The organism is Amycolatopsis jejuensis (assembly GCF_000717335.1).
Classification (GTDB): Bacteria; Actinomycetota; Actinomycetes; order Mycobacteriales; family Pseudonocardiaceae; genus Amycolatopsis; species Amycolatopsis jejuensis.
On the sequence record NZ_JNYZ01000005.1, the window covers coordinates 287,629 to 477,042 of the forward strand.

The window sequence follows — 189,414 nt, forward strand, 5'->3', positions numbered from 1 at the left end:
CGTGGAATCGCCGCTGGCGCCGGAAATCCGGATTCTCGACCCGCATCACCACCTCTTCGATCCGCATTATCTGACTGCTGAATTCGAGGACGATCTCGATGCCGTCGAAGAGGTGGCGGCCACCATTTTCGTCGAATGCGGTCAGCATTACCGCACTGCCGGTCCGGTTCCGGAAAGGCCCGCCGGGGAAACGGAATTCGCCGCCGGGCTCGCGAGAACGGCGGGCCGGAACGGTCTTGCGGCGGCGATCGTCGGACACGCCGACCTCACGCTCGGCGCCGATGTGGAAGCCGCCCTCGCCGCGCACTTTGCCGTGGCGGACGGCCGGTTCCGCGGCGTCCGCCACCTGTCCGCCTTCGACCCCGATCCCGCGGTGACGCGACCGGTGTCCCGGCCGGAACCCGGTCTGCTGGGCCGGAACGAGTTCCGTCGCGGCTTCGCGGTGCTGGCGCGGCTGGGGCTCACGTTCGACGCCTGGTGTTACCACCCGCAGATCCCCGAGGTGACCGAGCTGGCGCAGGCATTCCCGGACGTCCCGATCGTGCTGGACCACCTCGGCGGCCCACTGGGCATCGGCACCTACGCAACCGCGCGCGACCAGGTATTCCGGGACTGGTCGGCGTCGATGGCAGACCTGTCGCGGCGGGAGAACGTACAGGTGAAACTCGGCGGCCTCGGGATGCGGAGCATGGGGCAGCAGCTGGGGGTCGCCGCGGAACCGCCGTCGTCGGAGCGCTTGGCGACGGTCATGCGTCCGTGGGTGGAGACCGCGGTGGAGCTTTTCGGCGCGGAGCGGTGCATGTTCGAGAGCAACTTCCCGGTGGACAAGGCATCGTACGCATACCGGACGTTCTGGAACGCGTGCAAACGCCTCACCGCGGGGTCGAGCGAGCCGGAACGGGCAGCCCTTTTCGGGGGCACAGCGGCGCGGGTTTACCGCGTGCCTTGGGATTGACCGCTACCTCAGTGCCCTGATCCGTTCGTGGATCACGCCCATTCTGGGGCAGCGGTGGTGGCGCTGCGGCCGCAGTATGCGCCCGCAAACGGCATTTCCGCGAGCTGGGCAACCCCTGTTCCGCCCGCGCTCGGATTCCGGCTGTTGTGACCCGCGGGCCACGCTGCTAACCTGGCGACAGATTATCTTCGCCACTGTCGCCGAGATACCCAGGGGTATTCCATGGCCGTCCGCCGCGTCCCAGTCAGATTCGCCCCGGCTCGCTCCGGCGCGCGCGAACCCTCTGACACGGAAGAACGGCCGCGGCCCGAGGCGGGGGAGCGGGCTGGGTTCGGTGCAGGAGAACGGCAGTCCGACGCGGGCGGACCGGCTTTGTCCGGCAGCGCTGAGCAGCAGTGGTCCGGGGAGGGTGAACCGGCCTCGTCGGGCGGCGCACGGAAGCAGCGGCCCGGTGGGGGTGATCCGGCCTCGTCTGGTGGGGCTGGGTTGCGGTGGCCCGGGGAGGGTGAACCGGCCTCGTCCGGCAGCACTGAGCAGCAGTGGCTCGGCGGGGGTGAACCAGCCCAACCCGATACGGGACACCAATCGCCCCCCTGGGTGGAGGAACCGGTGCGGTCCGGCGTCGGACAGCGACTGCGCCTCGGCGCAAGGGAACCGGCCCGGCGAGACAAGCGGGATCCCCAAGGAAAACCACAAAAGCGCAAGAACGACCCGCGCAGGCGCCGTAGCGTCGCAGTGACGATCCTCTCCGCAGCAGTCCTCGCCGGATGTGCCGCTGGTCCCTCGAGTGACACCATCGTGATCGGCATGATCAAAGACACCTCCGGGCCCGCGTCCGCGTACTCGCCTTACGTCACGGCTGGTGTCGAGCTTGCGATCAAGCAGATCAATGCCAGCGGTGGGGTTCTCGGCAAGCAGCTCGAGCTCGTCAGCGAGAGCGACGGCAGCGACACCAGCCAAACCCCCGTCCTGGTGCGGAAACTGGCCGGTAAAGGCGCCGGTGTCGTGCTGATGAACTCGGGGTCAGCGTCCGCGGTCGCAGCGAATCCGGTGTGTGCGTCGAACGAGCTCGTGTGCCTCTCGCCCGACAATCTCAGTGCTGCCATAGTCACCGGCAAGGACACCGGCCACACGTACCTGCTCGGCCCGACCAGCGCGGGCATGGGCACCGCGTACGCCAAAGGCATGACGAATGCCGGGATCAAGACCGTCGCGGTCGTGGCCGACGACAGTTCCACCATCCAGCCTTACGTCCCCGTGCTGGCCAAGCCCATCAAGGAAGCCGGGGTCAAGATCGTCGCCGAGGAGAAGATTCCCGTCAACGCTGCCGACGTCAGTGCGCAGATCGCGCGGGTGCAGGCGGCGAAGCCGGACGCGGTGCTCGTCGTCTCGTCCGGTGGGCAGACCGAGGCGCTCGTGCAGACCGCCCTGCACCGGATGATGCCTGGCGTACCCAGGTTTTCGGGCGCGTCGTTCGGCAACCAGCCGACGGCGTGGCCGCTCGCCGGGCCGGGGGCGCTCGACGGGCTCGTGTACGTCGGTAGCGTCCATCCGGACAATCCGCGGACTCAGAAAGTGGCGGCGGCCTTGAAGCAACAGGGCGGTCAGCATGCCGAGCTCACCGCATACGGGCTGCAGGGCTACGACAGCGTCCAAATCGTCAAGGAAGCCTTGCAGAAGCAAGGATCCGGGACGCTGAACCAGGCCCTCCAGTCGGTTTCCGGGTACCAGTCCCACTACGGCAGCAGCGCCTTCACGATCAGTTTCGGGCCGAGCAAACACGTCGGGGCCGATGGGGACTGCGGAATGGTGCTCGGCACCTTCGGCGCGGACAACACACCCGGCCCGGCGTGGCCGGTGTCCCAACCCGCCTGCTGACCGACGGCAAGGAAACGCAATGCCTTTACAACTGTGGGTGTCCGTCGCCGCGCTGGCGGTGTTCTCCGGGGTGCTCGGCCTCGGCTACCTGCTGGTGATGCGCGGCTCGGGCGTGTTCATGTTCGCGCTCGGCCCGCTCGCGATGACGTCGGCGATGCTCGGGTCCTGGCTGGTCACGGTTTACCAGCTGCCGAAACTGCTCGCCTTCGTGATCGGGGTGGTCGCGGCGACGGCGCTGTCGGCGTTGCTCGAAATGAGCATCGTCCGCCCGCTGCATCAACGCACCGGCGGCGCGGAGCTGCCGACGGTGGTCGCGATCGTGGCGGTGTTGTTCGCGCTGCAGCAACTGGCCGGGACCGTCTTCGGCCGCACCCCGCTCCCCGGGCAAGCGCTGGTCCCGGCCAGTTCGTGGCGCCTCGGCGGTCTCGTGCTCGACGGGCCACTACTCCTGCTGATCGGCGTCGGCCTCGTCCTGCTGGTGGCGGCCGGGTATTGGCTTCGCCGGACGCGGTACGGCCGGATGCTGCGCGCGGTCGGCGACAACGAACGGGCCGCCGAGATCATCGGCGTTCCGGTCCGGCGGATCCGGCTCCTCGCGTTTGCCTTGGCCGGTGCGCTCGCCGGGGTCATGGGACCGCTTTTCGCGGCCAGGACGGGCGTGTCCTTCGAAAGCGGTCTACAGTGGACACTCGCCGGATTTCTCGCGCTGATCGTCGGCGGCATCGGCCCGTACTGGGCGCCGCTCGCGGGCGGGCTGATCATCGCGGCGCTGCAAACGCTCGCGGTGTACTGGCTCGGGCCGTCGTGGCTCGATTACCTGACCTTCGCGATGGCTTTCGTTTTCTTCGTTTTCCGGCCCCAAGGGCTGTTCCGAGCAAAGGTGCGAGTATGACGTGGTTACGCCGACTGCTGGAACCGGCAGGCACCCTCGCCTTGGCGGCGCTCGCCATTCTCTATGCGGCGCCGGTGGATTTCCAGCGGGACATGGTGGTTCTCGGTGCAGTTTACGCGTTGCTGGCCATCGGAATGTACCTGCCGTTCGTGATGGGCGACGGGCTTTCCTTGGCCTATAACGCATATCTGGGCATCGGCGCATTCAGTGTCGCCTTGATCGGGCAGCACACCGGCCTGTCGCTGTTGTGGGGGTTGCCGATCGGGGCGGTGCTTTCCGCTGTGGTCGCGGTACTTCTCGGCCTCGCGACGGCACGGCTGTCCGGCTTCTACCTCGCCGGGGTCACTCTGCTGTTCGGCACCGCATTCTCGACGTTCCTGCTCCGCACCCCGTCGGTCAGCGGTGGTTCCGCCGGGATCAACGGCCTGCCGGAACCGACGCTGTTCGGCTCTGCCCTGGACCGGATGGGCGTGACCATTCTCGCGGTGCTTCTCGCCTGGCTGGCCGGATTTGCGGTGTCGCGGCTCAGGCGATCGCCGTACGGCATTGCACTGCGGGCGCAAGGCGTCGTACCGGCAGCGGTCGAAGCGTGCGGAATCAGCGCGCCATTGATCAAATTGCTGTCCCTGGCCGTGGGCGCGGCAATTGCGTCGACGGGCGGCGCATTACTGGCGATGATGAACCGGGCCGTCGTACCGGACACCTTTTCCCTCTCGATTGTTTTCCTGGCGGTGTTCATGCCGCTGCTCGGCGGACGGCGGAGCCCGTGGGGCGCGGCCCTGGGGGCGGTCATCGTGATGGTGCTGATCTTCGAAGTGCCGTTCTTCGAACAGACCGGCACTTTGGTTTTCGCGCTCGGGGTGCTGGTGGTGCTGCGGTTCGCACCGGACGGGCTGCTCGGCGCATTCGACCGGCTGGCCAAACGGATGAGGCGGGAACCATGACCGGGGAAGTGCTGCTGCAGTGCGATGCGGTGAGCAAGCGGTACGGCGGTGTCGTGGCGGTCAGCGACGTCTCGCTCGAGGCGCGCGCCGGTGAGGTGGTCGCGCTGATCGGCCCCAACGGCGCCGGCAAGACGACGTTGATCGACCTGATCACCGGGCAGCAGCCGATGTCGTCCGGACGGGTGCTGGTGCGGGGCGTTCCGCTGGCCGGACCGCCTTCCCGCCGCGCCCGTCGCGCCGCATTCGCCAGGACGTTCCAGCATCCGTTGCTGGCCATGGACCTCACCGTGCGGGAAAACATCCGGCTGGGCCTCTGCAGCGCGCGCTTCGCGAGCCCGTGGCGCGGCTTGTATCACGTGTTCGCCGGGATGATCCGCCCTGGGCAGCCGGACCTCGACCGGCGGATCGACGAGGTCGCCGAGTCCGTGCACCTCACCGGCCTCGGCCGGCCGTGCGGCGAGCTGACCCTCGGTGAGCAGCGGCTTACCGAGGTCGCCCGTGCGGTCGTCCGCGACCCTTCGGTGCTCCTGCTCGACGAACCGTTCGCCGGCGGCGACACTGCCGGGGTCCAGGGGATGATCGACGCCATCGCCGCGCTCCGGGAGCGCTCGTGCGCGATTCTGGTCGTCGACCACAACATCGACGTGGTCGCGCGGATCGCCGACCGGGTCGTCCTGCTGGACCGGGGCCGTCCGGTGTTCACCGGACCCGTCGAGGAATGCCTGTCCAGCACGGAAATGCAGGCGGTCTACTTCGGAAAGGCGGCGGATCGGGCATGACCGGCGAGCTCAGTACCACCGGGCTGACCGTGCGTTACGGCTACGCCCGCGCCGTGCATTCCGTCGACCTCGCCTTCCGGCCCGCCACGGTGAACGCGCTGGTGGGGCCGAACGGCGCGGGCAAGACGAGTCTCCTGCTCGCGCTGTCCGGCGGAGTCCGGGCGGAGGGCGCGGTCCTGCTGGACGGCGAGGACATCACCGCGATGCCCGCCGCCGAACGCGCCCGGCGCGGGTTTGCCCTGGTCCCGCAAGGCAGGCAGATCTTTCCCACGCTGACCGTCCGGGAAAACCTGGAGGTGATGGCGGAGGTGCTGCGCGTGAAGCAGGACGCGGTGGACGCCGCCCTGGACCGCTTCGCCAACCTCAGGCGGCGGGAGAAGGCGTATGCCGGGGTGCTGAGCGGGGGTGAACAGCAGATGCTCGCGGTGAGCCGGGCGTTGATGGGACCGGTACGGGTGGCGTTGTTCGACGAGGTCGCCACCGGTTTGGCGCCGGTGATCGTCGAGGAGATCGGCCAGGTCATCCGGGAGCTTGCCGAACAAGGTACGACGGTGGTGCTGGCGGCGCCTTCGCTGGGCACCCTCGCGTCCTGTGTGGACCGCGGGGAGGTGCTGATCCGCGGCGAGGTCGTGGCTGCCGCCGAGGATCCCGTCGAGCTCGAGCGGTACCAGCGGGAGTGGATGGGGCTCACGGCGTGATCGTCGTGGCCGGGCTCGGGGCGATGGGTGCCGGGATCGGCCGGCGCCTCAGCGAATGCGGGTACGCCGTCGCCGGGGTCGAGCCGGATCCCGAACGGCGGAAAGCCTGGCAGGACAATACGAACCGGCCGGGTTACGCGCACCTGAGTGAGGTGCCGTGGGCCTCGGTCGACCGGATCCGCAAGCCGCCGAGATCCTCGACCAGCTGCCCGCCGCGGGCCCGCGCGCCTGTCACCTGATCACCACTCTCGAACCCGCATTCGCCGACCGGCTGGGGGAGCGATCCGCCGGAGAGTGGCGAATTCTCGAACAGCCGGTCTCGGGCGGGGCGCAGGGTGCGCGATCCGGACGGCTGACCATGCTGAGCGCGGGCCCGTCGACCACCGCCGACCGGGATTTCCTGCGGTCGGCGCTGGCCGGAGAACTGATCACCTTCGACAGCTACGGCGAACCCACGCGGGCCAAGCTGCTGAACAACGTCACCGGGGCGTACCACGTGCTTGCGCTGGCGGCGATGCTGCGGCTGGCCCGGCAGCACGGGATCGGGCCGGAGACCCTCCACCGGGTCCTCCGGCACTCCAGCGGGGCCAGCCGGATGGCCGGTCTCGTCCGGCAGCTCGACGGTGCCCTCCTGGCCAAGGACGTGGCCCTCCTGCAGGCGGAAGCCGGCACGCTTCCCGTGCTGTGCCTGGAAGATTTCCTCGCCGACCTGGCGGAAGTACGCGGTCTGCTCGGGTGACCAGGTCCGCGAACGTTGGATCGCAGCCGAGCCTGTGATAACCTGACGCCATGATTACTTCCCCGCCGAAGACGGCCGAGCGCATCATCGCCGAGCGGAGGGATCGGGTACTCGAACTGACGTTGAACCGGCCGTCGGCGGGGAATGCGTTCGACGCGGAACTCTATGGCGCGCTGGCTGATCTCCTGGCCGACGCCGCAAGTGACGTGGAGGTTTCGTGTGTCGTACTCGGCGGGGGCGACCGGTTCAGCGCCGGTGCGGACCTCCGCGATCTCGCCGCCGATCCGGCGCGCAGGCAAACGGCCCGCGACGCTTACGACCGGCTCCTCGGCCAGCTCGAACAATTCCCGAAACCGTTGATCGCCGCGGTGGCGGGACCGGCGGTGGGGATCGGGTTCACCTTGCTCGGCCACGTCGACATCGTGCTCGTGGCGGACAATGCCCGCTTCCGGGCGCCGTTCGCCGCGCTCGGCCTCGTGCCCGAGGCGGGCAGTAGTGCCACGCTGCCCGCCATGCTCGGCCCGCAGCGGGCGGCGCATCTTTTCTATTCCGGGGCGTGGTTAAGCGCGGAGCAAGCCGTCGAGGCGGGCCTGGCGTTGTGCCGCGTTCCGGTGGACGAGCTCCGCAGCACCGCCGCCGCATTGGCGGACCGGATCGCCGCGGCACCGCTCAGTTCGCTGACGGCCACGAAGCGGCTGCTGGCTGCGTCGCGGGTGATTGACGCGGCAGCCGCACGCCGCCGGGAAGACGAAGCGTTCACGACCGCGCTGGCCGACCCTGGGGTCAACGCGGGATTGCAGAAAGTTGCGGAGCAGATCGCTCGCAAGAACGAGGAGAGGTAAGCCGTGGACGGGAATCGGCCCCTTGCCGAGCAGGTGGTCGTGATCACCGGCGCCAGTTCCGGATTGGGCAGGCGAATGGCACACGCGGTGAGCGCGGCCGGGGCCAGCGTCGTCGTGGCTGCGCGGCGCGTGGAACGGCTCAAGGACCTGGCCGACGACCTGCCGTCCGCCACCGCGGTCGCCTGCGACGTCAGCGTGGACGAGGACCGGGTGCGGTTGATCGATACCGCGCTCGACCGCTACGGCAGGCTCGACGGGCTGGTCAACAATGCCGGGATCAGCGCACCGGGGCCGGCGTCGCGGGAAACGGTGGAAACCTTCCGCCGCCAGCTGGAGATCAACCTGGTCGCGCCGTTCGCGCTGGCCGGTCTCGCCGCCCGCGCGATGCGGGCGAATCCCGGCGGTGGCCGGTCGATCGTGAACATCGGCTCGATCATGGGACTGCGCTCGACCGCGCCGATGCCCGAGGCGGGGTACGTTGCGTCGAAAGCCGGGTTGCACGGGCTCACCCGGGAGCTGGCTTCGCAGTGGGGGCGGCACGGCATCCGGGTCAACGCGCTGGCCCCGGGGTTCTTTCCGTCGGAAATGACCGACGGGCTGGTCTCCGGCGACGGCAGTGCGCCGGACTGGATCACCCAGGGGACCGCGCTCGGCAGGCTGGGCCGTCCGGAGGACCTCGACGGCGCGCTGGTGTTCCTGCTGTCGGCGAGCTTCGTCACCGGCCACACGCTGGTCGTCGACGGCGGTTTCACCACCCGATGACGGGGTTCGGAAGGAGGAGGGTGGAGGTACCTGATCTGCTCACGCATGCGGTGGCGCGCTACCCGCAGAAGGTGTGCGTGACCGCGGCGGGCCGCTCGTCGACGTTCGCCCGCACCAGCGAGAACGCCGACCGGTTCGCGGCATTCCTGCACTCGCAAGGGATCGGCAGCGGAGCGCGGGTGGCGTTGCTGGCGTACAACGAACTCGAGTACCTGCAGGTCCGGGTCGGCACTCTGCGTGCAGGGGCGGTCCACGTGCCGTTGAATTTCCGGCTGTCCGCGCCGGAACTTGCCCGGATCATCGACGATTGCGACCCGGCGCTGATCGTGGTCGGCCCGAACCTGCACGAGGTCGCGCGGCGCGCTTCGCCGCGGCCGATGGTCTTTCTCGGTACGGAAACTGACGACGTGCTGGCCGCGACATCGCCGATGGAAACGCCGAGACTGTTCCCGGCGGACGAGCTCGCGATGATCACCTACACCAGCGGCACCACCGGCCAGCCCAAGGGCGCCATGCTCACCCACGGTGCCTTGCACGCCAGCATGCTTTCGCAAGGGCAGGAAATCGACGCCCGGCCGGATGCGGTGTATCTCACCTCGATGCCGATGTTCCACATCGGATCGCAGCTCGTGCACGCGTTCACCTATCTCGGCGGAACGTGCCGCCAGCTGGTGAAATTCGATCCGGCGGAGGCCACCGCGCTGCTGGCGAGTGGCGAAATCACCCACGCCCAGCTCGTGCCGTCGATGATCCGCGACATCGTGGCGAGGTGGCCGGACAACGCGAAATCCCGGCTCCGGCGCGTGCTTTACGGCGCCGCGCCGATGCCGCCGAGCCTGGTACGGCAGGCCATCGACACCTGGGGATGCGATTTCGTGAACGGGTACGGCAGCACCGAGGCGCTGGGGGTATGCGCGCTGCCACCGGAGGATCATCGACCGGAGGAGGCACCTGAGCTGCTGAAATCGATCGGGCGGAGCGCGGTCGGCATGCAGCTGCGAGTGGTGAAAACGGACGGAAAAGACACTGCGCCCGGGGAAATCGGGGAAATCGTGTGCCGCGGCCCGAATGTGATGTCCGGCTATTGGCGTCAGCCCGAAGCGACCGCGGCCGTCCTGCGGGACGGCTGGTTCCACACCGGCGACCTCGCGTACCGGGATGCGGACGGTTATCACTATCTCGTCGACCGGCTGAACGACAAGATCGTGAGCGGCGGCGAGAACGTCTATCCGACGGAAGTGGAAAACCTCCTGCTCGAACACGCCGACGTCCGGGATGCGGCTGTCGTCGGTACGCCGGATCCGTATTGGGGCGAAGTCGTCACCGCGGCTGTGGTGCCCCGTGATGGCGCTTCGCTGGACGCCGCGGACCTCAAAGACCATTGCCGGGGACGGATTGCCGGGTACAAGATCCCCAAGCGCTTCCATTTCGTCTCCGAACTCGCCCGGAGTCCGACGGGAAAGCTGCTGCGCCGCGAAATCCGCCGGCAATGGCCCGGCGCCGGAGAATCAAGGACTGCGCATGAAACGTGACCTGTTCCAGCAAGAGCACGAGGATTTTCGTGCGCTCGCCCGCGAGTTCCTGGACCGCGAAGTGGTCCCGCATCAGGAAAGCTGGGAATCCGCCGGAATCGTCCCGCGGGAACTCTGGCTGCGGGCCGGGGAAAAGGGCCTGCTCGGGTTCAGCGTCCCGGAGGAATACGGCGGTCTCGGTGTCCGGGATTTCCGCTACAATGCGGTACTCGGCGAGGAAATGGCGCGCGTGGGTGCCACCGGGCCCGGATTCACGCTGCACAACGACGTGGCGGCCCCGTATTTCACCGACCTGACTACTGCCGAGCAGAAAGCCCGGTGGCTGCCCGGATTTGCCCGCGGCGAGCTCATCACAGCGATCGGGATGACCGAACCGGGCGCGGGCAGTGACCTGAAAGGCTTGCGCACCACCGCAAAGCGGGACGGCGACCATTACGTGCTCAACGGCCAGAAAACGTTCATCAGCAACGGGATCAATGCCGACCTGGTCATCGTGCTGGCGAAGACCGACGTCGCCGCCGGGGCCCGCGGGATCACGCTGTTCGTGGTCGAACGCGGAATGGCCGGCTTCTCGCGTGGCCGAAATCTGGTGAAGGTGGGCCAGAAAGCGCAGGATACTGCCGAGTTGTTCTTTTCCGACGTGCGGGTTCCCGTGGTCAACCTGCTGGGTGAAGAGGGGCGCGGGTTCGCGTATTCGATGCGGCACCTTCCGCAGGAACGGGTGACGGTGGCGGTCACCGCACTCGCCCGCGCGGACCACATTTACCGCAGTACCATCGAATACTGCCGTCAGCGCCAAGCCTTCGGCCAGCCCATCGCCGATTTCCAGCACACCCGTTTCCGGCTCGCCGAGATGGCGACCGAGATCGACATCGCGCAGGTGTACGTCGATCGTTGCGTGCTGGCCCTGAATGCCGGGGAACTCAGCCCGGCCGACGCGGCGAAAGCGAAATGGTGGACCACCGAGCTGGCGAACAAGGTCATCGACCAGTGCCTGCAACTGCACGGTGGGTACGGCTACATGCTCGAGTACCCGGTGGCGAAAGCGTGGCTGGACTCGCGGATCCAGACCATTTACGGCGGGACCACCGAAATCATGAAAGACATCATCGGGCGCTCGCTGTTCGCCGGATAGCGCACCGAAATTCAGCCGAAGGAGCAGTATGCCGATTCCCGGAAAAGTCGTCGAGCTGAGCGAGCTGCCCGCGCTCGTGCCGGAACGGGCGACCGTCGCGTTCGGCGGTGCCTGGTTCGCCAACCATCCGATGGCCGCGGTCCGTGAGCTGGTGCGGGCCGGTCGTACCGACATCGCCGGCCTCGCCCTGCTGGGTTCCATCGACGTCGACCTCCTGGTCGGGGCGGGCGTACTCACCGACCTCACGTTTTCCATGGTGACCATGGAGGCGATGGGCATGGCGGCGAACTTCCGGCGCGCCGGGCAGTCCGGCGAGCTGGCGACCACCGAGGTGAGCGCGATCTCGCTGCAGCTGGCGCTCGAAGCCGCCGGCCGGGGTGTTCCGTTCCTGCCGCTCGCCGGTCCGGAGGGGTCCGACCTGGTGCCCCTGCACCCGGAGATCTACGGCCGCGCGAGCACATCGTTCGGCGACGAGGACGTGATGGTGGTGCGGGCGCTGCGGCCCGACGTCGCGATCGTCCACGCGTCCCGGTGCGATGAGCTCGGTAATGCGCAATTCGACGGGACCTACGGGCAGGATCCGGAATTGGCCCGAGCCGCGGCCAAGGTGATCGTGACCTGCGAGGAAATCGTGTCCGGTGACCGCATTGCCGAGACGCCGGAACGCACGCGCATTCCCGGCTTTCTCGTGGATGCCGTGATCGAGGCGCCATTCGGGGCCCATCCGTGTTCGCATGTCCCGCAATACGCCGTGGACGCGTGGCAGCTCCTGGAATACCAGGAAGCCGCGGCGGATCCCGAGGCGTTTGCCGGATACCTGGAGCGTCTTCGCGGCGAAACCGAGGCGGAGTACCGGGCGCGTGCCGTACCCGGCGATCGCGGAGCGGTGCTGTCTGCACTGGTGGATGCCGCCAACGTCCTGGAAAGGTGAAAACAGTGGCCACGTATGAGATGCACGAGCTGATGGCCTGCCGGATCAGCGAAGAAATGCGGGAGGAAGGCGAGCGCGTCACCGTTCTCGGGTCGTTCACGCCGCTGGCTTATGCCGCTTACATGCTCGCCAAGCTCACGCACGCGCCGGACGCCTGGCTGGCCGGATACAACGCCATCGGAATGGACCCCATCGAACTCGGGTTTTCCGGTGCGGAGGGGGCGATTTACAAAACGGCCCGCGGCCGCTGGTCGTTCACCGAATCGAACCAGCTCCTCCACATCGGCACCCGCGGCATGATCGAATGCGTTTCGAGCGTCCAGCTCGGCGGTGACGGGGCCATCAATCTTTCGGTGATCGGCGATTACCACCGGCCCAAGGTCCGGCTGCCCGGTGGCGCGGGATCGCCGGAGGTGGTGCAGAACTACCACACGGTGGTCGCGTACTTCTCCCGGCACGATCGGCGGACGTTCGTGCCGCAGGTCGACTTCGCGACCGGACGGCGCACGCCGATCAGCGCTGCGGCGCGGGAGAAGCGCGGCCTGCTGCCTGGTCCGATCATCGCGATCTCGCCGCTCGCGGTGCTGCGCAAGGACACCGATGACGAACCGTTCGTGCTCGAATCCGTGCACCCGGGGGTGAGCGTCGACGAGGTGGTGGACAACACCGGGTTCGAGCTCACCGTGCCGGACCGGGTACCGGTGACGCGGGAACCGGCCGACCGGCAGCTGGCCTTGCTGCGCGAGCGCATCGACCCGTTCACCACCGCTCGCTTCGACTTTCTCGGCGGCGCCGAGCGCATTGCCTTCCTGCGTGAGATCCTCACCCGGGAATGGGCGCGGGCGCAGGCACTGGTCGAAGCCGGGCGGCCATGACCGCCGACGGGATCCGCGGCCGGATTGCGCTGGTCGCGGGGTCGAGCGGGGGCCTGGGGGCGCCGATCGTGGCGGCGTTGCGGGCGGCCGGGGCACGGGTCGGCGGCCTGGACGTCCGGGCCCCGGAGCGGGTGGGCGAATCGCCGGACGAGGTGTTCGTACCCTGTGACATCGGGGACGAACGGGCGGTTTCGGATGCGGTGACCCGCGTCGAATCGGCACTGGGCGGCACCCCGTCGATACTGGTCAACTGTGCGGCCGTGGTCGCGCGGTGCGGGCTGGAAGAGACGGCCGGTGAATGGGACGACGCGTTGCGCGTGAACCTCACCGGGGCGTTTTACCTGGTCCGCCGGGTGATCGGCGGGATGCGCGACGCCGGGTACGGCCGGATCGTGCAGCTGGCGTCGATCGTGACCGAAACCGGCGGTTCCGGCAACGTCGCGGCTTATGCCGCTTCGAAGGCGGGTCTCGTCGGCTTGGCGAAGGCGGTGGCGGTGGAGTTCGCCGCGGCCGGGGTGACGTCGAATGTCGTGTCGCCGGCGTGGATCGAGAGCGGCATGTTCTCGGTCCCCGGCGCCGTCCCGGAGAAGGTGCCGGTACGGCGGATGGGCGCGCCGGCCGACGTCGTCGCGGCCGTGCAGTACCTGGTCTCCCCGGCGGCGGGGTTCGTGACCGGGCAGGTCATCCACGTCAACGGTGGATTGCGATTCGGGTGAGAAGGGACCGGAAAATGCAGCGTCTGGCTGGGAAAGTCGCACTGATCACCGGGGCAGGGGCGGGCATCGGGCGGACCGCCGCCCTTCTTTTCGCCGCGCACGGCGCCCAGGTGGTCGTCGCGGAGTGGAATGAGGAAACCGGTCGTTCGGCGGTCCGGGAAATCGAGGAGGCCGGTGGCACCGCGGTGTTCGTGCGCACCGATACGTCCGAGGAAAGCAATGCGCAAGCCGCCGTGCAGCTGGCGGTGGATACGTTCGGGCAGCTCGATGTGCTGTACAACAACGTCGGCGGTACGAGCCCGGGGGACGGTCCGGTCACCGAGGTTCCCGTCGAGGTGTTCTGGCAGACCATGAAACGCGACCTCTTCGGGACGTTCCTGATGTGCCGGTACGCAATCCGGCAATTGGCGAAGACGGGTGGCGGCTCGGTGATCAACACGGCGTCGATGGTCGCGCTGATGGGAAAGCCCCGGCCCGCACAGGACTGCTACACGATCGCCAAAGGCGGCATTGTTTCGTTCACGCGCTCGATGGCGGTGCAGTACGCGCCGCAGCACATCCGCGTGAACGCGATCGCGCCGGGCGTCACCGTCACCGAGCGGCTGGTCAAGCGGCTTGACCAGGGCGCCATCCCGCAGCCATTGCTCGACCGGCACCTGCTCGGCCTGCTCGACCCGGAGGACGTCGCCGCGATGGCCCTGTACCTGGCGTCGGACGAGTCGCGGCGGACGACCGGGCAGATCATTTCGGTGGACAGCGGGATGACGATGTCCTGACCCGGGCAGGTCGTCCGGGTCCGCGGGTGTAATGTCCGACAGAAGACCTGGTAGGGTGACAGACCAACACTGGACTAGCAGGTGGGTGGGGCAGTGGCAGAGCTTCGGGAGGCCCAGCAGAGCCGGGTCATCGGCCAGAAGGTCCTTCGCCCGCGCGAGCAGGTCGAGGAGCGGCTCCGGGCGGCGATCCTCGCCGGCGAGCTGAAGACCGGTGACCTGCTGCCGCCGGAGGTGGAGCTCGCGCGGCAGTTCAACGTCAGCCGCACGACGGTCCGGGAGGCGCTGCGGTCGCTCACCACGCAGCGGCTGATCTACAAGCAGCCGGGCTCGCGCGGGGGCAACTTCGTGCACCACATCGACCACCACTCGCTCGGCACCGCGGTCATCGACAGCGTGCACAACCTGCTCACGCTGGGCAGCATCGAGTTCGGCGAGGTAGCCGAGGTCCGCCAGCACCTGGAGGTCCCCGCCGCGCGGCTCGCCGCGGTCCACCGCACCGGCGAGGACCTGGAGCGGCTGCGGGACATCGTGCGCAGGCAGAAAACGGCGTCGGTCGACGACCCCGAGGTCCCGAAGCTCGACGAGGAGTTCCACACGCTCATCGCGGAGGCCTCGCGCAACCGCGTGCTGGCGTCCTTCGTGGCGGCCCTGCACCACGAAACCGAGCCGGTGCACTACCTGGACCTGTCCCCGGAAGTGGGCCGCGCGACGGTCCGCCAGCACAAGGCCATCGTGGACGCCATCGCAGCCCAGGACGCGGACGCCGCCGAGGTGGCGATCGTGAAACATCTGACGTATCTGCGGAAGCATTCGGCGGAGCACTCGGCCGGCTGAGGTTTGGGCCCGGCACGGCGGTCGGGAAGCATCGGGCGCTTGCGGGGTTGCGCTCGCCTGGGTGAGCCTCCCCGAGCCCGTAGCTGACGCCGTGGTGTGCAGCTGAGTCTTCCAGCCTGCCTCCGGCGTCCGGCCGATGGCGTGCAGCTGAGTCTTCCGGCCGGGAAGCCCGGGCCCTGTCGTGGGTCCCGCGGCTGATTCGGCCACTGGTGGGGAAATCCCTCGCGCGACCGAGAGTTCTCCGGAACCGCATCCCGGCACGCTCGATTCCTCCAGGCGCACACCGACGACAGCCGTTGCCGCCCGCCGTTTCCCGCCCCACCCAACGTACCCCGGCGCACCCCACCGCAACAGTGCTGCGATCTCCCCCACCCTTGACCGAGTGGCAAATGTCGAACATTATGAGGGAGTGCGAACAGAAGACCATCACCGGAGCGGCCCGCTGGCCGGGTTGCGGGTCATCGACCTCACCACGTCCTACGCGGGGCCCACCGCGTCGATGTATCTCGCCGATCTCGGGGCCGACGTGATCAAGGTCGAGCGGCCCGGACGGGGGGACGACACGCGGTCGTGGGGGCCGCCGTTTTCGGCGGGTGGGGTTTCGGCGTGGTTTGCGTCGGCCAATCGCAACAAGAGGTCCGTCGTGATCGATCTTCGGGACCGGCGCGGGCTTGCCGTGCTGCGGCGGCTCATCGGGTCTGCCGACGTGTTCATGGAGAACCTCAACCCCGCGAAGCTGCAGGCGCTCGGCATCGACCATCCGACGCTCCGCGCCGAGTTTCCCGCGCTGATCTACTGCGCGATGTCCGGCTTCGGGCTCGACGGGCCGGACAGCACGCTCCCCGGTTACGACCTCGCCGCGCAGGCGCGCTCCGGGCTCATGTCCGTCACCGGCGCCAAAGGCGGTGCGCCGCAGCGGGTGTCCACCGCGCTGTCCGACGTGATCACCGGAATGTGCGCCGCTCTCGCGGTGAGCGCGGCAGTCGTGCGGCAGCGCCAGGACCACCAGGGCGAGCTCATCGACGTCTCCCTCCTCGACGCCGACCTCGCCGTGATGGCTCCGCGCATCGCCGCCTACCTCGCGGGTGAGGACGAACCCGCGCCCAGCGGCGGTACCGATTCCGTGCTCGCGGTGTACCAGGCGTTCCCCACTGCGGACCGCGATCTCGCGGTCGCGATCGGCAACGATCCGATGTGGCAGCGGTTCTGCACGGTCGTCGGGCTGCCGGACCTGGGTGCCGACCCGGAGCTGAAAGACAACGCGGGCCGACGGCGGCATCGGGACCGGCTCGTCGCGCAGGTCACCGCCAAGCTCGCCGAGCGCACCGCCGCCGAATGGCAGAAGATGCTCGGCGACGCGGGGATCCCGTGCTCGCTCGTGCAGACGCTCGCCGAGGTCGTCGCCGATCCGCAGGTCGTCGCGCGGGGTTGTCTGCTGCCGGTACCGGGAACCGGCGGGGTGATGCACAGTGTGCACAGCCCTTTTCGCTTTGCTTCGATCCCGGAACCGCGGAATTCGCCGTTTCCGGCTTTGGGAGCGCACACCCGGGAGGTACTGGGTGAGTTCGGGTACGCCGCCGCCGACATCGACAGCCTGCTTGCGTCCGGTGCGGTGCACGAAGGGAGAGCCAGTGAGTGACGAGTTCGTGGTCGTCGAGCGTGACGCCGCCGTGGCCACGGTGCGGATCAACCGCCCGCAGGTCCACAACGCCCTGAACCTGGCGGTGTTGCGCCGCCTCGGCGAGGAAATCGAGGCGCTGGGCCGGAGCGTACGGGCGATCGTGGTGACCGGCACCGGGGAGAAAGCGTTCAGTGCCGGGGCCGATCTCGACGAACTGCAAGACCTCGATGCCGAACAGGCGCATCCGCTCATGCGGCAGGGACAGCAGGTACTCCGGGGGATCGAGCAAAGCCCGGTCCCGGTCATCGCGGCCGTGAACGGGCTCGCGCTCGGCGGCGGGTTCGAGCTGGTGCTCGCGTGCTCGTTCGCCGTCGTGACCCGCAGTGCCGCCTTCGGCCTGCCGGAATCGGGCCTCGGGCTCATTCCCGGCTACGGCGGCACCCAGCGGCTCGCGCGCGCAGCCGGGCCCGCCGTCGCGCGGCACGTGATGCTCACTGGGTCCCGGATCGACGCCGAGCGGGCGTACCAGCTCGGCCTCGCCGCGGTCCCGCCGGTGGCCCAGGCCGACCTGCTGACCACCGCCCGGCAGCTCGCGGACACCATCGCCAAACGCGGTCCCCGTGCGTCCCGTGCGATCCTCGAAGCCGTGGACCGCGGCCGGGACATGCCGCTCGACGCCGGGCTGTCGCTGGAAACCGGGTTCGCCGCGATCGCCCTCGGTGGCCGCGAATCGACCGAGGGTATCGCCGCCTTCAAAGGCAAACGCGCCCCGGAATTCGAGGACCAGCCATGACTCCACTCGACCCTGAGGCCTACGTCGCCCACCAGCAGAGCCTCGACGAATCAGTCTCCGACGCGCTGCTCGACGAGCGGGAGCTGGCCATCCGCGCCGAGGTGCGGGAAATCGTCGCGCATGAAGTCGCACCCCGTGCCGCACATGCGGATCGTACCCACGAATTCGTGCACGACAGCTACCAGGCGCTGGCGGGTTTCACCGGATTGATCTTCCCGAAACACCTCGGCGGAACGGGGGACACGCATGTCGCGTATGCCGCCGCAATGGAGGAAATCACCGCCGGATGCGCCGCGACCAGCCTCGTGTTCATGACGCAAATGCACGCCGCGTACCCGATTATGCTTGCCGGATCGGCAGAACTGGCCGAACGTTATATCCCCGGCCTGCTCGCCGGAACCGCGTACGGCGCGCTCGGCATCACCGAACCCGGCGCGGGCAGTGACGTCGCCAGCCTGCGTTCCATCGCCGCACCAATCGACGGCGGGTACCGGCTCAACGGGTCGAAAACCTTCATCACCACCGGCGACAAGGCTGACGTAATTGTTTGTTTTGCGACCGTCGACCGGTCGCTGGGCCGGAAAGGCGTCACGGCGTTTGTGCTCGACGGTTCCTGGAATGGTCTCAGCCGCGGGAAACCGCTGGCCAAAATGGGAATGCACGGGTCGAGCACGGCTGAGCTGTTCTTCGACGGGGTGCACATCCCGGCCGACCATCGGCTCGGCGACGAGGGCGGTGGCTGGCAGGTCGTGATGAACTCCGTGATCAAATCGCGGATCAGCGCGGCCGCGCAGGGAGTCGGCCTGGCGCGGGCGGCGTACGGGCACACCCTTCGCGCGCTCACCCAGCTGCACGGGCCGAAACTGCCCGACGAGGCGGCTTTCGCGCTGGCGACCCTGCGCGGGAAACTGTTGCAGGGCAGGCTTTTGCTGCTCGGCGTGGCCCGCGAGGTCGACCGCAGCAAGTCGCCGGACGCCGGTCAGATCGCCATCATGAAACAGACCTGTACCGACCTCGGCTTCGACACCGCCCGCGAGGCCATGCGCATCCTCGGCCCGTACGGCGACCTCGTCGACGTCGGTGTGGAGCGCTGCCTGCGGGATGCGAAGGTCACCCAGATCTACGACGGCACCAACGAAGTACAGCGGCTGCTCATCGCCCGCGACACCGCGCGGAAACAAGGAACGGAGACCACGAAGTGACTTCGCAGGAACGCACTGTCGCGGTGCTCGGTGCCGGGACCATGGGGTCCGGTATCGCCACCGTCACGGTCCGGGCCGGCCACCGGACCCTCATCCACGACCTCGACGACGAACGCGTCGCCCGTGGCGTGGCCACCGTGCGCGGATTCCTCGCCCGCAGCGCGAAACTCGGCAAGCTCACCGAGGAAGAAGCGGCGACCGCGTCGGCGCGCGTCGAAGGCACCACGGACTTGAAGGACCTGGCGTCCGCCCATGTGGTCGTCGAGGCGATTTTCGAGGACCTGGACGCCAAACGGGCCCTCTTCGGCGAGCTGGACGGGATCGTCGGCAGCGAAACCCTGTTCCACACCAACACTTCCACGCTGTCGGTCACCGGGATCGCGGCCGGGTCGGCGCGGCCGGAACGGGTCGTCGGCACGCACTACTGCAATCCGGCGCCGCTGATGACGCTGGTCGAGGTCGCCGACGGCAGGCACACCGCGAGCTGGGCGCATCAGGCCACTGTGGACTTCCTCGGCTCGCTCGGCAAAACAACCGTGGTGACCAAAGACCGGCCCGGGTTCATCGTGAACCGGTTCCTCATCCCGTGGGAGAACAGCTGTATCCAGGCGCTGGAGAACGGGCTCGGCACGAAGGAGTCGATCGACGCGGCGGTCACCGGCGCGCTCGGCCACCCGATGGGGCCGTTCAAGCTGCTCGATGTCATCGGCCTCGACATCCACCAGCAGGTCGCCACCCGGCTGTACGAGCAGCTGCGTGACCCGAAATTCTTCCCGCCGCCGATGGTCGGCCGGATGGTCGCCGCGGGCGATCTCGGCCGCAAGACCGGCCGTGGCTTCTACACCTACGACGACACCCGCCTGTTCGGTTCCTGAGGAGAGCGCATGTCCGAAATCCACCACGTGGCCGTGCTCGGCTTCGGCACGATGGGTGCCGGGATCGTGCAGGTCACCGCGCAGTCCGGCCGTACCGTGACCGTGCTCGAAACCAGCCAGGAGCGCGCCGACGCGGGCTTGGGGCACCTGCGGTCCTTCCTCGACGAGGGCGTACGCCGCGGCAAGGTCACCGTCGATGGGCGCGACGAGGTACTCGCGCGCGTGCGGCCGGTCACCGACGTTGCCGCGCTTTCCGGCGCCGACCTGGTGATCGAGGCCGTCACCGAGCGACCCGATGTCAAGAAAGACCTGCTCAGCCGGGTCGCCGCGGCAGTGGGTGAGGAGGCGCTGATCGTCACCAACACCTCCGCGCTGTCGGTGACCGACCTCGCGAACGCCGTACCTCGTCCGGACCGGTTTGCGGGCCTGCACTTCTTCAACCCGGCGCCGCTGATGAAGGTCGTCGAGGTCGTGCGCGCTCTCCAGACCGCGCCGGAGGTGGTGGACGCGCTGGTCGCGTTCACCGAGTCGCTCGGCAAAGACGCGGTGGTGGTGAAGGACCGGCCCGGGTTCCTGGTCAACCACCTGCTCATCCCGTACCTCAACGACGTGATCGCCGAGTACGACGCCGAACTCGCCACCGCCGAGGACATCGACACGGCCATGCGGCTGGGCCTCGGGTACAAGCTGGGTCCGCTCGAACTGCTCGACATGATCGGCCTGGACGTGCACGAGCATGCGTCCGCGAGCGCGTACGAGGCCACGTTCGACCCGAGGTTCGCGCCTCCGCCGCTGCTGCGGCAGATGGTGGCCGCGGGGTACCTCGGGGCCAAGTCCGGCAAGGGATTCCGCACGCAGGACAGGAGTGCACAGTGACCGACTACGCCGACATCACCGTCGATCGCGACGGGCCGGTGCTCACGATCACCCTCGACCGGCCCGACGCGGGCAACAAGTTCCGGCACGGCACCTGTCTTGAGCTTTCCGATGCCCTGCAACGCTTCCGGCTCGACCCGGCACTGCGCGTGGCCATCCTCACCGGCGCGGGCGAGAAGTTCTTCTGCATCGGCGGCGAGCACGACGAGATGACGTCGCTCGACCAGTCGCAGGTACTGCCGATCCTGGACGTCTACCAGGCCATCGACACCATTCCCAAGCCCGTCATCGCGGCGGTCAACGGGTTCGCGGTGGGTGGCGGGCACGTGCTGCACACCGTGTGCGACCTGACGATTGCCGCCGAACACGCGGTGTTCCGCCAGGTCGGGCCGATGGTCGGGAGTTTCGACGCCGGGTACGGCACCTGGTACCTGGAGGACGCGATCGGCCGCAAACGCGCCAAGGAGATGTGGTACCTCAACCGCAAGTACACCGCCGCGCAAGCCCTCGCGATGGGACTGGTGAACGAGGTCGTCCCGGCGGACGGGCTGCGGGAGCGGGCGATGGAGGTCGCGCGGGACCTGGCCACGCGCAGCCCGCTGGCGCTCGGCGGGCTCAAGTCGGCGTTTTCCGGACGGCACAACGGGGTTTCCGGCCAGGCCCGGATGGCGCACGACCAGTTTCTCACGCTCTACCTGACCACACAGGAGGCACACGAGGTGAGCGCGTCGTTCGCCGAACGCCGTCAGCCCGATGCGGGCAGGTTCTGGCAATGACCACCCCGGAACAGGCCGACCTCGCCGCCATGATCGACGCGCTGGCGGCCGGCAGCCAGCCGTCCGACGAGCGACCCGCCGAGGTGGCGGCGCTGCGGACCCGGCTCGCGGACCAGGGGGTATGGACACTGGGGGTACCGGAGGCGCTCGGCGGAGGCGGCGCGGACGACGCCCTCACCGCGACCGCGTTCGCCCGGCTGGGCCGCCGCTGGGCCGCGCTCGGCTGGGCTTCGGTGCAGGCCCACGCCGCGGCTGAGCTGCTGGGTGACCATCCGCTGCGTGCGATGGTCCACAATGGACAGATCGCCGTCGGCGTGACAGGCGGTCTCCGCGTGGATGCGGCTGGGGAAGAGCCGTACGTCATCGTCCTCGGTGGCGATACGGCGCGGTTGCACGAACCGGATGCGTTGCGGTACCAGGCAGTCCGGCACACCGGTTTGGACGGCGCTTTGACGCGGATGGTCGAGTTCGTCGGCGAGGGCACGGAACTCCGGGGTGACGTCGACCGGGCGGTGGTCCGGCTGCGCCTCGGCGCGGCCGCTGTTGCTGCTGGGATTGCCGATGCAGCAGCGGAGGCCGCCCTTGGTTACAGCTTGACCCGCCAGCAATTCGGCGGCCCGCTTACCGCGTTACCCACGGTGCGCGACGCACTGTTCGGCGCGTCGGGGACGGCGGCTGTGTTGGATCGGGTACTTTCCGGTGCGGCGTCGCCTTGGCAAGCCGCCGCCGTGCTGGACCTGGCCTGCGAAGCGGCAATCGACGTGACGGCGCGGGCCGTGCAGGCGCATGGTGGGTATGGCTACCTTGCGGAGTATCCGGTGCAGGGGTTGCTTTGTGACGCGGTGTCATTGCGTGCGGCTGTGGACTCGGTGAGTGCACGTCGGGATGGTGCGTTGGAGCTTGTGCGGGTGAGGGCCACGAAGATCGAGTAGTCCCGCGGTGGTTGCGGATTGCCGCTTTCAGCAGCTGCTGTGAGACGCGGTGTTGTTGCGCTGGGCAGCCGATTCGATGAGTGCTCGCCGCGAACGTGCGCTTGACCTGATCCGGGTGAGGGCGAGCAACGTCACCACCTCGAAAACCCGCCACGTCCGCCGTAGCCGCGATCAACCCGCCGCCGTGGACGACGAGTCCGGCGCGAGAGTCCCGCGGTGGTTGCGTTACCTCGTTTCGTCAACTCCCCGCGCAGCAGCTGCTCTGCGACGCGGTCTCACCGCGCGCTCGGCCTCATGCGGACGAGCGCCAGCAACGTCACCACCGCGAAAACCGCCACAAAAGCCGAAAAATCCACAGTAGCCCACAATAACTACCAGGATTCCCGCCGCGAGCGCGGGCAGTCAAGCTGTATGGCACGAAGTCCGGGCTGGACACGTCGACTGCGGTGGCGTGCACGGTCGACGGGATGGTCGCCGACAATGCGAGTGGGGAAGAGCTGCGCCGTCTTAGCGAATGTGTACCAGAACGCTGGTGTCACTGGTCGTCGTACTGTCCGGCCACGGAGTCCACGGTGGTTGCGGTTACCTCGTCAACTCCCCGTGCAGCAGCTGCCCTGCGACGCGGCAGCCGACTCGACGAGCGCAAGCCGCGAAGGCGCGCTCGGCCTCACCCGGATAAGCGCCACCAACGTCACCACCGCGAAAACCGCCACAAACAAAGAATAATCCACCGTAGCCGCAATCAACCCGCCGCCGTGGACTACCAGGATTCCGGCCACCACGGCAGGTAATCCCATCCCCAGGTAGCAGATCACGTACACCGTCGACAGCACCCCCGCGCGTTCGTGCTCTCGTGCCTGCGGGACGACCGTGCGCATCCCGCCCTGGAATCCGGCGCCGAAACCGATTCCGGCCAGGAACGTGAACACGAAGAACCCGACCACGGACGAAAGTTCAACAACAGCAAGGGTCCCCAGCGAACTGACGACCAACATGGTGATCCCGAGGAACATCACGGTACGAGGCGGACGGCGGGACAGAGCGACCGTAGTGCCCGCCGCGACCACCGCGAGCACGAACAACCCCAGCCCGCCGATCACGAGTGAGTCCGAGCCGGACAGTTGCCGGGCCAGGGAAGGGGCGAGTGCGCCGTAGAAACCGCCCAGTGACCAGGTCGCGAACAGCACCGGGGCGACGGCCAGCATCGAGCGGCGCAGGTGCCGCGGTACAGCGAGCTGCGGGACGAGCGCCGCCCGTACCCCGGGTTTGCGCTCGCCCGTTTCCGGCAGCCGCGCGACTCCCACCGCCTGTGCGGCGAAAACCAGAATCAGCACGAGGTACACGAGCTGGGTCGGCGCGGGCAGGTACTGCACGATCAGCCCGGACAGCAGCGACCCGGCGCCGGTACCCAGTGGGGTGCCGACCGCATTGGCGCTGGTGCCGCGGTCGCGGTCGATGTCCAGCATCGCGGCGCCGAGGGCACCCAGTGCGCCACCGGTGGCAATGCCTTGCAGTACGCGGCCGAGAAGCAGCAAGCCGACGCCGTCCGCTGCCACGAACACTGCCATCGCAACGATTTGCAGCGCCAGTGCGGCGAGGAGAACCGGTTTGCGCCCGAGGTGATCGGACAACCGGCCGAGTACGAGCAGGGTGACCAGCACCGTGATCGCGTACGTGCCGAAGATGATCGTCGTCGTGATGGGCGAGAAGTGCATTTCACCGGCGTAGATCGCGTAGATCGGGGTCGGCGCGCTCGACGAAGCCAGGAACGACACCACGATCGACGCCAGCAGGGCCAGCCGGCTCGTAGTACTCACAGGGAAAACCTTCGAGGGACAGCGACGGGCTCCGGGACGGGTCGTCCCGGAGCCCGTGGTCGCGGATGGTCAGGACGGGTAGGCGGCGGTGGCGCGGATCTCGATGAGCAGACCGGGGCTCGCGAGGCCGCTGATGCCGATCAGCGACCAGCCGGGGTACGGCTGCCGGGTGATGAGGCGTTTCTTCGCGGCGAGGAAACCGGCCATGTGCTCGTGGATGTCGACGTGGTAGCTGGTGACGTCGACGAGCGCGGAGAGGTCGAGCTTCTCCAGCCGGAGGATCTCCTCGATGCGCCGGATGGCGATCTCGGTCTGCTCCTCGATGGTGTCGGCGATGACGCCGTCGGCGCGGCGGCCGACCGTGCCGGGGATGAACAGGAGATCACCGGTGCGGACGGCGGCGGAGTAACCGAAGCTCGCGAAGGCACCCCTGGTCTGGCCGAAGACCGGAGAGTCCTCTGGGATCTCGACGGCGTAGGAAGTCATTGCGGCGGAGCCCTTTCCTGGGTTGCGGGCGGATCCGGCAAGATCCGATGAATCAATGGTGACCCTCCGGAGCCGCGGCGACGAGTGGCAAGATTGCCCTCTTTCGAAAGATTATTGCCATTCGGCCCGCCGGTACTGCACCGGATAGGGCGCATCGGCGGCCGGTACCCCGAGCTCGTGCGCGGCTCGCAGCGGCCAGGCGGCTTCCCGCAACGCGACCCGGCCGAGGAGGATCACGTCGGCCGAACCCTCGTCCAGTACCTGCTGTGCCTGCGCGGGTTCGGTGATCAGCCCGACCGCGGCGGCCGGGGTGCCGGACTTCGCCCGGACTGCACGCGCGAACGGCACCTGGTACCCGGGGCCGACGGGGATCTGCTGGCGCGGGTCGTTGCCGCCGGAGCTGAGGTCGAACAGGTCGGCCCCGTGCCCCGCCAGCAGCGCGCACAGTTCCACGGTTTCCTCAGGCGACCATCCGCCGTCGACCCAATCGGTCGCGGAAACCCTTACCAGCAAAGGGGTTTCATCGGGTACAGCCGCCCGGACCGCGTCGACCACCCGTACCAGCAGCCGGATCCGGTTCTCGAACGAACCGCCGTACTCGTCGGTGCGTTTGTTGGACAACGGCGACAGGAACTCGTGTAGCAGATAGCCGTGCGCCGAATGCACCTCCACCGCCTCGAATCCGGCAGCGACGGCCCGTCGCGCGGAATCGGCGAACGCTTGCACTGTCGCGTCGAGGTCGGCGACCGTCATCGGGACCGGGGTGGCGAGCTTCCGGTACGGCTCGGCCGAGGGACCGTACGTGGTCCATCCGCCGTCCTCGGGCGGCACCGAAACCCCGCCACGCCACGGCGGCGTGGTCGATGCCTTGCGTCCGGCGTGCGCGAGCTGGATGGCCGGGACGGCGCCGTGTGCCTTGAGGAAACCGGTGATCGGCGCCCAGGCTTCGGCGTGCGTGTCGGTCCAGATTCCGGTGTCCCCGGGGGTGATCCGGCCTTCGGCGGCGACCGCGGTGGCCTCGGTCATCACCAGGCCGAACCCGCCGGTGGCGCGGGCGCCGAGGTGCACCAGGTGCCAGGGCAGCGGAATCCCGTCCCGCGCCTCGACGGAGTACTGGCACATCGGGGCGAGCCAGATGCGGTTGCGGGCCGTCACGCCGCGGAGGGTGATCGGGTCGAACAAGGTCGTCATGGGTGGCCGTCCGGTCAGCGGATACGTCGGGTGTGGGTGAGGAAGGCGCGGACCGAGCCGCCGGCTTCCGTGACGGCGGCGTGCACGGCCGGTCCGGCGGACAGCGTGGTGCAGATGGTGAGGATCCGCGCCGGTGCCGCGGCTTCGCGAGCCAGCCGGGGCCGGTCCATCAGCCGCCCGTTCGCCGGTTCGGTGCCGACGAAGCCGGTGACCGGCAGGTCGGCGACCGCGTCGACGAAGACCTGCGGGTCGAACGCGCCCAGTACCCAGACCTTCGCTTCCGCCTCGTAGCTCTCGACGTTGTCCGCCGAGAACCCGGTGAGCGCGCCGAGGAACCGGGGTTCGTCGTCGGCGAGCAGGCCCGCCACCCGCCGGGCGCTGTCCGGATCGGCCGCGTCGTCGTCCCAGAGCTCCGCGAACCCGTCCACGTCCCGCTCGCCCTCCGGCGCGACGACCGGGTTCTGCACGTACTCCTTGAGCCCGGGCAGATCCACGACGATGTTCGCGTGCGGTCCGGCCCAGTGGTCGTCGAACGCGCGGAAGTCCAGGTCCGGTCGCTTCCGGATGAGGATGAGCCGTTTCTTCAGCACAGGCAGCCTTTCGAGGGTCGGATTTTCAGTCGTCCCAGCGGGAAGTGCGGCAGGAGTGCTCCAGCCGGGTGCGGCCGAAGTCCTCGCGTTCGCGGAGGAATTCGCCGGGAATCGCATACCGCGGGGCGTTCTTGGGGTGTTTCGCGGCCTGCGCGACGATCGCGTCGGTGAGCGATCGCAGCATGGCCAGCCGGGGGTAGGCCGTGTGGATGACGTCGGCGTCGTCGTCGGTGACCGCGTCCAGGTGGTTGCCGCCGAGCGGGCCGCCGAAATCGAGGGCGACCCCTTCGCGGACGAGGATGCACAGGGTGCCGCGACGTTCCGCGATCCCCGGCGAGGTGTGCAGGGCGATGGCCTGCCACACCTGGTCGACGTCGGCGGCCGGGGCACCTTGTCCGGTCAGGAATTCGGCGGCCCGGTCGGCGCCCTCGACCTCGAACCGCTGGCGGTGTGCGCCGTCGGTGGCCACGCCGATGTCGTGCAGGGTGCAAGCGGTGAACAGCAGGTCGTCGTCGTAGTCGCGGCCGGCGGTCCAGCCGAAGCGCGGTGCGGCCAGGCGCGCGAAGAGGTAGCTGCGGACGGAGTGGTTGAACACCGACGGCGATTCCACCGGCCGGGCCAGCTCGAGGGCGGCGCGGGCCACCGGGGTGTCCGGCAGCGCGATGAGGGGAGTGGTCATACCGGCCAGCCTCGCCCGCTCGGAGGCCGACCGGCGAGTGGCAAGATTGACTCTTTCCGCTAGATTATTGCCATGACGGTGCACCGCGTCGCCGTGCTGGCGCTGGACGGGCTCACCCCGCTCGACCTGGCCATCCCGGCGCAGATCTTCCAGTCCCGGCCGGAAACCCCGTACGAGGTCACGGTGTGCGCGCTGGGTTCCCCGGTTGCCACCACGGCCGGTTTCGGCCTGGTCGCCGAGGGTGGCCTGGCGCAGGTCCGGGCCGCCGACACGGTGGTGGTACCCGGATTCGACCCGGGTGCGCAGCCGCCGTTCCGGCGTCCGCCGGATGCCGTGCTGGAAGCCCTCGCCGACGCCCGCGACCGGGGCAAGCGGGTGGTGTCGATCTGCACGGGCGCGTTCGCGCTGGCCGCGGCGGGCGTACTGGACGGACTGCACGCGACCACGCACTGGCTGCACATCGACGAGCTCGAACGCACGTTTCCGGAGGTGCGGGTCGATCGTGACGTGCTCTATGTCGACGAGGGTGACGTGCTCACGTCGGCCGGGGTGTGCTGCGGGATCGACCTGTGCCTGCACATCGTCCGCCGCGACCTGGGCGCGATGGTCGCCAACCGGATCGCCCGCGGCCTGGTCGCCGCGCCGCACCGCGACGGCGGGCAGGCCCAGTACGTACCGGCGCCGGTCGCGGAGGCGGGGGAGGCGACCCTCGCCGAAACCCGCGGCTGGGCGCTGGAACGGCTCGACGATCCGCTCACCCTCGTCGCCCTCGCCCGGCACGCGGGCCTGTCCCAGCGCACGTTCATGCGCCGGTTCGCCGACGAGACCGGCACGACGCCGTTGCAGTGGCTGCTCAACGCCCGGGTCGGGCGCGCCCGCGAACTGCTGGAGACCACCGAGCATTCGGTGGACCGGGTGGCGCGGGACAGCGGGCTGGGTACGGCGGCGAACCTGCGGCTGCATTTCCGCCGCGTGCTGGGTACCACGCCCACCGCGTACCGGCGGGCGTTCACGCATTGACGTCATCCGTGACGAGCACCGGTTGCGGGACGCGTTTCCCGGCGGCAAGGGCCAGCAGGCTGAGCACCCCGATCCCGACCAGGAACAGCAGGATCAGGCCGTGCCCGCCGTTGCTCGCGGCCAGCAGCGACGCCAGGATCACCGGGACGAAGCCGCCGCCGACCGTCGACGCGCTCTGGTAGCCGAGCGACGCCCCGGTGTAGCGAGAGCGGGTCGCGAACTGCTCGCTGAGGTACGCGCCGGTGGGGCCGAACAGCGGTCCGACCGCGAAGCCGTACATCACCACGAAGGCCAGCATCGTTTTCCCGGTCTCGCCCGAGCTGATCAGCTGCAGGAACGGGTACGCGAAGAGGGAGCCGACGATTACGCCGAACGCCAGCACGGCTCGTCGTCCGAAGCGGTCGGACGCGGCACCGCCCAGGATTTCGCCTGCTACACAGACAATTCCGCCGACGACCTGGATGCCGAGCACCACCGAGACGTCGAGGCCGTGGTCGCGCGAATACGTGAGGCTGAACGAGCCGACCAGGCTGTTGAACGTGAACGACGCCAGCAGCGCAAGGAAGGCGAGAATGAGCGGGCGGGGCGAGCGCAGCACTTCCCACAGCGGGATTTTCGGCGTCTCGCCGCTTTCCTGCTGCCGGCGTTTCTCCGCCACGAACAGCGGCGACTCCGAGATCCGCAGCCGCGTCCACAAGCCGATGCCGACGAGCACCGCGCTGAGCAGGAACGGCAGCCGCCAGCCCCACGAGAAGAACTGGTCTCGCGGCATGAGCGTGAAGAGCCCCAGCACCCCGGCGGCGAGCGCGGTACCGGTCGGGCCACCGGCGGCGCTGAAACTGGCGGCGAAACCGCGGCGGTGCGGTGGCGCGTGTTCGAAGGCCATCAGCGAGGCGCCACCCCATTCGCCGCCGACCGAAATCCCTTGCAGGACCCGGAGCAGGACCAGCAGCACCGGGGCGAGCGCGCCGACCTGCTGGCTCGTCGGCAGCACCCCGATCAGCGTGGTGGAGGCGCCCATCATGAGCAGCGACACCACCAGTACCGACTTGCGGCCGAGCCGGTCGCCGAAGTGCCCGAACAGGACCGCGCCGAGCGGACGGCTCACGTAGCCCACGGCGAGGGTGGCGAGCGAGGCAATCGTGCCCGCGACCGGGGAGAGGTTGCTGAAGAAGAGCTTGTTGAAGACCAGGCTGGAGGCGGTGACGTACAGCAGGAAGTCGTAGTACTCGACCGCGCTGCCGAGGTAGCTGGCGAGCAGGACCCGGCGCAGCTCGCGCCGGTTCGGGTCGTTACCGGATGAGGTCATCGGGGAGCTCCTGGGTTACCACGTCGTCGGGGTGTCTGCGACCGGGCGGACGAGTCGAAGGGTAAGCGACCTGGACAGGAAGCTCAAGGTCCAACATTTAACTCACCCCGGTCCAGTGCTGGTCGAGCGCGCTGTGTTGCGAGGCGGTGGCAAATGTCGGACCTTGAAATGCTTGTCCACACGTTCTACGGTGAGGGCTCCCGGTCAGTCGAGCGAGTAGGAGTGCGATGGCAGGCGCGTACATCATCGACGCGGTGCGGACGGCGGTCGGCCGTCGTGGCGGCAGGCTGGCCGGAGAGCATCCGGCCGACCTCGGCGCCGCGGTGCTCACCGCGCTGGTCGAGCGCACGGGCATCGACCCGGCGGAGGTCGACGACGTCATTTTCGGCTGCCTCGACCAGCTCGGTACCCAGTCCGCCAACGTCGCCCGCACGTGCTGGCTGGCGGCCGGGCTGCCGGAAACCGTGCCGGGCGTGACAATCGACCGCCAGTGCGGTTCTTCGCAACAGGCAGTGCACTTCGCGGCACAAGGCGTGTTGAGCGGAACGCAAGATCTCGTGATCGCCGGTGGAGTGCAGAGCATGAGCACGGTGCCGATGCAGGCCAGCTGGCAGACGGCGGAGGTCCCCGACCCGTTCAGCGGGTCCACCGGCTGGCGCGCGCGGTTCGGGGACGAGGAAATCACCCAGTTCCACGGCGCCGAGCTGATCGCGGAAAAATGGGGGCTCGAACGGCGTCGGCTCGAAGAATTCGCCCTGGAAAGCCATCGGCGGGCGGCTGCGGCAGTCGATAGTGGACGGTTCGCCGCGCAGATCGTTGCGGTGGGCGGGGTAACGGCCGACGAGGGTCCGCGTCGCGACACGAGCCTGGAGAAAATGGCTACGCTGCAACCACTTCGGCCCGGCGGGCGGATCACTGCTGCGGTGGCGAGCCAGCTTTCCGATGGGGCGTCGGCAATGTTGATCGCGTCGGAGGATGCGGTGCGCCGGTACGGCTTGAAACCGCGAGCGCGCATTCGGGCGCTGACCGTGGTGGGCGACGACCCGGTGCTGATGCTGACCGGCCCGATCCCGGCCACCCGGAAGGTGCTGGACCGCGCCGGATTGGGGCTCGCCGACGTCGACCTGTTCGAGGTCAACGAAGCGTTTGCGCCGGTGGTGCTTGCCTGGCAGGCGGAAACCGGCGGGAGTCCGGAAAGGACGAACGTGAACGGCGGCGCGATCGCGCTCGGGCATCCGCTCGGGGCCACCGGCGTGCGCATCATGACCGACCTGCTGTCCGAGCTCGAACGCCGCGACGCGCGGTTCGGGCTGCAGACCATGTGCGAGGGCGGCGGCCTGGCCAATGCCACTGTCATCGAACGGCTCTGAGGAGTGCCCATGACTTCGTGGACCGGGCCGGGGGACGTCGTGTTCCCCGGCACCATGATGGACGAACCGTTGCTGCTCAAGAGCATTGTCGAGCGGGCCGGTCTGATGTTCGGCGACCAGCGGGTGGTCGGGTACACCGGCGAGGGCCCCGTCGAGCGCACCTACGCCGAGCTGGTCACCCGGGTACGCAAGCTGGCGTCCGCGCTCGTGCGGTCCGGCGTGCAGGTGGGCGATCGCGTGGCGACGGTGGCCTGGAATACCTTGGAGCATCTCGAATTGTTCCTTGCGGTGCCGTCGATCGGGGCGGTGCTGACGCCGTTGAATGTGCGGCTGCACACCGATGAGCTGACTTACATTCTCGAACACGCCCAGCCGAAGCTTGTGTTCGCCGAGGAATCGTTCACCGACCGGATTTCCGCGGACGTGATCGTCCTCGGCGAGGCTTACGAAAAGTTCCTCGCCGACGGTGACCCGCGGTTCGAATTCCCCCGTATTCCCGAGGAATCGGCCTGCACGCTGTGCTACACGGGCGGGACGACCGGGTTGCCGAAGGGGGTCGCGTACACCCATCGCTCGACGGTGCTGCACACGTTGCTGGAAAGCCTCCCGGACTATTACGCCTTCTCGGAATCGGACGTGACGGTTCCGTTCGTGCCGATTTTCCACGCCAATGCGTGGGGAATCCCGTACGCGTCGCTGATGGCCGGTGCGCGACTGGTGATGCCGGGACCATTCACGGCACCGCAGGACATGGTGCGCATTCTTGCCGAGCAACGGGCGACGTATTCGGCCGGCGTGCCCACGATCTGGCACGGCGTGGCGCAATTGCCGGAACTGCCGGACCTTTCGTCGCTGCGCATGGTCGTGGCGGGTGGTTCGCCGTTGAGCGAACGGTTCCTCACGCGGTTCGACGAGCTGGGTGTCCCGGTGGTGCAAGGGTTCGGCATGACCGAGGCGAACCCGCTCGTGTCCATCGGCAGCGTGCCGGTGCGCTCGACGGCCACCGGCGGCGATCGGATGCGGATCCGGTTGTCGCAGGGCCGTCCGGTGCCGTTCGTCGAGGTGCGGATCGACGCCGAGGACGGGGAACTGCAGCTGCGCGGGGCGACCGTGACGGCGCGGTACCACGGGCAGACCGGTGGATCGGACAAGTTCACCGCGGACGGGTGGATGCGTACTGGGGACGTTGCCGAGATCTCCGCGGAGGGCGTCGTCCGGATCATCGACCGGACCAAGGACATGATCAAGTCCGGCGGCGAGTGGATTCCGTCCGTGGAACTGGAAGACGCGATTGCCGGACATCCGGCGGTGGCCGAGGCCGCGGTGGTCGCCGTCGACGACGACCGCTGGGGTGAGCGGCCGGCGGCGTTCGTGGTCCTGCGTCCCGGCGCGGATCTTTCCGCGGATGCCCTGCGCGAGCACCTCGCGCCGCGCGTGGCGAAGTGGTGGATTCCCGACGTCGTCCGCTTCGGCGACGGCATTCCCCGGACCAGCCTGGGCAAGCTCGACAAGAAGGCGGTGCGCCTGCTCGTCACCGCCGCCACCGAGGAGAGGAAGCAACCGTGAGCGATGTGCTCAAGGGGAAAGTCGCGGTGGTCACCGGCGGTGGCCGCGGCCTCGGCCGGGCGTTCGCGCACGCGCTGGGTGCCGAGGGCGCGAACGTCGTCGTCGCTTCCCGCCGTAAGGAGGACCTCGACCGGGTGGTGGCCGAAGCGGCCGAGCGCGGGTACGAGGCATGGGCGCGGCCGACCGACGTGATGTCCGAGGAATCGGTGGACGGCCTGATCGCGGAGGCCGCCGACCATTTCGGCAGTCTCGACATTCTCGTGAACAATTCCGGCGTGATCACGTCGAAACCGATGATCGACACGACCACGGAGGAATGGGATGCCATCATCGGAACGAACCTGCGCGGTACCTTTCTCGCCGCCCGGGCCGCCGGACGACATCTGATCGCGGCCGGGCGCGGCGGGAAGATCGTCAACATCGCGTCGAACTTCGGGCTCAAGGGAATTCCGCACCACGTCGCGTATTCGGCGTCGAAAGCGGGGGCGATCGGGCTCACCAGGTCGCTGGCGGTGGAATGGGCACGGTACGGTATCCAGGTCAATGCGCTGGCGCCGGGCTATTTCCGCACGGACATGAACGCGGAAATGCGCGCCGACGAGGAACTGACCCGCAAGATCCTGCGCACGGTCCCGGCCCGTCGCCTGGGTGCCGCCGAGGAACTGTCCACCTGGATCGTCGCTTTGTCCGGCCCGGCCTCGGATTTCATGACCGGCGAGGTCATCGTCATCGACGGCGGGCAAACAATTTCCTGAGGAGGATCACCATTTCCACGCACAACGAACAGCGCGTCGCCCTGGTCACCGGTGGGACCGGCGGCGTCGGGTCCTCGGTCTGCGAAGGCCTGGCCGCCAAGGGTTTCCGTGTTGCGTTCACCTATCACCGCAATGCCGAGAAAGCCGCTGCAGTGGAGAAGAAACTCGGCGGCGAAGCGCTGTCGGGTAATCCGGATTTCGCGGTGGCGGCCGAGGCGGATGCTTTCGTCGCCGAGGTGATCGACACTTTCGGCCGGGTGGACGCGGTGGTACATGCGTCCGGTCCGTATGTCGACCAGCGATTCGTCAGCACATTCACGTCGGAACAATTCCACCGGCATGTACAACAGGAACTCACCGCATTCTTCGAACTCGTGCGGACGACGTTGCCGCACCTGCGCGCCAGCGCGGGCTCACTCACCGCGGTCACCACGATGGCCTTGCGCCGGTACCCCGCACGGGATGCGTTGTCGTCCGTTCCGAAGGGCGGGATCGAGGCCTTGATCAAGGCGGTTGCGTTGGAGGAGGGTCGGTTCGGTATCCGCGCGAACGCGGTCGGGCCGGGTGTGCTGGCGGACGGGATGGGGGTCGGCCTCGCCGCGACCGGTGATGTTCCGCCGGAGATGCGTGCGGCGGTGGAGCGGCAGATGCCCTTGCGGCGGTTGGGTTTGGGTTCGGAGGTGGCGGCGGTGGTGTGTTTCTTGGCCGCCGAAGCGTCGTATGTGACCGGTCAGACGATCGATGTCGATGGTGGGTACGGGATCGGGTTTTGAGGTCACCTGCCGAACGCGGCATCCGCGAGCCGGGAAAGGCGGTAGCGCGCAAGGCGGTGCAGCATTTCGCTCATTGCTTCCGGGACGATCTGCCCTTCGAGATCCCGGGCGGCAATGCGGACCACGCTCCGGACGGCATCCGGGGAAAACCGACCGGCGAATTCGCCGGTGAGCCAGTCACTCACTTCGGCACACGCTTCCGCGGTCATGGTTCCTCGATTCTGCCGTAATCCCCTCGGAGCCATTCTTTCCCGCGGCCGCACGCCCGGACCTGACGATCGGCTGACGATCGCGGGTTCAGACCGGCGCTTCGGGTAGTTCCACCACGAACCGGGCACCGCCACCCGGCCGGTCTTCGACCCATACCCGGCCGTCGTGGCGGTGTACGTGGTCGGCGACGATTGCCAGGCCGAGGCCGGTTCCGGCGCCCGAGTCGCGGCGACCGGCGTGCACGCCGCGGGCGAACCGTTCGAAAACGCGTTCGCGCAGGTCCGCGGGCACGCCGTCACCCGCGTCGTCCACTTCCAGCCGGATCACGCCGTCGCGCCGGTGCGCGGCGACCCGGACGGCCCCGCCGCCGTACCGGGACGCGTTGTCCAGCAGGTTCGCCAGCACACGGTCGAGGCGGCGGCGATCGGCGGACACCAGCAGCGGTTCCGGATCCAGGTCCAGCACCGGTGGCGGTCCACCCGCGACGCCGTGCCGGACGAGCGGGACAACGTCGACCAGCTCGCGGTCGTCGGCGGGGTCCGGCCGGTCCGCCGCGGAGATCTCGATCAGGTCGAGCACCATCCGCTGGAACCGGTGCAGTTCGGCCAGCAGCAGCCGCAGGGCTTTCTGCGCGGGCGCGGGCATGGTGTCGCGGCGGCGGTCGAGGACTTCCGCGACGGTCGTCATCGTCGTCAGGGGCGACCGCAGCTCGTGGCTCACGTCCGCGGCGAACCGGGCGTCCCGGCGCACCCGCTGCTCCAGCGATTCGGCGGTCGTGTTGAAGGTGGCGGCCAGCGGCGCGAGATCAGGGTCGGCCTGTTCGGGCAGCCGCGCCCGCAGGTCGCCGCGCGCGATCCGGGCGGCGACCTCGGTGAACGTCGTCAGCGGCCGGAGCGCCCGCCGGGCCGACCACGCACCGAGCCCGACGCCGAGAATTCCGCACGCGACAGTTCCGGCGATCAGCAGGACCCGCAGGTACCGGAAGGTCTTTTCCAGTTCCAGCAACGGATAAAGCTCCACATACAGGCCGTCGGACAGCGGCAGCGCGACCGCGAGCACCGGAATCCCGTCGGCGGTGAAGCGCTGCCGGGCCGGTGCGTCGGCAAGCAAGCTGGGCGGGAGTGTCTCCGGCCCGATCGGACGGCCCGTGGTGCGCCAGCCACCGGCGCGGGACACCAGGATCGTCGAGTCCGGGCCGGTGGAGAACCCCGTGAGCAGCTCGTCGATGCTGTCCGGACGGCTGCGGATCGCCGCCTCGACCAGGCGCACGTTGACCTGGGACTGCCGGTCGGCGCTCTGCTCGCGCTGGCTCAGCATGTACCCGGTGGTGAGGTGCCACGTGGCCAGCGACAGCACGCTGACCACCAGCACCAGACCGAGGCCGAACACCGCGGAAACCCGCCAGCGCAGGGAAAGCGTCCGCTTCACGGCTGCGGTTCGACGCGGTAGCCGATTCCGCGGACGGTCAGCACCAGGCGCGGCGCGTCAGGATCGGGCTCGACCTTGCGGCGCAGCCGCCGGATGTGCACGTCGAGCAGCCGGGTGTCGCCGAAGTAGTCGTGCCCCCACACGCGCTGCAGCAACTGTTCCCGCGTGACGACCTGCCCCTCCGCCGCCGCGAGTTCCGACAGCAGACGGAATTCCGTGCGGGTGAGGTGGATGCGGGTGCCGGCCCGCGACGCACTTTCGTCGTCCGGATGCAGCAGCAGATCCGCGATCCGCAGGTGCACCGGCCGGGCCGGGGCGGTCCGGCGCAGCAACGCGCGAATCCGCGCGGCGAGTTCCCCGGCCACCAGCGGTTTGGTCACGTAGTCGTCCGCGCCCGCTTCCAGCCCGGCAATGACGTCCTGGCTGTCCGTTCGGGCAGTGATCACGATCACCGGGAGATTGCCCCGCTTGCGCAGCTCGCGGCACACGGTGAGGCCGTCGATTCCGGGCAGCATCAGGTCGAGCAGCACGACCTCCGCAGGCACCGTTTCCAGCGCTGCCAGCGCTTCTTCCCCGGACGCCGTCGGCGTCACGGCGAAACCCTCGTCCGAGAGCGCGAGGACGAGCGCCTCGCTGATCATCGCGTCGTCTTCGACCAGCAGGACTTGCACGGCCATCGTGTTCGGTTCCTCTGTCGCGGAAAACCCATGCCCGGCGAAAGTGTTGCATACTGCAATAGTGAGCAATGGGCGGGACGCGGGATGAGCGGGCGGCGGCACTTCGGCCGGATCGATCCGTACTGCTGGCTTGCCGTGGTGCCGTTGCTGGCCGTGGCGGCGCTGCTGATCGCGCTGGGCGCGGTGATCGTCGGGCTGGTGTGCGTGGCCTTCGCCGGGTTGCTCCTGCTGTTCGATTCGTGGGCGAACCGCCCGGACCCGCATGATTCGCGGGGGAACCGGCCGGACCCGCATGATTCGCGGGCGAACCGGCCAGACCCGCGGGATCGGCCGGATCCACCGGACCGGCGCAGCACCGCGGTCACCCAGGTACCGCCGTGGGCGCGTAGTAGCGGTTCGTCCCCAGCCACCCGATCGTCCGCCGCACGGCCTCGCGATCGCCGCTGAACCGGATCGGTCGCGGACCGCGTCGAGCCAGCTGGTGTGCCCGAGCCAGGCGTCGGCCAGCGCCGACGGTGCGCAGGTGATCCCGGCGGCCACCGGCAGCCGCGGGTCCTGCGCGGTGACGTGCACCCGGCGCGCCGAAAGGGCCAGCCACCACCAGCGCGGGCCCCGGGTTTCGCTGAAGCTGAAATGCAGGCTGACCGGGTCCGCAGGCAGGGTGCCGACGTCGATTCCGCGGGCGATGTCGCGCAGCAGCCCGCCGGGGTCGAAGCCACCTCGCCGCGGCAGCCGCCGCCGGGACCACCGGCCGAGTACGTCGAGGACTTCCTCCAGCTCCTGCCCCGCTTCGGTGAGCTCGCAGTGCACCGGGACGCTCCCGGAGACGGTGACGAGACCGGCGGCGGACAGCTGTCGCAAGCGTTTGCCGAGGAGGCTGCGGGACAGTCCGGGCAGTCCAATGGCCAGTTCGGGCAGCGTGGCGGCGCCGTGGAGGAGTTCGCGCACGATCAGCAGCGTCCAGGGCTCACCGAAGATCTCGGCCGCGCCGGCGACCGGGCAGTGCTGCCCGTAGCGCATCACCGCCCCCGTACTGCATTGTCCACGACGTCATTCTGGCCGGTCAGCGCGGCCATGCACCTGACGCTTTCCTGACGATCAGTCCCGGGTGATCTCGCAGAGTGACGCGCGCAGCGGGGAACTGCCGCTGATCGGGTCGCTCGGCGTCTGGCTCAGTACGAGGTTGAGGTTGGCGCTGCCGTCGCCGAACGGCGGGTAGCCCGGTTGTCCCAGGTCGCCCGCCGGTTGCCACCAGCCGTGCTGGCCGCAGACGACGCCCGGGTCCAGGTTGACGTTGAACTTCGCCCGCGCGCGGATGCTGCCCTTGGGCGTCTCCAGCCGGACCCAGTCACCGGCGCTGATATTGCGGGCGGCTGCGGTGTCCGGATGCAGTTCGACCTGCGGTTCGGGCGCGGATTTGCGCAGGCTGGTGATCTCGCGGTGCTGGGTTTCGCAGAAGAACAGCGATTTCGCGCAGGTGAGGACCAGCGGGTAACGCGCGGCCAGGTCCGGGCGGGAGAGCGGGCTGAGTGACGGTTCGGCGTAGGTCGGTAGCGGAGGGTAGCCGTGCTGGCGCAGGGTTTCCGAGTAGAGCTCGACGACCCCGGACGGCGTCCGGAAGCCGCGTTGCTCGTATTTGCGGTGGACCGTTTCCAGCGGCAGGCGGATACCTTCCGGGGCCGCGCGCAGCTGGTCGAGCGTGACTCCGCTGGGGGCGAGTTGGTGGCGCCAGGCCGCGTCGAGGTCGCCGTCGAAAAACTGCGCGCCCAGTCCGAGGGCGACCGCGAGGTCGAAGATGATCCGCAGATCCGACCTGGCCTCGCCGCGCGGGGCGACCAATTGTTGTCGCAATTGGACAGTGGACTGCGCGGCCTGGCTGGTTTCGAAGCCCATTCGCAACGCCTCGGCCTCCCACGCGCTCGTTGCCGGGAGTACGAGATCCGCTTGCGCTGCAGTCGGATTCAGGAACAGATCGGTGTGGACGAAGAAATCCAGCGCGGCGAGGGCGTCGCGGCCGCGGGCGCTGTCGCCGTGGGCCATCACCAGGTTGGCGCCGAAGTTGACCAGCGCGCGGGCGCGGTACGGCACGCCGTCCAAGGCTGCGCGGTAGAAGTCCTCGCCGGTGACGAACTCGTACCGCGCCGGGCCCAACGGCCGGTCGTCGACCCCGATGGCGCGCGTTCCCGGCGGCCGCAGGTCCATGCCGTCGATCGGGTTGGCCGGAATCGGGGTGAAGAGGACGTTTCCACCCGGTTTGTCGAGGGAGCCGGTGAGGGCGTAGAGCTGGCTGATGGCGCGGACCGTCTGGGTCGCGTTGCTGTGCTGCTCCAGCCCGCTCCAGGTGTAGAACGCGACCGGCCGCGCCTCCCACAGCAGCCGCGCGACGGCGACGATCTGCTCGGCCGGGACGCCAGTGATCCGCTCGGCCTCTTCGGGGGTCAGGCAGCTTTCGGCCAGCAGGTCCCAGACCGCGCGAGTCGGCGCGTCGGTGGTCGTACCGGGGGCCAGCAGCTCGCCGGTATCAGTGCGGACCAGCCAGGACGCGTTGGTCCACTTCTCGACGAATTCCTTGTCGTACCAATCGTTTTCGATCATCACGCGGGTGATGGCCAGCGCCAGCGCGGCGTCCGTGCCGGGACGGACGCGTAACCACTGGTCGGCCTTGCTGGCGAGCCCGGCACGACGTGGGTCGACCACGACGAGCTTCGCGCCACGCCGCCGGGCAGCAGTGGTCGCAGTGGCGTGCGCGAGCCGGGACACCGACGGGTTGTAACCCCAGTACAGGATGCATCCGGCCTGGTCGAGATCGGGCAGGTAGGCGCCGGGAACCGGCTCGCCCCAGGTGTACATCGTCGCGAAATAGCGGCCCCAGCCGCACAATTCCATATACCCGAGGAGATTCGGGCTGCCGAAGGCGCGCCGGAGCCGGACGAGCCAGTCGATGGAATCCGACATTGCCGACGTCGAGGGCGAAGCACTGCCGAACACCACCGCTTCCGGACCCGACTCGGAAGCGATGGCCGTGAGTTTCGCCGCGATGGTGGTCAGGGCTTCGTCCCAGCTGATGCGTTCCCAGCCCGGGTCGTCCGCGCTTTTCGGGGTGGTGCGGCGGAGTGGGTGGAGGAGACGTTCGGGATGCGCGACGATTTCCGGCGCGGCCTTGCCTTTGACGCAGATCGCCTGTCCGGTCGGATGTCCGGGCAGGGGGCGCAGGGCAAGGAGCCGTCCATTGTCGACGGTCGCGGTCGCCCCGCATCTCGACACGCACAGCGGACAGAACGTCGCTACGTCGGTTGCCATCCCGCACCTCCGATGCCGTGCCCCCCAGCATCCGCCTGGACGGGCGCATCGGGAAGCGTTCAGGTCACCGGGTTGCCGAGAAGGCTGCGCCGCATTTCGACGAGCCACCGTTTGTACGCGATGTGTGACGCCCGCAGCTGGTCGCCGGGCCAATCGGCGGGTAGGAGGTCGTCGGGCAGGACCGGGTCGGCGAGGAGGTGACGGCCGGAGGTCGCGCACGCGGTGAAGCGGAGCACGGGGTCGTCGGTCGCGGTGGCGTCGAGCAGTGCGCGGGCGGTGGTGGCCCAGCTGTTCAGGTCCCAGAGGCGCCCGGCGAGCTCGGCGGGCTGCTCGACGGCGGCGCCGGTGAAGCGCTCGGTGACCTCGGCGACGTCGCCCGGCAGGCGCATTTTCAGGTTGGCCGGACGCGTCCAGGTCCCCTCGCGCAGCTCGGCGAACCGCAGGTCGGACAAGGTGCTGCGCAGGTCGGCGCGGTCGCTGGCCCGGCGGCCGGTCGCGGTGACGACCACCAGGTCCCACGTGCCGTCCCACGCGTGGGTGGACGGGTGCACCGCCTCCTCCTGGCGGCGCTGGCGGGCCGCGAGCCGGGCGGAGAGGTGGTACGCGCCGTCCTCGTCGCGGACGACGTCGCCGGCCGCGGTCATCCTCGACAGCGTCACGCGCACGGTGGGTTCGGCGAAGCCGACCACGGACGCGGACACGACGAGCTCGCGGGTGGTCAGCGCGGGGACGTCCGCGCCGAGCAGCATCGTGAGCAGGGCGGACCTGGTGCTGACGGGCTTGAGCATGATGCCGCCATCTTAACGTCTGCGCGACGACTGTCGGCGAAGTGTTGTGACATAGGTCTAACGTTCTAGGGACGGCTGTCGTCAGTGTGTAACAGTTTCGGGATGACGGAGAATCCAGCCGGTGGACGCCTCACCGGACGCACCCTGATGATGTCCGGCGGCAGCAGGGGGATCGGCCTCGCCATCGGCCTGGCCGCTGCCCGGGAAGGCGCCAACGTCGCGCTGCTCGCCAAGACCGACCGCCCCGACCCGCGCCTGCCCGGCACCGTGCACACCGCCGCGGCCGAGATCGAGGCGGCCGGGGGACAGGCGCTCGCGGTGGTGGGCGATGTCCGTGACGAGTCCTCTGTGGACAATGCCGTTGCCAAAGCCGTGGAACGCTTCGGTGGCATCGACATCTGCGTGAACAACGCGTCGGCCATTGCCTTGGCGCCCACGGCGGAGCTGCCGGTGAAGCGGTTCGATCTGATGACGCAGATCCAGCTGCGCGGTACCTACCTGCTCACCCGGGCCTGCCTGCCGCACCTGCGCCAGGGTACGAATCCGCACATTCTTTCGCTGAGCCCGCCGGTGAACCTGGCACCGGAGTGGCTGGGCAAGCATCCCGCGTACACGCTGGCGAAGTACGGCATGTCGCTGCTGACGCTGGGGTGGGCGGCGGAGTACGCGTCCGATGGCGTTGCCGCGAACTGCCTGTGGCCGGAGACTCTGATCGCGACTGCCGCTGTCCAGAACCTCCTCGGCGGCGACGAGGCGATGGGCAAGGCGCGGTCACCGGAGATCGTCGCCGATGCCGCGGTGGAGATCCTGGCCCGGCCTTCCCGCGAGTTCACCGGCCAGGCGTTGCTGGACGTCGACGTCCTGCGCTCGGCCGGGGTCACCGATTTCTCGCGCTACGGCGGCGATGTGCTGGAGTACGACCTCTTCGTGGACCGTACGTGATTTCCTCAGTGCGGTAGGCAAAGCACCGATGGTTTCCGGCTCCGGTCCTGCCGATACTCGGGTGGATACGCCATCGGAGGAGGAACCGGAGTGGACGCGACCTCGGTGTACCGGCTCAGCGATCGGATGGACCGGATCCCGGTGGTCACGCCGCGGCACCGGGTCTGGCTGGCGTGTCTCGGCCTGCTGCTGATGTTCGATCTGGCCGACCTGAACGCGTTTTCCTATGCCGCGCCGAAAATCCGTGAGGAATGGGGACTGTCGCTCGGCGGCGTCGGGTTCATTACCGCGGCGTCGTTCATCGGCATGCTCGCCGGGTCGGTCGTGGGCGGGCGGCTGGCCGACCGGATCGGCCGGAAACGCCTGATCGTCGGGGCGACGCTGTTCTACTCGGCCTGCTCGCTGGCGTCCGCCTTCGCGGTGGGCGAGGCCGACCTGGGGGCGTACCGGATTCTGACTGGGGTGGGCCTGCAGGCGGCGCTGGTGGGGGTGCTGACGTACTTGGCCGAGATGTTCCCGCGGCGGCTCCGCGGCCGGATCCAGGCGCTCGCGCTGGCCGTCGCACAGCTCGGCGTGCTGGCGATGGCGTTGTTCGCGCGCTGGGTGGTCCCGCTGGGAACCGGTTCGTGGCGCTGGATTTTCGTACTCGGCGCGGGTGGCGTGGTGGTCGCGCTGGTGGTGGCGAAGGTACTCCCGGAATCGGTACGCTGGGCGGAGACTGATCGGGCGCGGGCGGTGGTCGAAGACGTGGAAGCGTTGGCCCGCCGGGTCACCGACCTGCCCGAGGTTGTCCCGCTCGCTCCGGCTGTTCCGGCGTCGCCACGGGAACTCCTTGCCCGCCCGTACCTTCGGCGGTTGCTTGTCGTCGCTGTTTTTCTCACGTTGTCGCTCACGGTGTTCTACGGATTCAACGCCTGGGTACCGACTTTGCTGGTGGAACGGGGATTCACGACCGCGCAGAGCCTGACGTTCGGAGCGATCGTCGCGGTCGCCGCCTGCCCGGGCGCGCTGGCCGCGACCGCGGTGATCGACCGGTTCGAGCGGCGGACTGTGCTGTCGGTGTTGTGCGTTGCGATTGCCGCGCTGCTGCTGGTGTTCGGCCTGGTGGGGAACTTCGATGTGCTGGTGGTGACGGGGTTGCTGACGGTCCTGCTCATGCAGATGGCGACCGCCTGCGCGCTGACCTACCTCCCGGAGATCTTCCCGACCCGCCTCCGCGGCCTTGGCTTGGGCATCGGCAACGGGGTGAGCCGGATCGGGGTATTCGGGTCGACGTTCGTGATCGCGGGGCTGGCGGGAGGGCTGGGTAGCTGGGCGGTGTTCGTCTTTTTGTGCGCGGCGGGGGTCGTCGGTGGGGTGGTGATCGGATTGCTGGGGGAACGCACCCGGGGACGGTCTTTGGAGGAGATCTAGGCTCGTTTTGCTGGCTTTGGCTTTGGTTCCGCCGGGTTTTGGTGCCTGCGGTGGTCGGCAGGCCGGGTACCCCTGGGTACTATTGCACTACCGCCCGCGGACCCCCGGAGGCCGAATGACCGCGACCTACCTCGCCGACCAGCTGCGGCTCGGCTCCGTCACGCGGGAATCAGGCCTCCGGCAACAGGTCGTGGAAGCGCTGCGAGCCGCGATCATCTCCGGCCGGATGCGCCCCGGGGTGGTCTACCCGGCCCCCATGATCGGGGAAATGATGGGCATCTCGGCGACCCCGGTCCGCGAGGCCATGCTGGACCTGGCGCGCGAGGGGCTCGTCGAGGTGATGCGGAACAAGGGTTTCCGGATCACCGGAGTGTCCGAGCACGAACTGGACGAGCTGGCGGAAACCCGATTGCTCCTGGAAGTCCCGACGATGCGCGCAGTCGCCCGCCGCACGGACGAGGAAACCGCCACGGCGCTGCGCGAGCTGCTCCCGCTGACCGAGGAACTCGAACGCGCGGCGGAAACGTCGGAACTGGTCACGTACATGCAGATGGACACCGAGTTCCACACCCGCTTCCTGCTACTGCACGGCAACGAGCAGCTGGTGAACGTGGTCCGAAGCCTGCGAAACCGAAGCCGCCTGTACGGCCTCGAGCGACTGGCGAAAGCAGGCCGCCTGATCGAGTCCACCCGGGAACACGCACAGATGGTCCACCTGGCTCTTGACCATGACCATCGAGGCTTGGAAAAGCTGACGCGCCGCCATATCGGCCACGTACGCGCAGATTGGGCCCGAACGGAAGGGTGATCTGCTCCTGACGGCCGCCAATCGGATACAGACTCCGGGTGGCTGCTGCCGGGCATGGGCTGCGGGGCGGGTTCGGCCGGCATCAGCCTGCCCTGCACGGGCACTGGGTATGCGGCCCAACCTGACTGACCCACCGTCCGCTCGGGTGCGTGCTACTCCGACGCCCGGTCGATCAGATCGCTCGCGAGAACTGCGCTGCGGGGAGCGAGGGTCATTCCGAGCGTCCCATGTCCGGTCACGGCGAAGAGGTTACCGAGCATCCGGGCAATGATCGGCAATCCGCTCGGAGTCATCGGGCGGGCGCCGACCTGCCCGTGCCCGGGATGGTCGATCGCGCGGATGGCAGGCAGCACCCGTTCGGCAGCACGGCGGAGAGCGGCGAGATCACCGGGATCCGGCTGAGGCTCGGACGCGGGCGTGTCGCCGGTCCGCGTGTCGCTGGTCGGTTGCTCGGCAGGTCGAAGTGTGCTGTCGGCCTGTGGCCGGGTGGATCGCGTACGGGCGGTCCGCGTGGTGGCGGGTTGTGCCTCGTCGGTCTGCATGCCCCCGCTCCAGGCGTTGCCGGTCTGCGGCTCGTCGGATTGCGTGCTGCCGTTCAAACCTCCGAACCGAGTGGCGGTCCCCGTTTTGCCGAGCCGGGTGGTGCCCGACGGTGCACGCCCGAATCGGTTGCTGTCCAAGGGGATTCCTCCGAAGCGCATTCCTCCGGTGATGCGTACCGAATCCGGGCCTGGGTTGACGACCACGTGATCCTCGATCCCCATCAGTGTGCTCGTTGCGAGTGGGCCGGTGGTGGGCAGCACCAGACTCCACCCGTAGCCGGGCTCCACTGGTAGCCGCACGCCGAACAGGCGGCCGACGGCGCGGCTCGACGCTCCCGTTGCGATCACGAACCTGTCCGCGCGCACGACTCGGCCATCGGCTGTGCGGACAGCCGTTACGCGTGCGTCGGTGACGTCGGCGCTCACTACCTCGTCGGCGCTGAACTGCACGCCATGGCGACGTGCCGCGTCGATGACGGCGGTGGTTACGCAAGCTGGGTCGAACGAGATGTCCCCAGGATACTGCACCCCACCGACAAAACCGTCCGCCAGAGATGGTTCGACGTCGCGGAGTTCGGCGGCAGTGATGGTCCGGCTGGCAATGCCGATTCCGGCGAGGCTGTTCGCCAGCGCGATCTGACCGTGGAGTGCCTTGCTGCTTCGTGCCACGTAAAGCCATCCGCTGCGGCGCAGGCCCAAAGACACTTGCTCTCGCTGGGAAAACTCGTCGTAGAGGGGTACACTTGCTTGTGTCATCTCATAAATCGTGCGTGCGGCTCGGTGTGCGCGCAGCGGCCGGGACGCGATGCCGAACTGCGCCATCCACCACAGGGTGCGCCGGCTCAGCGGACGGCTGAGCTGCAGGTCGTGCCCGAGCCCGATGATCGATTTGACCCCGGCCAGCAGCGACTGCGGGTTCGACATCGGTTTTGCGTAGCTGAGGGCCAGAATTCCGGCGTTGCGCGTCGACGCCCCGGTGCCCGCGCCGGGATCCAGCACCTCGACGTCGTCGCCGCGCCGGGCGCGTTCGTAGGCCAGGTAGGCGCCCACGATCCCGCCGCCGATCACGACGGTCCGGGTACCGGTCACGGCGTCTCCGCGTTTTGGCGCAGGAACTGGTCCGCGAGGAGCCGGGCGATTGCCCAGTCCTGCACGGCAAGTCCGACGGATTTGAACACAGTTCTGGTGTCCGGGAACGAATTCCGCTGCAGTGCATCGCTGAGGGGAACCAGGTCGTCCTGCCGGAGCGTACCGGTTCCGATGGCGTGGATGATCTCGCCGGACTCTTCGAGGACCGCGGAAAGGTCGTCCACCACAAGGTAAGAGGTGGCGAGCAGGTGGTCGGGCAGCTCGCGCATGTCCGGCCGGAAGGCACCGATGGCGTTGACGTGTGCCTGCGGCGTCAGCGCTTCGGCCCGGAACAATGGCTCGCGGGTGGTGGTCGCGCAGCAGATGATGTCCCGTCCGGCGACGGCTTCCTCCGCGTCGGACGAGACGCCGATCTTGGTGCCGGGGAGGTCGGCGGCCAGCTGGGCGGCGAGGGTTTCGGCGCGGGTGAGGTCGCGGTCCACCAGGGTCAGCTCACGCAACGGGCGGACCGCGTGCACGGCGCGCGCCTGGTCCGCGCCCTGCGCCCCGGCGCCGACGACAGTGCAGGTGTCGGCGCGCGGGGGCGCGAGGAGGTCGGTGGCAACGCCGCTGACCGCGCCGGTGCGCAGGGCGGTGACCGCCGACGCGTCCGCCGCGATCTGGCCGGTGCGGTCGAGATCGGTCCAGGTGACCGTGCCGACGATGGACGGCGTCCGCGAGCCGAAGTTGAGGCTGAGCGTCTTCACCATCGCCGAACGGCTCGGCCGGTGGTGCGCGGTCATGACCAGGAACTGCCCGTCGGCGAGCGCGGTCCGCAGGGGCATCTCGAATTCGCCGCGACCGTAATCCAGGAAAGCCTGCCGGACGGCCGCGATCGCCCGCGCCATCGAGACATTCTCCCGCACGGCACCGGCATCCAGCCGGACGATCTCCATCACAGTCCCTCTCTCTGTCCGGGTGGGCGTGCTTCGCCGAACCATGCCGACCATAGCCAGTGCCATGGCACAGTGCAATAGCACTGGGAGGGATCCCGCGATGCGGACGGCGGCGGGGGTGTTGGCGTACGGCAGTGGTCCGCGGGGTGCGGCGCGGGTTTTGTGGGATGGCGGGGTGACTGTGGTGCGGCGGTGATTGGCGTGGTGCAGTCGGGTCTCACCGCGCGGGCAGTGGTTGGCGTGGTGTAGCTGGGTTCGCCGTCCGGCAGTGGTCGGCGAGGTATCCGCGGCTACATGGGCAGCAGCTGACCGTTGGCCCACAAGGGAAGTTGTTTTCCCTCCGGGAGGATCCAGCGGGACGAGGGGAGGTCGGCGAGGTCGAGGACCTGGCGGTACACCGCGCAGTTCGTCACCGAGTAGCCGTCCCATGGGTGGGTGGCGATGGCGATCGTCTCGTTGTCGCCGCCTATTGGGTACCGTTTGTCGGCGGTCAGGGCGTGGTGGGTGCCCCAGGGGGCGGGGACGGAACTGTCCCAAGCCGCGGCCAGTGCGGCGGTCAGGGTGGCGTCGGGGAGGTCGGCGCGCTCGGACCAGGTCAGGCGGGCAAACCAGCGGTTGGCCAGCACCGCGGTGACGGGCAGGGGGCCGGTCAGGAGGAACGCGGCCAGGTCGGCGCCGTGCCGGTCTTGCAGGACCTGGCGGGCCAGCGCGTGGCGGAAAGCGGCGTACACGACGGCGGGGCCGTGGGCGTCCAGGTGACCGTCCAGCGCGACGATGGTGCGGCGGGCTTGTTCTGCGGAGCCCTGATACGGGCCACGCGTGGATAAAACCGCAGCCCAGTCGGCGGCGGCCAGGGACCGGACGTCGTTCTGGTACCCGGCCAGTTCGGCCACGGTGTGCCGGGACCGCGCGGCGAGCAACTGGTGTACCCGCTCAGCGCGATACCAGTCGACGACCGGATGCGCGACGACCGGCGCCGGTGCGGCGGACACGATATTGTTGGTATTGACCAGGATACCACCTTCCGGATCTTCTTCCCGGGGCATTTCCACGAACGGGACCCGGCCTGCCCAAGCGGTGCGCGGATCCCAAGCTGGCACCGGAAGCACTGTCCCGGCAAGGGAAATCCGGCGGGGGAGGGCGCCGCGCAGGAGGTAGCCGACGTGGCCTGCGGTGTCGGCGGCCAGCAGGTTGTTGACCGGGTCGGTCCACGGGGCCTGGACGTCGAGCAATTCCCGCACGGAACGGGCGGCGATCATCTGCCGGGGTACGTCCATGTCGTCCCGCGCGTGCTCGAAAAGCGTCCACCGCAGCGACAATGCGGGTCCGGTCCGCGGATTTCCGTGTACCACCATGCCGCGAGGGGTGCGCCAGCAGGGTTCCACCACGGACTCGCCGCCGGCGACCTGGATGGTCGAAAGAGATTCCTCCGCAACGCCCCAGCCGTCCGGGTTGCGGACGTGGACCACGCCGTCCCGGGTTTCGAATTCTTCGATCAGCAGGTCCTGGGCGTCGGCACCGCTGTTCGTGATCGCCCAGCCGACGGAACCGTTGTGACCGAAATGCGGGAACCCGGGAAAACCGGGGAAAGTCGCGCCCCGGACGGAGAATTCCGGACAGCTGAGCCGCGCCTGCCAATAGGGGTTCGGCATTTCCGGGGCGCGGTGGGCGTCGTTGCAGAGCACGGGGTACCCGGTGGTGGTGCGGCTGCCCGCGACGGCCCACGCGTTCGAACCGCCGACCACGCTCGTGAGAAAGCCGAGGTGGGTTGCCGCGGCGGCGAGTTCGTCCGCGGCGTCCGTGACGAGGCGGCTGCGCGGATCGTCCGGCCCGATCTGCGCCCCGGCGGGCACCGTGACCGGCATGTCCGCGGCGGCTCCCGGGACGAGGTCCTGCAGCGCGGCGACCCCGAACCGGGCGGCGATCACGCCCGCCGCCAGCTTGTGCTGCCAGGCACCCATCAGCACGTGCCGGACCGCGAAGACCGCCAGGCTGTGCCACGGTTCCCACGGCTCGAACCCGATACCGGCCTGCTCGAACTCGGGCGGAAGCGGACCGGCCGCCGCGGTGTTGGGACCGGCGGCTGTGGCGTTGGCTCCGGCGGCGGTGGTGTCGGGACCGGTGGTTCCGGTGTTGGCTCCGGCGGTTGCGGTGTTGGGACCGGTGGGCGCGGTGTTGGGACCGGTGGTTGCGGTGTTGACCCCGGCGGCTGTGGCGTTGGCTCCGGCGGTTGCGGTGTTGGGACCGGTGGGCGCGGTGTTGGGACCGGCGGTTGCGGTGTTGACCCCGGCGGCTGTGGCGTTGGCTCCGGTGGTTGTGGTGTTGGCGCGGGCGGCTGTGGTGTTGGGACCGGTGGGCGCGGTGTTGACCCCGGTGGTTGCGGCATTGACCCCGGCCGCCGCGGCGTTGACGCCGTCTGCGTAGGCCTGGAACCGGTCGCGGGCTGCGGGGCTGAGGTGGGCGGCGTCCCGGCGGGCGAGGGAGTCAAGGCGGAGGCGGCGGGCGAGGCGGTCCGCGGGCAAGGCGGACCGGCCTGCGTGCTCGGCGGTGCGGCCGGTCGCGCGGCGGCGGTCGGCGTCGAGCTGCCAGAGCCGGTCGGTGCCCGCGGCCCAGCCGAGGCCGAACCAGGCGCCGTGCTCCGTCGTGGCCGTGACGTGCGGAATTCCGGCTTCGTCCCGGTGCACGACGACGCCCGGTATCGGCTCGGTCATCGGTCCCTCCTCAAGGTCCGCAAAGAGGCCGTATTACCCGCTGAACCCGTCGGCTGCCGTGTTCGAGGGTTGTCCGCTGCCGAATATCGGGTATATTTCGGTCGTATGTCAACCGCGATGGATCCCCACGCCGTCACCGAGGACGTCACGTTCGACGGCGGCACCCCGGCGGAGCAGCGGGCGGTGCTCGCCGCGTTCCGCACGTTCTGGACGGCCAACAACACCTTCGACATCCCGCTGCTCGAGACGATCTGGGGCAGCGACCCGGACGACGTCTACTTCAACTCGAACGGCCACAACTACCACGGGGTGGAGGAGTGGAAGGAGGTCTGGCGGTACTACGGACCGCGCTTCGTCACCACGGTGGAGGCCCAGCTGAGCCGGGTCCGCGTGCTGATCCGGGACGGGCTCGCGGTGGTGAGTGACGAGGGTGTCCGGCGGGAGTGGGAGGCCCACGACGTCGACACCAACTCGACGACCGTTGCGGCGACTCCGCGAGTTCGCGGCACCGTGGTGCTCACGAAGACGGGCGCCGGGGCGGGGTCGTCGGGGGCCGGGTCGGAGTGGCGAGTGGTCCACGCGCATTTCTCGCCGCGGCGCAGTGGTCCGCGGGTGGCGACGGATCGGCAGTGACGTCGGGGAGGGCGGTGCGGGTGACTGCGAAGACGTCGGATCTGGTGGCGAGGGTGCCGGGGGCGGTTGCGAGGGCGCGGGATTCGGCCGGGAGGGCGCGGGACTCGGCCGGGAGGACGCGGGACTCGGCCGGGAAGACGCCGGACTCGGCTGGGAAGACGCCAGATTCGGCCGCGAAAACGCCGGACTCGGCCGGAAAGATACCGGATTCGGCCGGGAGGATGCCGGATTCGGCCGGGAGGGCGCCGGACTCGGCTGGGAAGACGCCAGATTCGGCCGCGAAAACGCCGGGCTCGGCCGGGAAGATGCCGGACCGGGTTGCGTCGACGGTGGGACCGGCTGCGGGGGCGTCGGGACTCGCCGCGACTATGCCGGACCCCGCAGGGAAAACGCCGCAGACACCGCGCACTCCGCAGATCCCAAAGGACCCCGTCTTCGGGTTCGGGTTCGGGCGTTACATCGAAGCCTCCACCGCCGTCCGTCTCGCTCCAGAGGCCGAAGCGCTCGGCTACCACCAACTATGGGTCTCGAACGAACGCTTCCACCGCGACATGCTCGTCACCCTCGGCGCTGCAGCGGCGGTCACCGCCACGATCGAGCTCGGGACCTTCGTGGCCGACCCCTACACCGTGCATCCGCTGGTTACCGCCGCCGCCGTCGCGACCTTGGACGAGCTGTCCGGCGGGCGGGCCTTGCTCGGGCTCGGCGCGGGTGGGTCGGGGTTGCCGGAGATGGGGTTGCGCCGGGTCCGTCCACTGCAGACAGTCGCCGCCGCGCTCGAAGTCACTCGGGCATTCCTGCGGGGGGAAACGGTTTCCGCCCAGGCCGACGTGTTCGCGGCCGAAGGGGCTCGCCTGGCGGTCAAGGGGTCGCGGGCGGTGCCGATTGTGCTGGCGTCCCAGAGTCCGAGGATGTTGCGGCTCGCCGGGGCGGTCGCCGACCAGGCGATGATTGCCAGCCTCGCGTTGCCCGGCCGGTTCGAGGAGGCGGCCGGGCGGGTGCGGGCCGGAGCGGTGGAAGCGGGCCGGGAGTGGCGGATCGACCGGGACGTCGTCGCTCGGATCGACTGTTGCGTCGACGACGATCCGGCGCGCGCCCGCGACGCCGTCCGTCCGCTGATCACGCAGCTGCTGGTCGGCTACTACCCGCGCTGGGAGTTTCTCGGCGAGGCGCGCGGGCAGATGCCGCCGGAGCTCGAAGCGTTCGCCGCCGCGAAGGATTACCCAAGGATGCTGGCGGCTTCGGCGGCCATCCCCGACGCTGTCCTCGACGCCGTGAGCTGGACCGGTCCGCCCGAGACCGTCGCGAAACGGGTGCTCGAGCTGGCCGCGACGGGGGTACGGCGGTTCGTGATCCTTCCGCATGCGCTGGACCGGGACATCGCACCCACGATGCGGGCCTTCGCGGATCGGGTGATTCCGCTGGTCCGCGACGGTCTGGTCACGTGAAAGTCCCGACGCTCGGCCTCGCCCTCGACCTCGCACCGCCGGCCGGGGAGACGTACGCGGACCGGCTGCGCGCCCTCCGTCCGTTGCTCGAAAGGGCGGGGCCGCTGGGATACGACAGCATCTGGGCCGGGGAAAGCTATGTGTACCGGCGCGGCGACCCGATGGGTTTCCATAGCCCCAACGCGCTGATGGCCCTCGTCGCGCTGGCCCCGTTCACTACCGTCGCGCGGCTCGGCACGGGCGCGCTTCTGGTGCCTGCATGGGAAAACCACCGCCTCGCGCACGACGTCGCACTCGCCGACCAGCTGACCGACGGACGGCTGGTGCTCGGCCTCGGTCTCGGCCCGCGGCGGATGTGGGCGGCCCGCAGCGCCGACGGCCGGATCGGCGCGGAGTTCGAGCGTACGGTGGAGAATTTGCGCAGCCGATGGACCGAGCCGTTGCCAGTTCAACCGGCAGGTCCGCCGGTATGGATCGGCGGCGCGATCCCCAAAGCGGCGGAGCGGGCAGCGCGGATCGGCGACGCGTACACCGCCTCGACCGGGTACGAGCTCGGCTTGATCCGCAAGCAGGCCGAACGCTACCGGGCCGCCGGCGGAACGGGTGCGGTGTCGGCCAACCGGCTCACCGTGATCGCCCGGTCGGAGTCCCGCGCGCACCACTTAGGACAGTCCTATGTGGACCCACTGCTGGCAGCCTACGCAGCCGCCGGTACCTGGCAACCCGGCGCCCCACGAGACGACCTCGCCCTGGTCGGGACGCCGGAAACGGTCGCCCGCGCGATGCTCCGGTACGTCGAGGCCGGGGTGACGCACCTCCAGCTCCGCATCAGCCCCCGCGGCCTGCCCCTCGACGCGGCGGCGGAGACTCTGGACCTGGCGGCCACCGAGGTGGTACCTCTGATCCAGGAGTTGATCGATGGCTGACCCGCACAGCGCACCCCCGCCGGACCCGCCACGGGACCCACCGCCGCCTCGCCCCGGCCCCGGCCCGGTGGACTGGCCCCGGCTGGCCGCACCCGAACCAAAAAGCCGCAATGTGCTCGGTAAATCCGTGCTGCGCAAGGAAGATGCCGCCCTGCTCACCGGCCGGGCGCACTTCATCGACGACATCGAACCGCTCGGTACGCTGCACGTCGCGATGGTCCGCAGTCCCGTCCCGCACGCTCGGATCGAGAGCATCGACACCACAGCCGCGCGAGCCGTTCCAGGTGTACACGCCGTGCTCACCGGTGCCGAACTGCGCGCCCACACGCGTCCGCAACCGGTCGGCTGGCGCAATATCGAGAACCAGCGCGACACCGGCAGTTACGCCATGGCCACCGACAAAGTCCGGTACGTCGGCCAGGTCGTCGCCGCTGTGGTCGCCGACAGCCGCGCGCTCGCCGAGGACGGCGCCGAGCTCGTCGAGGTGACCTACGCCGAACTGCCCGTCGTACTCGACATCGACGAAGCCCTCGCCCCGGACGCCCCACGGCTCTTCGACCACTGGCCGGACAACGTGCTCGCCTCCAGCACCAACAGTTTCGGCGACATCGACGACGCCTTCGCGACAGCCGAGGTCATCGTCACCGAACAGTTCAAGATCGGCCGGGATTTCGCGTGCCCGCTGGAAACCCGGGGCATGGTGGCGACCTGGCACGACCTCGACGAGCCCGGCGCGGTCGGTGCCGGACGGCTCGACTTCTGGGTCAGCACGCAGTCGCCGCACCGGGTCCGGGAGACGCTGTCGGAGGTGCTCGGCATCCCGATCGGTGCGGTGCGCGTGCAGGTGCCGTCGGTCGGCGGCGGGTTCGGCAGCAAATCCAACTATTACGGCGACGACGTCGTGTGCGCGGTGCTGTCGAAGCTCACCGGCCGTCCGGTCAAGTACATCGAGGACCGCAACGAGAGCTTCGTCGCCACCTCGCACGCGCGCGAGCAGCGGATCGACGTCGAGCTGGCCGCCCGCCGCGACGGCACGCTGCTCGGGCTGCGGGCGCAGGTCGTCGGCGTGCTCGGTGGCGAGGTCAGCAGCGTCGGCATGGGTCCGGTGTGGATCACGACGGTGGCGATGCCCGGTCCGTACCGGATTCCCGCCGTCGAGATCACCGCGACCGGCGTGATGACCAACCGCGCCCCGTACGGCTCGTTCCGCGGCTGGGGTCAGCCGAAGGCGAACTTCGCGATGGAGCGGATGATCGACGTCCTCGCCGCCGAGCTCGGCATCGATCCCAACGCGATCCGGTTCGCCAATCTCGTTCCCGCCGAACAGCTTCCGTACTCCAACGGCCTCGGCTGGGTGTTCGACAGCGGCGATTTCGCGGCCGGGCTGCGCCGCTGTATCGAGCTGGTACAGGAGCACGGCTGGACCACCGAACACCACGGCGCGCAGCGGGTCGGGATCGGGTACGCGACCTACGTCGAGCCCACCGGAATGGGCGTGAGCCGCTCCATCGCGACCGCGCTGAAGATGAACCAGGCCGGTTTCGACGAGGAAATCGTGCGGATGGACTCGACCGGCCGGGTCACCGTCTTCACCGGGCAGAGCGACATGGGCCAGGGCGTCCGGACGACGTTGGCGCAGGTTTGCGCGGAGACTCTGGGGGTGCCGTATTCCGACGTGCAGGTGCGGTACGGCGACACCGATTCGTGCCCGTACAGCGGCTACGGCACCGGGGGCAGCCGCGCCGCCACACTCGGCTCGGTCGCCGTTCACCAGGCGGCACAGCAGGTACGCGACCAAGTGCTGGCCATCGCCGCGCACCAGCTCACGGCCGCCTCGGAGGAACTGACGATAGAAGATGGCATCGTCCGTGTCATCGCCGAACCCGAGCGCATGGTGCCGGTGGCCGAGGTCGCGCATGCCGCGTACCGGCGGATCGACCGGATGCCACCCGACGCGCAGCCGACCCTCATCGGCCGCGCGGTGTACGACCCGCCGGCGCGCTCGTTCAGCTACGGCAGCGTCGCGGTGCGCACCGAGGTCGACACGGAGACCGGGCACGTGCGGGTGACCGGGTTCGTGATGGTCGATGATTGCGGGGTGGTGATCAACCCGGGCATCGTGAAGGGCCAGATCCGCGGCGCGTGCGCGATGGCGCTGGGCGGCGCGCTGCTGCAGGAGCTCGTCTACGCCCCGGACGGCCAGCCGCAGACCACCACCTTCCTCGATTACCGCGTGCCGACCGCGGCCGAGGTGCCCGATTTCGTCCTCGACCACCTCGAATCACCCGCCGCGTTCGTGCTCACCGGCGTCAAGGGGGTCGGCGAGGCAGGTACGATCTGCGGACTGGCGGCCGTGGCCGCGTCGATCGACAACGCGCTGGGGCCTGCTCGCGTGCGCGTCACCACGTTGCCCGCGACGCCGGAACGGGTCCGCGACTGGTACGGGAGCACACTGACGTGATCGGATTCGTCGGAACGTCCGACACGGTCGAACGTGCGCAGCGGGCCGCGGAGTCGATCGGGCTCGGCGACCGGTTCGTCGCCCGCGCCTACCGGCTCACGCCCGAGGTCGTGGAACCCGCCCGTGAGCTCGACCAGTTCTGCGAGGTCATCCTCTTCCCCGGCCGGATCCCGCACCACCTCGCGCTGCGGGCGTCGGGTTACGAGTACCGGGCCGCGCTGCTGTACGTCGCCGAGAGCAGCAACGATCTCTACCGCACGCTGATCGAGTACTTCCGCGGCCCGCTCCCGCATCCGAAACCGCAGCGGATTTCGATCGACATGTTCGACCGCGACCTGGTCCGCGAGGTCTTCGACGACCTCAAGCTCGGCGCGCCGAAGCACGTCCTTCCGATCGACGACATCGGCGGGGACTGGGGGGACGTCAACGCGAACGTCCTCGATTTCCACCTCCGGCTGCTCGAAGCGGGCGAGGTGGACATGTGCGTCACGGGTTTGCGTTCGGTGCACGAGGCGCTGTCCGAGCGAGGCGTGCCGAATCTGCGTGCCGACCACACCGTGGCCACGTATCGGGAGGCACTGCAACGCGCCGACCTGACCTCGTTGACGCGCCGGTCGCAGGCCCAGCAGCTGTGCGTCGGCTGCACGGCGCCGATCGAGGACGGCACGCCCGAGGCCGCGCGCGAAGCCGCCCGGCTGCTGGCCGACGCGCTCGGCGGCGCGGTCGGCGAACTGAGCTGGGACCCGGGACAGCCGACCGTGCAGCTCAGCCGCGGTGACCTGGAGGCGGCCGTCGCTGCCCATCGGGCCGGCGAGCCGACCGGATTCGACGTGCTGGACGGGACGTCGGTGGTGGTCGGCTTCGGGGTCGGGCTCAGCGTGCGGGACTCGAGCGAATGCGCCCGGCGTGCGCTCACGATGGCGGTCCGGTCGGTGAGCAACTGCGTGACCTACAGCGATGGGACCGTCGTCGTGCTCGGCCGGGCGGGCAAACAGCGGGCGCATTCGCTGCGGTCGGGGGACAGCGGTATCACGGGCCTCGGACCGACGGTGGTGAACCGGCTGCTGGAGATCTTCCGCCGGGTCGACCCGGAGGCGGTGAGCGCGGCGCAGCTGGCCACCGAGTACGGCATCCGCGAACGGTCGGCACGGCGGATGCTGGGGCAGCTGGTGGTGGCCGGTCTGGCGGAGCGGCTGGGCAAGGAGGGCGCGCCGGGCGCGGGGCGGCCGCGGACGTTGTATCGGGTGAAGGTGAGCCGTCTTGCGGAGGGGGCGGATTAGTCGCGGGTGTAGTGCTCGATGGCGTCGACGATGGTTTCGTACCCGGTGCAGCGGCAGATGTTGCCGGAGATTGCCTCGCGGATTTCGGCCCGGGTCGGCTGGGGGTTGGCGGCGACCAGTTCCAGTGCGACCATCAGGAATCCTGGGGTGCAGAACCCGCATTGCAGGGCGAAATTCTCGGCGAAGGCGCGTTGCAGCGGGTGCAGGTGGTCCTTTTCGGACGGTGCGTGGCCGGTGCGGTCGGTGAGGCCTTCCACGGTGCGGATCCGCGCGCCGTCGGCCTGTGGGGCGAACATCAGGCATGACCGGGCGGTCCGGCCGTCGAAGTCGATGGTGCACGCGCCGCAGACGCCGTGTTCGCAGCCGAGCCGGATGCCGGTCAGGCCGCACGAGCGGCGCAGTGCGTCGGCGAGCGTGTCGCGGGTCGTGCATTCGAAGGTTTGCTCCCGGCCGTTGATCTCGGCGGTCACCAGGATTTTCTTCGACGGTTCCACGGTCCTCACCGCCCGGCTTCGAGGAGTGCGCGGCGGGTCATGACCGCCGTCAGTTCGCGGTGGTCCATGGCGGCTGCGGCTTGCTCGATGCGTTGGGGCGTAAGGATTTCCCCTTCCAGGAGCTGTTCGGCGGCGAGTACCCGCGCGGGTACGCCACCGGCAGCCAGTGGGACGATCACTGCCTGCGTCACCCGGTTGCCGTCGAGGATGAGGCGGACCGCCGCTCCGGCGAGTGCGAAATCGCCGCTTCGCTGGGTGAATTCGACGAATGCCCAGTGCTGGTCCGGATTCCCGACGTCGATGCGGACCTCGGTGAGCAGTTCACCGGGCTCGATTGCCGTCGTGTAGTGGCCGACCAGGAATTCCGTCACCGGCAGCACGCGCTCGCCCCGCTCGGAGGTCAGCACCACCTCCGCCCCGAGCGCGACGGCCGCCGCCGGGATTTCCGCGGCGGAATCGGCGTGCGCGAGGCTGCCGCCGATGGTGCCGCGGTTGCGGATCGTGACGTGCCCGATGTGCGCGGCGGCCCGGCTCAGCAGCGGGGCGTGCGCCTGCACCACCGGGCTCAGCTCGACGTCCCGCTGCCGCGTCATCGCGCCGATGTGCAGGGTCGTGCCGTCGACCCGGATGCCGTCGAGCCCGGGGATGCGGTTGAGGTCGACGAGCAACCCGGGACGGCTCAGCCGCAGCGCCATCAGCGGGACCAGGCTCTGCCCGCCCGCCAGCGGCCTGCTCTCGACGTCCGGCTCCGCCAGCGCACTCAGCGCGTGCGCGAGGGAACGCGGCCGTTCGTAGTCGAAGTCCGCGGCCTTCATGCCACCTTCCGAGGGTTGCCCGGCTAATGTCCTAAATATAGCCGAATTAGGGCTCGGGTCAACGAGGACGGTACCGATGACTTACACGATTGCCGGCTGGGACCCGGTGGAAGGCCAGGCCGGGCTCGCGACGGTGTCGCATTCGGCGAACGTGACCGCGAAGGTGCTGGCGGTGCGCCGCGCCGGGCCGGTGACCGCGCTGGTCGCCGCGCAGGCGTTCAGTGACCGGACGCTGGGGGAGCGGACGGCGGAACGCTTCGCGCGGGGGATGGCCGGACCAGGTGTTCAGCCGTTTCGCCAGGTCGTCGGGGTGACCTCGGAGGGGCGGTTGCTGGCGTGGACCGGCGAGTGGTGCGTCCCGGTCGCGGCCGGGTTCGTGGATGCCGCGGGCGGGTTCGCGGTGGCGGGCAACATGCTGCACGACGATGGCGTCCTCCCGGCGATCGCCGACGCATTCCGCCGTACCCACGGGGATTTGGCGGTGCGCTTGCTTGCCGCGGTCCAGGCCGGACACGCCGCGGGGGGTGACCTGCGCGGGGACCGATCGGCTGGGCTGGTTACCAGCGACCTGGGAGGGGGTCGGTCCGCCGGGCTGGGCACCGGCGACCCGCGTGGGGGTCGGTCGGCTGGGCTGGGCACCGGCGACCCGCGTGGGGACGGATCCGCTGGACTGGGCACCGGTGACTTGCGAGGGGGTAGGTCGGCTGGGCTGGGCAATGGTGACTTGCGCGGGGGTCGGTCCGCTGGACTGGACACCGGTGACTTGCGCGGGGACCGGTCCGCCAGGCTGGGCACCGGCGACCCGCGAGGGGACGGACCCGCTGGACTGGACACCGGTGACCTGCGCGAAGGCCGGTCCGTCCGACAGGTCACCGGCGAAGTAGACCTCCGGGTCGAGCTGGACCCCGACCCGGTTGCCGCCCTGACCCGCCTGTACGCGGTGACCACTCGGCACGAAGCCCGTCGCGCCTGTCGTGACTGGATCATGGCCGACCGGCCGGACCGCGCGCGGGCTCGGCGGCTGTTGCGGCAGCTGCAGGGGGAGGGCGTCGACGATCCCGAAGGGGCCGCTTGGCAGGCCGTGCTGCAGGACGCCGTCGGGGTGCGGCCATCGGGCGGTGACCTGCCCGGGAGCCCGGCTCAGCGGCTGTACGCCGGGTTTGCGGCGATGGCGGCGCGGTGGTCCGACGCAGGTCAGCCTTGATTCGGTCGCAATTCGGTCGTACAGTGCTCCCCATCCCGGGCACCGGCTCTTCGGCCCACTGGTTCCCGGAAGTCGCCGGAGCAGGCATCCGTTCGAGGAGGCATCGATGACGGCAGTGTCGCCGCGGACCGCGGCTACGCATCCACTGGAACCGCTGACCGCCGAGGAGATCGCGGCCGCGGGCCGGGTTCTGCGCGAACACGGCGGTCTCGGCCCGAGCTTGCGGTTCGTCTTCATCGCGCTCCACGAGCCGCCGAAGGCCGACGTGCTCGGCTGGGCGCCGGGGCAACCGGCGCTGCCGCGTGAAGCCGAGATCGTCGCGTACGTTCGCGACGAGCGGATGACCTACGAGGCCGTCGTTTCTCTGGACGATGAGAAAATCGCTTCCCTGAGCGCAGTGCCGGGGGTGCAGCCTGCGTTCTTCCACGAGGAATTCACCCGTTGCGCGGAGGCGGTACGGGCCGATTCGCGGTGGCAGGAAGCCATGCGCAAACGCGGCGTCACCGATTTCTCGCTCGCTCTCATCGACACTTGGGCACCCAGCTGGACCGGCCCGGACGACGACGCCGCGGCGCGCCGGCTTGCCCGTCCGCTCACCTGGATGCGTGCTGCCCCAGGGGAAAACGGCTACGCCCGTCCGGTGGAAGGGCTCGTCGCCGAGGTGGATCTCGACACTTTCGAGGTCCTTGACATTCTCGACCACGGAGTGGTCCCACTGCCGCCGAACCCGGGCAATTACGGGGCACCGTGGCAATTCGCGCCGGACAATGTTCCGGCGTATTCCGGCTATCGCGCGGACGTCAAGCCGATCGAAATCACCCAGCCCGACGGACCCAGTTTCACCGTCGAAGGCCACGCGGTCACCTGGCAGCGCTGGCGGTTGCGGATCGGGTTCACCCCGCGCGAAGGCCTTGTCCTGCACGACATCGGCTACGACGACCGCGGCCGGGTGCGGCCGGTGCTCTACCGCGCGTCGCTGTCGGAAATGTGGGTGCCCTACGGCAGTCCGGCGCCGAACCACCGGTTCAAGAACGTGTTCGACGAAGGCGAGTACGGCGTCGGTGTGCTGGCCAATTCGCTCACCTACGGTTGCGATTGCGTCGGCCACATCCGCTATTTCGACGGCGTGGTCAACGATCCCGACGGCGGCGCGGTGACCATTCCGAACGCCGTGTGCATGCACGAGGAAGACGTCGGCATCGCGTGGAAGCACACCGATCACCACGAAGGCGTCGAGGTGCGCAGGCGGCGGCGGTTGGTGGTGTCCACGTTCGTCACCGTCGGCAATTACGAATACGGCTATTTCTGGTACTTCTACAACGACGCCACCATCGAGTACGAGGTCAAGATGACCGGGATCGTCTCCACCGGCGCCTTGGCCCCCGGCGAGACCCCCGCGCACGGCACGCTGGTCGCCCCGCAGCTGTACGCCCCGCACCATCAGCATTTCTTCAGCGTGCGTCTCGACATGGCGGTGGACGGCCGGCACAACCGCGTGGTCGAAGTGGACTCGGCGCCGAGCCCGCCCGGGCCGGAGAATCCGCACGGAAACGCGTGGGACGTCGTCAAAACCGTGCTGGGCAGCGAGAATTCCGCGCAACGCGACGCTGATCCGGCTCGGGCGCGGTATTGGCGGATCGAAAGCACCACGGAGAATTCCGCGCTCGGCCAGCCCACCGCGTATGCCCTCATGCCCGGACCCACCGTGCCGCCGATGCATTCCCGGAGCGCGCTCTTCGCCGGCCGGGGTGCCTTCGCCGACCATCAATTGTGGGTCACCGCTTACGATCCGGCGCAACGCTACGCGGCCGGGGACTATCCCGCGCAGAGTCCCGGCGGCGACGGGCTGCCCGCGTACACCGCCGGGGACCGGCCGCTCGACGGCACCGACCTCGTCGTCTGGCACACCCTCGGCGCACACCACATCGTGCGCCCCGAGGACTGGCCGGTGATGCCGGTGAGCACCGTCGGTTTCATGCTCAAGCCGAGCGGCTTCTTCGACGGCAACCCCGCACTCGACCTCCCGCCCAGCGCGTCCGAAGAGCACTGCCACCACGACTGAACTCCGGCCGAAGGACTTCCCATGGGTCGAACCTCCGGTGCTGCAACGGCGCAGCACCGCTCCACCGGCGCGCCGAGGGCCGCCGCATGACCGCCGAACGGACGCTCCTGCGCCGCCTCGGCTTGCTCGGCGTCGTTTTCTTCGGCGTCTCCTACATGGCCCCCGCCGTGGTCAATACGACTTTCGGCGTGGTATCCCAACTCAGCGGCGGCGCGGCCCCGATGGCTTACGCCGTGGCCACTGTCGCCATTCTTCCGACTGCCGTGGCATACGCGGTCCTGGCCCGGAATTTCCCCACCGCAGGCTCGTCTTACACCTACGTCAACGAAACTCTCGGCCGGGTATTCGGCTTTTTCACCGGCTGGGTGATCCTCCTCGACTACCTGTTCCTCCCGATGGTCGTCTGGCTCCTGCAAGCCATTTACCTCAACGCGCAATTCCCCGGCATTCCGGTGTGGGTGTGGCTCTTGCTCAACGGGGCCGCCACCACCGCGATCAACCTGCTGGGCATCGTGCTGGCCGACCGGGTCAACACCTGGCTCACCGTCGCCTCGATCCTCGCCACGGCCGGAACCGTAGTGGTGATCGGCATTTTCCTCGGCGGCCATTCCGCCGAGCCGGGAGCGCCGGGTCCATTGTGGAATGACCAGGCCTCATGGGGAACGATCGGCGCCGCCGCCGCGGTCGCCGCGTATTCCTTCCTCGGATTCGACGCGATCAGCACGCTGAGCGAGGAAACGCGAAACGCCCGTCGGAACATTCCGCTCGGCATCATGCTGACGGTGGTCATCGGCGGTATCATCTTCATCACCGTCTCGCTGCTCATGCAGTTGCTGCATCCCGGTGGCCAATTCGACAACGCCGACACCGCGGGGTACACCTTGCTCGCGGTGGCCGGTGGGAATACCTACGCGAACATCACCAACCTGGTTTTCGTGGTCGCCAGTTTCGGTTCCGGGCTCGCCATCCAGGCGACGTCGAGCAGGCTGATGTTCGTGATGGGCCGCGACGGGGTGCTGCCGCGCGAAACGTTCGGACGGCTCAGCCGGGCGTTTCGCGTACCGTGGATCAACATTCTGATCATTGCCGCGGTCGGCCTGATCGGATTGTTCCTCACCCTGGAAAGCTCGACCGCGCTGATTAATTTCGGCGCCTTCCTGGCTTTCGCGATGGTGAACCTCGCGTTTCTCGCGTGGCTGTGGCGCCCTGGCCGTCCGGACCTCGCCACCGGAACCCGCGTCCTGCTGAGCGTGCTGCCGATTGCGGGGGCCGCCGTGGATCTGTACCTGTTCGCCAATCTGCACGTCCAGGCCTACCTGGTGGGCGGTTCCTGGCTGGTGCTCGGAATCGGCTGCCTGGCATTCGTCACGAAAGGGTTCCGGCGGCCGGTTCCCCGGCTCGGCAGCGAAACCGGCGAAACCGGAGAAAGCCCGTCCCGGATCGGGGAGGTGGAGAAATCATGACCAAGCCATCGCGCATCGAAGTCCGCTCGTTCGATTACGTCCCGCTTTCCGAACGGTCCGGAAAAGCATGGCACCAAGCGCCGTTCTGGTTCACCGGCCAGTTCGTGGCGACCACCATGATCATCGGGTTCATCGGCCCGGCAATGGGACTTTCCCTCGGACTGTCCATTGTGGCCGCCGTACTCGGCGCGGTGTTCGGCACGTTCTTCATGGCCTTCCACGCCAATCAGGGTCCCACGATGGGGCTCCCGCAAATGATCCAGTCCCGCGCCCAGTTCGGTGTCCGGGGTGCGACAGTGCCGATGGCGGCGGCGCTTTTCCAGTACCTCGGCCTCGGCGTGCTGGGCCTGGTGCTCACCCCGCAGGCAATCGGCATGGTGCTGCCCGGCCCGGCGCCGCTGTGGGGTCTGGTGGTGCTGGTGCTCGGGGTCGTGCTGGCCATCGTGGGGCACGATCTGCTGCACGCCGTCCTCCGCTGGCTGCCCTACGTCGCAGTGCCGTTCTTCGCGGTGCTCACCGTCCTCGCGCTGGTCCACCTGCATCCGATGCCCCCGACGCCGACGGAAATCTCGCCGGTGACCGCATTCATGGCGCAATTCGCGGCCTCAGCGGCCTACCAGCTCGGCTATGCCGTGTACGTCTCGGACTATTCCCGTTATCTGCCCGAGAGCACGCCGTCGCGGGCGTTGATCGGCTGGACGTTCCTCGGTGCGGTCGGCGCGCCGCTGTGGCTGACCCCGCTGGGCTCGTTCATCGCGTCGTCAGTGCCGGTGGCCGACGCGCTGCCGAACCTGCGCGACGTCGGCGACCTGCTGTTCCCCGGATTCGGCACCCTCGCGGTCGTCATCACCCTGGTGCCGATCTCGATTGCCTTGCTGGGCATCAACCTCTACGGCGCCATGCTGTCCGTGGTGAGCAGCGTGGCGGCGTTCCGCCCGATTGAGCCCACGGTCCGGGTGCGTGTGATCGGCGTCGTGGGCGCGGGAGTCGTTTCGTACCTGGGTGCGCTGGCCACCCCGGCCGCGTACCTCGGCACGATGAACGCATTCCTCCAGATCGTGCTGTACCTGCTGGTGCCATGGACGGCTGTCAACCTAGCGGACTACTACTGGGTGCGGCGCGGGCATTACGCGATCACCGCACTGTACGACCCGTCCGGGATCTACGGCAGCTGGAACGCGCGCGGCCTGGTCGCGTACGGGCTCGGGCTGGCGGCGATGGTGCCGTTCATCTCGCTCGGGTTCTACGTCGGCCCCGCCGCGAAACTGCTGGACGGCGTCGACATCGCGTTCGCCGTCGGGCTGGCCGTCGCCGGAGGTGCTTACCTGGTGATGGCCCGCGGTTTCCGCCGCGAAGACGAACACGCGGCCGTCGAGGCGAGCAAGAGCCGGCTCGCGGCCGCCGACTGAGGGAGAAGCATGGACGACGCACGGCACATCGTGGCTCCGGACGACGGAATGCCCACCTTCGCCGCCCCGACCACGTTCGCCCGGGTCCCGCGGCTGGACCAGGTGCCCGGCGCCGACATCACGATCGTCGGGGTCCCGTTCGACAGCGGGGTCGGCCACCGCCCCGGCGCGCGGTTCGGGCCGGGGCACATCCGGTCCGCGTCCCGGCTGCTCCGCGCGTACAACCCGGCGGCGGACGTGTCGCCCTTCGCCGCCGTGCAGGTGGCCGACGCGGGCGACCTGCCGATCGGCCCCTTCGACATCCCGCTCGCGGTCCAGCAGATCCAGGAGCAGGCAATTTCCTTACGCCGCAACGGTTCGCGGCTCGTCACGCTCGGCGGCGACCACACCGTCGCACTGCCGTTGCTGCGCGCGGTGCATGCCGACCACGGACCGGTGGCGGTACTGCATTTCGACGCCCACCTCGACACCTGGGACACGTACTTCGGCGCGACGTACTGGCACGGTTCGCCGTTCCGGCGCGCGTCCGAGGAGGGCCTGATCGACCACGACGCGAGCATGCACGTCGGGATCCGGGGCCCGATCAGCTGCCCGGAGGACCTGGTGGACGACGGAAACCTCGGCTTCCGGATCCTCACGAGCAGGCAGTTCGCGCGGGAATCGCTCGACTCCCTCATCGAGCGGGTCCTCGCCCGGATCGGCGACCGGCCGGTGTACGTGTCGATCGACGTCGACGTCCTCGATCCGGCGCACGCCCCCGGCACCGGCACCCCGGAGGCCGGCGGGCTGACCAGCCGTGAGCTGCTGGAGGTGGTACGCGCGCTGGACGGGCGCACGGTGGTCGGCGCCGACGTGGTCGAGGTCGCGCCCGCGTACGACCACGCCGAGCTGACCGGAATCGCGGCGAGCCACCTGGTCTACGAGCTGATCTCGGTGATGGCCCGGAGCGGGACGCCGTGACCCGGGTCGAGGTGGCCGCGCCGCCGGTGATCGCGCTGTCCGGGATCGCGAAGACCTACCGGCGCGGGAGCCGGGAAACCCCCGCGCTCGAGGAGACCGGCCTGGCGATCCGGCGGGGCGAGTTCGTCGTGCTGCTCGGCCCGTCCGGCTGCGGGAAGACGACGTTGCTGCGGATGATCGCCGGGCTGGTCGTACCGTCGGCGGGCAGCGTGTCGATCATGGGGGAGCCGATGTGGCAGCGCGGCAAGCGCAGCACCGCCGCCGGAGCGCATCTCGGGATGGTGTTCCAGGAGCCGAACCTGTTCCCGTGGCTGAGCGTCGGGGCGAACATCGGCCTGCCGCTGGAACTGCAAGGTGTGCCGAAACAAGCGCGGCCGCAACGGATCGACGCGCTGGCCACGCTGGTCGGTCTCGACGGGTTCCAGGAGAAACGCCCCGGCGAACTTTCCGGCGGCATGCGGCAGCGGGCGGCCATCGCGCGGGCGCTTGCCGGTGGGCCGGACGTGCTGCTGATGGACGAGCCGTTCGGGGCGCTCGACGCGTTCACCCGTGATGCGATGAACCTTGAGCTGCAACGGATCTGGAGCGAGACCGGGTCGACGGTGGTACTGGTCACGCACTCGATTTCGGAGGCGCTGTTCCTGGCCGACCGGGTGGTGCTGCTGAGCCCGCGACCTGGCCGGGTGGTGTGGACGTCCGAAGTGGACTTCCCGCGGCCGAGGTCGCTCGACGTGCAGGGGCAGCAGCGGTTTCAGGAGATGGCCAAGGAGATCCGGGGTCGGCTGGGAGTGGGCGGATGAAGAAACTGCTGAGCGTCTGGATCAGCACACCGTTGCTGCTACTGGCTTTTCTCGCTCTGTGGCAGCTGTATGTGAGCGCCTTCGACGTTTCCCGTTTCGTATTGCCTTCTCCGGCCGCGGTATTCGACGCCGTGCTCAGCCTCTTGCGCACCCCGGGGACGTATCATCACGCTTACGTGACCGGGTACGAGATCGTCATCGGATTCCTCATCGCCATTGTGACCGGGGTCGGGATCGGCACGCTGCTCGCGAAAATCCCATCGCTGGAACGAATTATCACCCCCTTTGTCGTGGCCATTCAGGTGACCCCGAAGACGCCATTCGTGCCGCTGTTCATCGTGTGGTTCGGTTTCGGGCTCACCTCCAAGATCGTGATTGCCGCGCTGCTGGCGTTCTTCCCGATCTTCAGCAATACCGTGCTCGGCGTGAAGGCGGTGCCGGAAGGCCTGCGGGACGTGGCGACCGTGCTGCAGATGAGCAAGGTCGCGCGGTTCCGGCGGCTCGAATTCCCGCATGCCCTGCCGTACGTGCTCACCGGGATGGAAGTGGGGATGGTGCTCGCGATCATCGGGGCCATCGTCGGGGAGTTCCTGGCGGGCAACCAAGGGCTCGGTTACCTGGCGATTGCCGCGATGAACGCATTGCGGATCCAGGAACTGTTCGGGGTCATGGTGTTGCTCACGATTCTCGGCTTTCTGCTGCACCTGGCGATCGTGTCGGTGAAACGGTTCGCCATTCCCTGGCACGAATCACAGCAGCTCGCCATCCAGTCGGCCTGAACCCACCAGGAGTTGCCATGCTGACCTCATCGGCCGTCCGGCGGCTGTCCCTTCCGGTGCTTGCGGTGCTGCTCGCCGGATGCGCGCCGAGCGAAGGCGAACAAGGGGCCACGATCACCACGCCATTTGCACTGAGTGCGGCAATGGCGCCGGAAATGGTGGCGGTGTCCGAAGGATTGTTTGCGAAACAAGGGATTTCCGTCCGGCTCAATCCGGGTAACGGCTCCGCGCAGGCGTTGCAGCAGGTCGCGACCGGACAGGCCGACCTGACCACGGTGGGCGGCTCCGATCTGCTATCCGCGGTCGCGAACGAGGGTGCGCCGCTGCTGAGCGTTGCGTCCAAAAAGCAAGTGCTGCCGTACTACCTGGTCAGCAGCGCCGACGCGGCAATCACGTCCCCGCAGCAGCTGACGGGCAAATCGGTCGGGGTGCTCTCGGTCGGCGGCACGACGAGCCAGACGCTCAACCTCTTCCTCGCAGCGGGCGGAGTGGACCCGAAGTCGGTCACTCAGGTCGTCGCGCCGAACAGCCCGGCGACCCTGGACATGGTGCGCCGCGGGCAGATTGCCGCGTATGTGTCCAATTTGGAGGTCGCCAGCGTCCTGCGTGCGGAGAAGACCCCAGCGACGATCGTCGACCTCGACCAGACGGTGCGGGTACCCGGCGCGGTGTGGGTGGTCTGCACGGAGCTGACGAAGTCCGCGCCGGCCAAGGTGTCGGCGCTGCTGGCCGGGCTGGCCGCCGCGATGGAATTCCTCCGCACCGACGGCCGCGACGGTACCTGGACGCGCACGCTCGCCCTGTTCGAGCGCGACTACCCGGAGGTCGCTCGCGATCGTGCCGGGTTGATCGTGCAGCTGAACGCCCAGTATCGCGAGTGGTTCGGGGAGTCCGGCGCGGCAGCCGACCTGAAGAATTCGCCGGAACGGTGGCAGGCGGCCATCGACTTCGCGACCCGCTCGGGGTTGATCAAGGGCACCGTCCCTGCCGGGACGCTCTATTCGAACGACTACCTCGCCCGCTGAGGCTCACCACCCACTGATCCGGCGCCACCGCGCGTCGATCGTCGTTCCGGTCGAGGTGTGGTTGACGACGTGGTACCCGGTGTGCTGGGCGGCGGTGGCGCAGGCGTGGTTGGGCAGGATGCGCAGGCGGGTGCCGATCGGCAGGTCGGGAAGGGGTACGCCGTCGCGGGCGGTGAGGGTGCCGTGTTCCTGGCTGGCAGCGCTCATGACCAGGCCGGGGAGCACGGCCCCGGACAGGTCGGCGACCAGCCCGTAGCCCTGCCGGCCGTTGCCGAGGTCGCGGGACAGCGCCATCCAGCCGCCGTCGATGATGATCCAGCCGTGTTCCGGGCGGTGGCCGATCACGGTGACCACCACGGACAGCGCCAGATCTTCCAGCTGGCACACGCCGATCCCCGCCATGACCAGGTCGAAGAACACGTAGTTGCCAGCGCGGACCTCGGTGACACCGGTGAGATCGGTGGCCGCGTGCGCGGTGGGGGTGGACCCGACGCTGACGGTGTGCACAGACACGCCAGCCGCACGAAGTCGTTGTGCCGCAGCGACAGCGACGTCGCGTTCGTGCTCAGCTGCCTTGTGCTGGGCATCCGGTGTGGTGGCGAAGTAGGACTCACCGGCATGCACCAAGACACCGGTTTCGCCCAAGATTCGGCCGATCTCCACCAACGCAGGGTCATCGATGGTTACGCCGCCGCGGTGTCCGTCGCAGTCGACCTCGATCACGGCCGGGATACCGGCGGCACGGACGGCGCGGGCCTGTTCGACGCTGTCCAGCAGCACCGTCAGCGTGACTCCGCGGCGCTTGAGCGCGGCCACTCGCGGCAGTTTGTGCGGATCGATCCCGACGGCGTAAAGGATGTCGGCATACCCGGCGTCGGCGAAAGCTTCGGCCTCGGCGAGCGTGGACACCGTGATCGGGCCCCGGTCGTGGATCAGCGCGGCGATTTCGGCCGATTTGATGGTCTTGACGTGCGGGCGCAGCGGCACCCCGAGCCCGTCGACGTGCGCGGCGAGCCGGGCGATGTTGCGCTTGACCTTGGCGGCGTCCACGACCGCGAACGGGGTGTCCGGGTCGGCCAGCGTCGTCATGCGGCGTCCAATCGGTCGAGGAGGGCGAGGCCGAGGTAGAGGTCCTGCAGGCCGATGCCGGAGCTGTCGAAGACGGTGATGTCTTCCGGCGAACGGCGGCCGGGGGCGCGTCCGGTGAGTACGTCGCCGAGCTGGGTGAGCGGAACGTCGTCCGGCGCGTGCTGCAGTTCGCCGAACTGGCGGGATTGCGCGGTCAGGTCGCAGAAAAGGCGGGCCCGGGTGAGCAGCTCGGCGGGCAGTTCGCGTTTACCCGGGCCGTCCGCACCCATGGCGGAAATGTGGGCGCCCGGGCGGACCCGGCCCGCGTCGAACAGGGCCGACCCGGCGGTGGTCGCGGTGATGACGATGTCCGCGGCCGCCCCTTCCCCGGCAGTGGCAGTCCGGGCGGGAATCCCTTCTCCGGCAAGGGAATCCGCGAACTTCCCGGCCCGGTCCGGATCGCGGCCGACGACCAGCACCTGCTCGATCGGCCGGACCCGCACCACCGCGCGCACGTCGTAACCGGCCTGATGACCGGTGCCGAAGACGGCGACGGTACGGGCGTCCGGGCGGGCGAGCAGGTCGACGGCCAGCGCGTCGGCGGCCGCAGTGCGATAAGCATTGGCGGCACCGACCTCGAGCACCGCACCGATGCGCCCGACGTGCTGGTCGAAGATCAGCAACGTGGAATGGTGCCGTGGCAGGCCGTGCTCGTCGTTCCCGGGCCAGTAAGTGCCGATCTTGACCCCGGCGTCTTCGGCGGAGGCGGCGGGTTTGACGGTGAACCGGTTCTGCGGGTCGGAGCCGTGTGCGACCAGCGAGCCGAGCGCGGCGGAATCGACGGTGGCGGTAAAGGCTTTCCGTGCGGCGTCAAGTGCCAGCTCGTGGGTGATGACGGCCGCGGTTTCGTGTTCCGGAACGTAACGCAAGGCGCTCATTTCGTGTACGAGTAGACGCTGGCGCGGGAAATGCCCAGCAGGTCGGCGATGGTCTGGGCGGCGCCGCGGGAATCGAAGTACCCGTCTTCGTGCAGCCGCTGGACCAGGTCCCGCTTGGCCTCGCGGGGCAGGGCACGCGGGGTGGTGGACCGGTCGGCGGCGGCCGATTCGATGACCTCCCGCAGCTCGCGCCTGCCCCGGTCGCGCAGGGTTTCCGGGGGTGCGGCACGGTCTTCGGTGGCGACGAGGTTGGTCAGCGCGAGGGTGACCGGGGAGAGCGTCGAAACGTCGAGGTTCAGGCACAGCGCGGCGATGTAGTCCCCGGCGGAGTTCTTGATCCCGATCGACGTGCTCTTGGCGGGCCGCCCGTCGGGGAACCGGTTGGCGTAGTTCTGGAGCACACTCGGGTAATCGGGGTCCTGGATGCGGGCCAGGCCGAGCTCGGTGGCCGAATCGCCGACCTGGCGTCCGGACAGGTTGTTTTCGATGACCCGGATCGCGTGGTCCGGATTCCGCAGGTCGTGCAGCACGATCTCGCACAGCCCGGGGAACATCCGCCCGAGCGCGACGGCGATCTTGGCCGCCTCGCCGAGCAGATGCTCGTCCTCCCGCTCACCCATACTGGACAGGTTAGCCAGATCTGGACTTTCTGTCCAATCAGCCGAGGGTGCCGCTGACGTAGCGCATGTCGCCGGTGCGGATGTCGTCGTCCTGCAGGGACGTGAGGTCGTTGGCGGCGAACAGTTCCCGGATCGTGGCGCCGGTCAGCGCCCAGCCGAGACCGGTCAGGTACGGGGCGGCCTCGTTGCGCTCGCCGTAGTACCGCAGCCGCGCCATGTCGGGCGAGAAACTGTGCGACTGCCATTGCTCGGACATCCGGTTGAGCCGCTCCTGCGTCCGCTCCTCGTCGCCGGGCCGCGGGTTGGGCTTGCTTTCGGTGGCGACGCGGCTGCCCGGCGCGCTGAGCTCGGTGATGGTGTCCAGCAGCCGATCCTGTGCCTCGGGCGGCAGGTACCCCAGCAGGCCTTCGGCACTCCACGCGGTCGGCCGGGCCGGGTCGAACCCGGCGGCCCGCAGCGCAGCCGGCCAGTCCTCCCGCAGGTCGGCGGCAGCCACCCGGCGCTCGGCGGTGGGTTCCGCGCCCAGCTCGGCCAAGGTGCGGGTCTTGAAGTCGACGACCTGCGGCTGGTCGAGCTCGTACACCACGGTCCCGGCAGGCCAGGCCAGCCGGTAGGCGCGGGAATCGAGGCCGGAAGCCAGGATCACGGCCTGCGTGATGCCCGCGCCGGCCGCGTCGAGGAAGAACTCGTCGTAGAACTTGGTCCGCACCTTGGCGACGTCGATCCACACCTGCTCGACCAGCTCGCCGGGCTCGGTTTCCCCGCTGGCGAGCCGGGTGAGCACCTCGACGCCGACCGCGCGGACCAGCGGTTCGGCAAACGGGTCGTCGATGAGCGACCGATCGGCGCGGCTCGCGATCGCCCGCGCCGCCGCGGCCATGGTGGCGGTGGTGCCGACACTGGACGCCAGATCCCAGCTGTCTCCGTCGTGCCTCGTGGAAGTCATGAAGCCATCGAAACATCACCTCGGCCCGGCCTGCAGACCGGGCATCGAGGCGCAACGGCGGGTGATGAGGTCGAGAACCCCGGTGCGGGCAGTCACCCGGGAACTGCCCGGGAACCCGCTTCAGCTGGGCTGACCTGCCGAGTTCTCGAGCCATTTGGTGATGCGTGCCATGTGCCGATGGACAGCCCGGCGCGCGGCGGCCGGGTCGTGGGCTTCGAGTGCGTCGGTGATGGCGCGGTGTTCCCGGATCGACGCTTCGAGTTGTCCGGCTTGCGCGAAGGTCGCCACCCGGGAGTCGGCGAGGGCTTCGTTGAGTTCGTGGATCAGCCGGGGGAGCAGTTTGCCGTTCGAGGAATCGGCGATGGTGAGGTGGAAGGCGAGGTCACGGGTGGTCGCTTCGCCGAGGTCACCGCGTTCGGCGGCGTCGGCGAAGGCCGTTGCCGCCTCGGTGATGGCGGCGAGGCTTTCGGCAGTGCCGGAGCGGGCCACGTCCTCGGCGGCGAGTTCGTCCAGCGCTCCGCGGACCCGGGCCAGCTCGACCAGTTCTTCGCGGTGCAGCTCGATGTATTTGGTGAACGGGCCCGCGTCGGTGCCTTCCCGGACGAACGCGCCCCGGCCGTGGTGGATGACGATCAGCTTCATCGCCTCCAGCCCGGCCAGCGCCTCCCGCACGCTCACCCGGCTGACGCCGAACGTCTCCCGCAGCACCCGTTCCGACGGCAGCGGCGCACCCGGCGGGTACTCTCCGCTCTCGATCGCGGCCAGCAGCTGAGCCCGCACCTGCTGCGTGGGGCTGACCCGCTCGATGGCTTTGAAACTGTTGCCCGGCAAGGCGTCGCTGGTCATCCGTTACCCCCGTCCCGCACTGCCCGGTCTGCCTGCCGCAGGCCGCGGCGGTGGCTCCAGGTTACCAGTAGGAAGTCTCATGTCAGTCCAGTGCATCTCATCCCGGACGAGCCTGGTCGCGGCGATGCGCCTCCCGGCCCGCCAGACGACGCGTTGCGGCGACGCAGCCGCAACTGCCTCCTCCGGCGAAGACGCGGCAATGGCCAGCAAGTCCGCCGGGTAACCGGGCGCAAGGCGGACCTCGGGCAGCCCCATCACCCGGCGGGAGGCAGCCGAGACCGCGTGGTACGCCTGCGCCGGGGTGAGGTGGGCGGCGGCGACCATCAGCGCCGCGGTCTCCAGCGGGTCGATCCGGCCGAGCGGATTGAACATGTCCCGCCAGTTGTCGCCGCCCGCTGCCACCGGCACGCCTGCGGCCAGCAGTTCGGCGACGGCGGTCAGGCCGCGCGGTATCGGGCCCGGCGCATTCCGGCCCTGCAACCCGAGATTGGTCTGCGGCAGCACGACGACGGCAATTCCGGCGTCCGCCAGCAGATGCGCGACCTCGGCGCGGGCCGATGCGTCCTGCTGTCCGAGGCTGACGCAATGCGACGCGGTGGCGCGGCCCTCCAGCGCGTGCTCGCGTACCGCGGAAGCGAACTCACGCAGCGTCAGCACCGCCGGATCGGTGGTCTCGTCCAGGTGGAGGTCCAGCGGCAGATGGTGGTCCGCGGCGATGCGGGCGAGTTCGTGCACGGCGCGGGGCGGATCGGGATCGAGGGCCGGAACCCCGCCGACGACGTCCGCCCCGGCCTCGATCGCGTCGAGCAGGAGTCGCCGGTGCAGTGCATGGCCGGTGAACGGAAATCCCGCCAGCGCAACGAGTTGCACGGTGACCGGGGCCGTCCGGCGGACCTCGGCCAGCGCTCGCAGTGCCGTGGTACCGATGCCCGACGTGCAGTTCACGTGACTCCGGACCGCAGTGCAGCCGTTCGCCGCCGCCTCGCGCAACGCCCGTCCGGCGCGTTCCGCGACGTCGTCCGCGGTCATGGTCCGGTAGGCGCGGCGGCTCGCCCCGATGGCACCGGTCAGGTCCCCGGCCGGGTTGGGGATCCGTCCGGCGAGCAGGGCTTTGTCGAGATGCACGTGGGGCTCGGCCGGGGCGGGCAGGAGCAGGTACCCGGTCAGGTCGTGCACCTGCTCGCCCGGCCGGGCAGCCGGCTCCGGACCGGCCGAGACGATCACCCCGTCCGCGATCCGGACCGCCCCTGCGGCGTGGCGGATGACCGCCCGATCAGTCATACAGCGTCGTGCTGGTCGGCACCGCACCCGTCAGCCCGGCGCGGGCCACGATGTCCGCCGCGCGGCGCCGGGCTTCGCTGCGCAGCGAGACCTCGTCCACCGTGGTCACCCGGCCGTCGGCGAACAGCGCCCGGCCCGCCACCCAGGTCTGCGCGATGCTCGCCGCGCTGGCCGACCACACCACTGCCTGCAGCGGGTCAGCGAAGGGCGTCCACTCGTGGTGGTCCAGGTCGAACAGCACGAAATCCGCCTGTTTCCCGGGTTCCAGCGACCCGATCTCGTCGTCCCAGCCGAGTGCACGGGCGCCGTCGATGGTCGCCATCCGCACCGCCTCCCGCGCGCCGAGCACCGCCGGGTCCATCCGGGCGTCCTTGAACAGCCCGGCGGCGAGGTGGATCTGCCGGTGCAGATTGAGGTTCCCCGCCGCGGAAACGCCGTCCGTGCCGAGCCCGACGGTGACCCCGGCACGCACCATTTCCGGGTACTTGCCGATGCAGGTCGCGCCCTTCGCGAGCTTGAGCGAGGTGGACGGGCAGAACGCGACCGACGTCCCGTGCTCGGCCAGCGCCGCGACCTCCGGATCGGTCAGCGCGACGGCGTGCGCGAGCACCAGATTGTCGCCGAGACCGCCGTTCTCCGCGATCCGGGTCACCGGCCATCGGCCGTATTTCTTTTCGCTGACTTGGGATTCCTCGATGGACGACGCAATGTGGTAGGTCGTCCCGACGCCGAGCCGCTTCGCGAGTTCCCGCGCGCCGAGGTGCAGTTCGAGACTGCACGGCTCCTTGCCTTCGATGTTCACCCAGCACCGGATCCGGCCGCCGGCGTACCCGTTCCACTGCCGGACCGAGTCTTCGAGCGCGGCCAGTGCTTCGGCGTGGCCGGGGAAGAAGTGGTGCTCGACCATCTCGGCCGACCAGCCGGGCGGGATGTCGGCTGGTTTGCGGTCGGCCGCATGCCTGCCGACGATGCCGCGGATGCCGAGGTCCGCGGCGGCCCGCGCGGTGAGCCCGGCGTCGTTTTGTGCGCCCATGTCGAGGAAGCACGTGGTACCCGAACGCAGCATTTCCGCGGCACCGAGCCGCACGCTGACCTCCTCGTCACTGCGTCCGACGTGCGCGTAGAACGGCTTGGCCCAGTGAAAAACCCAGGCCCGGGTGGCCAGTACGTCCGGGAAAACCGCGCGGCTCAGGGTCTCCGAGAGATGGACGTGTGCGTCCACGAATCCCGGCAGCAGGCCGTACCGGCTGCCGTCGATTTCGCGGTCCACCTGCTGCTGCCCGAGGCGGGCCCGGACTTCGCCGGTGGTGCCGACGTCGGCGATGCGGTCGTCCTCGACGAGGACCGCGGCGTCGGTCAGGACGCGGTCCTGCGCGTCCACGGTCATGGCGAAACCCAGGTTCCGGATCAGCGTCCGCATGTCGCTCCCTCTTCCCAACCAGCATCGACTCCCATAGGATATCGGTTGTCCTACCAGTTGCAAGGGAGGGTTTCGTGCCCGACGAAGTTGTCGCAACGTTGCGCAGGCACACCCGAGACGCCGGTCTGGCCGCCGTCGTGTGCCTGTCGCCCGAGACCGTCGCCTATGCGGCCGGTTTCGCCGTGCCGTCCCAGTCGCTGATGCGGTGGCGGCACGCCGCTTTCGTGGTCACCGCCGATGGCCGCACGGCGATGCTGTGCGTGGACATGGAGGAAAACACTGTGCGGCGCGCGCTGCCGGACGCCGAGGTGGCGGTGTGGCCGGAGTTCGGCGGCGAGGCGATGACCACGCTGGCCGGGCTGCTGCGCGACCTGGGGGTCGCGCACGAGAAGGTCGGCATCGAGCTGAGCTATCTGTCCGTCGCGGACCACGCCAAACTGCTCGCCGCCGCACCCGGGTTGACGCCGGTTGCGGCCGATGGCCTGCTGGAACGCGCCCGGCAACGCAAAACCGCGGCGGAAATCGAGCTGCTGGCCCGGTTGTCGCGGATCTCGGACCGGGCGATCGGCGAGGCCTTCGCGTCGGTCGCGGCGGGCAGTACGGAAATGGATCTCGCGGCGGCGCTCACCCGCTCGGTCTACGAGCAGGGGGCCGAGCAGTTCAAGCTGATGATCGTGGCCACCGGCGACCGCAGCGAGCTGCCGAACGTGGGGCCGTCGGAGCGGTCGCTGAAGGCCGGGGACGTGTGCCGGGTCGAGATCTTCCCGGTGATCAACGGGTACCAGGCTGGCGTGTGCCGCACCGCGGTGGTCGGCGAGCCGCCGCCGCATGCCGAGCGGATCTACCGGAACCTGGTGCGCTGCAAGCATCTCGTGCTCGAAGAGCTCCGGCCGGGGGTACCCACCGCGCAGGTGTACCGTACGTTCCGCAAGACCTTCGACGAGCTCGGGATGCCGCCGATCGGCTTCGTCGGGCACGGCATCGGGGTGCACCTGCACGAGCGGCCGTACCTCGGCGCGCAGGACGAGCAGGTGCTGGAACCCGGGATGGTGCTCGGCATCGAACCGCTCGTGTACCGCAGCGGGCACGGGTTCGGCATGCAGATCAAGGACATGGTCGCGATCACCGGAGACGGCTGCCGGTTGCTTTCCGACGTCACCGACACCGACGTGCTCACCCGCATTGCCGCTTGAAAACCACTGCAGTGAGGAAGAAAAAGTGCCTTTTGTCGTCGTACATCTGTGGGAAGGCCGCACGGTCGAGCAGAAACGGAAACTGACCAAAGCGATCACCGACGCGATGGTCGAGCACGCGGATGCGAATCCGGACGCCTTACACGTGGCCGTGCAGGAATATCCGAAAGAGAACTGGGCGCGCGCCGGGGTTCTCGGAATCGACAGGACCGACGGATGAGCACTCTCGACCTGATCCCGCCCGAGCGGGCCGCGCTGCTGGTCATCGACATGCAGAACGCGTTTTGCCACGAGGAAGGCACTTTGGGCCTATCCGGGGTGCCGATGGAAGCGGCCAGGGCGACCATCGCGCCGGTCCGCGGCCTCGTCGAGGCTTTCCGGGACGCCGGGCTGCCGGTGGTGTGGACCCAGCAGGTCCACCTCGACAACGACGCCAGCCGGGCGCGGAAAGTGCTTCCGTCGCATACCCAGAAACGCGTGCGGGTTTCTGCGCTCAACGGAACCTGGGATGCCGCGATTGTCGACGAGCTGGCCGATTTGATCACCGATCCGACGATGGTCGTCACCAAACATCGGTACGGCGCCTTTTACGAAACCCGGCTCGACGCGCTGCTCGGCATGCTGGGTACCCGAGTCCTTTTCGTCGTCGGGCTCACCGCGAATGCGTGCGTGGAAACCACTTTGCGCGAGGCCTATTTGCGCGATTACGACGCGGTGGCGGTCACCGACGCGATCGGGGCCGTCCGTCCGCAGTGGACGGACACCGCGCACGCCGTGTGGCAGCAGTACCTGGCGCAGCTGGCCACCACCGAGGAAGTGCACAGCTGGCTCGAGAGGGCGTGTCAGCCCGCCGCGATCGGCGTGCACCACCTGCTGCTGGAGACGAAAGACCTCGACGCTTCGGTCGCGTTCTACACCGACGTGCTCGGGTTCACCGTGCGCAAGCGCGAGGATTTCCGTGACGGCCGCAAACTCGTGGTCACCGACCAGGGCCTCGGCCTGACCGAAGGCGGCACCGGCGCGTCCGGGGTGTTGCAGCACCTGTGTTTCACCGCGCGGGATGTCGACGGGCTGGCCGAGCGCGCGACGGCTGCCGGGTACCGGATCGTCCGTGGACCCGGTCCGGGCCCGTATGGGCACACGGTGTACGTCGCCGATCCGGACGGGAACGAGATCGAGCTCGTCGAGCCCGGGAGGACCGCATGAAGATCACCGACCTCACCGTCCACCTGGTCCGGCTGCCTGCGCGGCGGGAGCACAACTGGGCGTCGAAGATGACCACCCCGATCGGGCACCACGCGATCGTGGAGCTGTCCACCGACGAGGGCATCACCGGCTGGGGCGAGGCACCGGCGGGCGCGACCTGGGGCGGCGCGCACGGCAAGTACTACGGCGAGACCCCGGAAACCGTGGCGCACCTGGTCACCGACCATCTCCGGCCGGCGATCACCGGGATGGACCCGCTGGAAATCGGCGTGGTCCACGCGCTGATGGACAAGGCGGTCAAGGGAAATCCGTACGCCAAGGCGGCCGTCGACATCGCCTGCTACGACGCGGCAGGCAAGGCTCTCGGCGTCTCGGCGTCCGACCTGCTCGGCGGGCGGCATCGCGGGGGCATCGAGGTCGCGCATTCGCTGGGGATCATGGAGCTGGACCGGTGCATCGAGGAGGCGCGCGAAGCCGTCGCCGAAGGTGCCCGCACCATCAAGTGCAAGACCGGTCTCGACCCGGAACGCGATGTTGCGCTGGTCCGGATGCTGCGCGAGGAACTCGGGCCGGACGTCCGGATTCGCGTCGACGGCAACGAAGGGTACGCCTCGGTTGCCGAAGCGGTTGCGGTCACGCGGCGGCAGGAGGAGTTCGACCTCCTGTTGTGCGAACAGCCGCTGGCGGGTGCGGTGGCCTTGTCCCGGGTCGCGAAGCGGATCACCAGCCCGGTGATGGCCGACGAGTCGGCGTGGACCGTGCACGACATCCTGGAGCTGGACCGGCTCGACGCGGCAGCCAGTTTCTCGTGCTATGTGACAAAACCCGGCGGGCTGTACCGGGCCCGGCAGCAGGCCGAGGTCGCCGAGCAGCTCGGGATGATCTGCGACATCGGCGGCTCCATCGAGACCGGCATCGGCAACGCGGCCAACCTGCACCTCGGCGCGGCGCTGCGGATCGCGACCCTGCCGAGCGTCTGCCCGGTGTCGCAGCCCGCCGGCAGCGGCGGTCCGGCCATCGCGGGCGTGTACTACACCGACGACCTGATCACCGAGCCGTTCGGCTTCGCCGACGGGCAGGTGCTCGTGCCGGACGGACCGGGCCTCGGCATCACCGTGGACCGGGACAAGATCGAGCAGTACCGGACCGGCCGATGACGGCCGTCGCGGTCCTCGGCGCAGGTGGCGGCGGGCTGGCCGCCACCGTCGAGCTGATCGCGGCGGGACACGAGGTCCGGCTCTGGAACCGCAGTACGGCGACGCTGGCCCGTTCGGTTCGCGACGGGGTCGTCCGGTACCGGGGGCTGCTCGGCGAGGGTGAGGTGCGGCCTTCGGCAGTCACCGGCGATCTCGCCGCCGCGCTGAACGGCGCCGACGTCACCGTGGTCTGCCTGCCGAGCGTCGTACACGGCGCACTGTTCGGTGACCTGGCGCGGCTCGGTGGCGTCGGCACCTTGGTGCTCAACCCCGGGCACACCGGCGGAGCGCTGCATGCTCGCGCGGTTTTCGCCGCGCACGGCGTGAAACCACCGCGGCTGGCCGAGTTCTCCACCCTGACCTACGTGGCGCGGGTGCGGGACGGTGTACTCGACGTCAGCGGGCGCGCGGGTCGCGTGTGGGCGGGATGCCTGCCCGGCGGGGAGGCGGCGCTGGACTGGGCGCTGCGGTTGTTCCCGGGTGCCTCGGCGGCGCCGGACGTGCTGTTTTCCAGCCTGGCCGACGTGAACCTCGTGCTGCATCCGCCGGGCGCGGTACTGGGCCTGTCCTGGGTGGAGGCGACCGGCGGCGGGTTCCCGTTCTACGTCGACGGCGTCACCCCGGGGGTGGCCAGGGTGATCGACGAGCTGGACCGGGAGCGGCTCGCGGTCGCGAAGGCATTCGGGCACGAGATGCCGTCGCTGCTGGAGGAAATGACCGCGATCGGCACGGTGGACGCCGAGGCCGCGCGGGCAGGCGACACGATGGCCGCAATTCGCGGCGGGGTGGCGAACCAGCGCATTGCCGCGCCGGATTCGCTGCGGCACCGCTATTACGCCGAGGACCTTCCGTTCGGTGTGCAGCCGCTGGTGTCGCTTGCGGAGGTCGCCGGGGTGCCGACGCCGATCGCCGGATCGCTCTTGGCGCTCGGCAGTGCGGCGGCCGGACTCGGGCCTGGTCTCGATGCACAGCGGCTCGGAATTGCGGGTCTCGACTTGGCGGGAGTACTCGATCTGGTGCGGGGACGTGAGAGCTGAATGGAACTGACCGGACGGACCATCGCCATTGTCGGTGGAGACGAACGCGAGCAGGAAATCGCCCGCTGTGCTGCCGCGACCGGAGCCACCGTGCGCGGGTACGGATTTCCGTGGCCGGAGAACGGAATCGATGGGGTTACGCACGCCGGTTCGGCGGCCGAAGCCATGTCCGGCGCCGGTTACGCGCTGTTCCCGATTCCCGGCATCACGGCTGACGGCGCCTTGTTCGCGCCCGTCGCGCCGCAGCCCATCTACCCGGATGGCGCGCTGCTCAGTCACTTGCGGGCAGGCGCGTCGATCATCCTCGGCATGCCGGACGCGAAGCTCAGCGCTGCCGCCCAGGCCGCCGGAGTTTCGCTGGTGGAGTACGAGCACGACACCGAGCTGATGTTGCTGCGTGGCCCGGCGATTGTCGAAGGCGCCCTGAAAATCGCCATCGAGAACACCGAGATCACCTTGCACAATGCGGACATCGGAGTGGTCGGGCACGGCAATATCGGGCGGCTTTTGGCTCGTACGCTGGTCTTGCTCGGCGCGCGAGTGCAGGTGTTCGCCCGCAATCCGGTGCAACGTGCGGACGCGCTGGCTTCGGGCGCCGTCGGACGGGCATTGGACGAGCTGCCGCAGCGGGTTCCGGGATTGTCGATGCTGTTTTCCACCGTACCCAGCAGCGTGGTGACCGAGGAAACGCTCGCGCTGATGCCGCGCGGCCTGGTGATGGACCTCGCCGCCCCGCCCGGCGGCATCGATCTGGCGGCGGCCGGACGGCTCGGGCACCGGGCGATCTGGGCCCGTGGACTCGGCCGCAGGGCGCCGATCACCGTGGGGCGCAGTCAATGGTCGGGCATCGAACGCCGGATCGCCGAGATCGAAAAGGAGCGTACTGATGCCCGCTGACCTGGTGGTCCGAGGTGGCCGCGTGGTGACACACACCGGCGAGTTCCGGGGTGGGCTCGCGGTGTCCGGCGGACGCATTGCCGCAGTCGGCGCCGACGACCAGTTACCCCGTGGGGCAAGGGAAATCGACCTCGAAGGCCGGGTGCTGCTGCCCGGGGTGGTCGACCCGCATTGTCACCTCGGCGTGGATTACGACTACGACAGCGACATGCGCACCGAAACCGCGGCCGCAGCGCGGGGCGGGGTCACCACGGTGCTGCTTTACGCCCGTAATCCGAAACCCGGCTACGTGGATTTCTACCGTGAACGCCGGGCGCGCGGCGAGGCACAGTCGATGATCGATTTCGGGTTCCATTTCGGCATCCAGCGGCCCGAGCACATCGCGGAAATCCCGGAGATCGCCGAGGTCACCGGGGTGCAGTCGTTCAAATGTCACATGGGATACGAACCGGGCAACCCGATCGGGATCAATTCCTCGCCGGACGACTGGGTGTTCGGGGCCATGCGGGCGGCGGCCAAGCTGCCGCGTGGCGTCGTTTCGGTGCATTGCGAGAACACCGCCCTCGCCGGAATGCTGAAAGACGAGATGAAGGCGACCGGCCGGACCGACCTCGCCGCCTACACCGAATCCCGGCCGCCGTTCGTGGAGGAGACCGCGATCCACGCGGTGATCCGGCTGGCGGAGCTGACCGGATGCCCGCTCTACATCGTGCACACCTCGGTCGCCGCCGGTCCCGGAATTGCCGCCGCGGCACGGGCTCGCGGGGTGGATGTCACGGTCGAAACCTGCCCGCATTACCTGACGCGGACCGGTTACGACGAGGATCTCGATGCCACGGCGAAGATTTCGCCGCCGCTGCGGGACGCCGGCCAGCGGGCCGGACTGTGGAAAGCCTTGCTCGCCGGGCAGATCGGCACGATCGGCACCGACCACGTCCCGTTCCGCAAGAACGGCGGTGACGTGTGGGCGGAGAAGCCGGGCGTGGTGTCGTTCGCCTGGGAACTGCCGCTGATGCTGCACCACGCGGTGCACGAACGCGGGCTCCCGCTTTCCGAACTGGTGCGGATGAACTCCTACACCCCGGCCCGGCAGTTCGGGCTCTATCCGAAAAAGGGAGCTCTGCAGGTCGGCTCCGACGCCGACTTCGTGGTGGTCGATCTCGACGAGGAACGCGAGGTGCGGCACGACGGAAACGGGACCTGCCTGTGGGAGGGCTGGAAACTGCGCGGCTGGCCGGTGATGACCTTCGCCCGCGGCAGGCAGGTCTTCGACGGAACGGTGGACGAATCCGAACACGGCAACGGACGCTGCGTGACGGTACCCGATTCGCAGCGGTGAGAAATTCCCCCGAATAGCGAACACGACGAGGTGTGGCTATGTCCGAAAAGACAGAGACCGGCGTACCCGCGGTGCCCGTGCGGGGCGGCTGGTACCGATCGCTTCAGGGCCCGGCGAAACCGGCCTTCATTTCCAGCGCGCTCGGCTGGGGACTCGATTCGTTCACCTACATGATCTTCCCGCTCGCGCTCACCGCGATCGTGGCGGAATTCGGCCTGAGCGGCGCCGAAGCCGGATGGGCCGCGACCGCGACCCTGGTGGCGTCGGCGATCGGCGGCGCGGGTGCCGGGGTGATCGCCGACCGGATCGGCCGGGTCCGCACCCTGATGCTCGCCGTCGGGTTGTATTCCCTCTTCACGTTCCTCTGCGGGCTCGCCCCGAACTATCCGACGCTGATGGTGTTCCGCGTCCTGCTCGGCATCGGTTTCGGCGGGGAATGGGCCGCCGGTGCGCTGCTGATCAGCGAATTGTGCAATCCGGTTTACCGGGGCCGCATTCTCGGTGCGGTGGCCGCGTTCTGGAATGTGGGCTGGGGTACCGCGGTTTTGCTGTACAGCTTCTTGTTCAGCATTCTTCCGGCCGATGTCGGATGGCGGGTGATGTTCTGCATCGGCATTGCTCCCGCGGCACTGGTGCTCTACATCCGCCGCCGCGTGCCGGAACCGTCGTCGGTCGCGAAGCAGCGCTCCGAGGAGCGCCCCCGCTCGCCTTTCTTCGACATCTTCCGGCCGGGTACCTTGCGGATCACGATATTCGCCGCGCTGCTGGCCACCGGGGTACAGGGCGGGAACTACGCGATTTTCACCTGGCTTCCCGCCTACCTCAAGCAAACGCGGCACCTGACCGCGGTCGGCACCGGCAGCTACCTCGCCGTGGTGATCGTTTCCGGGGTCATCGGCAGCCTGGTCGCGGGCAGCGTCAACGACCGGCTCGGCCGACGGCCGACGTTCGCGATCTTCTCGATCGGCAGTGCGGCGCTCATTCTCGCCTATCTCGCCATCCCGACCGGAAACAACCTGGTACTGCTTCTCATCGGGGCGCCACTCGGATTCTTCTCGTCCGGCATTTTCGCGGGCTTCGGCTCGTATCTCGCCGAGCTGTACCCGGTTTCCTGCCGCGGTGCCGGACAAGGATTCTGCTACAACTTCGGCCGTGCGATGGGCGCATTCTTCCCGGCACTGATCGGCTACCTGTCGGCGACGGTCGGTCTCGGCGGAGCCATGGCCTTCGCCGCCGCCGGATACCTGATCGCCTTGCTGTCACTGGCTTTCCTCCCGGAAACCAAGGGAAAACTGCTCACCGTGTGACCGGAATCCAGGAGAAACCCATGCGTGACCCCGATTTCTCGCGCCGCCGGTTTCTGCACGCGGCCGCGGGTTCCGCCGTCGTGGCCGGAACCGCGTCCTGGCCCGGCATCGCCGCGGCCGATCCGGCGATGCTTTCCTTCACCGCCGCGACCAACGGCGCGGCCACCCGGTCGGCCTCCGGTCAGCTGGTGGCCGAGATCCAGGGAATCCTGTGGTCGGTCCCGCGTGGCGGCGGGCGGGCGCGACAGCTCTGCGCGCCCGATCTCGAGCCGACCCGGCCGGTCTTCTCGCCGGACGGCCGGTCGGTCGCGGTGTCCGCCTACCGGGGCGGGACCTTCCACCTCTGGACCCTGCGGCCGGACGGTTCCGGCCTGACGCAGGTCACCGGCGGCTCCGGCGACGACCGGGGCCCCGCGTGGTCGCCGGACGGCACCCGGATCGCGTTCGCTTCCGATCGCAGTGCCGGCCTGGAACTGGGCAGCTCGTACCGGATCTGGGTGGTCGAGCCCGCGACCGGCCGGCTCACCCGGCTGACCGGCGGCGCGAACCAGAGCGGGCCACTGCAGGACGGTACGTGGGAGGATTTCGACCCGACGTGGTCCCCGGACGGCAAACGGGTGCTTTTCGTCCGGGCCAAGGCCATCGCGCCGGCCGGGCACCAGGGTTCGATTGCCTGGGATCCGCGCACCATCGCGTCGGTGAGTGCCGACGGTCGCGGGCCGGTTGCCGTGGCACACGCGGAGCCGCTCGAGAAAGCGCAGGTGCTGGTCCCGGCGGTGAGCCCCGGCGGGAAGCTGGCGTACCTGCGGATCAGCTCGTCGTGCACGCTCGTCGTCGAAGGGCAGCCGGTGCCGGTCCCCGGTGACGTGGCGCCGGTGCCGCCGCGATGGGTCGGCGACGACCGGCTGCTGCTCACCGTGGACGGCAAGTTCCGGATCGTGTCCCTCTCCGGCGCGGCGGGGGAGGAGATCGCCTTTCGCGCCGAGCTGCCGGTCCGGCCGCCGCGGTACCGGACCAAGCAGTACGACCTCGCGGTCGGCGGGGTCCATCCGGTGCGCGCCATCCACCTGCCCGCGCTGTCGCCCGACGGTCGCCACGTTGCGTTCGCGGCCCTGAACTCCTTGTGGCTGGGCGACCTCGCGGGTGGACGCCCGCCTCGGCGAATCCTGCAGACCGGCCCCAGCCGCTACCTGCTGGGTCCCACCTGGAGCCCCGACGGACGCGCGCTGGTGTATGCCGACGACCGGGACGGCAGCTTTGCGGTGCGCCGTCGCGAGATCACCGACGGCAAGGAAACCGTGCTGGCGTCCGGCGGCCGGATCCTCGGCGCACTTTCGCCCGACGGGAAACGGCTGGCGAGCTTCGACATGGCTGCCGACCTGAAGATTCTCGACCTGGCCACCGGTGCGGAATCGACGGTCGGCACGCTGGCCGCCGGTGGTACGCCCGGCCGGCCGAGCTGGTCGCCGGACGGCCGCTACCTTGCGCTGTGCGACTTCACGCGCACGAACCTGCGGTTCCGCGAGGGCTACAACGTGCTCCGGATCGTCGACACGCACGACGGCTCGACCCGCCTGCATCCGGTGGCGCCGGACCGTTCGGTGTCCGACCGCGGCGACTGCGGGCCGGTGTGGTCACCCGACGGCAGGCACTTCGCGGTCGTGGTGGAGTCGGCGCTGTGCCTGCTGCCGATCCGCGCCGACGGCACCCCGGCCGGACCACTGCGGCAGGTGAGCGGCGAACCGGCCGACCACCCGTCGTGGTCGGCGGACGGACGGCAGCTTCTCTATCTGTCAAACGGAAAACTGCGTCTCTTCGACGTATCCAGCGGCCGGATCCGCACGGTGCCGATGCCACTGGACTACCGGCGGCCGACCCCGCCCGACACCGTGGTGCACGCCGGACAGCTTTGGGACGGAACGGGTACGGAGGTGCTCGAGGACGTCGACATCATGCTGCGCGGCGGCCGGATCGCCGCGGTGGAGCCACATCGCGCCGGACGGTCCGCGAAGGTGAAGGTGGACGCGTCGGCCCGCACCGTCGTCCCGGGGCTGTGGGACGCGCATACGCATCCGACGCCGTACACCTACGGCGCCCGGCAATCCGCGCTCCAGCTCGCCTATGGCGTCACGACCACGGTGTCGTTCGGTTATGCCGCCTACGAAACCGCCCGGTTGCGCGAGGCGATCGCGTCCGGTGAGCTGGTGGGTCCCCGGTTGCTGACCACCGGTGAGCTCGTGGACGGCAGCCGCGCTGCGCCGTACAGCAATTCCCGCGCCCACACCACGATCGAGGGCGTGCGGCGGACTCTGGCCCGTGGCCGCGCGCTGGACTGGGACTTCGTGAAGACCTACGTCCGCGCATCGGCTTCGGTGATGGCCGAGGCGACCCGGATCGCGCACGAGGAACTCGGCGTCCGGGTGGGCAGTCACGTGCTCGCGCCCGGGTTCGCCGTCGGCCAGGACCTGACGGCGCATCTGCAGGCGACGCAGCGGGCCGAGTACGGGCACGTGACGTCGGCGACCGGCCGGGCCGCCCAGGACGTCACCGAGATCTATACGAGCGGGGCCTTCCACCTGGTCGCCACGCCGTTTTCGGCCGGGCCGCTCGTGGGTGCCGATCCGGCGCTGGCGAAGGACCCGCGGATCACGCGGCTGATGCCGCCATCGGATGCGGCCCTGCTGCGGAAGGCCGCCGCCGCGCCACCGACGCCGGGTCAGCTGACCGCGCTCCGCACGGAAATGGAGATCTACCTGCGGCTGCTGTCGGCGGGCGGGCTGGTGGCGCTGGGCTCGGACCAGCCGAACGCGAGCATCGGACTCCACCTGCACCTGGCGTTGCGGGGCCTCCATCAATGCGGGTTGTCCCCGGCGGAAACCTTGCGTACCGCGACCGTCCTGCCCGCCCGCCTCTTCGGCCTGGACCAGGACCTCGGCACGGTGACCCCGGGCAAGTACGCGGATCTCACGATCATCGACGGCGACCCGTTCACCGATTTCTCCACCTTGGTACGCACCGAATCGGTGGTCCGCGCCGGGACGCTGTTCACGCAGCGGGAACTGGTCGACGCGTATCCCGCGCCGTAGGGAACCGGGCTACGGCGCGAAGCCGGTCCGGCTGCGCGGCGGGGCTTTCCGGAGAACTCGCCAGGAAAGATACGCACACACCCCCGCCGCGGGAGCCCCGCCGAGAATTGTTGCGGTGATGCCCAGCGCGGTGGCTTGTTCGGTGAGATACAGGGGTACCAGAATCAGCGCCGCAACCGTGGATTTCACGGCGAAGAATGCTGTGCAGATCCGGTATTGCCGTCGCCGCACGGGGTCTCGCCGCCAGCTGAAGCGTTCGCCGCGTGCTGCGCCAATTGCCAAGCCGACGGCTGGCCAACCTACGGCGATCGACAACAGGAGCAGCACCGCTCCGCCGGACTGCATGAGCACGGCGGTCAGGTAGAAATCCACTGCGCGGCCGGTGCTTCCGGCCAGCACTGCCGACAACCCCACCACGCCGAGTCCGATCGCTGCCGACCAGAATTTTCGTTCGGTCCACACCCGGATCACGGCGAGGACCGCCACTGCGCCGACCGCGATCAGCGCTGAAGTCAGTACCTGGCCGGTCAGCAGGTAAGCGAGCAGGAAAACGATCCGGGAAGCGACGGCTTCGGCGACCGTGCGCCAGCCGCCGACGGCATCGAAAAGGGACAGGGATCTGCGAGTCAATACCGAGAAGGTCATGCGCTCGCCATTTCGGGAAAACTGGTGCGGCGTAACGCTTCCTCGTAATCGCCGATTGCGGTGTGCAATTCCTGCTCGCCCCTTTCGGCTCGGACCAGGGCGTCCCGGAGGTGCAGTGCGTCGCGCATCGCCAGGTTGCCGCCGAAGCCGGGGGCGAGGTGGATGGCGTCGCCGAGGAGGGTCACGGGCGTCGGCGGCCACGCGGGCATTGGCGGGATGATCCCGATCCGCAGCGCGACCGTGGTGTCCGGCCAGGCGCTGTCGACCACCGTCTGCAGGACCGGCGGCAGACCCGCGGCGGCCTCGCCGAGCCGGTCTTGAGTGGTCGGGATCGCCCACATCAGGTAATCCTCGACGTCGGTCATCGCGCACGCGGGCAGCCACCGTTCCCGTGCTGCCGCAGGTGATTCGGTGAAGCGCAGCAGGCCGAGCGCCATCGTCTTCCCGCGGACCTGCACGCTGGTCGCGTTGTGGCCGATCAGTTCTGGCAGCCCGGTACTTTCGACCGCGCTCAGCGGCGCCGCGCCCATCAGCATGCGTTTGCCGGTGTCGATCACGTGCACGTCGGGCAGCCGCTGCCGCCGGACGGCCGAGCCGACGCCGTCCGCGCCGACCAGCACGTCGGCGTAGTCGGTGGTGCCGTCGGCGAAATGCACCCGGACGCCGCCTTCCCGATTCTCGAATTGCGTGAGTTCTTTGTCGAAGTGCACGACGTCGTCCAGCCCAGTCAGGAGTATTTCCCGCAGCAGCGGCCGGTGCGCCTGCCTGCCCGGCCGGGCCCGCGGGCCGGCTCCCGTGACGGCCAGCCGTCCGTCCACTTCGGACATCACCTGGGCCTGCTCCCGCGGCCCGCCCATGGTCGCCTCGGCCATCGCCGCATGCCCCGGCGGCAGGCATGCGCGCAACGCCGTGCGGCCACGGTCGTCGACGTGCAGGCTGATGCCCTGCCGCCGCCCGTGTGGCCCGTCGCGCTCGTAGACCGTGACGTCGATCCCGGCCTTCCGCAGCCCCTGTGCCAGCGTCAACCCGCCGAGCCCGGCCCCCGCAATGATCACCTTCATCAGGTGCCCCCTTTTCTTCATCGGCTGATGAAGTTCACTGTACCGCGGTTCTCCACCGGCTGGTGAAGAAAGTCGGCTAGACTTCCCCGGACCATGGCGAAGACGACATCATCCGCAGGTCGCCCCGGCCGCTGGCGGTCCGGTGCGGAGAGCAAACAGCGAATCCTGGACGCCGCCCGCGCGCTCTTCCGCGAGCACGGCTACGGCGGCACCACGGTGCGCGCGGTCGCCGCCGAGGCCGAGGTCGATCCGGCGATGGTGTTCTACTTCTTCGGCACCAAACAGGGCCTGTTCGCCGAGGCAGTCGACATGTCCACCGCAGTACCGCCGGCCATCGACGCCCTCTTCGCCGGCAGTCTGGACACCCTGGGGGAGCGCCTGGTCCGGACGCTCGTGTCGAACCTCGACGCCTCCGACCGCGCCCCACTCGTCACGCTGACCCGCTCGGCGACCACGCACGACGAATCCGCGACGCTGCTCCGCGAGTTCATCGAACGGGAAATCACCGGCCGCCTGGCCACCCTGATCGCCACGCCAGACGCCGAATGGCGGGCGGGCCTGGTGAACGTGCAGATCCTTGGTCTTGCGGTGGCGCGGTACATCGCCCGCGTCGAGCCGCTTGCGTCCGCTTCGGTGGAGGAGCTGGTGTCCCGCTTCGGTCCGGTGGTTCAGCATTGCCTCACCGGTGCGGCGGGCTAGGAGGGATCGCGGGAGGGGGTTGCGGGGCTCGCCCGGTGTGAGGGTTGCGGCGGGTGGGTTTGCGGGTTGCCGCGCTTGTGAGGGTTGCGGCGGCGGTCTCGCTGTGTGGGTTGCGGCGGGTGGTTTTGCGGTTTGCCGCGCTTGTGAGGGTCGCGGGGGTGGTCTCGCTGTGTGGGTTGCGGCGGGTGGTTTTGCGGGTTCGCCGCGGTGGTGAGGGTCGCGGGGGTGGTCTCGCGGGTTCGCCGCGCTTGCGAGGGTTGCGGCGGGTGGTTTGCGGGTTCGACGCGTGCGTGATGAGGGTTGCAGCGGTGGTTTTGCTGGCTTGCCGCCCGCGTCAGGGTTGCGGCAGGTGGTGTCACGGGTGCGCTGCGCACGTAACGGTCCCGGCAGGCGGTCTCGCGGGTTCGCCGCGCTGGTGTGGGTTGCGGCGGGGTGGTTTTGCTCGCTTGCCGCCCGCGTCACGGTCGCGGCGGACGGTCTCGCCGGTTCGCTGCGCACGTAACGGTCGCCGCAGCGGTCTCCCCCCCGCTCCCAGCATGCGCGGCGGAAGGCCGGGCCACTCCCGTGCGGTTGACACCGTGCCGCAGGGTGCCTAACCTCCCTCCACACGGTTGCAAAAACCCTTTTTCAAACCCGGGCGCACCACCCACTCCCGGGAATCCGACCGGAGGTGGAACATGCGCGTCGTCGTCCTTGGTACGGGTCGGATGGCGGCCGGGATTGCCGCTGCGGCTGCCGGGGGTGCGCACCCCACCACGGTCGTGGGTCGCACCGAGGAAAAGGCCCGGCAAACGGCGGCGCGGGCCGGGCGGCCGGTGGAAAGCGGTCCGCTCGATGGGTCGACCATCGGTGCGGCCGACCTGGTGATCGAGACGATCGTGGAGGACGTCGAGGTCAAAATGGACGTGCTCCGGCGCGTCGGCGAGCTGGGCGGGCCGGAGATGCTGGTCGCCACGAACACGTCGAGTCTGTCCCTGACCGAGCTGTCCTCGGCACTCGAGCGGCCGGACCGGTTCCTGGGGCTGCACTTCCTCAATCCGGCCGACCGGACCTGTCTCGTCGAGGTCGCAGGTGGCGCCGCGACCTCGGCCGGGACGCTGGACGCGGGCTGCGCTTTCGTCGAGTCGATCGGGAAACATCCGATCCGGGTCAACGCCGAGGTGAACGGCTTCGTCTGGAACCGGATCCAGTTCGCCGTGTTCCGGGAATGCTTGTCCCTGCTGGAAAACGGCGTGGCCGACGCGGTCGACATCGACCTGGCCGTCAGTGCCGGGCTGGCTCCGCGCTGGATGGCGATCGGGCCGCTCGGTACGGCCGATCTCGGCGGTCTCGACACGTTCGCCCGGGTTTCCGGACAGCTGTTTCCCGACCTGTCCACCGCGTCCGAACCGCCGAAGCTCGACGGCGCCGCCCTTCATCCGCTCACCGACGCCGATCGCGTGCAGGTGCTCGAACTCCGGGAACAAATGCTCGAAATCGCCGCACGGACCGTCGGTACCAAGCCGGTCCGTTGACTGCAAAATCGCTTTTGCATAGGATGTGCCCATGGCAGAGCTCAACCACTCCCACGTCGTGCCGCAGCTGAGCGCGGACGGCCCGATCCACGTGCTGGTCGCCGGTGTGCCCTACAGCTACAGCCGTCCGTTTCCCGACGGCACTTGGCTCACCGGGCAGCATCGCGAGGCGATCAAGGCGGTGTCCCCGCGGATCAACCTGATGCACATGTCGCGGGACGAACTTGCGGCGGGTGCCGAGCCCGCGTTCCCGCCGGAGGTGATCCTCACCGAAACCACCGGCACCGCAACGGAATGGGACGATTCGGAATGGCTGCGGTACCTGGTCCGCGGCCGCGACATCCAGCGGCTGCAGGGGCCGAACCTGCGCTGGCTCCAATCCTGCAGTCACGGTATCGAGAAGGTGGCGCCGATCCTGGCGCCGCACGTCACGATGGTGCGGGCGGTCGACATCCACAGCGCCGGGCTCGCGGAGAGTGTTCTCGCCGCGATGCTCCTGCACTCGAAGCGGCTGCTCCGGCGGGTCGAGAACCAGCGGGCGCACCGGTGGGACATGATCGAGTACGGTGAGCTGCACGGCAAAACGGCCGTCGTGCTCGGCGCCGGGAGTCTCGGGAACGGATTTGCCAAGCTGGCCCGTGCGTTCGGCATGCGGGTGGTCGGCGTCCGGCGCAATCCCGAGCCGCATCCACTGTACGACGAAATGCACGGCGGCGGGATCGAGGACCTGTTGCCCCGGGCCGATTTCCTGATCGCGGCGCTGCCGAAGACCCCGGAGACCGTCGACCTCGTCACGGCCAAGCAGCTCGCCCTTCTTCCGCCGCACGCGTTCGTGGTCAACATCGGGCGCGGCGAGGTGCTCAACGAGGCCGACCTCGCCGCGGCACTGCGCGACGGGACCATTGCCGGTGCGTACCTGGATGTGTTCGTCCAGGAGCCGCTCGGCGAGGACAGCGAGCTATGGGACGCGCCGAACCTGCTGATCACGCCGCACGACGCGCATTTCTCCGCGAGCGTTGGCGATCGTAACGTCGACCTGCTGTGCGAAAACCTCCGTCATTACCTTGCCGGGGAGCCGCTGCGCGGGGTACCCGATTTCGAAGCCGGATACTGAGGGGCGACCGTGACGAAACGGGTTCTCATCTGCGGAGCGGGCATCGGCGGCCTCACGGCCGGTCTCCGGCTCCGCCGGCTCGGCTGGGACGTCCGGTTGTTCGAGCGGGAACCGGAGATCCGCACCGCGGGCGCGGGCCTGAACCTGTGGCCGAACGGCGTCCGCATCCTGCGTGAGCTCGGGGTCGGCGAGGAGTTCGCGTCGATCTCGACCTCGCTCAGCCGCTATCGGACGTTCAGCTCCACCGGCGAGGTTCTCGACGTCCGGGACGTCCGCACGTGGTCGGCGCAGTTCGGCGGCGTCCTGGCGGGCGTCTACCGGCGCGATCTCAACCGGATGCTGGCCGACGCGCTCGGCCGCGAGCGCATTCACCTCGAGCATGCGCTGGTCGGGGTCGAAGAATCGGCCGGCGGGGTCACCTGCCGGTTCTCGAACGGCCAGGTGGTGCACGGGGATCTGCTCATCGGCGCGGACGGAATTCATTCCGTGGTCCGCCGTTCGCTGTTCGGCGAGCGCGAATTCAGTTCGGATGGTCTCGTGCGCTGGCGCGGCCTTTTCGATCTTGCGGACACCGATATCGACCCGATGGCCGAAGCCGAGGTGTGGGGGCCGGACGGCCATTTCGGGTATCTGCCGATGGGAAAGGGCCGCGCCTATTGGTTTGCCGCGGGCGAGGGAATCGTCGACGACGTCGAGGAGTTCTTCGCCCGGTTCGGCGCCTGGGAAGGCAGTCCGGTACCGGGTCTGCTGCGGGCGACGGACCGGCCGACGATCATCCGGAATGCCCTGCACGATTTCGTCGAACCACTCGAGAAATGGTGTTCGGCGCGCATTGCGCTGCTCGGCGACGCGGCACATCCGATGCTGCCGGGGCTCGCGCAAGGCGCCAACCAGGCACTCGCCGACGTGAGCGCGCTCGGCCGCGCACTCGCGTCCGGGAATGACGTTCCCGCTGCGCTCGCGGCCTATCAGGAGGAACGGATTCCGGCCGTGGCACCGGTGGTCCGGCTGTCCCGGTCGCTGTTCGACTTCGAAAGCGAAAACCACGATTCCTCGGTGGGGTCCGGGAATCCGTTGTTCGCCCGGTACGAACGATATGTCGAAGGGGTGCACTGACCCGGCTCGAATTTGGGGAAGTGACCGTTGACACAGGTGAAAAAGCGCTTTACCGTTTAGGGGGAAAGTCCCTGTCCAGTCTCCTGGAAATGAAGCCCACATGTCCCGTGACATCGGTATTCCCGTCCCCTTGGACGTCACTTATTCCGACGACCCGACGGTAGTGAAGCGATCGGCCACCGAGGACTACACGAACCACGTGGTCCCGCTGACCTGGCGCAGCAGCAAAAGGTCGCTTTCGATGGCCTGGTATTCATTGCTCAGCGGAATGTTCTACCTGGTCACCGCGGCCACGTTGACCGCAACAGTGGGCGCCGTCAATGCGTTGATCGGAATCGTGCTCGCATGCGCGATCTACGGCGTTCTGGGTTACGTATTCTCGAAATTCGCCGCCCGCACGGGCCTCACCGCGTTCTTGTTCTCGCAACGGCTGTTCGGCACGAGAGGCGCGGTGATCGCGTCCGTCATTCTCGCCGCAACGGGGATCTACTACGCGGTATTCGAGATTTCCGTTGCCGCGGAAGCATTCCACAGCTATTTCGGCTGGTTCGACCTCTGGCTCTGGTATGCGCTGGTCATCGTGCTGAACCTGCCGCTCATCATGGGCGGGATCCGCAAATGGATGGACAAGGGAAACCGCGTCCTGCTTCCGGTCTACATCATCGGCCTGCTGGTCGCGGTACTGGTGGCGAATACGGGTAACCACGACGCGTTCGGCTGGATCAGGCAGGCACCGGCCGGAACGGGAAACCTGGCCGCGCCGGGCTGGCTGTACGTCTGCTTCGTGTACCTGGGCATTCTGGTGTTCGTGTTGTTCACCATGGATTTCGCCCGGATGGGCAAGCCCGAAGACGCCCGGGTGAACGGCCTGCTCACGTTCGGGCCGGTATTCTATGTGCTGACCTTGCTCGGCAACGGACTGGCCGGAATCTTCATCGCGTACTCCGGGAAATTCCTCGGCGTGGCTTCCGAAGCGACGGTCCTGACCACGATCGTCGCCCTCCTCGGCGGCTGGGGAATCCTGTTCATCTGGGTGAACCAGGCGCGGGTGAATGCGGGAAATCTGTATGTCGCGTCGATCAATCTGGCAGTGTGCTTCCGGAAGTTGTTCCGGATCCGGCTGCCGCGAATCGGCGCCACTTTGCTCTGCGGGGCGCTGGCGTACCTGATGATCCTCACCGACGTGCCGAGCTATCTGCTGGTCGCGTTGTCCTGGCAAGGCGTGTTCGTGGCGGGCTGGATCGGGATTGCGCTGGTGCACATCGCGATGTCCCGCAAGGACCCCGGCGCCGCACTGCCGGAGTTCCGGCCCGGACGGCTCGTGAGCGTGGCCGCGAGCACGTGGCTCTGGGTGGCGGTTTCGGTGCTGGGCATCCTGTTCAACCAGTACGGCGGCGCCATCGGCCGGACCTGGTCGACGCCGGTGACGCTGCTCGTCGCCGCGGCCGCGTACGCCGTGATCTATCGCCGCGAGTCCCGCACCGCCCTCCTCCGGCGGCAGCACGACCCACGCGACGAGGTCGACGACATCTGGGCGGCGCGCGTGAAATGCCACGTCTGCGCGGAAAGCTATGTCGCGGTGGAAATGGACCGGGATCCGCGAACCCCCGAACTGAAGGCGATCTGTGCTTCGTGTGCGGGGGTGAGCAAGGAGTTCCACCGCGCCTGCGTTGCCGAACACGAATCCCGGCCGGGGAATCCGGTGCCCGGAAAGCGCGTGAACACGTGAAGCCACCGGAACGGCTGCGCGGGCAAGCCCTGACTACAGCTTGTCCTGCCCGTGGGAGGTTTCCCGCCAGTCCGGTATGCACGAGGCTGCGGAGGAAGAGGCGCGCGGGTGCTCGAGATCGACGGTGATCGCCAGGTGATGTTCACGCGGCCTGTCGTCGTGGCCGAACTGCTCAGGGAGTCCGGGCGGTGGACTCGCGAATCACCAGGTCCGCCGGGACCAGCTCCCCCCGCTGCTTCCCCGGACTGCCTTCGATGGTGTCGATGAGCATCGAGAGGGCTTTCGTGCCGATGTCCACCGGGTGGAGGTCCAGGGCGGTGATCATCGGGTGCGGGATGCGCAGCAGTGGCGAATCGGTGATGGACGCGATGCCGAGCTGGTCCGGGACGCTGATGCCCAGGTCCCGGGCCGCCGTCATCGCGCCGATGGCGAGGGCGTCGAGGGTTGCGTACACGCTGTCGATCTCCCCGCGACGGGCCTGCAGCGCGGCCGTCATCGCGCGGCGGCCCGAGTCGTCGGTGAGGCGGCCGTCGACCTCGACGATCCGGTCCGGGATCTTCCGCGCGGCGCACCAGCTGCGGTAAGTCCTCGTGACGCTCTCGACGTACGACAGCCCCCGGCCGCCGGTGAGGACTGCCGGGCGGCGGTATCCCTGGTCCCACAGGTGGTCGAGGACCATGGTGGTCGCCGCGTCGTGATCGGTGTCCACGAAAGGGATCGAGCTGCGGCCGGCCACGATCCGGCCCATGGTCACCACCGGCTTGCCGCGGCTCTGCATTGCGCCGAGCAGGGTCTCCTGCCCGAGCGGGTCGATGACCGTCGCCCCCTCGAACCCGAGCCGTTCGATGTGCGCGACCGGCGCCTGCGGCGGCAGCACCACCAGTGCGTACCCCCGCTCCAGCGCGTGACTCGAGGCGGCGTTGAGGATGTCGGTGATGTACGCGAGATCGGGGACGAGCGTTTCCGGCCCGAACCCCGACGCCTGGATGGCCAGCAGCGTGGACCGCCCGGTGGCGAGCCCGCGGGCGTTGAAGCTCGGGGTGTAGCCGAGGCGTTCCGCGGTCTGCCGCACGTGGTCGCGAGTTTCCTGCGGCAGCCGTCCCTTGCCGCTCAAGGCATGCGAGACCGTGGTGATGGAAACGTTGGCCGCGGCGGCGACGTCGTGGATGCTCGGGCGTCTCGTGTTCATGGTGCGGTCAGCCTATCCCAGCCGCGGTTTGACGCCCTGGTACCGGGCGGATAATCTCGTGGTAAAGCACTTTTGCAGGGTACCTGGTCAGGGAGACGTGTGTGATGGCGCGAGTGGTGCTGGCGCAGCTGGACCCGGTACCGGCCTCGATCCGGGACAATCTGGCGGCGGTCGCGCACACGCTGGCCGCTTTTCCGGAGGCGGATCTCACCGTCTTTCCGGAGCTTTTTCTTTCCGGCTATGGTCTCGATTACGTCCGCGAGGTCGCGCTCGATTCGGCCGCGGAAGAACTGGCCGCCGTACGGGAATTGGCCGCGCAGTATTCCACCGCGATCGTGCTCGGTTTTCCCGAAGCAGGGGTCTGCAACTCGCTCCTGTGCGTCGACCGGGACGGCAGCGTTGCCGGGGTGCACCGCAAGACGCATCTGTTCGGCAAGGAGCGCGAGGTCTTCCGGCCCGGGGACGAGTTTTCGGTGGTGGAGCTGGCCGGTCTCCGGATCGCGCCGATGACGTGTTTCGAGGTCGAGTTCCCCGAGGTGGCCCGCACTCTGGCCGGGCAAGAGCCGGACCTCTTCGTCGCGGTGGCGGCGAACATGGACCCCTACGGACCTGAGCACCGGATCGCCATTCAGGCGCGCGCACTCGAAAACCGCACGCCATTGGTGTACGTGAATCGCGCGGGCAGTGAAGACGGGCTCCACTTTACCGGCGAATCCTGCGCGGTCGGGGCGAATGGTGCCGTTCTGCACTCGCTCGGACGCGCGGCAGGCGTGATTTCCGTCGACGTTTCCCTGCGTCGCTCCGTTCCGGCGGAGGTCGATTACCGCCGGTACCGGCGGCCGGAACTCTACCGCGGTTGACACCGCTCCGGCCGCCTGCCTACGCTTGCATAAGCGATTTTGCACCCCTGACCGGTGCACTGGGGAAAGGTGAAGAAATGAACCGGCGTTACGACTGGCCCGAGGTCGATCAGGCCGCCCTGCAGGCAGCACGCACGGCGCGGCTGAAGGAGTTCTGCGGCGAAGCCGGGCTGGATCATCTGCTCCTGCAGGAGCCCGACAACATCCGGTACGCCACCGGCTATCGCTCGCACCTCACCGCGGACTCCGCGTGGCACGCGGCCTTGGTCTCCGCGGACGGCGAGGCACAGGTTTTCGTGGAGTACGTCGACGAAACGGTCGAGAACCCGAGCGCCGACCTGCCGAACGTACGTGCGCTGCATCCGCACCCGGGATGGAGCCCGGCGAGTGCGAACCCGCGAACCTGGGTGCGGCTCGTGGCCGGGCGGATCGCCGCTGCCGGAGCCCGGCGGATCGGTGTCGACGCCATCGATGTGGCGCTGGTCGAAGCACTGCGCCAGGAGTGCCCGTCGGTCGAGTTCGTCCCGTCCAGCACGGCGTTCTACCGGGTCCGGCGGGTGAAGGACCCGCTGGAGATCGTGCTGGTCGAGGCGGCGTCGCGGGTCAACTCGCTGGCGATGGACGCGGCGATGGCGATCGTGGCGCCGGGCGTGACCGACGACGAGATCCTCGGCGAGGCGGCCCGGGCACAGCTGAAGGCCGGCGTCGAGTTCGTCACGCATTCCGTGTGCAACGTCCGCGGCGGGAGCGGCGCCTGGTTCGCCCGGAATGCGGCCCTGCAGGAAGGGGACGCGTACTTCTTCGACATCGGCTGCTACGGCGTCGGCGGATACGGGTCCGACGCGGCCAGGACGGCGTTCGTCGGCGAGCCCCGGCGCGAGGTTTTCCAGGCGTACCAGCACCTTCTGACGGCGTACGAGATCGCGCGGGACCTCGCGCGCCCGGGCGTCCGGATGTCGGCCATCCACCGCGCGGCCAACGATTACCTGACGCGGCAAGGGCTTGGCCGCACGCCGTACGCGATCGGGCACGGAATCGGGCTCCGCCTGTGCGAGCTGCCGGTGTCCGCGAACACCTCGCTGATGGACGTCGACGACACCCTCGAGACCGGCATGTGCATTGCGCTCGAACCGGAGACGAGCGTGACGGTCGACGGGCGCATCGTCGTGGTCAAGGTGGAGGACAACTTCGTGGTGGAGGAGACCGGCCTGCGCGCGTTGACCACGCCGTACCCGGCGGAGGCGGCGCTCGTGTGATCCCCGTCCGGTGGCTGGTGGGGCAGCGGCAGCTCGGCCTGTCCGTGGCTGGCGGCGCCGCCGGGCTCGACCGGGAGATCGGCTGGGCGCACAGCATCGAGCTGGCCGATCCGCGGCGGTGGCTCTGCGGCGGCGAACTGCTGCTCACCACCGGGTTGCGGCTGCCGCGCCCGGACGGCCGCTACCTCCGGCGCCTGGCCGACGCGGGGGTTGCGGCGCTGGGATTCGGGATCGGCCTGTCGCACGCGGTAATCCCGCCGGAGCTGCTGGCGGCCGCCGACGAGCTGGCGCTGCCGGTACTGGAAGTGCCGCTGCCGACCCCGTTCGCGGCGATCGTCCGGACAGTCACGGATCGCCTCGCCGAGCAGGAATACGACGGCGTGGTGCGGGCTTCCCGGGCACTGCCCCGGATGACGCGGGCAGCGTTGCGGGGTGGTCCGGCGGCGGTTGTCCGGAGCCTCGCCGCGACCACCGGGTCCGACGTCCTCCTCTGCGACCCCAAGGGAACCGTCCTCGCCGCCCACCCACCGGCCGCCGCGACTCGGCCACTCCACGACGACCTGACCACGGCCTGCCGAAACGCGGGGACGACGTACACCCGCGCCGGAACCCACGGCGTGCTCACCGTGCACCGGGTCGGGCCCGCCCTGCTGGTACTGGCCGCCGCGCGGGCTCTCGCCCCGGTCGATCACCTGCTGATCGGGCACGCGGTGTCGCTGATCGCGATGGAACAGGAAGGACCACTCGGGCTGCGCGAAACCCGGAACGAGCTGAGCAGCCTGGTCCTGTCCCTGCTCCTGGACGGCAACCTCGATGCGGCGAAGGCCGAGCGATACCTGCAGCTCACCGGGCTTCCGGGCGATGAATTCGTTGTGCTGGCCATCCGTGGCCCTTTCCCGGCGCTGCCCGACCATCCGCACGTGACCGTGGCCCGCGACGGATACACCGTCGTCGTTCTGGCGGACGACCTCGTGGTTGACCGGTGGGAGCCTGGTGGCGCCGTCGGACTCGCGCGAGCGAGTGCGGTGTCGGGGTTGGCTGATGCCGTGCGGGAAGCCGAGGTCGCGGCCGGGGTCGCGCAGGCCCAGCGGAAACCGCTCGTCGAATTCGCCACGCTGGCCGGGCGGGTCCTGTCCGGGCACCCGGAAACGCGCGCGGTTCTGGACGCTCTCGCGGAGAGCCGCTTCCGTCCGCTGGCCGGTACGGATCTCGTCGCGAGTCTGCAGGCGTTCCTCGAACATCACGGTCAGTGGGAGGCGGCGTCGGCGGCGCTCGGGGTGCACCGGCATACGCTGCGGAGCCGGATGGAGCGGATCGAGGGCCTGCTGGGGGTTGATCTTGGGTCGGCGCAGGTGCGGGCTGAGCTTCTGCTGTCGTTGACGGCTTGGCGCGGGTCAGGCCTCGGCGGCGATGGCTGAGCGGAGCACTGACAGGCCCTCCATCAAAAGATCGTCCGAAATGGACAGTGGAGGCAGGAAGCGGAGTACGTTCCCGAAGCTGCCCGCGGTGAGCACGAGCAGGCCCTCCCGATGGCAACGGGCAGCGATGCGCGCGGTGAGATCGGGGTTCGGCCGACGGTCGCCGTGGACCAGTTCGATTGCGATCATCGCGCCGCGGCCGCGGACGTCACCGATCGCGTCGTGCGAACGCTGGAGGTCGTGCAGTGCCGGGAGCATGATTTCGCCGATCCGGCGGGCTCGGGCCAGCAGGTTGTGCTCCTCGATCTCTTCGAAAACCCCGAGCGCGGCCGCGCAGGCCACCGGATTGCCGCTGAACGTGCCGCCGAGCCCGCCTGCCGGGGCCGCGTCCATCAGGTCCGCCCGGCCGGTGACGGCGGCGATCGGCAGGCCGCCGCCGAGGCCCTTGGCCGACGTGACGAGGTCCGGCCGGATTCCCTCGTGCTCGCTGGCGAACCACGTGCCGGTGCGGGCGATTCCGGACTGGACCTCGTCCGCGATCAGGATCAACCCGCGGTCGGAGCAGATCTGCCGGACCTTCGGCAGGAATCCCGGCGCGGGCACGATGAACCCGCCTTCGCCCTGGATCGGCTCGATGACCACGGCTGCGATGGTGTCGGCGCCGGCCTGGCGGTCGATGAGGTCGGCGAGCGCGTCGGCGGCTTCCTGCGCACAGTCACGCGGTCCGGTGGGCCACCGGTAGGGGTACGCCATCGGGGCGCGGTGGACGTCTCCGACGAACGGTCCGAAACCCTGTTTGTAGGGAATGTTCTTGGCAGTCAACGCCATCGTGAGCAGGGTACGGCCGTGGAAGGCGTGGTCGAATACGACGATCCCAGGCCGTCCGGTGGCGGCGCGGGCGACCTTGACGGCGTTCTCCACCGCTTCCGCGCCGCTGTTGAACAACGCTGTACGTGCTTCGCCGGCCACCGGGGCCAGCTCGTTCAGCTTTTCGCACACCGCGACATACGATTCGTACGGGTTGACCAGGTAGCAGGTGTGGGTGAACCGCCGGAGCTGCTCGGTGGCCCGCGCGACCACGCGGGGTGCGGAATTGCCGACCGTCGTCACGGCGATACCGCTGCCGAAATCGATGAACGTATTGCCGTCGACGTCGACGACCTCGCCACCGGCCGCGGATTCCACGAACACCGGAAGCGCAGACCCGAGGCCGGCCGGGAGGGCCGCGCGCTGCCGGGCGAGCAAGATCTGGGACCGCGGGCCGGGTACCTCGGTGCGGATTCGGTCGGTCATCTGGCCTCCCAAAAGGACGGATTCGCTGCGGTACCGAGCCAAGCAGTGCCACCGGGGGAGAGCGATGGCCGAAATGGCGTGCGGCGGCCGATCGGGTACGCCGAAGTGTCCAGTGTGGACTGCCGCCGCGCCGGTCACGATGGACGCGTTCCCGTAGGTCAGGAAGGATTGCTGTGACAGCGAATACCCCGAAGGCATCTCTCCGGCATCTGGTGGCCGGGCAATGGCGGACCGGCTCCGGCGCGCAGCTGATCGACGTGAACCCGGCGCGGCCCGCCGAGGTCGTGGCCGAGGGGCTGCTGGCCGGTACCGGGGAACTCGACGCAGCGGTCGGCGCGGCCCGCGACGCGTTTCCCCGATGGGCGGCGACCCCGCATCCGGTCCGCGGGCGGATCCTCGACCGGGCCGCCGACGTCCTCGACCGGCGGGCGGAGGAGTGGGGGACCGAGCTGTCCCGCGAGGAGGGCAAGACCGTCGCCGAGGGGATCGGCGAGGTACGGCGGGCCGCCGAGATCTTCCGCTTCTACGGTTCCGAGGGACTGCGGCCGGTCGGCGAGGTTTTCGCTTCGTCGCGGGAAGGCGAGCAGATCCAGGTGCTGCACAAGCCGGTCGGGGTGTTCGCGGTGATCACGCCGTTCAATTTCCCGATCGCGATTCCGGCGTGGAAAATCGCCCCGGCGCTGAGCTACGGCAACACCGTGGTGTGGAAACCGGCGAGCGTGGTTCCGCTGCTCGCGGTCCGGCTGGCCGAGGCGCTCGTGGCGGCCGGGTTGCCCGACGGCGTGCTGAACCTGCTGGTCACGAATGGTGAAGTGGGTGGCAGGCTGGTGGCTCACCCGGGGATCGACGCCGTCACGTTCACCGGCTCGACCGAGGTCGGCACCCGGCTGATCGAGGCTTGCGGCCGCCGCGCGCGTCCGATCCAGACGGAAATGGGCGGCAAGAACGCCGCCGCGGTACTGGCCGATGCCGATCTCGACCTCGCCGCCACCGAAGTGCTGGCCGGTGCGTTCCGGTCGGCAGGCCAGAAGTGCACGGCGACCTCGCGGCTCGTGGTCACCGACGCAGTCGCCGACGACTTCCTGGCGACGCTCGTCGACCGGACCGCCGCGCTGACCGTCGGGGATCCGCTGTCGCCGGAGGTCCAGATGGGCCCGCTGGTGACGGCGAGCGCCCGGGACCGGATCCAGTCCGCGCTCGACACGGTCGAACGGACTCCGGCCCGGATGCTCACCGGCGGGTACCGCTATGCGGACGATTTCCGCCGCACCGGCGCTTTCCTGCCCCCGACGATCGTCGAACTGACCGGCGAAAGCGAACTGTGGCACGAGGAACTGTTCGGCCCGGTCCTCGCGGTCCGGCGGGCGCGCGACGACCAGGCCGCACTGGACCTGGTGAACGACAGCCGTTTCGGCCTGTCGGCGGCCGTGTTCACCGACAACCTGCGGGCTGTCCGTGCTGCGGTGGAGAGGTTGGCGGTGGGGGTGCTGCACATCAATTCGGAGACCGCTGGCGCGGATCCGCACGTGCCGTTCGGCGGGGCGAAGCAGAGCGGGTTCGGGCCGAAGGAACAGGGCCGGGCTGCGCGGGAGTTTTTCACTACTACGACGACGGTGTACTTGCGGGGGTCGAGCGCCCGCTGAGGCTATTCCCGGAGAGCAGGCCGGGTATCAGACCCAACGCAGCATGGTCCTGCTCCCCAAGCCCGGCCGCCATCGCGCCTGCCAGGAACTGCGCCGCAAGGGCCGTCAGCGGCAATGGCGTGCGCAGTTCCTCGGCGACCCCCAATGCGATGCGGATGTCCTTGTGCTGCAGCCGGATGCGGAAGCCCGGCGCAAACTCGCCCGCGAGGATCCGCTCGGCTTTCCGGTCCAGGACCGCACTGCTCGCCAGCCCGCCGCGCAAAGCCGAGAGCGCCGCGGCCGTGTCGACGGACGAACCCGACAGCAACTGGAGCGCCTCGCCGAGGATCAGCAGGTTTCCGGCGACCATGACCTGGTTTGCGGCCTTCACCAGCTGCCCCGCGCCGGCCGGGCCGACGTGCGTGACCGTGCTCGCCACCGCGTCCAGGTACGGGCGCGCTCGCTCTACCGCCTCGACACTCCCGCCGACCATGGCCGAAAGCGTGCCCGCGATGGCGCCTTCCTCGCCGCCGCTGACGGGGGCGTCGACGGTCAGGAGGCCTGCCTCGCGGGCAAGAGAATCGGTGCGGCGGGCCGTCGCGGGGCTGACCGTGCTGCAGTCGATCAGCAGCGTGCCGGGCCGCGCCGACTGGACGATTCCGTTCGGGCCGAGCACGGCATCCTGCACCGCGGCGTCGTCGGGAAGCATCGAGAACACGACCGCGCACCCGGCCAGCTCGCTGATCGACCCGGCGAGCTCGCCACGGAACCCGGCACGGGGCGATCGGGTGAAACCGCGGACAGAATGGCCCGCGCGCTGCAGATTCAGGGCCATCGGCAGGCCCATCACACCGAGTCCGACGAATCCGATCCGGTCACTCAAGGGGTTTCTCCTCTTCTCAGTATCCGGCGCCGGGGTCGGCGACGTTCAGCAGGTCTTCGCCGCCGAGGAACCGCCGCAGGTTGTCCGCGAACGACTTGATCTGGTTGTCGCCGATGCGCTGCGAGGAATGGCTGTCGTGCGGCAGGAGCCGGACGGCCGGCAGGCTCCAGTACGGGTGGTCGCCGGGCAGGGGTTCGAGCTCGAACGCGTCGAGAAGCGCGCCGGACAGGGAGTTCGTGCGCAGGGCCTCGACGAGTGCGGCGTCGTCGACGATCGGGCCGCGGGCGATGTTGAGCAGGTACGCCGACGGGTCGAGCTGGGCCAGCGCGGACGCGTCCAGCATTCCCCGGGTCGCGTCCGTCAGCGGGCAGGCGACGACCACATATCGCGCGCCACGCAACGCTTCGTGAAGGTGGGACTGCGGGAAGACGGTCGCGAAACCGTCGAGCTTCCGTGCGTTCCTGGCCACCCCGACCACGCGCATCCCGAAGGCATTGCACAGCCGCGCGATCTCGGCACCGATGTGCCCGACACCGAGTACGCACACCGTCGTCGCACCCAGCTCGCGGCAGTCCAGCGCTTCCCACGCCCGACGGTCCTGGTTGGCCCGTCGAGTGTCGAACTGCTTGGCGTGGGCCAGGATTCCCGCCAGGACGACCTCGGCGATGGCCTTCGCGTGGACCCCCGACGCAGTCGTCAGCGGGACCCCATCGGGAACCAGCGGGAGCAGGTGTTCGACTCCGGCTGAGCAGCTCTGGATCCACTGCAGCTCACCGGTGATGATGCCGTCGAGCGCCGTGCGCGGGATCAGCCCGGGAAGCGATTCGTACTCGGCCGAAGTGCCGCTCGTCTCCAGCAGCACCACATTCGGCTTGCGCCGGGGCCGTACGCCGTCGCTCAATTCGCGCGCGGAGAGGTGTTCGAGCCGGACCCCGGGCAAGGATTCGAGGACGGTTTCGTGCGCGTCGGTGAGCCAGCGCCCGCACGGGTCGGCCACCTGGAGGCCGAACGGGGTGCCGGCGACGAGGACGTCGGGCATGGGGAGCTCCTTGCTGGGTCAGCCGGCGGCGGGCTGCCGCCGGTGTTCGAGGATCGGCCGGGGGTGGTTGACCGACAGCACGCCGACCTCGCGGCCGGTGCCGTCGAGGTAGCGGACAGTCAGGGAATCCGGGCCGGGCTGGTCACCTACGCAGTGGTCCGCGGTGATGCCCGCGAACTGCAGGTGACTGCCGAAGTGGTCGGACCAGAAGTACGGAATCCCGTCCAGGACCCGCCGCTCTCCGGTGATGTTCTGCGCGACCACCGCAGCCTGGTCGAGGGCGTTCGTCCAGTGCTCGATCCGCATCGAACGGCCATACCTCGGGTTGAACCACCGGCACACGTCGCCCGCGGCGTACACTCCCGGTGCGGCTTGAAGGCTTGCGTCGCACTGGATTCCGTCCGCGACGGTCAGGCCACTCCCGGCCAGCCAGCCGGTGCCCGGTTCGGCGCCGACGGCCTCGACGATCAGGTCGGCGGGCAGTACCACGCCCGACTCCAGCTCGACGGCCGGTCCGGCGCGATAACTGCGTACCGACGTATTCGGCCGGAACCCGACGCCCTCCCGGGCCAGCAGGGCCAGCTCGAACTCGGCGACCTCCTTGCCGAAGGCCGGATTGAGCGGTACGCCGAGGTTGGTCACCAGCTCGACCTCGATGCCGAGCCGTCGCAACGACGACGCGATCTCCAGCCCGAGAACTCCGGCGCCGACGATCACCGCAGTCCGGGCCTCGGCGGCGCGGGCGCGTAACCGCAGCGCATCCTGTTGCCCGCGAAGGACGTGGACGTCCACCACCTCCCGGCCCGGGACGGGCAACCGCCGAGGCTGCGAGCCGGTGGCCACGACCAGATCGGAATACGTCAGCGAGCGGCCGGATGCGGTGTGGACCAGCTTCCGGTCCGGCTGCAGCGCGGTGACTTCTTCGCCGAGGAGGATCTCGACACCCTCGGCAGAAGCCGTTGCCGCATAAGGAAGATCCACGTCGACTTCCTCGCCGAGCAGGAAGCCCTTCGACAGCGGCGGCCGGTCGCCTGGCTGTTCGGGATCGCGTTCCAGCACCGTGATCCGGCCGGGGTACCCGCAGGCGCGCAGGCTTTCCGCCACGCTGAGCCCGGCAATGCTCGCACCCACGATGACGGTGTGCGCAGGAGAGGCAGACATCGTCGCTCCGATCTGAAGGTCAGTAGCGCCGGTAACCGGTGAGACTTTAACTGGTTTAGCGCTTTTGCACCAGACCGACTTTCGATTTCAAGATCTTTTGTGGTTTTGACTTGTCGAATCGAAAAACGAGGCTTACGGTTCTCCGGCATGGACGAGGATCGAGAGCAGACCGGGGCCAGGGTGGTCCGCACCCGCACTGTGTGGGCCGCGGAACCGGCTCACCTGTCGTTCGAGCATCTCGACGACACGGACCGCGCGATCATCCAGCTGCTCCGCGAGGACGGCCGGATGAGCAACGCGCAGATCGCGCGTGAGCTCGGCACCAGCCAGCCGACGATCCGCAACCGGATCGCCCGGATGACCAAGGGCGGCCTGATGAAGGTCGCCGCGGTGCTCAACCCGTCCGCCCACGGTTACGCCTGCGATGTCGTTTTCGGCATCCGGTGCAAGCCGGGAACGGCGGAGGCGATCGCGGAACGCATTTCGTCCCGGCAGTACACGCTGTACGTCGGTTACACGAGCGGGGTCTACGACCTTCTCGTCGACGTGCTTTTCCACAGCGATCGTGATCTTTACGGATTCCTGCAAAGCGAGCTCTATCCGCAGCCGGGGGTGGAATCCGTCGACGTCTTGCACGTCATCAAGGCAGGCCGGGTCGATTTCGACTGGACCGTGCCGATGGAAATGGGGGACGAGTCTTCGCCCGGTCCCGGGCGGCCCGGGCCGTAACACACCACACGGATTGGTGAGGGTGGCAGATGGTGAACGACATCCTCGGGTACGCGACCTTGCCGTACTTCCTGGAAGGCATTCTGGTCGCCCTGCGCATTGCGGGCGCGACTCTGGTTCTTTCCCTCGTGCTCGGCCTCGCGCTCGCGCTGGCCCACAACGGGAAGATCCGGTTCCTGCGCTGGCTGGTCGGCGGGTACCTCTGGGTGATCAGGGGAACGCCGGTCCTGCTCCAGCTCATTTTCTGGTACAACGCCCTGCCCGCGATCGGGCTCCGGCTCGGCGGCGAACTCACGGCGATCTGGTCATTGACGATCGCGTTTGCCGCATTCGTGTGCGAGCTTTCCCGCGGCGGGCTGATGGCGGTGAAACAAGGACAACTCGACGCCGGTGCCGCGCTGGGCATGTCGCCGGCAACGGTGTTCCGGTTGATTCGCGGCCCGCAAGCACTGCGTGTTGTGCTGCCCGGCTTGTGCACGCTCGCGACTTATCTGGTCAAGGAAACGTCGCTGGCGTCGGTGATCGCGGTCGACGAACTCACTTTGCGGGCACAGCAAGAAGTGTCGCGGACCTTCCAGTTCGTGGCGGTTTTCGGTGGTGCGGCAGCGATTTACGTTGCCGTCAACACAGTGATTGCGTTCGTGCAACGGGCATTGGAGAAGAAACTCGACTACACGCGGCGCAAACCGGCGCGTGACCTGCCGAGCGCGCCGGGCGAGCAGCCACCGGTGGCGGAGGCCAAACGGCTGCTCGACGAGGTCATTCTCAGCGAAGCACCGCCAGGTAAGCCCAATGTCGTTTCCGCGCGGGGACTGGTGAAACAGTTCGGTGACCACGTCGTGCTCAACGGGGTCGACCTGGACGTCCCCCATGGCGAGGTCGTGTGCGTCATCGGGCCGAGCGGTTCGGGGAAGACCACCCTGCTGCGCTGTCTCAACAACCTCGAGCCGGTCACCAGCGGCGTGGTCGAGGTCAACGGGGTCGAGCTGGGCACCCGTACCGACCGGTCCGGGGCCCGGACGGTGATCACGAGCGAACGCCGCCGGGTACGGGATCGCGCCCGCGCCCGGGTCGGCATGGTCTTCCAGCAGTTCAACCTGTTCGAGAACCTGACCGTGGGCAAGAACCTCGTGGCGGCACCGATCCGGACGCAGAAACGCGATCCGGACGAGGTCCGGCGGATGGCCGACCGGCTGCTGTCCGCGGTCGGGCTGGCCGGGTACGGCAATGCCTATCCGCACCAGCTTTCCGGCGGGCAGCAGCAGCGGGTCGCGATCTGCCGGGCGCTCGCCGCCCAGCCGACGGTGCTGCTCTTCGACGAACCCACTTCGGCGCTGGACCCGGAGAAGGTGGGCGAGGTCCTGCAGATCATGCAGGAGCTCGGCGAACTCGGCATGACGATGATCGTGTCGACGCACGAAATGTCGTTCGCCCGCCGCTGTGCGACCCGCGTCGTCTTCATGGACGGCGGGAACATCGTCGAATCGGGAACTCCCCAGCAGGTACTGGAAAACCCGCAGGAACCCCGTACCCGGCAATTCTTGCGAACCGTCCTCGGGGACGGCGTGCTGGCAGTCGCCGCCGCGCCCGCCGAGGGCGACGAAAAGTAGTCAGGAGAGACGAAATGCACGACCTCGAGGAATTCGCGAAATCCACCGTCGGCCCGGCGGAGGCGGTGACCCTGCCCCCGCAGTACTTCGTCGACCCGGCGATCTTCGAATACGAGCGGGAGCACATTTTCGAGAAGGAATGGCTTTGCGTGGGGCGCACCGAACAGCTGCGCAATGCCGGGGACTACTTCACCGTGACGCTTTTCGACGAGCCCATGGTGATCGTGCGGGGCGCCGACATGGAGATCCGCGCGCTGTCTTCGGTGTGCCGCCATCGGGGAATGCTGATCACCACGCCGGGCGACGGCGCGGACGGTGACTGGAACCATCTCGACGAAAGCAGTGGCAACTGCGGCAAGACGTTCAAATGCCCGTACCACTTCTGGCAGTACGGCCACGACGGGCAGCTCGTGCAGGCGCCGGACATGGACCGCACGCCGGGCTTCGACCCGTCCGCGATCCGGCTGCCCTCGTTCCGCTGCGAGATCTGGCTCGGGTTCATTTTCGTCAATCTCGACGACAATGCGACCCCGTTGGCTCCGCGGCTCGAAAAAGCGGCAGCGCTGGTCAAGAACTGGGATTTCGAAAACCTGGTCTCGGCGCCGCCGCTCGATCTGCCGGGGATGCCATGGAACTGGAAGATCCTGCACGAGAATTCGGCCGAAGGATACCACGTCGACCGGTTGCACGGTCCCGCGCATTACGTGGAGCCGTCGGCCGGAGTCGAGGTGCACGAACACGAAAAGGGCGACGCCGCCATCACTTTCGGCATGCGGGCGATCCATCCCGATTTCGCGCTGAACCCCACCGGTAAGCCGTTCTTTCCCGTGCTGGAGAACCTCACCGAGGAAGAACGGACGGTGTCGTTGTGGGTGCTCATCCCGCCCACCTTGCTGATCGGCACCAACAGCGATTCGGCGTTCTACCGGATCATGCATCCGAAAGCGGTCGACCGCACCGATATCCACCAGTCCTATCTCACCCCACCCGATTACCAGGCCAATCCGCTGTATGACGATCTGCTCGCGATGTCCGGCGATTTCCATGCCGCGCTGAACCGGCAGGACTGGATGGCCGACGCCGCCATCCAGCGCGGGATGGGCTCGCGGCATTCGGCCCGCAGCCGGATTTCGTGGCAGGAAGGACCGCTGGTCCAGCTGTATTCCTGGCTCCAGGAGCGCTACCTGCCCGAGGCCGGGAGGTGAGGCACGCATGTACGAGATCCGGGTCGACGAAGAGAAATGCTGCGCGTACGGCAATTGTGTCGTAGCCGCGCCCGATGTTTTCGCTTTGCATGCGGAGGCGGACAAGGTGGTCGTGCTCCAGGCCGAGTTCCCGTCGGTACCACCGCACGTTTACCGCGCGATTCGGTCCTGCCCTGCTTACGCGCTGACGGTCGTAACCGAAGAAAGGCCGGTGTCATGACTCGGAACAGAGCCCGGCGCGCACTCGCCGGATGTCTTGCCCTGATCGTGTCGGCCGGGGTGCTCGGCGGATGCGGCAGCTCCCCGGGCGGCTCGGCACCTGCCGTGCTGGTGATCGGCACGTCGGGCGATTTCCCGCCGTGGGAGTACCGCGAAAGCGACGGCAAGGTGACCGGCTGGATGGTCGACATGGTCGACCACGTCCTGGCAAACGCCGGATACCAGGCCGAATGGAAACAGGTGTCGTTCACCGGGTTGCTGCCAGCACTGCAGTCGGGGCGGATCGACCTGATCACCTCGCTGTACAACACCCCTGAGCGGCGCAAGGTCATCTCGTTCATCGATTTCGCCGGCGAACAGAACGCGGTGGTCACCCGCACCGCCGACGCCGCGGCCATCAAGAGCTGGCCGGACCTGTGCGGCAGCACCGTCGGCTCGCTGATCGGCTCGTCCCCGCTGGCGGCCGCGGTCGAGGCCGGGTCGAAGCAGTGCATGGACGCGGGCAAACCGGCGATCAAGAACCAGAGCTACCAGTCGGTCGCGCAGGAACTGCGTGACCTGGAGGAGGGCCGCATCAAGGCCGCCATCGACGGCGGGGTCGGGTTCAGCTACTCCGCCCAGCACAGCGGCGGCAAGCTCAGCGTGGCGTATTACGAAGGCGAAAAGAGCGTCGTGGGCTGGGGAATCCGCAAGGACAACCCGATCGTGGACAAGCTGGGTACCGCAATCGAGGGGTTCCTCACGTCGGATGCCGCCCGGGAAGTGGCGAAGAAATGGTCGCTGCCACCAGGATTCCTCCAGGAGAAAGCGGTGATCGCCAAACAACAGGGCTGACGGCTACCCGAACAGGCCGGACCACACCCCCTCCAGCGCGGCACGGGGAAGGCGGTCATATCGGGCCCGGATTCGCTCCGCTGCTTCCTCGGCGAGCTGCCGGACGTCCGCGATATCGACCCCGACCAGGGCACCGTCGCGTTTGACGAGCTCGCCTTCCACCACGACGGTCTCCACCTCGGCGGGGCTTGTGTAGAACAGCAGCGTGGCCGCGGGGTCACCCACCGGGGTCGCGCCGAGCGGGTCCGGGCGGACCACCACGACGTCGCCGCGGGTGCCGGTGGTCAGGGTGCCCACCTCCGAGGCCAGGCCCAGCGAGGTGGCGGCCGACCGGGTGGCGAGGTCGAGGGCATCGCGGGCTCGCCAGGTCACGGTGGGCGGGAGAGCGTCGGCGGAGCGTTCGACCTGCAGCAGGAGGCGGGCTTGGGCGAGGATGTCGGCCCGGGTGTAGCTCGTGATGTCGGTACCCAGCGAGGCCGCGCCGCCCCGGGAGGCGAAACGGCGGGCCAGCAGCGGGCCGGTGCCCATGCCGCATTCGATGTCCGGGGTGGTGCAGAGGCCGATTCCGGCTTCGGCCAGTGCGGTGAGGTCGTCGTCGGACAGGTGGTTGGCGTGGGTCAGGGAGATCTGCGGGTGCGAGGGGAAGACGTCCGGGCACCGGTCGTTCCAGTGGCCGGTGATGAGGGACGGGTTCAGGGCGGTGGCGCGGGCCACGAGGGCATCGAGGACATCGGCCGGGAGGTACGGGGCGGATTCGGGTAGGGCGATGCCGAAACGCAGGCGTTGGCGGGGATCGGCGAAGTATTTGTCGCGCACGGTTTGGGCATTGGCGTCGTGCCAGTCGTCGGGAAGGCGGGTGAGGAGATCGCGGACGGCGCCGGGGTCGGTCATGCCGGGGACATTCTGCAGGCCGTAGCAGAATACGCCGCCGACTCGGCTGTCGAGCAGGCCGCGGACCAGCGCGTCGGTGATTTCCGGGGTGCGCTGTAAATGACTGTGATCGACCACGGTGGTGATGCCTGCGTTGATCGATTCGAGTCCGCCGAGGTAATTGGCGAGGTAAGCGTCGTCGGGGTCGAAACAGGCGCAGTACATCGACCTTGCCTCGCGCAGGTATTCGGGGAGCGACCAATCGCTGGCCACGCCGCGCAGAAGGCTTTGCCAGACATGGCGATGCCCGTCGATGAGTCCGGGTAGGACGATCGCGCCGGACGCATCGATCACCTCGGCATCGGCGACGATCTCGGTGCCGACGGCGGCAATGCGGCCATCGGTGACGAGGACGTCGCCGACCGGCAGGTCGCCGAGCTCCGGGTCCATGGTGAGGACGTGGCCGCCGCGGATCAGGGTGTTCGAAGGCACGGTCATTCTCCCGAGCTGGGGATGTTCTTGTTGTACCGCAGGAGATTTTCCGGATCCCAAGTCTGTTTGAGGGCGACAAGGCGATCCCATTTGGCCGCGGAACCGTACGCGCCGCGCAGCCAGTCCGGGCCGCGGTCGGCGGTGAGGTTGACATAGCAGTTCTTGGTTGCATAAGGCGCAAAGGCGGCCATGGTGGACTCGACCCAGCTCGAGTATTTGCCGTCGGCAGAGGGTGCGTCCCAATGTGCGGACACCTCGTAGAGCCACGCGGCGCCGGTCCGGGAGAAAGCGGTGGAATTCTCGTCGTGGTCGAAGAGGGCGCCGCCGAGAATGGGCAGGGTGATCAGGCTGCTCGGCAAACCGCCTTCGGAAGCGGGCGCGGCCGCGATCCGGGCCAGCGCAATCCGGGCGATTTCTGCGTTCAGCTCCGGGAAATAACCGCCGAGCAGGTGGTTCCGGCGTCCGGGCGGCTCGAAGGGGTCCACAATGGAGTTCGCTTCGAGCCAGGTCGTCGGGCGGACGAGGTCGGTGAGCGGGGTGGCGAGGGCGCGGAAGCCGCTCATGGCGGTCTCGTACTCGTCGAGCGGTCCGGTGTAGACGATCAGCGCGACCAGGACGGGCGTGCCGATCGTTTCCGGCGGCAGCCCCGGCAGCGGGGGAGCGGACAGCGCCAGCAGCGCGACCGACAGGGTGCGCGGCGCACGGGCCATGACCTCGTCCAGACCTGAGACGAGGGGTACGGCGTCGTCGGCGGAATAGACGAGCAGCCCGCTCATCACCTCCGGGCCCGCGCGGTGTGCCTGAAACGTGAACGACGTGGCGATCGCGAGGTTGTGCCCGGCTCCGCGCAGGCCCCAGAACAGGTCGGGATGGGAATCGGCCGAGGCGGTGAGGGTACGGCCGTCGGTCGTCACGACGTCGACGGACCGCAGATTGTCCACTGTGGCCCCGAACCGCCGGGTCAGGTGGCCGATGCCGCCGCCAAGGGTCAGCCCGGCCACGCCGGTGTCCGTGACGACCCCGGCCGGAACGACGTAACCGTGCTGCTGGGTGGCCGCGTCCATCTCGCCGAGCCGGACCCCGGCGTCCACTGTGGTCAGTCCGGTGCCCGGGTCGATCGAGATGCCCTTCAGCCGGGACAGGTCGACGACCAGCGCGTCGTGCGGCATGGCGGCGCAGTCGATGCCGTGCCCGCCGCTGCGCACGGCAATCGGCAGGTCGTTCCGGTTCGCGTGCTTGACTGCCTCGACCACGTCGCCGGTATCGAGGGGCTGCACGATGAGTGCGGGCCGGTGGTCGCCGCGCCGCATGTTCCAGATCTGCTTGACGTTCTCGTAGTCCGCATCACCGGGACGGTAGTGCGGGCCCTTGAACGCCGAAGGAAAGCCGGTCATGGTGATTCCTCTCAGGTGTCCAGCAGATCGGGCACGAAAATGTCTTCGCAGGTGAGCCGGGTCTTCGAGAGGCCTTGCTCGAACGAATAGCGGAGAAAGGTGTCGATGTTTTCGCGGTTGGCGGCGAGTCCGTGGTCCCACCAGTTCTCCGGGAACGCGGCGTGGTTTTTCTCGAACAGCTTGTCGAACCACGGGACCATGACGTCCATCTGTTGTTCCATCCGGCCGCGCCGGTAATCCGCCAGCGCACTGTCCTTGGCGTCGCAGAAGCCTTGGTACACCGCGCGGGCCAGTTCGGGATGTTCGGCGAGGAGGTCCCGGCGGATGACGACCGTGTGCATGATCGGGTAAATCCCGGTCCGCGCGTAGTACTCGCGCTCCACGGCCTCGACATCCGGGAAAAGCGGGGCGACGTCCGAGGATCCGTTCAGCACACTTTGCGGGACCAGTGCCGTGATCAGGGCGTCGATTTCCCCGGCCACCAGCATCGCGTCGAGCGTACGGCCCTCGGGCGCCGGTTGCACGTCCACTTCGGACGGGTACCGGAACGGGATGAAATCGAATGGTGCCATCGGGTGATTGGTGCCGCCGACAATCCATCGGGACTGTTCGGGTTTCACGCCGTAGTCGTCGGAAAGGATGCCCTTGGGCCAGATTCCGGCGTCGTGGCCGTACGTCGCGAATTCGCCGATGGTCTTGCCTGCAAGATCCTGCGGCGTGCGAATGCCGCTCGACGTGTTCACGAAGATGGCCGAATGCCGGAAATGCCGGTTCGGGAACACCGGGATCGCGATGAACGGCGGGTCGGGCAGATCGAGGGTGCGCAGGTAGAAGGTGAGACCGAGTTCGGCCGCGTCGTAAGCGCGGTGCCGGACCATGTTCTCGAAGATTTCGGAGACGATGTGCCCGCTTTCGAAAGTGGCGTCGGTGCCCGCGATTTTCGCGGTACCGTCGAACAATGCGCGGGTGTGGTCGTACCGCCAAGCGCCGACCTTCAAAGGTATCATCGGTTTTCTCCCGTCGGATGTGTTACCAGCACCGGGTGCCCGGTCGTCGCGCCGTGTTCGATGTCCTGGTGGGCGCGGGCCGCGTCCTCGAGTGGGTACTCGTGGACGAGCCCGGCGGGCAACCGGAAGCCGTCGTGCACCAGCTGCCAGAAGTCGGCGGCGGCTGCCTCGGTGTGACTGCGCACACCGAGAATGGAGATGCTCCGGCTGTACAGATCTCGCGCCGGGACAGGGAGCACCGGCATTTCCGGCGTGCCGATCGCACCGGACACGACCACGCTGGACCCGTGGGGCAGCGCCGGAAAGTACCGTTCGAAGACTGCCGGTGCGCAGATGTTGTCGATCGCTGCCAGGAACCCGTCGGTGGCGGCGAGAATGGCGTCGGTCAGGTCGGGACGGGTGGCGTCGAGCACGGTCAAGCCGGGGGCCGGGCGTACGGTGTCCGGACGACGGCTGAGGCCGATCACCGTCGCCCCGAGCTGCTGGGCGAGCGCGATGAGGAGCGACGCGAGTGCCCCGGTCGCGCCGGTGACGAGCAGCGTCGTGCCTGGTCCGGCCTTTGCGGCGCGCAGCTGGGTGAGCGCGACCGGCCCGGTGGCGGCGAGCGCGGCGGCCTCGGCCGGGCCGAGGTTGTCGGGCAGCGGATGCAGAATCCCGGCGGACGCGGTGGTGTACTCGGCATACGATCCCCACCGGTGGATGCCCAGGATTTCCAGGTCACCGCATTCGTGGTCCCGCCCCGCGCGGCAGGCAGCGCACCGGCCACACGTGCGGTGGTTCATCACCGCCATTCGCTTTCCTGCCAATGCCGGATCGACACCCTCGCCGACCGAGACGACCTCGCCCGCGAAATGCCCGCCCAGCACGTGCGGCAAGGAAACCTGGCGGGAGAACGGATGCCCGCCGGTCCTGGTCGCGACGTCCCGCGTCCGCGAGACCTCCACCGCGGCCACCCGGAGGAGCGCTTCCCCGGCGGCCGGACGCGGAATGGCGGTGTCTTCGACCTGCAATACGTCGGGGCCGCCGAAATCGCGCATGACCACTGCCCGCATTTTTTCGGGGACCGTCATTTCATCGAGTGGTGCACCCACCGTTGCCCCTCCGCCAGTCCGGCCAACTCCCGGCCCGCCCACTGTAAAATCGTGCGCGACGACGTGATGTGCTGCGTTCCGGCGTGGACGTCGCGGAACAGCCGCTGGACAAGGCCGTCGCGCAAGGCGCGGGTGCCACTGCCGGAATAGACGAACGCGGCAATTTCCTCGACGCGCCAAACCGCATTGTTGAGCGCGAGCCGGTTCAGGGTGTCGAGGCGGATGGTCGGTGCGTCACCGCGGGTCAGCAGGCCTTCGATTTCCTCCCATACCTCGTACAGGAAAGCCTTGGCCGACCGCAGTTTTGCTTCTGCGGTGGCGTAATCCTCGGCGACGGCGTCGCTGACGGTTTTCCCCTGCAGTCCGGTGGTGAATTCGTCGAGGAGCCTCCGGCCGACGCCGAGTGCCCAGCCGCCGTGGTTGAGACTGGCGAAGTTGCCGACCCCGATCCGGTACAGGCTGCCGCCGGTGATCGGTTCGGTGCTCGTCGTCGCGAAGGTGTGGTCGGCTGGGATGAAGGTGTCGCGCAGGGTGTAGTCGATGCTGCCGGTACCGCGTAACCCCAGCACGGTCCAGTTGTCGATCAGGTCCACCTCGCCGACCGGCAGGACGAAACAGCGCGCCTCCCCGGTGCCGGTGTCCGTTGCGGCCGTCAGCACGTGCGTTGCGTGCTTGATCCCGGACGCGAAGCTCCAGTCACCGCTCACCAGGTAGCCGCCGTCGACCGGGACCGCCCGGCCCGGCCGCGTACCCTGCCCGGCGAAGGCGGCCCGCGGGGTCGAGAACAGGTCTGCCGCGACGTCCGCGGGGAGGAAGGCACCGGCGAGTCCGGTCGCGAAGCCGAGTGCGAAGGTCACCCAGCCGGTGGCCGGGTCCGCGTAGGAGACGGTCCGGAACAGATCCATCGCCTGCCGGGGCGTCATTTCGGCCCCGCCGAGCTCGCGCGGGGTGTAAACCCCGAGTGCGCCGATGGCGCGAAGCTGCTCCACGACAGGGTCGGCGATCTTGCCCATCCGGTCGTTCCCGGCGCCGTGGCGGTCGACGAGTTCGTGGAGGTTTTCCGCGCTCCGCAGCACTGTTTCCGCGGTCCGCGCGATGACGTCGCTCATGCCGGAAGCATCGCGGTTCCGCCCGGCGGGGCAGTACCGTGATTTCATTGAATGACCTGACCGGCGGGAGGTCTGCCCATGAAGCCGCAGCGAGGTGGCAAACCGGCGCACGGGGAACCCGTCGTCGATCGAGCGCTGCGGGTGCTGGCGGCCTTCACGAAACAGAACGAAGCGCTGACCCTGGAGCAGCTGAGCATCCGCGCCGACCTGCCGAAAGCGACCACGCTCCGGCTCGCGCGCCGCCTGGCCGCGTGGGGTGCGCTGGAGCGCATGGCGGACGGAACGTTCGTGGTCGGCCTGCGGTTGCTGGAGGTCGCCACGCTCTCGCCGCGCGGGCACGGCCTGCGGGCGATCGCGTTGCCGTACCTCGAAGACCTGCACCACGCCACCGGCCAGCACGTGCTGCTCGCGGTGCGTGACGGGCGGGAAAGTGTGCTGGTCGAGCGGCTTTCGGCACATCGCGCCGGTGCGGTGTACTACCGGGTCGGCGCCCGGATTTCGTTGCACATCACCGGCGTCGGGCAGGCCCTGCTGGCGTACGCGCCGCCGGAGCTGCAGGAGGAGGTGCTGGCGGGCGACCTCACTCTGCCGTGGGGACCGGACCTGACCGCCGCCGAGCTGCGCCGGACGCTGGCCCGCGTCCGCCGCCGGGGCATCGCGACGATGTCCACGCGGAAACCGGAACCGATGTCGTCCGTCGCGGCGCCGGTTTTCGGAAGTGGTGGTGACGCGGTTGCCGCACTGTCGGTGCTCGCCCCCACTGCCTCGTTCCGGCCCGCCGCCTTGGCACCCGCCGTCATCGCCGTCGCGCGGGCCGTGTCCAGGGCGTGCTACCCTCGGTCATCTGAACACTGATCAGATGAGGGTGGGCCATGAGCAGCACCACTTCGCACGAGTACGCGGCGCCGGTCGTCCAGGGTGACCCGGTCCAGGTCGCCGGGAATGTTTTTGTGATCCCGGACCGCCGGGTGCCGCTGGTGCCGAACGTCGGGATCGTCGTGGGCGATCGGGCCGCGCTGGTCATCGACACCGGCGCGGGTCCGCGTAACGGCGAATTCGTGCTCGACCACGCACGTCGGCTGGCTCCCGGGCGGCGGCTGTACCTCACGGTCACCCAGCTCGACCCGGGACACGGCTTCGGCGCGCAAGCCTTCGACGGCGTCGCGACGATCATCTACAGCACTGCCCAGCGCGCGCGGCTCCTCTCACCTGCCCAGAGCTACGCGGACGCCTTCCGCACCCTGGGGCCAGCCGTGTCCACCCAGCTCGACGGCCTGCGGTTGGCGGAACCGGACGTCACCTACGACACCACCCTGGACCTGGACCTCGGCGGCGTCCACGCCCGGCTGGCGGCCTGGGGCCCGGCGCACACCCTCGACGACACCACCGTGACGATCGACGACCGGGTCGTCTTCACTGGCGACCTCTTCGAGACCCGGATGTTCCCGATTCTGCCGTACTTCCCGCCGTTCGACACCGGTTTCGACGGCCCGCGCTGGCTGGCGGCCCTGGACCGGCTGATCGCGGCTGGCCCTTCGGTGGTGGTGCCCGGCCATGGGGAGGTCACGGACGCCGGGCTGCTCGGCGAGGTACGTGAGTATCTGCGGTACGTGCAGGCGGAGACCCAGCGGCTGCGGGCGGCGGGCGTCGAGGTGGAGGCGGTGGGGGACCTCGTGGAGCCAAAGGTGCTTGCGAGGTGGCCGGATTGGGAAGTGCCGCAGTGGATCCGTTATGCAGTAAGGGCTTTCTATGCGAATGACCCTCACTGAGGCTCAAGCCGCCGAGTATGCGGCGAATGCACGACCGGCCGCGCGACCTCCCGCCCCTCGGCCGCGAGGCCGGTCATCACCGCCACCACGACTCGTTCCACCTGTGCGGCCAGAGCGGGCCCGCCATCGGTCTCCGCCAGCCCGTCGAGGAGGAGGACGGCGAGCCCGTGGATTGCCGACCACACCACGAACTCCGCCCCCTCCCGCGCCGCTGCGGGCAGGGAACCGGCGCGCACCAGCCGATCGAGCTCCTCGGTCAGCACGTCGTGCGGATGCGGCCCACCTGCCCAATCGGTGTGCCGGGCCCGGAATGCCAGCCGCGCGATGGCGGGGTCCTCCAGCGCCCACGTGACATAAGCCCGCCCATACGCGACCACCCGGGGAAAACCGCCCCGCCCGCGTGCCCGTCCGCCCGCGAGTTTCAGCCGTTCCCCCAGCGAAGCAAGTACCTGCTGCGACAACGCACCGACGAGCACCTCCCGCGAGGCGAAGTGGTGGTACGCCGCACTGGGCGCCACCCCCACCCGCGCCGACGCCTCCCGCAGCGACCAGCCGTCGACGCCCCGCTCCCGCACCAGCACGAGAGCCGCATCGAGCAATGCGGTGCGCAGATCGCCGTGGTGGTAACGCGGTTTGCCCATACCGGGAATCTTAACGGTAGCCAGATCCCAGGCCGGTTCACGGTTCGTCGAGAGCCTGGCGCAGCTGGAACGCCAGTACCTTCGAGTACGTCCGGCACATCTGGAAGTTCCCGGCCGTGAACCACAGCCCCCGCTGTGCCGTGCGGCACCACATGTTCCGGACCTCGCCCTGGTCGTCGTAACCCCAGATCGGGCCCACCGTGTCAGCGACTGTGTCGCCCATCAGGCGGCGCAGGCCTTCCTGCTGGCTCTGGTAACCCGTGGCCAGCACGACCAGGTCCGCCGCCAGCGTGGTGCCGTCGGTCATCCGGAGGCCGTCGGGTACGAACCGGTCCGTGTCGGCGGCTTGCACCAGGCCGACCTCGCCGGAGATCAGGAGTTCCGAGCAGCCGACGTTGAGGTAGTACCCACCGCCGCGGCGCATGAACTTCATCTGCTGGCCGGTTTCGTCGTCGCCGTAGTCGGTGCGGAACCCGATCCCGTTCAGTGCCTCGACGAGCCCGCGGTCGAGTTCCTTCATCCGTGCGGTGAGCTGTTTCGCACCGATCTCCAGGTCCGGGTACGGGATGGACAGCCCGATGAGGTCGCTGTCCTCGAGGGTCGGTGCGGTCAGATACGACGCGTCCGCCAGCGCCGCGCTCGGTTCGATGCTCACGATCGTGGTGGAGCTGCGCTGAACCATGGTGACGGTGGCGCCGTTGGCGTGCAGGTCCTGCGCGACGTCGTGCCCGCTGTTGCCGGTGCCGACCACGATGACGCGTTTACCTTGGTGCGCGGCGCCATCGGTGTACGCGCTCGAATGCACGACCTCGCCGCCGAATTCGGCCAGCCCGGGCAGCTCCGGCACGTACGGGATGCCGCTGACCCCGGTCGCGATCACGATGTGCCGCGGTCGCAGCACGCGCGTCGTGCCGTCGCTGCGGGTGAGGTGTGCTTCCCAGCGGTCTTCGCCGTACGCCGCGCGTTCGAACCTTGTCCCGCCCCAGAAATTGATCTCCAAAGCGTCCACATAGGACTCGAACCAGCCGGCGAGCTTGTCCTTGGCCACGAACACCGGCCAGGTCTGCGGGAACGGCAGGTACGGCAGGTCGTTGATCCAGATGGCGTTGTGCAGCGTGAGGGCGTGGTACCGCTTGCGCCAGTTGTCGCCGGGCCGCTCGTGCGCGTCCACCACCAGCGTGTCGACCCCGAGCTGCCCGAGCCGTGCGGCGAGCGCCAGCCCGCTCTGCCCGCCGCCGACGACCAGTACCTGCGGGTCGTGCTCGGCGTACGTGCGGGCGGCAACCCGCCGGTCGAGCCAGTTGGGCCCGCCGAACTTCGTCGAGTCGCGTTCGCCCACCGGCCGGTTCGCGCCGATCTGCTCGGGGTACCCGGCGAGCTGGTCGAGCGAGGTGAACAGGTTCCGGGCCACGTACCTGGGTCCGGGTTCCTCGACGAGCCGTACCACGCCGATGCCGCTGCCTGCCGCGCATTCGAACTCGAAAATCGCCTCGACGACCGAGAGTTCGTTGCGCTCGACCACCCGCGGGGGAGTGTGTCCGGCCGCGATCCGGAATCCCGACGCTTTGGCCGTCGCCTGGCGCTCGCTCAGCTCCGCGGCCACCTGCCCGGCCGAGAAGGTCCGGACGTCGCCGGTGAACGCCACGAGGTCGCGCCAGTGACACTCACCGGCGAACAACGCGGCGACGTCGGCGTTCCTGGCCAGCAGGTCACCGAGGTCGTCAAGCCAGCGGCGGGCGAGCGCGAGCAGGTCGGGGGTCATCCGGGTCTCCATCACGGGATCAGGCGCAGCTTGCGCATGGTGTCGAGATTCTCGAGAAAACTGTCGTGCGTGTCGAGGCATTCGGTGAAACCGGCCTGGCGGATCTTGATCGTGCTCTGCACCATGTCCGCGCCGCTCGCGAGCCAGCCGTCGATGAACGGCCACGACGCGAGCGCGGTCATCGGCAGCGGCCGCAGCGCATGCCGGTCGACGATCCCGTCCCATTCCTCGTGCTTGTCCGCCATCTGATCGAGCAGCGGCATCGGCTGCGGCGGCGCGGACGGCAGTCCGAAGAACCCGGCCAGGTCCGGCCAGAGGTGCTCCCATCGGAAGTGGTCGCCGTTCGTGACGTTGAAAACCTCGTTGCGCGCCGCCGGGCTGCCCAGCGCCCACTCGATCGCCCCGGCGACGATCCGCGCGTCCGTCGCCTGATGCAGCGCGCGCCACGCGGCCGGGGTGCCGGGGAAGCGCAGCGGTACGCCGTGGTGCGCGCTGATCGTGGCGAAGACGGCGAGGCCGGTCAGCAGGTTCATCGGGGAGCCGAGGCTCACGCCCAGCACGCCGTCCGGGCGCAGCACCGTCCAGGAGTACCCGCGGCGCGCGGCGTCGGCCCACAGCAGGTCTTCCTGGTCGTTGTAGAAAATCGGGCCGAGGAAGCGGGGATCGGACTCCCTCGCCGGGGTTTTGTAGTCGCCCAGATGCTCTCCGTACGACTTCCCGCCACCGATCAGCACCACGTGCTCCAGGGAGGGCAGCCCCGCGAGCACGTTCGCCAGCATCGTAACGTTCGGCGCGACGGTGGCGGCCATCGTCTCGCGTTCGGTGTACGCGGCGTACACGACGTCGGTGATGTCAGTACGGCTCTGCAACGGGGCATCCAGCAGGTCGACCTGGAGGTGGTCGCCGATCGTGGTCCCGTCGGGCAGTTCGACCGGCCCGCGGCGCGCCAGCGTGACGACCTCCCGCCCGCCGTCGCGCAGCCGGGCCGCGGCCGCCGAGCCGATCACGCCGTGCGCGCCGACGACCAGCGTCTTTCCGGTCATTGGGTTCCTCCTGAAGGGGTGCGCAGCCGGTCGAGGCCGACCGCGACGACGATCACCGCGCCCTGGATGATCTGCTGGTAGAACGAGGAAATGTTGAGCAGCGTCATGCCGTTCACCAGCACGCCCATGATGGCCGCGCCGAGGAACGTGCCGACGAGGGAACCGCGCCCGCCCATCAGCGAGGTCCCGCCGAGCACCACGGCCGCGATGGCGGAGAGCTCGTAGCCGGTACCGAGGTCGGGGACGGAACTCTGCAGGCGCGCCGACGTGATGATCCCGCCGATGGCCGCGCACAGCCCGGCGAGCACGTACACCGCCAGCAGCACGCGCCGCACCGGAATTCCGGCCAGCCGCGCGGCTTCCGCGTTGCCACCGACGGCGTAGACCCAGCGGCCGAACACTGTCCGGTTGAGCAGGTACCAGCCCGCGGCGAAGACGGCGGCCATGATCAGCACGGGAATCGGAACACCCGCGACCGTGCCGCTGCCGAGCGCCGCGTAGCTCAGCTCGGTGGAGAACAGTGTGGTGCCGTTGGTGCCGACGTAGGTAATGCCGCGCAGGTACGTGAGGGCGGCCAGCGTCACGATGAACGGCGCAAGCCCGAGCCTGGCCACCAGCACCCCGTTGACCAGGCCCACGATCGCCCCGGCAGCCAGTGCGGCGAGCAGGGCCAGCGGTGCCGGAACCCCATGCAGGGCAAGGACAACTGCAGTGAACGCGGTGACGCCCACGGCCGAGCCGACGGACAGGTCGATGCCCGCGGTGACGATCACGAACGTCAGCCCCGCGCCGAGAATGGCGGTGACCGCGATCTGCCGGGCGATGTCGAGCACGTTCTCGACGGTGAAGAAATACGGTGCCACGATCGCGAACAGGAGCACGAGCACGACCAGCGCGCCCGACACCCCGAGCCAGTCGGTGACGCGCTTCGCCCGCCGGAGCGGGGGCCGGTCGGTCAGCACGATGGATCCCATGACGTTCACCTCGGAAGGGGTTCGGTACGGCCGGTGGCGTGCCGGATCACGTTCTCTTCGGTCAATGCGGTCCCGGCGAGCTCGGCGACGATGGCCCGGCCGCTCATCACCAGCACGCGGTCGGCGAGCCCGAGCACCTCGGGCAGTTCCGACGAAATCAGCACCACCGCGACCCCCTGCGCGGCAGCTTCGTTGACGAGCTCGTAGATGTCGGCCTTCGCTCCGATGTCGACCCCGCGCGTCGGCTCGTCGAGGATGAGCACCGACGGACGGCGCGCGAGACATCGCGCCAGCAGCACCTTTTGCTGGTTCCCGCCGGACAGTTCGCCGACCCGCTGGTCCAGTCCGGTCGCCTTGATCCGCATGCGTTCGGCGTAACCACGGGCGGCCTGCCTGCGCAGCGCGGCCGACGTCCGGCCGAACGCGCGCCTGCCCAGGTCAGTGCCGAGACAGACGTTGTCGCCGATGGACATCTGCAGGAAAAGCCCTTGTGTCTTACGGCTTTCCGGCAGCATCACGATCCCGGCAGCGGTCGCCCGGCTCGGGTCGGCCACGCGACCGTCCACAGTGACCTGTCCGCCGGACGGCCGATCGAAACCCGCCACCAGACGGCACAATTCACTGCGTCCGGCGCCGACAATCCCGGCGAGCCCGACGACCTCGCCTGCCCGGACGTCGAACGAACACGGCCGGACGGCGGCTGACGTGAGGCCCTCGACCCGCAGCCTGATGTCGGCTGGGATGCCGCGATCACCGTGCTGGTAAAGGTTTTCGACCACCCGGCCGACCATCGCGGTGACAATGCGGTCCTCGCTCAGGTCGTCGCGGGTCATCGTGCCGGCAACGCATCCGTCGCGCAGCACGGTCACCCGGTCGGCGATGGCGGTGATTTCCGCCATCCGGTGGCTGATGTACAGCAGGCCGAGGCCTTCGTCGCGCAGTTCGGCCACGATCCGCAGCAGCGTACGGGCTTCTTCGTCGGACAGCGCTGCGGTCGGTTCGTCCAGCACCAGCACCCGGGGCCGCTCGGCGAGCGCGCGGGCGATCTCGACCAGCTGCTGCTGCCCGGTGTTGAGTTCCGCGACCCGGGTCCCGGGATCGATGGCGGCACCCACGCGGTCGAGCGCGGCGACGGCGTGCGCCCGCGCGGCGCGCCGGTCGAGCCGGCCTGCGCGGCGGCGTGGCTCACGGCCCAGCACGAGATTGTCCGCCACGGTCAGCTCCGGCACCAGGCTGAGCTCCTGGTGGATCACCGCGAGCCCGCGCCGCCGCGCGTCGCCGGGTCCGGCAAACCGCACCGGCGCACCGTCCACCACGACCTGCCCGTCGTCCGGCGCATGGATGCCGGTGAGGACCTTGATCAGCGTGGACTTCCCCGCGCCGTTCTCCCCGGCGAGCACGTGCACCTCGCCGGGCCGCAGGTCGAGCGACACCCCGCGCAGCACCGGGTTGGCGGCGAACGACTTGGTGATGCCGTCGAGCCGCACCGCCGCCTCGGCCTGCACCTGCTGCGCCGCGGTCATCCCCAGCTCCGGTACTTCGCGATTGTGTCCGGGGTGACCAGCGTGGTGGGAATCAGGACGGGGGCGGGGGAAACCTTCTCGCCGTGCGCCAGTTTGATCGCGAGATCCAGCCCGGTGCGGCCGAGTTTCGCCGGGTCCTGGCCGGAGGTGCCGATGAGCAGGCCGCCGCTGAAGAGGTCGGTCAGCTGCTTGGCGCCGTCGACCCCGACAACCTTGAGCTTGAGGCCTTTTTGCTGGGCGGCAAGGGCAATGCCGACCGCGGTGGGGTCGTTGACGCCGAAGAAGCCGTCGAGATCGGGGTGCGCGGCCATGATGTTCCCGGCGACGTCCATGCTCTTGTCCCTGGTCAGATCGGCGCGCTGGGTTGCCGCCACCTTGATCCCCGGCGCCTTTGCGAGTGCTTCCTTGCACCCGGCCATCCGGTCGCTGATCGCCGACACCGGCGAGCCGTCCACGATCGCGATCTTGCCGTTGCCGCCGAGCTCACGGAACAGGTACGCGCATGCGTCGCGACCGGCTTGGACGTTGTCACTCGTCACACTCGCGTCGGAACCCGTTGCGGCCACATCGATTGCGACGACGGGGATACCCGCTTGCTTGGCGCGCAGGATCTCCGGGCCGATGCCTTCGGAGTCGGCCGCGTCGACGACGATGGAGCTCACCCGTTGCCGGATGAAGGTGCCGATCTGGTTGCTCTGGGTGGCGACGTCGGCGTTGGCGTACTGCACCGACACAGAGATGTTCGCTGCGGCGGCCGCTTCCTCGATGGCTTTGCCCTCGGCGAGGAAGAACGGGTTCGAGGCCGCGTTGAGAGTGACCCCGATCGTGATTTTACCGCCGCTGGAAGCGGACCCGGACGCACATCCGGTCAGCACCGCGGCCGCGGCGAGCCCGGCTGCGCAGAGCGCGCCGAAGCGGCGAATGAAGCTGTTCATGGTCATTTCCTTGTCTTCGCAGGGCTTTCAGACGACCGGCGTCACGCCGCCGTCGACGCAGAAGTTCGCGCCGGACACGAAACTCGCGCGGTCGGCGGCCAGGAACGCCACCATTTCGGCCACTTCACCGACCGTGCCGAGCCGCCCGAGCGGGATCCGGTTCAGCTCGACGTACCGCTGCAGCGCGGTTTCCCGGTCGACGCCGAACTCCTCGGCCAGGCTGTCGGCGAGCCCGCCCGGCCGGTCGTAGATGGGGGAGCGGACGAACGCCGGGGAGACCACATTGGACCGGATCCCGCGCGGGGCGAACTCCGCGGCCAGCACTTTCGACAGCATCAGCACGGCGGCCTTGGAAACGCTGTAGTCGGGCAGCCGGGGGTTGGGCATGCGCGCGGCCTCGGAGGCGATGTGGACCAGCACGCCGGACCCTGCCTCGCACATGGCGGGCAGCACCGCGCGGGAGGCACGGACGTAACCGAGGAGATTGAGCTCCAAAGTGGACGCCCAGTCTTCGTCGGAGGTTTCGAGGAAACCGGTGCGCACGGGAGCGACACCGGCGTTGTTCACGAGCACGTCCACGCGGCCGAACGCGTCGAGCGCGAGCGTGGCCATTTCCTGGGCGCCAGTGGGGGTGCGCAGGTCGACCCGGGCGGCGCGGACCCGGCCGGGGTGGGCGGCGGCGAGCTGCTCGAGCCCGCCCGGTTCCCGGTCCGCGCCGACGATCCGGGCTCCCGCGAGCAGCATCCGCTCGGCACACGCCAGGCCGATCCCGCCGCCCGCGCCCGTGACGACCACGACGCGGCCGGAGAAGTCGTCGTTGACCATCCATGCCTCCTTGAGGGTCTCTCCGTTGGTTCAGAGATTCTCACTTGGAGGACTAGATGTCTAGTGGATGAGAAGAATTAACGAGACGTGGCGGTCGGATGGACTCAGCTGAAGCGGGCGATGTTCTGTCCCGCGAGCTGTACGCCCAGCGCCCGCGAGACTTCGTTCCCGGCCTCGATCAGTGCTTCGCGCCAGCGTTCGTAGTCGTCGCCGAGGATCGATTCGCGGACGCCGCTGATGGACACCGCGGCCCGGACGTCACCGCGGTAGTCGACCACCGGCACACCGATCGCGGCCACGCCGACGGTGACGTCCTGGTCGCTGATCGTGCAGCCGTCGGTACGTGCTTGCCGCAGCAGTTTGCGCAGGGCGCCGGGCTCGGACGGCGTCGAGGCGGTGAACCGGGACAGCGGCTGGTTGCGCTGCAGGTAAGCCTCCCATTCGGTCTCGGGGGCGAACGCCAGGAGCGCACGCGAGGCGGCGCCTGCGTGCAGCGGCAGCGAGCCGCCGAGCTGCAGAGCCAAGGACTGCACGCGTTTCCCGGCCAGCCGCTCGATGCACACGGCCTCGTCACCGCGCCGGACGCACAGGAAGACCGTCTCGCCGGTGAGGTCGTGCAGCCGTTCCATCACCGGCTGGGCGAACTCCCGCTCGTCGAACCGGGACACCACCGCCGTGCCGAGCGTGAGCAGCTTGAAGCCGAGCCGGAACTGGCCCCGTTTCGAGCCCTGTTCCACGAGTCCTTCGGCCTGCAGGCTGGACAGCAGCCGGTAGATCGAGCTCCGCGGCTCGCCGACGGCCTCCGACAGCTCCGCCGCGCTCGCTTCTCCCTGCGCAAGGCGGTCGAACAACTGCGACACCTTGCGGACCAGCATCATGCTTCCTTCGTTCGTCACCGGGGAAGATTATCACTCAGCGGACATTGTGACTATCAATTGAGACGTCTTGATGTATGGACATGACGTCCACTGAGCGATACTTTGACGCTCATGACAGTCGTCAAACACGATCCGCCCGGCCTTGCGGACCTGGTCGGCACGATCACCGAACGCGCCCGGTTCGCGCGCCTGGAAACGGTCCGGCTGATCTCCATCGCCAAAACCGGCCACTACGCGTCGGGGTTCTCCTGTGCGGAAATCCTGGCCACGCTGTACTACGGGGTCATGCGGCTGCGCCGCGGCGAGCCGGACTGGCCCGCCCGCGACCGGTTCCTGTTCGGCAAGGGCCACGCCGCCGCGACGCTGTACCCGATCCTCGCCGACTGGGGCTTCTTCGACGCCGCCGAGCTCGACGGGTACACCCGGCTCGGCAGCGCGTTCGGCGATCACCCGGACATGACGCGGATTCCCGGAATCGACTTCAGCAGCGGTTCGCTCGGCCACGCGCTTTCGACCGGCACCGGAATCGCCATGGGTGCCCGGATGCAGGGTCACGATTCCACCGTTTTCGTCCTCCTCGGCGACGGCGAACTCCACGAGGGACAGATCTGGGAGGCCGCGCTCGGCGCCGCGCACCACAACGTGTCGAACCTGGTCGCCATCGTCGACCGCAACGACCACTCGCTGGACGGGCGAATCGACACCGTCACGCGCATCGAACCGCTCGAAGACAAATGGCGCGCCTTCGGCTGGGAAGCCCACCGCGTGGACGGTCACGACGTCGAAGCGCTGTTGACCCTGCTTCGCACCATCACCGGTGACAAGACGCGCACCACCCCGGCGGTCATCATCGCCGACACCGTGAAGGGCAAAGGCATCTCCTACATGGAAGCCGAATTCGGCTGGCACCTGGGCTGGCTGGCCGAGCAGGACGAGCGCAACGCTCTGGAAGAACTGAGGACCGCCCGATGACCACCATTCCCGGTCTGCAGCCCGAATCCTGGCACCTGCTGACCCTGCTCGACCGAGCCCCCGGCCTGCACGCACTCGCCGACACCCTGGCCGACCTGGTCGACGAGGGGCACCCGATCGTCGCCGGGACCGCGGATCTCAAGTACTCCAACGGTTTGGTCCGATTCCAGGACCGGCACCCCGACCGGTACGTCCAGTTCGGCATCTCGGAACAACACATGGTCTCGACCGCAGCCGGCCTAGCCACGACGGGCTGGCAGCCTCATGTGGCTACTTTTGCCTCGTTCCTGGCTTTGCTGGCGTGTGAACAGATCCGCACGGATGTCGCGTACCCGCGGCTGCCGGTGCGGTTGATCGGCCACCACGCAGGCATCACCCTCGGCTATTACGGAACTTCCCACCACGCCACCGAAGACCTGGCCATCACGCGCAGCATCGCAGGCCTCACGGTGATCGCCCCCGCCGACGCCACGCAACTGCGAGCCGCTCTCCGCGCCGCGACTTCTTGGGAGGGACCGATCTACTTCCGCATCGGCCGCGGTCAGGACCCGGAGGTGTACCCAGCCACCGACAGCCGATTCCGCATCGGCCACGCAATCGAACACTCGACGGGCCGGGATTTGACGATCATCGCCACGGGCTCGATGGTGCACCCCGCTTTGGCCGCCGCTGCCGACCTGACCGCTTCGGGCATCTCCACCGGGGTCCTGGACATGCACACGATCAAGCCCTTGGACGCCGACGCAGTACTCACCGCCGCGACCCGATCCCCTGTCCTGCTGACGGTCGAGGAACACAACACCCTGGGTGGTTTGGGTTCCGCCGTCGCGGAGGTGATCACGTCGCGCGGGTTGGGCACCCGGGTGGTTCGCCATGGTTTGGCGGACGAGTACGCGTTGATCGGCCCGCCGACCCACCTTTACCGCCACTACGGCCTGGACAAAGGCGGGATCGTGAAGAAAGCCCAGGACGCACTTTCCTGAGGGGCTGTCACAGGGTCGCTCACCTGAAGTCCGTGAAGGTTCCCTTCACGGACTTTCCCCACCACTCAACCGCCACCCGGATACGAAGCCAAAACACGGTCCGAGGGGGCTTGTCAAGGTACTCTCTCCAGCCTTGACAAGCCCCCTCGGACCGTAGTCACAATCACGGCTTCGGGGTGCCCCACCAGTCAGCCCCCATCAGCCCCCACGACGGCTGGCGACGACGGGAGCCCGGCATGACCGACAACCACCTGGACGACCTGGTGGAAGCCGTGGACGCGATCGCCAGGATCGTCGGTGGCCCGGTGGTCATCGAGGACGTCGACTTCCGGGTCCTCGCCTACTCCGCAGTCCCCGGCCAGCCCAACGACGAAGCACGCCGCGAAGCAATCCTCAACCGCCGGACGCCCGACTTCTGGGTCCGCCGTTTCACCGAAACCGGGGTCCGCCAACGTCTCCTTGCCACTGACGAGGTCATCGCCCTCGACATGCTCGGTCCGAGTTTCACCCCACGCCTCATCACCGGCATCCCCGTCGGCGACACTGTCGTCGGATTTCTCTGGGCGATGGAAGGCGATGCCCCGCTCCCGGCGGACGTGGCCGACATCATGCGGCAATTCGCCGTCGCGGTCGGACCCGAACTGGCCAGACGGTCACCGTTGCTGGAAAACCCGCAAAGCCACCTTCTCCGCCAATTCCTGGCCGGGGCGATCCCGGCCCGCCAGTTGGCCGAAGCCCTCTGCACCACCGAGGACACCGACGCCGTGGTGGTCGCGATCGGGATCCCGGCCGACAGTGCGGACGAGATCATCCTCCGTTCCCGCGCCCTGAAAGTCCTCAACCTCCACGTGACCACCGGGCACCGCCGGCCGTGGCTCGTCGCCACCATCGACCAGCAGATCTACCTGCTCGGGGCGGCGTCTGCAGGGCACCGCATCGAGGAGCGTCTCACCGCCGTGGTCCGCCACCTGGAGGGAGCCCTCGGCGTGCCGGTGTTCGCAGCGGCCGGATCGGTCCAGCCGCTGCTCGGCGGTACCGCCCGCTCGCGGGCCGAGGCAGACCTCGCCCTGAAGGCGCTCAGGGCGAACGGCGAGCCGGTTGTCGGATCGTACGAGCGACTCCGGTTCGAGGCGGTCCTGCACGAGACAGGCGAATTCCTGGAAAGCCAGCCGGTACTCACCGGCACGTTCGTCGACGACCTGGTGAACTACGACCGCACGCACGGGACCGAGTACCTCGCGACCCTGCGGGCCTACCTCGACGCCTTCGGCGACATCCGCAGCGCGGCCGACGTCCTGCACATCCACCCGAACTCCCTGCGGTACCGGATCAAACGCCTCGCCGAACTCGCCGCGGTCGACCTCGGCGACGCCCGTGCGCGCCTCGCCGTGCAGCTGCTCCTGCTGGCGAGACCGGACGCCGGGTGACCGCACCGGCGTTTGGCCGATCGGCAAAACGCCGCACCCTCGCATTCTCGCTTCGCGACGCAGACATCCCCCGCGGCAATCGATGAAACTCATCGCCATCACCACCGAGGGAAAGAAGCGAGTGATGGCGATAGTGGGCACCACCCGGCACCGGATCGAACACGGCGCCGAGCAGCTGTTCGTCCAGGAGGCCGGGCCTGCGCAAGCCACCGGCACCGTGGTCTTCTGCCACGGCGCGGCCGGGTCCCACGCCAGCTGGTTCCAGCAGGTTCCGCACTTCGCCCGGCGATACCGGGTACTCGCCTGGGACCAGCGCGGTTTCGGCAACTCGACCAACCGCACGGCAAGCGCGAGCCCGGGCACGGCGGTCGCGGATCTGGCGCACCTGCTCGAAGTCCTCGACGTCCGGAGGGCGCATCTCGTCGGCCAATCGCTCGGTGGCTGGGCGGCGCTGGGATGCGCGCTTCAATATCCGGATCGCGTCGCTTCCGTGGTGCTGAGCAATTCCATCGGCGGACTGTTCAACCGCGCTCTCGAAGACGCCTTCGACCGATTCCTCGCGCAACGCAATGACACGACGACACACCTCGGGAAGCATCCCGCCCTCGCGCCCACCTTCGCCGGGGAGAATCCGGCGCAGGCATTCCTGTACCAGCAGCTGGCCGGTCTGGGCCCGCGCCCGCCGTCCGACGCCGTCACCCAGATCCGTGAGACCTACCTCGACCTCGACGAGGTAGCCCGTGCAAATCTGCCGATTCTCTTGCTCCTCGGCGAGTTCGACCAGATCTTCCCGGTACCCGCGGTACAGGCGGTGGCCGCGGAATTACCCCGTGCGCGAGTCGAAGTCATCCGGGAGGCCGGGCATTCGGCGTACTTCGAACGGCCGGCCGAGTTCAACGCGGCGCTGGAACGATTCCTCGTGAGTTGCCCATGACCGCCGACGTACTACGCGCCCGGCTTGGCCCGGCGGTGGTGCAGGCCGATCCGGACGTGATGGCCGCCTACGCCCGCGACACGATGCCGCTCGCCGCGCACGGAATGCCTGCGGCCGTCGTGTTTCCGGACAACACCGAAGCGGTGCAGACCATCGTGCGGACGTGCGCTGAGTTGTCTGTCCCGATCGTGACCCGCGGCGCGGGCACCGGCCTGACCGGCGCGGCGAACGCCGTCGACGGGTGCGTCGTGCTCGTGACCACGAAACTGAACCGGATCGTCGAAATCGATCCCGGCAACCGGCTCGCCGTGGTGCAGCCGGGCGTGATCAATGCCGAGCTGCGGAACACCGTCGCGGAGTACGGCCTGTTCTATCCGCCCGATCCGTCGAGCCTCGACAGCTGCACCATCGGCGGGAATCTCGCCACGAACGCGGGCGGGCTGTGCTGTGTGAAATACGGGGTAACCGCGGATGCCGTGCTCGGCCTGGAAGTGGTGCTGGCCGACGGATCGCTGCTGCGGACCGGCCGCCGCACCGTCAAAGGCGTTGCGGGCTATGACTTGACCAAGCTGTTCGTCGGCAGTGAGGGCACGCTCGGCGTGATCACCGAAGCGACCCTTGCGCTCCGGCCGAAACCACCCGCACCCAGCACTCTCGTCGCCGGGTTCGCCGAGACCGTGCACGCCGGTAACGCGGTCGCCGCAACGATTCGTGCCGGGCTGGCGCCGTCGCTGCTGGAAATCATGGACGCGACGTCGATCGAAGCCGCGGAGGCTCATCTCAAAACCGACCTCGGCACCGAGGACGGATGCCGGGCATTGCTGCTGTGTCAGTCGGATTCGGGCGGGGACGTCGCCCGTGCGGAACTCGAAGCGATCGAACGCATCTGCGTCGCCGCCGGAGCCCGGATGACCTACGTGACCGACGATCCGGAGGACGGCAGGACCCTGTTGCACGCCCGGCGGGTCGTCCTGACGGCGCTGGAGGCCTACGGCGCCTGCCTCACCGACGACGTCGCCGTACCGCGCACCCGCATCGCCGACCTGATCTCCGGCTGCGCCCGGATCGGGGACACGGCCGGGCTTCGCATTGCGGTGGTCGGACATGCCGGTGACGGCAACATGCACCCGACCATCGTGTACGACCCCGCGTCCGCGGAGGAACGCGGACGCGCGCGGCAGGCCTTCGACGCGATTCTCCGGCTCGGGCTGAGCCTCGGCGGCACGCTGACCGGCGAGCACGGCGTCGGCCGGATCAAGCGCGAATGGCTGGAACGCGAGCTCGGCCCGGTCGGCCTGCGCGTGCACCGCCGGATCAAAGCCGCACTCGACCCCGCGAACCTGTTCAACCCGGATTCGATGTTCTTCGCGAGAAACCCTGTATCCCACGACGGCATGCTGGAGAAACGATGCGTCAGAACCCCTCCGCGGTCTTCGAGCAAATCGAAGAACGCCCGCTGAACAAACGCCAGAAATCGCTTATCGCGGCGGCGGTCCTCGGCACGATGCTCGAATTCTACGATCTTCTCGTCGTCGCGTACGTGCTGGCGATCATCGCCAAGCCGTGGCACCTGACCTTCGGGCAGAGTGCCTTCCTGCTGATGGCCGCCGGGGTCGGGTCGATCGTCGGCTCGATGTGGTTCGGGGTGATCGCCGACCGCATCGGACGGCGCAAGGTCTTCATGGCCACCGTGCTGACCTTCTCGCTCGCCACCGGCGCCCTCGTACTGGTACCCGACGGCGGCTGGCTGGTGTTCGGGCTGCTGCGGGTCGTGGTCGGGCTGGGGGTCGGCGGGCTCGTCGTCGTCGACGTCCCGCTGGTACAGGAGTTCGTCCCGGCGAGCAAACGGGGGTTCGTCTCCGGGCTGGTCGTCGCGGCCATCCCGATCGGCGGAATTCTCGCCAGCGCCGCGTCCGCGTCCCTCGGCCCGGTGATCGGCTGGCGCGGGTTGCTCCTCCTCGGCCTGCTGCCCGCGGTGGTCAGCATCTACGTCCGGTTCGCCGTCAAGGAATCGCCCACCTGGCTGATCCAGAACGACCGGCGCGAGGAAGCGCGGGACTCGGTCGCCTGGGTCCTCGGTATCCCGCCGGACCAGGTGAAGCTCCCGGCTGCCGCGCCGGTCAAGCAGCCGCGTGGGAAGTGGACCGAGGTCTTCGCGTACCGCCGGAGTTTCCTCTTCACGTGCCTCAACAGCTTCGCCATCCAGGTGCCCGCCTACGGGCTGGCCCTGTGGGGACCGTCCCTGGTCGGTCTCCAGATGCAGGTGACACCCGCGCGAGCGGCCTTTCTCTACACCTTCGTGACCCTGGCCGGGTTCATCGGCAGGCTCGTCGCGTCCCATGCGTCCGACCGGTTCGGCCGCCGCCGCACGGGCACCATCGCCATGTTCGGTGCCACCGCCGGGCTGGTGGCAGGCGCGTTCGGCGCGGGACTGTCGGTCGGCCCGGTACCGTTCTTCTACGTCGCCCTGATCGTGGTGGTGTTCTTCCTCGACGGCGCGTTCGTCGTCGCTTTGCCGTACTGGGCCGAGATGTTCCCGACGCGGGTACGGGCAGGCGGCGTCGGGATGGCGTACGGTATCGGCGGTTTCGGCAAGCTGATCGGACCGGCCGTCCTCGCCGTGATCTCCGGGGCCGGGACCGTGGTCACCCCGCAGGCGACGAGTTCGGCACTCCTGCCCGCGTTCCTGTTCTTCGCGGCTTTCGCGGTGCTGGCCGCCGTCTCGTACGTGACCCTCGGCATCGAAACCCGCGGCCTGAGCATGGACGACCTCGACGCGCGGATGGAACTGCAGCGGCGGCCGGGCCCCGTGGAAACCCTGGTCGCGCAACGAAAAACCGAAGCCCTGTGACGAGTTTCCGAGTGAAAGGATCAATGATGACCGCAATTCCCCCGACGCAGGACGTGCCGCGCGCGGAAATGATGAAGCGAGTGGCATTCTTCGCCGACCTGGTGCCGATCGAGGACGCATTCGACGACAGCGTCCTGCCGGGCTGCAAGAGGACCGCACTGAACATTCTCGGCTTCGACGCACCGGAAGGCGCCGGAGAAGGGACCGCGTCGCCGGTGGGCACTGCGTCCGACGGCGCCGCGATCCAGATCTTCGAAGGCTTCAACATGGCGTTCCTCCGCTGCAAACCGGGTAACGGCACGATCCTGCACCACCACGACACCAACGAAACCTTCATGGCCATCTCCGGCACGTGGCGCGTGCACTGGAACGACGAGGAGGACGAGTACGTCGACCTGAACCCCCTCGACACGATTTCGCTCCCGGCCTCCGTTTCCCGCCGCTTCTACAATCTGTCGAACGAGGACGGCGACCCGGAAAAGGAAAGCCTCCTGCTCGGCGTCATCGCCGGAAACGGCCCGCGGGCGTTCGTCCGCCCGGAGGTCCTCGACGCGGCAAAGCAAACCGGGCGATACACCCCGGCGAGCAACTGGGAGTAGCCGGTTCCGGGGCGGCCGATTCCCGGCCGCCCCGGTCAGCCGCCGATGGCGCTCATCGGGCGGTCCGGCTGGCGGAAGCCCGGCGCGTCCATCCCGTGTCCGGCGGCTTTGCCCCACATTGCGCGCCGCCAGCGGGTGGCCAGTTCGTCGTCGTCCAGGTCCGTTTCGGTGGTGGCGAACAGGCAGGACCGGATCTGCCCGTCGGCGAGCCGGTCGCGTCGGGTGAGGGCGCGGAAGGCGTCCGGGCGGAAGGTGTCGACGAGGTTCGTCGCTCCTCCTTCATTCCGCGTCGCTGGAATGCCCGGGAACCACCGGCGCTCCAGGATTCACGAGCGGCATCAGATTGTTGACGGCGAGCGCAGCTTCCCCGAATCCGACCGAGATCAGGTTCACGTTCCCGTCGTAATCCGCAATGTCCCCGGCCGCAAAGACTCGGGGCAGGCTGGTGCGCATCGACCGGTCCACCTGGATCCGGCGGTTGCGCATTTCCAGTCCCCATCCCGGAATCGGCCCGAGGTCGGTGAGAAAACCCAGCGCGGCCACGATCTCGTCCACCCGGAGCGTCTCCGTCTCCTTCGTCTGCACATGCACCACCTCCACCTTGTCGACCGACTGGCCATCGCCGTGAATCTGGTGCACTTCGAATGGAGTGAGTACCCGAGCAGTCGAAGAATGCAGCTGCCGCACGCTGTATTCGTGCGCGCGGAATTTCGGCCGCCGATGCACGACGGTGACGCTGCGCGTGATGTTTTCGAGGTTCAAGGCCCAATCCACCGCCGAATCCCCGCCGCCGACGATGAGTACGTCGCGGTCGGCCAGTTCACCGAGCCGGGGAACGACGTACCGCACCCCTCGTCCTTCGTACTCCGCACCGTTCGGCATCCGGCGCGGGGTGAACCGGCCGATTCCACCGGTGATCAGCACGACCTTCGCGGTGACCACGGCCCCTTCGCTGGTGCCGATGGTGACCGCGTCCTCCGTAATGTCGAGAGTTTGCGCGGTATGTCCCAGGAGATAATGCGGATTGGCTTGGTCGGCCTGGTCGACGAGCGCGTCGACCAGGAATTGCGCTTTGATCGACGGAAACCCGGCTACGTCGTAAATCTGCTTTTCCGGATACAGCGCGGCGAGCTGCCCGCCGGGTTGGGGCAGCGCGTCCAGCACTGCCACCGAAAGGCCCCGGAACCCGGCGTAGTAAGCGCCGTACAGCCCGCAGGGCCCGGCGCCGATGATCGCGACGTCGACCTCGGTCACCGCGTGCCGTGCCTTTCCGTGACGACGGGATGATCCGAACCGACCACACCGCGTCCGGTCGCGCCACCGCTGGCGTCCTCGTGTTCGGCGAAGAATTCCTCGCCTGCCGCCAGGAATACCCCCAGCTGTTCCGGAAGCTTGTGTTCCCAATAGATTGCTTCACTCGGGCAGGCCGGTGCGCACTTTCCGCAGTCGACGCATTCGTCGGGATTGATGTACATCATCCGGTCGCCCTGGTAAATGCAGTCGACCGGGCATTCCTCCACACAGGACTGGTCGAGGATGTCGACACAGGCATCGGTCACGACGTAGGTCATGGCTTCCTTTCCACCTGGACGAGCGTGTCGGAGAAGGTCGGGCAGTTGCCGAGGTCGCCGAAAACCGTGGGAGTCACCGCAGACACGGTCGACAGTCCGTCGGCATGCATGCGCCACGATCCGACGTGGGATACCACCACTCCCGGCAGCACCGATTTGTCGATCTTCGCCTTGACGACGAATTCGCCGCGGTTGTTGAACACCCGCACACGGGCGCCGGTCGTGATTCCGCGTTCTTCGGCGTCCTCGGGATGGATCAGGAGACTCGGGTCCTTCTGGACCTTGCGGTGGAACTCGAGGTTCGCGTCACTGGAGTTGAGATAGGCGTGCGATTTCGGGCTGAGCAAGCTCAACGGGTACGCGGCCGCCAGTTCGGGATTGGTGCGCACGGATTCGCGTGGAGGAATGTAGTGCGGCAACGGGTCGACCGGATTGCCCGGCTGATGTTCGGTGGATCCCTGCCGGAACAACGGGACCACGAAATTGCCGCCGGGCGCGAGCGAGGAGGCGAACTCCACTTTGCCGGTGGGTGTGGGGAAATCGCCCTCGACATGCGGAGCGTATTGGTCGGGTGGCGGGACGTTGAGCCGCTGCCAGCCCTTTTCCTTCAGCGATTCCACCGTGATGCCCTGCATGACGGGAGCCGACCAGTCGAATGCCTCCGCGATCATTTCTTGGTCGGTGCGAAGGAAAACGGGGTCGGTGTACCCCATTGCGGCGGCGAGCCGTCGGAACAACTCGGTATTGGACACGGCTTCGCCGAGCGGTTGAACCGCGCGGTGGTTGTAGCTCGCATAGAGGTGGCCCCAAGAGAACATGATGTCCTCTTGCTCCAGCTGCGTGGTCGCCGGGAGCACGATGTCGGCGTACCTCGCGGTGTCGGTGATGAACTGCTCGCTGACCACGGTGAACAGGTCTTCCCTGGCCAGCCCGCGGGCGAGGTTGTCCTGGTCCGGGCACACCACGAGGGGGTTGGAGTTGTAGACCATCAGCGCCTTGACCGGCGGGTCGAGGGCGAGTTCCCCGGTGAGCGCGTCGCCGAGGAGGTACTGGTTGACCACGCGAGTGCCGGGTTTGAGCATCTCGGGGTGGATGAAGTTGTCCCAGATGACCGGAAACGCCCAGAGCGGCAACTGCAGGATTCCGCCGCCCGGCTGGCGCCAGGCGCCGACCAGCGCGGGCAAACAGGCCAGCGCGCGGACCGTCTGACCACCACCGGCATGCCGTTCGATCGCGACGCCGATCCGGATCACCGACGGCTGCGCGCGGGCGTATTCCCGGGCGAGCGTGCGGATGTCGTCCGCGGGGACGCCGGTTTCCTCCGCCGCCCATTCCGGCGAGTACTGCTGAACGCGTTCGACGAGGGCGTCGTACCCGATCGTGTACCTCGCGATGTAGTCGTCGTCGGTGAGGCCCTCGTTGATGATCACGTGCATCATGGCGAGTGCGAGGGCGCCGTCCGTTCCCGGGCGGATGGTGAGGTGCCAGTCGGCGGCCTTCGAGGTCCGGGTTTTGACCGGATCGACCACCACGACTTTCGCGCCGCGCTTGCGGGCTTCCGCGATGAACGGCCACAAATGCAGGTTCGTGCTCATCACATTGCACGCCCAGATGATGATGTACCGGGAATGCACGAGGCTTTCCGGATCGACGCCCGCGCTGTCCCCGATCGTCATCGCGTACGCCGTGCACGAGCCGGAGTCGCAATAGGTGCGTTCCGAGACCGTAGCGCCCAGCTTGGCGAAGAACGGGTCGCCGACGTTGAGTCCATTGAGGACTCCCTCGGTACCGAGATAGCTGCACGGCATGATCGCTTCCGGACCGTGTTCTGCCGCGATCCCCGTGAACTTGCCCGCGATTTCGGCGAGCGCGCCGGCCCAGCTGATCCGCTCGAACTCGCCGCTGCCCTTCGGGCCGGTGCGCCTTAACGGAAACAGGACTCGGTCGGGGCTGTAAACGCGGTCGAGATAGTTGTCCACCTTGACGCACAGGCCACCGCGGGTGAAGGGGTGCTCCGGGTCGCCGCTCACGTCGACGGCGGTGCCGTCCCGCACGGTCACGAGCAAGGCGCACGTGTCGGGACAGTCATGCGGGCAGGCGCCGCGGACGACGGTGTCCTCGGGTGCGGTTATGATGAACTCCTTGACCTGGTTCCGGCAGCGGGAAGCGACGGCTCCAGCTTCGCCACGACCCGGCCGGAAAGCTTGTCTCCCAGTCCACTGCTCTTGCCGATGCGGGCAGTGCCGCCTTGACTCCGCGGGCCGTGCGCCGCATCATCGGAGACCGGCCAACGGCGGTCGTGGGTGAGGTGATTTCGACGTGCACGCCATCGACGCGACCGCGGTCGCCCCCGGAGACCGCCTCGAATACTGGCGCGACGCGGTGTCCGACCAGTTCGTCCCCCTGCAGGTCGAACCGCAGAACCGAGGGAAATTCGACGGGCGGATCGGTACGGCGGCGGTCGGGTCCCTGCAAGTCCGCGACCTCACCGCCACGTCGCACCGGTTCAACCGCACGCAGGCACTGCTGCGCCGGTCGGACGAGGACTACTTCAAGATCGGCCTGATGGAGTCGGGGTCACTGCTCTTCAGCCAGGACGGCCGCGAAACCACCCTCGGCGGCGGCGACTTGGTGCTGTACGACAGCACCCGCCCCTACCGCGCCCTGATGCGCGATCCGTTCCGGCCGCGGGTCTACATGCTGCCCAAGCGGCTGCTGCCGCTGACGGACTACGAACTGCACCAGTCGACCGCCATCCGGGTCAGCGGGACGCAGGGAGTCGGGGCACTGGCCGTACCGTTCTTGCGGCGGCTGATCGAACACGCCGACGAGTACCACGGCACCGTCGCCGAGGCCCTGGCGCACACGTTTGCGGAACTGCTCACCGCAGTAGTCCGCGACCACGCCGCGGCGACCGGCGAGGTGCTGGCCGGGGTGAACCCGCACCTGTGCCGGGTCCGGTCGTACATCGACCAGAACGTCGGCGACCACGACCTCACGCCGGAGCGGATCGCGTCGGCGACGTCAATCTCGGTCAGCTACCTGCACAAGCTCTTCTCGGCCACGGGCACGACTGTGACCGGGTACGTCCGCGAGCGGCGCCTGCAGGGATGCTGGCGGGATTTGCGCAGCGAACGCATGGCACACCACACCGTCACGGCGATCAGCGCCCGCTGGGGGATCGCCGATCCGGCCCGGATGAGCAGGTTGTTCCGCGCCCGGTTCGGGATGACACCGACGGAGTGCCGGCTGGGTGCTGGTTAGCCCCACGCACCCTCGCGAGGCCGGTGAAGGAACCCGGCGCCGAACCCGTCGTGATCGCCGTCAGGCCGGTGCTCGAACGAGATCCGGCTGCCGGGCGCGGACAACGCCGTAACGTCGGACACCAGCCGCTCGGCCTCTTCGCGTCGGGGTGCCGGAACCGCCGGCGGCGGTGCGGAAGCGGCCCCGCCGGTGTTCGGCCCGGATCACCGTGGCGTGCGGACCGTCAGCTCGAGGTCACCGTTGTAGATCGCTCGTTCTCCTGGCGTCCACAGTTCGCGTCCGGCCATCTCGTCCTCGTAGATCGCGTGGTCGATCTTGCGGGGCGCGACGCAGCGTCACGGGATGGTTCCCTCCGGCAACCCGGCGCAGTGCTGGTGGATCTGCCCCGGGGTGGTGAGCCAGAAGGACTCCCGGTCCGGATGCTCGACCACGTGGCGCAACGCCTCGCGCAGGGCGGGCAGGCGGTGCGGCTGCCCGAAGATCAACGGATGCAACTGGATTGTGCACACCAGGGGCTGGTGCACCGACTGCCGGGCCATTTCGTCGATTCGGTCGACTGTCATCCGGGCGAATTCGCGGGCCGTGTGGTGATGGGTCATGATCTGGACGGCATCGTTGAAGTCCGTCGAGTACGGCATGGCCAGGATCGGCCCGCTCCTGGTGCGCATCCGGATCGGCTGGTCGTCCACGCTCCAGTCGCACACGTAGTCGAACCCGGCTTCCCGCAGCAGGTCCGGCGTCGAGGGTGACTCCGAGAGCCACGGGCCGAGCCAGCCGCGGGGTGCGGTCGCACCCGGGAAGCCCGCGATGGTGTCCCGGACGGACGCGATCATCTGCGCCTCGTCGGACTCCGCCATTTCGGCCTGCCGCTCCGCGTTGGTGCGGCCGTGGCCGATGAGCTCGCCGCCGCGGTCGAGGACCGCGGAAATGACCTGGGGGGCCAGCTCGACGGACGTGCTGTTGACCATCGCGCTGACCGGAATCCCCAGCTCGTCCAGCAGGTCGAGGAGGCGCCACACGCCGACCCGGTTGCCGTACTCCCGCCAGCCGTAGGATCGCACGTCCGGCCCCGGGTGTGCGCGGGAGATCAGGTGCCCGATTCCCGCGCCGAACGGGAAGGACTCGACCAGCAGGGTGACGTAGATGGCCAGCCGGCGTCCTTCCGGCCAGCTGTAGTCAGGACGGCCGACAATCGGCACGTAGTCGAACCGGTGGTGATGCGGCAGCGGGCCGGTCCGGGGCAGTGGCGGCATCATGCGCCGCCCCCGGGCACCGCAGTGGCGAGCGGAATGTCGTGGTACGCACCGATCCGCGGCCCGCGCGCAAGGCGCAGCACACCTTCCCCGAGGTTCATCACCAGCGAGGCGATCGTCTCCATCGCGCCTTGGCTGCCGGTGCCGGTCGCGGTCCGCTGGATCGAATACGGATGTCCGTCGGTGTCGGTGAACACCCTGACCAGGTCGTCTTCGCCGAGGGGGCGGGCCGGTTCCGAGAGAATCGACTGCGCCCGCTTGACTCGTGCAGCGCTGTCCGGGTACCGCGCCAGGCTGCGGTCCTCCACCGACTCGGTTCGCCGGCCCAGGAAGTGGTTGGCGTGCACGATCCGGCCCCCTGCCGGGTCGATCCGGGTGACCTCGCGGGGCGTGGACTCGAGGTCCACTGCCTCGCCGGACCGATGCGCGATCAGGTAGTTCGACGACATCGAGCGCGGCGCCCGCTGTACGACCTCGACGGCTTCCTCGACAGTGCTCCGGCGGAGGATCTCGCGGCGGAGGACCGGCACCGGAACGCCGGGCTGCTCGAAATCGTGCTCGGTCTGCAGGTAGTTGCCGCACAGGCCGAGTCCGGCGCTGTTGAGCCCGAAGCGGCACAGCATGCCGGCTTCGACCAGGGTGATCAGGTCCGGTCCGTCGTCGTCCCTGATCTCCAGCAGCATGGCCACCCCGGCCACCGCAGGCACGACGTCCCAGTTCTGCCCGAGGCACGCAGCGCCGGGGAGGGCGACGGCCGTGCACCCGTCACCGTCCCCGGTGGCGGCGAACTCCATCCGGGCGTTGAGGGCGACGACCTGGTCCAGTTCGAGACCGGCGCCGTCGGCGGTGCCCTGCATCTCGTCGAGGAGGGCCGGGGAGTGTTCCCCGATCAGGTCCCTGATCGGAGCCGCCTTGGCGGCGAGTGCGCGGGGGCGGGCCAGCCACGGCGTGAGAAACAGGTCGAGACTCGTCGCGATCAGCCCGGCGGCCTGGCGGCCGTACGACAGACCACGTTGGTACGGCGTGCCGTCCACGGTGATCTTGGGGAAGGGGTTCACGGCTGCGTCCTTTCCAGTTTCTCTTGCACCGCACGGACTACGGTGCTCGGCCGGTCGACGACGGTGACGCCGGCCTTTTCCAGGCAAGCCTTCTTCCCGGCAAAGCCCCCGGCCCCCGCTTCGACGATCGCACCGGCGTGCCCCAGTGCGACCCCTTCGGGCGCAGATCTGCCCGCCAGCAGGGCGACGACCGGTGCCGGTGCCTCGGCGAGCGCTGCGGCGAAGTCCTCTTCGTCGGTACCGCCGATCTCGCCGACGAGGACGATCACCTTGTTCCGGGCGTCGAGCCGGACCATCGGCAGCAGCTCGGTGAACGACGTGCCCTTCACCCGGTCGCCCCCGATGCCGATCCACGTACTCACCCCGAGTCCGTGCTGCCCGAGCGCGTGCACCACCTCGTACGAAAGCGTGCCGCTGCGCGAGACGACCGCACACGGCCCCGGGGTCACCGAGCTCACCGGAAGGAACCCCAGCAGGTACCTGCCCTGGCTGAGCAAGCCCGGCGAGTTGGGGCCGACCAGCCGCATCCCGGTCGACCGCGCCGCTTCCAGCACTTCGAGCAGGTCCTGCCGAGGCACGCCTTCGGTGACGCTGACACACAACGAGATTCCCGCGTCGGCCGCCTCGATCAGGCCGTCGCGGGCGGTGTCGGGCGGCAGGAATGCCACACTCGTGGTCGCTCCGGTGCGCTCGACCGCGGTCGCGACCGAATCGAAGATCGGCACGCCGTCGACCTCACTGCCGCCGTGTCCCGGTGATACCCCGCCGACCACAGTGGTGCCGTAGGCGCGCATCCGCGCCAGATGCCGGCGGCCGACGCGTCCGGTGGCGCCCTGGATCACCACCGCGTCGCCGGCAGTGTCGAGGAAATTGCTCACGTCAGGCCTCCTTTCGGGCGTAAGTCGCCGCAGTGGCAACGAGATCTTCGACGGTCGCGGCGGTCTGGATCCCGGCGTCCGCGAGGCGCTTCCGTGCTCGATCGGCGTTGCGGCCCTCGACCCGGACCACGACCGGCAGCGCGTTGGTCGCCAAGGCCCGGAGCAAGAGCTCGCTGAACTCGTCGAGGTCCGTCACCCCGGCGAAGACGTTCACCGCGATCACGCGCAATTGCGGTGCGTGTGAGGCGAATGCGTGCAGCGCGAAGTCCAGCCGGGAGGTGGATCCCCGGAACGATCCGGTCCGCAGGTCGCAGAAGTTGTACGGCGGGGTCCCGCCCGCGGTCAGCAGATCCGCCACCAGCATCGAGGCGCCCGCGCCGGTGGTGAGCAGGCCGACCCGGCCCGCGGGATCGAGTACCACCAGGTCGAATCCGAGCGCCCGGCTGCCGCGTTGCAGGTCGTCGAGCGCCGGTGGTGGCCGGAGCGCCGGATCCGGGACGACCCGGGCATCCGCCGCCACCAGCCCCCGGCCAGGGCAGTCGAGCAGCGGATTGATCTCGACGAGTTCGGCCCGGCTGGTACGGAAGACGCGCCAGAGCGCCTGCGCAATCGGCACCAGCGCCGTGGCCGTCTCGGCGTCCAGCCGGAGTTCCTCGGCGGCCCGCCACACGGTCGACGGCAGGACGCCGGCCGACATGCGGACCGGCACCTGGCTGATGGACTGGCCTGCCTCGACGTCCACGCCGCCTTCCGCACCCAGCAGCAGCATCGGTGCCCTGGTCCGCGCGTCGGCGAGAAGGGCGAGGTACAGCTCCCGGCGCGAGTCCAGGGCCTGCTCGACCATGAGCTCGGCAGCCCGGAACCCCCGCACTTCGACGCTGAACAGCTCGTCCGCGACCGCAGCCACTTCCCCGGCGGCAACGATCCGTACGCCACCTGCCTTGCCGCGCCCGCCGATGGGTACCTGCGCTTTCACCGCGACCCGGTCGCCGAGCCGGCGCGCGGCCTCGGCAGCTTCGGCGGCCGTAGTCACGACTGTGCCGGGCGGGCACGGGATGCCTTCGGCAGCCAGCAGCGTTTTCGCCTCGTGTTCGAGCAGCTGGGTCATTTGAGGAGCTCTCGGGCGATGGCGTTGCGCTGGATCTGCGGCGTGCCACCGCCGAGCGGGCCGTAACGGGCCCAGCGCAGGTACCGTTCGGCGGGCATTTCCTTGACCCAGCCGTTCCCGCCGAAAATCTGCAGGACGCGGTCGGTGACCCGGAGCGCCATTTCGTTCGCGTTGACCTTGGCGACCGCGGCCTCGTGCCGGCTGGGGAACGCCTGCGCGGCATTCGCGGCCGCCCGCCACACCAGCTGGCGCGCCGCCTGGATTTCGACCTCGTTGTCGGCCAGCATCCACCGGATCCCTTGATGGTCACCCAGAAGGCCGCCGCCTTGGCTGCGGGTCTTGACGTACTCGACTGCCGCGTCCTGCGCACCCTGGGCGATGCCGACCGAGATCGACGCGTTCAAGCACCGTTGCCCGTTGAAGGCGGTCAGCATGCGGCGGAACCCGTCCTCGCGCACGAGGACGTTGCTGCTCGGGATCCGGCAGTTCTCGAAGGTGAGGTCGTACAGGTCCTCGCCGCCGAGCGTCTTGCGGCCGGGCGAGATCGTGAACCCCGGGGTGCCCCGTTCGATCAGCACCGCGCCGATCGGGCGGGTGCCCGGGTCGTCCGACCAGCGGACGTACACGATGAACAGCCCGGCGACGTCGGCCCGCGAGCACAGGACCTTTCCACCGTTGACGACGACGTCATCGCCGTCGACCACCGCCTTGGTGCGCATTGCCCAGATGTCGGAGCCCGCATCCGCTTCGGTCATCGAGACCGCGCAGATCCGCTTTCCCGCGGCGACGTCGGGCAGGAACCGGCGTTTCTGTTCCTCGGTGCCGTACGCGGCGATCGCCCGGATCTGGACGCCGAGCTCCCCGAGCGCGGCCATCGCCGTGACGTAACAAGCACTGCCGAGCTGTTCGAGGATCAGGGCCGCGTCCAGCCAGGTCCCGCCGGCCCCGCCGTACTCCTCGGGAACGGAGGCACCCAAGAGTCCCGCCTTGGCCAGGATTTCCATGTTCTCCCACGGGAATTTGCCGGTCTCCTCCCATTCGAGGCTGCGCGGCTTGAAGCGGTCCTGGGCGATTTTCCGGGCCAGCGCCCGGATTTCGGCTTGCTCGCCGGTGAGACCGAACTGGGCGAGGACCGGGATCTCCTCGGTTGTCATGGATTTCAGACCTTCCGGTGGATGGGACAGGGAGACGCCAAGGTTTCCGACGGCGATTCGCCGTACCGGTCGCGGTAGTAGGCCGCGAATCGCCCCAGGTGACTGAAGCCGGACGCCGTGGCCACCTGCGCGACGGTGGTGTGGTGCCGGCTTGCCCGGGCCAGCAACCGATGCGCGTGCGCCAGCCGCGTCTGGCGCACGAAAGTCATCGGGGTGACGCCGAGGTGCCGCAGGAAGCAGTACTGCAGCGCTCGCACACTCGTCGCGGCGAGGCCGGCGAGTTCGCGAACGGTGTAGGCCCGCGCCGGATCGGCCAGGACCGCCCGGCGCACCCGTTCGACCGCCGTCGACTGCAGGATCGGGCTTCCGGCATGGAGTTCTTCGCTGTGCTGGTGGGCCGATCCCAGCAGCAAAGTGGTGACCAGGTAATGACAGAGGCGTTCCGCGACGGCTTCGTGGTACAGCGGGCCGCCCGGTTCCTTGAGCCCCTCCGCGATGGCGGCGAACAAGTGCAGCCATTGGGCGAGCGGGCCTTCGGTACTGCCCTGGATCGGCTCGAAGCGCACCGGGCCGGTGATCGGGCGGCCCAGCAGATCCGACAGGCATTGCTCGAGATAGGCACGGTCGATGCGGGCGCCGTACTGCACGGTCCCTGAATGCCACCGCGCGATACTCGTTCTGCCGACCGGGAAATGGATGGCGATCCGGCCCGGCGTGCACAGGTACTGCCGGTCCTCCCACACCGCCTCCCATCCGCCGACCAGCGGAGTGCTCACGTGGTAGGCGTCGGTCAGCTCGCCGAAGCCGAGGTGCACTTCCGAGTCGTACGACAGCCGGCCGATCGTCATGTGCCCGAGCGATACTGTCGTGAGCCGCATGCCCACGTCGCGGGTGGGAGCCAGGCACGACAGCCGGTGCCGGTAGTAGTGCCTGCCCAGCACGCGGCGTGCTTCGTCGAGATCGGCGACGCGATAGCGGTCGATCCGCCCGACGTCCGGTGGCCGGTCCCGCAGACCGGTCGGCCCCGGCATGTCAGGCCCGGCCTTCCAGGAACGCGGTGACCAGCCCGAGCGTCTGCGGCAGCTGCTCCAGCTGCGGGACGTGGCCGCACTCGTCGAGCAGCTCGACCGTGGCGTGCGGGACCAGCCGGGCGTACTCGGCGGCGTAACCGGCAGGGACGACCGCGTCGCCCTTGCCCCAGACGATCAGCGTCGGCGCCGTGATCCGGTGCAGCCGCCGGGAAAGCCCGCGGTCCTGGATCGGCCAGAAGAACTTGGCGGCACAGCCGGTCGCCCAGATCAGATTCACGGCGGCGTCGAGTGCGGCCGCGGGATCGGTGATCTCGGGGAAGATCGTGCGGGTCGCTGCCGAATCCGGATCGGCGAAGAGGTACTTCTTCGCCAGTTCCGGGGAGATCATCATCTCGGCGTTGTACGGCAGGTCCTCCTGCCACAACCCACCCGGCGCGAGCAGGACGAGCCGGGCGGGAAGGTCCGGAAAGGTCGCGGCCAGTTCCGCGGCCACCATCCCGCCGAAGCTCGTCCCGATGATCGGCAGCGACGTGAGACCCAGGTGCCGGAGCGCGCCCTCGTAGGCGAGCACGAGGTCGCCGACCGAGTCCAGCTGGTGGATTGCCATGCTGTCGCCCTCCGCGGTGCCGGGCAGCCGCGGCGCGTAAACCGTGTGGTGCTGCGCCAAGGTGCGCAGGAACGGGTCCCACCAAAGCCCGCCAGCGGGGTGCAGGTAGAGCAGCGGCGGGCCGGAACCGAGCTTGTCGACGTGGAGATCGAGGCGCCCGCCCCATGCCGGGACGACCTCGGTGGTGGGCTCTGCTTGGCCGATCATGTGAGCTTCACTCCGTTCAGTCCGGACTGGCAGGCGGAGACCGGCAGGCCGCCGAGCCGGGTCGGCCACCAGCGGTTCGCGCCTGCGTACTCCGACCAGATCCCCCGCAGCTCGGGCAGCACCGAGGACGCGAAGAGATCGATGTTGTGCTTCACCAGGTCCGTCGGCATCGAGCCGGTTTGCAGCTGTACCAACAGGTTCCCTCCGCGGTAACTGCGGACGCGCTCGGCGAGCACCTCGCGCACGGTGGCTGGGCTGCCGGCCACCAGGGCGCCGGACTCGACCTGTTCGCGGAAGGTCGGCAGCGTGTCCGAGCCGCCGCCCATTCCGGAGCCGAAGAGAGCACGCAGCCCCTGCGGTGAGATGCCGCCGGGCAACGCAAGGTACTTCACCGGGACCGCTGGTACGCCGCACTTCAGGTGGTACTCGACATGCTCGGCGTACAGCCGCTCGGCTTCCGCATCGGAGCCTGCCACGAGAACCCGCTGACCGACGGTGACCCGGAACGGGTTGTCGTCGAGGTTCAGTTCGGCGGCCATGCGCCACAGGTCGTCGAGGATGCGCTGGGCGTCGATTCCGGCGCCGAGTGAGACGACGTTGAAACCGAGGTCGCGTTCGAGCGCGAACCGCGTGGTGTTCGGGTTGCCGATGCCGGTGATGCTGACCGGCGGATGCGGGTCCTGGAACGGCCGCGGCCAGACGTTCACCTTCAGGTACTGGGAGTACTTGCCGTTCCATCCGAAGGGTTCGCTCGCCGTCCAGGCTCGCAGCACGAGTGCCAGGTTTTCGTCGTACCTGGCCCTGGTCTCGATCGGCGGCACGCCGGCGTTGAGGTTCGCGTCGTAGGCCAGCCCGATCGGGAAGCCGGCCAGGAGCCGTCCGCCGGACAGGTTGTCCAGCCACGCCAGTTCCTCGGCCACCCGCAGCGGTTCCCTGACCTTGCCCAGGCTGCGCCCGACCAGATAAATGCCGGTGTCCAGGTCCTCGCTGCCGATCACCTGCGCGAGGATCGCGGCGGACAGGTCAGGATTCGGGCTCATGTCGTACGCGCTCTGGCTGTGCTCGTTCAAGGCGATGGCATCGAAGCCGGCGCGTACTGCGTGCAGCATCTCGTCGTGCGCGTGCTGCAGATCCTGATGGACGAGCGCGGGCTCGGTGAGCCCGAAGTCGGTGGAGACGGCCGGCTCGTGCCCGCGGGCGGCGAAGTCGCCGTCGAAATGCCGGTACGGCAGTTGCTGCAGATACGTGACCTTCATGGGGCTCCCTGGATCGAAGTCGGCAGGAGGTGAGCTAGTCGCCGGACCCGGGTTCCGGCGGAAGCGAGCGGTAACGGCCGGACTGGAACACGAGTGCGTCGCGGTCGTAGGTCAGGTGGTCGACGACTCGCCCCAGCACCAGCACGTGATCCCCGGCGTTGGTGCGCGTGTGCGGTTCGCACTCGATCCAGGCGACCGTGCCGGCCAGCCGGGGGATCCGGCAGTCCGTTTCCCACTGCGCCGCCGGGGAATCCGCGCTGGTGCCGCAGAACTGCTTGGCGACGGCTTCTTGTTCGGCGGCCAGGATGTTGACGACGAAGCCGGAGCGGTCCAGCGCCTGCGCCGCCTTCGAAGTCAAGGCGAGGGACACGAGGACCAGCGGCGGGTCCATCGACACGGAGGTGAACGAGTTCACCGTGATTCCCCGTGCTGCGCCGTCGAGTTCGTAGGTGACGACCGTGACGCCGGTGGCGAACTGGCCGAGGCTGCGGCGTAACCGGCGGTGGTCCGGTCCGCCGGGACTCACCCCGGAGAGGCCGGTTCGCTGCGAGGTGTCTGTGTGCATTGCCTGACGCTAAGCTCGCTCCGGCGAGCCGCGCTTGCCCTGCATTCACAGAGTATGGCGCCGTCCGTTGCGCATTTTGCGCAGGTGGTCAGCCGTCCGCCGGCGGCAACGGGCGGTGCAAGGCGTGCTGCATCAGCAGCGCGACCCGCAGCTCCACCTGCCGTTCGGTGATCGGCCTGCCGAGGAGTTCCTCGGCTCGCCGGAGCCGATACGCGACGGTGTTGCGCGCAATGTGCAGCTGCCTGGCCACGACCTGGGGGCTGTGGGAGTCCAGGTATGCCGCAAGGGTTTCCAGCAGGACGGCGTGCTCCGGCACGGCCAGCGCGCCCAGCTCGGCCTCGACGAATTTCCGGACACTGCGCGGGTCGGTCCCGAGCAGCCCGAGGAGCCGGACGTCGGCAAACGGGATCACCGGGCGGTCCCGCAACCCGGGCAGGGTGATCGACAGCAACCGCGCCTGGGTGGCCTCGGCCATGGTCTGCCGGAACCCGGCGATTCCTTCGGCCACCCCGCCCAGCGCGATCCGCACGGCAGGAGGCGCTTCGAGGTCTGGGGGCAGCGCGAAGGGCTGGCGGCGATTTCCCCACCCGCGCAGGTAGTCGTTGCCCTCGTGCGCGAGGTACAGCTGCTGCGCGAACCCGAACCGGGCCAGGAATCCCGACGCGATCCGGCGAAGCTCGCCGGCCGGCAGGTCACGGCCGCCGTCGGTCCACACCACGATGCCGACGTGCTGCCGGTAGGCGAGGTCGTAGCGCAGCTTTTGGGCGATCTCGGCCAGGCCGTGGCTGCGCCCGGCGAGCACGTCCTCGATCAGGACCCGGCGGGCGTCGTCGGGGTCGAGCCTGCGCTCCAGCTCGTCCGCATACAGCTTGGTCAGCTCTTCGCCGAGAGAGTCGGAGAAGAGGAACCCGAACTTCCAGACCGCGTCGAGCCGGTCGGCGAGGACGCGGGTGGACGTGAGCCGCCGGCACTCCGCCATCAACCGCTCGACGACCATGGCGTGCCCGCGATGCACCGAGGCGAGCACCGACGGCAGCGGGATATCGGCCGCCGCGCTGAGGTTTACGAGCTCGCGGCCCCGGTCACCGAGGAGACCGTGAACCACCGAACCGGCCCGGATCGTCTCAAGGGACAGCAAGACCGATTCCTGCATGGCGGCGGGGAACACCGTGGACCCGTCGCCGAGAGCGCCGAGCGCGGGTGTCTCCGCCGCGAGGCTCCTCGCGAGCTCGGCCCCGACCTGCATCGCCCAGCGGACCGGAGCCTCGCCGAGGCCGGGGCTCCGGAGGCGGACTTCGTCCGGAGCCAGCCAGCTGCGCAGATCCGGGTCGGTGGCGTCGAGTGCGTCGGTCCAGTGCTGTTCGATCCGACTTCCCACCGGATGCTCCCTTCCCAGCCTGAGATGTCCGCACCCCCTGCCGGGTCATCGCCGGACCGTAACCGGGAAAACCCGCGTCGGCAACCGGTCCGCGCTAGTTGTCCGCGGTGGTGTTCTGCAGCCAGGCCACGATCGCGTCGGTGTGCGTGCCGAGATCCGGTACCGAGCCGAGAGGCGGCCGCCAGCCCGCGACCGTCACCGGCGGGAGCAACGCATCGAACGGGCCGGCGGAAGTCTCGACCTGCTCCCACCGTGCCCGCGCCGCCAGTTGCGGATGCGCTGCGAAGTCCCGGATACTGCGTTGCTCGGCGAAGGCGATCGCGGCCTTGTCCAGCTTGGCGCGGGCAAGCTCGGAGTCCATCGCGGCGAAGGCCGAGCGGACGCAGTCGTCCAGCGCTTGCCGATGCGCGACGCGCTGGTGGTTACCGGCAAACCGCGGATCGCTTGCCAGGTCGGGCCGGGCGAGGACGATCCGGCAGAACCGGTCCCACTCGCGCTCGTTCTGCAGCCCCACGGTGAGTACGACGCCGTCGGCGCAGGCGAACGGCCCGTACGGGGCGATGGTCGCGTGGCTGGCCCCGGCGCGGGCGGGCTCGGCACCGCCGTACGTCGTGTAGAGCAGCGGGTGCATCATCCACTCGCCGAGCGCCTCGAGCATCGACACCTCCAGCCGTGCCCCATGCCCGGTCTGCTGCTTGTGCAGCACGGCGGACAAGATCCCGGTGTAGGCGTACATCCCGGTGGCGATGTCGGCGATGGAAATCCCTGCCTTGGCGGGATGCTCCGGCGTACCCGTCACCGAAAGCAGCCCGGCCTCGCATTGGATGAGAAGGTCGTACGCCTTCTTGGCGGAGTACGGACCGCCGGTGCCGTACCCGGAGATGTCGCACGTGATCAGGCCGGGGAAGCGGGCGGTGAGTCCGGCCGAACCGACGCCGAGCCGGTCGGCCGCGCCCGGGGCCAGGTTCTGCACGACCACGTCGGCCTCGGCGACGAGCCGGGTCAAGATCTCCTTGCCGCCGTCGCTTTTGAGGTCGAGCACCAGCGACTCCTTGTTCCGGTTGAGCCAGACGAAGTAACTCGACAGGCCGTGCACGCTCGTGTCGTAGCCTCGCGCGCTGTCCCCGGAATCCGGTCGCTCCACCTTGATCACCCTGGCGCCGAGATCGGCCAGCTGCCGCGTGGCGAACGGCGCCGCCACCGCTTGTTCGAGCGAGACGACCGTGATTCCCCGAAGGGGTAGAAAGGGCATGCCTGCTCCAGGTTTTCCGCACTGATCGGAATTGCCAGCCTCGCACGATTTCCCGGGCGGCCGGACCGGGTGCGTGTCTTGGCCATTCCGGTTGCGCGGAATGGATAGACGTCTTTGCCGCGGCGCGGAAAGCTGATGCGAACTTCGCCGGGCCGGTGCCCGGACATCCCGAAAGGTAGTGCTCACGTGTTGTTTCTTGCGCACATGGAGGTGACCGTTCCCGCGGGACTCGACCCGGCCGTCGTGGCCGATCTGCTGGCGCGGGAGAAGGCCCGGGCCGTGGAGCTGCAGCGGGAAGGGTGCTGGCGGGAGCTGTGGCGGGTCGCCGGGCGGTTTGCGAACGTGAGCGTGTTCGAGGTCGGCAGCGTCGACCGGTTGCACGAAATCCTGGCCTCGCTGCCGATGTTCCCGTATCTCGACATCACGGTCACGGCGCTGGCCACCCACCCGTCCAAAGTGGACTGAATCGGAAATGAGGGACTCGGTGACGAAGATCAGTGGACGAGCACTGCCCCGGGAAAACCGCGGGGCGGCCATCGTCGCGGAACTCATGGACGGTATTCGCAGTGTCCTCGCCAAATACGAGGTCACCTACTGCGAATACACGATGGCCAAGGAATACCTGGTCAATCTCGGCCAGGCCGGCGAATGGCCGCTGTTTGCCGACGTGTTTTTCGAGGCGACCGTCGAGGAGGCCGACTCGAATGCCCGCGACGGCAGCCCCGGGGCGATCGAGGGGCCGTTCTTCCTTCCCGGCGCGCCCGTGCTCGAACCGCCGTTCGTGATGCCGATGCGGGCCGGTGAACCGGGCGATGTTCTCGTGTTCTCCGGCACCGTCACCGCGCCCGACCGGACCCCGATCCCGCATGCGCAGGTCGAGATCTGGCAGAGCGACGCACAGGGCACCTACTCCGGCATCCCGTACCCGGACGGGCGGGAGCTGCCGCCGGAGTTCAACCTCCGGGCACGCCTGACGGCCGACGAGAACGGGGCGTACCAGGTCCGCACCATCGTGCCGGTGCCGTACGAGATCCCGACCGCGGGGCCGACCGGGGCACTGCTGACCGCGGTGGGCTGGCACGCCTTCCGGCCCGCGCACCTGCACCTCATCACCTCGGCCCCGGGCTTCGAGTCGCTCACCACCCAGCTGTACTTCGACACCGACCCCTACCTCGACTCCGACATCGCCGGGGCAGTCAAACCCGAACTCGTACTCGGCCTGGAAGAGCGCACGGACCTCCTCCCCGGAGAGCGGACCTGTTTTGCGGCGTCGTACGAGTTCCGGCTGCCCCGCGCGCGGAAATGACCGTGCCGTCGTGAAAATCGCTGCCGTGGAGGCGATTCCGTTCTCCATCCCGTTGCGCCGGCCGTCCGCGTTCGCCCACGGCACCTTGTCTCGCGCGGACCACGTGCTGGTCCGGGTGACGACCGACGACGGCATCGTCGGGCACGCCGAGGCGCCCGCGCGTCCCTTCACCTACGGCGAATCCCAGGAATCCATCGTCAAGGCAATCGATTCCTGGATCGCCCCCGCCGTGCTCGGCACGGACCCGTTCGCCCGCGAGCGCGTGCGGGATTCCCTCCGCTGGCTGCGGTACAACCACACCGCACGCAGTGCCGTGGACCTGGCGATCTGGGACGTGCTCGGCAAGGCGCTCGGGAAATCCTGTCACCAGCTGCTCGGCGCGTTCACCGAATCCGTCCCCGTCGTGCACATCATCTTCGCCGAGGTTCCCGAAGCAATGGGCGAGGAGGCGCTGCGGATGCGAGACCGCCACGGAATCGGGATCTTCAAGATCAAGACCGGAAAGGACCCCGTGGTCGACACCAAAGCGATGCGGACGGTCCGCTCGGCGCTGGGCGACGGCGCCGAGATCTATGTCGACGCGAACAAGGGCTGGACGCCCGACGAGGCGATCCGGCTCCTGCCGGTGATGCAGGAAACCGGCATCACCATGATCGAGGAGCCCACGCCGGCCTTTCACCCGCTGGCCCGCCGGTGGGTGGCCGGTACGAGCCCGATCCCGGTGCTGGCCGACGAGAGCGTCACGCGGCTGGGAGAGGTCGCCCGCGAGGTGCTCGACGGGCACGCCCAGCTGGTCAGCATCAAGGTGGCGCGCACCGGGTTCACCGAGTCCGCCCGCATTGCCGGGCTGTGCGAGGGGCTCGGGACCGGCGTGGTGGTGGGCAGCCAGATGGACGGTGCCCTCGGCGCGCTCAGCGCCCTCGCGTTCGCCGCCGCGTATCCGGGCACCTCGAAGCGCGGCGCGGAACTGGGCTACCACCTCGAACTCGCCGACGACATCGCGGCGGCCCCGGCGATCGAGCACGGGCGGATGACGGTGCCGGGGGTGCCCGGGATCGGGATCGAGATCGACGAGCCGAAATTGCAGCACTACCGATGTGATCAGGACTAGCGCAGGAGAATCCGCTGTGGACGCACCACGACCGAAACCGTCGCCGCTCGGCTACCGGGACGACGGTCCGCCGGACGCCCCCGTCGTCGTATTCGGCCCCTCGCTCGGCACGACGCTCGGCCTGTTCGAGCCGCAATTGGCTCTCGCGCAGCAGTTCCGGGTGATCCGCCACGATCTGCGCGGGCACGGCGGTTCGGCGGTTCCGCCCGGCCCTTACACGATCGGGGAGATGGCGGCGGATGTCGTTGCGCTGCTTGACGATCTCGGGGTCGACCGGTTCAGTTACGTCGGGGTCTCGATCGGCGGAGCCATCGCGCAATGGCTGGGGGTGCACGAACCCGGCCGGGTTGAGTCGCTCGTCATCTGCTCGTCGGCCGCGCGCTTCCACGATCCGGCGGGCTGGCCGGATCGCGCGGCGCGAGTGCGCACCGATGGCACCGGTTTCCTGCTCGAATCCCGGTGCGGCGCCTGGTACACCCCCGAGTTCGCGCAGCGCGAGCCCGCCACGGCCGAATGGCTGCTCGACATGCTCCGGACCGTGCCGCGGGAAGGGTACGCGGGCAGTTGCGAGGCGATCGGGCAGTTCGACCTGCGGAGCCGGCTCTCCGAGATCACCGTGCCCACCACGGTGATTGCCGGGGCGGAGGATCCGGCCACTCCGGCGGACATGGTCCGGGCCATCGCGACGGGGATCGGCGACGCTCGGTTCGTCCTCGTGCCCGGCACTTCCCACCTGGTCAACGTCGAGCGGCCGGACATCGTCAACGCGGAGATCACGCGGCAGGTACTGGCCGCAACGAGTGCCGGCCGGGAAGGCTGACGTGCGTACCATTCCCGCTCTCCTCGCCGCCGCGGCCCGAGAGCACCAGGACCGGATCTGGCTTCGCACCGACGAAATCGAGCTCTCCTTTGCCGCCGCGTGGCGGCAGGTGGCCGCGCTGGCCCGGCGGCTCGAAGAGCTCGGCGTGCGACCCGGTCAGCCGCTGGTGATCACGGCCCGGTCGACACCGCAGCACCTCCTGGTCATCCTGGCCGCGACCACCCTGGGCGCGATCGCCGTGCCGACCGATCCGCGGAGCACGGCCGCCGAGCTTTCCGGCCTGCTGCACCAGTTGCGGGGTGAGGTGCGCTTCGTCGCCGACGCCGAAGCGATCGGCACTGTCCGGCGCGTGCAGGCAACGGCGTTGCTCCTCGAAGACTTGACCAGCGCTGCGGTGGACCTTGGCGATGACCCGCCGTACCCGGTCGACGAATCGGACGTGGCGATCATGATCCCGACTTCGGGCACGACCGGCCGGGCCAAGCTGGTGATGCAGACGCATCGGGCGTACGTGCTAGCCGGAGAGGGTTTCCCGTTCTGGATGGGCCTCGATTCCACCGACCGGCTGATGACGGCCCTGCCGTTGTTCCACACCAATGCGCTGGCGTACTCGACGATGGGCTCGCTGGCCTGCGGCGCCGGTCTGGTACTACTGCCGCGGTTCTCGGCCTCGACGTTCCTCGAATCGGCCCGGCGCCATGGTGCGACGTCCTTCAACGCAGTCGGCGCGATGCTGGAATTCCTGATGGCGCAAGAGCCCGATGCCGGCTCGCCGCTGCGCAGTTGTTACTCCGCCCCGGCTCCGGACGCAGCGCGGCACCGCGAGATCGAGAAGCGGCTCGGCATCGAGCTGGTGTGCGGGTACGGCCTGTCGGAGAGCCTTTACGGACTTTCCTGGCGCAGGGGCACCCGGCCGTTCGGCACGTTGGGACACCTGCGTCAGCACCCCACTCTCGGTGCGGTCAACCAGGCGCGAGTCGTCGATCCGCAGGGAGCGGACTGTGCTCCGGGACAGCAAGGCGAGCTGCTGCTGCGTAATCCCGCCGTCGCCACGGGCTATTACGGCCTGCCCGAGGAGACTGCGGCAACCTTCCAGGACGGCTGGGTGCGTACCGGGGATCTCGTCACGGAGAACGAAGACGGGACGTACACCTTCGTCGCGCGGCTCAAGGAGGTCATCCGCCGCCGGGGCGAAAACCTGTCCCCGGGCGAGGTCGAAGAGGCCTTGCGGGCTTGTCCCGAAGTGCTGGACTGCGCCGTGGCCGGGGTACCCGCCGGTCCGTTCGAGGAGGAGGTCAAGGCTTTCGTGCGGCTGGTTCCCGGCGCGGTGGCCACTCCGGCGGACCTGGCCGCCCGGCTCGGCCTGCGCCTTGCCGCGTTCAAGATCCCGCGGTTCTGGCAGTTCGTGGACGACCTTCCCTACACCCCGACCGGACGCGTCGCGAAGCACCGGCTCCCCACCGAGGGCGCCGAGCACGACCTGGCCACCACCATCGGAGAAGCCCATGCCTGAGACCTATCGGACCAGCATCGGGGTCTCGACCCTCGATTCCATCCGCTTGCTGGGCAAGGATTTGCCGCACGAACTGATGGGCGAAGTCTCGTTCAGTGACCTCGCGTTCTGGCTGGTCGCACTGCGGCGGCCGACGCAGGGGGAGAGCCGGATGTTCGGCGCGGTGCTCGTCGCGCTCGCCGATCACGGACTGACCCCGACCGTCCTGGCCGCCCGCCTGACCCTGACGAGCGCACCCGAGTCCATCCAGGGCGCCATGGCGGCCGGAATCCTCGGTGGCGGCTCGCGCTTTCTCGGGGTGGTCGAGGACGCGGCGCGATTCCTTGCCGAGGGCCTCCGTGCCGACGAGCCGCATGCCGAGGTGGCGCGGGCGCTCGTGCAGCGGCACCCGCGGATTCCCGGCCTCGGCCACCCGGTGCACAAAGACGGTGACCCGCGCACCCCGGTGATCTACGCCCTCGCCGAAGAGACCGGAACGCTCGGGCCGCATTTGCGCCTGCTCCGCGCCGTCGCTGCCGCGCACAGCGAACTGACCGGCCGGAAACTCCCGATCAACGGAGCAGGCTCGTGCGGCGCGGCGCTCGCCGACCTGGGTTTCGACCCGGGAATCATCCGCGGCTTCGCGCTCGTGGCGCGGGCAGCCGGGTTGCTGGGGCAGATCGCCGAAGAGATCCGCGACCCGATCGGGCTCCGGCTGTACGACGCGGTCGATCGGCACGCGCAGTACGTGGATCCGAGGTAGCACGCGGCTTTTCGACTTGCCGGCACCAATTCCGAGCGCATGTCGCTCACTGACCGAAGAGAGACAACATGTTCCCGAAGTCCCGGAAGGCAGCGGCGGCCGCGGTCGGCGCCGTGCTCTGCCTCGTGCTCGCAGCATGCGGTGGCAACGCCGGCGGCAGTGACAAGTCCGGCTCGCTGAGCGGTGCCGAGCAGCAGGCGATCGCCGACGCCAAGGCCACCTACGACGAGTACCGCAAGCCGCGTCCGGCCGAGGCCGTTCCCGAGCTGCCCTCGCCGGCGCCGACCGGCAAGAACTTTTCCGTGATCACGTGCAATTTCCCGGTCTGCAAGTCGACGTCGGACGGTGCGGTGGCCGCCGCGGAGAAGCTGGGCTGGAAGGTCACCGTCCTGCAGGACGACAGCACGCCGCAGAGCTACGTGTCGGTGATGAACCAGGTGGCCGCGAACCCGCCGGATGCCCTCGCCTATGTGCCGGTGTTGCCGGACTCCTCGGTGCAGGCCCAGCTGGACAAGCTCAAGGCGGCGGGAACGAAGATCGTCGAGATCGCGCCGCTCGGGGAGGCGGTGGGCGCCGGTGGCGCGGTCCAAGGGGTCGTACTGGGTTCGAAGGACCTGGCCATGAGCGGACGGCTGATGGGTGCCGCGGTGGTCGCCGATGCGGGCGCACCGGCCAAGGCGGTGTTCGTCTGGGATCCGTCGTTCCGGGACGGCTGGAGCCCGATGAAGAAGGCCTTCGACGACGCGATCTCGAGCGCCGGCGGCACACCGGACGTGCTCGAGGCTGCGCTCGCCGGGATCGGCAAGACGGTACCGGCACAGATCGTCAGTTACCTCCAAGCACATCCGGACACCCCGTACGTCGCGCTCGGCATGGTGAACTACAACGCCGGCCTGAACGAGGCGCTTCAGGCGGCCGGCCTGCTCGGCAAGGTCAAGGTGATCAGCCGGGCCGCGAACTCCGCCACGCTCGGCGCCGTCAAGTCCGGCAAGGAGTGGGCGTCGGTCGCGATCGAGCTCGCCGCGTGCGGCTACCGGGCCGTCGATTCGCTGGTCCGGCTGATGATGGGCCTTCCGCTCGGCGACCGCGCGAACGTCGCCGGATGGCAGCAGATTTTCGTCAAGGACACCGTGCCGCCGACCGGTGCGCAGCCGGAGCCGCCGGACTATGCACAGGCCTATCACCGCGCCTGGCACGTCGGATGAGCACCGTCCTGACCGTCGATGCGCTGTCGAAGACCTTCCCGGCGCAGAAGGCACTGGACAACGTCGACCTCGAACTGCGGGCCGGTGAGGTGCACTGCCTGCTCGGGCAGAACGGGTGCGGCAAGTCGACCTTGATCAAGATTCTCGCCGGATACCACGCGCCGGACCCGGGATCGCGAGCGACGCTCAACGGCGAGCCGTTCCCGCTCGGCAGCGCGGCCGCACGCGCGCAAGGCGTCGCGTTCATCCACCAGGACCTCGCCTTGGTGACCGAGCTCGATGCTGTCGACAATCTGGCGCTCGGGTCGAGCTACTCGAGCACGTGGTGGGTTTCGCCGCGGCGGGAACGGAAAGCGGCGGCCGCGCTGCTGGCCGAGTACGAAATCGACATCGACCCCCGGCGTCCGTTGTCGGCGGCCACTCCCGGCGAGCAGACCATGCTCGCCATCGTGCGGGCAGTGGCGGCGACCGGCAGCGCACCCACGCTGCTCGTACTCGACGAGCCGACCGCGTCCTTGCCCCAGCACCAGGTCGAGCAGCTCTTCGCGCTCGTCCGGCGGTTGCGGGACCAGGGGACCGCGGTTCTCTACGTGACGCATCGGCTGCGTGAGGTGTTCCAGCTCGGGGACCAGGTCACCGTGCTCCGCGACGGCAGGCGGATCACCACGCAGCCGGTCGGCGGCGTCGACCACGACGAGCTGGTCCGGCTGATCATCGGACGTGAGCCGGCGCAGTTCGCCCCGCCTCTTCCCGTGGCGGGAACCGAGGTACTGCTGGAGATCTCGGGGGTTGCCGGTGATCAGGTCGCGGGGTTCTCGGCGGCGATCCGGGCCGGGGAGATCGTCGGCGTCGCGGGCCTGATCGGCTCCGGGTACGACCAGGCTCTCGGGCTGACCTTCGGTGCCCGGAACCGCGGCACCGGCGACGTGCGGCTGCGCGGGAAACCGGTGCCGCCGGGCCGTCCCGACCGGGCGATCGAAGCCGGAATCGGTTATGTCCCGGCCGATCGCAAGCGCCTGTCGACGATTCCGAAGTGGACCGCACGCGAGAACGTCACGTTGCCCCGGCTGCCGTTCCGAGGTCCGGGCCGCTGGCTGGGTGCCCGGCTGGAGCGGCACGAGGTACGGCCGTGGATCGAGCGCCTCGGCGTGACCCCGGCCGATCCCGACCGGGAGCTGTCCCTGCTCAGCGGTGGCAACCAGCAGAAGCTGGTGCTGGCGCGCTGGCTCCGGATGGCCGCGGACGTCCTGCTGCTGGACGAGCCGACCGCCGGCGTCGACGCCGGTGCCAAGGCCGCCATCTACGACGTGCTCGCCGGAATCGCCGCGCAGGGCCGTGCGGTGGTGCTGTCGTCGTCCGACGCCGAGGAGCTGTGCGCCGTGTGCGACCGCGTCCTGGTCATGCTGCACGGCGTCGTCCGCTGCGAGCTGGCCAAGGGCGATCTGTCCGTCGCCCGGATCCTCACCGAGACGATCCGCGACACCGATGAGGAATGAGGACTCGATGACCGTGGAAAAGCAGCTCGCCGTGGCCCCAGCGCCGTCTCGTCCCGGCCGGATGGCGAAAGCACTGGGTCGCCTGCCGCTCGGGCGCTACAGCGGCCTCCTGCTCTGCGTCGCCTTCGTAGTGTTCTTCTCGATCCGGCTGCCGGACACCTTTCCCACCATGGCAACGGTCACCAGCATTGCGGGTGACCAGTCGGTCACGATGGTGCTCGCACTGGGCACGCTCGTCACCCTCGCCGTCGGGCAGTTCGACCTGTCGGCCGCGCAGAACCTCGGCACGAGCGCGATGGTGTGCAGCGCGCTGATGGTCAACCATCAGCTGAGCCCGCTGCTCGCGGTGGTGCTCACGCTGCTGCTGGCGCTCGGCATCGGACTGGCGAACGCCACTTTCGTCGCCGTGATCGGCATCGACAGCCTGGTCGCGACCCTGGGCATGAGCTCGGCCCTGCTGGCGATCGCGGAGCTCGTCTCGAACTTCCAGTTCGTCGGACCGGTCCCGGCCGGTTTCCAGCAGATCGCCAACCACGAGGTACTCGGCTTCCCGGTGATCGCGTTCTACGCCGTGCTGCTGGGCATCGTGCTCTGGTACGTCCTGGAACACACGCCACTCGGCCGGCGCGCCTTCGCGGTGGGCGCCAACGCCGAGGCCGCCCGGCTCGCCGGCGTGCGGACCAAGCGGTACATCGTCGGCTCGTTCGTGGTCACGTCCCTGCTCGCCGCCGTCGGCGGAATCCTGGTGGCGGCCAAGATCGGCAACGTGGCCCCGACCCTCGGCCCGGCCTACCTCCTGCCGGGCTTCGCCGCCTGCTTCCTCGGCACGACCCAGGTCAAACCCGGCCGGTTCAACGTGTGGGGCATGGTCATCGCCCTGCTGCTCCTCGCCATCGGTGTGAAGGGCTTGCAGCTCATGGGAAACCAGCTGTGGGTGACCGACCTCTTCAACGGGGTCGCACTTCTGGCCGCGGTCAGCGCGGCGGTCCTGAGCACGAAATGGATCCCACGCCGGCGTGCCTCGCCCGACTGGAGCGGTGCGCTGCCCGACAAGTGACCCGGTGTCAGAGCAGTTCCCCGCCGAGAATACGACCCAGCACCGACAGATCGAGGTTCCCACCCGAAGCGACAGCGACCACCCGGGCCCCGGCGAACCGCGGATCCTCACCCGCCGCCACAGCGCAGCCCGCCGCGCCCTCCACGATCACATGGCAGCTCTCCGCAACCCGGCGCACCGCGCGGGCCGCTTCCTGAGGGCTCACCGTCACCACGCCGTCAAGCAGTTCACGCGCCGCTTGCCACGACGCATCCACCACGGCAACCGACCCGATCCCGTCCACGAAACTCGGCTGGTACGGCACCTCGACCGGCCGCCCGGCAGCGAACGCGGCGGTGAGCGGCGCGCCCGTGGTCACCTCCACGGCGTAGACCCGCGCGCTCGACCCGTTCGCCTTGAGCCCGGCTGCGACGCCGATTGCGAGCCCACCGCCGCCCCATGGCACGAGGACGACGTCGAGGTCACCGGACAGCTCACCGCCGATGGTCGCGTTACCCGCGATGACGTGCGGGTTCAGGAACGGGTGGATGAAGTCCACGCCTGGGTCGGGGGACTCGCCGGACGTGGCCAGCGCCCACAATTCCTGGTACGAGACAAGCTGCACCTCGGCCCCGGCCTGCCGGATCGGGGAGATTTTGGCCTCGGGAGCATGTTCCGGCGCGTACACAATGCAGCGGCGCCCCGCGCGTTCGGCAAGGTACGCGACGGCTTTGCCCATGTTCCCCGCACTCACCGTGGCGAGCGGTTTCTCCTCGGTGAAGGAGTGGAACGCTGCGGTGGCGCCACGGATCTTGAAGGAACCGGTGGGCTGGAGCGCTTCCATTTTCATCCGGATACCGGTCCCGGGCAGCGGCAGGATCGGGGTGCGCAAGGCGTTGTCGTACACCACCCGGGACGCCTGTTCGATGAGGTGCTCGCTGGGAATCAGGTCCGCCACCTCCACAGAATGTCCGATTCAAGCTATCGCGAAGATGTGCGAGCCAACAGCCGCGGGAACCCGTACCGGCACGAGGGTTTTCCTTATCGGCGCCGGGTTCGCTCTCGGTGAACTGCGGGATCGGTTCACCTGCGTACCGCGTTGCGCAGGTATGGAGAACAACGACGCCATGGATGTCTACTCGGCGATCGTCACGTCGGTGGCCGCCCAGCTCACCCCGCGGGTGGCGGCGTTGAGCATCCCCTCGGCACGGGGCGAGTCCACCGGATCGGCGGTCGTGCTGACCGGCGAATCGCACCTGGTCACCAACGCGCACGTGGTGGCAGCCGGGGACCACGGCACGGCGGAGTTCGCCGACGGCACGGTCGCGCGGTTCGACGTGGTGGGCCGCGACCCGCTGTCGGACCTCGCGGTCGTCCGGGCCGACCGCGAGGTACCCGCGCCACCCGACTACGGGGATGCGGACCAGCTGCTGGTCGGCTCGCTCGTCGTCGCGGTCGGGAACCCGCTCGGGCTGGCCGGGACGGTCACCGCCGGGGTGGTCAGCGCCCTGGGCCGCAGCATGCCGGTCCGCACCAGGACCGCCGCGCGGCTCATCGAGGACGTCATCCAGACCGACGCCGCCCTCAACCCCGGCAACTCCGGCGGCGCACTGGCCGACAGCCGCGGCCGGATCGTGGGGATCAGCACCGCGGTCGCGGGCGTCGGGCTCGGGCTGGCCGTGCCGATCAACGCCACCACGCACCGGATCATCCACGCCCTGATGCACGACGGCCGCGTCCGCCGGGCGTACCTCGGCCTGGTCACCACGCCGGCGCCGCTCACCCCGGTGCAGGCCGAACGGTTCGGGCAGCGCACCGCGTTGCGCATCGTCGAGGTGATCGGCAACAGCCCGGCCGCCCACAGCGGACTGAAATCCGCCGACCTGGTCCTGGCCGTCGACGGAATCCAGCTCGGCGACGCACAATCCCTGCAGAAACGCCTCTTCTCCGACGCAATCGGGCAGCCGGTGGAGGTGACGGTGCTGCGCAGCGGCGCGCTGGTCGACGTGATCGCGGTCCCGGAGGAGCTCACCGACTGAGCGTCAGCACCAGTTTGCCCTGCAGGTGCCCGCCGTCGAGGACGTGATGGGCGTCGGCAATGCGGTCGAACGGGAACGTTTCCTGCACGTGTACCCGGAGCTTGCCCTCTTCGACAAGGTCGGCGAGACCTCGCAGCGCAACCGGATCGGGGTCGACCGCGATGCCGCTGAACCGCATCCCGGCCGCTTCGAACCTCGCGATGAGCGCGGTGTCCTCGTCGGCCACTGCGGTGACGAGATGGCCGCCGGGGCGGAGTACGGCGAGCGAGCGTTCGGCGGTGTTGCCACCGAGGGTGTCGAGTACGAGGTCGACGTCGCCGACTGCGGACGCGAAGTCGGTTTTCCGGTAGTCGATCACCTCGTCGGCGCCGAGTCCTTCGACGAACTCCCGCCTGCTCGCGGTCGTGATCACATACGCCCCAAGGGCTTTCGCGATCTGGATGGCGACGTGGCCGACCCCGCCGCCACCGCCGTGGATCAGCACGCGATCGCCCGCGGTGACGCCGCCGAGGTCGACGAGCCCTTGCCACGCCGTCAGCCCGACCACCGGCAACGCCGCCGCTTCGACGTGTGTGAGCGACGGCGGCTTGCGCACCAGGTGCAGCGCGGGGGCGGAAACGAGTTCGGCGTACGCGTGCGCCGGCCGGGGGAACAGCGGCATCCCGAACACTTCGTCGCCGGGCCGCCACCGCCAGGTCATGGCCTTTTCGACTACGCCGCTGACGTCCCAGCCGAGGACGAACGGCGGCCGCCCGAGCAACGGGAACTCACCGGCGCGCAGCCGCGCCTCCAGCGGGTTCAGCCCGATTGCCTTGACCCGGACGAGGACTTCGGTGGGCAGTGGCCGGGGCTCGGGTGCGTCGGTCAAGCCGAGCACTTCGGGACCGCCGAGCTTCTCCTGCGTGATGACTCGCATGACTCTCCTGGTTCTGGGTGGGAGAACGCCCAGATTAGGGACCCGACAGGAACCGCCAGGTACCTTTGGTGCCATGAGCAGTCCCTTTCTCGCCGACTGCCCGGCGCGGCTGGCGGTCGAGCTGATCGCCGACAAATGGACGGTGGTCGTGCTCGCCGGGCTCAGCCGGGGTCCGGTACGGCACGGCGAGCTCGTCGACCTGATCGGCGGCATCTCCCGCAAGGTGCTGACCCAGACGCTGCGCCGGCTCGAGGCGCACGGGCTCGTCCGCCGCCGCGCGTATCCCGAGGTGCCGCCCCGCGTCGAGTACGAGCTCACCCCACTGGGCGCGACGCTCACCGAACCGATCCGCGTCCTGACCGACTGGGCGAACACGAACGGCGACGCCGTCCTCGAGGCACTCGACACCGGCCGCCGAACCGAACCGGGTCCGTCCGTCCACAGTGGTCACTCAGCCGGCGATCCCGGCGGTTGGCAAAAACCCGGCCCGGCGCTACGGTAACCGGGATCGCCGCCTGGGGTGGGCGTGCGTCGTCGGAGGGGGAGACGATGTCGGTGAGCCGTGCGGGGTACCGGTCCGTGGTGGTGGCGGCGAGCGTGGTGCTCGCGGCAGTGCTGCCTTCGGGTGCGCCCGCTTTCGCGAGCAGCCGGGTCTGCACACAGTACTTCTGCAACGACACCATGGGCGACGCCGAATACTTCGGTTACGTCAAGGCGTCGAAATTGGCGACCATGCAGGTCGGCGGGGGATACATCTACGGATTCTTCGAGGTGTTCAGCGGAAAGGACAAATGGGCCGGACCGCGGACCACCAGCCAGAGCACGACAATCGACCCGCCGGGCTCGTACCACGTGAAAAAGGGCGGCCTGGTCTGTCTCCGGTTCTTCCACCGCGTGGGCACCGGATGGCAGGAACTCGGCCCGCCTGCTTGCACGACCTCGCCGTTCTGACCCGGCTGCCGGGCATGAGCGCAACCAGCTGCTGATCTTGTAACGCCTTTCCGGGCGGCGCCTGGGCGATGACCTCCGTCGTAGTGATCCGGATGTTTCGCAGACGGGGTACCGCCGCCGCCGGTTGCCAGACCTTCGCGCGTCCCGGACCGTCCACTTCGGACCGGCGGGCGCGCGTCTTCTCGCTGTGGTCAGCGGTGCGACACGATGAGGCGGAACCCGGCGTCCCACTGGTCGAGGCCGAGTACATCGCGGTGACGTTCGTGCCATCGGCCGCTGTCCAGGTCGCGGCGGAGGTGGCGAATCCCGCGTCCGACCGCGGCGGGGTCGGTCTGGGCGAGTGCGGAGCAAGCGCGGCGGACGCGCGGGTCGAGGTAGGCGGCCGGGCGGCGCCAGTAGGCAGGGAACACTCCGTCGGTGAAGTCCCAGGGCAGCGGCAATGGGACGACCGTGTCGGCGCCGAGTTCGTGGGCGATGTCGTCGGCGGAGGGCCGCATGCGTTCCAGTTCGGCGATCTCGGGTACGTATTCTCGGACGAACCAGAACTCGGTGTGCCGATGGGTGTCGTACGCAACGACCACCTGCCGCGGCGCGATGCGGCGGAGTTCGGCGAGCCCGGCTCGCCAGCCGGTCCAGTGGTGCACCGTGAGCACCGCGAGCGCGGCATCGACGGCGCGATCCCGGACGGGCAGGGCTTCGGCGACTGCGCGCACCGCGGGACCGGCGCCGGGCGGCCGCTGCCGGATCATCCCGGCCGACGGTTCGAACGCGAACACCGTTCGATCGCGCGGTTCGTAGGAGCCGGTACCCGCGCCTACGTCGGCAATCGAGCGGGCGGTGCCGAGCGCGGCGAGGATCGGGGACATCCATCGCGGGTCGGTGCGCCGTCCCCACGAGTATCCGGTGCCGATTCCGTCGTAAAGCTCTGTTTCGCCCACGCGTTCCGCCGCCTTCGCGGAGAAGGAGAACAGCCCCGGATCGGCACTTCGGAGAATTGCCGATCCGGGGTATCCGCTACTTTGCGGTGGCCTTTTTCCCGCCGCGCTTGCGGCGGGGTGCGGCTTCTTCTTTCTGGCTTTCTTCGTAGGCGCTGACGACCTCGCCGGGAATGCGGCCGCGTTCGGCTACGGCCCAGCCGTTGTCGACGGCCCAGGCGCGGATGGCCTTGGAGCGCTCGCGGTCTTCGGCGGTGGGCGCGGTGGATGCGCCGCGGACGGTGGTCTTGCGGCCGCCGACGCGGCGGGCTGCGGCAATGAAGGTGGCGAATTCGTCGCGCAAAGCGGCGGCGTTGGCGTCGGAGAGGTCGATTTCGTACTGGACACCGTCGAGTCCGAAGGGGACGGTCTGGCTGGCGTCGGTGCCGTCGAGGTCGTCGACCATTTCGACGAGGACTTTCTGTGCCATGGCGGGTGATTCCTCCTGGGAACGAACGTGCGTCCCGAAGACCATAGCAGTGCGTCCACTGTGGCTGGTCGGCAGCAATCCGGATCGTAATTCATCCGGGAATTCACGCACCGGCGCAGGACGCATTCCCCGCGCTCAGGACAGCCCTGACTGGCTTGGTAGCTGGTTAGGATGCTAGCATTCGGGTTCTTCGTGACGCTGCTGGATCTGACAGCCGATCAACGTCGCGATCCCGAGCATGCCCCCGTCGCTGGAGAGGTCCTGCCGGTGATCGACATCCACCTCCCCGTGCCGGCCGCGCTGCTGATCGTGTTCGGCCGGATGCGCGACGTGCGCGGGCCGTGTTGATCGCCGGTGTTCACGGCGGCGCCCGTGCTGTATGCGCCGGCGCTGCTGATCGCCGCCAGAGCCGTGCCGGGGCGTGGCCGCGCTGATGCCGCAGGTGATGGCGGTCATCATCGGCACCTTCCCGCCCGCGCGTCGCGGTACGGCCCTCGGCGTGTCGGCGCCGTGGCGGGACCGACCGGCCTGTTCCTGTTCGCGGCCGGAATGGCGTGGCTGGCCTCGGCTGCGATGTACCACGTGCCACCCGCGATGGCGGAAGTGCTCCCGGCGAGATCCAGCAGTCGGTGTTTCGAACTCGGGCAGTTGCGCAGTCGCGCCGACCCTGGTGTTGCCCACCGCGGTGATCGCCGTGCGGCAGCAGCTTGGGAAACCCAAGCCCGCCAACGGTTTTCCCTCAGTCCACACGCGATTCGACGATTGCCCGGCGGAGCGCGCGAACACTGGCGACAGGGTGGGCGGCGAGGGCGCCGGTGAGCCCCGCGACGGCGCCGACGAACCCGACCGGCAGCGCGTACGCGACCCCGAATCCCAGCCATACCACCGCATTCAAGGCGGATTCGGTGACCACCGTGTACACCGCCGTGCCGATGGTGACGATCTCGAACCCGACCAGCGCCGTGACCGCCCCGACCGCAGCCGCGATAGGCGCCCTCCGGCGGCGGGCCCAGCAGAAGCCGATCACCGCGAAGTAAGGGGCGAGGAGAACCGCCGCGGCCAGCGGGAGTGGCGCGTCGGCCGCACGATTCGCATAGACCCACAACGACATCGCCCCGCCGCCGACGACCGCGGGCCCGTAGACGCGGAAACCGCCGAGGCCACCCGCCGATTCGACCCAACGCAGCCGAGTGTGCCATCGGTGGCGCAGTTCGTTCCATCGCTGCCGGACATGCCATCGGTGCCGCAGTTCGTTCCATCGCAGCCGGGCGTGCCATCGGTGCCGCAGTTCGTTCCATCGCTGCCGGGCGTGCCATCGGTGCCGCAGTTCGACCCATCGCAGCCGGACATGCCATCGGTGCCGCAATTCGACCCACCTCAGCCGGACGGCGCCGAGTGCCCAGCCCAGCTGTGCCCATCCGGTCGCGAGCTCGTCCATCTCGGCGCCCAGCGCGCGAACCCACGGGAGTTCCGTGCCCCGCCGGGTGGCCGCTCGGCGCAGCAGGCGGCGAGCCAGCGATCCGGCCACGCGGTCGAGGCGGTTCACGACAGCGCCGGTCTGGGACGTCGCTGCGTTGTCCCGCGAGTTTCCGCGGCGGCGCCGACCGTTGCTGCCGCGGCCATCCCGTCCGCGGTCAGGCGGTACAGATGCCGGGGCGGCCGTCCGGTGCGTTCCGGTTCGGCCCAGCGGGTTTCCAGCCAGCCGCGCTCGGCCAGCCGGACGAGGATCGGGTACAGCGTGCCCGACTTGAGGCCGGTACTCCGGCTGAGGTCGTAGCCGTAGTGCCAGCCGTCGGCGTCCTGCAGGAGCTGCCGCAGGACGCCGACGGTCTGCGGAGACGCTGCCCTGGTCCGTGGCATGCACTAACTCTACATATGTCGGACTAGTACGGCAACAATCCTCCCCTGCGTCCTGGACGTAGCCGTCGATCCCCACGCCGGAGGTCGATGCCCAGCAGGCTGATTTCGTTTGCTGCGCGGCGGGGGAGGAAATCAATTTCCCGGTGGTGGCCAGAAACCGGGGGAGCACGGTCGAGGTGTGGCTGCGGGGCCACGCCACCGCGAGGTCGATGTGCGGTTCCGCAGTGGTCAGCGGACGGAGCACGGCGCCACTGATGTGGATGTACCGCACCGAAAGCGGACGCCGACCCCGGCAGCGACGAGGCTGGTCACCACGGACGTCTCCGCCGCCTGCTGGGCCAAGCGGTGCCGCTCGGGGAGCAGCAACCCCGAGGCGTTCCCGGCGCAGGACCTCCACCGCCAGTTCCGGCGCGGTCACCGGCGGGCGCAGGAAGGCCACGTCGAGGTCGCCGGAAAGCAGGGCGGCCACCAGGCAGGGGTCAGCATCTCGCCGTGCAGCACGAGTTCGACGTCGGGCGCCTCGGCCCGGAACTCCCGCGTGAAGCTCGTACGTGGCCGTGCCGGTGAGCCCGACCTGCAGGCGGCCGGTTTCCCCGCGCGCGGCCCGAACCGTGGCCTCGACTGCTTCGTCGACCGAGGACAGGATCGCCCGGCTGCGCGCCGGCAGCTCCACGCCCGCGGCGGTGAGGTCGACCTTGCGGGTGGTCCGCTCGAACAGCGCCGCGCCGATTTCGTGCTCGAGCCGCTTGATCTGCTGAGTCAGCGACGGCTGCGTGACGTGCAGCAGTTCGGCTGTCCGGTTGAAGTTCAGCTGCTCGGCGAGCACCGTGAACGCCCGCAAGCGTCGCAATTCCACGCGAGGGCTCTGACTCCGTCCCGGACCGGCAGCCCGGTGATCTTCGCGTACCAGCCGGAAAACGAGCCCCGGCTGTCGATCCCGGCGACCTGCGTACCTGCCTCGGGCACTTCGCCACCGGCGTCACAGTGGTGACGTGCATTGAAGGCGGTCAGGTCTACGGGCTGACCGTGAACTCGTTCACCGCCGTGTCCCTGACGCCGCCGCTCATCCTGGTCTCCATCGACCGGCGGGCGAAGGCACTGGAACGGTTGCGGAGCAACCGGTTCACGGTCCAGCAGGCTGCGCACGCCCAGCACTAGGAGGGCGCCGACAGTCCCCGGCTGAGCGGTTGCCTCGCGTACGTCGAATGCTCGCCGTGGCGGGACTACGACGGCGGCCACCACGTCCTCTTCCTCGGTCTGGTACAGCAGATCGAGTGGGTGAAGTCCTGGGTTTCTGCCTCGGCGGCACCCTCGCACTGGACCTGGCGGCAACCGGAAGCGACGTGGCCACGGCGTGCTACTACCCGTTTCCGCGTGGTTTCGGCAATCCGTCCGTCACCAAGGCGCCGCGGCCGGTCGACCTCGCCGAGGCGATCCGGTCCCCGGTGCTGTGCCATTGGGGGGACGATCATCCCTACACGGCGTACGTCCATCCCGGGGCAGGGCACGGTTTCCTCGCCGGGCTGAGCGAGCAGAACGCGGACTCGAAGCCCGCCCGCGAGTCCTGGGCGCGCACCGACGCGAACCTCGGGCAGGCGCGGTGAAGGACACCACGATCGCCGAGGTGCAGGCCTCGATCGTCGACCTGCCCAGCAGGCGGACGCACCGCTTCGCCGTGACGACGATGAACCACCAGAGCATCGTCGTCGTCCGGATCCGCACCGCCGGTGTCCTGGCGGGCATCGGGGAAGCGGTCACGCCGGGCGGCGGCGAATCGGTGGAGACCATCGTCGACCGGTACCTGGTGTCGCTGCTCGTCGGCTTCGACGCGGCCGAGATCGGGCGCGCGGTCGATCGGATGGACAGCCTGGTGGTCGCCGATCCGGTCGCGAAGGCAGCGATCGAGACCGCGCTGTGGGACCCCCATCACCGGGGCGTTCAGTGCCGGGCCTGCGCCGGAGCTGATCGACGAACTGACGGAGAAGCTCGAGGCCGGGCACCGGTCGTTCAAGTTCAAGATGGGCGCGGAACCGGCCGACGCGGACACCCAGCGGGTCGTGGACATACTGGCGCACTTTCCGGCAGGCTGCGAGGTTTTCGTCGACACCAACGGCCGCTGGTCGGAGCGCGACGCCTTGTGCTGGCTGCCGATCCCGGTGATGGCGGACGAGGCCGTGGCCAGCGCATACCAGGCGCTGGACCTGGTCAAAGCCGTTGCGGTACAAGCGTTTGCGGTGAAAATCCCGAAATGCGGCGGACTGGGTCGCGCCCGCGAGATCGCCACGATCGCCGAAGGCGCGGGCCTGTCGTGCTTCGGCGCCGCGACACCGGAGAGCTCGATCATGGCGGCCATCGGAACCATGCCCGACCTGTCGCTCGGCTGCGAGCTGTTCGGCCCGGCCCTGCTCGTGGACGAGGTCGTCGAAGAGCCCGTGCACTTCGCCGGTGCGGACCTGGTGACCCCCACCGGCCCGGGCTGCCGGGAGATCTCGGCCCTGCCCAGACCGACGAGCTCCTTGCGGCGGAGCGGGAGTACTCGCAGGAACTGCAGCGCACCGGCGGGCGGAAACATTGGTGGCCGGGAAATACGAGAGCGTAAGCGTTTTCGAGGTGGCCGACAATGCGGAGCTGCATTCGGCGCTGTGGAATCTGCCGCTGTTTCCCGATCTGGTGATCGAGCCCGCACCCTTCGGTGCTCAACGCTTAGCCCTCGTCGCCGGTCCCGAACTCCGGCGGCGCCTGCAGGTCGTACGCCCGGAACAGCACGGCGTGCTCCACCCCCATCGCCTTGCCGCTCATCGCAGCGAACTGCGGGATGAAGTCCGCGGGCGCGGGGTGCTGCGGGAGCGCGGCCAGGTACTCACCGTGCGCCTCCAGGGACGCAACGCCACGGCGGAGTGGCTCCCCGGTGACGTCGACGCCGTGCGTGGCGCCGGAGCCGGGCATCCCGGGTACGAGATACCACCGCACGTCGTGCGGCTCGTGGTCTTCCTCCGGGAAAACCCACTGGTTGCCCGCGTCGCGGATCGCGTCGAGGGTGGCGAGCCCGGCAGCGCGGTGGTCGGCCTGGTCGAAACCGTAGGGAGTCTCGACGTCGTACGCGGTGCCGAGGACGACGTCGGGCTTGAAGCGGCGGATCTCGTGGCAGATGTCGCGGCGCAGGTCGAGGCCGTAGACGAGCACGCCGTCCGGATGTTCGAGAACGGTGAGGTGCTCGACCCCGACGGCAGCACACGCGGCCCGCTGCTCGGCGACGCGCAGCCGGGCCGTCTCCTCTGGCGGGTTGGGCATGCCGGCCTCCCCGCGAGTGAGCAGCAGGTAGCCGACCTCGATGCCGCGCGCAGTCCAGCGGGCGACCGCGGACGACGTGCCGTACTCCATGTCGTCCGGATGCGCGACCACACAGAGCACACGCTGGAACGATTCCTCAGGCAGGGCAGGCAGCGTCATGGCGGTCATTCTTGCGTGCTGTCACCTGAATGGCCACCGATGCCATGCTCGACGGCGTCGAAGGCGCGGTTCAGGCGCTGCCGGTGGGTGGTGGCGAGGTCCGCGAGGTCGTCCCCGGCGAGGCGGCGCCGGACGGTCTCGACGGCGACCGTCCGGTACGCGGCGACGAGCAGGGCCGCGGCCAGCGTGCTGTCGCCGTCGAACGCCGGGCCGAGTTCGGTGGCCAGCTCGGCTTCGATTTCGTGCGAGAAGGCCCGGAGCCGGGCGATCAATGCGGGTGACGCCGTGATGGTCCGCATGATGGGTTCGATGTCGCCGCTCAAGCCGGAGAGCACGTGCCGCTCGTCGGCGAGGGTGAGGGCGGCTCGGCGGAGGGTTTCGACGGCGCCGGTGCCGTCCGGCCGCTCCCGGAGTGCGGTGCGGACGAGGTCGGCGATGTCGGGCAGCCGGTCGAGGAGGAGGTCTTCCTTGCGTTCGAAGTGGGAGAACACGGTCACCTTGGACACCCCGGCGGCAGCCGCGACCTGGGCGATCGTGACGTCGTCGAAACCGTGTTCCAGGAACAGTTCCGTGGCCACTTCCGCAATGCGCGCCCGGGTCTTCGATCCGCCGCGATCTCCTCGGTTCGGCATGGGGCAGGGGACTCCTTCACTGCGGTGGGCACTGGCCGGTCAAGATAGCAAACACCCTTACCGGGCAAGGAGTTCCGGGCTTGCGGGGAGTTGCCAGGCGCCGCCGCGGTCCTCGGTCGAGAAGCGGGCGACGAGGTCAGGGATGCGCAGCGAAGCTGCCAGTCCCGACGCGGTGAGGAAGGCGTTGATCCCCAACCGGGTCCGTGGCATCCCGAGGCGCAGCAGGCGCGGTTTCACCGTGGCCTGGATCTCGTCGACGAACGGCCGGAGGATCGTGTCGTAGTTCGCGAGCGCCCGCGGCAGATCACCGGGACGACGGTTGATCTCGCCAGCAAGAACGTACGCCCCGACCAGGCCACCGGAGACGCCCATGCCGCTGTAGGGGGAGGCGCAGTGCGCAGCATCGCCGACGAGGGCGACGCGGCCTTTCGCCCAGGTGTCCGTGCGGACCTGCACGACCTCTTGGGAGTAGAAGCTCTCGGTGGTTTGCATGCCCTCGATGAACCGGCTGGTCTGCCATCCCGCGTCGCGGAACCGCTTGGCCCAGAACGCTTTCTGGCGTTCGACCGGTTCCCGGTGGACAGCCGAGGCCTCCGCCGACGTCTCCCGCAGCACGAAATACACCTGGGTCTCGTCCGGATGGTGGCTCCGGCGCATGATCATCCGCCCGCCGGGGGCGAGATACGTATCCCGGATGGCACTGTCCGACGCGATCCGTGGGACGAACCAGTACGACATGTGGATTCCCGTCCGCCAGTACGGTTCCGGCTCCCCGGGCAGAATGGCACGCCGGATGCGCGAGCCTTGCCCGTCGGCGCCGACCAGCAGGTCGAACTCGCCGGAAGTCCCGTCGGAAAAGTGTGCGACGACCTTGTCCTCATCCTGCTCGAAGCGCTCCACGGTGGTCCCGAAGCGGTATTCGACTTCGCTGCCGGTGGCATCGTGCAGAAGGCGGACGAGGTCGCCGCGCATGATCTCGTATTCGGACGTGAGGCTCTGGCGACCCTCGCCGGACGTGTTGGCCATGATCGTCGCCCGAGCCTTGCCCCGGGCATCCACGAACGCGACGCCACGCTCGTCCACCAGCTTGCTCTTGACGGCGTCGAGCAGCCCCATCGCCGTGATCGCGTCGATGCCCTGCCCCCGCAGGTCGACCTGGGCACCAGTGGCCCGCAACCCCGGAAACCGCTCGACGACGACCACCCGGTGACCACCCCGCACCAGCCAGAAGGCCAATGCTTGCCCAGCGATCCCCCCACCACAGACGAGAACGTTCAGTGCGCGTGTTCCGGAGGTGGCTGTCATGGCACCGATCCCCTTGTTGCCGTCGTTATACTTACTCAGTAAGTTTACCAGATAAAGTCAACGATCAGGGGAGAAGAGCATGACCTCGCCAGTACCGTCGCGTCCGGTCTCGATGTCGCGTGACCGCTACGGTCCGGGCCCTGACCTCGCCGACCGGGCCCGGTCGGGCAGGCCGGGCCAGGTCGAAACCGGTTTCGGGGGAGCTGCCTGGCTGGTCACCCGGCATGCGGACGTGCGTGCCGTCCTGGGCGACGCGGCCCGGTTCAGCAGCGAGAACCTGGCCGCTTCGAGCGGGGGGCAGCTCGCCGGCGCGGCTTCGTTCATGGTGGGCCAGGACCCGCCCGAGCACACCCGGCTGCGCCGGCTGCTCACCCCCGAGTTCACGATGCGCCGCATCCGCGCGCTGGAGCCCCGGGTGCGGGCCGTCGTCGGCGAGGTCCTCGACGACCTGCAGAACGCCGGTCCCCCGGCCGACCTCGTCGCGGGCTTCGCGTTGCCCGTTCCGTCCCTGGTCATCTGCGAACTCCTCGGAGTTCCCTACGGCGACCGGGAAATGTTCCAGCATCTGTCGTCGGTTCAGCTGCGGCTCACTGCGTCACCGGAAGAACGAACCGAAGCATTCGACGCGCTTCGTTCGTACTTCAGCGACCTTGTCGAGCGGCATCGCCGCAGTCCGGGTGCCGACTTGATCGGCATGCTGATCCGCGAACACGACACGGACCTCAGCCACGCCGAACTGCTCGGCATCGCCCTGGTACTGCTGATTGCGGGACACGAGACCACCGCCGGCACCCTTGGCGCGGGCACCGCCCTCTTGCTCGAGCACCCCGATCAGCTGGCCGCGGTCCGCGACGAGCCCGAACGCGTCGACGACGCCGTCGAGGAACTGCTGCGATTCCTGACCCCGGTCCATTCCGGCCTGCCCCGCACCGTCATGGCCGACACCGTCGTCGGCGAGCAGGCAATGCACCCCGGCGAGGTGATCGTCGCCTCGCTGCCCGCGGCCAACCGCGACCCGGAGCTCCTCCCGGCCGCAGGCGATTTCGACATCACCCGGAAACCGGTCCCGCACGTGGCTTTCGGGCACGGCATCCACCACTGCATCGGCGCACCGCTGGCCAGGATGGAAATCCGGATCGCGCTGCCGGCACTGCTCCGGCGCTTTCCGAAGCTCCGGCTCGACGTCGATCCGGCGGACCTCCGCTTCCGCACCATGACAGCGGTGCACGGCGTCGAGACACTTCCCGTCGCCTGGTAGATCACCTGGCCAGGCAGTCGGCAAGAAGGTCGACCTGGTTCGGGTCCGGGTCGTTCGCGGTGAAGATCAGTTCGTCACAACCGCTGCGTTCGAAAGCCGCGACGGTGGCGTGGATCTGGCCGGGGGTGGTGAGTGCCGCCGCGATCCCGTCGTCGATCCACTGCTGCCCGGCGAAGGCGTAGTACGCGCCGATCGCTTGGGAGACAGCCACCTTCGCGTTGGGGCCGAGGGCGAACATCGCCGAGACTGTGACGTGCGGCTTGCCGGTGCGATGGTGGGCGGCCCAGGCGCGGTGCAGGCGGGGGAGGAACTCCTGGACGTCGGACACCGCCGCGGTCCCGGCGACCCAGCCGCTGCCCCGGGTCGCGATGCGGGTGAGGGTGGCCTTGGACGTTCCGCCGAACAGCAACGGCGGACCGCCCGGGGTCGCGGGCCGCAGCTCGGCCGGGGTGCGGCCGCGCCAGGTGGTTTCAATGCGGTCGAGCAGGGCGGTGAACTGCGCGCCGCGGGTCGGGTAGTCGACGTCACCGGCAGCGTAATCATCCTGCCGGAACCCGGCGGCCAGCCCCAGGCGCAAGCGGTTCGGACCCGCGAGATGGTCCAGCGTGGCCACCGCCTTGGCGAACAGCGCGTGATTACTGCGCAAAGGGGCCAGCAGCACGCTGGTCAGCAGGTTGATCCGGGACGTGGCGCCTGCCGCAGCGGCGAGCGTGATCAGCGGTTCCGGCGTGGACCACAACAGCCGGTCGTTCACCGCGAGGGTGGAAAACCCGCGGGCCTCGGCCCGGCGCGCCCATTCCACGAGAAGGCGGCCGTCAGTCCACGGGGCGTGGCCGGGCAGTCCGATTCCGATGTCCATGTGTGCTTCCTTGTCTCTATTGATCCGCGAACAACCGGCGCAGCACCTCGGGCGGCTGTACCCCCGAAATCGGGCTACCGCCGTCGATGACCAGCGACGGCACACTGGTCGCGCCCCGATCCGCGGCGTCGCGCTCGTCCGCCCGGACGCGCGTGGCATAGGCGTTGCCGGCCAGGACTGTCATTACTTCGGCGGCAGGCAGCCCGGCCCGCTCGCCCAAGCGCTGGAGGACGCGCGGGTCGGCGATGTCGGCCCCGTCGGTGTGGTAGGCGACCAACAGGTGCTCGACCATCACGTCGGCCCGCCCGCGCTCGGCGGCGAACTGGAGCAACCGGTGCGCGTCGAAACTGTTCACCGGACGGGCGAGATGCAGGTTCAGCGCCAGGCCCTCGGCGGCCCCGAGCGCCCGGAGGTCCGCGATCCGCGCCGCCGCCGCGTCGCCCCACCAGGCCGGATCGGCCATCTCCTGCGCGGCCGTGCGGCCGGGAACCCGCCCGAGGCGCGGATCGAGCTCGACGCTGCGCCACCGCACGTCGACCCGCATCCCCGCGCGCACCGTGTCCAGGCGCCGCTTGCCGATGAAGCTCCACGGGCACAGCACGTCGGCATAGACGTCGACCCGTCGCATACGGTTGACACGTGAACTATTCACCCGTGCACGATACGAAGGATACGATTCACGTGTCAACGGTTGCGCGCTAAACTCCCGGACCATGAGGGCGACCGAGGACCAGACCACCGCGTGGCGTGCGCTGTACCGCGCGGACTCCCTGCTGTTCGCCCACCTCAACAACCTGCTGCGCGACAAAGCCGAGATGACCTACTTCGAACACGAGGTACTGTCCGCGCTGGACCGGGCCGGTGGACCGCTGCGCATGGCCGCCCTCGCGGACGAGCTGATGATCTCCCGCAGCGGAGCCACCCGGCTGGTCGGCAAACTGGAGACGAAAAACGGCTGGGTGACGCGCACCCTGTCGGCCGCCGACCGCAGAGCCACCTGGGCCGAACTGACCCCACCCGGCCGGAAAGCCCTGGCGGCCGCGCGCCCGGTCGTCGACGCCGTCGTCGCCACCTACTTCGCCGACCACCTGAAACCCGCCGAGCTACGCCGGATCGCCGACGCACTGCACCGCCTCGCCGACGCCAACCCCGGCACGTCGGATTTCGACTGCGGCCTCTGACTCGCGCAACCGGGCCTTTCTCAGCTGATTCTTCTCAGCTGATTCTTCTCAGGAAAGCCTGAGGGTTTTCCACAGGCTGTTCATAAGCACGGCCGCAATTCTGGGCTCATGACCGAGAACGAGAGCCGGCCCGGCCCCGCTACCCCAGGTGGGCACCAGCCGCACCAGAGCAGTGAGCAGCACGGGACGAGCCCGTTCACCACCGGCCCGGCCCAGCAGGGGAGCGGTGGGCAGACGGGCTCGCCTGCGCCACACGGTGCCCAGCCGATTCCGGCCACGCCACCGGGTTCCCGAACGAGTCCGGCCGCGCCGCAGGGCGTTCAGCCGACTCCGGCAGCGTCACCGGGTTTCCGAACGAGCCCGTCCGCGCCGCAGGGCGTTCAGCCGATTCCGGCAGCACAGCGTGATCCACAGCCAAATCCGGCCGCGCCGCGCAGCGGGCAGCCGATTCCGGCCACGCCACACGGTGCCCAGCCGAATCCGGGCGGCCCGTCCATTCCGGCCACGCCGCCTGGCACTCAGCCAGGTCCCGGCGAGCCGCGGAGCGTTCAGCCGATTCCGGCCACGCCACACGGAGCCCAGCCGATTCCGGCCGCACAGCAAGCAGCCCAGTCCATTCCGAACGCGCCGCACACCACTCAACCGACCGCCGCCGCGCAACACCGCACCCCGCCGATCGGGCAACCGTCACCCATGCCGGGCACACCCCACTCTCCGCCACCCAACCCGCACTACCACTACCCCCCAACCCCGCCCGGCCAACCGCCCGTAGCCCTCGCCGCCCCCCGCAAACGGCCCGGCCGCCTGACCGCGATCGTCAGCGCCACCGCGCTCGCCGCCGCGCTCATCGGGGGCGGGACGGGCGCCGCAATCGTCGGGCTGACCGGCGGGAGCGCCGGGTCCGCCACCACCTCGTCCTCCTCCGCCACCGGCCAGACCGTCAGCAACACCACCTCATCGGGGGACGTCAGCGCGGTCGCGGCGAAGGTGGTGCCCAGCGTCGTGCAGGTGAACGTCGCCACCGGGCGCGGCACGGCGATCGGGTCCGGCGTCATCCTCACCCCGGACGGCCGGATTCTCACCAACGCACACGTAGTCCAAGGCGCGCAGAGCGTCACGGTCACCACGTCGGACGGCAAGAAGTTCCAGGCGCGCGTCGTCGGATCGGACACCAAGAGCGACATCGCCGTCCTGCAGGCCGAAGGCGCGAGCGGCCTCACCGCCGCGACGCTCGGCGATTCGAGCAAGCTCGTCGTCGGGCAGCAGGTCATTGCGATCGGGTCGCCGGGCGGGCTGCAGAACACCGTCACCACGGGCATCGTCAGCGCGCTCAACCGGCCGCTTGCCGACGTCGGCGGCGGTGGGCAACAGCAGCAGGACTCGCCGTTCGGCAGGCAGACCGCCAACGGCACGTCCGGCCCGAGCTACACCGCCATCCAGACCGACGCCTCCATCAACCAGGGCAACTCCGGCGGCGCGCTCGTCGACGGCAAAGGCCAGGTGATCGGCATCAACTCCGCGCTCTACAGCCCGAACTCGTCGGCAGGCAGCGTCGGGATCGGCTTCGCCATCCCCATCAACGACGCGAAGAAGATCGTCGACCAGATCGTCAACGGCTGAGCCAGGGCGGCGGACCGTGGTCGGGGCGGCCCGCCGCCGCTCCTCACCCGATCGGGGCGGTGAGGAACCAAGCCGCTCTCTCCGGGAATTCGGGGCCCGGGGAGAGCGGCTTGTCACGCGTCCGGAAGCTCGTACGTGAGCGTGAACGTGTGCTGACCACCGTCGTCGACCACGATCCCGGCCGACCCGGAGATACCGCGCAGCTCATCCGTCCCCGAGCCGGGGAGCAGGAGCAGCGACAGGCCTTCGTCGCCCGCGGTGTGCCGCAGCACGAAAGTCCCCTTCTTGCCGTCGACAGCGCCCGAGAAGCGCTCGAAAGCGACGTACGCGCGCGAAGTCTCGTTCGACGCCGTCAACATCTCGACGCGACTGGTCCCCTCGAGCGCACCCGTGAAGGTCTTCGCGATCACCACGCGCGCGAACGCGGTACCCGCGGCTTCGTCCTGCTCCTGCGGCTCCCACGTGTCCAGCTCGAACGTGGCGACGGCGGTGCTGGTCATAACACTGCTCCTGTACTGACGGCTGCTCGGTCCCGGACAGTCAACCGCCAATACCTGCCATCTCCTGTCAGGTATCTCACCGGCGCCGGTTGCCGAACAACCCGCGCGTGATCTCCCGTCCGAGCGCACTCGCCGCCGACCGCATGAACGACTTGACCGCCGGATTGCTCATCGCCTGCGAAATCAGCCCCGGCTCGTCCTTGTCGGCCGCAGCCGACGACGGTGCTGGCGCTGGCGCAGACGGGGCTTCGGGCGCGTCGGCCGGAGGCGCGACCTTGGCCGCCAGCCTCTCGTACGCCGACTCCCGATCGATCGTCTCCGCGTACTTCGCATGCAGATCCGACGAAGCGACCGCCGCCTGGATCGCCTCCGCCCCGATCGACCCCATCTTCGACCGCGGCGCCCGCAACCGCGTCCACGCGACCGGCGTCGGCGCCCCGCGCTCGGACAGCACGGTGACGACCGCCTCGCCGATCCCCAGCGACGTCAGCGCCGATTCGAGGTCGTAATGCGGGGTCTTCGGATACGTTTTGACCGTCCTGACCAGGGCTTTCTGGTCGTCCGGCGTGAACGCGCGCAGGGCGTGCTGCACCCGGGCGCCGAGCTGCGACAGCACGTTGTTCGGGATGTCCGTGGGCAGCTGCGTGCAGAAGAACACGCCGACGCCCTTGGACCGGATCAGCTTCACCGTCTGCTCGATCCGCTCCAGGAACGCCTTCGACGCGTCCGAGAACAGCAGATGTGCCTCGTCGAAGAAGAACACGAGCTTCGGCTGGTCGAGATCACCTTCCTCGGGCAGCTCCTCGAACAGCTCGGCCAGCAGCCACATCAGGAAGGTGGAGAAGAGCGCCGGTTTCGACTGCAGGTTGTCCAGTTCGAGCAGGGTGATGACGCCCTTGCCGTCCTGCTGGCGCATGAGGTCGTGCACGTCCAGCTCCGGCTCGCCGAAGAAGTCCTCGCCGCCCTGAGCCTCCAGATTGGACAGTGCACGCAGGATCACGCCCGCGGTCGCCGCGGACACCCCGCCGATGCCCTTGAGGTCTTCCTTGCCCTCGTCGCTGGTCAGGTGCGTGATGACGGACCGCAGGTCCTTCGTGTCGAGCAGGGCGAGGCCGCGCTGGTCGGCCCAGTGGAAGATGAGGCCGAGCGTGGACTCCTGGGTCTCGTTGAGGCCGAGCACCTTCGCGAGCAGCACCGGCCCGAAGCTGGTGATGGTCGCGCGGATCGGCGACCCGGTGCCGCCCGTGCCCAGCGACAGGAACTGCACCGGACCGGCCGCGGGCGTCCAGTCGTCGCCCAGCTCCGCGGACCGTTTCGCGGTGCGGTCGTTCGCCTCGCCGGGCGCGGACAGCCCGGACAGGTCGCCCTTGACGTCGGCGAGCACCACCGGCACCCCGGCCGCGGACAGCTGTTCCGAGATCAGCTGCAACGTCTTGGTCTTGCCGGTGCCGGTCGCGCCCGCGACCAGCCCGTGCCGGTTCAGGGTGGCCAGCGGCAGCCGCACCGCAGCCGACGCCTCGGTGGTCCCGTCGATGACGACGGCGCCGAGCTCGACCGCCGCCCCGTCGCTCACGTATCCCTTGGCGATCTCCGCCGCTGCTCCCGACCCCTGCTCGGCCACTGGCCGCACCCCGTTCCCGAGTCCGAAATCACGCTGGCTGCACTGGCTGACCGAGCGTAACGCGCCGGAAGCGCAGGTGACGCGGCTGACATCCCCGTGTCGGGTTAGGGTGGTGCGGGTGACCGACCATCTTGTCTGGATCGACTGCGAGATGACGGGGCTGGACCTCGGCAAGGACGCGTTGATCGAAATAGCCGCGCTTGTGACCGACGCCGACCTCAACGTGCTCGGCGACGGCGTCGACATCGTCATCCACACCGACGACGCCAAGCTCGACGGCATGCCACAGGTCGTCCACGACATGCACGCCAAGTCCGGCCTGACCGACGAGGTCCGCGCCTCGTCGATCACGCTCGCCGAGGCCGAGCAGCGCGTGCTGGAGTACATCCGCGAGTTCGTCCCCGACCCCGGCACCGCCCCGCTGGCAGGCAACTCGATCGCCACCGACCGCGGCTTCATCTCCCGGGACATGCCCGCCCTCGACGGCCACCTGCACTACCGGATGGTGGACGTGTCGTCGGTGAAGGAGCTCGTGCGCCGCTGGTACCCGCGGATCTACTACGCCAAGCCGGAAAAAGGCCTGGCACACCGCGCACTGGCAGACATCAAGGAGTCGATCGGCGAACTCGAGTACTACCGCGCGGTCGCCTTCGTCCCCCAGCCCGGCCCGACGAGCGACCAGGCCAAAGCAGCCGCCGCCGAAGTACTGGAACGCCACCGGGGGTGACCCGGTGCAGAGTGCCCCGGGGCACCCGCTAGGATTGCTTGCAGCACGGAGAGATCTCCTGCTGCATGGTGGCTATAGCTCAGCTGGTAGAGCACCTGGTTGTGGTCCAGGAGGTCGCGGGTTCGAGCCCCGTTAGCCACCCCAGCAACCCCCAGCCCTTACCCCCCTTTCCGGGGTGGGCTGGGGTTTTTTGTTTTGTTCCCCGGTGGCCCTCCCCTGTGGCCCTCCCGAGCCGCCTTCGGCTCGCCGAACGCGGTGACCAGGGCGAACCGGAAAGGGGACCCCCCTGGAACGGGGGGAGAACGCCCTGCTAATCTTTTCCCACGTCGCCGAGGGAAACCACCGCGGCAGACAGCAACAGGCGCCATTAGCTCAATTGGCAGAGCAGCTGGCTCTTAACCAGCGGGTTCGGGGTTCGAGTCCCTGATGGCGCACCCTCACTCCCCAGGTCGTTGTTTACGCTGACCTGGGGATTTGTGCTATCCGGAGTGGTTTCGTCCGGTTGTGGACTGTCCATTGTGGTCTCTTGCGAGCCCGAGGGGAGCCCGAGAGCGCGGGCTGGGTGCAGACGCGCTTTCCGGGGGATGGCTCCGGCGAGTTTGCGTGCGGCGTCGGCGGCGACTTCTTGGGCGACGTTGGTGTAGAGGTCCATGGTGACTTTGATGGAGGAGTGGCGGAGCATGTGCTGGATCATCTTCATGTCCACCCCTAGTCAAACGGCCACCCGGCGCTCGAGCAGCCGTTTGACGTTGAAACCGGCTAGGAGATGACACCAGCTTCATGCAGCGACGTCAGGATAGCGATCCCGGACGCGCTCACGACGCCGATGAGCAGCTTCAGTACGCGGTAAGCGTCACGGCGGCGTGCCGAGCTGTTCTGGAACAGCGCAGCGAGGCCAGCACGCCCGACAAGCACGAAGAAGAGCCCCAGGAACGGGGCGACCATCCACATCAACTGATTCTCCGGGTCTTCGCACCGCAGTCGAGTTCCCGGCTGCGCTCGTTCGCGGCAAAGGAACTCAGCTGACAGTGTGACGACGGGCCAATGGCCTGCAGCTGTGCGGTACAGCTAGCTCTACCAGTCCGATGGCTTTCCTATCGCCGGATACTGATGTGATTGCCGCATACGCCGCGCCGCCCGTTCACCGCGAAGGGGCTGGAGCCAAGCGGCTCGGGAAGGTGTCGGGGGCGCTTGACGCCGGGTGGAATTGGCTGTGTCCGTGGGGTATGGCGTTGCCTGCCGTGTTGGGGAGGGTCAGTGTTGATGGGTGGTTGTGATGGTGGAGGGGCGGAGAGCGGCGGCGAGTGAGGTGGCGATCTCGGTCGTCTGTTCTTCCTTCAGCAGGCCGACCGTGACCGCTACCTGCGGGGAGGTGTCGGGTGCGGGTGTGTAGGTAAGATGCCGGCAAGCCGGTGTGCGTCGCACAACAGCTTCTTCGCTTCTACGGTTGACCGGCTTCGGTCTGCGCAGCCTGCTCGCCGATGCTTCAGAGCCCAGGGGATCAACCCGGTTCGCCCCGCCAGTCGGTGGTGGAAGCGTTTTCCCGCTGTGCCTCCAGTTCCGCCAGCCGTTCAGTGAGCGCCTCATGCATAAAGGCATAGGAATCGCTGCCCAGGACCAGACGGCGAGGTGCTGGCTCGCGCTGGGCACTCTCGATCATGGCCGCAGCGATCCGGACGGGGTCGCCAGGGCCGGGTGACGCTTCGCGTAGCCCTCGCAGGGCCGCCGCCGGAGTGCCGTCATAGGCGGCGAGGGGCTGGGCCAGCTCGCTTCGGCCGCGGAACTCGGTGCGTACGACGCCAGGCTCGACCAGCGTCACGCCGATTCCGAATGGCACGAGCTCCTGCTGCAGGGCCTCCATGAACGCTTCGATGCACCACTTGCTCGCGTTGTACAGCGCGGCACCCGGCCGCGCGACCTGTCCGCCGTAGGACGACACCTGGAGGATGCGGCCGCTTCCTTGCCGGCGGAGGTGTGGCAGTGCCGCCCGCGCGACCTGCAATGAGCCGATCACATTCGTATCGAGCACGCCGCGGATCTGTTCGTCGGACAGTTCTTCGATGGCTCCGAAGACGCCGTATCCCGCATTGTTGACGACCACGTCGACGGGGCCGACATCGTTGAACGCCCGGTCGACAACCCTGCGGATGGCGGCCGGGTCGGCAAGCTCGAGTTGCCCGACCCACAGGTGCTCACGGTGGGCGGTGCGCAGATCGGCCACGCTCGCCGGGTCGCGCACCGTCCCGGCGACAGTCGCCCCTCGCTTCAGCAGCTGTGTGGCCATCTCGCGTCCTAGACCACGCGAGATGCCGGTGATGAACCACGTTCCGGTCATGTGCCCTCCTGGGGTGGATCGTGCCACGGTTGACCCGCTATCGGCTAGGATATATCGTAGCGTGAAGCTGGCGACGAGCCGGGAAGTACCGACGTTCGGAGGCGCAATGACCGAAACGAGTTCATTTTCCGAAGAGCCGGACTGGGACGCCGCACCGCCGGTGGGTACTCCGGAGCGGGCATTGTGGTTGGCGCACTGGCACTTCGCGTTCGAGAACCCGCATCAGCTCGACATGCTCGAGAAGCTCTACCACGACGACATCGTCTGGGAGGTTCCGGGACGCAGGCAGATTTACCACGGCAAGCGGGACGTGCTCGAAAACTACTTGCGCATCTTCGAGAGTTCGGTCGACTCGAAGCGGACCACGATCGAGCAGTACGCGACGAAAGACCGGGCATTCGACGATTCCGAGTTCACGTTCAAGCTGGTGGACAGCAAGGGTTTCCCGAATCATCCGCTGCCGGTCGGGACGCGAGTGGATCTGCGCGTAGTGCACAACTTCCACATCCAGGACGGACTGATCATCCGCGAAAACGGCTACGAAATGTGGCGACCCGACATCAGCTGGTAGGCCGGAACGAGGAGACGACCACGTGCATTGGGTCACGCGAAGCCACATCCACCTCGATCGCGTCGCTTCCCCTTGGCTGATCCGAAGGTTCGTCGACACCTCGGCGACTTTCGGTTTTGCCGACGAGGGTGAGCGGCCGCCCGATGGCGCCGTCACCTATGCGATGCCGGGGGCACGGTTCGGGGCGCACGATGCCGACGGCAGTACCTTCCGCAAGATCTTGTCCGGCTATGCACTCGAAGTATCGGAGCTGCACCGGATGGCGGCTGTCGTGGACCGCGGAATCGCTCTCGCGCAAGGGAAAGAGGGGTCGGCGTTGTCTGCCGACCTTGAGCAGGCCGCGGTCGCACTGGCGGCGTTCTCGGAGGCAATGGTCGTGCTGCGGCCCGACGACGCACAGAACCTGCGGGACTCGGCGCCGTACTACGACGCGCTTTACCTGACGCTGTGGGCAACGGACTGCGCTCGACCCGCTTTCCCCTCGGACATTGTGGCTCGAATGGCTGCCTATCGCGAGGCCGCCGACTGGGCGTCGTTGCTGCCGCCGTGGTAGCTGCCGGCCCGAGCCACTTCAGAACCGATCGGCAACCAGAGAAACGAGAACCACGCGATGTTCATTGCCAACGTCGACCACCGTCTTACGACCTTTGTGGACGGTTCCCCCGTCGATGTGGAGACAGCCAGCGGCGGGCGATTCGGGTCCAGCGTGCAGGCCGCGTACGAGCGTTGGGACGAACTGCGTTCGTGGGCGGCCGGGATCGGCGCGGCGGGGGCGCCCGCTTCGATGCCGGCCGAGCTGCAGGCGCCCTCGCCGCGGCCACGGCAGGTCTTCGGAATCGGGCTCAACTACCGCGACCACGCAGAAGAAGCCGGTATGAAGATCCCGGATTTCCCGATGACGTTCACGAAGTTCGCGAGCTGTATCGCCGGACCGTCGACGCCGGTCGGGGTGTCCGGGGACGCCACCGACTGGGAGGTCGAACTGGTCGTGGTCATCGGACGACCGGCGTACCGGGTCACCGCCGCGGACGCGTGGGCGCACGTCGCCGGGCTGACGATCGGCCAGGATCTCTCCGACCGGGAACGGCAATTCGCGGGCGAGCCGCCACAGTTCAACATCGGCAAGTCGCTTCCCGGGTACGGGCCCACGGGGCCGTGGCTCGCCACCGCCGACGAGTTCGCCGATTCCGGCGACCTCGGCATCCGCTGTTTCCTGGACGGCGAAAAGGTGCAGGAATCCCGTACGTCGCAACTCATCTTCCCGGTCCCCGAGCTGATCGAGAAGCTGTCCGCGGATGTCCGGTTGCTGCCCGGCGACCTGATCTTCACCGGCACCCCGAGCGGCGTGGGATTCGCTCGCACGCCCCGGCGTTCCCTGCGACCCGGCCAGATTCTGCTGAGCGAGATCGAAGGAATCGGGCAACTCGCCACCCATCTCGTCTCCCCGGAGCCGACCGTTTCTCCCGTCAGCGCATGAAGACCGCAAGCACGTCGACGCTTCGCGGGCTCTACGCCGATGTGCTCGAGCGATTCGGGGACCGCACGGCGCTGGTTCGCGACGGACGCGCGCTCTCGTACCGGGAGCTGGCGTACCAGGCCAACCAGCTCGCGAATGCGTTGCACGCGAAGGACGTCGGCCCCGGTGATCCTGTCGCCGTGGCGATGGGCAACCGAGCCGAATTTCTCGTGGCAGACCAGGCCATCATCCGGCTGGGGGCCACCAAGGTTCCGGTCAACCCCGTGCTGACCGACCGCGAGATCGGCATGATTCTCGGCGACAGCGGGGCGAAGGTCGCGATTGCCGACCGCGCCTGTGCGTCCGCGATTCAGGCGTTGTCACCGAATCCGGTCGAGCAGGTGATCGCCGTCGACGAGCCGTCCGGCGCCGACCTTTCCTGGGCGGACGTCCTGGCCTCGGCCGACGGAACCCGGCCGCCGGAGGTCGACGTCGATCCAGCGAGCCCGGCGCTGCTGATCTACACGGGCGGGACCACCGGCCGGCCGAAGGGGGTAGTCCACCATCAGCAGGGGATCGTCGCCAACCTGCTCGCGCACGTCATCGAGATCGGGTTGCTCGACGACGAGCGGATGTTGCTCACCACGCCACTGGCGCATGCGGCCGGTTCGCTGGCACAGGCTGGTCTGCTCAAGGGGGCGACGATCCATCTGGAGCAGCGGTTCGATCCCGGCGCGGTTCTCGACCACCTTGCGCAGAACCGGGTGACGTTCACGTTCATGGTGCCCACGATGATCTACCGCCTGCTCGATCGGCTGGAAACGCGTCCGGCCGACGTTTCCTCACTGCGGACTGTGCTTTACGGTGCGGCTCCGATTCTTCGCGAACGGCTGCGCCAGGGACTCGAACGCATCGGACCCGTGTTCATGCAACTGTACGGGCAGACCGAGGCCCCGAACTTCATCACGCGCTTGACCAGGGAAGACCATCTGCGTGGTGGCGGAACCCTTCTCACGAGCTGCGGGCGGCCCGCGTTGCTGATGGATGTTGTTGCTCTCGGCGAAAACGGGCGTCCTGCCTCACCGGGGACGGTGGGCGAGATCGGGGTGCGCGGTCCGTACGTGATGGCCCGCTACCACAACCTTCCGGACATCACCGAGGAAAAGTTGCGAGATGGTTGGCTGCACACCGGAGACATCGGGTTCGTCGACGACCACGGCTACGTCCACTTGCTGGACCGCAACGGGGACGTCATCATCAGCGGCGGCATGAATGTCTACTCCGCTGAGGTCGAGAACGTCTTGCACCGGTGCCCCGGCGTGTCCCAGGTCGCCGTTGTCGGAGTGGCTGACCCGGATTGGGGCGAGGCCGTCACCGCTGTCGTCGTTCCCGATGACAATGACTCGTTTTCGATTTCCGAGGCCACGCGGGTGTGCCGTGCGGAACTCGCGCCGTACAAACGCCCGAAGCATTACGTGCAGCTTGATGCGCTGCCCACCACCCCCTACGGCAAGGTCGACAAGAGGATGCTTCGCACCACCGTGATGTCCGAGGGAGGTTGCCGATGACCTTCATCCGGGATGCCGTCGTCATCGACGCAGTCCGAACACCGATCGGAGTCGGCAAGCCCAGTCGTGGTCAGTTTTCGGGGCTGCATCCGGTCGATCTCGGTGGCCAGGTGGTGTCGAGTTTGCTGTCCCGTAACCAGATCGAAGCCCGTGCGGTGGAAGACGTCATCTGGGGGTGTGTATCCCAGGTCGGAGAACAATCGTTCAATATCGGGCGCAGCACCGCGCTCGCCGCAGGGCTGCCCGAGTCGACGCCCGGCGTGACTGTGGACCGGCAATGCGGTTCTTCCTTGCAAGCACTGGCCTTCGCCGCTGCTGGCGTCCTGGCCGGACACGCTGACGTCGTGATCGCGGGCGGGGTCGAGGTCATGTCCCGGGTCCCGATGTTCTCCAACATCAACGACGCGGACCCGTACGGCCGGGTGCGGACCCGGTACGAAGACCGGCTCGTGCCGCAGGGCATCAGCGCCGAACTGCTCGCGGAGCGTTACCAGCTGTCCCGCCGGTACCTCGATGAACTGTCGGCGACCTCCCACGAGCGAGCGGCTGCGGCGCAACGGTCCGGCGAATTCGACGACGAGATCGTCCCGGTTCTCACCGACACCGGCGAGGTCACGACGGACCAGGGAATTCGCCCGGACACCAACGTAGGCACCCTCGGCAACCTGCGGCCCGTTTTTCGGGAAGACGGCGTGGTCACTGCCGGAAACGCTTCCCAGATCTCGGATGGGGCCGCGGCCCTGCTGGTCACCACGTCGGCGAAAGCGGCCGAGCTAGGAGTGCGGCCGATCGCCCGGATCCACAGCGTGACGACGGTCGGGGTGGACCCGATCCTGATGCTGCACGGCCCGATCGTCGCCACGGCGAAGATCCTCGATCGCGCGGGGCTCTCCCTCGACGACATCGGGGCGTTCGAGATCAACGAGGCATTCGCCTCGGTTCTCGGTGCCTGGTACGCGGCCACCGGCGCATCGCCGGCACGGACGAACCAGCTCGGTGGTGCCATCGCGCTCGGGCATCCGCTGGGTGCTTCGGGCGCGAGGATCGCCGCGACGCTGCTTCACCGCATGCGACGGACCGGCACGAAGTACGGGCTGGAAGCGATCTGTGAGGGCGGTGGCATGGCCAACGCCATGGTTTTCGAACGCTTGTGACGCGCTCAAGACTGATCGTCAACGTCGACGAACGACCTGGAGGTCACCGATGCGAGGTCCGGTAGTGGCGGGGGAGCGAAGAGGCGCGGCTGTCGTCCGGCAGGACTGGTCGAGGGTGAGCGTTCCGTGGCTGTTGCGGGGGAAGTCCACCGGGTTCGACCAGCTCGTGCTGCTCGGGCCCGAGACCGGCACCGTCCACCTGGAACTCACCATCGGCAGGCTTGCCGGGGGCGGGCGCATCCCACCACACGTGCGTCCTCGGGAACAGGCGGTGTACGTCCTTGCCGGGGAGCTCGCGGTACAGCTTGAGGACCGCGCTTATCTATTGGGGCCTGGTGATTTCGCCTTTATTCCCTACGGCGCCCTGCGCGCATTCGCCAATCGCAGCGGCGCGGAGACCCGTTGGGTGGATGCTGGCACCCCGGTTTCGGTGCGGCCGGATTCCGGCCACCGCGACACTTTCTTTCCGGCGGAGGCACCCGACTGCACGGAATCGGCGGCGCCGCCGGATTTCGCCGATCCCGTGCTCCGGCTGGTGGGCCACCATCCGGCGGGGGCGAAACCCTTGCAGATCGCCCATCCCGGCGTGTCGGTCACGATGCTCGTCGACCATGCGCGCGGCGCGGACCTGCTCACCATGTTCATCGTCGACATGGAGACCGATGGGGCGATTTCGACCCATGCCCATCCCTTCGAGGAGTCGTACTTCCTGCTGGAGGGCGAAACGGACTTCGAACTCGGCGGGCGGGTCCACCGCCTCCGCCCCGGTGACACCGCATGGTCCGGGGTAGGCACCCCGCATGCGCCGTGCGGCGACCGGACCGGCCGCGTCCGGTGGCTGGAGGTTCAGGCACCGGTACCGCCGCACCGGCACGCCACCCGGGTACTCGGCGATTGGGAGCGGCACTACCCCGATCGGGGTGATCGCGATCAGTGACCGCAGTCCGGTGATCGAGCGCCGGTGCTACACCCTGAAACCCGGCTGCGCCACCATGTTCTGGGAGCTGCAGCGCGAGTTCAACCAGGGCGAAACCATGCACCCGGTGCTGAGCCACCACATCTGTTATTTCTCGACGCAGGGCGAAGCGACGGAAAGGATCGTGCATCTGTACTCGTTCGATTCGCTCGATCAATGGGACGAGAGTTACCAGCGCGTTTACCGGCAGCATCCGGCGGAGTATTACCGCCGGGCCCGCCCGCTGCTCACCGCGCAGGAGACCACCTTCCTGCGGCCCGGCGGCGGGACACCGATCACCCCGCCGCCGCCTGACCCGACGCTCACCGTCGTCGAGGAACGGTTCGATCTCTGGCCAGGTGCGGCACCGGAGTACTGGCGCCGCTGCGCGGACTTCGAGGACGCCGACCTGCGAGCGCACCGGATCGGCGATTTCGGTTCGCTGATGGGCAAACTGCACCAGATCTACCGCTACAGCTGGTGGGTGGACATGGCCGGGTACCGGCGAGCGCCGTCCGCCTTGAGGTTTCGCCAGGCGGTCGCGTCGTTGACGGCCACCAGCGCGGTCACCCGGCTTCGGCCGGCGCCGCTACCGAGCCATCGGGCCCTGTTCGAGCAAGGGAGTGACTGACGTGAATCCATCGGAGCGAGAGCTGGGCTGGCTGGGCACCGGACGGCTGGGTACCGTCATGGCCGCGCGCCTGATCGATGCGGGGGAGCGGGTGGTGGTGTGGAACCGCACCACGGCCAAAACCGCGCCGCTGCTGGAAAAGGGCGCCCGCCGGGCCGGGAAGATCACGGATCTGGCGAGCTGTCCTGTCGTGTTCGTGTGTGTGTCGGCCGACGATGACCTCCGCCAGGTCGTCGCCGGGGACGACGGTCTGCTGTGCGCGCAGCGCAAACCCGGATTGATCGTCGATTGCTCCACTACCTCGCCCGGGGTATCGGCGGAGGTACGCGCGGCGGCGACCGTTGCCGGGGTCGGCTTTCTCGCGGCGCCCGTCAGCGGGAACCCGAGTGCCGTTGCGGAAGGTGCCGCCTGCATTGTCGCGTCCGGGCCGGAGGCGTCGTTCACCCGGGCCAAGCCGATTCTCGACGAGCTCGCCAAGGTGGCCGTCTACGCGGGCGATGGGGAGCAGAGCCGGCTGGTGAAGCTCAGCCTCAGCCTGTATCTCGGGGTGATGGTGCAGGCGCTGGCCGAGGTCACCAGCCTCGCCGAGAAGAACGGGACCACCCGGGCCGCCTTTCTCGAGTTCTTCAACAGCACGGTGCTTGCCTCGGACTGGGTCCGCAACCGCACCGGCGACCTGCTGGCCTGCGACTGGACACCCACCGGCACCACCGAGACCCTGCGCAAGGACTTCGACCTCGGTCTCGGGGCCGCGCGCGAACTGGACGTGCCGTTGCCGGTCAGCGTCGCCACCCGCGAGCGGATCGGGTCGGCGATCGCAGGTGGCCTGCGGGACCTGGACCTGTTGTCGCTCTACGAGCAGCAAGCGAACGCCGCCGGGGTACGGCCGCCTCCCGGTTCGTGAGGCGACCGCGGGATCAACCGAGCGCGGCCGGCTCCAGTCGGGAGATCCGGTCCACCATGCCTGCCTCGTTGTCCGCGAGGTGATCGGCAACCACGGTGCGGGTGCCGTCGGCATCTCCCGCTTTCACCGCGTCGAGAATGTGCGCGTGGACCTTGACGCGGCGCGTGCGTTCGGCTTTGGTGACCGGAGCGAAGTCGTAGACGAGCCGCGTGTAGCGGGCGGCTGCGGTCCAGAGCTGGTCGAGGGTCCGCATGTCCCATGCCGACGCGGCGGGCGCGACGAGCATGCGATGGAACTCCTGGTGCGCTTGCCAGACTTCCTCGGGGTCGGCAGCGGAAAACCGGCCGAGCAGCTCGGTGAGCGCGCGGACCTGGTCGGCCGACCCGAGTGCCGCGGCGCGGCCGGCGAGTTCGGGCTCGATCATCTTGCGCAGGCCGTAGATCCCGGTGATGTCCTCGCTGGACAGCGGCACGACCCGGGCGCTGCGCGCGTGCTTGAGCTCGATCAGGCCCTGCCCCTCGAGCCGGCGCAGCGCTTCCCTGACGGGAACGTGGCTGAGGTTCATCTGCCGGGCCAGCTCGGCGATCGAGAAGTTCTTACCCGGGGCGAGGACCCCGCGCAGAATCGAGTCCCGGACCTCGACGGTGACCAGGTCGACCGCCGAAACCTGATGTCCCGTCACCGGCCGGAACACGTGCTCGGTCATGCGTTGCTCCTGCCCTGCCCGGTCGTCTTCCGGTCCGCCCGCGTCATCGCTATATCGTAGCCTCTTGCCACTTCGAGGGGGTGAGGGCTCTTCCCAGCGACGTCGAGAGCAGGGGCTGTCGTTGCCGATTTGATAACACCAGATGCTGTTATCACAATCGGGGAGGCAACCGTGCGTACTCTTCGTTTTCGCGAGTACGGATCCGCGCTCGACGTCGTGCACCTGGAAGACGCCGGAGCTCCCGTGCCGGGTCCGGGTCGCCGTGCAGGCCTGCGGGATGAACCCGGTGGATTGGGCGCGGTGCAACGGATTGTTCGCCGGGACGCTGCCGCGGGGGATCGGGCTCGAGGTGTCCGGCATCGTCGACGCGATCGGCGACGGCGGCCGGCGCATCGCTCCCGAAAGCGGTGGAGACGGCGCACCGCGGGCTGGGCGCGCTCGGACTCGACGCCGTGTTGGTGCACGGGGTTGGGACCACGGTCGGATACGCCGCAGTGCCAATCGCGCTCCGGCATAGCCGATCGTGTCCACGAACCGGCGGGTGGAAGCGATTTCGCGGCAGCTCAGGAACTCGGGGTGCGGTGCCAGTTCGGTGAGGACGCGCATCAGCACCACAGCCACGTACTCGGCGATTACGCGCAACTGGCCGCGCAGGGCGAATTCGCGGTACCGGTCGCGCGTATTTTCCGCTGGAGGACTGGTGCGCCGCTGCTGAGCTGGGCTTGTCGGGGATGCCTGGTGGCAAGGTTGTCCTGCGGATTGCTTATGCGGTCGGGGCGGGTTCGAGTACGACTACCGGGATTGTTCGCTCGGTGTAGGTTGCA

Annotated in this window: 178 protein-coding genes, 2 tRNA genes and 5 pseudogenes (1 of these 185 only partly in view); 108 read left to right on the plus strand and 77 right to left on the minus strand. The window is 68.9% G+C overall.

Annotated features, from left to right (window positions below; genetic code table 11):
• The 23 genes from OO71_RS07870 to OO71_RS07985 all read left to right on the plus strand — a co-directional run.
• On the plus strand, positions 1 to 955 hold the 3' portion of the coding sequence (locus tag OO71_RS07870; protein ID WP_033288958.1) for an amidohydrolase family protein. The gene continues 56 nt to the left of window position 1, outside the view; only the last 955 of its 1,011 coding nucleotides appear in the window; its start codon lies beyond the left edge, outside the window; it ends in the stop codon at positions 953 to 955.
• A gap of 222 nt (positions 956 to 1,177) precedes the next feature.
• Entirely contained in the window at positions 1,178 to 2,833 is a 1,656-nt protein-coding gene (locus tag OO71_RS52895) for an ABC transporter substrate-binding protein (protein WP_084144777.1), read from the plus strand.
• Positions 2,834 to 2,852: 19 nt separating this feature from the next.
• On the plus strand, positions 2,853 to 3,725 hold the full coding sequence (locus OO71_RS07880; RefSeq protein WP_033288960.1) for a branched-chain amino acid ABC transporter permease: 873 nt from the start codon (positions 2,853 to 2,855) through the stop codon (positions 3,723 to 3,725).
• Complete coding sequence (locus OO71_RS07885) at positions 3,722 to 4,669, plus strand: branched-chain amino acid ABC transporter permease (RefSeq protein ID WP_033288961.1); 948 nt, start codon at positions 3,722 to 3,724, stop codon at positions 4,667 to 4,669. Before OO71_RS07880 ends, OO71_RS07885 begins: the two co-directional genes overlap by 4 nt.
• On the plus strand, positions 4,666 to 5,448 hold the full coding sequence (locus OO71_RS07890; RefSeq protein ID WP_033288962.1) for an ABC transporter ATP-binding protein: 783 nt from the start codon (positions 4,666 to 4,668) through the stop codon (positions 5,446 to 5,448). Before OO71_RS07885 ends, OO71_RS07890 begins: the two co-directional genes overlap by 4 nt.
• On the plus strand, positions 5,445 to 6,146 hold the full coding sequence (locus tag OO71_RS07895) for an ABC transporter ATP-binding protein (RefSeq protein WP_033288963.1): 702 nt from the start codon (positions 5,445 to 5,447) through the stop codon (positions 6,144 to 6,146). Before OO71_RS07890 ends, OO71_RS07895 begins: the two co-directional genes overlap by 4 nt.
• 157 nt (positions 6,147 to 6,303) lie before the next feature.
• Entirely contained in the window at positions 6,304 to 6,885 is a 582-nt protein-coding gene (locus tag OO71_RS07905) for an NAD(P)-binding domain-containing protein (protein ID WP_156096220.1), read from the plus strand.
• A gap of 50 nt (positions 6,886 to 6,935) precedes the next feature.
• Positions 6,936 to 7,727 carry an enoyl-CoA hydratase-related protein gene (locus OO71_RS07910; protein WP_051791251.1) on the plus strand — a complete coding sequence of 264 codons (792 nt, stop codon included), beginning with the start codon at positions 6,936 to 6,938 and terminating at the stop codon, positions 7,725 to 7,727.
• 3 nt (positions 7,728 to 7,730) lie between these two features.
• Entirely contained in the window at positions 7,731 to 8,489 is a 759-nt protein-coding gene (locus OO71_RS07915) for an SDR family NAD(P)-dependent oxidoreductase (RefSeq protein WP_033288966.1), read from the plus strand.
• A gap of 20 nt (positions 8,490 to 8,509) precedes the next feature.
• Complete coding sequence (locus tag OO71_RS07920; protein WP_051791254.1) at positions 8,510 to 10,021, plus strand: class I adenylate-forming enzyme family protein; 1,512 nt, start codon at positions 8,510 to 8,512, stop codon at positions 10,019 to 10,021.
• Positions 10,011 to 11,156 carry an acyl-CoA dehydrogenase family protein gene (locus OO71_RS07925; protein ID WP_033288967.1) on the plus strand — a complete coding sequence of 382 codons (1,146 nt, stop codon included), beginning with the start codon at positions 10,011 to 10,013 and terminating at the stop codon, positions 11,154 to 11,156. Before OO71_RS07920 ends, OO71_RS07925 begins: the two co-directional genes overlap by 11 nt.
• A 28-nt stretch (positions 11,157 to 11,184) precedes the next feature.
• Entirely contained in the window at positions 11,185 to 12,087 is a 903-nt protein-coding gene (locus tag OO71_RS07930) for a CoA transferase subunit A (RefSeq protein ID WP_033288968.1), read from the plus strand.
• 5 nt (positions 12,088 to 12,092) lie between these two features.
• Positions 12,093 to 12,962, plus strand: coding sequence for a CoA-transferase (locus OO71_RS47170; RefSeq protein ID WP_051791257.1), 870 nt, complete (start codon positions 12,093 to 12,095; stop codon positions 12,960 to 12,962).
• Complete coding sequence (locus OO71_RS07940; protein WP_033288969.1) at positions 12,959 to 13,678, plus strand: SDR family NAD(P)-dependent oxidoreductase; 720 nt, start codon at positions 12,959 to 12,961, stop codon at positions 13,676 to 13,678. The genes OO71_RS47170 and OO71_RS07940 overlap by 4 nt, the downstream gene beginning before the upstream one ends.
• Positions 13,679 to 13,692: 14 nt before the next feature.
• Positions 13,693 to 14,454 (plus strand): SDR family NAD(P)-dependent oxidoreductase, encoded by a 762-nt coding sequence (locus tag OO71_RS07945; RefSeq protein ID WP_033288970.1) that lies wholly within the window; start codon positions 13,693 to 13,695, stop codon positions 14,452 to 14,454.
• Between the two features lie 93 nt (positions 14,455 to 14,547).
• On the plus strand, positions 14,548 to 15,288 hold the full coding sequence (locus tag OO71_RS07950) for a FadR/GntR family transcriptional regulator (protein WP_033288971.1): 741 nt from the start codon (positions 14,548 to 14,550) through the stop codon (positions 15,286 to 15,288).
• A gap of 409 nt (positions 15,289 to 15,697) precedes the next feature.
• Positions 15,698 to 16,927, plus strand: a complete 1,230-nt coding sequence (locus OO71_RS07955; protein ID WP_033288972.1) for a CaiB/BaiF CoA transferase family protein — start codon at positions 15,698 to 15,700, stop codon at positions 16,925 to 16,927.
• On the plus strand, positions 16,920 to 17,702 hold the full coding sequence (locus tag OO71_RS07960) for an enoyl-CoA hydratase/isomerase family protein (RefSeq protein ID WP_084144782.1): 783 nt from the start codon (positions 16,920 to 16,922) through the stop codon (positions 17,700 to 17,702). The genes OO71_RS07955 and OO71_RS07960 overlap by 8 nt, the downstream gene beginning before the upstream one ends.
• Positions 17,699 to 18,904, plus strand: coding sequence for an acyl-CoA dehydrogenase family protein (locus OO71_RS07965; RefSeq protein WP_033288973.1), 1,206 nt, complete (start codon positions 17,699 to 17,701; stop codon positions 18,902 to 18,904). The genes OO71_RS07960 and OO71_RS07965 overlap by 4 nt, the downstream gene beginning before the upstream one ends.
• Complete coding sequence (locus OO71_RS07970) at positions 18,901 to 19,779, plus strand: 3-hydroxyacyl-CoA dehydrogenase family protein (protein ID WP_033288974.1); 879 nt, start codon at positions 18,901 to 18,903, stop codon at positions 19,777 to 19,779. Before OO71_RS07965 ends, OO71_RS07970 begins: the two co-directional genes overlap by 4 nt.
• A gap of 9 nt (positions 19,780 to 19,788) precedes the next feature.
• Positions 19,789 to 20,655 (plus strand): 3-hydroxyacyl-CoA dehydrogenase family protein, encoded by an 867-nt coding sequence (locus tag OO71_RS07975; RefSeq protein WP_033288975.1) that lies wholly within the window; start codon positions 19,789 to 19,791, stop codon positions 20,653 to 20,655.
• A complete protein-coding gene (locus tag OO71_RS07980; RefSeq protein WP_033288976.1) occupies positions 20,652 to 21,431 on the plus strand; it encodes an enoyl-CoA hydratase-related protein in 780 nt (259 codons plus the stop codon). The genes OO71_RS07975 and OO71_RS07980 overlap by 4 nt, the downstream gene beginning before the upstream one ends.
• The gene (locus tag OO71_RS07985) at positions 21,428 to 22,363 is read left to right on the plus strand and encodes an acyl-CoA dehydrogenase family protein (RefSeq protein ID WP_033288977.1); all 936 of its coding nucleotides are present in this window, start codon (positions 21,428 to 21,430) and stop codon (positions 22,361 to 22,363) included. The genes OO71_RS07980 and OO71_RS07985 overlap by 4 nt, the downstream gene beginning before the upstream one ends.
• A 590-nt stretch (positions 22,364 to 22,953) precedes the next feature.
• On the opposite strand, the gene OO71_RS07990 is transcribed toward OO71_RS07985, so the two are convergent.
• The 5 genes from OO71_RS07990 to OO71_RS08010 all read right to left on the minus strand — a co-directional run bounded on the left by OO71_RS07990 (position 22,954) and on the right by OO71_RS08010 (position 27,126).
• A complete protein-coding gene (locus tag OO71_RS07990) occupies positions 22,954 to 24,180 on the minus strand; it encodes an MFS transporter (RefSeq protein WP_051791259.1) in 1,227 nt (408 codons plus the stop codon).
• A 69-nt stretch (positions 24,181 to 24,249) separates the two neighbouring features.
• On the minus strand, positions 24,250 to 24,666 hold the full coding sequence (locus OO71_RS07995) for a Rid family hydrolase (RefSeq protein WP_033288978.1): 417 nt from the start codon (positions 24,664 to 24,666) through the stop codon (positions 24,250 to 24,252).
• 111 nt (positions 24,667 to 24,777) lie between these two features.
• Positions 24,778 to 25,857 (minus strand): NADH:flavin oxidoreductase/NADH oxidase, encoded by a 1,080-nt coding sequence (locus OO71_RS08000; protein WP_033288979.1) that lies wholly within the window; start codon positions 25,855 to 25,857, stop codon positions 24,778 to 24,780.
• 14 nt (positions 25,858 to 25,871) lie between these two features.
• Positions 25,872 to 26,447: an EthD family reductase gene (locus tag OO71_RS47175; RefSeq protein WP_051791261.1), complete on the minus strand. Its 576-nt coding sequence runs from the start codon at positions 26,445 to 26,447 to the stop codon at positions 25,872 to 25,874.
• A gap of 25 nt (positions 26,448 to 26,472) precedes the next feature.
• Positions 26,473 to 27,126, minus strand: a complete 654-nt coding sequence (locus OO71_RS08010; RefSeq protein ID WP_033288980.1) for an HD domain-containing protein — start codon at positions 27,124 to 27,126, stop codon at positions 26,473 to 26,475.
• A 72-nt stretch (positions 27,127 to 27,198) separates the two neighbouring features.
• Between OO71_RS08010 and OO71_RS08015 the strand changes: the two genes are divergently transcribed.
• Positions 27,199 to 28,146 carry a GlxA family transcriptional regulator gene (locus tag OO71_RS08015; protein WP_033288981.1) on the plus strand — a complete coding sequence of 316 codons (948 nt, stop codon included), beginning with the start codon at positions 27,199 to 27,201 and terminating at the stop codon, positions 28,144 to 28,146.
• Here the strand turns inward: OO71_RS08015 and OO71_RS08020 are convergent.
• The gene (locus tag OO71_RS08020; RefSeq protein ID WP_063740020.1) at positions 28,136 to 29,455 is read right to left on the minus strand and encodes an MFS transporter; all 1,320 of its coding nucleotides are present in this window, start codon (positions 29,453 to 29,455) and stop codon (positions 28,136 to 28,138) included. The two genes, OO71_RS08015 and OO71_RS08020, sit on opposite strands and share 11 nt — an antisense overlap.
• Before the next feature lie 227 nt (positions 29,456 to 29,682).
• Between OO71_RS08020 and OO71_RS08025 the strand changes: the two genes are divergently transcribed.
• Genes OO71_RS08025 through OO71_RS08040 form a run of 4 tightly spaced genes read left to right on the plus strand, consistent with a single transcriptional unit; the run spans position 29,683 to position 33,919 of the window.
• Positions 29,683 to 30,825 carry an acetyl-CoA C-acetyltransferase gene (locus tag OO71_RS08025; RefSeq protein ID WP_033288982.1) on the plus strand — a complete coding sequence of 381 codons (1,143 nt, stop codon included), beginning with the start codon at positions 29,683 to 29,685 and terminating at the stop codon, positions 30,823 to 30,825.
• Positions 30,826 to 30,834: 9 nt separating this feature from the next.
• Positions 30,835 to 32,391 (plus strand): long-chain-fatty-acid--CoA ligase, encoded by a 1,557-nt coding sequence (locus tag OO71_RS08030; RefSeq protein WP_051791262.1) that lies wholly within the window; start codon positions 30,835 to 30,837, stop codon positions 32,389 to 32,391.
• Positions 32,388 to 33,146: an SDR family NAD(P)-dependent oxidoreductase gene (locus OO71_RS08035; RefSeq protein ID WP_033288983.1), complete on the plus strand. Its 759-nt coding sequence runs from the start codon at positions 32,388 to 32,390 to the stop codon at positions 33,144 to 33,146. The genes OO71_RS08030 and OO71_RS08035 overlap by 4 nt, the downstream gene beginning before the upstream one ends.
• Before the next feature lie 41 nt (positions 33,147 to 33,187).
• Entirely contained in the window at positions 33,188 to 33,919 is a 732-nt protein-coding gene (locus OO71_RS08040; protein WP_281178395.1) for an SDR family NAD(P)-dependent oxidoreductase, read from the plus strand.
• Between the two features lie 2 nt (positions 33,920 to 33,921).
• Here OO71_RS08040 and OO71_RS08045 read toward each other — a convergent pair whose 3' ends face one another.
• From OO71_RS08045 to OO71_RS08065, 6 genes and pseudogenes are all read right to left on the minus strand, one after another.
• Complete coding sequence (locus tag OO71_RS08045; RefSeq protein ID WP_033288984.1) at positions 33,922 to 34,128, minus strand: hypothetical protein; 207 nt, start codon at positions 34,126 to 34,128, stop codon at positions 33,922 to 33,924.
• Positions 34,129 to 34,216: 88 nt separating this feature from the next.
• Complete coding sequence (locus OO71_RS08050) at positions 34,217 to 35,557, minus strand: sensor histidine kinase (RefSeq protein WP_033288985.1); 1,341 nt, start codon at positions 35,555 to 35,557, stop codon at positions 34,217 to 34,219.
• Positions 35,554 to 36,234: a response regulator transcription factor gene (locus OO71_RS49945; RefSeq protein WP_033289156.1), complete on the minus strand. Its 681-nt coding sequence runs from the start codon at positions 36,232 to 36,234 to the stop codon at positions 35,554 to 35,556. Before OO71_RS49945 ends, OO71_RS08050 begins: the two co-directional genes overlap by 4 nt.
• A 786-nt stretch (positions 36,235 to 37,020) precedes the next feature.
• Positions 37,021 to 37,254, minus strand: a pseudogene (locus OO71_RS52015) (winged helix-turn-helix transcriptional regulator); the annotation flags it as partial.
• Between the two features lie 78 nt (positions 37,255 to 37,332).
• Complete coding sequence (locus OO71_RS08060) at positions 37,333 to 39,534, minus strand: molybdopterin-containing oxidoreductase family protein (protein ID WP_033288986.1); 2,202 nt, start codon at positions 39,532 to 39,534, stop codon at positions 37,333 to 37,335.
• 59 nt (positions 39,535 to 39,593) lie between these two features.
• Positions 39,594 to 40,322 carry a PaaX family transcriptional regulator C-terminal domain-containing protein gene (locus OO71_RS08065; protein WP_051791266.1) on the minus strand — a complete coding sequence of 243 codons (729 nt, stop codon included), beginning with the start codon at positions 40,320 to 40,322 and terminating at the stop codon, positions 39,594 to 39,596.
• Between the two features lie 102 nt (positions 40,323 to 40,424).
• Between OO71_RS08065 and OO71_RS08070 the strand changes: the two genes are divergently transcribed.
• The 3 genes from OO71_RS08070 to OO71_RS08080 all read left to right on the plus strand — a co-directional run bounded on the left by OO71_RS08070 (position 40,425) and on the right by OO71_RS08080 (position 43,485).
• Positions 40,425 to 41,264 (plus strand): SDR family oxidoreductase, encoded by an 840-nt coding sequence (locus tag OO71_RS08070; protein ID WP_033288988.1) that lies wholly within the window; start codon positions 40,425 to 40,427, stop codon positions 41,262 to 41,264.
• A 90-nt stretch (positions 41,265 to 41,354) separates the two neighbouring features.
• Complete coding sequence (locus OO71_RS08075) at positions 41,355 to 42,677, plus strand: MFS transporter (RefSeq protein WP_211260460.1); 1,323 nt, start codon at positions 41,355 to 41,357, stop codon at positions 42,675 to 42,677.
• Positions 42,678 to 42,792: 115 nt separating this feature from the next.
• Positions 42,793 to 43,485 (plus strand): GntR family transcriptional regulator, encoded by a 693-nt coding sequence (locus OO71_RS08080; RefSeq protein ID WP_051791267.1) that lies wholly within the window; start codon positions 42,793 to 42,795, stop codon positions 43,483 to 43,485.
• A 152-nt stretch (positions 43,486 to 43,637) separates the two neighbouring features.
• Here OO71_RS08080 and OO71_RS08085 read toward each other — a convergent pair whose 3' ends face one another.
• The 3 genes from OO71_RS08085 to OO71_RS46225 all read right to left on the minus strand — a co-directional run bounded on the left by OO71_RS08085 (position 43,638) and on the right by OO71_RS46225 (position 48,762).
• Positions 43,638 to 45,116 carry an NAD(P)/FAD-dependent oxidoreductase gene (locus OO71_RS08085; RefSeq protein ID WP_033288989.1) on the minus strand — a complete coding sequence of 493 codons (1,479 nt, stop codon included), beginning with the start codon at positions 45,114 to 45,116 and terminating at the stop codon, positions 43,638 to 43,640.
• Complete coding sequence (locus tag OO71_RS08090; RefSeq protein ID WP_033288990.1) at positions 45,113 to 46,051, minus strand: ornithine cyclodeaminase family protein; 939 nt, start codon at positions 46,049 to 46,051, stop codon at positions 45,113 to 45,115. Before OO71_RS08090 ends, OO71_RS08085 begins: the two co-directional genes overlap by 4 nt.
• 290 nt (positions 46,052 to 46,341) lie before the next feature.
• A complete protein-coding gene (locus OO71_RS46225; protein ID WP_034263026.1) occupies positions 46,342 to 48,762 on the minus strand; it encodes a penicillin acylase family protein in 2,421 nt (806 codons plus the stop codon).
• Between the two features lie 105 nt (positions 48,763 to 48,867).
• Between OO71_RS46225 and OO71_RS08100 the strand changes: the two genes are divergently transcribed.
• The 5 genes from OO71_RS08100 to OO71_RS08120 all read left to right on the plus strand — a co-directional run bounded on the left by OO71_RS08100 (position 48,868) and on the right by OO71_RS08120 (position 55,510).
• Positions 48,868 to 49,395: a nuclear transport factor 2 family protein gene (locus OO71_RS08100; protein ID WP_162186047.1), complete on the plus strand. Its 528-nt coding sequence runs from the start codon at positions 48,868 to 48,870 to the stop codon at positions 49,393 to 49,395.
• Positions 49,396 to 49,763: 368 nt separating this feature from the next.
• On the plus strand, positions 49,764 to 50,843 hold the full coding sequence (locus OO71_RS08105) for an LLM class flavin-dependent oxidoreductase (protein ID WP_033288992.1): 1,080 nt from the start codon (positions 49,764 to 49,766) through the stop codon (positions 50,841 to 50,843).
• Entirely contained in the window at positions 50,840 to 51,769 is a 930-nt protein-coding gene (locus OO71_RS49955; RefSeq protein WP_033288993.1) for an LLM class flavin-dependent oxidoreductase, read from the plus strand. The genes OO71_RS08105 and OO71_RS49955 overlap by 4 nt, the downstream gene beginning before the upstream one ends.
• Positions 51,762 to 54,230, plus strand: a complete 2,469-nt coding sequence (locus tag OO71_RS08115; protein ID WP_084144787.1) for a xanthine dehydrogenase family protein molybdopterin-binding subunit — start codon at positions 51,762 to 51,764, stop codon at positions 54,228 to 54,230. The genes OO71_RS49955 and OO71_RS08115 overlap by 8 nt, the downstream gene beginning before the upstream one ends.
• On the plus strand, positions 54,227 to 55,510 hold the full coding sequence (locus OO71_RS08120; RefSeq protein ID WP_033288994.1) for a helix-turn-helix domain-containing protein: 1,284 nt from the start codon (positions 54,227 to 54,229) through the stop codon (positions 55,508 to 55,510). The genes OO71_RS08115 and OO71_RS08120 overlap by 4 nt, the downstream gene beginning before the upstream one ends.
• Here the strand turns inward: OO71_RS08120 and OO71_RS08125 are convergent.
• Both OO71_RS08125 and OO71_RS08130 read right to left on the minus strand, forming a co-directional pair.
• Complete coding sequence (locus OO71_RS08125; protein ID WP_156096222.1) at positions 55,507 to 56,004, minus strand: (2Fe-2S)-binding protein; 498 nt, start codon at positions 56,002 to 56,004, stop codon at positions 55,507 to 55,509. The two genes, OO71_RS08120 and OO71_RS08125, sit on opposite strands and share 4 nt — an antisense overlap.
• Positions 56,005 to 56,009: 5 nt before the next feature.
• Positions 56,010 to 56,819 (minus strand): FAD binding domain-containing protein, encoded by an 810-nt coding sequence (locus OO71_RS08130; protein ID WP_051791270.1) that lies wholly within the window; start codon positions 56,817 to 56,819, stop codon positions 56,010 to 56,012.
• 76 nt (positions 56,820 to 56,895) lie between these two features.
• Here OO71_RS08130 and OO71_RS47180 point away from each other — a divergent pair, with 76 nt between their 5' ends.
• The 8 genes from OO71_RS47180 to OO71_RS08170 all read left to right on the plus strand — a co-directional run bounded on the left by OO71_RS47180 (position 56,896) and on the right by OO71_RS08170 (position 66,521).
• Positions 56,896 to 58,023 carry a DUF1028 domain-containing protein gene (locus OO71_RS47180; protein ID WP_051791272.1) on the plus strand — a complete coding sequence of 376 codons (1,128 nt, stop codon included), beginning with the start codon at positions 56,896 to 56,898 and terminating at the stop codon, positions 58,021 to 58,023.
• Between the two features lie 106 nt (positions 58,024 to 58,129).
• Entirely contained in the window at positions 58,130 to 60,085 is a 1,956-nt protein-coding gene (locus tag OO71_RS08140) for a primary-amine oxidase (protein ID WP_033288996.1), read from the plus strand.
• A gap of 86 nt (positions 60,086 to 60,171) precedes the next feature.
• Positions 60,172 to 61,548, plus strand: a complete 1,377-nt coding sequence (locus OO71_RS08145) for an APC family permease (protein WP_051791274.1) — start codon at positions 60,172 to 60,174, stop codon at positions 61,546 to 61,548.
• Complete coding sequence (locus OO71_RS08150; RefSeq protein ID WP_033288997.1) at positions 61,545 to 62,957, plus strand: purine-cytosine permease family protein; 1,413 nt, start codon at positions 61,545 to 61,547, stop codon at positions 62,955 to 62,957. Before OO71_RS08145 ends, OO71_RS08150 begins: the two co-directional genes overlap by 4 nt.
• 9 nt (positions 62,958 to 62,966) lie before the next feature.
• Positions 62,967 to 63,917 (plus strand): agmatinase, encoded by a 951-nt coding sequence (speB, locus tag OO71_RS08155; RefSeq protein WP_033288998.1) that lies wholly within the window; start codon positions 62,967 to 62,969, stop codon positions 63,915 to 63,917.
• Positions 63,914 to 64,717, plus strand: a complete 804-nt coding sequence (locus OO71_RS08160; RefSeq protein ID WP_033288999.1) for an ABC transporter ATP-binding protein — start codon at positions 63,914 to 63,916, stop codon at positions 64,715 to 64,717. Before speB ends, OO71_RS08160 begins: the two co-directional genes overlap by 4 nt.
• Positions 64,714 to 65,496 (plus strand): ABC transporter permease, encoded by a 783-nt coding sequence (locus OO71_RS08165; protein ID WP_033289000.1) that lies wholly within the window; start codon positions 64,714 to 64,716, stop codon positions 65,494 to 65,496. Before OO71_RS08160 ends, OO71_RS08165 begins: the two co-directional genes overlap by 4 nt.
• A 17-nt stretch (positions 65,497 to 65,513) precedes the next feature.
• Positions 65,514 to 66,521, plus strand: a complete 1,008-nt coding sequence (locus tag OO71_RS08170; RefSeq protein WP_033289001.1) for an ABC transporter substrate-binding protein — start codon at positions 65,514 to 65,516, stop codon at positions 66,519 to 66,521.
• 3 nt (positions 66,522 to 66,524) lie between these two features.
• Here the strand turns inward: OO71_RS08170 and OO71_RS08175 are convergent, their stop codons facing one another.
• From OO71_RS08175 to OO71_RS08205, 7 genes are all read right to left on the minus strand, one after another.
• Positions 66,525 to 67,610 (minus strand): alanine racemase, encoded by a 1,086-nt coding sequence (locus tag OO71_RS08175; protein WP_033289002.1) that lies wholly within the window; start codon positions 67,608 to 67,610, stop codon positions 66,525 to 66,527.
• Positions 67,607 to 68,527 carry an ornithine cyclodeaminase family protein gene (locus OO71_RS08180; protein WP_084144789.1) on the minus strand — a complete coding sequence of 307 codons (921 nt, stop codon included), beginning with the start codon at positions 68,525 to 68,527 and terminating at the stop codon, positions 67,607 to 67,609. The genes OO71_RS08175 and OO71_RS08180 overlap by 4 nt, the downstream gene beginning before the upstream one ends.
• Entirely contained in the window at positions 68,524 to 69,147 is a 624-nt protein-coding gene (locus OO71_RS08185; RefSeq protein WP_051791276.1) for a helix-turn-helix transcriptional regulator, read from the minus strand. Before OO71_RS08185 ends, OO71_RS08180 begins: the two co-directional genes overlap by 4 nt.
• A 37-nt stretch (positions 69,148 to 69,184) precedes the next feature.
• Positions 69,185 to 70,093: an SAM-dependent methyltransferase gene (locus OO71_RS08190; RefSeq protein ID WP_033289004.1), complete on the minus strand. Its 909-nt coding sequence runs from the start codon at positions 70,091 to 70,093 to the stop codon at positions 69,185 to 69,187.
• Between the two features lie 120 nt (positions 70,094 to 70,213).
• Positions 70,214 to 70,939 (minus strand): FadR/GntR family transcriptional regulator, encoded by a 726-nt coding sequence (locus tag OO71_RS08195; protein WP_033289005.1) that lies wholly within the window; start codon positions 70,937 to 70,939, stop codon positions 70,214 to 70,216.
• Between the two features lie 3 nt (positions 70,940 to 70,942).
• Complete coding sequence (locus tag OO71_RS08200) at positions 70,943 to 72,220, minus strand: amidohydrolase family protein (protein ID WP_051791279.1); 1,278 nt, start codon at positions 72,218 to 72,220, stop codon at positions 70,943 to 70,945.
• Entirely contained in the window at positions 72,213 to 73,640 is a 1,428-nt protein-coding gene (locus tag OO71_RS08205) for an amidohydrolase family protein (RefSeq protein ID WP_033289006.1), read from the minus strand. The genes OO71_RS08200 and OO71_RS08205 overlap by 8 nt, the downstream gene beginning before the upstream one ends.
• A gap of 74 nt (positions 73,641 to 73,714) precedes the next feature.
• Here OO71_RS08205 and OO71_RS08210 point away from each other — a divergent pair, with 74 nt between their 5' ends.
• The 9 genes from OO71_RS08210 to OO71_RS08250 are packed head-to-tail and all read left to right on the plus strand — an operon-like array spanning position 73,715 to position 84,901.
• Entirely contained in the window at positions 73,715 to 74,833 is a 1,119-nt protein-coding gene (locus OO71_RS08210) for a M24 family metallopeptidase (protein WP_051791280.1), read from the plus strand.
• Positions 74,834 to 74,858: 25 nt separating this feature from the next.
• Entirely contained in the window at positions 74,859 to 75,053 is a 195-nt protein-coding gene (locus tag OO71_RS08215; RefSeq protein WP_033289007.1) for a tautomerase family protein, read from the plus strand.
• Positions 75,050 to 76,039: an isochorismatase family protein gene (locus OO71_RS08220; RefSeq protein ID WP_033289008.1), complete on the plus strand. Its 990-nt coding sequence runs from the start codon at positions 75,050 to 75,052 to the stop codon at positions 76,037 to 76,039. The genes OO71_RS08215 and OO71_RS08220 overlap by 4 nt, the downstream gene beginning before the upstream one ends.
• Complete coding sequence (locus OO71_RS08225) at positions 76,036 to 77,196, plus strand: mandelate racemase/muconate lactonizing enzyme family protein (protein WP_033289009.1); 1,161 nt, start codon at positions 76,036 to 76,038, stop codon at positions 77,194 to 77,196. The genes OO71_RS08220 and OO71_RS08225 overlap by 4 nt, the downstream gene beginning before the upstream one ends.
• Positions 77,193 to 78,272 carry an NAD/NADP octopine/nopaline dehydrogenase family protein gene (locus OO71_RS08230; RefSeq protein ID WP_033289010.1) on the plus strand — a complete coding sequence of 360 codons (1,080 nt, stop codon included), beginning with the start codon at positions 77,193 to 77,195 and terminating at the stop codon, positions 78,270 to 78,272. The genes OO71_RS08225 and OO71_RS08230 overlap by 4 nt, the downstream gene beginning before the upstream one ends.
• A complete protein-coding gene (locus OO71_RS08235; RefSeq protein WP_033289011.1) occupies positions 78,273 to 79,169 on the plus strand; it encodes a dipicolinate synthase subunit DpsA in 897 nt (298 codons plus the stop codon).
• Positions 79,159 to 80,508: a dihydroorotase gene (locus tag OO71_RS08240; RefSeq protein ID WP_033289012.1), complete on the plus strand. Its 1,350-nt coding sequence runs from the start codon at positions 79,159 to 79,161 to the stop codon at positions 80,506 to 80,508. Before OO71_RS08235 ends, OO71_RS08240 begins: the two co-directional genes overlap by 11 nt.
• Before the next feature lie 38 nt (positions 80,509 to 80,546).
• Positions 80,547 to 81,815, plus strand: coding sequence for an MFS transporter (locus tag OO71_RS08245; protein WP_051791282.1), 1,269 nt, complete (start codon positions 80,547 to 80,549; stop codon positions 81,813 to 81,815).
• A 20-nt stretch (positions 81,816 to 81,835) separates the two neighbouring features.
• Positions 81,836 to 84,901 carry an amidohydrolase family protein gene (locus tag OO71_RS08250; RefSeq protein ID WP_084144812.1) on the plus strand — a complete coding sequence of 1,022 codons (3,066 nt, stop codon included), beginning with the start codon at positions 81,836 to 81,838 and terminating at the stop codon, positions 84,899 to 84,901.
• Between the two features lie 9 nt (positions 84,902 to 84,910).
• Here OO71_RS08250 and OO71_RS08255 read toward each other — a convergent pair whose 3' ends face one another.
• Both OO71_RS08255 and OO71_RS08260 read right to left on the minus strand, forming a co-directional pair.
• Positions 84,911 to 85,531, minus strand: a complete 621-nt coding sequence (locus tag OO71_RS08255) for a DUF3159 domain-containing protein (RefSeq protein WP_245633597.1) — start codon at positions 85,529 to 85,531, stop codon at positions 84,911 to 84,913.
• Between the two features lie 11 nt (positions 85,532 to 85,542).
• Positions 85,543 to 86,607 (minus strand): FAD-dependent oxidoreductase, encoded by a 1,065-nt coding sequence (locus OO71_RS08260; protein ID WP_033289013.1) that lies wholly within the window; start codon positions 86,605 to 86,607, stop codon positions 85,543 to 85,545.
• Positions 86,608 to 86,700: 93 nt separating this feature from the next.
• Between OO71_RS08260 and OO71_RS08265 the strand changes: the two genes are divergently transcribed.
• From OO71_RS08265 to OO71_RS08285, 5 genes are all read left to right on the plus strand, one after another.
• Complete coding sequence (locus OO71_RS08265) at positions 86,701 to 87,306, plus strand: TetR/AcrR family transcriptional regulator (protein WP_033289014.1); 606 nt, start codon at positions 86,701 to 86,703, stop codon at positions 87,304 to 87,306.
• Positions 87,307 to 87,983: 677 nt separating this feature from the next.
• On the plus strand, positions 87,984 to 88,820 hold the full coding sequence (locus OO71_RS08270; RefSeq protein ID WP_084144790.1) for a 3-hydroxyacyl-CoA dehydrogenase family protein: 837 nt from the start codon (positions 87,984 to 87,986) through the stop codon (positions 88,818 to 88,820).
• Positions 88,821 to 88,851: 31 nt separating this feature from the next.
• Positions 88,852 to 89,934, plus strand: a complete 1,083-nt coding sequence (locus OO71_RS08275; RefSeq protein ID WP_051791292.1) for a D-2-hydroxyacid dehydrogenase — start codon at positions 88,852 to 88,854, stop codon at positions 89,932 to 89,934.
• A 9-nt stretch (positions 89,935 to 89,943) separates the two neighbouring features.
• Positions 89,944 to 91,050, plus strand: coding sequence for an FAD-dependent oxidoreductase (locus OO71_RS08280; RefSeq protein WP_051791294.1), 1,107 nt, complete (start codon positions 89,944 to 89,946; stop codon positions 91,048 to 91,050).
• A 100-nt stretch (positions 91,051 to 91,150) separates the two neighbouring features.
• Complete coding sequence (locus OO71_RS08285) at positions 91,151 to 92,779, plus strand: purine-cytosine permease family protein (protein ID WP_051791296.1); 1,629 nt, start codon at positions 91,151 to 91,153, stop codon at positions 92,777 to 92,779.
• A gap of 172 nt (positions 92,780 to 92,951) precedes the next feature.
• Here the strand turns inward: OO71_RS08285 and OO71_RS08290 are convergent, their stop codons facing one another.
• Entirely contained in the window at positions 92,952 to 93,968 is a 1,017-nt protein-coding gene (locus OO71_RS08290; protein WP_033289015.1) for a LacI family DNA-binding transcriptional regulator, read from the minus strand.
• 104 nt (positions 93,969 to 94,072) lie between these two features.
• On the opposite strand from OO71_RS08290, the gene OO71_RS08295 reads away from it, so the two are divergent.
• From OO71_RS08295 to OO71_RS08305, 3 genes are all read left to right on the plus strand, one after another.
• A complete protein-coding gene (locus tag OO71_RS08295) occupies positions 94,073 to 94,828 on the plus strand; it encodes a nitrilase-related carbon-nitrogen hydrolase (protein WP_084144791.1) in 756 nt (251 codons plus the stop codon).
• Positions 94,829 to 94,905: 77 nt separating this feature from the next.
• Positions 94,906 to 96,084 carry a M24 family metallopeptidase gene (locus OO71_RS47185; protein WP_051791298.1) on the plus strand — a complete coding sequence of 393 codons (1,179 nt, stop codon included), beginning with the start codon at positions 94,906 to 94,908 and terminating at the stop codon, positions 96,082 to 96,084.
• On the plus strand, positions 96,081 to 97,502 hold the full coding sequence (locus OO71_RS08305) for a PucR family transcriptional regulator (protein WP_033289175.1): 1,422 nt from the start codon (positions 96,081 to 96,083) through the stop codon (positions 97,500 to 97,502). The genes OO71_RS47185 and OO71_RS08305 overlap by 4 nt, the downstream gene beginning before the upstream one ends.
• On the opposite strand, the gene gabT is transcribed toward OO71_RS08305, so the two are convergent.
• Positions 97,479 to 98,795, minus strand: a complete 1,317-nt coding sequence (gene gabT, locus OO71_RS08310) for a 4-aminobutyrate--2-oxoglutarate transaminase (protein WP_033289176.1) — start codon at positions 98,793 to 98,795, stop codon at positions 97,479 to 97,481. The two genes, OO71_RS08305 and gabT, sit on opposite strands and share 24 nt — an antisense overlap.
• A gap of 173 nt (positions 98,796 to 98,968) precedes the next feature.
• Here gabT and OO71_RS08315 point away from each other — a divergent pair, with 173 nt between their 5' ends.
• Positions 98,969 to 100,438, plus strand: coding sequence for an aldehyde dehydrogenase family protein (locus tag OO71_RS08315; protein WP_033289017.1), 1,470 nt, complete (start codon positions 98,969 to 98,971; stop codon positions 100,436 to 100,438).
• Here the strand turns inward: OO71_RS08315 and OO71_RS08320 are convergent.
• From OO71_RS08320 to OO71_RS08330, 3 genes are read right to left on the minus strand one after another with little or no spacing between them, the layout of a single operon-like run.
• A complete protein-coding gene (locus tag OO71_RS08320; protein WP_245633598.1) occupies positions 100,398 to 101,300 on the minus strand; it encodes an NAD(P)-dependent oxidoreductase in 903 nt (300 codons plus the stop codon). The genes OO71_RS08315 and OO71_RS08320 overlap by 41 nt on opposite strands.
• A 16-nt stretch (positions 101,301 to 101,316) precedes the next feature.
• Positions 101,317 to 102,339, minus strand: a complete 1,023-nt coding sequence (locus tag OO71_RS08325) for a D-2-hydroxyacid dehydrogenase (RefSeq protein ID WP_033289018.1) — start codon at positions 102,337 to 102,339, stop codon at positions 101,317 to 101,319.
• An 18-nt stretch (positions 102,340 to 102,357) separates the two neighbouring features.
• Positions 102,358 to 103,500: an NAD(P)/FAD-dependent oxidoreductase gene (locus OO71_RS08330; RefSeq protein WP_063740021.1), complete on the minus strand. Its 1,143-nt coding sequence runs from the start codon at positions 103,498 to 103,500 to the stop codon at positions 102,358 to 102,360.
• A gap of 147 nt (positions 103,501 to 103,647) precedes the next feature.
• Between OO71_RS08330 and OO71_RS47190 the strand changes: the two genes are divergently transcribed.
• Genes OO71_RS47190 through OO71_RS08355 form a run of 5 tightly spaced genes read left to right on the plus strand, consistent with a single transcriptional unit; the run spans position 103,648 to position 108,097 of the window.
• Complete coding sequence (locus OO71_RS47190) at positions 103,648 to 104,229, plus strand: Lrp/AsnC family transcriptional regulator (protein WP_051791302.1); 582 nt, start codon at positions 103,648 to 103,650, stop codon at positions 104,227 to 104,229.
• A 29-nt stretch (positions 104,230 to 104,258) separates the two neighbouring features.
• On the plus strand, positions 104,259 to 105,839 hold the full coding sequence (locus OO71_RS52900; RefSeq protein ID WP_051791305.1) for an amino acid ABC transporter permease/ATP-binding protein: 1,581 nt from the start codon (positions 104,259 to 104,261) through the stop codon (positions 105,837 to 105,839).
• Positions 105,840 to 105,853: 14 nt separating this feature from the next.
• Positions 105,854 to 107,044: an aromatic ring-hydroxylating oxygenase subunit alpha gene (locus OO71_RS08345; RefSeq protein ID WP_033289019.1), complete on the plus strand. Its 1,191-nt coding sequence runs from the start codon at positions 105,854 to 105,856 to the stop codon at positions 107,042 to 107,044.
• Between the two features lie 7 nt (positions 107,045 to 107,051).
• Positions 107,052 to 107,264 carry a ferredoxin gene (locus tag OO71_RS08350; RefSeq protein ID WP_033289020.1) on the plus strand — a complete coding sequence of 71 codons (213 nt, stop codon included), beginning with the start codon at positions 107,052 to 107,054 and terminating at the stop codon, positions 107,262 to 107,264.
• Positions 107,261 to 108,097 (plus strand): transporter substrate-binding domain-containing protein, encoded by an 837-nt coding sequence (locus tag OO71_RS08355; RefSeq protein ID WP_063740022.1) that lies wholly within the window; start codon positions 107,261 to 107,263, stop codon positions 108,095 to 108,097. The genes OO71_RS08350 and OO71_RS08355 overlap by 4 nt, the downstream gene beginning before the upstream one ends.
• 3 nt (positions 108,098 to 108,100) lie before the next feature.
• Here OO71_RS08355 and OO71_RS08360 read toward each other — a convergent pair whose 3' ends face one another.
• From OO71_RS08360 to OO71_RS08380, 5 genes are read right to left on the minus strand one after another with little or no spacing between them, the layout of a single operon-like run.
• A complete protein-coding gene (locus tag OO71_RS08360; RefSeq protein WP_162186048.1) occupies positions 108,101 to 109,459 on the minus strand; it encodes an amidohydrolase family protein in 1,359 nt (452 codons plus the stop codon).
• Between the two features lie 2 nt (positions 109,460 to 109,461).
• A complete protein-coding gene (locus OO71_RS08365; protein WP_033289022.1) occupies positions 109,462 to 110,853 on the minus strand; it encodes an FAD-binding oxidoreductase in 1,392 nt (463 codons plus the stop codon).
• Between the two features lie 11 nt (positions 110,854 to 110,864).
• On the minus strand, positions 110,865 to 111,860 hold the full coding sequence (locus OO71_RS08370; RefSeq protein WP_033289023.1) for a substrate-binding domain-containing protein: 996 nt from the start codon (positions 111,858 to 111,860) through the stop codon (positions 110,865 to 110,867).
• Positions 111,857 to 112,930 (minus strand): alcohol dehydrogenase catalytic domain-containing protein, encoded by a 1,074-nt coding sequence (locus OO71_RS08375; RefSeq protein ID WP_051791308.1) that lies wholly within the window; start codon positions 112,928 to 112,930, stop codon positions 111,857 to 111,859. The genes OO71_RS08370 and OO71_RS08375 overlap by 4 nt, the downstream gene beginning before the upstream one ends.
• A complete protein-coding gene (locus tag OO71_RS08380) occupies positions 112,927 to 114,060 on the minus strand; it encodes an acyl-CoA dehydrogenase family protein (RefSeq protein ID WP_033289024.1) in 1,134 nt (377 codons plus the stop codon). Before OO71_RS08380 ends, OO71_RS08375 begins: the two co-directional genes overlap by 4 nt.
• 78 nt (positions 114,061 to 114,138) lie before the next feature.
• Between OO71_RS08380 and OO71_RS08385 the strand changes: the two genes are divergently transcribed.
• Positions 114,139 to 114,915 carry an IclR family transcriptional regulator gene (locus OO71_RS08385; protein ID WP_033289025.1) on the plus strand — a complete coding sequence of 259 codons (777 nt, stop codon included), beginning with the start codon at positions 114,139 to 114,141 and terminating at the stop codon, positions 114,913 to 114,915.
• Between the two features lie 17 nt (positions 114,916 to 114,932).
• Positions 114,933 to 115,829, plus strand: a complete 897-nt coding sequence (locus OO71_RS08390; RefSeq protein ID WP_033289026.1) for an MBL fold metallo-hydrolase — start codon at positions 114,933 to 114,935, stop codon at positions 115,827 to 115,829.
• Here OO71_RS08390 and OO71_RS08395 read toward each other — a convergent pair.
• The 8 genes from OO71_RS08395 to OO71_RS08430 form a co-directional block, all read right to left on the minus strand.
• Positions 115,823 to 116,470: a TetR/AcrR family transcriptional regulator gene (locus OO71_RS08395; protein ID WP_033289027.1), complete on the minus strand. Its 648-nt coding sequence runs from the start codon at positions 116,468 to 116,470 to the stop codon at positions 115,823 to 115,825. The two genes, OO71_RS08390 and OO71_RS08395, sit on opposite strands and share 7 nt — an antisense overlap.
• A 37-nt stretch (positions 116,471 to 116,507) precedes the next feature.
• Positions 116,508 to 118,232 (minus strand): flavin-containing monooxygenase, encoded by a 1,725-nt coding sequence (locus OO71_RS08400; protein ID WP_211260461.1) that lies wholly within the window; start codon positions 118,230 to 118,232, stop codon positions 116,508 to 116,510.
• Positions 118,233 to 118,243: 11 nt separating this feature from the next.
• Positions 118,244 to 119,275, minus strand: coding sequence for an SDR family oxidoreductase (locus OO71_RS08405; RefSeq protein ID WP_033289029.1), 1,032 nt, complete (start codon positions 119,273 to 119,275; stop codon positions 118,244 to 118,246).
• Positions 119,272 to 120,249, minus strand: a complete 978-nt coding sequence (locus tag OO71_RS08410; RefSeq protein ID WP_033289030.1) for an ABC transporter permease — start codon at positions 120,247 to 120,249, stop codon at positions 119,272 to 119,274. Before OO71_RS08410 ends, OO71_RS08405 begins: the two co-directional genes overlap by 4 nt.
• Positions 120,250 to 120,254: 5 nt before the next feature.
• Positions 120,255 to 121,772 (minus strand): sugar ABC transporter ATP-binding protein, encoded by a 1,518-nt coding sequence (locus tag OO71_RS08415; RefSeq protein ID WP_033289031.1) that lies wholly within the window; start codon positions 121,770 to 121,772, stop codon positions 120,255 to 120,257.
• On the minus strand, positions 121,769 to 122,707 hold the full coding sequence (locus tag OO71_RS08420; RefSeq protein WP_211260462.1) for a substrate-binding domain-containing protein: 939 nt from the start codon (positions 122,705 to 122,707) through the stop codon (positions 121,769 to 121,771). Before OO71_RS08420 ends, OO71_RS08415 begins: the two co-directional genes overlap by 4 nt.
• A gap of 27 nt (positions 122,708 to 122,734) precedes the next feature.
• The gene (locus tag OO71_RS08425) at positions 122,735 to 123,532 is read right to left on the minus strand and encodes an SDR family NAD(P)-dependent oxidoreductase (protein ID WP_033289032.1); all 798 of its coding nucleotides are present in this window, start codon (positions 123,530 to 123,532) and stop codon (positions 122,735 to 122,737) included.
• Positions 123,533 to 123,636: 104 nt separating this feature from the next.
• Positions 123,637 to 124,428: an IclR family transcriptional regulator gene (locus OO71_RS08430; RefSeq protein WP_033289033.1), complete on the minus strand. Its 792-nt coding sequence runs from the start codon at positions 124,426 to 124,428 to the stop codon at positions 123,637 to 123,639.
• A gap of 93 nt (positions 124,429 to 124,521) precedes the next feature.
• Between OO71_RS08430 and OO71_RS08435 the strand changes: the two genes are divergently transcribed.
• The 7 genes from OO71_RS08435 to OO71_RS08465 all read left to right on the plus strand — a co-directional run bounded on the left by OO71_RS08435 (position 124,522) and on the right by OO71_RS08465 (position 132,176).
• The gene (locus tag OO71_RS08435; RefSeq protein WP_051791312.1) at positions 124,522 to 125,382 is read left to right on the plus strand and encodes a transketolase; all 861 of its coding nucleotides are present in this window, start codon (positions 124,522 to 124,524) and stop codon (positions 125,380 to 125,382) included.
• Positions 125,379 to 126,365, plus strand: a complete 987-nt coding sequence (locus OO71_RS08440) for a transketolase family protein (protein ID WP_033289034.1) — start codon at positions 125,379 to 125,381, stop codon at positions 126,363 to 126,365. The genes OO71_RS08435 and OO71_RS08440 overlap by 4 nt, the downstream gene beginning before the upstream one ends.
• Positions 126,366 to 126,601: 236 nt before the next feature.
• On the plus strand, positions 126,602 to 127,792 hold the full coding sequence (locus OO71_RS08445; RefSeq protein WP_033289035.1) for a PucR family transcriptional regulator: 1,191 nt from the start codon (positions 126,602 to 126,604) through the stop codon (positions 127,790 to 127,792).
• Positions 127,793 to 127,916: 124 nt separating this feature from the next.
• Positions 127,917 to 128,726 (plus strand): alpha/beta fold hydrolase, encoded by an 810-nt coding sequence (locus tag OO71_RS08450; RefSeq protein WP_063740032.1) that lies wholly within the window; start codon positions 127,917 to 127,919, stop codon positions 128,724 to 128,726.
• Complete coding sequence (locus tag OO71_RS08455) at positions 128,723 to 130,186, plus strand: FAD-binding oxidoreductase (RefSeq protein WP_084144793.1); 1,464 nt, start codon at positions 128,723 to 128,725, stop codon at positions 130,184 to 130,186. The genes OO71_RS08450 and OO71_RS08455 overlap by 4 nt, the downstream gene beginning before the upstream one ends.
• A complete protein-coding gene (locus OO71_RS08460) occupies positions 130,135 to 131,577 on the plus strand; it encodes an MFS transporter (protein WP_033289036.1) in 1,443 nt (480 codons plus the stop codon). The genes OO71_RS08455 and OO71_RS08460 overlap by 52 nt, the downstream gene beginning before the upstream one ends.
• 26 nt (positions 131,578 to 131,603) lie before the next feature.
• A complete protein-coding gene (locus OO71_RS08465) occupies positions 131,604 to 132,176 on the plus strand; it encodes a cupin domain-containing protein (protein ID WP_051791316.1) in 573 nt (190 codons plus the stop codon).
• 35 nt (positions 132,177 to 132,211) lie between these two features.
• On the opposite strand, the pseudogene OO71_RS52035 reads toward OO71_RS08465, so the two are convergent.
• From OO71_RS52035 to OO71_RS08480, 4 genes and pseudogenes are all read right to left on the minus strand, one after another.
• Positions 132,212 to 132,412: pseudogene (locus OO71_RS52035) on the minus strand (GTP 3',8-cyclase MoaA); the annotation flags it as partial.
• 43 nt (positions 132,413 to 132,455) lie between these two features.
• Positions 132,456 to 133,430, minus strand: a complete 975-nt coding sequence (locus OO71_RS08470) for an NAD(P)/FAD-dependent oxidoreductase (RefSeq protein WP_033289038.1) — start codon at positions 133,428 to 133,430, stop codon at positions 132,456 to 132,458.
• Entirely contained in the window at positions 133,427 to 133,747 is a 321-nt protein-coding gene (gene fdxA / locus OO71_RS08475; protein ID WP_033289039.1) for a ferredoxin, read from the minus strand. Before fdxA ends, OO71_RS08470 begins: the two co-directional genes overlap by 4 nt.
• Positions 133,744 to 135,882 carry a molybdopterin-containing oxidoreductase family protein gene (locus tag OO71_RS08480; RefSeq protein ID WP_211260475.1) on the minus strand — a complete coding sequence of 713 codons (2,139 nt, stop codon included), beginning with the start codon at positions 135,880 to 135,882 and terminating at the stop codon, positions 133,744 to 133,746. The genes fdxA and OO71_RS08480 overlap by 4 nt, the downstream gene beginning before the upstream one ends.
• Before the next feature lie 184 nt (positions 135,883 to 136,066).
• Between OO71_RS08480 and OO71_RS08485 the strand changes: the two genes are divergently transcribed.
• A complete protein-coding gene (locus OO71_RS08485; protein ID WP_051791318.1) occupies positions 136,067 to 137,011 on the plus strand; it encodes an AraC-like ligand-binding domain-containing protein in 945 nt (314 codons plus the stop codon).
• A 335-nt stretch (positions 137,012 to 137,346) separates the two neighbouring features.
• Here OO71_RS08485 and OO71_RS08490 read toward each other — a convergent pair whose 3' ends face one another.
• From OO71_RS08490 to OO71_RS08540, 11 genes are all read right to left on the minus strand, one after another.
• On the minus strand, positions 137,347 to 138,267 hold the full coding sequence (locus OO71_RS08490) for a polysaccharide deacetylase family protein (protein ID WP_033289041.1): 921 nt from the start codon (positions 138,265 to 138,267) through the stop codon (positions 137,347 to 137,349).
• Complete coding sequence (locus tag OO71_RS08495; RefSeq protein WP_033289042.1) at positions 138,264 to 139,322, minus strand: C45 family autoproteolytic acyltransferase/hydrolase; 1,059 nt, start codon at positions 139,320 to 139,322, stop codon at positions 138,264 to 138,266. The genes OO71_RS08490 and OO71_RS08495 overlap by 4 nt, the downstream gene beginning before the upstream one ends.
• Positions 139,319 to 140,200 (minus strand): succinate--CoA ligase subunit alpha, encoded by an 882-nt coding sequence (locus OO71_RS08500; protein ID WP_033289043.1) that lies wholly within the window; start codon positions 140,198 to 140,200, stop codon positions 139,319 to 139,321. Before OO71_RS08500 ends, OO71_RS08495 begins: the two co-directional genes overlap by 4 nt.
• A 1-nt stretch (position 140,201) precedes the next feature.
• Positions 140,202 to 141,308: an ATP-grasp domain-containing protein gene (locus OO71_RS08505; RefSeq protein ID WP_033289044.1), complete on the minus strand. Its 1,107-nt coding sequence runs from the start codon at positions 141,306 to 141,308 to the stop codon at positions 140,202 to 140,204.
• Complete coding sequence (locus tag OO71_RS08510) at positions 141,305 to 142,462, minus strand: acyl-CoA dehydrogenase family protein (protein ID WP_033289045.1); 1,158 nt, start codon at positions 142,460 to 142,462, stop codon at positions 141,305 to 141,307. The genes OO71_RS08505 and OO71_RS08510 overlap by 4 nt, the downstream gene beginning before the upstream one ends.
• A gap of 5 nt (positions 142,463 to 142,467) precedes the next feature.
• On the minus strand, positions 142,468 to 143,493 hold the full coding sequence (locus OO71_RS08515; RefSeq protein ID WP_051791321.1) for an AraC family transcriptional regulator: 1,026 nt from the start codon (positions 143,491 to 143,493) through the stop codon (positions 142,468 to 142,470).
• A gap of 1 nt (position 143,494) precedes the next feature.
• Positions 143,495 to 144,307, minus strand: coding sequence for an alpha/beta fold hydrolase (locus OO71_RS08520; RefSeq protein ID WP_033289046.1), 813 nt, complete (start codon positions 144,305 to 144,307; stop codon positions 143,495 to 143,497).
• Positions 144,304 to 145,563, minus strand: coding sequence for an LLM class flavin-dependent oxidoreductase (locus OO71_RS08525; RefSeq protein WP_033289047.1), 1,260 nt, complete (start codon positions 145,561 to 145,563; stop codon positions 144,304 to 144,306). The genes OO71_RS08520 and OO71_RS08525 overlap by 4 nt, the downstream gene beginning before the upstream one ends.
• A 34-nt stretch (positions 145,564 to 145,597) precedes the next feature.
• The gene (locus OO71_RS08530; protein ID WP_063740023.1) at positions 145,598 to 146,128 is read right to left on the minus strand and encodes a flavin reductase family protein; all 531 of its coding nucleotides are present in this window, start codon (positions 146,126 to 146,128) and stop codon (positions 145,598 to 145,600) included.
• A gap of 88 nt (positions 146,129 to 146,216) precedes the next feature.
• Positions 146,217 to 147,506, minus strand: a complete 1,290-nt coding sequence (locus OO71_RS08535) for a PucR family transcriptional regulator (protein ID WP_033289048.1) — start codon at positions 147,504 to 147,506, stop codon at positions 146,217 to 146,219.
• 94 nt (positions 147,507 to 147,600) lie between these two features.
• Positions 147,601 to 148,758 (minus strand): CaiB/BaiF CoA transferase family protein, encoded by a 1,158-nt coding sequence (locus OO71_RS08540; protein ID WP_033289049.1) that lies wholly within the window; start codon positions 148,756 to 148,758, stop codon positions 147,601 to 147,603.
• Positions 148,759 to 148,893: 135 nt separating this feature from the next.
• Between OO71_RS08540 and OO71_RS08545 the strand changes: the two genes are divergently transcribed.
• From OO71_RS08545 to OO71_RS08585, 9 genes are all read left to right on the plus strand, one after another.
• Entirely contained in the window at positions 148,894 to 149,223 is a 330-nt protein-coding gene (locus OO71_RS08545; RefSeq protein WP_425388657.1) for a muconolactone Delta-isomerase family protein, read from the plus strand.
• Positions 149,224 to 149,242: 19 nt separating this feature from the next.
• Positions 149,243 to 150,064 (plus strand): dioxygenase family protein, encoded by an 822-nt coding sequence (locus OO71_RS08550; protein ID WP_162186049.1) that lies wholly within the window; start codon positions 149,243 to 149,245, stop codon positions 150,062 to 150,064.
• A 10-nt stretch (positions 150,065 to 150,074) separates the two neighbouring features.
• Entirely contained in the window at positions 150,075 to 151,175 is a 1,101-nt protein-coding gene (locus OO71_RS08555) for a mandelate racemase/muconate lactonizing enzyme family protein (RefSeq protein ID WP_033289051.1), read from the plus strand.
• A 16-nt stretch (positions 151,176 to 151,191) separates the two neighbouring features.
• Complete coding sequence (pcaD, locus tag OO71_RS08560; protein WP_033289052.1) at positions 151,192 to 151,995, plus strand: 3-oxoadipate enol-lactonase; 804 nt, start codon at positions 151,192 to 151,194, stop codon at positions 151,993 to 151,995.
• Between the two features lies 1 nt (position 151,996).
• Positions 151,997 to 153,508 (plus strand): class I adenylate-forming enzyme family protein, encoded by a 1,512-nt coding sequence (locus OO71_RS08565; protein ID WP_162186050.1) that lies wholly within the window; start codon positions 151,997 to 151,999, stop codon positions 153,506 to 153,508.
• Positions 153,501 to 154,250 (plus strand): citryl-CoA lyase, encoded by a 750-nt coding sequence (locus OO71_RS08570; protein ID WP_033289053.1) that lies wholly within the window; start codon positions 153,501 to 153,503, stop codon positions 154,248 to 154,250. The genes OO71_RS08565 and OO71_RS08570 overlap by 8 nt, the downstream gene beginning before the upstream one ends.
• Before the next feature lie 68 nt (positions 154,251 to 154,318).
• Complete coding sequence (locus OO71_RS08575; protein ID WP_033289054.1) at positions 154,319 to 155,455, plus strand: sugar ABC transporter substrate-binding protein; 1,137 nt, start codon at positions 154,319 to 154,321, stop codon at positions 155,453 to 155,455.
• Positions 155,452 to 156,951 (plus strand): sugar ABC transporter ATP-binding protein, encoded by a 1,500-nt coding sequence (locus tag OO71_RS08580; protein ID WP_033289055.1) that lies wholly within the window; start codon positions 155,452 to 155,454, stop codon positions 156,949 to 156,951. The genes OO71_RS08575 and OO71_RS08580 overlap by 4 nt, the downstream gene beginning before the upstream one ends.
• A gap of 7 nt (positions 156,952 to 156,958) precedes the next feature.
• Positions 156,959 to 158,008: an ABC transporter permease gene (locus OO71_RS08585; RefSeq protein ID WP_162186051.1), complete on the plus strand. Its 1,050-nt coding sequence runs from the start codon at positions 156,959 to 156,961 to the stop codon at positions 158,006 to 158,008.
• A 7-nt stretch (positions 158,009 to 158,015) separates the two neighbouring features.
• Here OO71_RS08585 and OO71_RS08590 read toward each other — a convergent pair whose 3' ends face one another.
• Positions 158,016 to 158,945: a threonine ammonia-lyase gene (locus OO71_RS08590; protein ID WP_156096225.1), complete on the minus strand. Its 930-nt coding sequence runs from the start codon at positions 158,943 to 158,945 to the stop codon at positions 158,016 to 158,018.
• A gap of 151 nt (positions 158,946 to 159,096) precedes the next feature.
• Between OO71_RS08590 and OO71_RS08595 the strand changes: the two genes are divergently transcribed.
• Positions 159,097 to 160,026 (plus strand): S1C family serine protease, encoded by a 930-nt coding sequence (locus OO71_RS08595; RefSeq protein WP_033289057.1) that lies wholly within the window; start codon positions 159,097 to 159,099, stop codon positions 160,024 to 160,026.
• Here the strand turns inward: OO71_RS08595 and OO71_RS08600 are convergent.
• Positions 160,016 to 160,942, minus strand: a complete 927-nt coding sequence (locus OO71_RS08600; protein ID WP_033289058.1) for an NADP-dependent oxidoreductase — start codon at positions 160,940 to 160,942, stop codon at positions 160,016 to 160,018. The two genes, OO71_RS08595 and OO71_RS08600, sit on opposite strands and share 11 nt — an antisense overlap.
• Before the next feature lie 73 nt (positions 160,943 to 161,015).
• Between OO71_RS08600 and OO71_RS08605 the strand changes: the two genes are divergently transcribed.
• Both OO71_RS08605 and OO71_RS08610 read left to right on the plus strand, forming a co-directional pair.
• Entirely contained in the window at positions 161,016 to 161,444 is a 429-nt protein-coding gene (locus OO71_RS08605) for a winged helix-turn-helix transcriptional regulator (RefSeq protein ID WP_084144797.1), read from the plus strand.
• A 47-nt stretch (positions 161,445 to 161,491) separates the two neighbouring features.
• Positions 161,492 to 161,893 (plus strand): hypothetical protein, encoded by a 402-nt coding sequence (locus OO71_RS08610; protein WP_033289059.1) that lies wholly within the window; start codon positions 161,492 to 161,494, stop codon positions 161,891 to 161,893.
• 191 nt (positions 161,894 to 162,084) lie between these two features.
• Here the strand turns inward: OO71_RS08610 and OO71_RS08615 are convergent, their stop codons facing one another.
• The 6 genes and pseudogenes from OO71_RS08615 to OO71_RS53285 all read right to left on the minus strand — a co-directional run.
• Entirely contained in the window at positions 162,085 to 162,759 is a 675-nt protein-coding gene (locus OO71_RS08615; RefSeq protein ID WP_084144814.1) for a class I SAM-dependent methyltransferase, read from the minus strand.
• A 148-nt stretch (positions 162,760 to 162,907) separates the two neighbouring features.
• Positions 162,908 to 163,297 carry a histone-like nucleoid-structuring protein Lsr2 gene (locus tag OO71_RS08620; protein ID WP_033289061.1) on the minus strand — a complete coding sequence of 130 codons (390 nt, stop codon included), beginning with the start codon at positions 163,295 to 163,297 and terminating at the stop codon, positions 162,908 to 162,910.
• Positions 163,298 to 163,471: 174 nt separating this feature from the next.
• Positions 163,472 to 163,753, minus strand: coding sequence for a hypothetical protein (locus tag OO71_RS49965; protein WP_156096226.1), 282 nt, complete (start codon positions 163,751 to 163,753; stop codon positions 163,472 to 163,474).
• 283 nt (positions 163,754 to 164,036) lie between these two features.
• Positions 164,037 to 164,843: a hypothetical protein gene (locus OO71_RS49970; protein WP_033289062.1), complete on the minus strand. Its 807-nt coding sequence runs from the start codon at positions 164,841 to 164,843 to the stop codon at positions 164,037 to 164,039.
• Positions 164,840 to 165,157, minus strand: a complete 318-nt coding sequence (locus tag OO71_RS49975) for a PadR family transcriptional regulator (protein ID WP_033289063.1) — start codon at positions 165,155 to 165,157, stop codon at positions 164,840 to 164,842. The genes OO71_RS49970 and OO71_RS49975 overlap by 4 nt, the downstream gene beginning before the upstream one ends.
• Before the next feature lie 733 nt (positions 165,158 to 165,890).
• A pseudogene (locus OO71_RS53285) lies at positions 165,891 to 166,013 on the minus strand (LysR family transcriptional regulator); the annotation flags it as partial.
• 131 nt (positions 166,014 to 166,144) lie between these two features.
• Here OO71_RS53285 and OO71_RS51540 point away from each other — a divergent pair.
• From OO71_RS51540 to OO71_RS53295, 4 genes and pseudogenes are all read left to right on the plus strand, one after another.
• Entirely contained in the window at positions 166,145 to 166,315 is a 171-nt protein-coding gene (locus OO71_RS51540) for a flavin reductase (protein WP_211260463.1), read from the plus strand.
• A gap of 116 nt (positions 166,316 to 166,431) precedes the next feature.
• The gene (locus tag OO71_RS51545) at positions 166,432 to 166,761 is read left to right on the plus strand and encodes a dienelactone hydrolase family protein (RefSeq protein WP_211260464.1); all 330 of its coding nucleotides are present in this window, start codon (positions 166,432 to 166,434) and stop codon (positions 166,759 to 166,761) included.
• 20 nt (positions 166,762 to 166,781) lie between these two features.
• Positions 166,782 to 167,072 (plus strand): annotated as a pseudogene (locus OO71_RS53290) (chloromuconate cycloisomerase); the annotation flags it as partial.
• Between the two features lie 103 nt (positions 167,073 to 167,175).
• Positions 167,176 to 167,574, plus strand: a pseudogene (locus OO71_RS53295) (enolase C-terminal domain-like protein); the annotation flags it as partial.
• A gap of 286 nt (positions 167,575 to 167,860) precedes the next feature.
• Here the strand turns inward: OO71_RS53295 and OO71_RS08650 are convergent.
• Genes OO71_RS08650 through OO71_RS08660 form a run of 3 tightly spaced genes read right to left on the minus strand, consistent with a single transcriptional unit; the run spans position 167,861 to position 170,544 of the window.
• Entirely contained in the window at positions 167,861 to 168,616 is a 756-nt protein-coding gene (locus OO71_RS08650) for a PIG-L family deacetylase (protein WP_033289066.1), read from the minus strand.
• Entirely contained in the window at positions 168,613 to 169,239 is a 627-nt protein-coding gene (locus tag OO71_RS08655; RefSeq protein ID WP_033289067.1) for a TetR/AcrR family transcriptional regulator, read from the minus strand. The genes OO71_RS08650 and OO71_RS08655 overlap by 4 nt, the downstream gene beginning before the upstream one ends.
• A gap of 57 nt (positions 169,240 to 169,296) precedes the next feature.
• Positions 169,297 to 170,544 (minus strand): FAD-dependent monooxygenase, encoded by a 1,248-nt coding sequence (locus OO71_RS08660; RefSeq protein WP_033289068.1) that lies wholly within the window; start codon positions 170,542 to 170,544, stop codon positions 169,297 to 169,299.
• A gap of 79 nt (positions 170,545 to 170,623) precedes the next feature.
• On the opposite strand from OO71_RS08660, the gene OO71_RS08665 reads away from it, so the two are divergent.
• Entirely contained in the window at positions 170,624 to 171,802 is a 1,179-nt protein-coding gene (locus OO71_RS08665) for a cytochrome P450 (protein ID WP_033289069.1), read from the plus strand.
• Position 171,803: 1 nt separating this feature from the next.
• Here OO71_RS08665 and OO71_RS08670 read toward each other — a convergent pair whose 3' ends face one another.
• Positions 171,804 to 172,661, minus strand: coding sequence for an LLM class flavin-dependent oxidoreductase (locus OO71_RS08670; protein ID WP_033289070.1), 858 nt, complete (start codon positions 172,659 to 172,661; stop codon positions 171,804 to 171,806).
• 16 nt (positions 172,662 to 172,677) lie between these two features.
• Positions 172,678 to 173,313 (minus strand): DsbA family oxidoreductase, encoded by a 636-nt coding sequence (locus OO71_RS08675; protein ID WP_211260465.1) that lies wholly within the window; start codon positions 173,311 to 173,313, stop codon positions 172,678 to 172,680.
• A 61-nt stretch (positions 173,314 to 173,374) separates the two neighbouring features.
• Between OO71_RS08675 and OO71_RS08680 the strand changes: the two genes are divergently transcribed.
• Both OO71_RS08680 and OO71_RS08685 read left to right on the plus strand, forming a co-directional pair.
• A complete protein-coding gene (locus OO71_RS08680) occupies positions 173,375 to 173,842 on the plus strand; it encodes a MarR family winged helix-turn-helix transcriptional regulator (protein WP_033289072.1) in 468 nt (155 codons plus the stop codon).
• Between the two features lie 693 nt (positions 173,843 to 174,535).
• On the plus strand, positions 174,536 to 175,462 hold the full coding sequence (locus tag OO71_RS08685; RefSeq protein ID WP_051791327.1) for a S1C family serine protease: 927 nt from the start codon (positions 174,536 to 174,538) through the stop codon (positions 175,460 to 175,462).
• A gap of 113 nt (positions 175,463 to 175,575) precedes the next feature.
• Here the strand turns inward: OO71_RS08685 and OO71_RS08690 are convergent, their stop codons facing one another.
• Both OO71_RS08690 and OO71_RS08695 read right to left on the minus strand, forming a co-directional pair.
• Positions 175,576 to 175,962, minus strand: a complete 387-nt coding sequence (locus OO71_RS08690; RefSeq protein WP_033289073.1) for a DUF3224 domain-containing protein — start codon at positions 175,960 to 175,962, stop codon at positions 175,576 to 175,578.
• Positions 175,963 to 176,038: 76 nt separating this feature from the next.
• A complete protein-coding gene (locus OO71_RS08695) occupies positions 176,039 to 177,583 on the minus strand; it encodes a helicase HerA-like domain-containing protein (RefSeq protein WP_033289074.1) in 1,545 nt (514 codons plus the stop codon).
• Between the two features lie 118 nt (positions 177,584 to 177,701).
• Between OO71_RS08695 and orn the strand changes: the two genes are divergently transcribed.
• The 3 genes from orn to OO71_RS08710 all read left to right on the plus strand — a co-directional run bounded on the left by orn (position 177,702) and on the right by OO71_RS08710 (position 178,744).
• Entirely contained in the window at positions 177,702 to 178,310 is a 609-nt protein-coding gene (gene orn / locus OO71_RS08700) for an oligoribonuclease (RefSeq protein WP_033289195.1), read from the plus strand.
• Between the two features lie 68 nt (positions 178,311 to 178,378).
• Positions 178,379 to 178,454 (plus strand) — tRNA-His (locus OO71_RS08705).
• A 217-nt stretch (positions 178,455 to 178,671) separates the two neighbouring features.
• Positions 178,672 to 178,744 (plus strand) — tRNA-Lys (locus OO71_RS08710).
• A 325-nt stretch (positions 178,745 to 179,069) separates the two neighbouring features.
• Here the strand turns inward: OO71_RS08710 and OO71_RS08715 are convergent.
• A complete protein-coding gene (locus OO71_RS08715; protein WP_033289075.1) occupies positions 179,070 to 179,261 on the minus strand; it encodes a hypothetical protein in 192 nt (63 codons plus the stop codon).
• A 550-nt stretch (positions 179,262 to 179,811) separates the two neighbouring features.
• The gene (locus OO71_RS08720; RefSeq protein ID WP_033289076.1) at positions 179,812 to 180,645 is read right to left on the minus strand and encodes an SDR family oxidoreductase; all 834 of its coding nucleotides are present in this window, start codon (positions 180,643 to 180,645) and stop codon (positions 179,812 to 179,814) included.
• Between the two features lie 106 nt (positions 180,646 to 180,751).
• Between OO71_RS08720 and OO71_RS08725 the strand changes: the two genes are divergently transcribed.
• The 8 genes from OO71_RS08725 to OO71_RS08765 are packed head-to-tail and all read left to right on the plus strand — an operon-like array spanning position 180,752 to position 187,884.
• The gene (locus OO71_RS08725; RefSeq protein WP_162186052.1) at positions 180,752 to 181,216 is read left to right on the plus strand and encodes a nuclear transport factor 2 family protein; all 465 of its coding nucleotides are present in this window, start codon (positions 180,752 to 180,754) and stop codon (positions 181,214 to 181,216) included.
• A gap of 22 nt (positions 181,217 to 181,238) precedes the next feature.
• Positions 181,239 to 181,769, plus strand: coding sequence for a chromate resistance protein ChrB domain-containing protein (locus OO71_RS08730; protein WP_051791332.1), 531 nt, complete (start codon positions 181,239 to 181,241; stop codon positions 181,767 to 181,769).
• Between the two features lie 57 nt (positions 181,770 to 181,826).
• Complete coding sequence (locus tag OO71_RS08735; RefSeq protein WP_033289077.1) at positions 181,827 to 182,693, plus strand: fumarylacetoacetate hydrolase family protein; 867 nt, start codon at positions 181,827 to 181,829, stop codon at positions 182,691 to 182,693.
• The gene (locus tag OO71_RS08740) at positions 182,690 to 184,240 is read left to right on the plus strand and encodes an AMP-binding protein (RefSeq protein ID WP_033289078.1); all 1,551 of its coding nucleotides are present in this window, start codon (positions 182,690 to 182,692) and stop codon (positions 184,238 to 184,240) included. Before OO71_RS08735 ends, OO71_RS08740 begins: the two co-directional genes overlap by 4 nt.
• Positions 184,241 to 184,245: 5 nt before the next feature.
• A complete protein-coding gene (locus tag OO71_RS08745; RefSeq protein ID WP_033289198.1) occupies positions 184,246 to 185,394 on the plus strand; it encodes a thiolase family protein in 1,149 nt (382 codons plus the stop codon).
• 49 nt (positions 185,395 to 185,443) lie between these two features.
• Positions 185,444 to 186,331 carry a cupin domain-containing protein gene (locus OO71_RS47195; RefSeq protein ID WP_084144799.1) on the plus strand — a complete coding sequence of 296 codons (888 nt, stop codon included), beginning with the start codon at positions 185,444 to 185,446 and terminating at the stop codon, positions 186,329 to 186,331.
• Positions 186,315 to 186,980: an NIPSNAP family protein gene (locus OO71_RS08760; protein WP_033289079.1), complete on the plus strand. Its 666-nt coding sequence runs from the start codon at positions 186,315 to 186,317 to the stop codon at positions 186,978 to 186,980. Before OO71_RS47195 ends, OO71_RS08760 begins: the two co-directional genes overlap by 17 nt.
• 1 nt (position 186,981) lies before the next feature.
• A complete protein-coding gene (locus OO71_RS08765) occupies positions 186,982 to 187,884 on the plus strand; it encodes an NAD(P)-dependent oxidoreductase (RefSeq protein ID WP_033289080.1) in 903 nt (300 codons plus the stop codon).
• 13 nt (positions 187,885 to 187,897) lie between these two features.
• Here the strand turns inward: OO71_RS08765 and OO71_RS08770 are convergent, their stop codons facing one another.
• Positions 187,898 to 188,590: a GntR family transcriptional regulator gene (locus OO71_RS08770; RefSeq protein ID WP_033289081.1), complete on the minus strand. Its 693-nt coding sequence runs from the start codon at positions 188,588 to 188,590 to the stop codon at positions 187,898 to 187,900.
• A 142-nt stretch (positions 188,591 to 188,732) separates the two neighbouring features.
• Between OO71_RS08770 and OO71_RS53300 the strand changes: the two genes are divergently transcribed.
• Positions 188,733 to 189,107, plus strand: coding sequence for an alcohol dehydrogenase catalytic domain-containing protein (locus tag OO71_RS53300; protein WP_425388658.1), 375 nt, complete (start codon positions 188,733 to 188,735; stop codon positions 189,105 to 189,107).
• Positions 189,108 to 189,414 lie beyond the last annotated feature (307 nt).

What these genes read in the sequence shown, in the direction of transcription:
- OO71_RS08080 (WP_051791267.1), top strand. Translation starts at nt 42,793, where the DNA reads ATGACCGCGACCTACCTCGCCGACCAGCTGCGGCTCGGCTCCGTCACG.
- OO71_RS08715 (WP_033289075.1), bottom strand. Translation starts at nt 179,261, where the DNA reads ATGTGGATGGTCGCCCCGTTCCTGGGGCTCTTCTTCGTGCTTGTCGGG.
- OO71_RS49945 (WP_033289156.1), bottom strand. Translation starts at nt 36,234, where the DNA reads ATGGCCGTGCAAGTCCTGCTGGTCGAAGACGACGCGATGATCAGCGAG.
- OO71_RS47190 (WP_051791302.1), top strand. Translation starts at nt 103,648, where the DNA reads ATGGACGAGGATCGAGAGCAGACCGGGGCCAGGGTGGTCCGCACCCGC.
- OO71_RS08190 (WP_033289004.1), bottom strand. Translation starts at nt 70,093, where the DNA reads ATGACTTCCACGAGGCACGACGGAGACAGCTGGGATCTGGCGTCCAGT.
- OO71_RS08045 (WP_033288984.1), bottom strand. Translation starts at nt 34,128, where the DNA reads ATGACCGCGGAAGCGTGTGCCGAAGTGAGTGACTGGCTCACCGGCGAA.
- OO71_RS08595 (WP_033289057.1), top strand. Translation starts at nt 159,097, where the DNA reads ATGGAGAACAACGACGCCATGGATGTCTACTCGGCGATCGTCACGTCG.
- OO71_RS08510 (WP_033289045.1), bottom strand. Translation starts at nt 142,462, where the DNA reads ATGACAACCGAGGAGATCCCGGTCCTCGCCCAGTTCGGTCTCACCGGC.
- OO71_RS08405 (WP_033289029.1), bottom strand. Translation starts at nt 119,275, where the DNA reads ATGACCGGAAAGACGCTGGTCGTCGGCGCGCACGGCGTGATCGGCTCG.
- OO71_RS07925 (WP_033288967.1), top strand. Translation starts at nt 10,011, where the DNA reads ATGAAACGTGACCTGTTCCAGCAAGAGCACGAGGATTTTCGTGCGCTC.
- fdxA (WP_033289039.1), bottom strand. Translation starts at nt 133,747, where the DNA reads ATGACCTACGTCGTGACCGATGCCTGTGTCGACATCCTCGACCAGTCC.
- OO71_RS08115 (WP_084144787.1), top strand. Translation starts at nt 51,762, where the DNA reads ATGGCTGACCCGCACAGCGCACCCCCGCCGGACCCGCCACGGGACCCA.
- speB (WP_033288998.1), top strand. Translation starts at nt 62,967, where the DNA reads ATGGACGACGCACGGCACATCGTGGCTCCGGACGACGGAATGCCCACC.
- OO71_RS08270 (WP_084144790.1), top strand. Translation starts at nt 87,984, where the DNA reads ATGCGCGTCGTCGTCCTTGGTACGGGTCGGATGGCGGCCGGGATTGCC.
- OO71_RS08515 (WP_051791321.1), bottom strand. Translation starts at nt 143,493, where the DNA reads ATGCCGGGGCCGACCGGTCTGCGGGACCGGCCACCGGACGTCGGGCGG.
- OO71_RS08525 (WP_033289047.1), bottom strand. Translation starts at nt 145,563, where the DNA reads ATGAAGGTCACGTATCTGCAGCAACTGCCGTACCGGCATTTCGACGGC.
- OO71_RS08130 (WP_051791270.1), bottom strand. Translation starts at nt 56,819, where the DNA reads ATGAAGGCCGCGGACTTCGACTACGAACGGCCGCGTTCCCTCGCGCAC.
- OO71_RS08000 (WP_033288979.1), bottom strand. Translation starts at nt 25,857, where the DNA reads ATGACGACCTTGTTCGACCCGATCACCCTCCGCGGCGTGACGGCCCGC.
- OO71_RS08230 (WP_033289010.1), top strand. Translation starts at nt 77,193, where the DNA reads ATGACGGCCGTCGCGGTCCTCGGCGCAGGTGGCGGCGGGCTGGCCGCC.
- OO71_RS08195 (WP_033289005.1), bottom strand. Translation starts at nt 70,939, where the DNA reads ATGACCAGCGACGCCTTGCCGGGCAACAGTTTCAAAGCCATCGAGCGG.
- OO71_RS08145 (WP_051791274.1), top strand. Translation starts at nt 60,172, where the DNA reads ATGACCGCCGAACGGACGCTCCTGCGCCGCCTCGGCTTGCTCGGCGTC.
- OO71_RS08295 (WP_084144791.1), top strand. Translation starts at nt 94,073, where the DNA reads ATGGCGCGAGTGGTGCTGGCGCAGCTGGACCCGGTACCGGCCTCGATC.
- OO71_RS08685 (WP_051791327.1), top strand. Translation starts at nt 174,536, where the DNA reads ATGCCGGGCACACCCCACTCTCCGCCACCCAACCCGCACTACCACTAC.
- OO71_RS08245 (WP_051791282.1), top strand. Translation starts at nt 80,547, where the DNA reads ATGTCCGAAAAGACAGAGACCGGCGTACCCGCGGTGCCCGTGCGGGGC.
- OO71_RS08350 (WP_033289020.1), top strand. Translation starts at nt 107,052, where the DNA reads ATGTACGAGATCCGGGTCGACGAAGAGAAATGCTGCGCGTACGGCAAT.
- OO71_RS08165 (WP_033289000.1), top strand. Translation starts at nt 64,714, where the DNA reads ATGAAGAAACTGCTGAGCGTCTGGATCAGCACACCGTTGCTGCTACTG.
- OO71_RS08530 (WP_063740023.1), bottom strand. Translation starts at nt 146,128, where the DNA reads ATGCACACAGACACCTCGCAGCGAACCGGCCTCTCCGGGGTGAGTCCC.
- OO71_RS07930 (WP_033288968.1), top strand. Translation starts at nt 11,185, where the DNA reads ATGCCGATTCCCGGAAAAGTCGTCGAGCTGAGCGAGCTGCCCGCGCTC.
- OO71_RS08090 (WP_033288990.1), bottom strand. Translation starts at nt 46,051, where the DNA reads ATGGAGATCGTCCGGCTGGATGCCGGTGCCGTGCGGGAGAATGTCTCG.
- OO71_RS08025 (WP_033288982.1), top strand. Translation starts at nt 29,683, where the DNA reads ATGGCAGGCGCGTACATCATCGACGCGGTGCGGACGGCGGTCGGCCGT.
- OO71_RS08220 (WP_033289008.1), top strand. Translation starts at nt 75,050, where the DNA reads ATGAGCACTCTCGACCTGATCCCGCCCGAGCGGGCCGCGCTGCTGGTC.
- OO71_RS08370 (WP_033289023.1), bottom strand. Translation starts at nt 111,860, where the DNA reads ATGATACCTTTGAAGGTCGGCGCTTGGCGGTACGACCACACCCGCGCA.
- OO71_RS08400 (WP_211260461.1), bottom strand. Translation starts at nt 118,232, where the DNA reads ATGACCCCCGACCTGCTCGCGCTCGCCCGCCGCTGGCTTGACGACCTC.
- OO71_RS08235 (WP_033289011.1), top strand. Translation starts at nt 78,273, where the DNA reads ATGGAACTGACCGGACGGACCATCGCCATTGTCGGTGGAGACGAACGC.
- OO71_RS08720 (WP_033289076.1), bottom strand. Translation starts at nt 180,645, where the DNA reads ATGACCGGAACGTGGTTCATCACCGGCATCTCGCGTGGTCTAGGACGC.
- OO71_RS08610 (WP_033289059.1), top strand. Translation starts at nt 161,492, where the DNA reads ATGTCGGTGAGCCGTGCGGGGTACCGGTCCGTGGTGGTGGCGGCGAGC.
- OO71_RS08600 (WP_033289058.1), bottom strand. Translation starts at nt 160,942, where the DNA reads ATGCGAGTCATCACGCAGGAGAAGCTCGGCGGTCCCGAAGTGCTCGGC.
- OO71_RS08450 (WP_063740032.1), top strand. Translation starts at nt 127,917, where the DNA reads ATGGCGATAGTGGGCACCACCCGGCACCGGATCGAACACGGCGCCGAG.
- OO71_RS08680 (WP_033289072.1), top strand. Translation starts at nt 173,375, where the DNA reads ATGAGGGCGACCGAGGACCAGACCACCGCGTGGCGTGCGCTGTACCGC.
- OO71_RS08015 (WP_033288981.1), top strand. Translation starts at nt 27,199, where the DNA reads ATGACGGTGCACCGCGTCGCCGTGCTGGCGCTGGACGGGCTCACCCCG.
- OO71_RS46225 (WP_034263026.1), bottom strand. Translation starts at nt 48,762, where the DNA reads ATGACCGAGCCGATACCGGGCGTCGTCGTGCACCGGGACGAAGCCGGA.
- OO71_RS08225 (WP_033289009.1), top strand. Translation starts at nt 76,036, where the DNA reads ATGAAGATCACCGACCTCACCGTCCACCTGGTCCGGCTGCCTGCGCGG.
- OO71_RS08505 (WP_033289044.1), bottom strand. Translation starts at nt 141,308, where the DNA reads ATGACCCAGCTGCTCGAACACGAGGCGAAAACGCTGCTGGCTGCCGAA.
- OO71_RS08660 (WP_033289068.1), bottom strand. Translation starts at nt 170,544, where the DNA reads ATGACAGCCACCTCCGGAACACGCGCACTGAACGTTCTCGTCTGTGGT.
- OO71_RS08030 (WP_051791262.1), top strand. Translation starts at nt 30,835, where the DNA reads ATGACTTCGTGGACCGGGCCGGGGGACGTCGTGTTCCCCGGCACCATG.
- OO71_RS08615 (WP_084144814.1), bottom strand. Translation starts at nt 162,759, where the DNA reads ATGTCCCCGATCCTCGCCGCGCTCGGCACCGCCCGCTCGATTGCCGAC.
- OO71_RS08440 (WP_033289034.1), top strand. Translation starts at nt 125,379, where the DNA reads ATGACCACCATTCCCGGTCTGCAGCCCGAATCCTGGCACCTGCTGACC.
- OO71_RS08325 (WP_033289018.1), bottom strand. Translation starts at nt 102,339, where the DNA reads ATGCCCGACGTCCTCGTCGCCGGCACCCCGTTCGGCCTCCAGGTGGCC.
- OO71_RS08010 (WP_033288980.1), bottom strand. Translation starts at nt 27,126, where the DNA reads ATGACCACTCCCCTCATCGCGCTGCCGGACACCCCGGTGGCCCGCGCC.
- OO71_RS08545 (WP_425388657.1), top strand. Translation starts at nt 148,894, where the DNA reads ATGCGAACTTCGCCGGGCCGGTGCCCGGACATCCCGAAAGGTAGTGCT.
- OO71_RS08020 (WP_063740020.1), bottom strand. Translation starts at nt 29,455, where the DNA reads ATGACCTCATCCGGTAACGACCCGAACCGGCGCGAGCTGCGCCGGGTC.
- OO71_RS08620 (WP_033289061.1), bottom strand. Translation starts at nt 163,297, where the DNA reads ATGGCACAGAAAGTCCTCGTCGAAATGGTCGACGACCTCGACGGCACC.
- OO71_RS08605 (WP_084144797.1), top strand. Translation starts at nt 161,016, where the DNA reads ATGAGCAGTCCCTTTCTCGCCGACTGCCCGGCGCGGCTGGCGGTCGAG.
- OO71_RS08425 (WP_033289032.1), bottom strand. Translation starts at nt 123,532, where the DNA reads ATGGTCAACGACGACTTCTCCGGCCGCGTCGTGGTCGTCACGGGCGCG.
- OO71_RS08265 (WP_033289014.1), top strand. Translation starts at nt 86,701, where the DNA reads ATGGCGAAGACGACATCATCCGCAGGTCGCCCCGGCCGCTGGCGGTCC.
- OO71_RS53300 (WP_425388658.1), top strand. Translation starts at nt 188,733, where the DNA reads ATGCTGTTATCACAATCGGGGAGGCAACCGTGCGTACTCTTCGTTTTC.
- OO71_RS08445 (WP_033289035.1), top strand. Translation starts at nt 126,602, where the DNA reads ATGACCGACAACCACCTGGACGACCTGGTGGAAGCCGTGGACGCGATC.
- OO71_RS08355 (WP_063740022.1), top strand. Translation starts at nt 107,261, where the DNA reads ATGACTCGGAACAGAGCCCGGCGCGCACTCGCCGGATGTCTTGCCCTG.
- OO71_RS07975 (WP_033288975.1), top strand. Translation starts at nt 19,789, where the DNA reads ATGTCCGAAATCCACCACGTGGCCGTGCTCGGCTTCGGCACGATGGGT.
- OO71_RS07985 (WP_033288977.1), top strand. Translation starts at nt 21,428, where the DNA reads ATGACCACCCCGGAACAGGCCGACCTCGCCGCCATGATCGACGCGCTG.
- OO71_RS08380 (WP_033289024.1), bottom strand. Translation starts at nt 114,060, where the DNA reads ATGAGCGACGTCATCGCGCGGACCGCGGAAACAGTGCTGCGGAGCGCG.
- OO71_RS07880 (WP_033288960.1), top strand. Translation starts at nt 2,853, where the DNA reads ATGCCTTTACAACTGTGGGTGTCCGTCGCCGCGCTGGCGGTGTTCTCC.
- OO71_RS08060 (WP_033288986.1), bottom strand. Translation starts at nt 39,534, where the DNA reads ATGGCAACCGACGTAGCGACGTTCTGTCCGCTGTGCGTGTCGAGATGC.
- OO71_RS08740 (WP_033289078.1), top strand. Translation starts at nt 182,690, where the DNA reads ATGAAGACCGCAAGCACGTCGACGCTTCGCGGGCTCTACGCCGATGTG.
- OO71_RS08650 (WP_033289066.1), bottom strand. Translation starts at nt 168,616, where the DNA reads ATGACCGCCATGACGCTGCCTGCCCTGCCTGAGGAATCGTTCCAGCGT.
- OO71_RS08435 (WP_051791312.1), top strand. Translation starts at nt 124,522, where the DNA reads ATGACAGTCGTCAAACACGATCCGCCCGGCCTTGCGGACCTGGTCGGC.
- OO71_RS08070 (WP_033288988.1), top strand. Translation starts at nt 40,425, where the DNA reads ATGACGGAGAATCCAGCCGGTGGACGCCTCACCGGACGCACCCTGATG.
- OO71_RS08540 (WP_033289049.1), bottom strand. Translation starts at nt 148,758, where the DNA reads ATGCCCTTTCTACCCCTTCGGGGAATCACGGTCGTCTCGCTCGAACAA.
- OO71_RS07885 (WP_033288961.1), top strand. Translation starts at nt 3,722, where the DNA reads ATGACGTGGTTACGCCGACTGCTGGAACCGGCAGGCACCCTCGCCTTG.
- OO71_RS08770 (WP_033289081.1), bottom strand. Translation starts at nt 188,590, where the DNA reads ATGACCGAGCACGTGTTCCGGCCGGTGACGGGACATCAGGTTTCGGCG.
- OO71_RS08285 (WP_051791296.1), top strand. Translation starts at nt 91,151, where the DNA reads ATGTCCCGTGACATCGGTATTCCCGTCCCCTTGGACGTCACTTATTCC.
- OO71_RS08465 (WP_051791316.1), top strand. Translation starts at nt 131,604, where the DNA reads ATGACCGCAATTCCCCCGACGCAGGACGTGCCGCGCGCGGAAATGATG.
- OO71_RS08260 (WP_033289013.1), bottom strand. Translation starts at nt 86,607, where the DNA reads ATGAAGGTGATCATTGCGGGGGCCGGGCTCGGCGGGTTGACGCTGGCA.
- OO71_RS08385 (WP_033289025.1), top strand. Translation starts at nt 114,139, where the DNA reads ATGAAGCCGCAGCGAGGTGGCAAACCGGCGCACGGGGAACCCGTCGTC.
- OO71_RS52900 (WP_051791305.1), top strand. Translation starts at nt 104,259, where the DNA reads ATGGTGAACGACATCCTCGGGTACGCGACCTTGCCGTACTTCCTGGAA.
- OO71_RS07895 (WP_033288963.1), top strand. Translation starts at nt 5,445, where the DNA reads ATGACCGGCGAGCTCAGTACCACCGGGCTGACCGTGCGTTACGGCTAC.
- OO71_RS08290 (WP_033289015.1), bottom strand. Translation starts at nt 93,968, where the DNA reads ATGAACACGAGACGCCCGAGCATCCACGACGTCGCCGCCGCGGCCAAC.
- OO71_RS08690 (WP_033289073.1), bottom strand. Translation starts at nt 175,962, where the DNA reads ATGACCAGCACCGCCGTCGCCACGTTCGAGCTGGACACGTGGGAGCCG.
- OO71_RS07965 (WP_033288973.1), top strand. Translation starts at nt 17,699, where the DNA reads ATGACTCCACTCGACCCTGAGGCCTACGTCGCCCACCAGCAGAGCCTC.
- OO71_RS08330 (WP_063740021.1), bottom strand. Translation starts at nt 103,500, where the DNA reads ATGTCTGCCTCTCCTGCGCACACCGTCATCGTGGGTGCGAGCATTGCC.
- OO71_RS08490 (WP_033289041.1), bottom strand. Translation starts at nt 138,267, where the DNA reads ATGATGCCGCCACTGCCCCGGACCGGCCCGCTGCCGCATCACCACCGG.
- OO71_RS08725 (WP_162186052.1), top strand. Translation starts at nt 180,752, where the DNA reads ATGACCGAAACGAGTTCATTTTCCGAAGAGCCGGACTGGGACGCCGCA.
- OO71_RS08205 (WP_033289006.1), bottom strand. Translation starts at nt 73,640, where the DNA reads ATGCGGACGCTGATCCGGAACCTGGGTTTCGCCATGACCGTGGACGCG.
- OO71_RS08520 (WP_033289046.1), bottom strand. Translation starts at nt 144,307, where the DNA reads ATGATCGGCCAAGCAGAGCCCACCACCGAGGTCGTCCCGGCATGGGGC.
- OO71_RS08420 (WP_211260462.1), bottom strand. Translation starts at nt 122,707, where the DNA reads ATGAACAGCTTCATTCGCCGCTTCGGCGCGCTCTGCGCAGCCGGGCTC.
- OO71_RS08365 (WP_033289022.1), bottom strand. Translation starts at nt 110,853, where the DNA reads ATGACCGGCTTTCCTTCGGCGTTCAAGGGCCCGCACTACCGTCCCGGT.
- OO71_RS08100 (WP_162186047.1), top strand. Translation starts at nt 48,868, where the DNA reads ATGTCAACCGCGATGGATCCCCACGCCGTCACCGAGGACGTCACGTTC.
- OO71_RS08170 (WP_033289001.1), top strand. Translation starts at nt 65,514, where the DNA reads ATGCTGACCTCATCGGCCGTCCGGCGGCTGTCCCTTCCGGTGCTTGCG.
- OO71_RS08390 (WP_033289026.1), top strand. Translation starts at nt 114,933, where the DNA reads ATGAGCAGCACCACTTCGCACGAGTACGCGGCGCCGGTCGTCCAGGGT.
- OO71_RS08375 (WP_051791308.1), bottom strand. Translation starts at nt 112,930, where the DNA reads ATGACGGTCCCCGAAAAAATGCGGGCAGTGGTCATGCGCGATTTCGGC.
- OO71_RS08585 (WP_162186051.1), top strand. Translation starts at nt 156,959, where the DNA reads ATGACCGTGGAAAAGCAGCTCGCCGTGGCCCCAGCGCCGTCTCGTCCC.
- OO71_RS49965 (WP_156096226.1), bottom strand. Translation starts at nt 163,753, where the DNA reads ATGACCGCCATCACCTGCGGCATCAGCGCGGCCACGCCCCGGCACGGC.
- gabT (WP_033289176.1), bottom strand. Translation starts at nt 98,795, where the DNA reads ATGACCGACCGAATCCGCACCGAGGTACCCGGCCCGCGGTCCCAGATC.
- OO71_RS08140 (WP_033288996.1), top strand. Translation starts at nt 58,130, where the DNA reads ATGACGGCAGTGTCGCCGCGGACCGCGGCTACGCATCCACTGGAACCG.
- OO71_RS08250 (WP_084144812.1), top strand. Translation starts at nt 81,836, where the DNA reads ATGCGTGACCCCGATTTCTCGCGCCGCCGGTTTCTGCACGCGGCCGCG.
- OO71_RS08395 (WP_033289027.1), bottom strand. Translation starts at nt 116,470, where the DNA reads ATGGGCAAACCGCGTTACCACCACGGCGATCTGCGCACCGCATTGCTC.
- OO71_RS47180 (WP_051791272.1), top strand. Translation starts at nt 56,896, where the DNA reads ATGACTTACACGATTGCCGGCTGGGACCCGGTGGAAGGCCAGGCCGGG.
- OO71_RS08240 (WP_033289012.1), top strand. Translation starts at nt 79,159, where the DNA reads ATGCCCGCTGACCTGGTGGTCCGAGGTGGCCGCGTGGTGACACACACC.
- OO71_RS08105 (WP_033288992.1), top strand. Translation starts at nt 49,764, where the DNA reads ATGCCGGACCCCGCAGGGAAAACGCCGCAGACACCGCGCACTCCGCAG.
- OO71_RS07945 (WP_033288970.1), top strand. Translation starts at nt 13,693, where the DNA reads ATGCAGCGTCTGGCTGGGAAAGTCGCACTGATCACCGGGGCAGGGGCG.
- OO71_RS07940 (WP_033288969.1), top strand. Translation starts at nt 12,959, where the DNA reads ATGACCGCCGACGGGATCCGCGGCCGGATTGCGCTGGTCGCGGGGTCG.
- OO71_RS08665 (WP_033289069.1), top strand. Translation starts at nt 170,624, where the DNA reads ATGACCTCGCCAGTACCGTCGCGTCCGGTCTCGATGTCGCGTGACCGC.
- OO71_RS08175 (WP_033289002.1), bottom strand. Translation starts at nt 67,610, where the DNA reads ATGACGACGCTGGCCGACCCGGACACCCCGTTCGCGGTCGTGGACGCC.
- OO71_RS08655 (WP_033289067.1), bottom strand. Translation starts at nt 169,239, where the DNA reads ATGCCGAACCGAGGAGATCGCGGCGGATCGAAGACCCGGGCGCGCATT.
- OO71_RS08460 (WP_033289036.1), top strand. Translation starts at nt 130,135, where the DNA reads ATGCGTCAGAACCCCTCCGCGGTCTTCGAGCAAATCGAAGAACGCCCG.
- OO71_RS08735 (WP_033289077.1), top strand. Translation starts at nt 181,827, where the DNA reads ATGTTCATTGCCAACGTCGACCACCGTCTTACGACCTTTGTGGACGGT.
- OO71_RS08200 (WP_051791279.1), bottom strand. Translation starts at nt 72,220, where the DNA reads ATGACTGATCGGGCGGTCATCCGCCACGCCGCAGGGGCGGTCCGGATC.
- OO71_RS08410 (WP_033289030.1), bottom strand. Translation starts at nt 120,249, where the DNA reads ATGGGATCCATCGTGCTGACCGACCGGCCCCCGCTCCGGCGGGCGAAG.
- OO71_RS52895 (WP_084144777.1), top strand. Translation starts at nt 1,178, where the DNA reads ATGGCCGTCCGCCGCGTCCCAGTCAGATTCGCCCCGGCTCGCTCCGGC.
- OO71_RS08150 (WP_033288997.1), top strand. Translation starts at nt 61,545, where the DNA reads ATGACCAAGCCATCGCGCATCGAAGTCCGCTCGTTCGATTACGTCCCG.
- OO71_RS08065 (WP_051791266.1), bottom strand. Translation starts at nt 40,322, where the DNA reads ATGCTCAAGCCCGTCAGCACCAGGTCCGCCCTGCTCACGATGCTGCTC.
- OO71_RS07890 (WP_033288962.1), top strand. Translation starts at nt 4,666, where the DNA reads ATGACCGGGGAAGTGCTGCTGCAGTGCGATGCGGTGAGCAAGCGGTAC.
- OO71_RS08345 (WP_033289019.1), top strand. Translation starts at nt 105,854, where the DNA reads ATGCACGACCTCGAGGAATTCGCGAAATCCACCGTCGGCCCGGCGGAG.
- OO71_RS08570 (WP_033289053.1), top strand. Translation starts at nt 153,501, where the DNA reads ATGCCTGAGACCTATCGGACCAGCATCGGGGTCTCGACCCTCGATTCC.
- OO71_RS08455 (WP_084144793.1), top strand. Translation starts at nt 128,723, where the DNA reads ATGACCGCCGACGTACTACGCGCCCGGCTTGGCCCGGCGGTGGTGCAG.
- OO71_RS08580 (WP_033289055.1), top strand. Translation starts at nt 155,452, where the DNA reads ATGAGCACCGTCCTGACCGTCGATGCGCTGTCGAAGACCTTCCCGGCG.
- OO71_RS49975 (WP_033289063.1), bottom strand. Translation starts at nt 165,157, where the DNA reads ATGCCACGGACCAGGGCAGCGTCTCCGCAGACCGTCGGCGTCCTGCGG.
- OO71_RS08415 (WP_033289031.1), bottom strand. Translation starts at nt 121,772, where the DNA reads ATGACCGCGGCGCAGCAGGTGCAGGCCGAGGCGGCGGTGCGGCTCGAC.
- OO71_RS47195 (WP_084144799.1), top strand. Translation starts at nt 185,444, where the DNA reads ATGCGAGGTCCGGTAGTGGCGGGGGAGCGAAGAGGCGCGGCTGTCGTC.
- OO71_RS08575 (WP_033289054.1), top strand. Translation starts at nt 154,319, where the DNA reads ATGTTCCCGAAGTCCCGGAAGGCAGCGGCGGCCGCGGTCGGCGCCGTG.
- OO71_RS08180 (WP_084144789.1), bottom strand. Translation starts at nt 68,527, where the DNA reads ATGAGCGCCTTGCGTTACGTTCCGGAACACGAAACCGCGGCCGTCATC.
- OO71_RS08275 (WP_051791292.1), top strand. Translation starts at nt 88,852, where the DNA reads ATGGCAGAGCTCAACCACTCCCACGTCGTGCCGCAGCTGAGCGCGGAC.
- OO71_RS08185 (WP_051791276.1), bottom strand. Translation starts at nt 69,147, where the DNA reads ATGGGTGAGCGGGAGGACGAGCATCTGCTCGGCGAGGCGGCCAAGATC.
- OO71_RS07910 (WP_051791251.1), top strand. Translation starts at nt 6,936, where the DNA reads ATGATTACTTCCCCGCCGAAGACGGCCGAGCGCATCATCGCCGAGCGG.
- OO71_RS08670 (WP_033289070.1), bottom strand. Translation starts at nt 172,661, where the DNA reads ATGGACATCGGAATCGGACTGCCCGGCCACGCCCCGTGGACTGACGGC.
- OO71_RS47185 (WP_051791298.1), top strand. Translation starts at nt 94,906, where the DNA reads ATGAACCGGCGTTACGACTGGCCCGAGGTCGATCAGGCCGCCCTGCAG.
- OO71_RS07995 (WP_033288978.1), bottom strand. Translation starts at nt 24,666, where the DNA reads ATGACTTCCTACGCCGTCGAGATCCCAGAGGACTCTCCGGTCTTCGGC.